The following is a 230,092-nucleotide window of genomic DNA, read 5'->3' on the forward strand; positions in this document are numbered from 1 at the left end:
CAACAGCAGCGCTACGCTGCGCACGGCATTGCCGTGTGTCGCTATGATCAATCGTCAGGATTCTTCAGAGTGGCGGATGTCTCCAATTGCCAGCCCCTAATCAGCCGGCCATCGGATTCCTGATGCCAATGGGCAAGAAGCTTTGGTCTCGCCAAGTTGCGAGCGCCCAATTTCAAGCCGGGAAACACCCCGGCGAATTGAATATCATCATGGGCGACCACCGGTGGCGCCCGACGTGTGTCGATGTTGAGATGAGCGGCCATGGCCACCTCCGTCTGTTCAAGCAGTTGCTCGAACCCGGGTGGCCTGGACGGACGGTGCTCAGCGTCGAAGTGCTGGCGCAGTTACGTCGGCAGAACCGACCCGAGCGATGATGCAACCCAGCGGAGCGTCGATAGCAGGTGACTGACGCCTACTATCTCCCTCCGAGGGGTCGTTGCTAGATCGCGGGTTCATATGATCCTCTGCTGTGCCAATCCGGATCCAATTCACGACGAACTGGACCACGACGCGAACAACCCTGCCGGTCTTCACTTCGCGCGACATTCATATATACTCTGGGGGGTATATTACAACTATACCCGGGTATAGCGGAGGGACGCGATGGCGCATGCGGTGGCTGAGAAGCAGAAGCTGCTGAATAGGGTCCGACGCCTTCGAGGTCAGGTCGATGCGATTGAACGGGCCCTCATCGCGGATGAGAGTTGCGGCGACGTGATGCGGATAGTCACGGCCACGCGCGGTGCGATCAACGGAATCATGGCCGAAGTCGTCAATGGGCACATTCAAGCGCATATGGTCGATGCGAACCGCACGCCCACAGAAGCTGAACGTAATGCCGCGCTCGAATTAGTCGACGTTTTGCACACCTACATCAAGTGAACTGCGATGGCTCCACAAAAAACACCAGTCAATCAGCCTGCCCACGTCGATCCTATAGATCACGAGGCAAACTTGACGCATCGATACCCGCTCGGCACCCGTTCAAGGGAACTACTGACGTTCATCGATGGGCTATGGCGCCTCGTTAGGTCTGGAACGCTTCCCTTGCTGATCGGCATCCTCACTATCGGCATCTTCATCATCGACACCATAACCCCTTACGAGATATCCGCTGCGACGTTTTATGTGATTGTCGTTCTATTGTCGGCTCGCTTCAGCCACACGCGGGGCATGGGCACGGTCTCTGGAATATGCATCGCGTTGACGATCGCGAGCTACATCCTGACGCCGAGTGGAAGCTTCGGAACCGGAGTCGTCAACACCTCGATCAGCCTGCTGGCGATCGCGGCAACGACCTATCTCGCTGTCAAGATGGAGACCGCTCGTGTGGCGGCCGAACAGGCGCAGACCCGCCTTGCGCACGTCGCTCGGATCACGACTCTCGGCGAGATCGCTGCCTCAATCGCCCATGAGGTCAATCAGCCGCTCGCCGCAATCGTGACCAACGCCAATGCATGTACACGCTGGATTCACGGAGATCCCGCGAACCTAGAAAAAGCCGCGTCTTCGATAGATAGCATCGTCAGCGACGCAAACCGAGCAAGTGAAATCATCAAGCGCGTCCAAGCGCTGTCTATGCGTGCAGAACCAAAGAGGTCCTGGATTGAGATCAACGTCGTAATCAGAGAGGTGCTGGGGCTTTTGCAAAGCCGTTTCCGAGAAAGCCGAGTTTCCGTTTATACGAACCTGTCGAGTGATCTGCCCATGATCTTCGGTGATCGTATTCAACTTCAACAGGTTGCACTCAACCTTCTCGTGAACGCGATAGATGCGATGGGTACGCTGCAGAGCAGTGTTCGTGAGATTCGAATAAACTCCGCTAAATCAAGCGCGTCCGGCGTGATGATCACGATAGAAGACACGGGAGGCGGTATCGATCCTGGCTTCGTAAGGCATCTTTTCGATGCCTTTCACTCCACCAAGAGCGATGGCATGGGAATTGGACTTTCAATATGCCGATCAATTATTGAATCTCACGGCGGTAATATTTGGGCTGAGCCGACCAATCCGCGCGGCGCTACCTTTTGTTTTACTCTGCCTGGCGACAGGGAGAAAATACTATGAGACAGTCGAAACAGCCCGTCGTTGTGGGCGGCACGGTAGCCGTCGTCGACGATGATCTTTCCGTGCGTGAAGCGCTCAGAAATCTCCTGAGTTCTGTCGGACTTGATATTCACACCTTTGCGTCTACGCACGAGTTTTTGGCGTGGTCGATTCCTGATACGCCGATTTGCTTGGTATTGGACGTTAGAATGCCGGGTCAGAACGGCTTGGATTTCCAACAAGAGCTTTTCAGAACGCGTGTGGAGATCCCGGTCGTGTTCATTACGGCGCACGGGGATATCCCGATGTCGGTCCGGGCTATGAAGTTTGGCGCGATCGAATTTCTGACCAAGCCGTTTAGGGACCAAGACCTACTTGATGCGATCTATCTCGGTCTCCAGACTTCGCAAATCCGACGAAACGAGAAGACAATGACAGCTGATCTTCGCGCGCGGTACGATTCGCTTTCTGTTCGCGAGCGCCAAGTTATGGACATGATACTTGATGGAAAACTCACAAAGCAAATTGCTGCGAAGTTTGCACTCAGCGAAATCACGGTGAAGGTGTGTCGGGCGCAGATCATGCGGAAGATGGAGGCGGCATCCTTGCTTGAACTCGGGCGGATGTCCGAGAGATTGGAAAGAATAAGGGATTGAGAGGCAGTCGATTATTGCTGACTTCAATGCGGCCTTGGAGAGCAGCTTGGGCTCACGCAGGAGCGTGCGCGATCTGACGAGCTATTCTGCCTCGCCATCAACGTCCTCAGAAATCTCCTGATGAAGCTTCGGGCCCTTCGCGAGACGGCGGCCGAGAGCTGTGACAAACTGATCATAGCGTTCGCCAGCTTTGGCGCGCGCGGCCTGCGCAGCAGGTTCTGGCAAACTCGGTGTGGTGGTCACCCAGAAGCGCACGAAGACTGCGAGCATCTCGACCGATATTCCGATATCGCGCTCCATCCGCGACATGCGTCGGTCGAGCTGGTCGAGGCGTTTCGTGATGACGGCCTCCTGGCGTTCGGCGGCATCGGGTGAGAGGAATGACTCGATCGCCGCCTCCGCGACCAACGATCGCGAATGGTCGCGGCGCGCGGCGTGATCTGCGAGCCGGTTCATGACAGAGGGGTCGAGATAGACGGAGAGGCGTTGCTTGCGGGGTGGTTTCGTCACGGGCGTCTCACAGCTCCATGCCGTCACCGGGGTCGAGCGAGACCTGGCGCGCGACGCCCTGCATGAGCCGGTTCATACGGCTGGTGCGCACGGCATCGTCGTCAGACTCGTCCCGATCGGTATCGATCTCGAACGGGTTGTCGATTGGCACTTTCTTCTCGACGGGGTTCACCCGATTGAGTTCCGGTTGCTGGCGGCGTTCCGACTCGGTTGGATCTTCATCGGCGGGCTGCGCTAGCAAGGTGGCCTCGGCAATCTGTGGTCGGGCTGGCAACTGGTGCGTGGTCCAATCGTCGGGCTGTCCTTGCTGCGACGTTGTGAGCGCGGGCGGCGGCAGCAGGCGTTCCTTGAACCGAGCATCCTCGTAATAGCGCGCCTTCTTCGCACGAATCGGCGGCGTGCCCGCCGCCATGACGATCTCGTCGGTGGGAGGGAGCTGCATGATTTCGCCAGGTGTGAGCAGTGGCCGAGCTGTTTCCGAGCGCGAAACCATCAGATGGCCAAGCCAGGGGGACAGCCGGTGGCCGGCATAGTTCTTCATGGCCTTCATCTCGGTGGCGGTGCCGAGGGCGTCCGAAACGCGCTTGGCGGTACGCTCGTCGTTGGTCGCGAAGCTGACGCGCACATGGCAATTGTCGAGGATCGAATTGTTCGCCCCGTAGGCCTTTTCGATCTGGTTTAGGGATTGCGCGATCAGGAAGCTCTTCAGACCGTAGCCGGCCATGAAGGCCAGTGCTGACTCAAAGAAGTCGAGCCTCCCCAGCGCCGGAAACTCGTCCAACATCAGCAGGAGACGATGGCGTTCGCCCTTTGCTTGCAGATCCTCGGTCAGGCGTCGGCCGATTTGATTGAGGATCAGTCGGATAAGCGGTTTGGTGCGGTTGATGTCGGATGGTGGCACGACGAGATAGAGTGTTGCCGGGTATTTTCCGCCCACGATATCGGAGATCCGCCAGTCACAGCGCCGCGTCACTTCGGCGACGACGGGATCGCGATAGAGTCCCAGGAACGACATGGCGGTAGAGAGCACGCCTGAGCGTTCGTTGTCGGATTTGTTGAGGAGCTCGCGTGCGGCGCTGGCGATCACGGGATGCGGTCCGGCGTCGCCGAGATGCGCCGTCTTCATCATCGCATCGAGGGTGGATTCAATTGGTCGCTTCGGATCAGAGAGGAACGCCGCGACGCCGGCCAGAGTCTTGTCCTTTTCCGCATAGAGGACGTGGAGGATCGCGCCGACTAGCAGCGCATGGCTCGTCTTTTCCCAATGGTTCCGCTTGTCCAACGACCCTTCTGGGTCGACCAGGATGTCGGCGATGTTCTGGACGTCGCGAACCTCCCATTCGCCGCGGCGCACCTCGAGCAGAGGATTGTAGGCAGCGGATTTTGTGTTGGTCGGGTCAAAGAGCAGCACGCGGCCGTGCCTGGCGCGGAAGCCGGCGGTGAGCTGCCAGTTCTCGCCCTTGATGTCGTGAACAATCGCCGAGCCCGGCCAGGTCAACAGCGAGGGCACAACGAGGCCAACACCCTTGCCGCTTCGGGTGGGCGCGAAGCACAGAACATGTTCAGGCCCATCATGGCGCAGATAAGCGTGCTCGTAGCGTCCCAGCACGACACCATCGGGACCGAGAAGGCCGGCCGTCTCCACCTCCTTCTTCTCGGCCCAACGCGCCGAGCCATAGGTCTCGACCTTCTTGGCCTCGCGTGCACGCCAGACCGACATGCCGATGGCGACGGCGATCGAGATGAAGCCACCGGACGCCGCGATGAAAGCGCCTTCGACGAAGATCGCGGGTGCGTAGGCGTCGAAGCCGTACCACCACCAGAAGAAGGAGGGTGGCAGATAGAAAGGAAAGCCGAACAGCGTGAACCACGGCGCGCCCAACTCCGGCTGGAACGCCAATCGCCAAGCCACCCATTCCGTTGCGCCCCAAGTGGTGGCGAGGACGATCAGGAAAACGGTGAGGATCTGGCCCCATAGGATCTTCGTGGCGGACATTGGAACGGTCCTTTCGGAGAGAGGTTAGAGGCCGAGCCCTCGTTTGCGGCCAAAGCTCCAGTCGATGCCGCCATCATCGCGGGCGACGCCGGAAACATGCTTGCCGAGGTGCTTTTCCAGAGAGGGTGACCAGGGCACGAGTTGGAAGCCGAGGCCGTCGTCCAGCATGGCAAAGCGGCCGGAGGCGAGTGCCAAACGCTGGCGGTAGGTGCCGGCAACATACTCGCCGCTTCCCGCGCGATTGAACGGCTGGCCTGTTTCGGCGGAGAGTTTTTCGCCGGCCGCTTCCAGCTCGCGACGGCGCAGCGTGTCGATCAGCCCGCGATTGAAGGTGACACGCTGGCCGTGTCGCTCGCCGAAGCCCTGTCCGACCAGATGATCCGCGCGTCGATCCAGCGCCTGCCGTACCTCGGCGCCGAAGCCGGCCTCGGACAGGGCGGCAGGTTCGCGCGCGATGTTCTGCCGATCGAGCCAAGTCGCGCCGGTTGCCGTGACCTGACGATCGATATCGAGATCGGAGCGGACGGCGATTGCGACCCGGCGCTGTCCCTGTGCATCATCGAACGCACGCAACTCGACGATCGAACCCGCCGCGCTGTCACCGGCGGCTTCGAGATCGGGCAGCTTGATGTGATGGGTGCGGCCGTCGACGCCGTCGACCACGGCGTAGGCGGAGCCCTTCAGCTCGTCATCAAGACCGCGATCGACCAATCGGCCGATCACGGGCGCATCGAGGCTTTCGGCCGCGAGCACATAGCCCGCCGAGCCGCGTTCGATGCCGCGATCCGTCAAAGCCCGGTGCATGCGTTTGATGATGTCGCCGCGCTCGCCGAGTTCACGCAGAGTCGCCTCGGCCTTCGTGTCGATCGCCCATTGACCGGGGCCGACCTGCTCGGCGAGGCCGAGTGTTTCCAGCTTGCGGAGCCGTCCGACCTTCAGCGCATGAAATTCGTCGAGCCGGACGTTCGGATCGATCGCCGTCTCGATGACGCCCGTGGCATGGCCATCGCGGATAAGCTGGCGGTCAAGCTGCGTGAAGCGCTCGGCATCGACCTGGCGTTTCAGGCTGCGCTGGATGTCGAGGTCGGTGCGCGGCCCTAATTCCTGCGTGATGAGGTCACGCGCGCGGTCGCGCATTCCTTCCTTGATGTAGTCGCGTGAGATGACGAGGTCCTGCCCGTCGTCACGGACCCCGCGCACGATCAGGTGGACATGGGGATGCTCGGTGTTCCAGTGGTCGACCGCCACCCAATCGAGGCGGGTGTCGAGATCCTTTTCCATCTGCGTGACGAGATCGCGGGTGAAGGACCGCAGGTCGGCCATGTCGGGCGCATCGTCGGGCGAGACGATGAACCGGAAATGGTGGCGGTCGTCCTGGCACCGTTCCGCAAAGGCCTTCGGATCGGCGTCGTCGCCCCCGGGACCGAAGAGATGGGCCTTCTCCCCATCGCGGGTCACGCCTTCGCGGCGCAGATAATTGAGGTGGGTCGCGAGCGGCGCCGAGCGCGATGTCTGGCGCACGACGCGCGCCTTGATGACAGCGCCGCGCGTTCGCGCGGTGAGCAGCCGGTTCGCCTGGATGCTCGCACGCTGGCCCCGCCCGAAGCGCGAGCGGTTGCCGGACACGATCCGGCCGGAGCGTGAGACGCCGGCCCCGGCCTTCTTCGCCGCGGCGAGAGCCTGCGCGATGAAGGGACGAGCCTGCTGCGCACGGGTCGAGCGGATGCGGCCCGGCCGGATGCGGAAATCACTGTCGCCGGTCATGGCTGATGCCTCGCACATCGCGCCAAGCACAGGAAATCGCAGGAAAATCGGCGTAGTCGTGAGGTGCGGGGAAATCCCGCACATCGCGAAATCGCCTCATAACCTATTGAAAAACCACAACCGACCCAAGCCGCACCTCGCGGCCTTTTATCCTGCCATCGTCCGGTCGTGTTGCCTGCCTCTACCCTCATCGCACACCATGACGCGCTTGAGCACGCTATCGTGCGATCAGGAACCGGGCTGCTCATGGCGCATTCCTTTGGCCCGAACGCGGGACAAACAGCCCGCCCGACTGCGGCTCGATGGCGGAAACATCGCGCACGGACGATGTCGTCATCGCGGCATCGGAAGCGCGCTCGGCCGGTACGGGAACGGGTATCGATATGCGCTCAGCTTGCGCGATGAACAGCGGCGCGCGTGTCCAGGCGAGTGCATCGGCCGCGGCGGCCACGATCGGCCAAGTCGCATCGCCGCTGGTCACCGACGGCGCGACGATGGCGACATAGGCGCGCGTTTCCGCGGGCAGCGCCCGGCCCTTCAGCGAGTCCTCGTAACGACCAGGACCGGCATTGTAGGCCGCGATCCAGCCGGGCGATCCGTAGCGATCGAACAGCTCGCGGATGTAGCCGGCGCCGGCGATGATGTTGTCATGCGGATCATAAGGATCAGCGCCGAGACGGTGGCGAAGGCGCAAGCCTGCCCAAGTGGGCGGCATGATCTGCATCAGGCCCATCGCGCCCTTCGGCGAAAGGGCGCGTGGATCGCCTGCACTTTCGGCACGCATCACCGCCCTGATCCATGCGATCGGAACGCCGAAGCGCCGCGAAGCCTCGGCGATATGATCGCCATAGGGATCGCGTGGCGACGGTCGATCGGCGCCCAAGTCCTGCGCCATCGTGATCGCCGGCATGATGCTCGCGAGGCTAAGGCCGGAAAGGAGGAGGAGAGCCATGCGCCGGGCAGCGCAGCGCGGCCCGGACGCAATCGAACGGCTCCTCGGTTGACGAGAGCCAAGCATCGCTCAGTCCTTCTCGCCGCGATCGCGCGGACGCGACCAATGCAGCGACCAGGCCGAGCCGCCATCGTCGTCGCGGAACATGTTGGCGCGGATCGGGTGCGGGAATGTCGGATCGTCGATCAGCAGCGCGACGTATTCGCCGGCCTTCTCTCCGGAGCGTTTCCATCCGGCGCCGATCTCCGCGCCCGGCTCATTGTTCATGCCGTCGAAGACATGCACGCGATACTGCGGTGCGTTCTCAACCTCGGTCGGTTCGGCTGCGATGATTATGACGTCCTGGTTCAAAACCAGCGTCGTCAGATGCCCGACGAAGCCGGTCTCGTCGCGCGTGAATTCGCCAATCTGGGGCATGTCAGTCTCCTTCGCGGTGGGGATTGGGACAGCCATCGGCGAGCACCGCTCCCGCCGAATGGGAAGGCGGTCAGCGTGTCGGCGCACGCCATTCGAAGCGGCCGGTGCCGTCTTCATCGGTCCACAGTGGGACGGCACGGCCGATGATCTGGTCGGTCGAGATCAGGCCGAAGTAGCGGCCGTCGAGGCTGTCGCGGACCTGCCAGTTCATGAGGAAGACTTCGCCAGTCTGGACCCGGCGGCAGCCTTGCCAGACGGGAAGATCGCGGCCTGCGCGATCGCGCTCCAGTGCCGCACCGACCTCCACACCATCGACGGTGATAGTGAGGTTCGAACGGCAAACGGTCTGCCCGGAGACGGCGAGGATGCGCTTCATCAGCGGCACGCCCTTGGGCAGGTAGCCGCGCTCGGCGAGGAATGTCGCGAGCGGCTCGGGCGCATCGACCGCAACGAGATCGGTAACGTCGAGCGGCCCGTCGAAGTCGATCGAATAGAACCCGATGGGCGCGCTCGCCGATGCGTTCCAGATCAGCTTGATGGGCATCGGCGTGAGGCCGGGATAGCCGACGCTGAGCGCGGCGAGCGTCGTCGCCAGGAGAAGTCCGGCGCGGCTCACGACTCGGCCTTTCGGCGCAGCAGGAATGCGCGATGATGGTCGAGCGTGTAGGTGCGCGGCTCGTGTCCAGCAGCGAGCCGGTTGTGGACGTGACGCCAATGATCGGGCGAAACCGCTTCGGGATCGATGCCGATGCGCTCGATGGCGTCGATCGCCTGCAGCACGCGCTCGACCCTGGGCCAGCTCTCGACCTTCAGCAGGATTTCGCCGCCAGGACGAACGAAAGGCAGCGTCTGGTACGTCTCGCCGCGCGCAACCGAGCGCACGACGTCGATGCGCGAGATGATCGTTCCGAAGTCATTCGAGGCCCAGCGCACGAAGGCGAAGACCGCGCCGGGGCGAAAAGACAGGACACGCCGACGGCGATCGAGAATCTGTTCGTGGGCGTGCGTGCCGAAGCGGATCCAGTTCTCGATCTTCTTCTCAACCCAGGTCAGTTCGACATGGGTGAGATTGTCTTGGTGGCGTGCGGTCGGCGTCGGGCCGCCGCGCGCGCGGGGGGCCGCGGCGCCGGTCATGAGGGGTCTCCTTCGATGTGTGGGAATTCGCGCGCGAGCATCTCGCGCAGCATGTCGGCAACGGTAACGCCGCGCCGGAAGGCAGCGATCTTGATCCGTCCACGTAAGGCGGGCGTGACGTCGATCGTCATGCGGGCGGTGAAGGCTTCATCGTCCGGCGCGCGCGGCGCGGTGGCATCTGCGGCCTTGATCCAGGCCTCTTGATTGGTCGGACGTGCCGCAAAGCCGCGCCGTTCGGATCGCTCGCTCATGGTGAGATCCTTTCGAGCTCGGTGACGAGCGCCGCGATCTCGCGCGCGGCGGGTCCGTCGTCGTCGATCTCGAAAGCGAGCCGGCCCGATTGCGCGGCGTCGGCGTAGATGACGCGCTGTCCGATCGCCGTGCGCAGCACTGGCGGATCGTGGTCGGCGAGCGTCTCGGCCGTCTCGCGGGCGATCACGGTGCGCGCGCCGCAGCGATTGAGGACGAAGCGAGCGCGAAGCTCCGGCCGATAGATGCGCGCCTCCGACAGGAGCGCCAGCATCTCGGCCGAGGCCCAACCATCGAGCGGCGACGGCTGCACGGGGATCAGCACGAGGTCGGCGGCGAGCAGCGCGGATCGCATCAGCCCGGCGACGCGCGGCGGCCCGTCGATCACCACATGATCGACATCGCGCGCCAGCTCGGGCGCCTCACGGTGGAGCGTGTCGCGCGCCAGGCCGACGACGCCGAACAGGCGCGGCGCGTGCTCGCGGGCGCGTTGCTGCGACCAGTCGAGCGCCGAACCCTGGGGGTCCGCATCGACGAGCGTGACCCGCTTTCCCCTACCGGCCCATTCGCCGGCTAGGTGCAGCGCCAGCGTCGTCTTGCCGACGCCGCCCTTCTGGTTGAGGAAGGCCACGATCATCGGCGGCCTCCCGGGCGTGGACCGAAGGGAAGCTGCGGAGGGCCGGAGGTCCCGTTTCTCGCCGCGCCAGCGTTGGTAAGAGCGGCGCTGCTGGTGCGCCGCTTGCCAGCGGCGCTTAGCGCGTTCGCGGCCTGCCGGACGAGGTTTTCCACCTCTCGCGCGCGCTCTTCAAAGTTAGATTCTCTGTTAGATTCTAAGTTAGCGAGGCGATTTTCGGTTCTGCTGTCGTGGGTTAGGCCGTGTTTCGGTTCCCGTTGGCACGAGGGGCCGGTTCCTGATGGCACGCGCTTTCGGGTTCCCGATGGCACGAAGCCTTTCACAGCTTTTCCACAGGGCGGCGTCCGCTCGAAAGCGAGCAACGTTCGGCCGCCGGCCTCGATCTCGAGGAACAGCGTGTAGCCGGGAAGCGGCTGGCGACGGATGATGTCGCGCAGCTCGAAGGCGAAGCGTTTGTACGGTGACAACGCGCCGGATTTCTGGTGGAGGTGGCGAAAGTCGAATCGCCAGCCATTGCGCTGGCGCCCGCCGTGCTTGCGCACCAGGCGATAGAGCCAGCGATCGAGCCCGCCTGTGAGATCGAAATAGGCCCGGTCGATCGTCAGCACGAGCGCATCGTCGAGAACGGCCTGATAAAACCAGTCCGGGACGATCATCTCGATCCCGTCCGGCTTGCCGTTGCGGTTGGTGCGCTCCTTCCACTCGTTGATCCACGAGAAGCGATGACGCCGGCCCTCGGCGGATTGGCGGATCGAGGTGCAGACCGTCGTGGATTGCAGACGATCGAGCGCGGCCTTCAAGCGCTGATAGTCGCGTAAGGACGTGCCGCGGCCGATGAATTTGAGAATTTCATAGGGCGTGGCGACCATCAGGCGCGACGTGCGCAGGCCGGCGTCACGCGCCTCGACGATCTGGCTCGCCGCCCAGATCAGGATGTCGGCGTCCCAAATGGTCGCCATGCCGTGATCGGGCACGGCCTCGACGCGGATCGACACATTGCCGGCGGCGAAGTCGATCGGCGCGACGCGGTGCGATTTGGAGAGGGAGAAAAACGGATAGGCCATGAGATCCTGTGCGTCTCGTGCTGCGAACTCGCCGGGGAGCGCACGGAACAGATCGAGCTGCCCGCGCTCCGAGAGGGACTGGTGTCGCGCCGCCATTCGGGAATCCGGGGGCGATCAGCGCGCGTATCGTCCGGCATGTGCCGGCGGCGCAGGCGTATGGCGCTTGGCCGGAAGCACGCTGCCGCGCGGATCGGAGGTGGAGGTGACGGCGCCGCGCTCGGCCCAGGCCTCAAGATCGTCGACCGCATAAACGACGCGACCGCCGAGCTTGCGATAGGCCGGACCCGTTCCGTAAGTCCGATGCTTTTCGAGGGTGCGGGCCGATAGGCTGAGGAATTCGGCGGCTTCCTTGGTGCGCAGGTAGCGCGGCGGGAGAACGGCGAGATCAGGTCGCATGGGAGGGCCTCCGTGGGTTCGTTGGGGCCGCCGGGAAGCGGCGGGTAACGAAGGCCACGTTGGCGAAGCAGGGCCGGCGAGATGCAGGGCGAATTCAGGGGGGCCTAAATTCGCCCACCAAGAGTCGGATGGAGATCGGCTAAAGTTGCCGCCGATGACGAAGCAACGTGCGATACCCACCCACCATCATCGCGCGGGCATCTCGAAGCAGGGCTTTGGTGGCGTGGCGGGCGGAAGATGCCTGCCAGTCGTCGCGACCGAGAGCGCCGATCCGAAATATGACCTGCGCAATTTCTTGCTGGGTCGCGCCCGCGCGATGACCGTCGAAGGCCTGCAGCATCCGGCACAGCCGAGCACGTTGCTGCCGTGTCAGTCGGGTGTCGGGCGGTATGGCGCGGCCATGGAGGGCGGAGAGCAAGCGGGCGACCGATTGGAGCCGGTCGAAGCCTTCCAGGCCGAGCGGGATGAAGGCGCCAAGAGATTTGGCGGGTCGTGTCTCGGACGGATGAACAAGCGCTACGCGCTGACCGTTTCCGAGATCGAGAACCAGATGGGTCTCGCTGCCGACATCGACGCTTACGGCGGCGTCGATCGTCGGTTGGGGATCAGCGCTTGCGGACGGAATATCCGGAGGTGGGCCAAGAACGATGGCGCTTGTGTCTTCCTGGGGAAGCCAGATCACCTGCGCTTCGGGAGGTGCCTGCATCGGGTCTACGGGGAAATCGCAACCCCCACCGCTGCCCGATCCCGTCGGTCAGCGTGCGCAGATCACTTTCGCTGTCGCCGAGCGCTTGAAAATCCCTGTCGTAGGTTTCGTTGCGGCGCAGCCATTCCCACGCGACGTCGGACGCGGTCATGTCGGCGACGTGCGCATAGCGTTCCGATGAACGCCAGCCGGAAGCATCTGGTGTCATCGCGATCCTCCCTAGTCTTTGAATTTGTGGGAGAGTCAGGATTCCCGGCTGGGTTGTTCAGTGGAAGTCAGAGGGCCGGCAAAGGGTGGTGCCGAAACGGCATCGCGGCGATCACTGTGCGGAGCGGACCAAGTCTCGATAGCCGTGCTCGGTCATCCACTGCGCGCGGGCGAGATGCGTGTCATGGACCTGGCGGCACCGCTGCGGCTCACGTGCCGTATCGAGGCCAAAGAGAATCTGGACGGCTTCGCGCCAATCAGCTCCGTCGCGCGAGGAATCGAGCAGGCGCAGATAGAGAACCATATGCTCGCGGTCATAGGCCGTGAGGGTCTGGCTGATCGGAGGCGCATCGAGAAACGGCGGCATCGCGGATTCCATCAGGCGACTATATTCGCGCGGAAAGCATTCGTTAACACTCGTGCCCGGCATTACTGTGACAACGTGCGATGGATGGTGTGCGCCACGCGATCACGGCGCTGCTAACGCCTCGTCGGCCGGTCGTCCCGCTCATGGAGCAGCAGCACTCCTTCGCCCTTGTCGGTGGAAAGCAGGACGATACCGGCTGTTTCAAGCGCCCTTCGCACCTGATCGCGCGTCGACTCGTACACCTCTAATCCACTTTCGGACTCAAGGCGCTTGAGCGCGGTTAGCGATGTCCGGGCCTTGTCAGCGAGCGTCTCCTGTGTCCACCCCAGCAACGCGCGTGCGGCCCGCGATTGTCGGGCGGTGATCATGCATGATCACCTCCCACCGACGGACACACGCTTGCCAGAACTACGACTATAATAGTCGTTCTTTGCGCCCATTGCGAGGGTAATCGGCGTCTCAGGGCTGGCGGTGCCCTCGCCGGGCGGCCGAAGTGATTCGCGCTAGCAGTGGAAAGGCCCCGGCCTGTTCGGCCGGGGCCTTGCTCGGGGCTCAGTCGCCGCGGCGGGTCGGGCGGGACCAGATCAGCGAGTGGGTGTCGCCGTCCTCGTCGTCGAAGAGGTTGGCGTAGATGGGGGCGTTGAAGCTCGGATCGTCGAGCTTGAGGCCCAGATAGTCGCGGCCCTCGTTGGAGCGCTTGGACCAGGCGGCGCCGATTTCCGCGCGGCCGACCAGAACCCGGTGGCTGGGGGCGTTCTCGCCGGTGGCGCGGGTGTCGGGGACGATGCGCACGCCCTTGGCTTGGACGCTGAGGGTTACGATTTCGCCGGTGAACTCGTTCGAGCCGGTCTTCTTGAAGGTGCCGATGGTCGCCATTGTAAGTCTCCGTTTCGTTTTCGGGACCGCTCCATTGCGGCCTCGATGGCGATCGACAGGCCGGAGGCGACCGACGCCGCATCGCTTGCGACCGGAGCAACGCGGAGGATGGCAGGAACGACTTTGTTGTTTCGCGAGGAATGACGGCCTTGGCCGGCAGGGGAAGAAAGTCGGGACGCGCCGTTGCGGCATAGGCGGTCGAGGCGCAGCCGTCCTTCGGTCAGATCAGGCCATTGGAGAGGCCGTTCGGAGCGGTCTGGAGACAATCAGGAACGGAAGATCATGGCGACCCGGTCGCAACCAGCAGACGGCGCAAGCTGAAGATCATCTGCGACCCGTCCTCCCCTTGTACAGGCGAGGGTCGAGCTTTCGTTTCGAAGTCGGCCAGTGGAGATGACGCCCTCGACTTCGTGTTGCACCGTTCCCGCGCACAGAGGCGCCGAGCAGAAATCCGGGCGCTGTTGAGGCGGCCGCACGATGGGCTTCAGTCAGGTTCCGGTGACGCGGCTCCCTCTCCAACTGCACAACGCTGAGGGCTGAAACCCCCGACTGGTCGTCCCGGCGACGGTTCCGTCGTGGTGTCAGGCTGGTGCAATGCCCTGGCTGGACGGGCCGGTGCTTGCCATCCCAGCGACGCGCGCGAACGCGGTGACGCCGACCGCGACCGCACCGATGACGGAGAACACGAGCTGCCAGGTCTCCGACGGCATGGTGTGTTTCACGATGCCATGCGTGGCGTGGAAGCCGGCGATCGCCGCGGGTGCGACAAATGCCAGCGCGATCAGCAGGCGTGCCCAGAGCGGGCGGACAATTCCAAGCAAGAGCTGCCCCACGCCCAACGTCAGGCCGGCGCCGAGCATGCCGATAAGGATGGCGCCGAGCCAGCCCGCGCCAGTGTCATAGGCCCAGGTGCCGGCGGTCACGCCCGCGAAGAATGGCAGTGCGAACACCGCGAGCGTGAACAGCAACCAGCACAAGATGCCGATGGCTGCGAAGGATAGGACAATGCCGAGGATAATCATGGTGGTGTCTCCGAAAGAGCAAATTCTGACGGTCGCGCCTTCCACCACCACCACGGCGCATTCGGGAGCATAGCAAAAGCTGTGCTCCGTCGGGAGCGGAAACCGCAGGGGTCTCCGCGTCGCCTGGAAGGGTGGCGCGCCGTCATGGCGCGAAGGGATCGACCTCGTGGACGATCTCCGAGACGTCGCCGTCGTATTCGTTTGCGGGTGTCACCGAGAGAGTGCCGTCGCCCGCGCGGAAGATGACGATGACGGCCATCAGCGTGGTGGCGAGGCTGAAGGCGAAGGCGTGTGCGTCGGGGAAGGACATCGATCCGGCTCCTGTTTCGAGCGGAGGACCATCCCCCCGCTGACAGGCGCCCGATGTGTTCGGCCGATGGCCGCAATCACCGCGCAGGCAACGCCGGCGCGGCGGCACGCTATGCGTAGTCCGACCCTTTACGGGTTGATGGCGTCAGGCCATCGGCTGGACCAAGGACCAGCGCCATTCAGCGGGGAGTGGTCTTCTCCGGGCTGGAAGCCGAGTCGATGTGGCCGTGACGTTGGTGAAGCCGTACTGTCTGCGCGAGCTGCCGTGCGACCTCACCTGCGTCATCCGCAAAGCCTGGTGGCCATTTCCTCGACGGCTCGCGCTGAAACCCGCCACGCTGAAAATGCGGATGGAGGTGGCTGATAATCCACTCGATGCGTGAAGGAGGCACCAAGCCGGCTTGAGCCGAATAATGGAGTGCCTTGGCGAGATCGTGCCCGATGTTCGCGCGGTTCCAAACATCATCGGTCGCGACGTTAAGCAGATAGGATTTGAGGAGGAGTTCGATGGCAATTGCAATCGCATGAAGGGCTTGATTGTCGAATCCTTGATCCGCCGCCCATTCGGCGGCTGCAGCCTTCACGGTGGCATTCTCCAGGAAAACCGCAGCGAGAACGGCGTCCGAACGTGCCGGTTTCGGGAGTGGCTTCAGTCGCTGCATTCGTTGCGTTATGCCATAGGCTTGGCCGTTTAGCAGGTGCCCGATGCGGCGGCGCTTACGCGCCGCCGAATTTCCACACCGGGATGCCGAGCTTCTTGGCTTTGTCGGCGAGGTTGTCATTGATGCCGGTGCCGGGGAAGTGCAGCACGCCCTTCGGCAGGATTTGCAGCATCTCGTCATTGCGTTTGAAGGGTGCTGCCCGGCCGTGCTTCGTCCAGTCGGGTGCAAAGCCGATCTGTGGGACATTGCGATTCCTGGCCCAGAGAGAAGCGATCTTCTCGGCACCCTTCGGCGACTTGCCGTGGATCAGCACCATGTCGGGGTGCTTCTCGTGAACCTGGTCGAGCTTGGCCCAGATGAGGTGATGGTTGTCGAAATCGAGCCCGCCGGTGACGGCGATCTTCGGTCCAGGCGGCAGGAGCACTTCCTGCTCGGCACGCTTCTTCGCCATGATGAAGTCGCGGCTGTCGATCATCGCCGAGGTGAGGTTGCGATGATTGACCTTCGATCCTGACCGCGGGAGCCAGGCTTTGCCGACCTGGCGTTCGTAGTGCTCGGCGGCCTGGTCGCGCATCAGTTCGAAGGCGGTCTGGCGTTCGACCTGTGTCTTGCCCTCGGCGATCAGGCGCTCGAGATCGACCGACTTCACCTCGCTGCCGTCCTGTTCGCGTTGGGAGCGCTTTTGGGCCTGCTCGTTGTCGTCGAGCTCGCGGTTGATCCGTTCGGCGGCGCGATGAAAGACGTTCACGGTCGACCAGAGGAGATCGTCGAGGTCGGGTTCGAGGCGCGTGTCCTCCAGGGTCACGATCAGGGCGTCGAAGATGTCGGCGACCGCGCCCGCGACCGCGTTGCCGTCCGGCAGAAGCCGCTGATCGGGTTCGTCGGCGAAAGGCCGGTAGCCGTGGAGCTGCAATTCGTTGAGGACGTGGTCAGTCGGTGAGGATTCGTGGTGCGGTTCGTAGTCGTCGAGATCGCGCATCGGATGCTCCGTCGGATGGACCGCGACCGTCGCGGCCTTCATGGCGACGAAGCACACCGGCGGGGCGGCCCTGCACCCGGAGCGCGAGCGAGGGCCGGAGCGTCAGCGGAGGATGGCGGAGGCCGGCTATTTTGTTTCGCGATGGAAAGCGGCCCCTTGGGGCCGCGCCGGAAAATAGTCGGCCGCAGCCATTGCCGGGCCGGCCTGCCTGTGGGCCGATCGCCCTCTCGAAGGCCGAGGCGCGGTCCTCTCCGATCCGCTGCGTCTGAGCGAGTACGGCGGCGGGGCCGCTGCCGCTTCCTTACCGGCTATGCCGCCAGCGCCATGAAGCGTGCGACGTCCTGCGGCCCGAGCTGTACCCGAGTCTGACTGCGCAATGTCGCGATGCCGAGGGTGCGGAGATCCTCGTTGAAGTCCCCGAGCTGTGGAGAGATCACGATCGCCTCGATCCCGGCCGCGTTCGCCCGTTCGATCAGGCTGTCACGCGCACCATCGCCTGCCGGATCGTCATCGCGCAGGATGTAGAGCCGCCGCAGCGTGTCCGGGAACAGGATGGCGGCGAGATGTGCCGCGGAGAGCGCCGCCACCATCGGCATGTTGGGCACGACCTGGCGGATTGAAAGGACCGTCTCGATGCCTTCGCCGGCTGCCATCACTTCGCCACCAGCGCCAAAGCGGACCGCGTTGCCGAGGAGATCGCCCATCGCCCGGCGCGGGGTTTCGAATGGCGCCTTGTCGTGGCGTCGTGAGTCGAGCCAGGTGCGATGCGCCCCGGTGATCATGCCGTCGAGGTCAGTGACAGCGGCGATCATGGCCGGCCAAGTCTCGGTCGGCGCATGCTCGTCCGGGCGATAATAGCAGTGCGGGTGGAAATACAGATTTCCGGCTCCACGGAGATCCGTAATGCCGCGTTGCCGGAGATACGCCGCGACGATTGTGCCCGCAATCGGCTGCGACATGCGGATGAGGCGCCGTGCGGCTTCGGGCGATCCATGTGGTGCGGGCGCCAGCGGCTGGAAGGCGGAGGGTTCCGGCGCTGGTGGTGGCATGCTGAGGAAGAGCCGAGCCTCGTCGGCGACATCCTTGAAGTCGATGAGGCCGCAGCTCTCGCGGATGACGTCGAGGAGGTCTCCATGCTCGCCGGTAGCGGCGTCAGTCCATTTCCCGGCGGGGCCTTTGGGCGAGTCCTTGAGCCGGACGTACATCGAGCGGCCCTTAGTGTTACGGGCGTCGCCCACCTGCCAGTAGTTGCCCTGACGGTGGCCATTGCTGAGATAATGGCGGCACACCGCCTCGGCCTGTCGGCCGAGACGTTGCGCGAGATCGGATGCGTCGAGACGGGCCATCACGCTGCCTCCCGCTCGCCGACGCGCTGGATCGGGTAGGTGCCGATCAGCTTGCCGATGATGGTCGCGCCGTCCGCGCCGACGGGCACGAAGAAGCGGAGCTTCCACGAGATGATCTCGCTGAAGAGGCCAAAGGCGCGCAGGCGCTCGCGCATCGCGTCGGTGAAGCCGGAGAGTTCGATGCGATCGGCGCCCATGACGCGCACGCGACGGAGTTGGAGGCCTTCGGCGAGATCGAGGATTGTCTTGCCCTCGATGAGCGCGGCATAGGCATGGTCGGCGGACAGGTTCGTCGTTCCGACTGTCGTGGCGTTGGCGACCCATGCGGGCGACACGCGGCGGCCGATGATCCGTTCCCCGTCATCGGTCTGGAGCCGATAGACACGGCTCGACTCGTTGGGCAGCCGCTTCCAGATCGGCAGCAGCAGGCCAGCGACGATGTGGATCGTGGAATCGGAATAGGCTGGCACCTCCGCGATCTCGGCGTTCCAGGCGGCGGTGAACTCGGCGCGACTGGCGGCGATCCAATGGCTTTCGTCCATCATGCGGATGGAGGCGTGATGCTGCTCCATCGGCCGGATCAGCCGCACGCGGCGTTCGATCTCCCCGTCGTCGAGCATCAGCGAAGGCGCTGGAAGCTGAACCGCGGCGCGGTGGGAGCGCTCGTTGACCAGCAACTTGGCGACCGGATCGTCGAGCCAAGCCATCGCCTCCTCGGCGGTCATCGGCCGGTTGCGCTCGCGCTGTTGGATGGTCAGCAGGCTGGTTTCCGCGCCGGTGCCGGGATGGGTGTAGATGGTCTGGCGATCGGTGACGACGAAGCTCTCCGCGCGCAGCGTCTCCAGTCCGATGTCGTAGATGCCGGCGGCGATCGCGCCCTCGACCTTGGCGGTCAGAAGCTGCTCGAAGGCGGCGAACAGGACGTCCTGCAGGTCGATGGTGAGCGCGAGCAGGCGGTTGAGAAAGGTTGTGATCGGCGGGAGCTCGTCCTTGATGCCGTTGTCGTCCATCAGCTTCAGGCCGGTCGTGTCCTCGAACCGCTGGAGCGAGCACCCTTCGATCTTGCCGCGGACGATCAGGATGTAGAGCTGGCGAAGCGCATCGCGCGCATAGTGGCTCTCCAGATTGTCCTCGGGTCGGAACAGGCCCTGGCCGCCGGTCTGGCGCTGTCCGCGCGTGATCGCGCCCAGCGTGTCGAGCCGGCGCGCGATGGTCGATAGGAAGCGCTTCTCCGCCTTCACATTGGTCGCGATCGGACGGAAGAGCGGCGGCTGCGCCTGGTTGGTGCGGTGGGTGCGGCCGAGGCCTTGGATCGCGGCGTCGGCTTTCCAGCCCGGCTCAAGCAGATAGTGGACGCGAAGCCGCGTGTTCCGTGCCGACAGCTCCGCATGGTAGCTGCGGCCCGTACCGCCGGCATCGCTGAACACGAGCACGCGCTTCATGTCGTCCATGAAGGCCTGGGTCTCGGCGAGATTGGCGGACGCCGCGCGGGTCTCGACCACAAGGCGCTGTCCCTTGCGCACGATACGACGCGAGCGGCCGGTGACTTCGGCCACCACGTCCGCGCCGAAATGCTGGACGATCTGGTCGAGCGCGCCCGGCACCGGCGGAAGGCTCGCGAGTTTCTCGATCAGCTCGGTGCGGCGGGCGACCGCCTCGCGGCTCTCGACCGGCTGGCCGTCGCGAAAGACCGGACGCGAGGACATATTGCCCTCGCCGTCGCTGAAGGGCTCGTAGAGCTGCACCGGGAAGGAATGGGCGAGATAATCGAGGACATATTCGCGGGGCGTGATGTCGACGCGAATGTCATTCCACTCCTCGGTCGGAACTTCGGCCAAGCGCCGTTCCATCAGCGCCTCGCCGGTCGAGACGATCTGGATGACCGCGGAATGCCCGGCCTCCAGGTCCGCCGCGATCGAGCGGATCAACGTCGGCGTCTTCATCGATGTTAGCAGATGACCGAAGAAACGCTGCTTGGCGCTTTCGAAGGCGGAGCGCGCGGCGGATTTGGCCTGGCGGTTCAACGTCCCGGTCGAGCCGGTGATGTTGGCCGCCTGCATGGCCGCATCGAGATGGTTGTGGATGATGGCGAAGGCGCCGGCATAAGCATCGTAGATGCGCCGCTGCTCGGCGGTCAGCTCGTGCTCGACCAGCTCATATTCGACGCCGTCGAACGACAGCGATCGGGCGGTGTAGAGGCCGAGCGCGCGAAGGTCGCGGGCAAGCACCTCCATCGCCGCGACGCCGCCGGCCTCGATCGCCTCGACAAACTCGGCGCGGGTCGAGAAGGGAAAATCGTCGCCACCCCACAGACCGAGGCGCTGCGCGTAGGCAAGGTTCTGGACCGTGGTGGCGCCGGTGGCGGAGACATAGACGACGCGGGCATTGGGCAAGGCGTGCTGCAGGCGAAGCCCCGCGCGCCCTTGCTGCGAGGGCGTGACATCGCCCCGTTCTCCCTTGCCGCCGCCAGCGTTCTGCATCGCGTGCGCCTCGTCGAAAATGATCACTCCGTCGAAATCGGAGCCCAACCATTCGACGATCTGCTTGACCCGCGAAACCTTCTCGCCGCGGTCGTCGGAACGCAGCGTGGCATAGGTTGTAAATAGGACGCCTTCCGGCAGAGCGATCGGCTTGCCCCGCGGGAAGCGCGAGAGCGGCGTGACCAGCAGGCGCTCCATGCCGAGTGCGGACCAGTCGCGCTGCGCATCCTCAATCAGCTTGTCGGATTTGGAGATCCAGACCGCCTTGCGCCGGCCCTGCATCCAGTTGTCGAGCACGATGCTGGCCGACTCGCGCCCCTTTCCGACGCCGGTGCCGTCGCCGATGAAGAAGCCGCGGCGGAAGCGGACGACGCCGTTTGCATCATCGGCGGCGGCCGCCACGACATCGAAAGTGTCGTCGATGGTCCAGGAACCTGCGAGAAAATCGGAATGGGCTTCGCCCGCGAAGATCAGGGTTTCGAGCTGGGAGTCTGAGAGCGAGTCCATGATGGTCGCTGGCAGCGTCGGCCGATAGCTCGGCTTGGGCGGGGCGACCGAGGCCATGGCGGCGGATTGCACGAGCTTGGTGGGATGGGCCTGAGAGCCGGGAATACGGATCGTCTGCAATCCGTATTGCTCGTAGATCGCGTCGCTGAGGCGGGCGCCCTCGGCCGGGGTCCAGTCGACGGTCTCATAGGCGAGCGGCACGCCCTCGGGATCGGCGAGGCCCACGCGGGTCGCCGATGTCGCCGCGGTGCGCGCGAGATAGCCGCGAACGGTGCGCGGCGTGGCGCCGGTCGGCATGACCTGAACAGCAGGCGCGACAGCCAGGCGCGGCGGCACATGCTCGGCGATCCACGTCATCAGCGTGGCGATGTCGGGAGCGGTGCCGGGGGACGCCGGAAATGCGGATGGCTCGTCGGCCGGGATCTTGTCGATCACGGTCAGCCGGGTTTCGACGGTCGTGCCGTGCTTGGCATAGACTGAGCCATGGACGGCGGCGGTGAACACGACGCGGCCCCTCTCCTGCAGGCGGACGAAGGCGTCGCGCCAGGCCGGTATGTCGGGGCCGAAATTCGCGCCGGTGATCGCGACCAGGCGCCCGCCATCGGCGAGCCGCGCGAGCGCGGATGCGAGATGGCGATAGGCTGCGTCGGCGACACGCCCCTCGACATTGGCGAGGACCGAGAATGGCGGGTTCATCACCACGATTGTTGGGACGGTCGCCGGGTCGAGATGATCGTCGATCTGGGCTGCGTCGAAGCGGGTCACGGGAATGGCCGGAAAGAGGGAGGAGATGAGTGCGGCCCGGGTTTCGGCGAGTTCGTTGAGGACAAGCGTGCCGCCGGCGATCTCGGCGAGGATGGCGAGCAGGCCGGTGCCGGCCGATGGTTCGAGCACGCGATCGGCGGGTGTGATGGCGGCCGCAGTGATCGCGGCCAGGCCGAGCGGGATCGGCGTCGAGAATTGCTGGAAGGCCTGCGCCTCCTCGGAGCGGCGCGTGTGGGTGGGCAGAAGTCCCGCGATCTTGCCGAACAGAGGAACCGCCGCAGCCGGAGACCCGGCTTTGCGCAAAAGCGCCTTTCCGTATTTGCGGAGCATGAGGACGGTTGCGGCTTCGCAGGCGTCATAGGCGTCCTTCCAGTCCCAGGCGCCGGCAGTATCGGACGCGCCGAAGGCGGTCTCCATGGCGGTGCGCAAGACCGCGGCGTCGATGCGCTCGCCGCGCTCGATGTGAGGAAGGAGGAGAAGTGCCGCGGCATGGATGGCGGCAGCGTCGGTCGGCTGATCGGCGGCGGTCGGCAGCGCCGCCGCAAGGGTGTGAGCATTCATGGGAGACGTCCTCGGGAGAGCGGAGCGGGAAAGCCCGCCGGCGCTCTCTCTCGGACCGGACGGGCTCAAACCCGTCCCGGCCTTCCTCTCGCTCTCAAGGGGCGCGGCCCGGCCGCGCCATCAAGCGACAGACAATGGTCTCGATGATGTCAGGCACCATCGCCGCCATCGATCACCTCGGCGAGCCAACCGTTGGTATAGATCCACGCCACAGTTTCGCCGGTCGCGAGATCGAGGACATGCGCGCCGCCACCGAAGCCATCGAGACGCGGCCGGGAGCAGGTGTTGGCGTACTGAAAGCCCCATCGGCCGGTGAGGTGGAATTCGGCGGCGCAGCGTATGACGAACTGGATCAGCCGTTCGGGATCGCCGGTGACATCGTCGCGCATCCAGAGTTTGGAGCCGCCATGCTCGGGCTGGATGGACAGGAGGAAGCCATCGGACGGCGGTTCCTCGGATGCTCCGTCCTCGGACAGTTGGTTGTAGAGATCGAGCGCGCGGGCTGCGGTCTCGGGCGTGCCGACATCGAGCAGGCATGAGAAATGGGTGAAATAGTCGGCCATGAGGCCACTCCCGGAGAGCAGGGAACGGGAGAGCCGGCAGGCGCTCTCTCCTCCATGTCCGGCTCGCCACGTCCGGGCCAAACTCTCCCTCTCGATCGGCGCGCATGAAAAAAGCCCGACGCCCCCGAAGGGACGCCGGGCTCGTCAAGTCAGATGAGGACCGCCGTCACTCCGCGGCGGCGAGGTGCCGTTCCTCCTCATCATCGGTGTTGGTCTCCTCGTCATCGCCGTCGAGGAAGTCCGGCAACGCCTCGTCGCCCTCGCCAGAGTCCGCCTCGGTGCTTTCGGCATCGGCGCCGGAATTGCGCAGCGGTTCGGGCAGCCAGCCCGTCTCGGCGAGGAGACGTTCGGCTTCGGTCGCCATGTCGCCCTTCTTCAGATGTGCGATGAGTTGGGCGGCGCGCTCGCCGGCGCCTTCACGCACCGCTTCGAGGATGCGGGGCTTGGTGACGCGGCCGAGATAGTTGGCGACGGTCGGCCGCCACCCGGCTTCGGCCATGTCGAGCCCGACCGCCAGCGACAGGCGATCGGCTTCGGCGATGCGCTGTTCGACACTATGCGCCGAGACACGGCCACCGTAGCGATCGGCCCGCTCATAAAGCGCATTGACGCCGAACGAAGCGCAATGGGCGAAGAGTTCGGCCTGTTCGGGGCCAGTCAGTGCGGCCAGCCCATCCCAGAGATCAGCGACTTTGGCCGGGAGCCGTTTGCGCCAGCTATCGTGCCGGGCCTCGATCGCCTTGGCATAGACGCTGTCACGAAGCCCTTCGGGCTGCGAATGGAAGGTCGTGCCCCGCACGCTGACCTCCATCGCGAAGCCGTACTGGCTGCCGCCGTAGAACACGTCCTGGCAGAACTTGTGCAGGACGGCGACGAAGGCGACCGAGGGATCGGTGGCGAGCTTGTCGCGGAGCGCGAGGGTGCGATCGGCGGTCAGCTCCGTGATCAGTCGATCGGGGAGCGGCTTGATCGTGTCGTCCTCGTCCTCCTCCTCGGGCTCGGCAGGTTTGCCGCAGATGGTGATGACCGCGCGCTGGACCGAAGGCGACGCCGGATAGTCAGCGTCATCGTCGCCGCCATCCTGCTCTTCACCCTCGCCATCGCCCGCCTGGTTGGCGATCTCGTCCTCGGGTCGGACATAGCCGCGGTCGATCGACAGCGTGCCGTCGGCGTCCAGGCTGACGAAGACCCCGGCGATCGCGATGTCGGCGGGTTCGTAGTGGACCGGCCGCTCGTCGAAGCTGGCGAGCGCGGTTTCGATTTCGCCAAGGCGCTGATCGATCTCGTCCGGCAACTCGTCGGCGTTCTCATATTCGGCCTCCAGCTTGGCGCACTCGGCGTTGAGCGCCTCGATGGTCGCCTGTTCGTCAGCCGTCAGGTCGAGCGGCGTGCCCACGATCTCGCGCAGGCCGTGGGTGGCGCCATAGGGGAAGCTCATCGCCACCTCGATCCATTTCCAGCCTTCGCCGGCGATCGCTTCGGCGGAGGCTTTCAGCTTGTCGGCGACCAGGCGATCGAGCAGCGCAGGATCCTGCAGCCAGCCGCCGTCGTCATCCTGGAAGAGATCGCGCAGCACGCAGCCGCCGTTGGTTTCATAGGCATCGATGCCGACGAATACGGCCCGCTTGTCGGATGCGCGGACGGCGGTCTCGGTCAGCATGCGCCGGATCTGGTAGGGTTCCCTCTGCCAGCTATTGCGAACCGACTCCCAGACCTGCTCCTGACGCGCATGATCGTTGGTGACGGTGAAGGCCATGAGCTGTTCGAGCGTGATGCCGTCCTCGGCATAGATATCGAGCAATGACGGCGAGACGGCCGCGAGGCGAAGCCGCTGCTTCACGACCTGGACGGACGCGAAGAATGCAGCCGCAATCGCCTCCTCGGTCATGCCCTTCTCGCGCATCGCCTGGAACGCGCGGAACTGGTCGAGAGGATGCAGCGGGGCGCGTTCGATATTCTCGGCCAGCGACACCTCGTCGACGAGGATGTCGGCATTGGCGTCCGACACCACGCACGGCACCTTGGAGGTCTTGGTGAGGCGCTTCTGCTTGACGAGGAGCTGCAGCGCGCGGAAGCGACGCCCGCCCGCCGGCACTTCGTACATGCCGGTTTCCTGGCCGTCGGCATCGAGCACCGGCCGGACGTGGAGGGACTGGATGAGACCGCGCCGGGTGATCGACTCGGCCAGCTCGTCGATCGAGACGCCAGCCTTGACGCGGCGGACGTTCGACTGGCTCAGCACCAGCTTGTTGAAGGGGATGTCCTGCGCCGACGACAGGGTGATCTTCTGAATGGCAGTTGCCATGAGACTTACTCCGCGACGGGCGCCGAAAGCCTCTCTCTCGACCCTAAACCCGTCACGAAGCGAAGCACCGCCCTCTCACTCTAGGAGGGCAGCGACACCATCAAACGCCATCGGTAAGGTCACTGCCAGAACCGGCGATGATCCCGCGCCAGTCCTTCGTATTCGCCCATGACGGCTTGATGCCGCCCTAGAAATTCGAGCGCGGTTCGATGCCGAGGAAGCGGATCATGTTGTCGGGCGCGACGAAGTTGACACCCGAACCCAAGCTGCGGTCGCCTGTTGCGACGAGGCGGCGGAAAATCGCTACCTTGTCAGGATGCATGGGGGCGCCGCCCCACACAGCGTCCTGTACATATCGCGCGATGAAACCGGCGAGGACGTCGGCGACCTGAATGCCGATAGAATCGTGCGATCGCTGGAATTGCAGGTCGGCCGCCTGCGAGAATTCGAAGTCGGCCGTCTGCAGGGGCAATTTCACGCCAAGCTGCGCCAGGTCCTCTGCGAGCTTCTTGTTGTGCAGAAGAATGTCTCCGAACTGCAATTGCTCGTCGTGGAACAGCGTCACGCCGGAAACCTGCTTTCGCGCGAAGCGATTGATCCGGGCGTAGATGTTGGTGAACGATGTCAGGTTCGGCAGAACCCAGAGCAGCTTCCCGGCGGGATTCTTGTCGGGAATCGGTAATGCCCGCTCGACGGCCTTGGCTTTCGGCAGCTTGCGGAAGTCCTTCAAGCTGTCGCGCGCAAAACGGATGATCCCCGCCGCCACGTCAGTAGGCGGAACTCCGCTTCCCTGCGCCCACCGAATTATTTGCTTGTAAAGTTCGCGTATTTCCGCGTGGTCTCTGCTTTGGCAACATGCGGCAAAGGCGTGAGCCAGCTCGGGAGGTGCATATAGCGCCATGTAGTTCGCCATAACGCCCTTCATCCAAAGGGCGCCAGGTTGAGTGTCGCATTCCCCCACATAGGGCACCACCATTCGCTCGATGATGTTCACGACAACGAAGAAGTGCTTGTCGACAAGCTCGATAAAGATTGGGGCGCGGCGCGTCTCAAGGAGGTCCAGAAGATCAAAGATGAAGCGCGGCTTGTCATAAGCCTGTTTTGATTTGAGCTCCGACGACTGGATGCGGTGCGCCTTTTTTAGTGCGCCCAATTTATCGGTGAAGTCCTGGTCGAGCGTGCAGCCGAATGCAGCCAAGGCGAACATGCGCTGTTCGACGAAGTAGGAGTCGATTTTGACCGTGCTCAGGTCGCCGGTATTGCCGCTTTCATCGATGTAATATTCCGCAGGCGCCTGCTCTAGCATTCTGTATCCAGTCGCTCGTTTGGCGATTGTGCTCCATGCCGCACCACTGAATAGGTGACCTGGATCTGGGCCACAAGACAGCCCGGAAACAGTATGGCTAGGGGACGCAAAGCCGGAGACACGGACAACCGCATCTCCGGCATTGCGGGGATCAGGCGGCGCGATCGAGCAGCTTCTTGGCCTTGCCTTCGAGCTCGAGCCGCGCGTCCTGGTGGGGCTTGTCGCGCGCGACGGCGGTGATGCCCTGGACGAAATCGAAGATGCTTTCCGGCGGGCGGCCTTCCTCGGCCAGCACCGCGTCGATGATTTTGCCCGTCTCGGCTTTCGAGAAGCCGCGGCGGCGCAGGAATTCGGTGCGCTCTTCGTCCTTGTGCGCGACGATGCGTTCGCGCGCCGCCTTGATGCCGGTGATGAACGGCTGCGGTGAGGAGTCCGCGAAGCTGAGCAAGGCCGGCGCCGCCTCATGGGCGAAGCGCGAAGCGGCGTATTTGGAATGGCGGATGGAGATCTCCTCGAAATCTTCGACGCCCCACAAATTGCGATTCTGGCACACGGCCCTGAGATAGAAGGACGCGATACCAAGGGTCTTGGCGCCCACTTCGCTGTTCCAGGCATAGAAGCCCCTGAAATAGAGATCGGGCGATCCATCCGCGAGCTTGCCGGCTTCGATCGGATTCAGATCGTCGACGAGGAAAAGGAAGACGTCGCGATCGGAAGCGTAGAGCGTCGTGGTGTCCTTGGTGATGTCGACGCGCGGATTATAGACGCCGGTCGACCAGTCGAGGACACCGGGCACTTTCCAACGGGTGTCGCCGGTGCCGTTGCCGGCGATGCGCTGCACGGCTTCGACCAGCTCGTGGTCGTAGATCCGGCCGTAGTCGGGGCCGGTCACGGCGCGCAGCTCGACGCGGCCGTCGTCGGTCTCGAGGGTCTTGATCTGCTCGGCGCGGTGGGCGGTCAGCCCATATTGCAGGTTGATGCCGGCGAGCGCGGCGGGGAGCTGCCGCAGATAGGCGGCCGGCGCGCCGACCTGGCTCGCGAGCTGACCGAAACTCCAGTGCGTCGGAGCGATGGGCTTGTCGGCGCCTGGTAGGATCAGGGCAAGCCGTTCGGGATCGGTGCGGCTGGCTTCGACATGGATAAGCGCGGATTCGACAACGCGCGTTCGGCTGCGCTCGGTGCGCTCGCGGACGGTCCGGCCGAGTTCGGCGAGCGAGAGATAGCGCTCGTCGTCGGGTCGCGAGAACCACTCCGAGGAAACCCGACCGATGCGCTCGCCGCGGTTGATGTCCACCTTCCAGCCGCCACTCACGTCGCGCCGGGCATCGAGAACCTGCATGTTCATGGGATCAAACTCCATGACGGGCGCCGGAAGACTCTCTCCCGACCCTCAACCCGTCACGGAAATCCGGTCCACACTCTCACTCTAATGAGGGCGTTGCGGGGTCTCCCCGCAGAAGGGGTCGGCCGAGACCCTGGGCTCGGCCGCAGGGGAAGGCTTTCCCCTCCAGGCCCCCTCTCAATCGCTGGCCCTTCCAGTCGGTTTGGGGGAGATTGAAAACTGTCAGAAAACCGCATATATTTCTGACAGGAGAAGTGCCGTGCAACGACTGACCGAACAGATTCTGGCGCACACCGAGGGCTTGCCCGAGGGCGCTCCGATCGCGGCGAAGAGCCTGCTCCATCTCGGCAATCGCGCCGCGGTGGATCAAGCCTTGTCGCGACTGGCTGAACGTGGCCGGCTGATGCGTGCCGGGCGCGGCGTCTATCTGCGCCCGGTTTCGAGTCGGTTCGGCGTCCGCGCGCCCTCCGTCGAGAAGGCCGTCGAAGCCCTCGCGCTCCAGCGCGGCGAAACCATCGTGTCGAACGGTGCCGCGGCCGCTAACGCGCTCGGCCTCACGACACAGGTGCCGGTCCGGTCGGTCTATCTGACATCGGGCCGTAGCCGGACGATGAATCTGGGCCAGCAGGTCGTCGAGCTGCGGCATGCGCCGCGCTGGCAGTTGGCGCTGGCCGATCGGCCCGCCGGACAGGCGGTGCGAGCGCTCGCCTGGCTGGGGCCGGAAAAGGCAGAAGCCGCCTTGATGACGTTGAAGCGCAAGTTGCCGTCTTCCACGTTCGGCGAACTCGTCGCGGTCGCGCCCCAGCTACCGAGCTGGCTCGCCAGGACGGTCGGCAAAGTTGCATACGGCCGAAGGAGCCATTCTCAGGTGGGCGGCCTACCTATTTAGATTGTCCGAAATTTGTATATTTATTTCGGACAATCCACTTGGTTCGCGTCCGAAAAAGGACTACAATTTTCGGACATGAACACCGACTCGCCCGCTCTGAAGAAAGCCATGCTCGAGCGCATCCGTGCGGATGCGCCACGCAAGGTCTGGACGCCCAGTGACTTCGTCGATCTCGCCTCGCGGGACGCGGTCGATAAGGCGTTGCAGCGGCTGACGAAGGTCGAAATCCTTAGGCGGATTGATCGTGGGCTCTACGATCAGCCTGGCTTCAACAAACTCACCCAGAAACCCAATCCGCCTGATCCGCGCTCAGTCATCGACGCCGTCGGGCGACGTGACCAAACCCGGATGCTTGTCGACGGCATGACCGCGGCGAACGATCTGGGCCTAACTGACGCCGTCCCCGCCAAAATCGTGGTGCACACCGACGCTCGGCGCCGCGCGATCAAGCTCGGCAACGTAACGATCACCTTCCGTCCAACCGCGGCCAGCAAGCTATTCTGGGCCGGACGACCAGCGATGCGCGTCGTCCAAGCGCTTCACTGGCTGCGCGATCTCCTGGTTCGTGAAGGAGAAAGTGATCAGGTTAGGCGCAAGCTCGCCAATCTTTTCGAAGATCCCACGGTGGGACCGCCCCTCAAAGCGGATCTCACTGCCGGTATGACAGCTCTTCCGACATGGATGTGGGTGTTTCTCAAGCCGCTCGTTGAAAGCGACGCCGGCGTTCGTCGTCGGCACGTCGATGATGATCGTGATGATGCTGATCATGATCGTCATCAACAAAGAACGGCGGACGATGCCGATGATCAGCGTCATGCTGCCGTCGCCCGGCCCAAGCGAAAGCCGCTCTCCCCGCAGAAGGCACAAACTGCCAAGCGCGGTGCAGCCCGGGCGGTGAAGACATGAATCCGGCTTTCGACGAGGTTCTCGCGGCCGGGTCGGACGCGATGTTGAGCGCCTTCGATACGACGGCGCTACGCCTCGGCACGGCGTCTCAGAATATCGAGAAGGACTTCTGGGTCTGCTGGACGCTGGATGCCTTGTTCAATGGCTTGAAAGAGGGCGGACCCCGCCTCCTCTTCAAAGGTGGAACCTCCCTGTCCAAAGGGTTTGGTTTGATCAATCGCTTCTCCGAAGACATTGATGTCACGGTGTTTCGGGACGACATCGGCGAGCCGGCGACCATCGAGGAGCTCGAAGCGCTGAGTAGCAAAAAGCGCCGGGCGCGCCTCGATGCGATCAAGGACGCCTGCCAAGCCTACATCAACGGCCCGCTGCGGGCTGAGTTGACGCAGATCCTGCAGGACCGGCTTCAGGCTGCCGGCCTCGATGCCGGCGCGGCCCGAGTGGAAGCCGATGACGCTGATCCCGACGGGCAGACGCTTCTGATCTGGTATCCCGCGGCGACGCCGCGATCGGATTATGTGCGGGCAGCGATCAAGATCGAGTCGGGCGCGAAATCCGCGCTCGATCCGAACAGCGAAGTGCCGATCAAACCCTATGTCGATGATGATCTGCCGGCGCTCGACCTGACCGTGCCGGCCGTCCGCACGGTCGATCCGGAACGTACCTTCTGGGACAAGGTTGTCATCCTCCATGGGCTGCGGCGCTGGTTCGACAAGCGCGGCGAGCTGCGCGGGGGCGGCCAACGCGTTTCCCGTCACTATTATGACCTGCACCAGCTCGCCGCGGCCCGCGTCGGCGCCGCCGCCATCGCTGATCCGGCGCTCGGTGCGGATTGCGTCGCGCACGCCCGGATGTTCTTCAATCGACCGGACTTCGATCTCGCGAGCGCTGCGCCTGGCTCGTTTGCACTCGCCCCGCATGACGCGATGATCGAGCAACTGCGCGTCGACTACAGGGCCATGCAGGGCATGATCTTTGGCGATCCACCGGATTTCGAGGCGGTGCTCGACAGCATCGGCTCGCTCGAGACGCGTCTCAACAAGAAGGGCGATACGGGAGGCGGGGCCGCGCGATGAACCAGTTGGAGGGAGCTTTCGACACCGGGCAAAAGGCAGACGCGCGTGGCGCGGGCGAAGCGATCGTAACCCCGCTGCGCAAACGCCGCCTCAGCGGCGAACTCTACGAGCGCGACCCGAAGATAGAAGCCCTCATCGCCGAATTGGCAGTCCTGCCGCGTGATGGCTTGATCGCCAGGGCGGAAATCACCAAGCGCTCGGACCCGGGCTACGTCCCGAGCGAATGTCTCGTTTACTTCATTCGCGCGAGCCGTCGCGACAACAACGAGGTGTGGTTCGAGCGCCTCTATCGGATCTTGACCGAACGGGTGCTGCGCAGTTTGCCCAGGGCGGAAAGCTCCGATGGAAAGACGGAATCGCTGACGCGCGGGGTCGTGCGCGACAAGGTGTTCGGCCGGTTCGTCGAGCTCTTTTCGGCGGACCGCGCCGCCTACGACGAAAAGGTCGACTACTTCGAGGTGCGCTTCGATGGCGCGCTAGCGAGCCTGCGGCGCGATGCGCAGGAAAAGGCCTGGCGCGACGAAAACCGTTCCCAGCCCCTCGAATATGACGAGGAGAGCGGAGAACTGTCACCGGAGGTCGAGGCGGCCGCAGGGACCCACGATCCCTTCGCCGTGTCGGATTTCGACGACCCGTCTTACCGGTCGCGCCTGGATGCAGCGATTGAAGCTCTACCGACAGAACAAAGCAGGATCATTCACATGTTGAGACAGGGCTTCCCCATCGACTCCAAGGAGCCGGACGTCATGACCATCGCCAAGGCTTTGGGCCGCTCCGAAAAGACCGTCCGAACCTACCGCGACAAGGCCTTCGCCGCCCTGCGAGCTGCCATGGCCGACGGAGACGAGCGGTGAGCCCCGGCGGCGGACGTCCATCCCGCGAGGCCGTGCTCGACGCGTTCGCGGTCGAGAGCGAGCCTGGCCGGTCGACCTTGGAACGCTATCTGCGGCTATACCCGGAATATGCCGGGGAGCTCATCGACCTCTCGCGCGAACTCAGCCGCGAGGCTTATGAAGATGCCGCACCCCTCTCTGCTACCGATCGGGCGCTGATCGACGCTGCCTGGTCGCAACACGCGAAGGTTATGCCGGCGGCAGCAGCCGACCCTTTCGCGGCGCTGACGGTCGATGACTGGCGCGCCGTCGCGCAGCGTCTGGACGTGCCCCGGCAGGTCGTGACCGCACTGCGCGAACGGCGGGTCTCTCTCGTCAGTATCCCGCGACGCTTCCTGGCGATATTGGCGGATGCGATGCGCAGCTCTGTCGCACAGTTGGAGTCGTCCTGGGGGCCAGCGCACCTGATTGTCGCGCGCAGCTATAAGGCCGACAGCAAACCGGTGGCCGGCGAGCAGGTCACCTTCGAGCAAGTGCTGATCGATGCCGGCGTCCCGGCCGAGAAGCGCGCCCGGCTGTTGGCGGAGGCGGACTGACATGGACAGTGTGGAGCTCGCCAGGCAAGTCGCCGCCGAGCTTCACGCTCGCCTCGTTGCATCCGGCGCCGATCCCTGGTCGCCCTATGACTTTGCTGTCGCCGAGGCCAAGCGGCGGGGGATTGATGTCGAACGGACTGCCGCCGGCGCAGCCGTCCTCAATGGCGGCCGCGCGACTTTCGTCGCCGCCGACGATCTGATTCTTCACGAGAATATGGGCTCTCCGTTCGAGCAAGCTTTCCTCGTGGCGCATGAGATCGGCCATGTCGAGCTGGGCGACGATCCTGGTGGCGAAGCGGCGCCGATGATTGATCCGGCACGCCCGGCCGAGCCCTCACCAGTCGGAATGGATCGGGTTGTCGATTATGGACGCCGGCAACGCCGCGAAGTCCAGATGGACCTGTTCGCGCGCGAACTGCTGCTTCCGCGCACCGTCGCGCGGGCGCTCCATGTCGACCAAGGGCTCGCCGCGTCCGCCATCGCCGCGAAGCTCGGCGCGCCGTTCGAGGTCGTCGCGCAGCAGTTGTTCGATGCTTTGCTGCTGCCGCCCGTGCCTCCCGCCGCGACTGCGGCGCATGTCGAACGGCCGCTCAATCCGCTGCAAGCGGCCGCTGCGGCGCATCGCGGCGAAGCCTATCTGCTTGAGGCGGGGCCTGGCACCGGCAAGACGCAGACGCTGATCGCGCGCGTCGAGGGCCTTCTAGGCGAGGGCGTCGATCCACGGCGCATACTGCTGTTGACCTTTTCGAACAAGGCAGCGGGCGAGATGGCCGAGCGGATCGCGCGCAAGCGGCCCGAGGCTGCGGCCGCGATGTGGATCGGCACGTTCCATGCCTTCGGCCTCGATATCATCCGTCGTTTCCATGCGGAGCTCGGCCTGCCGAAGGACCCGCGGATGATGGACCGGACCGAAGCGGTCGAACTCCTCGAGGGGGAGTTCCCGCGGCTTAGGCTCGCGTACTACCGCAATCTTTACGATCCGACCCAGATCATTGCCGACATGTTGGCCGCCGTATCGCGGGCGAAGGATGAGGTGGTCGACGCCGAAACCTACGCCGCGCTCGCCGACGCCATGCAGGCGAAAGCCCAGGACTCGGATGCGCGCGAGGCGGCGGAACGCGCCGGCGAGGTTGCCCGCGTCTACGCGGCCTACGAACAGCTCAAGCGCAACGCGCATTGCATCGACTTCGGCGATCTTGTCGCCTTGCCGGTGCAACTGCTCGAAAAGGAGGCGGCCATCTGCGCGGCGCTGCAGGCGCAATATGATCATGTCCTGGTGGATGAGTATCAGGACGTGAACCGCAGCAGCGTGCGGCTGCTGAGCGCACTGCGGCCCGACGGCCGCAATCTCTGGATGGTCGGCGACGCCAAGCAGTCGATCTACCGGTTTCGCGGTGCCTCATCCTTCAACATAACCCGGTTCGGCAAGGAGGACTTCGCCGGTGGCAATCGCGGTCGATTGAAGCGTAATTATCGTTCGGTGCCGGAGATTGTCGCCAGCTTCTCCAGTTTCGCGATCACGATGCGCGCCGGCGATGCGGATAGTGGCCTCGACGCGGACCGCGACGCCAATGGACATAGGCCCGAGTTGCGCACGGTCCAGCGCGCCGAGCAGCAGCAGGTCGCCCTGGCCGACGCTATCGAGGAGCTGCGGCGTGACGGCTACGCCTATCGTGACCAGGCGGTCCTGTGCACCGGCAACGAAAAGCTGTCGACGATCGGGCAGGACCTGGAACGGCTCGGCGTGCCGGTCCTCTTCCTGGGAAGTCTGTTCGAGCGGGGTGAGGTCAAGGATCTCCTGGCTCTCCTCTCGATCCTGGTCGATCGGCGCGCCATGGGCCTGGTGCGCATTGCCTGCTGGCGAGACTTCGCCACCTCCTTTGCCGATGTGGTCGCGGTCTTCGACCATCTGCGGGCGGCCGAGCACGCGCCGGCGGGCTGGCTGCGGCATGGCGAGGCGATCCCCGGTTTGAGCGACAGGGGGCGGCAGACCGTTGCCAAGCTCGCGACTGCGCTCGATGGTTTCGATCAGACGGCCTCGCCCTGGACCGTGCTCGCGACGCTGTTGCTCGATCGCACACGCATCGCCGCGCGCCTGGGCGCGTCGGAGGATCTCGCCGACCGCACACGGGGCATCGCGATCTGGCAATTCCTCAACTTTGTGCGGGTACAACCGGCCGGACGCGGGCTGCCCATCACGCGCCTGCTCGATCGTGTGCGCAGGCTCGTGCGGCTCGGCGACGACCGCGACCTGCGCCAATTGCCGGCGGCCGCCCAGCATCTCGACGCCGTGCGGCTGATGACCATCCATGGCGCCAAGGGCCTAGAGTTCGGTGGCGTCCATATTCCTGGGCTTAACAGCGACACGATCCCACGCACGCCGCCGGCGCCGCCCTGTCCGGCGCCCGACGGGATGATCGCGGGGGCGGAGGGCAGTGCGCTGGAGGCGTTCCGCGCAGGTCAGGCCGAGGAGCAGGAGTGCCTATTTTACGTGGCGCAGTCGCGCGCCCGCGATCGCCTGATCCTTTATGCGCCGACCGAGAAGAGTAACGGCCACAACCGACCGCTTTCGCCATTCCTCGACCGTCTCGGGGCGACCTTAACACGCCGTTCGCTCGTGCCGGCACGGCCGCTTCCCGTGGCCGCGGAAGCTCGGGATATCGATTTGGTGGTCGACGGACGGCTGCGGTTAGGCGCCCCGCAGATCGCTCTTTATGAATCCTGCCCGCGTCGCTTCTTCTACACGCATGTCCTGCAGGTCGGCGGCCGGCGAACCGCGACCGCCTTCATGCATCTGCATGAGGCGGTTCGCGTGGTGGTCGAGGCGGTGATCGCGTCGGATGGACCCGTGTCCGAGCAGGCGCTGCAAGATCGCATCGATGCGGCGCTCGCCGGCGAGGGGCTCGGCGAGCACGGCTATCGCGCGGAATTCCGCGATCTGGCGCTGGCAATGCTGCGCTTCTTCCTGGCGAACCGCGCCGAAGCAGTCCCCGAAGCGCCGGTCGCGCTCAGCCTCAGTTTCGGCGGCGAGGAGATCATCGTTCGGCCGGACGAGGTGCTGGTGCGGCCGGACGGCATCCGCGCCGTGCGCCGCATTCGCACGGGTCACATGCGGTCGGCCGAGGGCAAGGATGTCGGCGCGGCGGCGCTGATGCTGGCGGTCAGGCAGTCCTTTCCCGGCGCGGTCGCAGAGCTCGTCCATCTTTCCGACGGCGAGGCACATGCGCTTGCCTTGTCCGATCGGGAGCTGAAGGGGCGCAAGGACAAGCTCGCAAAGTTTCTCGGCGACATCCGCGCCGGACGGTTTCCGGCCGAGGTTTCGTCGCGCACCTGCCCGAACTGCCCGGCCTTCTTCATCTGCGGGCAGACCCCCGACGGCCCCTTGCAAAAAAAGTTCGTCTGACCTTACCGGTCGGCCTCCCTCGCTCCGATTGGACCCTTAGAGCCGCGGCGCTGCCTCGGCCGAACCTAAGGACCCAATCTTATGAACACCGAAGAACTTCTTGATTACGACGATCTCGGCAACGCCCTGCGCGAAGGCCGGGCGTTGCGTCCGGCGCGGGGGTATCGCTTTCTCCTCGCGCAGGGCGATCTCAACTTCCAGTCCCGTGTGGTGAGCGATCCCGTGCCGCTCGGCCGCCAGTTGCTGGAAGCCGCGGCACTCGACCCGCGGGACGGTTACAGCCTCATCGCGATCCTGCCCTCGGGCGATTTCGAGGATGTGAGGCTCAACGAGCCGTTCGACCTGCGTGAGCGCGGCGCCGAGCGGTTCATCGCCTTCCAGACCGACCGCGACTTCAAGCTGACCCTCAACGACCACGAGCTGCTCTGGGGCAAGCCGGTCATCAGCGGCACGGTGCTCTACGGCCTCGCCAAGCCCGGCGAGGGGGAGGCCGTCTTCCTCGAGGTTCCCGGCGGTGAAGATCGCCTGATCGAGCATGGCGAGCTGATCGATCTGGTCCAGCCCGGCATCGAGCGGTTCATCACCGCGCGGCTGACGTTCGAGATCATCGTCAATTCGCGGCCGCGCACGGTGAACGCCCGCACGGTGACGTTCGAACAGATCGTCCAGCTCGCCTTCCCGGGCCAGCACGAACCCAACGTCGTCTTCTCGATGACCTATCGGCACGCGGCGTCGACGCCGCCCGCCGGTGAGCTCGGGGTTGGCGGCTCCGTCGACGTCAAGAAGAAGGGCACGGTGTTCAATGTCACGCGCACTGTTCAGTCGTAATCCGGACCTCAAGCGGCTGCGGGACGAAGGCTACTTCGTCCAGCAGCAGGGCGGGTATCTCGTTATGCGCGAGGTGCCGTATGTCGATGCGCGCCGGGAGGTGCGCATCGGCACCCTCATCTCCAGCCTCACGCTGGCCGGAGATCAGACGCGCCCGCCCGACACCCATGTCATCCACTGGGACGGCGATTTCCCGTGCCACGCCGACGGCAGGCCCATCCAGGGCATCTCGCATGCGGCCGGCGCCTTCGATCTCGGCCACGGCCTGAAGGCGACGCACAGCTTCTCCAGCAAGCCAGACGGCGGCTACTCGGACTACCACCACAAGATGACGAGCTACGCGAATATCCTCGCGGGCCCGGCCGCAGTGCTGAAGTCCGGCGCGACGCCTCGCACCTTCCGCGAACCGGAAGAGGAGGAGGACAGCGTCTTCAACTATGTCGAGACCGCCTCCGACCGTGTCGGGATCGGCGTCCTGACCGAGCGACTCGTCAACGAGCGGGTCGCCATCATCGGCGTCGGGGGGACCGGCGGCTACATCCTGGATTTCGTCGCCAAGACGCCTGTCCGGGAAATCCGGCTGTTCGACAGCGACGAGTTCCTGACCCATAACGCGTTTCGCGCGCCGGGCGCTCCGAGCCTGGAGGAATTGCGGGAAGCGCCCAAGAAGGTCGAATACCTGAAGCGCATCTACAGCCGGATGCACCGGAACATCGTGGCGCACGATGTCGCGCTCGGCGTCGACAACATTCACCTTCTCGACGGCGTCACCTTCGCGTTCCTGTCCCTCGATGCGGGTGACGCTAAGCGGCTGATCGTAGAGAAGCTCGAGGCGATCGGCGCCGCGTTCGTCGATGTTGGCATGGGGCTCGAGCTCGACGAGGGGTCGCTGGGCGGCATCCTGCGCGTCACCGCCAGTACGCCGGAGAAGCGCGATCACGCGCGGCAGCGCATTTCCTTCGTCGGCGGCGGCGCCAAGGACATCTACGCCTCCAACATCCAGGTCGCGGATCTCAACGCCCTGAATGCTGTCCTCGCGGTCGTCAAGTGGAAGAAGATTCGCGGCTTCTACCGCGACCTCGAGCGCGAGCATCACTGCACCTACACCACCGACGGCAACATGCTGATCAACGGGGATCTCGCGTGATACGGCACAAGCGACTCGAACATCGTTTCGTCGAACACATCCCTGAGCGCCTTGAGGCAGGCATTCTCTATGTTTCGATGGAATATGCCACATCAGCCCACAGCTGCTGCTGCGGTTGCGGCGAGGAGGTCGTCGCCCCCTTCACGCCGACGGACTGGAAGATGACGTTCGATGGCGAGACCGTCTCCCTTCGGCCGTCGATCGGCAATTGGACGCTGAAATGCCGGTCACACTATGTGATCGACCGCAGCAAGGTGATCGAGGCCGGCCCCTGGAGTGACGAGCAGGTCGAAGCCGAGCGTCGTCGTGACCGCGCTGCCAAAGCGCGCTTCTACGGGCAGACGCCAGCGATCGAACTTGCCGTTCAGCCCGCTCCCGTCAAGGCGGCTCCCGGCTTCTGGCGCCGCGCCTGGCGTTGGCTATCTGGCAGATCGTGACGATAGGCCCGACGGCAGGTTGCCGTCGGGCTATCCCGCTTCGGAACGCAGCGCAGCCCTAAGAGACAAATCAAGAACATCTATCAGGAGCTTACACGGTCTTCGCCGAAATCCTTGTGCAAGGAATGACCGACACACCATATATTGATGTTAGGCATGGGGCGATCTCCTAGCACGTGCGCGTCTCCACTCATGGTGGTGGGGACGTGGGCGAGCTTCTTGCGACCTCCTCCGGTGCCTGGCGAGGACAGATAGGCATCGAGAAGGAGCGTGGAGAATGGATGCTACCGAATTCAAGCCCGGCGATCTTGTGCGGGTGAAGTCAGGCGGGCCGATCATGACGGTCGAGCAGGTCGGGAAGACGGCCATGCTGGAGGAGGATGCCGTCTGGTGTGTCTGGTTCGAGAAGGTGGGCAACAAGCAGGTCGCGCGGAAAGACACGTTCGCGCCGGTCGTGCTGGAGAAGGCTGAGAAGCCACGAGCCGCGTTCTCCGTCGGCGTCGTTCGGGCGTAGCGTGGTGCCTCATGCCGTTTCGCGGCCTGTTCATCGGCATCGACCGTTATAGCTCGACCGGCATTGATGAGCTGACCTGCGCGCGTCGCGACGCGACGGCGCTGGAGGCACTGTTCTTCGACACGCTGGGCGGCAGCACAGTCTTGCTGGCAGATGCGGAGGCCACGCGGCAGCGGATTGAGGACGCATTTGCCGACCTGGCCGGCTGCGGCCCCGAGGATACGGTGGTGATCGCGTTCTCCGGCCATGGGTCGGAGACACATGAGCTCGTCACCCACGACGCGAATCCAGATGATCTCGCCGGCTCCGCGATCCCGCTCGAGCTGTTGCAGGAATGGTTCTCGCGGATACCGGCAAAGCGCCTGATCCTGTTCCTCGACTGTTGTTTTTCCGGCGGCATTGGGGCGAAGGTTCTGCACGTCGATGCGAAGCCGCGCAGCCTTTTGTCCGCCGAAGCGCGCCTGGCTCAGCTTGGCGGCGCTGGTCGGATCATCTTCACCGCCTCCGCGGCGACCGAGCCCGCCTATGAGCACCGCCGGTTCGGGCACGGCTTTCTGACCCACTTTCTGCTTGAGGCGCTATGTGGCGCCGAGGAAGTCGTGAGCGGCGGCAAGCTCTCGCTCTACCGCCTCCTCGAGCATGTCACGAGCCGCGTCCGGGCGGCCGCGCTGCAGGGCGGCAAAGAGCAGAACCCGACCATGCGCGGGAGCATCGACGGCGATGTCGCGTGGCCCGTGTTCGTGCCGGGCGCTAAGTATCGGGCGGCCTTCCCGGCGCGTCTGCCTGCCAAGGTGACGTCCGATCTTGCCAGCCTCTCGTCGGCCGGTTTCCCCGACGCGCTTGTCACCGCCTGGGCTGGAGCGATCCCGTCCTTGAATGCGCTTCAGATCTCCGCCATCACCGACTTCGGCGTGCTGGACGGCGAGAACCTGGTGGTGTCGGCCCCGACATCCTCGGGCAAGACGATGGTGGGCGAGCTCGCGGCGCTCCGGAACGTGCTGGATCGCAAACGGGCTTTGTTTCTGCTGCCGCTTAAGGCCCTTGTGGCAGACAAGCGGCGGCACTTCGAGAGCGTCTATGGCGGTTTCGGGGTCCGCACGGTGGAAGCGACGGGCGAGACGGACGACATCGCGCCTCTGCTGCGGGGCCAATACGATGTCGGTCTCCTGACCTATGAGAAGTTCGCCGCGATCGCGCTGACATTCCCTCATGTGCTGGCGCAGGTCGGCGCGATCGTGATCGACGAAGCGCAGATGATCGCCGACCGTGGCCGCGGCGCGAATCTGGAGTTCATTTTGACGCTCATCCGGATGCGCCGGCGTGAGGGGATCGAGCCCCAACTGATCGCGCTTTCGGCTGTGATCGGGGACACGAACGGCCTTGAGCAATGGCTCGGCGCGCGGCTCTTGCGGCGCACGGAGCGGCCCGTTCCGCTTGAGGAGGGCTTGTTGCTCGGCACCGGGCATTTCCGCTTTCTTGACCCGGAGAATGGCAATGAGCAGGTTGAGGGGCCGCTCGTTCGGCGTCTTGTCGGCGGCAAAGGATCCAGCCAGGATTGGATCATCCCGCTGGTGCGCAAGCTTGTCGCCGAAGGCCAGCAGGTGATCGTGTTTCGCGAAACCAAGGGCGAAGCCCGCGGCTGCGCCAACTATCTCGCAGAGTCGCTCGGATTGCCTCCGGCTGCCGAGGCGCTGACGCAGATGCCCGGCGGCGATCCCTCGCAGGCCAGCGCCGACTTGCGGAGCGCGCTGGGGCGCGGCGTCGCTTTCCACAACTCGGATCTCGACCGCGAAGAGCGGCGCGTCATCGAGGAAGAATTTCGCCGTAGCGGCTCGGGCCTGCGCGTCATCGCAGCCACGACGACGCTGGCGATGGGCGTGAACACGCCCGCGTCATCGGTCATCATCGCCGGCTTGAATCATCCCGGCGACGAGCCCTATTCGGTAGCCGAATACAAGAACCTAGTCGGTCGCGCGGGAAGGCTTGGCTTCGCCGAGAAGGGAGCTTCGTATCTGCTGGCGCTCGATCCGCGCGCCGAGCATGATCTGTGGTCGCGATACGTGACCGCGGAGCCGGAAGACTTGGTGTCCCGCTTCCTCGACGGTACAACCGACCCACGCTCCCTGATTATCCGCGTCCTAGTCGCGGCACAACGAGCGGCCGGCGAAGGCGTGCCGAGCGAGGAGATTGTCGAATTTCTGGAATCGAGCTTCGGCGCGTTCCAAGCCCGGCGCGCCCATAGCGCGTGGCAGTGGAGCCGGCCGGATCTGCTTTCGGCCCTAGCGGATTTGGAACGCCACGGCCTGGTGCAGAAGAACGCTACAGGCGCGTATGAATTGACCAAGCTGGGCCGTCTCGCTGGCGAAAGCGCGGCAGAGGTCGGGTCCATCGTCGCGCTCGTAGATTGCCTCGGCTCGCTTCAGCCCCAAGAAATCAGCGATCCCGTCCTGATTGCCGCAGCTCAAACGACGGTCGAGGTCGATCAACTCCTTTTTCCGATCAACCGAAAAAGCACGCAGAAAGAGCCTCAGCTATGGCCCAACGAGCTGCAGAGGCAGAATGTGCCGTGGCACGTCCTGAACGCGCTTCAGCGCGGGACAACAGAAGATCATCAGGCGACCCTGCGTGCGAAGAAGGCGGTCGCTTGTCTTTTGTTCGTGTCCGGTCGTGCCATGAGCGAGATCGAGCGCGTGCTGACGCAGTTCGGTGGTGCGTTTGGCGGCGCCGCCGGCCCCATACGCGCGGTCGCAGCGCGGACTTGCGATCTGATGCCGGTCGCGGCTCGCGTCGCCGAGATCCTGCACCCCACGCTCGATCTCGGTGACCGTGTGAGACGTCTGGCGATCCGGTTGACATATGGCGTGCCCAGCGCCGCCGTCGACCTCGCCCAATTCGCTGGAGCCGATTTGCTGCGGGGCGACTATTGCCGCTTGGCCGCCGCGCAGCTCTGTGAGCCCGAACAGATCGACGCCGCAACTGATGACCAAATTCTGGCATGCGTGGACAAGGACAGGCGCAAGCTTGCACTTGTCCGCGATGCGGCGAAGCGCGTTGCCAAGCGTCGGGCCGAAGCGGTGGCGCCTTCCGCCCCGATCCTTGAAGTATATGTGCCCTAAATTGCGCGCAACGGGGGCGTGAGGCGATTGCGTCAGATGCCCCCTCTGCGAGACGTTCCTGCCTCAGAAAGTCTCCAATGCTGGCGGAGCCAATGCGGCAGCGGGCGATCAAGCGGTCGAACGAGACAACGCGCCGCTACGGCTGCGCTCGGTGTGCAGGAGTGTCAGGATGGTCTGCCGGTTCGGAGCAAATGACCTGGTCGCCGATGGCGCCAAACCGAAGATCGTCGATTTCTTCAAAAAGCTTTTTCGACTGCATCGTGGGCGGCGATGAATTGCTCGCCGACCAGTGGCTGATCGCAAGCCTCAAGCTGCCAAGCGACGCTCCTCGTCCTCGGCTTCGTTCCCCGGCTCTCCAACCGCTTTGGTCAGGAAGAGGTCAAGCGCAGCTCGACGAGAATCACGATCCAATGCGTAGGCCGTCTGTTTGAATTCGATCCCCTCGAGTAGCCCTTGGATGTAACCGGAGATCGTGTCGGCGGCCATGATGAGCGCAGTGTCGAGCGTGTGAATGTATTTGCTCGTCACCGAGCCCTTGGAGTGGCCGACGAGCGCCGCGATGGTCACCTCGGTGAAACCGAGATCGTTGGCGATGCTGGCAAAGCTGTGACGCAGGACATGCGGGGTGACGCCGGCGAGCGGACTGTCGCTGAAAATCTGTTCCCAATGGTTCGGGAAGCTGCCGAACGCATGGTCCTCGCCCTGACCTGGGAAGACATAGGTGCCCGCTGCGGTCTTGCGCCGTTCCTCCAGATACTCGACGACGGGCAATCCGATTGGACGAATGGACTCACCTTCCTTGCTGTCCACCAGGCGCATGCAGCTCGCGTCGGTGTCAGCTTCGATCCACATTAGCGAGATCATTTCCGAGCGGCGGCAGCCGGTGAGCGCGATCTGCCGGATGATGTCCACGGTCATGGCGTATTTTTCGTTCGCCGCGGCATCGCGAAGCATTTGCCCGAGGGTGCGATACTCCGCCTCGGTCAGCCTACGATTCCGAACATTGTCCTTGGGCTTCTTGATGCCGTGCGCCGGATTGACCTCTATAATCCCAGCATCGACAGCGTAGGTGAGGATTCCGCCCAATAGGCCGACGGTGCGCGTGGCGGTGCCCGCGCCACCACGAACAATGGCCTTTCCTCGCAGCTTTTTCGTCTTGACGGCGACGCGCGTCTTGCCGGCCATGATGTCCTTCAAGACCTTGTTGATGTCGGCCTTGGTGAGATCCTTGACCCGGCGCGCGCCGATCAGCGGGATGATGTGCCGCTCGATACGGCCAGTGTCGGTGACGATGGTGGTGGGCTTTTTCGGTCGCCCGCCCTTACCCAGAATGAGGCCCGCGTTCAGATCAGCGGTATAGAGGGCGCAAAGCTCCTTGACCGTGATGGCCTTGTGATCGAGCTGACGTTCTTCGGAAGGGTTGTCGCCGCGCGCGACGCGCCCGAGTTGGACCTTCGCTTCTTGCCGGGCTGTCTCCGGCGTCCACACGCCATGCAGGCCGATGGTGTAGCGTCGCGTGCGTCCAACAGCGCGATATTGGATGAGGTAGCTGCGCTTGCCGGAGGCGAACACGCGGAGGCCGAAACCGGGCAGTTCGTCGTCCCAGATAAAATAGTCCTTCTCGCGAACATCGGCAGCGTCCACGATCCGCTTGGTCAGCTTTGCCATGAGGTGTTCCCCTCGCTAGTGAGGGGCTGCTTCCGCGGAAGCACCACGGAAGCAACCGGATGGATATCGGAGCGAAATTCTGGATAGACAGTTCGGCGCGGAAATACGAATTGTCTAGTATCTTCAGTTACATATCGCATTGTAGCGTGCCCTGTCGTGCATTTAGGATAGGCAGGCTAAATTGCTCCGAAGGTCGCGCTGAAGTCTCTGCACGCCAACTCCGGCAATGCGCGCGGCGCCGTCGATATCGGCGTGCCCGTCGATCAGACGAAGAGCGACGATCGCCGAGAATGACCGCACGGGCTCGGGAGCGTCGGGCAGGATGACGTCATCATAGATGGCGCGCGGCAGAACGTTCACCATTACCGAGGGATCTGGCTTCTCACGCCGTTCCCGAGCCAGTTGCTCGCGAGAGAAGGCAACCCCAATACCCGGGCGGCCGAACCGGACAGGTGCTTCCAAGATGCGCTCGATGTTGAAGGCGCCCGGGTCCCTCGCATAATCGACCTCGATCCAGTCCGGCCGCCAATCTGGGCCGAGAAAAGAGCGCGCAAAGTCGACCATCGGGAAGATCTGATGATCGCTGTGGTGGATGTCGCCACGCAGGGTGCGAATGCGAGTAACCCTCCATATCAAATGCGCATTTTCATGCACCAGTTCGAAGCGAAACGTCGAGGCCGCATGCGCCTGGCTGGTGGAATTGGCTTGAGTGATCGCATCGTAAAGGCTTGGAGCCATGGAAGCGCGCACCGCCCAGGGGCCAAATCCCACGTATGACATGCGCTTGCCGATCTGGAGGCCGAGCGTGCGGTCGCCGAGCAGGGACCCGGCGCGCGAGAACAGGCCAATCAGCGCCCGCGCCGGAACCGGCATGCCACCAAGTTCCCGCACCGCCATGGGCAGGCCTTCGCTATCGAGGGCTTTCAGCAACGCACTCTCGCTGGCTCGCTCCTCGAGAAGCTGCGGTAGCGAGCCGAACCCGCTGGCACGAACGAGCGGGACCAATCCGGATTTCTTCATCGCAAGCACTCGCGTAGTTTCAACATGGAGCTTCGGCACGCCTTCCATCGGCGCGGACGGACTCCCCGGCCACGACAAGCCATTGGCGCCTCCAGCATAGCGGCTCGCCGGCCAGGGCATTTGGGCGCGCAAAGATGCCTGCTGCCCCTTGGGCGATATCGATCCATTGACGCAAAATGATAATGACGCCCGCCTCGTCTAACCTAACATCACATTAGGTCGGCGTAAGCGGGGCGTCCATGTGTCTGTGACAAAACCCGCCCCCCCCAACAGGTCATATGTGTATGAGAGTTGTTCATCTGCAATAGAAATGAAGAAAGTGGCAAATCAACCATAATAAAGCCGAAGGCGTGCCACGAAAGGTGACCCTATGACGCGAAAGGCTTTGCTCGTGAGCATCGTCATGTGTTCGGCTGCAGCTGTCAGCGGCGCCGCCATGGCGGATATGAGCGGGCTTCGGGCGCAAGCGAATGTGCCCTTCAAGGAGGGCCGCCCCACGGCTAGGACAGCCGCCGAGCTGAGGCAGGAGCTCGCCTTCCAGCAGGCCACCCAAGCCTATCTGTGGGCCATGCCGCTAATCAATACGCTCGGCATGAAATATGGCTCGGAGGCAACCTTCGGTGTCGGCTACAACGTGCTGCCGATCTGGAAGCAACGGCTCGACCCAAAGACCCTGGTCACCACGCCCAATTCCGACGTGCTCTATGCGATGAGCTATGTCGACATGGGCGAGACCGGTCCGATCGCGCTGGACGCCCCGTCCGACCTGCAGGGCATCCTCCTCGATTTCTGGCAGCGGCCGATTCCGGTCGACGGCGGAAAATATTTCGGCGACATCGGCTTGCCGGGACCCGACCAGGGCAAGGGCGGAAAGTTCCTCGTTTTGCCGCCGGACTATAAAGGCGAGGTGCCGGACGGCTACTATGTCTACCGCTCTGGAACGAAGAACATCTTCATCTTCCTGCGCGGCTTCTACGACGATCCGAACAACCTCACGCCGGCGGTGGAGCACCTCGAGAAGACCAAGATCTACCCGCTCAACCTGCCGGAGGCGGAGCGCAAGCCGATGACGTTCCCGGACGCCTCTGGCGTTCCGGTGAACATGCTGCCGCGCTCGAACTTTTCGGCCTTCGAGCAATTGAAGGGGCTGCTCGACCGAGAAGGCGCAGATCTCGCGAGCGCCGACGGGCTGGGCCTTCTCGCCAATATCGGTCTCGTCGCCGGCAAACCATTCAATCCCGGCAGCGAGACGCGGGCGATCCTCGAAGCCGCGGCCAGGACGGCGTACAAGATGAGCCGCGTAGTCGGGCTCAGCAATGGGGTCGACAACACTTCCTATCTGGTCTGGCCGGATCGCCAGTGGGTCAATCCCATCAATAATGCCGCCTATCCCGGCCCGGAAAAACCGCTCAGCCTCGACTTTCGCGACAAGGCGCATGGCTACACGGCGATCGCGCCGCGCGTCTGGTTCTTCACCGATTATTATTCGATCAGCCCGGGCATGGTCTCGCAGATTCCGGGCCGCGGCGCAGCCTATGAAATCGCCTTCAACGACGCCAAGGGCGCGCCGTTTTCCGGGGATAATTCCTACAAGCTGACATTGCCAGCGAACATACCAGCGAAGCTGTTCTGGTCCCTGACGCTGTACGACGCGGCCAATGCCTCCGGGCTGGCGACAAAGGCGCGCCGCTTCCCTTCCCTCGGCTCGCGGGACAAGCCGGTCCCCAATCCGGACGGCACGACGGACCTCTATGTTGGTCCCACTGCGCCGAAGGGCAAAGAGGCGAACTGGCTGCCGACCGCGCCGGGAAAAGGCTTCTTCGCCATTCTGAGGCTTTACGGCCCGGAAGAGCCCGCGATCAACTTCAGCTGGAAACCTGGCGACTTCGAGAGGCAATGACAGCGCCCGGATCAGGCGCTTCGACGGATGGAGCGCTGCGCATGTAAGCCCCGCCCCCTCCGAAGAATCAGACTGATTGGCGGTGACAAAATACCATGGACGACTCACCCCAAGGTCGCCGAATAGGCGCGTCACGCAAGAGGGCATCACAACAGTCAAGGGGTTCCCCGTTCCTTGCATCGGCAGGATGGGGGCTCAGCGCAGGCATCGGTTCGGGAGCGGCAAGTGTGCTGTCGCATCCGGCAGCAGCTCCGATGCGCTGAGGGATGGAGACAGACGTCATGTCAAGTGCGGGTACGGGGACGTTGGTGCATGCGGCGGTCGGTGTGGCTGTCATCGGCCTTGCGGCAGGCCTGGCCCATGCGGCGGACATGCCGATGCCTCCCATACCGGACCGGCCCTCCGAGCAGGCCTCGTCCGCCTCGGAGTGGAAGTACCAGGTGACGCTTTACGGCTGGGCGACATCTCTGACGGGTGATGTCGGCATCAGGAACCTGCCGACGACCTCCGTCGACGTGCCGTTCTCCGAGGTGCTGAAGCATCTCGACGGTGCGCTGATGGGATCCGTCTTTGCCGACAACGGCGAATGGCTTCTTCTTGCGGATGTCGTCTTCGCCAAGCTCTCGGCCTCCCGGCCGATCGGCGCCTTTGGAGGCGAGCTCGGCGCCGGCATCACCGAGCTCATCGCGATGGGCGCGGTGGGTTACATGCTGCCGACCGGCCGATCCGACATTGATTTCGCGATCACGGGCGGCCTCCGATATGCGAGCGTCAAGGGCTCCCTGTCCTGGAGCGGCCTCGGCCCGCTTCCGGACATTTCGGCCAGCGCGCGGCAATGGTGGCTCGATCCGACGCTAGGCTTCTTCGCTCATTGGGAGCTGAACGAGAAGTGGTTCGTCAACGCCATCGCCGATATCGGCGGATTCGGCGTCGGTTCGGATCTGTCCAGCACGGGGTATCTGGGCGTCGGCTACATGTGGACCAAGAGCTTCTCCACATCGCTCGGCTATCGCTACCTCTATGAAGATTATGAGGCGTCCGGGACGACGACCGGAAGCTTTCGTTACAATACAATCATGCATGGTCCGACTTTCGCCATGGCGTGGCGCTTTTGACCGGCGCACGACATGACTTTCGGCTCGGGCACCGACCCGGCCCAAGACACGCCTCGCGTATTCGACGCGACCACACGCGTTCATTGTCGCAGCGGGCGCAATTGGCAATTTCAACAAGATAGGTAACGAAGGAGCTCGAAATGAAGCGTCCCTGCCTCGTCATGGCCGTGCTGCTTGGATCGATCGGCTGCGCGTCAAGCCAGGAGGCCAGCAAAGCGACGATCGATGCCAACAAGGCCCTCCTCAACTATCTTCCCTTCACCGACCAGACCGACTTCCAGAACGCGACGCGGGGCCAGATCGCGACGCTGGAAGCCGAGTAGATCACCACGCCGGACGGCAGGGTGATCTACGACATGGCGCAGTTCGATTTCCTGAAGGGAGATGCGCCAAACACCGCCAATCCGAGCCTGTGGCGCCAGAGCAAGCTGAATGCGATCCATGGCCTGTTCGAGGTCGTCAAGGGGGGCATCTACCAGATCCGCGGCTTCGATCTGGCGGTCATGAGCTTCGTGCGCGGCGACAACGGATGGATCGTCATCGACCCGCTCACGGCCAACGAGACGGCCGCGGCCGGCTACAAGCTGCTGCGAGAGAAGGTCGAGAACCTGCCGATCACCGCGGTCATTTTCACCCACAGCCACGCCGATCATTTCGGCGGCGTGAAGGGCATCCTCACCACCGAGGAGGTCGCCGCGCGCAAGATTCCAGTCATCGCGCCGGAGGGGTTCTTCGATGAGGCGGTCAGCGAGAACCTGATTGCCGGCAACGCCATGAGCCGGCGCGCCAGCTACATGTATGGCAACCTGCTCAAGAAGGGGCCGACCGGGACGCTCGGCTCGGGGCTCGGCACCACGACGGCGGCGGGAACGCTGAGCATCGTGGAGCCCACCGTCACAGTCTCGGACACCCCGACCACGCTCAAGGTCGATGGCGTCGACATGGTCTTCCTGAACACGCCGGGCGCCGAGGCCCCGGCCGAGTTCATGTTCTACATCCCGAAGTTCAAGGCGATGATGCAGGCGGAAGAGATCAATCACACGATGCACAATCTCTATACGCTGCGCGGCGCGAAGGTGCGCAACGGCGACAAGTTCGCCAAGTACATCAACGATACCATCAACCGCTTCGGCGGCGAGGTCGAGGTTTCCTTCGGAAGCCACCATTGGCCGACCTGGGGCAATAGGGAGATCGTCGAATTCTGGAAGGGACAGCGGGACACCTACCGCTATCTCCATGACGAGACGCTGCGCCTCGCGAACAAGGGCGAGACCATGACCGAGATCGCCGAGGAGATGAAGCTGCCCGACAGCCTCGCCAAGAAGTTCGCCGATCGCGGCTACTACGGCTCGGTGAACCACAATGCAAAGGCTCAATACCAGCTCTATTTCGGGTGGTTCTCCGGCAATCCGTCCCAGCTTCATGAGCTTCCGCCCGCGGCAGAGGGTAAGAAGTTCGTCGAATATGCCGGCGGAGCGGATGCGGTGATCGCGAAGGCGAAGGTGGACTACGCCGCCGGCAACTATCGCTGGGTCGCGACTGCGCTGAACCACGTTGTCTTCGCCGATCCCAACAATATGGCGGCCCGAAAGCTGCTGGCCGACGCGCTCACGCAGATGGGTTATCAGGCCGAGAGCGGCCCCTGGCGCAACTTCTACCTGTCGGGCGCAAAGGAACTGCGCGAGGGTGTGGTGAAGGCCGCCGTGCCGGACACCGCTTCGCCCGACATGGTGCGCGCGCTGCCGCTCGGCATCTACCTCGACTATCTGGCCGTGCTGCTGAACCATCCGAAGGCGGCGCAGACCGAGATCGCCCTCAACTTCGTCATGCCCGATGTGCATCAAGAGTTCACGCTCTCGGTCACCAACGGCGTCATGAACTACACCCTCGGCCGTCAAAACAACCAGGCCGATGCCACGGTCACCATGAATCGCAGCCTTTTGGACGACATCAATCTCGGACAGACGAAGCTGAGCGATGCCATTCAGGAGGGCCACGTCAAGATTGACGGCAACCAGAACAAGGTTGTCGAATTTGTTGGCCTTCTCGATAAGTTCGACTTCTGGTTCAATATCGTGACGCCATAGTTGGTGGGGCGTTTGACTTCGAGTCTGAGTGCCGGCGGCTGAAGTCGGTGGTTGAACCACTAATGTCCATATGGTGGATAACCTCGGCGGTGTCCGGAGTCAGGGTGCATGGCACAGAATGGCGGTTGAGAGCTGAGGAGGGCTTGTGTCACGTCGGATTGGGGAATGAAGATGAGACAGAAGCCTTCCTCACAATTGAATGCCCACGGCGCGGCACATCGGCGGTGAAGTGGAGACCGCGTTCGCACGTTTCAAGGCATGGGCGCGGCGAGAACGGGGATCTTGTCCTCGGCATCTGTATGGCGCTCTCCATCGGCAATCTGAGAGCGACGCTCGCGGACTATGGGGTGCGGCACGAAGAAGTGCGGGTTCACAGCATCGATGGGCCCCGTTCTCGCCTGCTGGCGGACCTCGCTTCTGGAGTTATCGACGTGCTCCTCATGGCGGGAGGATATGCGACCAGGACCGATCGGTTTCTGCCACTCTGGAGCGAACGAGTGGTGGTCGCGCTTCCGAAGCGTCACCGTCTCACCTCACTGCCGATCAACCGCCTGGACAACGTCATAGAATGCCTGCTGCTGGGCCGCGGCGGACATATCGATCTTTGGGCACAGTCTAAAAAATCTGGACATATTGATTCGGTGGAGGAACGGGGCGGTGATTGATTTTTCTGACTTTCCGCTGTGGTTAGTGCTAGCGGCCAGCTTCGTTCTATTTGTTGCGACAATTGAATTTGGTCGTCATGTCGGTCAGCGATCCAGAGAGGCAGGGACCGAGCAGGTGTCCTCTTTGCAGGGCGCGGTACTGGGCCTTCTCGCGCTCATGATCGGGTTTACTTTCGCTATGTCGTTGTCACGGCATGAGGCCCGTCGAGAGTCCGTGCTGCGTGAGGCGAACGCCATCGGCGGGGCGGCAATGATCGCCCGCCTGCTGCCCCAGCCGCAGAACACCGAGGCGCTCAAGCTGCTTGATACCTATGTAAAGATCCGGCTCGATCTCAAGGCGGAGTCCATGACACCGGAATCGCTGCGCGAGGCGGTGGACCAATCCAACGCCACCCAGGAAAAGCTCTGGCAACTCGCTATGGCGCTGACTGGCACGGATAAAGGCATGGTGCCGACTGGTCTTTTCATCCAGTCATTAGGCGAGGTCTTTGGCGATCAGGCGAAGCGAGTGGCTGCGGTGCGCAGCCATGTACCGGATATCGTGCTGCTCGGGCTTTACGGTATCGCAGTCGTCGCCTTGGGCCTGCTCGGATACGAGAATGGCACGAAGCGGCGTCAGCCCCGCTTGCCACCCTATCTGGTGGGCGGGTTGATCGCCCTGGTGCTGTTGCTCATCCATGACCTCGACCGGCCAGGCAGCGGCTTTATCCGTGTCAGCCAGCTTCCCATGCAGGAAACGGCCGAGAGCCTTGCGGGCTATCTGAAATAGCAGCAGATCGCGTGGCACAATCTGCGCGAAATGATGGTGGAAGCGATCGCGAACGCCGTGAAAGTGGCGCTTGCCGAAATCGGCCTCTATCCAGCCGAAGCGGCGGAGAGGACGAAAGGACCTAGGTTAGGCCGAGCGTGTAGCGGACTCTCCGCCGAGGGGGCTCGAAGGGCCATTTCCGCAAGTCTTCCAGCAGGAGCTGGTAACGGAGCGCGCCCACCGCATCCGGCCTGCGCCTGCTCAAGCTGGGACGGCGTTATGATGCCTCGGATCCCGTTGGCCCTCAAACGAAATGGCGGCGGAGCCTCGCCCCACCGCCATCTCGATCGTCCGACCAGCCTTGTTGACCAGCGGGCCTCAATTGCCCGTCGGCAGTGGCAGGGAGAAGCCCTGGTCCTTCAGCGCGTTCTGCATGAACTTGAAGCGTTCATACTGGGAGAGCGTGATGGGGCCCGAATAAGCCTCGCTCTGCGGCTTGCGCGGCGGGTACTGCACATAAGTCTTCATGAGCTTGGTCACCGCCTCGTTGGCCGGCACCAACGCCCAAGTGCTCTCGGTGAAGGTCGTCATGAAGATGTCGTAGCGTTCCTGCGGGTCGGCCGGGAGGTCGAAGACCTGGGGCACGGTTGCCACATACTTCTCCGCCCCCTTCCAGCCCAGGTTGGTGTCCACCGCAAGACCGCCGGTGTGGGCGCCGTCGTCGCCGCGCAGGTTGAAGACATACTTGAAGTTGCCGACACGGGCGGCGCCGGGGGAGAGCTCGTTCTCCGTGAAGTAGAACCACTCCTTGCGCGGGTCCTCGCCCTTGCCGAGCCAGACCGGGGCCATGTCATAGCTGTCGAAGATGATGGGTTGTCCGTCGCGATCCTTCTCCGGCAGCTTCACGCCGGCAACGGAGGCGAAGGTCGCCATCAGGTCGAGCCCGCCCATGATGTCGTCGCTCTTGCTGGCTGCCTTGATCTTGCCCGGCCAGCGGGCCATGGACGGCACCAGATTGCCGCCCTCGCGCACCGTGCCCTTGGTGCCGCGGAACGGGGTGTAGCCGGCGTCGGGATAGACGTCCTGCCAGGCGCCGTTGTCCACCGTGTAGACCACCAGCGTGTTGTCGGCGAGGCCGAGCTGGTCGAGCTTCTTCAGCACGTTGCCGATGCGCGTGTCGAGCTCAACCACCGAGTCGGCATATTTCGACTTGGAGATGGACTTGCCGATGAAGTCGGGCGCCGGCAGGTTGGGCTGGTGGTTCTTCATGAAGTTGACGTTGATGAAGAATGGGGTGTTGGGCGCCTTCGCCGCGTCTTCCAGGAACTCCTCGGCGGCCTTCTCGACGTATGCGTCGAGGAAGGGAATGCCAACCACCCCCTTGTCGGGCGTGTCCACATATTCGCCGTTGACCTTGAAGTCCTCCTTCACCGGGCCGCCCGCATTGCCCGAGAGCGCCCCCTTGGTGCCCCTCTCGAACATGGCCCGCAGTTCGGGGCTCATGCCCGGGAACCACTTGGGGTCCCCATAGGTGTAAGCGTTCAGGTGGTAGAGGAACGCATACTTCATCACGTCATAGCCCTGGGCATTGGGTAACGCGTAGTCCGCCTCGCCGAGATGCCATTTTCCGGTGAAGTAGGTCTTGTAGCCCCCCTGCTTGAGCACCGAGGCCAGCGTCCACTCCGCCTTCGGCAGGCCGCCGCCCTGGCCCTGGAAGGCCACGGTGGTCATTCCGGACCGGTTGGGGATGCGCCCGGTCTGGATCGCGGCCCGGCCGGGCGTGCAGCTCGGCTGGCCATAGAAATTGGTGAACACCATGCCCTCGGTCGCCAGCTCATCCATGTTGGGCGTGGGCATGCCGCGGCGTGTGCCGCCGAGATAGGCGCCGAGATCGCCCCAGCCGGTGTCGTCGGAGACGATCAGCAGGATGTTGGGCTTCCTGGCCGGGGCGGGTGCCGTGTTCTGGGCGTGGGCCGCGCCGCCCCAACCCAGGAGGACCGCCGCGACTGCGGCGGTCAACGTCGTCGAGATTGCCGTTCTCATTGTCGTTTCCAGTGCAGTTGGACACCTAAGCTCTTGTGAGCGAATCACTTCGCCGGCGGAAAGACGGTCTTCCAGTCGGATTTCATGTCCACGACCGTCCAGCCCTGGCTCGCCACCGCATGGGCTGTTCGACCCACAGCGTGCCGTCATTGTCGAAAACGGCGATACACGCCTCCGCCTCCGGCCGCACAAAATCCTTGCCGGCCGGATCGGTCACGCGCTGGACGAAGCTTTGGATCGCCGTCTTCGCGGCGCCATCGTTCCAGGACGGGAGCGATTCCGCCAGAGCCGCTCCAGGTAATCACAGGAACAGAACCGCGATAACCAAGGCGCGCTCGGGCTGAATCATCCATGAATCGCCCGTCTTAAGCAGAAAAATTCTACTCTAAGCAAATTTCTTATACGAAACAATTCATGACAATGGCGGACAGACTTACTATGATATATTTTTCACGAAATAATTGGCGCTGTAACCAACCTTTCATCTACTTCTGACTTCAGGCTTCCGTGTACTGCCTGACCAAAGGGGCCTGTGGGTGCCCCTGATTTAAGCCAAATCACGTCGACGCTCTTTTCATTTTGCGTCACTCGGCGAGGTTTCGATGAGCGGTTCAGGTTCAACCGAACTTGTGCGCGCAAAGGGCTTCGGCACCCTGCCCGATCTGATTGAAGGACAGGCCGGCGAACGGATTCTTGCGGACATTTTCGCCGGGGAGCGGCTGCCGATGGCTTTGCGTGACGCGCCGCGAACGCCCATGCCGTTGCGCGCGATGATGGGCCTGCTCGCGCGGGGCGCGGCTGCTTTGGACCGCCGCACCTTCGGTCTCGATGCGGGAGAGGACATGAAGCAGACCGGGTGTTTCCGGGAGGTGGTAAGTCAGAGAACCGGCTGAGGCCGGTGTGAGGTGACTTCCGCCCCCCCCGACCACCATGCGGCTAGCCAGTTCGCCGGGAGAGCGCGAACAGGTGGCCGAAGCGCCGCAGAGGATGCTTGGCCGGCTGGGAAACGTACTGTGGGATCGGTTGACTTCTGGAGCGCTGGCGCGCAATTGATGGGTCACGTCGCGGACGCTGGGGCGGCCCGGTACCCAATGCCCAAAAAGCCTTGCAGGGTCTGGGCGACGGACTCCACCTCGACCCTACCCGTGTCAACCCGGCTTGCGGAGACTTCAAGAACGCGGGGGTGGTCGGTTGCCAGGCGAGACCGAGGAAGCGGGCGCGGGGAATCCTACGCTCGGCTGCCCTGCGATTTCCGCCCAAATGCTTCCATTGCGCTTCCAACCTCCTGCCGCGAGGGGAATGGAAGCAGAAAACGCCCGGAGGGCATTTTCTAATAACCTGATTTTCCTGAGAGAAACTGGAGCGGGCGAAGGGATTCGAACCCTCGACCCCAACCTTGGCAAGGTTGTGCTCTACCCCTGAGCTACACCCGCATCCATTTGCCGGCGCCACTGTGTGTCGCGGCAGGTGCGGTTCTATAGAAAATGCCGACGCCGAATGCAACACCCCTTCTCGTCCTTTGTGCACCGGCCTGTGGACGACCGCCTCTGGAAGGGGCGACGAAGCCTTGCAGGGGAAGGGTTTACGCGATCTCACTCGCGGTGGATGGGGTCAATCCATTTCACCTGCTCGGGCTTCTCCACCGCCTCGATGTCGAGATTCACCACCACTGGATCCTGGCCGGAGCGCACCAGCACGCATTCCAGCGTCTCGTCGGGGGAGGCGTTGATCTCCTGGTGGGGCACGTAGGGCGGCACGAAGATGAAGTCGCCGGGCCCGGCCTCGGCCACGTATTCCAGATGCTCGCCCCAGCGCATGCGCGCGCGGCCCCTCACCACGTAGATCACGCTCTCCAGGTCGCCGTGGTGGTGGGCGCCGGTCTTGGCGTCAGGATGGATGTGGACGGTACCGGCCCAGATCTTCTCGGCGCCGGCGCGCGCGGCGTTGATGGCGGTGGCGCGGTTCATGCCCGGCGTCTGGGCGGTGTTGGGATCGAGCTGGTCGCCGGGAACCACCTTCACCCCATGATCGCGCCAGTCCACCGGCGCAGAGCCATGCGGATGGCCATGGGAATGGTCGTGATCCTGCCCGTGGTCGTGATCGGCACCCATTTTCATCCTCCCCTGGCCGCCTCGGCCGTCTGCCGCTGGCCTCGCGGCGTAGGCGGCGCCCTTCGCGCATACCTTGCCGCGCCCATCGCCGAAGGCTAGAACGGCGCCAACTTTCCCGCATCCTTTTTCAGGAGACGGCCGCCCATGGCCCCCTATCAGTACGCCTATCACATGCATGGCATGACCAAGACCTATCCGGGCGGCAAGAAGGTGCTCGACAACGTGCACCTCTCCTTCTACCCGGACGCCAAGATCGGCGTGCTCGGCAACAACGGCGCGGGCAAGTCCACCCTGCTGCGCATCATGGCCGGCATCGACAAGGACTTCTCCGGCGAAGCCCGGCCCGCCGACGGCGTGCGCGTGGGCTACCTGCCGCAGGAGCCGCAGCTCGATCCCGCCAAGACCGTCCGGCAAAACGTTGAGGACGGGGTGGCCAAGCAGAAGGCCATCCTCGACCGCTACAACGAACTCGCCATGAATTATTCGGACGAGACCGCGGACGAGATGACCCGCCTGCAGGACGAGATCGAGGCCCAGGGCCTGTGGGATCTCGACAGCAAGGTGGAGCAGGCCATGAACGCGCTCGGCTGTCCGCCGGACGACTGGGAGGTAACCCGCCTCTCCGGCGGCGAGCGGCGCCGCGTGGCCCTGTGCCGCCTGCTGCTGGAGCAGCCCGAGCTGCTGCTGCTCGACGAACCCACCAACCACCTGGACGCCGAGACGGTGAACTGGCTGGAAGGCCATCTGCGCACCTATCCGGGCGCCATCCTCATCGTGACCCACGACCGCTACTTCCTCGATAACGTGACGGGCTGGATCCTCGAGCTCGATCGCGGCCGGGGCATCCCCTACGAGGGGAACTACTCCTCCTGGCTCGGCCAGAAGCAGAAGCGCCTGCAGCAGGAGGGCCGCGAGGACGAGGCCCGCCAGCGCGCCCTCGCCCGCGAGCAGGAGTGGATTGGCGCGAGCCCCAAGGCGCGCCAGGCCAAGAACAAGGCGCGCATCCAGCGCTACGAGGACCTGGTGCAGAAGGCCTCCGAGCGGCAGCCCTCGGCCACGCAGATCGTCATCCCCGTGGCCGAGCGCCTCGGACAGAACGTCATCGCCTTCGATCATCTCAGCAAGGCGTTCGGTGACAAGATGCTGATCGACGACCTCTCCTTCAAGCTGCCGCCCGGCGGCATCGTCGGCGTCATCGGGCCGAACGGCGCGGGCAAGACCACCCTGTTCCGCATGATCACGGGCCAGGAGAAGCCGGACGGCGGCACCATCTCCATCGGCGAGAGCGTGAAGCTCGGCTATGTGGACCAGAGCCGCGATGCGCTCGACGACAAGAAGACCGTGTGGGAGGAGATCTCCGACGGCAACGAGGTGATCTACGTCGGCAAGAAGGAAATCCCGTCGCGCGCCTATTGCGCCGCCTTCAACTTCAAGGGCGGTGACCAGCAGAAGAAGGTGGGCATGCTCTCCGGCGGCGAGCGCAACCGCGTGCACCTCGCCAAGGTGCTGCAGCGTGGCGGCAACGTGCTGCTCCTCGACGAGCCCACCAACGATCTCGACGTGGATACCCTGCGCGCGCTGGAAGAGGCTCTGGAGGATTATGCCGGTTGCGCCGTCATCATCTCCCATGACCGCTTCTTCCTGGACCGCATCGCCACCCACATGCTCGCCTTCGAGGGTGACAGCCACGTGGAATGGTTCGAAGGCAACTTCGCGGACTATGAGGAAGACAAGAAGCGCCGGCTGGGGACGGATTCGGTCATTCCGAAGCGGATCCAGTACAAGAAGTTTTCGCGGTGAAGGAAGGGGCGAAGCGCGGCTTTTACCCGCCGTGCTTTGCCCCTAGGCTTCCCGCATCTTGCAGACCGAAGCGCCCATCGCTTGAACTCTAATTCAGCTTCATTGCAGCCGGCTGGTATTGCGCGCCTGGCGGATCCAGGCAGACCCTGGCCTCGCGCCCGTACCCCCGTCCAGCCCCAGAGGCAAAGGTTGAGCGTCTGATACGGCACATCCTGTCTGTTCGCTTCCACCTTGATGCGCTTGCGCTTCAGCAACGGGATGGGCAGACCGGCCGGCCTTGTCGCTCCTTCTGAGAACCGACTCCACCCCTCCCACGGTGTCATGGCCGGGCTCTTCCCACGTCCGACGGGCGAAGAACCGACGAGCGCTTTACATAGGGTACCCCCCTATATTATAAGCAGCTTATGGCCCACACCATCAAGCACAAGACAAAGCTTCTCGCCCGTGTCCGCCGCATCAAGGGACAGGCCGAGGCCGTGGAGCGTGCGCTGGAGGCTGAGCTCGGCTGCACCGACGTGCTCATGCTGGTCGCCTCCATGCGAGGCGCCATCAACGGCCTGACGGCCGAGCTGATGGAAGATCATATCCGCCATCACGTCGTGAACCCGGATGCCGAGCCGGATCCCGAGCGCGCCAAGGGCGCCGCCGATCTGATCGAGGTCGTCCGGACCTACCTCAAGTAACCCCAGGTTCAAGATGACCCCGTTCACCGACCTTGTTCAGCAAGGGGCAGCGCACGCCTGGCTGTTCGTCCCCTCGGCCATCCTGCTCGGCGCCCTGCACGGGCTCGAGCCGGGCCATTCCAAGACGATGATGGCGGCCTTTGTCATCGCCATCCGGGGTACCGTCACCCAGGCGGTCCTGCTGGGCCTTGCCGCGACGGCCTCGCACACGGCGATCGTCTGGGCCATCGCCCTGGGGGGCCAGTATTTCGGCCAGCAGTGGGGCGGCGAGGCGAGCGAGCCCTATTTCCAGCTCGCGTCAGCCCTGGTGATCATCTCCATCGCTGCCTGGATGGCTTGGCGCACCTGGCGGGAGCAGGCCCGCGAGCACCATCATCATGACGACGAAACGCGCCTCGTCCCGACCGACAAAGGGACTATCGTGCTCGAGATCTTCGAGGATGGGGTGCCGCCGCGCTGGCGGATCTCTAGCCCGACCGGGAACACGCTTCCGGACGCCGAGCACCTCCGCGTGGAGACGCTGAGACCCGGCAACATCCGCCAGGCATTCTCTTTCGCGGACCGGGGTGGCTTCCTGGAAAGCCGGCAGGAGATCCCCGAACCGCACGCCTTCGTCGCGACGCTGCGGCTGAGCCGCGCCGATGGCGGGCAGGAGACGCACGACCTCACGTTCGAGGAGCATGATCACGCCCACATGAATCTGGGTGACGAGGACGACGCGCATGCGCGTGCCCACGCCGCCGATATCCGCAGGCGGTTTGTGGGCCGCCCCGTGACCACCTGGCAGATCATCGCGTTCGGGTTGACCGGAGGCCTGATCCCCTGCCCCGCAGCCATCACGGTCCTGCTCATCTGCATGCAGCTCAAGCAGCTGAGCCTCGGCTTCGTGCTCGTCCTGTGCTTCAGCATCGGCCTTGCCCTGACACTGGTGTCGGCCGGCGTTCTGGCGGCGCTCAGCGTCCGGCATGTCTCGCAGCGCTGGTCCGGCTTCAGCGCCTTCGCCCGGCGCGCGCCCTATGCCTCCGCTGCGCTGATCCTGATGGTGGGCCTCTATACCGGCTGGCTCGGCTGGCACGGCCTCGTGCGGGAGCAAGCCACGTCGGCAGCGATCAGCGCGTGGGGGCCGGGACCCCGGGCTTGATCGGGCCAACAGCGTTTCGCGAAGCCCGTGGCCTGGGATAAGAAAGGCGAGCCGTAGACGAGCAGCGGCGCCCCGGGAATGCCTCTCAGGAGTCCGTCACCCCGTGTCCCCCGAAGGCCATATCCTCATCGTCGATGATGATGCCGAGATCCGGCGCCTCGCCGGCAAGTTCCTGCGCGAGCACGGGCACAAGGTCACCGCGGCTCAGGATGCTCGCGAGATGCGAGAGGCGATGAGGGCGGGGCCGGTGGATCTCATCATTCTCGACATCATGCTGCCCGGTACAAGCGGGCTCGACCTGTGCCGGGATATCCGCCGAGCCTCGGACGTGCCCATCATCATGCTCACCGCGCGCGGCAGCGACGTGGACCGGATCGTCGGACTGGAGCTCGGGGCGGACGACTACCTGGCGAAGCCCTTCAATCCGCGCGAGCTGCTCGCCCGCATCCATGCGGTGCTCCGACGGACGCGGCCTTCCGACGGCACGGCTTCCGGCGGCTCGCGGCTCACCTTTGCCGGCTGGACGCTCGACACCCGCCGGCGGGAGCTCACCAATCCCACCGGGGCCGTGGTGGACCTGTCCACCGGCGAGTACGACATGCTCCTGACCTTCCTCGAACACCCCCAGCGTGTGCTGACGCGCGACCAGTTGATGGACGCTGCCAAGAACCGCACCGCCACGGGCTTCGACCGCGCTATCGACATCCAGATCAGCCGCCTGCGCAAGAAGCTCGAGTCCCACGGCGGACCGGAGATGGTGAAGACCGTGCGCGGCGCCGGCTACTTCTTCGTACCGGAGGTGGAGCGCTCATGATCCGTGCCCTGGACAGCCTCGCCGCGCGCACCGCCGTGGTCGCGGTGCTGGGCATTGTCGTCGTTCACATGCTGAGCCTGTGGACCTACGAGCATGCCATGGAGCGCGAGCGCCATGCGGCCCATGCCATCCGCCTCGCCGATCAGATCGTCGCGCTCTGCCGGTCGCTCGCGGCGGCACCGCCGGAAAGCCGCGAGGATGTGGCCCATGACCTGTCCGGCGGCGCCATCGACGCGCACTGGAGCCGGGAGGCCATGGCCGCACCCGGCCTCCATGCTGCGGAGGGATGGCAACGCCTCGCCGATGATGTACGCACCCTCGTGCCCGACCTGGGGCCGCAGGATGTCCAGGTGGGCGCGGGCACCGACCCGCACCTCAGCTTGGTCGCCGTGCGCCTTCCGGACGGCAGCTGGCTGAACGCGCGCCTGTTCTCCTCCGTCCCGCAGGCGGCGGGGACCCACGGATCGGTGCTGTCCACGACACTCATGGCGGCGGGCGTGTTGCTGCTGTCGCTCGCCATCGCCGCTTGGCTGACCGGGCCGCTCAGGGCCATGGCGCGGACCGTCAGGGCCCTGCCTCCGGCCGCGCCTCTCGTACGGCTTCCGGAGACCGGCCCCAAGGAGGTGCGGGAGCTGGCGCATGCCTTCAATGGCATGCAGGCCCGCATCGCGGAACTGGTGGAGCGACGCACCCAGGCCCTCGCCGCAGTCTCCCATGATCTGCGAACGCCCATGACGCGCCTGCGCTTCCGCATGGAGGACGTCGGCGACCCCGTCCTGCGCGAGGCCATGGCAGCTGATGTCGCGGAGATGGAGCAGATGGTGGATGCAACCCTCTCCTACCTGCGCGGCGAGGCCAGCGAGGAGCCTGTGCGCCCGCTCGACCTCGTGGCGCTGGTGGAGACGCTGGTGGACAATGCCCGCGACCGAGGTCTTTCGGCGGATCTCGCCGCGCCGCCGCGCCTGGTGGTGGCAGGCCGTCTCGTCAGCCTGAAGCGGATGGTGTCGAATCTCCTGGAGAATGCGCTTCTCTATGGTGGCGCCGCGCACGCCGTGCTCGTGGACGATGGTCCGGAGGCCATGCTGATTGTGAGGGATGAGGGACCCGGCATTCCGCAGGACCAACTTGCCGCCGTGCTTGAACCCTTCGTCCGGCTCGAATCCTCGCGCAGCCGCGCCACCGGTGGGGTCGGCCTCGGCCTCTCCATCGCCCGTGCGGTGGCGGAGGCCCACGGCGGCACGCTGGCCCTCGCCAATGGCGAAGGCGGAGGGCTTGTCGCCACGGTGCGCCTGCCCAAAGGCGCTCCTGAAACAAACTGATACAGAAGCGATACGCGGTGTGACGACCCGCGCGCTATCTGGCTCCCGTACCGGTTTTGTGAACGGACGGGTTGAATGATGGCGCGTCAATTCGTTTGGAGAGTGATCTTCGGGCTGTGCAGCCTCCTCGCCGGCCTGGTGCCGGTGGCGGGCGCGATGGCGCACGAAGGGCACGACCACGGCGCGCCTGCCACCCCACAGGCGACGACACTTGCCCCCCGCGCCGAGGCAGCCTCCGCCGATTTCGAACTCGTCGCCGTGCTGCGGGACGGCACGCTCGCCATCCACCTCGACCGCTTCGCCGACAACACCCCGGTGGAAGACGCAACCATCGAGCTGGACACGCCCGAAGGATCGCAGACGGCGAAGCCGACGCAGCCCGGCACGTATTCTGTGCCCGCCCCATTCGCTGCCCGGCCGGGCGCGCACGACCTCGCCTTTACCGTCACTGCAGGCGGCACGGCGGACGTGCTCGCCGCCACGCTCATTGCGCCTGAGGTCCCGGCGCCAGCCGAGCCCAGCGCCACCGCCCCGGCGGCGCTGGCGCTGCTCGGCGGGTCCCAGCTGGGCTTGCTTTCGGGCGTCATCATCGGATTTCTCGCCGCGATCCTCGTGATGTCGCTGCGGCGGCGAACGGCGGCGCTCGTTCTGGCCACCGGACTGGGCCTTGCCTCCGTCGCGTTTCCACCATCGGCGCAGGCGGCAGATGCGCCGAAGCCTTCAACCCGTGATGCCGCCCAGCGCCTGCCGGACGGCTCGGTGATCGTGCCGAAGCCGAGCCAGCGCATCCTCGGCGTGCGCACCATCGTCACCGCGTCCGGCAGCCATGCCCGCACCGTGGAACTACCTGGGCGCGTGGTGCCGGATGCCAATGCCAGCGGGCTCGTGCAGACGGCGGTGGGCGGGCGGCTGGCGCCGCCACAGGGCGGCTTCAAGCCGCTCGGCACGAAGGTCGCGGCCGGCGAGATCCTGGCTTTCGTACACCCGCCCATCGGCGCCTCGGACCTGAAGGACCTGGAACAGCAGGGCTACGAGCTCGACCAGCAGATCGCCATCGTGAAGCGGCGCTACGAGCGCCTGTCCGCCATTCAGAACGCCGTCACCCGTCGCGAGGTAGAGGAGACGGAGATCGAGCTGAAGGGCCTCCAGACCCGCCGCGCCACGCTGGAGCGGGTGCAGCGCGAGCCGGAGGCCCTGCGCGCGCCGGTCGCCGGCGTCATCGCCACCTCCGATGCGGTGGCCGGGCAGATGGCGGATCCGAACACGGTGGTGTTCCGCATCATCGCCCCCGACCGGCTGTGGGTGGAGGCGTTGGGTTTCTCGCCGGATGTCGGCCGGTCCGGCGCTTCCGGGCGGCTGTCCGATGGCCGCTCCGTCACGCTTGCTTTTCTGGGCGCGGGGATTTCCGACCGGAGCCAAGCCCTTCCGCTCCAGTTTTCCGTAACCGCGGGTGCCGAGCAGCTACGCCCCGGCCAGTTTCTCACGGTGCTCGCGGAGGCCGGCGCCCCGCGCGCGGGCATTGCCATCCCCCGCACGGCGGTAGTGCGCGGGGCGAACGGCCAGACCATCGTCTATGAACATGTCACCGCCGAGCGCTTCATGGCGCGCGAAGTGAAAACGGAGCCGCTCGATGCCGGCCGCGTGCTGGTGGTGGCCGGCTTGCCGCCCGGTCGCCGCGTGGTCACCGATGGCGCCGAGCTCATCGACCAGATCCGCTGAGGCTGGCCGATGTTCACCTTCCTCGTCACCCAGTCCCTGCGCAACCGCCTGCTGGTGCTGGCGCTCGCCCTCGTGCTGGTGCTCTACGGCGCCTACGCGGTCACCCGCCTGCCGGTGGACGTGCTGCCGGACCTCAACCGGCCCACAGTCACCATCATGACCGAGGCGGAGGGCCTCGCCCCTGCCGAGGTGGAGCAGCTCGTCACCTTCCCGCTGGAGACGGCGATGAACGGCCTGCCCGGCCTCATCCGCCTGCGCTCGGTGTCGGGCGTCGGCCTCTCCGTGGTCTACGTGGAGTTCGACTTCGGCACGGACATCTTCCGTGATCGCCAGCAGATCGCCGAGCGCCTCGCCCTCGTGCGGGACCGGCTGCCGGCGAACGTCTCCCCTCAGATGGGCCCCATCAGCTCCATCATGGGGCAGATCCTGATGTTCGGCGTGACGAGCGACACCGCCTCGCCCATGGCGGTGCGCGAGGTGGCGGACTTCGTCATCCGCCCCCGGCTGCTCGCCATCCCCGGCATCGCGCAGGTGATCCCCATGGGCGGGGAGGTGCGGCAGTTCCGCGTCTCCCCGGACCTTGCCGCCATGCGCGCCTACGGCACCACGCTCGACGCGCTGGAAAAGGCGCTCGCCCAGTTCGGCACCAATTCCGGTGGCGGCTTTACCGACCATGGCGGGCGCGAGTTCCTGATCCGCAACATCGGTCGCACCCTCAGCCTCGACGACCTGAAGGGGCTCGTGCTGCCTCGCCCCACCGGGGGCACCATCTTCCTGCACCAGATTGCTCAGGTGGACTACGCGGCCCGCCTGAAGCGGGGCGATGCGGGCTACATGGGTCGGCCCGCCGTGATCGTCTCGGTGGAGAAGCAGCCGGAGGTGGACACCCTCGCCCTCACCCGCGCGGTGGAAGAGGCGGTGGCAGACCTCAACCGCACGCTGCCCGACGGCATCCGCATCTCACCCCCGGTTTTCCGGCAGGCGGATTTCATCGCCGCCTCCATCGGCAACGTGGAGAAGGTGCTGATGGAAGCCATGGCGGTGGTGGCGGTGGTACTGTTCCTCTTCCTCCTGAACTGGCGCACCACCTTCATCTCGCTCACCGCCATCCCGGTGTCGATCCTCACCACGGCCATCGTGTTCCACGCCTTCGGCCTCTCCATCAACACCATGACTCTGGGCGGTCTCGCCATCGCCATCGGCGAGCTGGTGGACGACGCGGTGGTGGACGTGGAGAACATCTTCCGCCGCCTGCGCGAGAACGCAGCGGCCGCGGCGCCGAGGAGCGTGCTCGACGTGGTGGTGGCGGCGAGCCGGGAGGTGCGCTCCGGCATCGTCTACGCGACGCTCATCATCGTGCTGGTGTTCGTGCCTCTGTTCGCGCTGCCCGGCATCGAGGGGCGGCTGTTCGCGCCGCTAGGGCAGGCCTACATCGTCTCCATCCTCGCGAGCCTTGCCACCTCCATCACGCTCACGCCGGTGCTCGCCTTCTATTTGCTGCCGGCCCTCAGCCGCCATGCGGAGCGGGAAGGTGTGCTGGTGCGCATGCTGAAGGGCGGATACGCGGCGTTGCTCTCCACCGCCTTCCGCCACCAGCGCCTCGTGATGGCGGCGACCGCCTTGCTGTTCATCGCCGCGCTGGCCGCCGCCATAGGCCTGCCGCGCGCCTTCCTGCCGCCATTCAACGAAGGCTCGCTCACCATCTCCATGTCGTTCAAGCCGGGTCTCTCGCTCGCCGAGAGCCACCGCATGGGCCTTGTCGCCGAAAAGCTCATCCTGGAGGTGCCGGAGGTGAAGGCCGTGGGCCGCCGCACCGGCCGGGCCGAGCTCGACGAGCATGCCGAGGGCGTCCATGCTTCCGAGATCGAGGTGGATCTGAAGCCTTCCGTCCGCAGCCGGGCCGAGGTCACCGCCGACATCCGCGACCGCCTCTCGGTGCTGCCGGCCGCGTTCAATGTGGGCCAGCCCATTTCCCACCGGCTCGACCACATGCTCTCCGGCGTGCGCGCGGAGATCGCCCTCAAGCTGTTCGGTGACGACCTTGACACCCTGCGCGCCACGGCGGAAGACCTGCGGCAGCGTCTTGCCGGCATTCCGGGCCTTGCGGACCTTCAGGTGGAGCGGCAGGTGCGCGTGCCGGAGGTCACCGTGCGCGTGGACTATGGCCGCGCCTCCCTCTACGGCCTCCAGCCCGCGCAAGTGACGGACGCCTTGGAGCGGCTCTCCAACGGCCGCGTGGCCTCCCGCCTCGTGGACGGCACGCGGCGCTTCGATGTGGTCGTCCGCCTGCCCGATGCGACCCGCACAACTGAGGGCCTCTCCGGCCTTCTCATCGAGACGCCTTCGGGCTGGGTACCCCTGTCCGAGGTCGCAGAAGTGAAGGAGACGGACGGGCCGAACCAGATCCTGCGCGAGGGCGGGCGCCGGCGCATCGTCGTGCTGGCCAACACCTCCGGCGAACGCGACGTGGCAGCGGTGGTGGCCGACATGCGCCGGTTGATCGCGGCAACGGCTCTGCCCGTCGGTATCTCCGCGAGCCTCGAGGGCACCTTCACCGCGCAGGAGGACTCCATGCGCACCATCGGCGGCCTGTCCGCGGTGTCCCTGCTGCTCGTCTTCGCCCTCCTCTACAGCCGCTACCGCTCGGCCCTGTTCGCGCTCGTCATCATGGGCAGCGTGCCGCTGGCGCTCATCGGCGCGGCTGTGGCGCTGTGGCTGGCCGGGCAGCCCCTGTCGGTGGCGAGCATGATCGGCTTCGTCACGCTGACCGGCATCGCCGCGCGCAACGGCATCCTGAAGATCAGCCACATCATCAATCTCGCCATCGAGGAGGGCCTGGCGTTCGGCCCCGCCCTCGTGACGCGGGGCAGCCTCGAGCGGCTCACCCCGGTGCTCATGACGGCCACTTCGGCCGGTATCGCGCTCCTGCCGCTCATGAGCGGTGCGGAGGTGCCGGGCAAGGAGATCCTCCACCCGGTGGCCATCACCATCTTCGGCGGCCTCGTCAGCGCGACGCTGCTCGACGCCGTCCTCACCCCCGTCCTCGTTCTCCGCTACGGCCGCCGCCCCCTGGAGCGGCTGGTGGCTGCGGCACGGGAAGCGGACCCCACCCCGACCGCCGCCCGCGCGGACGCTTTCTGAATGGAGCATGCCATGATCCTGCGCCGCTTTGCGCCTGTCGTTTTCGCTCTCCCCCTTCTCGCGACGCCCCTGCTCGCGCACGAGCCCGGCACCGGCGCACACGGCGGGGTGAGGGTGGATGCCGGGCATTATCACGCAGAGCTGGCGGCCGACGGCACGCCCACCGTCTCCCTCTATCTCAGCGACGGCTCCGACAAGCCGGTTCCGGCTGACGGCTTCAAGGCCAACGCCATCCTGGTGGTGGACGGCAAGGCCCAGCGCTTCCCCCTTTCCCCTGCCGGCGGCAACCAGCTTTCCGGAACGGCCCCCGTGGCGATCCCCAAGGGGGTGAAGGGCGCCGTCCAGATCACGGCTCCTGACGGCTCCTCCGCCCAGGCCAAATACTGAAAACAGCTGATCTCCCGGCTCGCCCCGTCTGCCCGACGACGCGCCCAAGACGCTGACCAAGAGGCTGACCATGACCCGACCGATGCTCCTGTCCTCCCTCTCCCGCCGCACCTTCCTGGCGGGCGGTGCCGCCGCAGGCGCACTCGCCGTCTCCGGCGGGTGGAGCCGCGTCCTCGCCGCCCCGCTGCTCACCGTGGAAAGCGTCACCCTCGACGTGAACGGCAAGGCGGCGAAGGTCTTCGCCGTGAAAGGCCCCACCGGAGAAGGCATCTTCGCAAAGGAGGGGGATCGCCTGACTAGCGCGGTGCTCAACGCTTCGCAGGCTCCCGCGGTGATGCACTGGCACGGCCAGGTCTTCGCCCCGGCGGACCAGGACCGCGCCCGCCCCGATGGCGGCGAGCTCGCCCCCGGCGGCACCGACCGGGTGGACTTCCTGCTCACCCCGGGCACCCACTGGATGCATTCCCACACGCTCAACGAACAGCAGCTGCTCGCCGCCCCCCTCGTCACCCGCGAGGCCGATGCGGGCGATGCGCAGGACGTGGTGGTGATGCTGCACGACTTCTCCTTCCGCACTCCGGAGGAGATCCTCGCCGGCCTCGGCGGCGCGGGCGCTCAGGGGGGCCACGGCGCCCACGGCATGGGCCAGCAGATGCAGGGCACGACCGGCATGGCGATGTCCGGCATGGACCATTCCGGACACGGCATGACCGGCATGGGAGCGATGGGCGGCGGGATGTCCGGAGGCGGCATGTCTGGGACCGGGATGCCGGGGAACGGGATGAGCGGTGCCGGTCACGGTATGGATGGCGGCATGGGCGGCATGATGGCGCACGCCAACGACGTTGATTACGACGCCTTCCTCGCCAACCGCCGCACCCTCGCTGATCCGGAGGTGGTCCAGGTGGAGAAGGGCGGCCGTGTGCGGCTGCGGATCATCAACGGCGGCACCGCCACCGCCTTCTTCATCTCCGTGCCCGGCCTGAAGCCCCGCTGTATCGCCGTGGACGGCTCTCCGTGCGCCCCCATCGAGGCGGAGGCGTTCCCCATGGCCCAGGGTCAGCGGATCGACCTTCTCGTCGATATTCCGGCGAGCGGCGGCGCCTTCCCCGTGCTGGCGCAGGTGGAAGCCTCGCCGCGCCGCACCGGCCTCGTCCTGGCCACGGCCGGGGCTTCCGTCGCGCGCATTGCCGAGACCGCCGACCGGGCGCAGGGCCTTCTCGACCTCGCGTTCGAAGCGCGCCTGTCCGCCGGAAAGCCGCTCGCGGCGCGCAAGGCCGACAAGGCCTTCCCCATCATGCTCGGCGAGGAGGCGGGCTACCGCTGGACCATCAACGGCCGCACCTATGCAGAGGCCGCACCGTTCGTCGTCAGCCCCGGCGAGCGGGTTGAGATGACCTTCATGAACCCCACCACCATGAACCATCCCATGCATCTGCATGGCCACCATTTCCAGGTGGTGGGCATCGGCGGGCGGCGCTTCTCCGGAGCGGTGCGCGACACGGTGATGGTGCCGCCGCACATGCCGGTGACCATCGCCTTCGACGCCGGGCCGAAGGGAGAATGGTTCCTCCACTGCCACCACCTCTATCACATGGCCACCGGCATGATGGCGGTGGTGAAGGTGGCCTGAGCCGGCCAGCGGGAGGGCAAAAGCTGTCACGCCCCGCCGTGGAATGATGGGCAGCGGATGGGGGCCGCCTTCTGGGTCGCCCTCATTCCGGGTGTTCTCGCGCGGTTTTCGGTGTCGAGGACAGATCCGTCGGAGTTACCGGCACCAGCAGCCTCCACCGGTGCGCCTCCCGGATATCAGGCATCTCGGCCGTTCACCGTAGAGCGGCGTGGTCATTGGTATCGTCTTCCCCTCGCGCATTTCAGCGAAGCCTTCCTCACCCCGTAGGCCCGTGAAGAGGAACTGCAGCCTGAAGGGGCATGGTCGGATCAGTGCAGGCCTCTCGGCTCGGCCTTTGCGCGGGATCGGTCCCTTTTCGAGCGATCCGACGAACCAGCGCGGCTCGGAAGCGTGACTGAGGAAACAATTGACCCCGAAATGCGAAATGGCGTGGAAGACAGCTCATCCATCTGACTATCTCAGTCGTCGTCCCTGCCATCCCGCCCATGACGGATGCGCTCAAGGCTGGCCGGATCGTACTTGGCCTTCAGGCGCCCGCCCTGGGTGTTTGTGGCCAAGACCTTGTAGCAGCCATCATCGGAACGGATGGACAGAACGGTCCATCCTTCCGCCTCGAGCTTCTTCTGGAGCACTTCGCGGGGTTGCCAATCGGCGAGCGGCACATTGCAGTCGCTGTCGGCCGCCGCCGGCCCTGCGGCGATACAGGCGACGAGCAGGCAGCCTGCAAACCATGTCCTCTTCACCTTGCGCTCTCCTGCCGCACGCCGAGCGCTGAGATGAAGCATGCGGAGCTGACGCCCACCTGAACGCCGGGGCCAATTCTGCCGCCCCATGATCAACCGGCCACGTTAAGATGGCATGCCCCGCGCCGAGGTGACAGATGCGTGTCCTGCTGGTCGAAGACGATCCCATTCTGGGCATGGCGGTGCGTGATCAGCTGGTCGCGGACGGACATTCGGCCGATTGGGTGACGCGGCTCGACGAGGCTGTCGCCGCGCTCCATGCCGCCGTCTTCGAGCTTGTCCTGCTCGACCTCATGCTTCCGGACGGCCGTGGCTCCGACTTCCTGAAGCAGATGCGGGCCGCGGGGGACGTGACGCCCGTCATGGTGCTGACCGCGCGCGACCAGATCTCCGATCGCATCGCCGCCCTCGACGCCGGGGCCGACGACTATCTGGTGAAGCCGTTCGACCTGTTCGAGCTCAGCGCCCGCATCCGCGCCGTGGGCCGGCGCTACGCGGGCAATCCCAACCCGCTTGTCACCCTCGGCGACATCGAGGTGGACCTCGCCGCCCGCTCGGTGCGGCGGGCGGGGCGGCCGGTGGCGCTCACCGCCCGGGAATGGTCCCTGTTCGAGGCGTTCGTGCAGCGGCCGCACCAGCTCATGTCGAAGCCGCAGCTGGAGGAACGGCTCTACTCCTTCGATGCGGAGGTGGAGAGCAACACCATCGAGGTCTATATCGCGCGCCTGCGCAAGAAGCTTGGCGCCGACGTGATCGAGACGGTGCGCGGCATGGGCTATCGCCTCGGCACACCGGGGGCGGCGGCGTGAACCGCCCGCGCCAGTCCCACCGGTGGAGCCTGCGCCGACGCCTCGGGCTGTGGCTCGCGGCCTCGGTCGCAGCCCTGTGGCTCGCCGCCGCCACGATGGCGGGACTGGTGCTTCAGCACGAGGTCGACGAGGTGTTCGACAGCGCGCTGCAGGAGGTGGCGCAGCGGGTGCTGCCGCTCGCTTATTCCGAGCTGCTCTCCCGCGATGCTGGGGATGCTCCCCAGCATATGGCGCCCATAGGGCCGCATCGGGAATACATCTCCTATGTGGTGCGCGACGGCCAGGGGCGCGTGCTGCTCCAGTCCAGCGACGCGGAGCTGATGGCGATCCCGCCGGGCCTTGCCCCGGGCTTCCGCACCACCGATCGGCTGCGCACCTACACCGAAGCGGCGGTGCGCGGCACCATCGTGGTTACCACGGCGGAGGAGCTCGGCCACCGCGCCGCAGCAGTGCGGAGGGCGGTCGTTGCGTTGATCTGGCCCCTCGTCGCCCTGGTGCCCATCGCGCTCGCCGGCGTCTGGCTCTCGGTCCGGCTGTCGCTCAAGCCGGTGCTCGCGTTCCGCCAGGCCATCGCCGCACGCGGCCGCGGCAATCTCACCCCCGTTGAGGCCGATGGCCTGCCAGAGGAGATGGCGAGCGTCGCCGCCTCGGTCAACGCGCTGATGGAGCGCCTGCGCGGGGCGTTGGAGGCAGAGCGGGGCTTCACCGCCAACAGCGCCCACGAGCTCAGAACCCCCATCGCCGCCGCTCTGGCGCAGACCCAGCGCCTGCTGGCCGAGCTGCCCGAAGGCGCCACCCGCCAGCGGGCGCGGGACGTGGCCAGCGCGCTTCGGCGCCTGTCCCGCCTCTCCGAAAAGCTGCTGCAACTGGCGAAGGCCGAAGGTGGAGGTCTTCTGGCCGAGCATCCGGCGCCGCTCGGCCCGGTGCTGCGCCATGTGATCGCGGAGCTCGACCGCCAGACCGACCGGGGCGTCGACCTTGTGGTGGCGATCCCGCCGGACGACGGCCCGATGAGCGATCTCGACCCGGACGCCTTCGCCATCCTCGCCCGCAATCTCATCGAGAACGCCCTGAAGCACGGCGCAGCCGACACCCCCGTTCACGTCAGGCTGAGCGATAACGGCTTCGAGGTCTCCAATCTCGGCCCCGTTGTACCTGCCGACCGGCTGGCGGCGCTGCTGCGCCCGTTCGAGCGCGGACCAACCCAGGCGGAAGGCTCCGGCCTGGGCCTCGCCATCGCCGCCGCCGTGTGCCGTGGCGCCGGGCTGAGGCTCGATCTCGCCTCGCCGATTCCGGGGACGGCGGACGGCTTCCAGGTCACTGTGCGCTTTCCGGCCCCGATCCTGACGGGAAGCTGAACGCGATTTTGCTCCCGTTTCAGGTCGCCGTCAGGTACGCGCACGAAGGTGGACCCGGTCAACACCAGCCGGGAGGCATCCATGAAAACGCGTACCCTGATCGGGGCGGCTCTTCTCTTGTCCACCACGGGCATCGGCATCGCCTTGGCAGCGTCGGAACTCCATTCCCTCGATCTCTTCGGTGCCGAGCGGCACGAGCGGCGGGATGCGGCAGGACCGGCCAGCGGCGCGATGCACATTGCGGAATCAAAGTCCGAGCACAAACGCGATGGCGCGCGCGACCGCCGCCACCGCGAGGACGATGACGACGACGATGATGATGACGACGATGACGGCGCCCGCGGCGGCCGGAGCGCCACGCCCCAGGCCGGCCCCGCCGATCCCAACGCGCCGGTGCCGGACAACGGCCTCTTCAAGGGCAACGCCCGGCCCAAGGTCGAGGTGCAGTGAGCCCCTCCCCGTCTTTCCCGTCCAGGAGCCGACCGATGAAATTCACTCTCCCCGCCATGGCCGCCACCGCAGCACTGGTGGCCCCCACCCTCGCCGAAGCGGGACCCGTCACCTTCGAGACCACACTGAAGAATTACGGCGGCAATGGCGCCTATGTGGTGCTCTACGTCACCGACGCCGCCGGGGCATACAAGGGCACCTTGTGGATGGCTGGCGGCAAGGCGAAATACTACCGTCACCTTTCCGACTGGCACCGCGCCTCCGGCGGGCGGGCGACCGAGATCGACGGCATCACCGGCGCCAGCATCGGCTCCGGCAAGACGCTGAAGATCAGCCTCGACCTGGCCGACGCCATGATCGGCGCCGGCTACCAGGTGCATGTGGACACCGCCGTCGAGGACGGCCAGGACAACCCTTCAGAGGTCGTTGTGCCGCTCGATTCCGCCGCATCCGGCAAGCCGTTCGCCGGCAAGGGCTACGTCAAGTCCCTCACCGTCACCTTCTGACCGAAACGGATATCATCATGCTGCGCCGTCTTCACGGGCTGCCGGGCGTCGTGCTGGCGCTCGGCCTCACGGTGGCCGCCGTCACCGGCGCCGCGCTCTCGGTTCGGCCGGCGCTGGACCGCGCGGCGGCGCCCGCGGTGCCTGCGGACACCAGCGTCGCGGGCCTCGCGGCGCAGGTCGCCGCGCGCCACCCGGGCATCAGCACCATCCGCCAGCGGCCGGATGGCAGCATCGCGGTCGCCTTCGACGATGGCGGAGCACGCGGCGTGGAGCGGGTCGATCCGGCCACCGGCGCGGGGTTGGGGCCCTATCAGGTGTCCGAGACCACGCGCCTCATCACCAATCTGCACCGCTCATTCCTGGCCGGCGACGCGGGCCGGGCAGCGGCCGGGGTCGGCGCGCTGGTCATGCTGGTACTGAGCGTGTCCGGCATGGCACTGCTCGCCCGCCGGCTCGGTGGCGCGGGCGCGCTTCTGCGGCCCATCCGCGGCACGCCGGCCCAGCGCTGGCATGGCGAGCTGGGCCGGCTGGCGGTAGCCGGCCTCGTGCTTTCGTCGCTCACGGGCCTTTGGATGTCCGCCGGCACCTTCGGCCTCATCCCCGAGGCGCAGGGGATCGCGACCACCGTCTCAGCAAGCAGCGGCGCGCCGGCGCCAGTGGGCACGCTCGCCGCGCTGCGGTCCGCCCCGCTGGCGGACCTGCGTGAACTCAGCTTCCCCGATCCCTCGGACCCCACCGACATCTTCACCTTGCGCACCGCTGCAGGCGAGCTGCAGATCGACGCCACCACCGGCACGGCTCTGGCATTCACCCCGGCCACGACGCTGGAGCGGGTCAATGATGTCATCCGCACCCTTCACACCGGGCGCGGCGCCTGGCTGCTCGGCCTGCTGCTGGGCCTCGCCTCGGCCGCGGTGCCAGTGCTGGGGGCCACTGGCATCGTCATGTGGGCGCGCCGGCGAGCGGCCCGTCCGCGCATCGCGGCGAATGCGCCCGTGGGGAGCGCCGACACCGTGATCCTCGTGGGCAGCGAAGGCAATTCCACCTGGGGTTTCGCCGGCACCCTGCGTGCGGCGCTCACCGCTGCCGGGCACCGGGTGCACATCGCCGCCATGAACGAGGTGAGCACGGCGCATCTTGCTGCCGACCGGCTTGTGATCCTCACAGCCACCTATGGCGAGGGCGGTGCTCCGGCCTCGGCCAACAGCTTCCTGTCCCGGCTCGCGCGCCTGGACGGCCATCCATCAGTGGCGGTGCTGGGTTTCGGCGATCGCAACTTCCCGCACTTCTGCCGGTTCGCCCAGCAGGTCGCCGACGCGCTGGAGGCGAAAGGGTGCCCGCGCCTTTTACCCATGAAGCGGGTGGACCGGCGCTCGCCTCAGGAGTTTGCCCAATGGGGGCAAGACCTCGGTGCTGCGCTGGGGCACGACCTCAAGCTCTCCCACGTGGCCGAGCCGCCGAAGACCCTGCCGCTGGTGCTCGCCGGGCGTGAGCTTTATGGCGAGGCGGTGGGCACGCCGGTGGCGATCCTGCGTTTTCAGGCCCCGCTCGACCCGCGCACCGGCGCGCCCGGCCGCCTGCCGACCTTCGAGGCTGGCGATCTGGTGGGCATCGTGCCGCCGGGGGATACCATGCCGCGCTTCTATTCACTCGCCTCGTCCACCCGCGACGGGGTGCTGGAGATCTGCGTGCGGCGGCGCGAAGGCGGGCGATGCTCCACCTTCCTGCATGCCTTGGCCATTGGTGGCGGAATCAACGCCTTCATTCGCGAGAATCCGACGTTCCGCCCCGCAGCGGGGCGCGCGCCACTGATCCTCATCGGTGCCGGGGCCGGCATCGGCCCGCTTGCCGGCTTCGTGCGCGCCAATATGGCGGGACGGCCCATGCATCTTTACTGGGGCGGGCGCAGCGCCGCCTCCGATTTCCTCTATGAGCACGAGCTGGCCCAGCATCTGGCGGAACGGCGCCTGACCTCCCTCAAGACCGCCTTCTCGCGAGATGTCGAAGGGGGCGCCTATGTCCAGGACCGGATCGCCGCCGATGCGCCACGCCTGCGGGAGCTGGTGAGACAGGGCGCGCAGATCCTGGTGTGCGGTGGCCGCGACATGGCCGACGCCGTGACCCGTGCCTTCGAGCCGGTGGTGCGCCCGCTCGGCCTCGAGCTTTCCACCCTCAAATCGTGTGGACGCTATGTGGAAGATGTCTACTGAGGCGCTCCGTCGCCGCGCCCTGAGCGGCCCCGCCATGGGCTCGCGCTGGTCGGTCCTGTTCCACGCCGGCGGCGATGTGGACGAGACGGCGCTGACCAGCCGCCTCCAGAGCGCCGTCGACCGGGTGGAGCAGCAGATGTCCACTTGGCGGCCGGCGTCCGATCTCGAGCGGCTCAACGCCGCGCCGATCGGCCTCTGGGTGGAGATCCCCCACCAGCTTGCGCATGTCCTGGCCACCGCGCTGGAGATCGGCCGCCTGTCGCAGGGGGCGTTCGACATCGGCGTGGGCGATCTGGTCCGGGCCTGGGGCTTCGGCGGCGGTGCGCGCATGCCCGACAGCGGGTGCATCGCGATGCTCGCCGGCCGCCCCTCGTTCGAACCGCCGAAGACACTTCAGCTCGATCCAGCAGGCTGTCGCGCGCGCCGGCTGGCACCGCTTCGGCTCGACCTCTCCGGCATCGCCAAGGGTTTCGGCGTGGACGAGCTGGCGCGGGAGATGAGGGAGGCAGGCCTGTCCTCGTGGCTCGTGGGCATCGACGGCGAGATGCGAGCCGAAGGGACGAAGCCCGATGGCCGGCCCTGGACCGTCGCCCACGAAAAGCCCACCCAGGGGGAGCGGGAGATTCTCGGCGTGCTGGAGCTGTCCGGAGCCGCCGTCGCCACCTCAGGCAGCTATCGCCACCAGATCGAGGTGGCGGGGCGCAGGCTCTCGCACACCATGGATCCGCGACGCGGCGCGCCGCTGGAGAACGACCTTGCCTCCGTCACCGTGCTCACCGAGACCTGCATGGCTGCGGATGCCTGGGCCACGGCGCTGATGGTGCACGGGGCGAGCGAGGGCCCCGCGCTCGCTCGCCGCCTCGGCCTCGCGGCGCTGTTCGTGCGAACGGATGGGGAGGTAGTGGCGACGTGGCCATGAGTCATGACGGGCGACGCCAGCCGCGCAGTGGCGGCGGGGCGGGCCGGCATGGACATTCACGCTGCAAGGACGCCTGAAGCCAGAACTCCCCTACCGCTTGAGCGCGATCCGATCAGACGAAACCGGCGCGCGGCTTCATCTGGTCGGTCAATCGCCCTTCTGACGGGTTGAATAGGAGCAGGTCGGGTTCTCGGAGCGCCTGATGGCTCTCCTCACGGCTGGCGTTCGACCGACGCACTGCGCGAATGCAAGGTCGGCGCTCCATCGAGCTCGGGATCTGCAAGGGACTTGAACCGCCAGGCCGGATTCAGCCCGGCGGCATCGACCCTTCCCCGGAGCATGGAGAAAGCCCGCCCAGGCTAAAAGACCTGCAACAGGCGCACCGTGCCGCGGAAGGCCTCCGGAAAGCCTCCCGAGGCCGCGACATCGCGCTGGACCAGACCCAGCACCTGGAAGGTCGGCGTGATGAACTTGGACAACTCGAACCGCACTTGCGTGCGCTCGGTCGCGTTACCAGTGGGGACCCCGGCAAGATACTCGGTTCCGCCCCAGAATTGGGAATAGCCGGCGGCGGCGGACCAGGTGGGGGCGAAGGCATAGGAGAGCCAGGCCTGGAACTGGTAGGTGGGATCCTGCGACAGGGTCTGCGTGCCGCTTCCCGCCTTGGTGTTGTCGCCATACCAGATGACGTCCCCTGTGAGCTGCAGCGCAAACCCACCCGCAAGGCCCTGATACCAGCCGGCCTGAAGGTCGAGCTTCCAGCGGTTCTCCCCCAGGTTGAGAGCTTCCCCCGCGCTGTATTGGCCGAGCGGAATAAAAAGATAGGGCATGACGCCAATATAGGTCTGAGTGGCCTTGTTATTCACCACCCAGACCGTCGTCGCGAGGATGGGATCGCCGAGGCCGGCGGCAGCATCCAGCGAGGAGCCCGCGATCCGTCCGTTGTAGAGTGTCCCGGCCGGGATCAGAACCTGGGGCGCGACGGTGAAGCCTGCGATATCGAAATAATGCACATAGCGCAGGATATCGACGTAAGAATCGAGGCCAGTGCCGCTGGAGAAAGTCTGCCCCGACGTGCTGACATATTCGTCGCGCGTCGCATACTGGCTGTAGAAGACCAGAAGATTGGTTCCCGCGGGCGCAGGCAGGTAGTCGCCTGAATTCACATCGGCCGCCATGGCAGCGCTGATGGAGAACGACGCACAGAAGGCGGCAAGGACGGCGCTTTTGAACGAGCGGATCATGTTTCCTCCTGGATGGTTATTCATTTGACAGGGCAGCTCACGTCTCCGCCGCCGTCCGCGCCAACTGGCCGTTGGCAGGGCGCCACATCGTGCGCCGGACCGCGGATGGCCGCGGCCCGATCCATTAGGGGCAGCGCAGCCCTCAGCCCCTGAGCCGGGATAGTTGCTGGAGCACGGCTTCAGGTTCCGCGCCTTCCGGAATCTCCGTGAAGTAGAACTGACCGGGGCCGAGCTCAGCGAGGGGCGCGCCGCTCCACAGGTCCTGGCTCACGTCGAGGCCGAAGGCGAAATCCCCGCTCTCCGGCGGAGCCGCGCCAATGAGCGTGTCGAACTCCGCCACGGGGCGCGTCCCCTCGCCGCGCAGGGCCAGGCCCCAGCGGTAGTGCCGGGCGACGTTCACGAGTGGCCGACACGCCTCCAGGTCCCCGTCTTCGGCGGCCCGATCCTCCTCCAGGAGCAGCCCGCCGATGGGAAGGGCCGCGACAACCCGCATCAGGTCCGCCATGTACATGGCGGCACTTTCGACCGTATCGGTGTCGAGATCGACCTGCGCCCGCCCGGCCAGCGACAAGGCCTCGGCGAGCCAGCGACGCGGTGCGGGCATGGCCAGCACCAATGGCGTCTGCCCGCGCAGGCTCGCGGCCACCGCCTCCACGACCTCCGCCAGCAGCCGGCGGGGCCCCTCCTCCTCCAGCATGCGCTTGAGGGGAAAGGCGGGCCGGGACTTGGCTGCCAATTCCCCTTTCAAGGCGGGATGTCGCGCCACCCAGGAGCGGAAGAGATCGCCAACGTCCACCACGCCAACGTCCGGCCGCAGCAGGCCATGGGCCTGGGTGAAGAAGGAAAGGTAGCGCGGCGCGCTCTCCCACGGGTCGCCCGACGCCCCCAGAAGAAGGCGCCGGGCATAGCCCGACGACTTCAACCAGACCCTGAGGCCGGGCACCCCCGACGGCCGCGGCAGGTCGTCCACGAGGCGCGGGCTCATTGCTTCTCGCCCCCCATCGCCCCGAGGCTGGCAAGGCGCGCCTCCAGCTCGGCGATGCGCACGTCCTTGGGATGCGGCATGTAGTTGGGTCGCGGCACATCGGCGTCGCGGGTCTTGTCCGCGCCCCCCATGTAGAGGGTCGAGACATCATCGCCCCAGGCGCCGAAATACTGCAGGTGCGACGGGGGCGTGGGCTTGCTCCAAGTCTTCACGAACTCTGCATAGGGCGTGGAGCGGGCGATGCGGGCGCGGCGCTCGGCGGCACGGGCTTCCTCGGTCGCCTTCTCATCGATGGCGAGGGTCTCGGGATCGAACACGACCTTGTAGAGCCGCGCCGCGACGGGCGGAGAGATAAGGCCCTCCTCGATGTCTTTGATGACGCCGCTTGGATCGCGCTCGAGCAGATCACCGTAGCCTGCGCCCGCCCCTTGGGAAATCATGAACAGCTCGCCGCGCTTCGATATCTCGAAGCCCATGCCCATATGGTGGGTGGTGTACGAGGCGCCTTCAAAGGGCTGATCGTTCATGATCTCCTCGATGGAATGCTTGAACTTTTCAGGCGTATTGAGCAGCACGTCGTAAACATCCACCCCCTTCACCTTGGAAAGCGGGTAAGCCCCGCAGGCATAGCCGCCGAACAGGCCCTGGAGCGGCGGGATCTTCGCGCCCTGACAGACAGTCATGAAACCCCACTGCTCGCTGTCCTTGGTCGCCACCATCATGGTGTAACCTTGGCCACCGCGGTATTTTCCCGGAGCGATGGCATCCCGTGTCATCTTCTTGGAAACAAGCTGAAGAAACGGGACCTCTTCTTCATTGAGCTCCTGCTCGCCGATATCGGCCATTGTCGCGAAGATGGGAGCGAGCGCATGCTCGCCGTCCCGGTCGACCGTTGCACCCGCGCCCATGCCATTGAGATCGGCGCAGAGATTGCCCAGCGTCTCGCCGTGCTGAGAGACGCCGCCCCAGATGAAGGTGTTGATCATGTTGAAGGTCGGGGCATGGACCTTCGTGAACTTCTCCGGGCAGGAATAAAGGAACTTCGCCACCGCATGCTGCCCCGCCGTGAAGCCCGTGAAGATGGACATCAGGCTCTGGGAGTTGGGCGCGTCGTAAGAGCAGTTGACGATGGAATTCGGGTCGGTGATGACCTCGATGGGCGCGAACGCCGCCTGGCCACGCGGCAGGTCCGGCCAGACATAGCACAGGAACACCTGCGCCAGCATGCCTTTCAGGCCGGCGACGATGGTGTTGGTGGCGCGGTTGGTGAATTCCGGCGCAGACCCCCGGAAATCGAAGATTAGCCGGTCGCCGGTCTTGGTGAGCTTGCAGTTGATCTTCACCACGCAATTCTCGCGCAGTGTCGAGTCCTGGATAATATAGGTGCGCACCGTCATGTCCGGCCACTCGGAGATGCGACGCTTCACCTCGGCGCGCACGTTCTCCATAGTCAGCCGCAGGGTGGAGATAAGCGCTTCGGGCCCGTCGGCATTCAGCGTCTCCTCGATGCGCTGCTTGATGCGCAGGCAGGCGAAGAGCTTGACCTTCATGTCCTCATACTGAAGCTTCGGCTCGCGCACTGAATTCTGCAGGAAGGTGAGGATGTCCCGCTTGATCTGGTAATTCTCGACAACGCGGAAGGGCGACATCTTGAGGCCCTCGTCGGAGGGGCTCTCTGCCATGGAGGGCATGCCGCCCGGCTCGATGGCCCCGTTCTCTCCCTCGTGAACCGTGGAGGCGACCCAGCACACGAGCTTGCCCCTGTGGAAGATGGGCAGGATCATCGACTGGTCGGTGTTATGCACGTTCCCGTATCGCGAGTCGTTGTGAATGAAACCGTCACCCTCGCGGACCCCCACGGTCGGATCGTTGATCCAGTTCTTGATGATGAATTTGATGGGGTGGTGGACAAGGGCAGAAAAAATCAGCACGCCGCCGGCGGAAGCGATCGCGAGATCTCCCGAGGCTGAGTATACGCCGGTGATGACATCCCCCCACTTGGCACCGGGAGCGGCGCCCATCTGCTCGACCATTTCGTAGCCTTCGTCGCAACCGGCCTGAATACGGTCGCGGATCTTGGCGATGGTGTGGGCGTCAGAGGCCTTGGAGATGGCCACCTCCTCGTCCGCCGAGCGCGGCATGAGGTCGTGGTTCTGCATGATCTCGGGATCGGGCCCGAGAAACAGGGTCGTGTCGTTCAGGAACTTCTGGATGAGGGAGATTTCCTCGGCGCTAGGCAGCTTGCCCCGGCTGGTGTTGCTCATATCGTTCATGGGGTTTCCCTCCGAAATATGTATGTGATCACAGCATATTGGCGCCATGCGCGGAATGTTGGCGGGATCGCGGCCCGGCAGACTGGAGTCCCCCGTCATGCCGGGCGTGTATCGGCCGTCCACCCCGAGCCACGTGCGCTGCGCCGGCACGCCTGCTCCCGTTCGCCGGGCATGGCTGACCGGGACGCGCCGGTCGATGACGGACCGGAAGCCGCAGCTCGCGGCCTCCGGCGCCGTTCGCTCAGTGCGTGATGGCGGGTGCCTTGGCGCGCAGGAACCAGGAAGCGCCCTGCTTGGCCGCCACGAAGGTCCAGCCCGGGTTGACCAGGAAGGTGGTCACCTCCGAGGCGACGATGGCCGGCCCCTCGATCTGGACCCCGGGCTCGATGTCGGCGCGGCTCCACACCGGCGTCTCCAGCGGTCCGCTCTGGCCGACAAAATGGCACAGACGCGCGGATGCGGGCGGCGGCGGGGCCTTGCGTGCGCTGTCCGGAACCGGCTTGATGTCCTCGAACTGCACGGTTTCGAGGCGCACATAGGCTGCCACCCGGATGGTGTTGATGCGGATGCCCGCTTCCGGCGCCTGCGAGCCCTCGCCGAAGCGCTTGCCGTAATCGGCGGAGAATTGGGAGATGATGGCCAGCACATCCGCAGGGCCGTGCACCTCGTGCTTCTCGATCACCGCGGTGGTCTGGACCAGTTGGTTGCCATAGCGCATGTCCAGTTCGAGGCTGTGGAGAATATCTTCCATCGGCACGCCCTGGCGCACGAGGTCCTGCGTGCCCCTCTCTTTCAGTTCGGCGACGATGGCATTGAACCGGTCGTAGTCATCAAAGACAGCGCGTGTATTGGAATCATACAGCACCATGTAAAGCGACTGCTCGTGGATATGGAGCTGGTGCATGTTGCCCGCGCCCACTGCCGAGAACACGGAAGACAGTGGCGGCGCCAGAATGCGGTCGATGTTGAGGTTCTGAGCGATCCCGCAGCAGTGCAGAGGGCCGTTGCCACCATAAGCGAGCATGGTGAAGTCTTTGGGATCGTAGCCGCGGGCGCGCAGCTCGGTGAAGAGCCCGTTGGCCATGTTGTCGTCCACCTTCTCGCGGATGAGCAGCGCCGCCTCGATCACCGAGCAGTCGAGCTCGTCACACAGCGCATCCTCGATCGCAGCCTTCGCCCGCCGGGGATTGAGGGGAATGGAGCCCCCCGCATAATTGGCCGGGTCGAGATAGCCGAGCACGAGGTCGGCGTCGGTCACGGTCGGCCGCAGGCCGCCACGGTCGTAGCAGGCGGGTCCGGGGTCCGAGCCGGCGCTTTCGGGGCCGCACTTCACGGTCTTGTACATGCGATCGTAGGAGGCGATGGAGCCGCCGCCCGCACCGAGCGTCACCAGGTGCACCATGGGGACCGAGACCAGCCAGCGATCGATAACGGGATTGAAGTCATAATGCTTCACGCCGCCATCCACCACGATGCCGATGTCGTAGCTGGTGCCGCCCATGTCGGTCGCCACCACATTGCCGAGCCCCGTGAGCATGGCGAGATGCTCGGAGGCGCCAATGCCGGAAACGGGGCCGGAATGGATAGTCTGCAGCGCATCGGTGGAGTTGAGCTGCGCCATGCCGCCGGAATTGTGGATCACCAGCATGGGCTTCTCATAGCGGTGGGCGCGCAGGTTCTGCTCCAGCGCCGAGAGCGCGTGGTACATGGTGGAGTGCAGATAGCCGTCCACGATCGCGGAGGTCGCCCGAACATATTCTCCTTTGCGTCCAGCCACTTGATGGGAGAGGATAACCGGAATGGCACCGAGGAGATGCGAGGGGTATTCCTCCAGGATGATCTCTTCGATGCGCTGCTCGTGGGAAGGGTTGACCACCGCGTTCACCAGGGCAACCACGATGATCTGGGCGCCGCGATCCACCAGCTCGCGGATCTGGGCGCGCACATCCTCCTCGTCGAGGGGCATGACGAGCCGCCCCTGGAAATCGAGCCGCTCGCGCACGCCACGGATCATGTGCGCCTCCACCAGCGGATCCGGCCGCATGGCATTGGGCATGTCCTGCTGGCCGAGATTGTCCAGCCCTTCGCCATAGCCGCGGGCGCGGCTCAGGGGCACGGTGGCCTCATAGCCCGCCGTCACCAGCATGCCGATCTTGGGGCCCTTGTGCTCGATGAGGGCGTTGGTGCCGAGCGTGGTGGCGTAGCGCACGCTGTCCACCGCGCCGAGGATTTCTTCCAGCTGCAGGCCCAGCACCTTGCAGGCCTTGCCCAGGGCCTCATTGAAGCCCATGGCCAGATTGTGGTGGGTGGTGAGCGCCTTGGCCTCGATATACTGCCTGTCCCAGACCACGAAGCAGTCGGTGAAAGTGCCGCCGATGTCCACGGAAACGCGTTTCATGTCCCCTCCCTGAAGATACTTGTTGGCGCATGGCGCCTGTGTCGTTCGGCGCGTTCCGCGCAGGCCGCCTCTCCCCCGCTATGCCGGGGGAGAGGTCAAGAAGCGCGGACGGTGCGGGTCAGTGCCCATGTCCTTCGTCACGCACCACGGCGGGGCCGGCGTAGGGTGCCGCGGCCTCGCCGCGGGCGGCCCACTGGGCCTTCAGCGCATCAAGATCCACCTCCATATCGTGGAGGGGCGGATGGCCCGGCACGGCATATTCGGTCTCGACCTGCGTGCCGCAGTGGGGGCAGCAGTATTCGAGGATGCGTACCCACTCGGGATCCGGGCTGAAGGTGAAGCGATACTTCTCGGGATCGATAATCGGCGGATGAATCTCGCGCGGATCACGATTGTGGACGAGCAGGCCTTCCTTGTAATTGCCGCGTGCCGGCGCGATTTCATGATCGCACACGCGGCATTCCCACTTCTCCGTCTTAAGGTCGATGCGGAGATATTCGGTCATGGCTATTTTCATGGGTCTCAATCCTCGCGGGTCAGCAGGACGTCGCCTGCGTCGCTGATGGCGAACTGCCAGCCCTCGGGGACGCGGCAGGTGAAATAATCTTCTTCGAGGATGGCTGGTCCGGACGCGAAGTCGCCGTCCGAGAGGTCAGCGAGGCGATAGACAGGCACGTCGACGCGGCCGTGGCCACGAACCAGCACGTTGCGCCGGGAATGAGCGACAGCGGCGACCCGCGGGACGAAGCGCGCAGACTTCTCCGCGCCCTCACGCAGGCCCCTGACCGCCTTCAGCTCCACCTCGAGCGTCCGCGCGCCGGCGAAGGCGGGCGGCACCTGCGGCGCGTCGTCGAGAACGTGAACCTGCGTGCGCCCGTCTCCGAAGTCGGCGACAAGCTGCGCCTCGATGCTGTAGGTACCTTCGGCGCAGCCTTCCGCGAACATGTCGCGGGCCGCCTTCACCTTCAGCGCAGCGATGGTGTCGGCAAGCGCCGCAGGATCGGAGAGGGTCACGGCGTAGCGCTGGGAGATGTCGCAGGCACCGATGCCATACGCCGAGAACACCGCCGCCATCTGCGGGATCGCCACCCGGCGGATGCCCGCCTTGTCCGCGACGCCGCAAGCATTGAGCGGGCCGGCTCCGCCGAAGGCGAGCATCACCGTCTCGTCGGAGATCTTCGTGAAGCGGTGCAACTCCGCCGCGATCTTCTCCTCATAGGCGAATTCCATGCGCAGCAGCGCATCATCGAGGCTGAGCCCCAGCGGAGTGGCGACGCTGGCCCTGACCGCCGCCGCAGCGCGGTCCACGTCGAGCCCCATGCCGCCACCGAAATAGGAGGCGGGGTCGAGCAGGCCGATGAGCAAACTCGCGTCCGTGATGGTGGCCTCGCGCCCCCCGCGGCCGAAGCAGGCCGGCCCGGGGACTGCGCCGACGCTCTCCGGCCCGATGACAATGCGCCCATCCACCTCCTTGAAGATGGAGGAGCCGCCTGCGCCCGCGCTCAGAATCTCGCACAGCGGGAAGGAGACCGAGATGCCCTCCACATGACCGCGCCGCACCTCGGCGACCATTCCGTCGGTGTACTGGCCGATGTCCGTGGTGGTGCCGCCGACGTCGATCGAGACCGTGTCGGTGAAACCGTAGCGGCGAGAAAAGGATTTGACGCCTTCCATGCCGCCGCGAGGGCCAGACGAATAGGTCTTGATGGCGATGGTCTTGGCCACGCGGGAGGCGTCGCCGTCATTGCGGAAGATGAGAAGCGGATTTTTGGTGCGGTAGATCCGCAGGCGGTTCTCGGCGTTGTAGAGGAACGCCTCCATGGAGGGGTGGAGGAAGGAGTTGATGAGCGCGGTCCAGGTGCGCCGCTCGCCGTCAGTATCGGTGGTGAGGTCGGAGCCATAGAGGATCGGCACGGCGCCAAGCAGGTGGCGCGGATACTTGCGCAGGGCGATGAGGCGGAAATGGTTCTCCAGCTCTTGGAAATCGGCGCCGCCGAAGCTCACCACCAGACGGTTCGCGCCAGCGGCGGTCAGCGCGTTGATGGCCTTCACCGCCTCCACGTCGGCCGTCTCATTACGAATGGCAGCTGCATCGAGGAATGCAATCCGGTCGCCCACAAGCGCCTCGAAAACTTCGGGATCGTGAGCAGCCAAACGGCTGGGTAGATCGTGCGCCGCGGCATCGAGGATGAGGCCGAGCCGCGGGCCCTTGCGCTCGCAGATGGCATTGGTGCCTTGGGTGGTGGAATAACGGATGAGATCCACCTCCTCCAGCAGCCGCTTCACGTCCGGAGCGCCGTAGAGCACGCCGGAAGCCTTGGTCAAGCCCTCGAAAAAGCATTTGCTGAGATCATACGGTGTCGTAAGGACTTTTGTCTTCTGCACCGTGTCATCCGACAGAATACAGATGTCGGTCAACGTGCCGCCGTTGTCGATGTTGATCTGCAAGGCCATACGCTTTTTCTCCTCCCTCTTCCTTTCCGACTTCAGTCGCACCTGGCGACCTTCGCGGATGACTGCGCAGCGGGCTTTCCGCGCACGAATTTCGGCCCGGCCCGCGATGCCTTCCGACAAGACTGCAAGGGACGTGCCAAAGCTGGAGGGGGAGGATTCTTTCTATATTCCTTGATCTGGAACGTCGTCTCGACACCCGCATTAGAACTACGGACATCGGCGTGTCGTCTTTGCGAATACGTGTTTGAAAATCGGTCATTATTGTGCGACGCAATGTACGCGCGGGAGAACCGGCATCATCGGCACGCAGACAAAAAAACGCCGCCGATGGCAATCGGCGGCGTGGAGGAAGGCTTCGGAAGGATCTTTGAAAGCCGCTTTGCTAAGGCAATGGCCGTGCCACCCGCATCGGCGGTGCCGGCCACCTGCTATATCTGGAACTTGCGCACCCCTTCCACCACGCCTTCGAGGCCGAAGCGTCGGAGCTTCGCATAGACCGTGCTCTTGGCGATCCCGAGATCGCGGGCCACCGCGGTAACATTACCCCTGTGCGCCTGCATCGCTCGGAGGAGGGCAAGGCGCTCGGCGTTCTCCATGCCCGTGAGGCCGCGCATGGGCTCAGCGGCACCAGGCGGCGCAACAAGCGGGACGATGCCGCTGTCCGGCGCCGTCCAGATTTCGTCAGGGACGTCCGCCTCGCTCAGTTCCTCACCCTCGGCGACAAGGAGCATGCCCTCAATGACATTGCGCAGCTCCCGCACGTTTCCCGGCCAGGCGTAGGCCTGCAACACCTCGATTGCCCGCGGGGAGAGCCGGCGCGGCAACAGGCCCTGGCGCTTGGCGAGCTCCTGCACCAGATGCTCCGCCAGGTACGGAATATCCGCAGCGCGCTCCCGCAGAGCGGGGATAGCAATGCTGGTGACCGCGACGCGATAGAACAGATCCATGCGGAAGCGGCCCTCCTCCACCTCGCGCCGCAGATCACGGTTGGTGGCGGCCACAAGGCGGAAATTCACCTTGCGCGGCCGCGTTTCGCCGATGCGATAGACCTCGCCGGATTCCAGCACGCGCAGGAAATGCGGCTGCAAATCCTTGGGCATCTCGCCGATCTCGTCGAGGAAGAGCGTACCGCCATCGGCCGCCTCGATTTTACCAATCATGCCGCCGCGCCGGGCGCCGGTGAAGGCACCCTCCGCATAGCCGAACAGTTCGCTCGTCAACAGCTCACGAGAGAAGCCGCCGCAGTTGAGCGCCACGAATGCGCCGTCACGCCCGGCGCTGCCGGTGTGGAGGCATTGGGCGAAGACGTCCTTGCCCACGCCGGTTTCGCCAAGCAGCAGCACCGGTGCCCGGCTCTTCGCCAGCTGGCGGGCCCGGCCAATGGCATGCCGCAGGGAGGGGGCCTCACCGATGATCCGCGAAAAGGCGTCGTCGCCCCCCGCCGCTTTCGCGCCGGTGTCCGGGCCCAACGGCCTGGACGGCGCGGCACGGCGAGCCGGGAGGCGCAGGACGATGCCGAGCCGCTCGCCATCGGTGACAATGGGCTCCAGCCATTCACGCCGCATCCAGGGCGGCAGCCGGTCCGGAAGCTGGGCCTCCTTGCGCCAGTTCAGCCGGAGCCCCGAAAGGTCGGCACCCGACACATCGCCGCGCTCGCGCTGCAAGTCGATAAGCGCATCGGTTGCGGCGCCGTTGGCCTTCACCGCACGGCCGCGGCGATCGAACACGATCACGCCATCGGTGCTCGACCCCGAGAGGCGGTCCATGCAGTGGTCCAGAAGGCGCAGCCGGAAGTCCATCTCCTGCTGCGCGAGGCGGTTCTCGATGCGGTCCGCCGTCGCCACCACCAGGGCGAGGCTATGTCGGTTGAAGGTGTCGGAGAGTCCGGAGACGTCAACCGCACCGAGGATCGCACCATCGTAGGGGTCGCGGATCACGTTGGCCGAGCACGACCAGCGCTTGATCCCGGAGCAGAAATGTTCGGCCGAATGGATCTGGACCGGCTGGCCGATCTCGATGGCGGTGCCGATGGCGTTGGTACCGCACTCCATCTCGCTCCAGGTGGCGCCGGAGAGCAGGTGGATGTTCGCCGCCGCGTCGCGCAGTCGCGGATCACCCTCGAGATTGAGGATCACACCGGCGCCATCAGTGAGGACCATCACTGTACCGGTCTCGGCGAGAAGCTCACGGGCCGAGGCCATCACCGGCTGGCTTGCCTCCAGAAGCTCGCGGCAGTCATCCCGCAGGGAGTGCAACGAATCCTCGCGCATGGGCGGCGGCGCCTGCGCCCGCTGCGGGTCCACGCTGTGGCCGAGGCAACGGCGCCAGGAATCATCCACGAGCCGGCGCAGCGCGTCGGAGCCGAATTCACTGCCGCCGAGGAAACGCTCCCACGACGTCATGACCTTATCGTCATTCTCGGGCACCGAGAACTTCTGTCCGGGCCGTGCTGAAGGCATGTTCCTCCTCCCCCGGCTTGGGCCCGAAGGCCGGCCGGTGCGCCACCCCGGGGCAGATCTGTTGTCTGCGTCCTCATGGGCGGACTTCGATTTCCGTCTTGTGGCACCCGCGGCGCGCCCCCGCTCCGGCCTCCTTCGCGCGAAACGGCAACGGTCCTGCGCATGCAAGGCCAACGTGCCTGAAGTGTCACATTAGCATCGATCGTGCCACGCTGCACACCTCTCCAACGCTAGGACTTCCTGCGCCTTCGCCGCTTCGCGACGCAACGGCAGGCGTCGTGCACGGTTCGATTTCCGAACGCGCCACAGGCCGAAAATCGAACGCTCCAGACACCCGCGCGCCGCCACTCGAAGGCTTCCCCGCGCTGGCACGCCTGTTGCTGCTCGGATCGATGCCGCCTGGTCGCCCCCGGCGCAGGCACTTGCGAGACCGACCATGGCCGAACGCGCTCCCCTGGACCCGCGCATCCCAGTAACCGTCCTTACCGGCTTTCTCGGCGCCGGCAAGACGACGCTGCTCAACCGCCTCGCCGCCCATCCGGATATGGCCGGCACCGCGTTGCTGATCAACGAGTTCGGTGCTGTCGGCATCGACCAGCATCTGGTGCAGCGGGTCGGGGAGACCATGGTGCTGCTCGAATCCGGATGCGTGTGCTGCACTGTCCGCGGCGATCTCGTGGAGGCGCTCGAAGCGCTCCATGACAAGCTCGCTCGCCGCCAGATCCCGGAGGTCCACCGGGTAGTGATCGAGACCACCGGCCTCGCCGATCCGGTGCCGGTGGTCTGGACACTCATGGAGCAGCGCTTCGTTGCCGCCCGCTTCCGCTGCGATGGGGTGCTGACGCTGCTGGATACCCGCCTGGGCGCGGACCAACTGGACCGGCAGGAAGAGGCACGCCGCCAGGTGGCCATGGCCGACCGCATCCTCCTCACGAAAGCCGACCTTGCCGATCGCAGCGCCCGCGAGCGGATCGATACCCGGCTGGCAGCGCTCAATCCGTCCGCTCCGCGCCTTGCCGTCAGCCATGGCGAGATCGAGCCCGGCCGCATCCTTGGTGTCGGGCTGTATGCGCCGGGTAGCCGCCCCGCGGAGGTGGAGCGCTGGATGGCCGAGACCGAAGCTGCCACGCGCGAAGGGACCACCCCGCCGTCCCCCCATGGGGCAGGGCCGGCGGCTGAGAGCTTCACCTGCTTCTTTGACCGGCCGGTGCCATGGCGCGGCTTCGCCGTGGCGATGGGGGAGATCCTCAATGACTACGGGACGCGCCTGCTGCGGGTGAAGGGCTTGATGAACGTGGCCGGCCTCGGCGCGCCGGTGGTGGTGCAGTGCGTGGAGCACGTCGCCTACCCGCCGGTGCGCCTGCCGCGCTGGCCGGCCGATGGCAAGCGCTTCGACATGCGCGGGCGGCTCGTCTTCATCAGCCGCGATCTGCCAAGTGCTGCGATGGACGACATCCGCCGCCGGCTGGCGGACCTTCCCGACGACACCGCCGCCCTGCGCGCCGCCGCAACCGCGCCCCTGCTGCCGACGCGGTGCTGGCTCGGGATGCGCATGCCGACGCAGGGCCGCAGCACCTTCGAGACCGGCGGCTGGCATGTCCAGCCCCTCAAGCTGGGGGCACGACGGGACATGGCCGCGTCGGCGAAAGGAACGCATTCCCTTTCCTAGAGCCCCATTGCGCGCGGCGTGGTGGCCGCCGCGCGCGCCGGCATCATTTCACCGGCTCGAGAATGCTCACGTAGTTCGCCACGGCCGAGCCGCCCATGTTGAACACGCCGCCGAGGCCGGCGCCTACCACCTGCATGTCGCCGGCGGAGCCCGTAAGCTGCATGGCGGACAGGACGTGCATGGAGACGCCCGTGGCGCCGATGGGATGGCCCTTCGCCTTCAGGCCACCGGAGACGTTCACCGGAAGCCGGCCGCCCCGCGCCACCGTTCCATCCTCCAGCGCCCGGGCACCCTGCCCTTCCGGCGTCAGCCCCATGGCCTCGTAGGCCAGGAGCTCGGCGATGGTGAAGCAGTCGTGCACCTCGGCGAAGGAGAGGTCATCGACCCCGATGCCCGCCTCGGCGAAGGCCGCCTGGAAGGCACGGCGAGGCCCCTCAAATCGCACCGGCTCCCGCCGGGACAGGGGCAGCACGTCATTCACTTGCGCCCGCCCGCGGATCCGCACCGCCCGCTGCGCCTCGCCAAGGAGGTCGTCCGCGGCGAGCACGATGGCCGCCGCGCCATCCGAGACCAAAGAGCAGTCCGTCTTGCGCAGCGGCCCGGCAATAACGGGGTTCTTATCCGAGACGGTGTTGCAGAAATCGAAATCGAGCGCCTTGCGCATCTGGGCGAAGGGGTTGGCGACACCGTTGGCGTGGTTCTTCACCGCAATCTGCGCCAGCGTCCGAGAGTGGTCGCCATAACGCTCGAAATAGGCGCTGGCGATCTCGCCGAAGATGGACGGGAAAGTCTTGCCGCAACTCGCCTCCTCCTTGACGTAGGAGGCGGAGCCGAGGATGCGGGTCACCTCCTCGCCAGAGACCGCGGTCATCTTCTCGACCCCAACCACGAGGGCGAGCTGCGCGCGGCCGGACTGGATGGCGTCGCAGGCGGCGAAGATAGCGCCGGCGCCGGAGGCACAGGCATTCTCGACGCGCGTCGCCGGCTTCCAGCGCAGACCCGGCTCGCCGTTCATCGGCAAAGATGAACAGAAGATCTCCGGCACGAAGCCTCCGTTGAGGTTGCCCAGCCAGATCCCGTCCATCCGCTCGGCCGGAAAGCCGGAATGGGACAGCGCCTCATGACAGACCCCGGCGATGAGCGCTTCGATGTCCAGATGCGCCAGCCGGCCGAAGGGCGAATGGCCCCAGCCGACGATGGATACCCCGTTATTGCGTCTCATGATGCTCCTTGCCGATGGCGCGTGGTCGTTGCACCCGCCTTCCTGCAGAGGATGTGCCATCCCCTGGCACGCCGCGGAACCGCGCACGCGCTCCGGCCGAAATCGGTCGGGCGATCGAAATCCGGACGCCATGGTCGCGAATGCGGACGGCGGATCGGCCGACGCCCCGCCGGAATGGCGTGCAAATCCCTCAGCTGCGGTCATCGCCGGCGTGGCATCCGTCTTGCCGAGGGGGCTTCGCGAAAGCACGGCTGCCGTCCGGCATGCCGGGTTCTCAAGGACAATGAAAAGGGAGGTCTTTGATGAAGGGTCTAGTCTATCGCGGCCCCGGCCAGAAGGCGCTTGAGGAGATTCCGGATCCGCAGATCGAGCAGCCCACGGACGCGGTCGTAAAGATCCTGCGCACGACCATCTGCGGAAGCGACCTGCACATCCTGAAGGGCGACGTTCCGACGGTTAAGCCCGGCACAGTGCTCGGCCACGAGGGCGTCGGCGTGATCGAGGCCGTCGGCCCAGCGGTCTCCACCTTCAAGAAGGGCGACCATGTTCTCATCTCCTGCATCTCATCCTGCGGGCGATGCGATTACTGCAAGCGCGGCATGTATTCCCACTGCTCCGTCGCCGGCTGGATGCTCGGCCACACCATTCACGGGACGCAGGCCGAATATGTCCGCATCCCCTTCGCCGACACGTCCCTGCACCGCATCCCCGACGGCATGGACGAGGAAGCCCTCGTCATGCTCAGCGACATCCTGCCGACCGGCTTCGAGTGCGGCGTGCTGAACGGAAAGGTGCAGCCGGGCAGTTCGGTGGCCATCGTCGGGGCGGGGCCGGTGGGCCTTGCCGCGCTCCTCACCGCGCAATTCTATTCGCCGGCTGAGATCATCATGATCGACCTCGACGACAACCGGCTCGAGGTCGCCCGCACCTTCGGCGCGACGCAGACCGTCAACAGCGGCCGCGAGAACGCGGTGGAACGGGTGAAGGCCCTGACCGGGGGCATCGGCGTGGACACTGCCATCGAGGCGGTCGGCATCCCGGCCACCTTCGTGCTGTGCCAGGACATCGTGGCCCCCGGCGGCACGATCGCCAATGTGGGCGTCCATGGCGCGAAGGCGGACCTTCACCTGGAGCGCCTGTGGGCCCACAACATCACGCTCACCACACGCCTGGTGGACACGGTGACGACGCCCATGCTGCTGAAGACGGTGCAGGCCAAGAAGCTTGATCCGCGCAAGCTGATCACCCACCGCTTCGCGCTCGCCGACATTCTCGATGCCTACAAGACGTTCGAGGACGCAGCGCACACGAAAGCGCTGAAGGTCATCATCGGATAGCGCAAGGGCGACGGAGCATCGCGGGAGCCCCGGCCTTGGCCCGGGCTCCCGAAGACGATGCCGCCCAGGGGGCGACATCGACCAGGTTCATGTCGTTCTCCAACCGTGCGCGCCCGTCGCGTCGCAAGTCGGGCAACGCAGGACGAAAAGCGGCTTCGGAGCTCGCTGCCTGGAAAGTGCCGGTCGTCCCGACGTCCTCGCGCAGCTGACGATCTGGTTCCGGGATGGCAGACCCGATCGCGAGACGTCCGTGAACGCATTTCCGCGGCTCACCGGCGACCTGAACAAAGGTGCTCATGAGGCGGAGGCCGCGCGGGTGCGTCCGCCGCGCACATTTAATGATGGCACGAAGACGCCTCCGGCGCGACACCCACTGCGCCGCGCCGGCCACGCTCCGTCTGCCGCGCCGATCTCAGATGCCCAGATAGGCCTCGCGAATACGCGGATCGGCGATCAGTTCCCCGGCGCTGCCGCCCATGGTGACGCGGCCGGTCTCCATGACGTAGCCACGGTCTGCCACGGTGAGGGCGCCGAACGCGTTCTGCTCCACGAGGAGCACCGTAACCTCCAGCGCCTTCAGGCTTTTCACCACGTCGAAGATCTGCGCCACCAGGATGGGCGCGAGACCCATGGAGGGCTCGTCCAGCAGCAGGCAGGCGGGCCGGGCCATGAGGGCGCGGGCGATCGCCAGCATCTGCTGCTGCCCGCCTGAAAGGCCCCCGGCCAGCTGGTTCCGCTTCTCCTTCAGCACAGGGAACATGGCGAAGGCATCGGCCATGTCCCGTTCCACCCGGTCGTCGGAGAAGATGAAGGCGCCGAGGCGCAGGTTCTCCTCCACGCTGAGGTTCGTGAAAATCTGCCGCCCCTCCGGCGACTGGGAAAGCCCGCGCTGCACCCGCCGGTAGGCCGGCACGGCGGCGAGGGCCTCGCCGCGGAAAGTGATGGATCCGCCACTCACCGGCTGCACCCCGGAGAGGCAGCGGAGCAGTGTCGTCTTGCCGGCCCCGTTCGCCCCGACCACAGTGACGATCTCGCCCGAGCCGACGAACAGGTCCACGCCGTGCAGCACCTCGATGCGGCCGTAGCGCGATCGCAGGCCTTCAACCGTGAGCATCGGCATCCTCCTCGGCGTTGGTGCCGAGATAGGCCTCGATCACCTTGGGGTCGCGGCTGACGGTGGCGGGGTCGCCCTCGGCGATCTTCTCGCCATGGTCCAGCACCACGATCTGGTTGGACAGGCGCATGACCAGCTTCATGTCATGCTCCACCAGCAGGATGGCGACGCCGCCCTGCGCCACCTCGCAGATGAGGCGGTCGATCTCCTCCGTCTCCACCGCGTTGCAGCCCGCCGCCGGCTCGTCGAGCAGGAGCACGCGGGGGCGCGTCGCCAGCGCGCGGGCGATCTCCAGCCGCTTCAGCGCGCCATAGGAGAGTGCCCCTGCTTCACGCTCCGCGGCACGGGACAGGCCGACCCGATCGAGAAGCTCGCGCGCGCCCTCCGCCGATGCCCGCGAGCGGCGGCGCGAGCCGGGCAGGCCCAGCAGGTCCGATAGCACCGACCCGCGCTCGTGGAGGTGGAAGCCGACGATCACATTCTCGAGCACGCTCATCTGCTGGAATATCTGCAGGTTCTGGAACGTGCGCGAGAGCCCGCGCGTGGCCAGGAGATCCGGGCGCATGCCCGTCACCTCCTCGCCGTCCAGGGTCACCTGCCCTGCATTGGGCAGGTAGACCCCGGAGATCATGTTGAACAGAGTGGTCTTGCCGGCGCCGTTCGGCCCGATGACGGAGACGATCTCTCCCGCGTTCAGCGCGAAGGATACGTCATGCACCGCCTTCAGGCCGCCGAAGGAGATGCCGAGACCCCGGACTGCCAGCAGGCTCATTCCCCCCTCCCCCGCATGAGACGCTGCGCGCTCGGGAGGAGCCCGGCCGGCAGGAAGATCATCACCAGCATCATCACCAGACCGAGCACCACGTGCTCGTAGTCCTGGAGGACAGTCAGCACCTGCGGCAGCATGGTCAGCATCGCCGCGCCGAAGATCGCGCCGAGCACGGAGCCCGCCCCGCCCAGCACCGCCATGGTCACGAGCTCGATGGAGTGCATGTAGCCCGCCACGTCCGGCGTGATGAGACGGTTCTGCAGCACGAGCAGCGAACCCGACACCGAGGCATAGACCGCCGAGATGACAAAGGCGTTCAGCTTCGCCCGGGCCACGTCCACGCCCACGGTGCGCGCAGCCACCTCGGAGCCGTGGAGCGCGCGCAGCGCCCGCCCCGTGGGGCTGTCGTGCAGGTTCAGCGCCAGCCACGCGCCGACCAGCAGGAACAGGCCGGTGAAGCCGTACCAGAATTGCGGATTGGTCAGCTCGATGCCCATCGTGCCGAGCCAGGCGCGCACGCCGGGATCGGGCACCTTGATTCCGTCCGGACCACCGGTCAGCCAGCCCTCGTTGGCGAGCACCATCGCCACCAGCACGCCGAAGCCGAGGCTCGCCACAGCGAGGTAGTAGCCCTTCAGCCGCAGGATGGGCCGGCCCACCACCCATGCGGTGGCGCCCGACAGCACCGCCCCAAGGACCACGGCGAGGGCGGGAGGCACGCCGAAATGCACCGGCATGAGCGCGCAAGCATAGCCACCGATGCCCACGAAGCCCGCATGGCCGAGACTGATCTGCCCCGCATAGCCGGTGAGGACGACGATGCCCACCACGGCAAGGCCGTTCACGAACACCAGCGAGCCGACGCGGTAATAATAGTTGGAGGGAAAGAAGAATGGGCTGACGATCATGAGGACTGCCAGCACCAGCAGCGTGGATTGCTTTGCCGAAAGCCGCATGGTCAGACCCGCTCCGTCGGGTTGCTGCCGTAGAGCCCGCGCGGGAAGGCGAACAGCACGGCCAGGATGACGAAGAAGGCTACCGCGTCCTTGTAGTGGGAGCTCACGTAGCCGGCGGTGAGCGCCTCCATGAGGCCCAGCAGCAGGCCGCCGGCGAGCGCACCCTTGGGGTTCCCCATGCCGCCCAGCATGGCGGCGGCGAAGCCCTTCAGCGCCAGCGCGATACCAACCTCGAAACTGGTGGGGGTGATGGGGGTGATGAGCACCCCCGCCAGTGCTCCGATCCCGGCCGACAACGCGAAGGACAGGGTCATCACGAACTTGGTGTTGATGCCCACGAGCTGCGCCGCCAGCCGGTTGTTGGAGGTGGCGAGCACCGCGCGGCCGGTGAGCGTGCGGGTGAAGAACAGCCAGAGGGCCACGAAAATGGCCACCGCGCCCGCCACCACCCACAGACTCTGCGGCAGCACGGTGGCGCCGAACAGGTGCAGGGGCGTGTCACCGGAGAATGACGGGAGGCGGTGCACACCCTTTCCGAACACGATCTGTGCGGCGCCACGGATGAAGATGGACGCGCCGATCGTGATGATGATCAGCGACACCACCGGCGCGCCGCGCGCCGGCTCGATGGCCAGCTCGTTGAGCGCAACGCCGATGGCCGCCGTCACCACGATGGCGATGAGCGCGGCAAGCGGCAGCGGCAGCCCCGCCGCGACGCCGGCGACGGAGATCATGCCGCCGAGCATGACGAACTCGCCCTGGGCGAAGTTCACCACGTCGGAGGCGTTGTAGATAATGGCGAAGCCGAGGGCGACGAGCGCGTAGACCGCGCCCACCGTCACCCCGGATGCCAGGAACTGCAGCAGATCAGACATGGTTCGCTCGCTCCCCGCGGGCGGTTCAAGGCGGCGCACCCGCCAAAGGGCGCGGGCGAGGCCGTCTCACGCTGTGTGGAAGGGGTCCGCGCCTTGACCTGCGGACGCGACGCGTCCGCAGGTGGCCGGCTTGTCTTGGTGTCCGCCGTCGTGCCGAGCCCCGGTGAAGGAAGGCCGGCAGGCGACGGCGGAGGATGCGACGGCTCCGTGGAAGGCCCGACGCCCCGGGCTACTTCACAAGCTTCCAGCCGCCGTTGCTGATCTCAAGAACGCGGAAGGCGGACAGGTCGAGGCCGAGGTGGTCGGCCTTCGAGTAATTGTACGTGCCGGTGGTGCCCACGAGGCCGGTGGTGGCCTCGATGGAATCACGGATAGCCGCCGGCTTGGCGGAGGGGGCCCGCGCGATGGCCTCGGCGAGGATGCGCACGGCGTCGTGGGCATAGCCGCCGAAGGTGGAGACCGAAGCGCCGCCGGCCGCCTTCTCGAAGCTCGCCTTGTAGGCCAGCACCACGGGCTTCTGCGGATCCTTCGCGTCGAGCAGATCGCCCACCAGCAGCGCGGTGCCGGGCAGGCGCACGCCTTCGGCGTTCTTGGCGCCGGACAACTCGATGAAGGCGTTGGAGGCGACGCCGTGAGACTGATAGAGCGGCAAGGTGATGCCGAGTTGTGCGTAGTTGCGGGTGATGGTGGCCGGACCCTGGCCGAAGCCGGTGTTGAGAATGGCCTGGATCCCCGCTTTGTTGCGGATGTTGGTGAGCTGCGGGGTCATGTCCGCATCCTTCGGGCCGTAGGTCTCGTCGGCCACGATGTCGATGCCGGAGGACTTCGCCACCGCCAGGCACTGCGCGCGCATGGAAGCGCCGAAGCCGTCCGTGCCGGAGATGAGGCCCACCTTGGTCAGTCCCCGGCTCTTCATGTCCTCGAAGAGCTTCAGGCACGCCATGCGGTCGGTGTGCGGCGTCTTGAAGACGTAGGGCTTCACCGGATCGATGATCTCGATGGCCCCGGCGAGCGAGATGAAGGGCACCTTGCTGTCCTCGGCCACCGCGAGGATGGCCATCGAGGTGCCGGTCGTGGTGCCGCCGACCATGGCCACCACGCCATCGTCCTCCACCAGGCGGGTGGCGAAGGTCTTGGCCTTCGAGGGGTCTCCGCCGTCGTCATAGAGGACGAGCTTGGCCTTTTCGCCCTTGATGCCGCCCTTGGCGTTCAGCTCCTCCACCATCATGCGGATGGTCTTGGCCTCCGGATCGCCGAGCGAGGAGGCCGGGCCGGTCTCCGAGACAATGGCGCCGATCTTGATGTCGGCATTGGCGGCGGTGGCCATCACGGCCAACGCGAGCACGCCCGTCACAATCCTCTTCATGTGTCCTCCCCAGGCTTGATGGTGACGCTTCCGGGCCGCCAATCCGTACGGATCGCTGGAGAGCCTGCGGATGGAAAGCGAGGGGGCGTCACGCTTTCGATCTTTTATCGTTAGATCGTTCGGTCTTTTTAATTCAGATCAAATCGCATTTCCACCAGAATCTGCAGCGCCTGAACGCAACGTCACCTGAACGGAATCAGACGAATAGCCAAGCAGATACCGCCGGAATTCATGGATACGCTGCGGCCGCGGCAGACAGAAAATTGCAGGCGGACCCGGACACGCGGCGCTTGACACGCTCCAAAGAGGGCGGAATAATTAGATCGATCGTTCGATGAATTTTCCAAGAATCCAACGCAACCGCAGGGGTGGAACGCCATGCCGCACGCCGCCGTGTCTGAAGCCGCAGGGACCCACGACTACCGCGCGCTCATTGAGCCAGCGCGCATCAACAGCCGGCTCTACTACGATCCGGCCATCTTCCAGGAAGAGCTGGAGAAGATCTGGTACAAGACCTGGGTCTATGTGGGCCACACCAGCGAAATCCCCAACAAGAACGACTACGTCACCAAGTCGATCGGCCCCATGCCGGTGCTGATGGTGCGTGACAAGGACGGAGAGGTTCGCCTCCTCCTCAACAAGTGCCCCCATCGCGGCAACCAGCTCTGCGCCTACAAGAAAGGCAACCGCACGAGCTTCACCTGCCCGTACCACTCCTGGACCTTCTCCAACACCGGCGACCTCATGGGCTACGCCCTACCGGACGGCTACGAAGGCCAGAGCAAGGCCGGCCTCAACCTCGGCAAGGTGCCGCGCATCGCCATCTATCGCGGCTTCGTGTTCGGCTCCATGGCGGCGGACGGCATCTCCCTGGAGGAGCACCTCGGCGGCGCCAAGGCTGCCCTCGACCAGCTGCTCGACAACTCGCCCACCGGCGAGCTGGAGCTGACCGCGGGCTTCCTCCAGCACCGCACCAAGGCCAACTGGAAGTTCATGCTGGAGAACGAGACCGACGGCTACCACCCCGGCTTCGTCCACGGCTCCGTCTTCCAGGTGACCAGCTCGGGCATCGGCAGCCTCTACGGCTCGGACTCCACCGCGCTGACCCGCGACTACGGCAACGGCCACACCGAGTTCGACCTGCGCCCCGAATGGCGCAAGCACGACAAGCCGCTGCAGTGGTTCGGCACCACGCCCGAGCGCCTGCCCGAATACGTGAAGTCGATGAACGCGGCCTATGGCGAGGAGCGCGCCCGCCAGATCATGATCGACGGCTCGCCGCACGTCATGATCTTCCCGAACCTGTTCATCGCCGAGATCCAGATCTTCGTGCTGCAGCCGGTGGCGGTGGACGAGACCATCCAGCACGTCACCGCTGTGCAGTTCAAGGGCGCGCCCGACATCAACCGGCGCCTGCGCCAGCAGACCATGGGCTCGGTCGGCCCCGCCGGCCTGCTGCTCGCCGACGACACCGAGATGTACGAGCGCAACCATCGTGGCGCGCAGATCCTCGATCCGGAATGGCTGGTGCTCTCGCGCGGCCTGCACCGCGAGCGCCTGGACGACAACGGCTTCCGCATCGCCCATTCCACCGACGAGACGCCGCAGCGCGGCATCTGGCGCCACTACCTCAACCTGATGACCGAGGCCCGCTGATGACCGCCCTCGCCCAATCCTTCGCGGACGTGTCCGCTCCCGATCTCGCGGCCCTGGATCCGGCGGCGCTGCACCACCAGGTGGCGCAGTTCCTCTATCTGGAGGCCCGCCTTGCCGACACCCACGACTACGACGGGTGGGAAGCGCTGTGGACCGACGACGCCATCTACTGGGTCCCGGCCAACGGCGACGAAACCGACCCCGAGAAGGAGATGTCGGTTCTCTACGACAACCGCTCGCGCATCGGCGTGCGCATCCGCCAGCTCAAGACCGGGCGCCGCCACACCCAGACGCCGCGCTCGGAGCTGGCCCGCGTGATCTCCAACATCGAGATCACCGAGGTCCGCGGCAACGAGGTGGACGTGCGCGCCAACGTCCTCATCTACGAGGACAATCTGCGCGGCGACACCCTGTGGGCGGCGCGCAACACCTATCGCCTGCGCATGGTGGAGGGCGGCTTCCGGCTGGTGCGCAAGAAGATCGCGCTCGTGAACAACAACAAGCCCATCTACACCCTCTCCTTCCTGGTCTGAGGCCTCCCATGACACACAGCACTTCCGAGGCCTCTGCCCAGGCACCCGAGATCTGGATCGGCGAAGGGCCGGTCCTCCTCGACTATGCGGAGGGTGTCGCCACCCTCACACTCAACCGGCCGAACTCGGCCAACGGCATGAACATCGAGCTCATGCAGGCGCTCTACCGGGCGATCATGATGGTGCATCGCGCGCCCGACGTGCGCGTGGTGCACCTGCGCGGCGCCGGCGCCAATTTCTGCGCCGGCGGCGACGTGCGCGAGTTCGCCTCCAAGGGCGAGGCGCTGGGCGACTTCCTGCGTGAGGTGACGGCCTATCTCCAGGTCGCCATCGGTGCGCTCATCCGCCTGAAGGCCATCGTCGTCACCGAGGTCCACGGCTATGCCGCGGGCGGCGGCGGGCTCGGCCTCGTCTGCGCTTCCGACATCGTGATCGCAGGCGCGGGCGCGAGGTTCATGGCCGGCGCCACGCGCGTGGGCATGGCGCCGGACGCCGGCTCCTCGGTGATCCTGCCGCATCTCGTCGGCTTCCGCCGGGCGGCGGAGATCATGCTCTCCAACCGCATCGTGGACGCGACGGAGGCGCAGGCCATCGGCCTCATCACCAAATGCGTGCCAGATGACACGCTTCAGGCCGAGGCGAAGAAGGCCGCGCGCTTCTATGCTTCCGGCGCGCCACTGGCCCTCGCCGCCACCAAGCGCCTCCTGTGGAACGCGCTGGACGTGGAGCGGGCCCTGCCGGAGGAGGCGCGCACCGTCTCCGAACTGTCCTTCACCGCCGATTCCCGCGAGGGGCTCGCGGCGGTGATCGAGAAGCGCAAGCCCGCGTTCACGGGCCAATGAGCAGCGACCGGCCCGAGGGCGCGCGGCGCGCGCTCGTCACCGGAGGCGGCGCCGGCATCGGCGCCGCCATCGTCCGCCGTCTGCATGCGGACGGCCTTGCGGTGGTCTTCTGCGACCTCGACGCTGAGGCGGGAACGTCTTTGGCTGCCGAGACCTTCACCACCTTCGTGCACATGAACGGCACGGACGCCGCGGCCGCGGAAGCCCTGTTCGCCGCCCATGAGCCGTTCGACGTGCTGGTGAACAACATCGGCGCCGACCAGCACGCCTTCTTCACCGAGACCTCGGCGGAGGACTGGCGCTTCCTGATCTCCGTCAACCTGGAGACGGCCTTCCTGTTTACGCGCCTGGCGCTGCCGCCCATGCAGAGGGCGCGCTACGGACGGATCGTGAACGTCGCCTCCGAAGCGGGCCGACTGGGCTCGAAGGGCGGATCGGTCTATGCCGCCGCCAAGGCCGGCCTGATCGGCTTCACCCGTTCCATCGCCCGCGAGAACGCTCGCTACGGCATCACCGCGAACGCCGTGGCGCCGGGCCCCGTCCGCACCCCCATGGTGGAGCGGGCGGTGGCCGAGGTGGGCGAGAAGCTGATGGCCGACATGGCCAGCCTCACCCTGATGCGCCGTATCGGCGAGCCCGAAGAGGTGGCTGCCGCTGTGGCCTTCCTCGGCTCAGAAGGAGCCTCCTTCGTGACGGGGGAAGTCCTGGGCGTATCCGGCGGCATGGGCTGCGGCGCCTGACCAAGCCGCCACCGCCGCGAATTCAAAGAAACACCACTCATCCGCGGGAGCCCCGATGACCCGGATCGTCTTCATCATGCCCGACAGCCAGCGTATCGAGATCGACGCACAGGACGGGCTGAGCATCATGGAATGCGCCCGCCGCGCCAACGTGCCCGGCATCGTGGCCGAATGCGGCGGCGCCTGCTCGTGCGCCACCTGCCACGTCTACATCGATGCGCCGTGGTGCGGCGTCCTGGGTGAAGCCGCCGGCATGGAGCGCGACATGCTCGAGTTCGCCGACAGCGTGCGTGAGAATTCCCGCCTCTCCTGCCAGGTGAAAGTCACGCCGGACCTCGACGGCCTCACCGTCCACCTGCCCGAAGGCCAGGTCTGAAGGTCGTCCGAACACCTCGCCACGCAGCCCGTCCGGCCGCGCCCCGGCAGGCCGGGCCGGATGCGGACCGGGCTGCCGGGCACGGCGGCGCCCCGTGGCCGCAACAAGACACAGCTGGAGAGTGACATGCCGGGCCCGTTGCAGGGACTTCGTATCGTGGAGATGGTCGGCCTCGGGCCGGCCCCCTTCGCCGCCATGATGTTGGCGGACGCCGGCGCCGAGGTAATCCGCGTGCACCAGAAAGGTCAGCGGCCCGAAATCCCGCTCATGAACACCCGTTTCGACGTGTTGGCGCGCGGCCGCAGATCCATCGCCCTCGACCTGAAGGCTGAGGCCGACAGGGCGGTGATGCTGGACCTCGTCGCCCGTGCCGACGGCCTCATCGAGGGCTTCCGGCCGGGTGTGATGGAACGGCTGGGTCTCGGCCCGGACGTGTGCCTGTCGCACAATCCACGCCTCGCTTACGGCCGCATGACCGGCTGGGGCCAGGAAGGCCCGCTGTCCGACACCGCCGGGCACGACCTGAACTATCTCGGCGCCACCGGCGCTCTGGCCGCCATGGGGCCAGCCGACGCGCCCCCGCCGGTGCCGCTGAACCTGGTGGCCGATTTCGGTGGCGGCGGCATGTTGATGGCATTCGGCATGGTGGCCGCCATCCTCGGCGCCAAGGCCTCCGGCAGAGGCCAGGTGGTGGATGCGGCGATGACGGACGGGGCCTCGCTGCTATCGGCCATGTTCTGGGGTTTCCGCGCGGGCGGGCTGTGGGACGCAGCGCGTGAGGCAAACCTCTTGGACGGCGGCGCCTATTTCTACGCCACTTACGCCTGCGCGGACGGGAAGTTTCTCGCCGTGGCGCCGGTGGAGCGGAAGTTCCACCAAATCCTCATCGAGAAGCTGGGGCTGGAAGCCGCCGAATTCACCCATGTGAATGATCCCGCCGCCTGGGGCCGGCTGCGCAGCCGGCTCGCGGAGATCTTCCGCCAGCAGCCACGGGACCACTGGACGGCCCTGTTCGCCGGCACGGATGCCTGCGTCACCCCCATCCTCGATTGGGACGAGGCCGCCACCCACCCGCAAGCGCAGGCACGCACGGCCTTTGTGACGATGGACGGTGTACTTCAGCCCGCCCCCGCCCCGCGGTTTGTCGCCACCCCCTCCGTCGTCGCCCACGGCCCGGCGGCTCCCGGGGCGCACAGCCGCGAGATCCTCGCCGACTGGGGCCTCGACCCGCGTCGGCTCGACGAGCCGACCGCGGACAACGTCCACTGAGGGAGAAGGATGCCCGCCTTGTCGCAGGAGCGGGAAGACCGCGGCACCTGATGGCGCCGCGGACCTCATAACGCCCGGATGTAAGCGCCGATGCGCGCGAGGGAGGCCGTCGCCTCCGGCAGTTCCTCGAAGACCTGGAAGTGGTGGTACATGCCGGCAAACACCTCCACCTCCACCAGCCCGCCCTGCGCCGCCACGTGGCGTGCCAGCAGGTGGCTGTCATCCAGGGTGATGTCATGCCCACCCGCATGAACGAGGATTGCAGGCAGGCCGGACAGGTTGCCCAGCACCGGCGAAGCCGCGGGATCGGACGGCAGATTGTCCCGCCCCAGATAGGTGCGCGCCATGGCCCGCAATTGCCCGGGCGTTGAGAAAATGTCCTTGTCCGCCAACTCTGTGTAGCTTTTGCCCCCCATGGTCAGGTCGAGCCAGGGCGAGAGCAGCACCAGCGCCTTGGGCAGGGGCAAGCCGGCATCACGAACGCGCACGGCGGTGCCGAGCGCGAGGCCCCCGCCCGCGGAATCCCCCACGAGGGCGAGCGGCACCTCCCCCCCCGCCACCAGCGCCGCATAGGCCGCGAATGCATCGTCCGCCGCCGCCGGGAAACGGTGCTCCGGCGCAAGGCGGTAGTCGAAGCCCAGCACCCGCGCCCCGCTCGCCGCCGCGATCCGCGCCATGAGGCCGGCATGGGAGCGGATGGAACCGATCTGGAAGCCGCCGCCGTGGCAGTAGAGCAGTGTCCGGCCGGGCGTGGCACCCGGCGGGTCAAAGGCGCAGGCCGGCAGACCGGCAAGCTCCAGGGCCGTGCGCCGCACCTCGGGCGCGCCGGCACCGTCGCCGAGGAAGCGCTCGAAGCTCTCGCGGATCTCAGCGAGCGTCATGCCGCCCGCCCAGGCGGACGTCGCCGCAGTGATGCGCGCGCGCACCCGGGCCTGCGGATCAAGATCACTCACCACTGGATCATTCATGGAAATATCCGGCGCGGGGGGCGGGGACAAGAAAGCCCTCCCCGCCCCGCCGCATTGCAGGAAGTGGGCCTCAGTGCGCCGCTTCCGGCCGGTGCAGCACGCGCGTGGCCTTGGCCTCGTAGCGCGGCAGCGAGCCTTCCGGATGGCACTCGACGTTCACGTTGATGCCGAGGCGCGCCTTGATCTCGCGGCGCACGTCGCTGGCTGCCTCGTCACCGGGGCGCTGCTCGGCCATGACGCTCTCGACCGCCACGGTCATCTTGCCGATGGTGGTGGCCTCCTTGTCGACGTAGATCTGCCAGGCTTCCTTCGCGAGGCCGGGGATACCTGCGATGACGTCCTCGATCTGCGACGGGAAGACGATCACGCCCTTGAACTTGATCATGTCGTCGGTGCGGCCGATGATCCGGCCGATCTTGCGCATGCCGCGGCGGCCCGAGGGACAGTCGTAGGGGCGCGGGGAGAGCCGCACCAGGTCGCGGGTGCGCCAGCGCACCACCGGGGAGGCTTCCTTGCGGATCGTTGTGATGACGATCTCGCCCACCTCCCCATCCGACACCGGCTTCATGGTCTTGGGGTCGAGGATCTCGACGATGACGGTGTCCTCGTTGAGGAGCTGCAGCTCGTCGTCGGCGTGGGTGTAGGGGGTGGAAATCGCCAGGATGGGCCCACCCGCCTCCGTGGTACCGTAGATATTGTGGCTCATGAAGCCTTCGGGCATCTCGGCCTCGAGCTGGGCACGGAACTCCGCCGAGACCGACTGGCCGCCGAGGATGGCCACCTTCAGAGTCCATTCCGTGCGCGGGTCGATGCCCTGGTGCTTGGCCGCCTGAACCAGCGTCATCAGCCACAGGGGCGACATGGACGCCACGTCGTAGGCGTGGTCGCGCAGCCAGCGGGCGGCAAGCTCGCCACGGCCCGGGCCGATGGGGAAGTTGGTGCAACCCACCTCGGAGAAGCCAGCGTCCAGCGCCGGACCTCCGATCCACAGGCCATAGCCATAGCCCTGATAGGCCCGAAAGCCCGGCCGCACACCGGCGGCGGTCAGCAGGCGTGACATCTGGTAGGGCAGAAGCTGGCGCAGGTCGTTTTTCGTCATGCCGAACGTCACCGGCAGGCCGGTGGTGCCGGAGGTGGCGACGAAACGCTCCACCTGCTCCATGGGCACGGTCAGGAACGGGAAGGGATAGCGGTCGCGCAGCAGCGACTTGTCCATGAACGGCGCGCTCTCGAGGCCGCCCTCGGCGCCGAGGTCTTCCGGCGTCATCCCGGCCTCGGCGAAGTGCGCCTTCCAGGCCTCGCACCCGGCGAGACGGGCACCGAGCCGGGCGAGCCCGTCGCGTTGAATCTTTAGAATGCCGTCGCGGTCCAGCGACTCCACCTCAGGGTGCTGCATCTTCCTCCTCCCGAACTCCGACCGTTGCTTTCACGCGACTCTTCGGTCGCTGCGTCTCTCGGAATTAATAGACCGAACGGATGGTCTATGTAAACGGCCGTTTTTGATCTGCATCAAGAAGCCCGGGTCGTTGGCGCCCTGCCATGGGAATGGGCGCCCTCTCGAAAGGTGCTGAGGGACGTCCCGGACTTGGCAACCAGGGGCCATAGCGCCTATAGACCGAATGATCGGAAAACTCTTGCGGATATGGCGCCGTGGCGAGAACACGCTCAGCCGAATATGACAATATTCACGATACCATACTCGAGCGTGCAGCATCGGTCTTTGCGCGACGAGGCTATGCGGCGACATCCATCGGCGATATCGCCGAAGCCTGCGAATGTTCCAAGTCGCGCCTCTATCATTATTTCACGTCCAAGGAGGCGATCCTCTCCGACATGCTGATGTCGCATGTGGATTCGCTCCTCATGAAATGCCGGCAGACCCTCTACGGCTACCAGGACCCGGAGGAGCGCTTCCGCCAGCTCACCCGCCTGTTCCTCGACGTCTATTCGGTCTCCCGTGACCAGCATGTGGCGCTGCTGACCTGCGCCGAGTTCCTGGCGCCGGAGACCCACAAGGTGCTCGTGGCCAAGCAGCGCGAGCTCATCGCCTATGTGCGGGATATCCTGCTGCAGCTGCGGCCGGACCTGGCCAAGGATTCCATGATGGCCCACGTGGACACCATGCTGTTCTTCGGCATGATCAACTGGACCTATACATGGTACCACGCCGACGGCACCGTAACTCCCAGCGAGCTGGCGGACCGCACCGTGGACCTGTTCGTCAACGGCTATGCCCATGCGGGCCAGTCCCCGGCGCCGCCCGCCAGGGACTGAGCCCCCGCCGCACGCGGGGAGCTGGAGCCAGCCGGACGCCTGCTGCCTTCACGCCGCCGGACGACGCATCCGCGCGACCGGATCAAACCCCTCTTCCGACGCCTCGGCGAGGGAAATCGCCGTCCCGGCTTCCAGCAACTTCTTGGCCGCCATGTAGGTGCGTGCATCGTTGATGGCATCCACGGCGATCATGCGGCCGGCCCGGAAGTACCAAAGCGCCTGCCCGCGCTCCGACCGGCGATGCACCACCGCGTCGTAGCCGCGGTTCAGGCCCACGATCTGCAACTTCACGTCATACTGGTCCGACCAGAACCAAGGCACCGGCGCATAAGCGCGGGCGCGGCTGAGCATGTCGTCAGCAGCGCACTCAGCCTGGTCCACGGCGTTCTGCACGCTCTCCAGCCGGGTGGGAACGCCATCGAGCGGGAAAACGGCGCAGTCTCCCGCCGCCCAAATGTCCGGCGCGGAGGTGCGTCCGAACCCATCCACCACAACGCCGTTGTCGCAGGCAATACCCGCCGCGCGGGCCAGCTCGTCCCGCGGCAGCACTCCGATGCCGACGATGGCCACGTCCACCGGCAGGCTCTGCCCGTCATCCAGCTCCACCGCCGTGATGGCGTCGTTCTGCGTCACCACCCGGACCACGGAGCGCCCTTCCAGGATGCGCACACCATGGCCCTCGTGCAGATCCCGGATGATGGCGGAGGTCTGCGCGCACGCGACGCGTTCGAGGATGCGCGGGGCGCGCTCCACCACCACCACGGAGAGGCCGGCCGCCACCGCCACCGCGGCGGTCTCCAGCCCCACATAGCCGCCGCCCAGCACCAGCAGGCGCCGGCCGGGACGAATCTCGTCCTGCAAGCGGTCCGCATCGGCGAGGCCGCGCAACTCGTGGACCCCTTTCAGCCCGGCGAACTCGGCCGGCAGAGGCCTCGGCCGGGTGCCCGTGGCGAAGGCGAGCTTGCTCCAGGCCACGGTACGGCCGCCCACCACCAACGTGTGCGCAGCGGGATCGATGGCGGTGACAGGAGCGCTGGTGACCACCTCCACCCCGAGATCCGCCCAGAATTGCGTGGGACGCAGGTAAAGCCGATCAACCGTCCATTCTCTTTTAAGGTAAGCCTTGGAGAGCGGCGGCCGCTGGTAGGGCGGATGCGACTCATCGCCGAATATCGTCAACCGGCCTGAATATCCGCCATGACGAAGACGTATGGCGAGGGACGCCGCAGCCTGTCCGGCACCGACAATCACGATGTGCTCCTGGTCCATGCGTCCTCCCGCCAATATTAGTTGACCGATCGTTCTGACTATTATATTGCGGAATTGCAGGGTGCAATCGGGTTCTTTGGCAGCATCGCCCCGACGATGAAGCCCCCGACCGGAAGCGGCCGGCTCCCTGCAGACTCGCCATTCCGGCGCGCCGCCGCAATCAGATCAAATGGGTGAGGACACGACGGTGACGGGCATCACAGCGATCGGAATCCACCTGCCGCGGCTGCGCCTCGCCCGGGCGAGCATGGCCGCCGCCATGGACTGGCTCTCGCCCCGGTCCGATGTGCGCGGCGCGCGCACCCTCGCCTTCTGGGACGAGGATTCCATCACCATGAGCGTGGCCGCCGCCCGGGCCTGCCTCGCCCACTCGCCGGAAGCACGGGAGGCGATCCGCGGCCTCGTCGTCGCCACCACCACCCCGGTTTTCGCCGAGCCTCAGAATGCCAGCCTCGTCCATGCCGCGCTGCGCCTGCCAGCGCGGGCCCTGGCACAGGACACGTCCGGCACGCAACGTTGCGGCCTCATCGCGCTGCACGCGGCGCTGGAAGGCGCAGGCCCTGCTTTAGTCGTGGCCGCCGACAGCCCGGTGAGCCCCGCCGGCAGCCTCGCCGAAATGCGCTACGGCGACGGCGCCGCGGCGGTTCTGGTGGGCGGCGGACCGGAACTCCTTGCCTATCGCGGCGGTGCCAGCCTCACCGCCCCTTTCATCGAGCGCTATCGCTCCGCCGACCGCTCCCTCGCCACCGATTGGGAGGAGCGCTGGGTCCGCGAGGAGGGCTTTCTCGCCTTCGTGCCCCGCGCCATCGCCGATGCTCTCGCCGCGGCAGGGCTGGCGGCGGGCGACATCCACCATTTCGTGCTGCCCAGCGTCATTCCAGGCTGCGCCAAGGCGGTGGCGCAAGCCACCGGGCTCGGCCATGCCCGCCTCGCAACAAACCTCGATGCCGACTGCGGCGATACCGGCTCCGCCCACGCGCTGGTCATGCTCGCCCGCGCCATGCAGGACATGAAGCCCGGCGAGCGCGTGGTGGTGGCGCAATTCGGCCAGGGCGCCACCGCTCTGGTGCTGGAGGCCACCGACGCCCTCGCCGGTTTCGAGACGGGCGCATCTGCCTCCATCGCAGCCGGCATCATCGAGACCCACTACCTGAAGCTGCCCGTCTTCCGCGGGCTGCTGGCCTGGGAGCGCGGCCTGCGCGGGCGCCTGCCGGTGAACGAGGCGCTGACCACGGCCTACCGCAACTCCGAAGCGCTGCTGGGCTTCGTGGGCGGGCGCAGCCCGGAGACCGGGCACGTCCAGTTCCCCGCCTCGCGCCTCGCCGTGGCGGAGAAGGGTTTCCACGCCCAGCCGCAGGAGCCCTGGCCGCTGGCCGACCTCGGCGGCACGGTGGCCACCGCCACGGCGGACCGGCTCGCCTTCTCGCGCAGCCCGCCCAATTGCTACGGCCTCGTGGACATCCCCGGCGGCGCCCGCCTGATGATGGACTTCACCGACCCCGACGCGGCGCGCCTCGCACCCGGCGACGCGGTGCGTTTCGTCTTCCGCATCAAGGATATGGACGAGCGCACCGGCTACCGCCGCTATTTCTGGAAGGCGGTCGCGGCTTCCGCGCTGCCGGCCGCAGCCTGAGCGAAAGGCGACGCACGATGGCCAAGGGAATCAAGGACAAGGTCGCCATTCTCGCCATGGGCTGCTCGCGTTTCGGCGAGCGCTGGGACGTGGGCCAGGAAGAGTTGATGGCGGAGGCCTATCTGGAGGCGCTCGGCCACGCGGGCATCGCGCCCGACCAGATCGAGGCGGCGTGGTATTCCTCCCACTATGACGACATCGGCGCCGGCAAGGCCGGCACGCCCATGGCCCAGGCGCTGCGCCTGCCCGCCATCGGCGTGACCCGCGTGGAGAACTTCTGCGCCGGCGGCACCGAGGCATTCCGCGGTGCGGTCTATGCCGTGGCCTCCGGCGCGGTGGACATCGCGCTGGCAGTGGGCGTGGAGAAGCTGAAGGACACGGGCTTCGCCGGCCTGCCGCCGGCTTCGCGCGGCACGTTCGCCCCCATGTACCTGCCCACCCACACCAACCCCGGCAACTTCTCGCAGCTTGCCCGCGCCTATGGCGCACGCCACGGCGTCTCCTACGACGACCTGAAGCGCGCCATGGCGCACACCTCCATGAAAAGCCACGCCAATGCGGTGACGAACAAGAACGCCCACCTGCGCAAGGCCATCACCATCGAGCAGGCGGTCAACGCCCCCATGGTGGCGGATCCGCTGGGCCTGTTCGACTGCTGCCCCGTCTCCGACGGCGCCGCCTGTGCCATCGTCACCACGCCCGAGATCGCAAGGAGCCTCGGCAAGGCGCCAGTGCTGGTCAAGGCCATCCAGCTCGTCGCCTCCAACGGCTGGGAGGTGCAGCAGAGCGACTGGAACGGCGCTTATGTGCACACCGCCCGCATCGCCGCGCGGCGCGCCTATGCGGAGGCCGGTATCACCGATCCGCGCACTGCGCTGAGCTTTGCCGAGCTGCACGATTGCTTCTCCATCACCGAGCTGGTCACGCTGGAAGACATCGGCCTCGCCGACGAGGGCACCGCCTGGAAACGGATGCTGGATGGCGCCTTCGACGCCGATGGCGCCATGCCCTGCCAGGTGGATGGCGGCCTGAAGTGCTTCGGCCATCCGGTGGGCGCCTCGGGGCTGCGGATGCTCTACGAGTGCTGGCTCCAGCTCACCGGCCAGGCGGGCGAACGGCAGCTCGGCGCGCCCAGTCTCGCCCTCACCCACAATCTGGGCGGCGCGCCGGCCCAGAACGTGTGCTCCATCACCGTTATCGGCGCCGCCTGACCCGACCGTGGCGGCCCGCAAACTCCCCGGCGTCCGGCGCGAGCCGGCGGCGGGTTTTTTTTTGGCAGGGGCCTTCAGGCCCTCTGCCCGTCCTTGAAGCCACGGTGATGCGGACACAGGCAGGCCGGCACAAAAAGTGAGCCCGGGCTGGCGTTGCCGCCCGGCGTCGTGCGAAGGCTTGGGAAGAGACCATCGCTTCTGCAAAGCCTGTGGACACCGGTGCTTGCAGCCCGCGCCCGCATCTCCCACGGCACAGGGGACGAGGACCGGCCCGCCCTCCTGACCGCGCGGGGAGATGAGGCGCGGACCCCGCCGCCACCGGCCTCAGGCGCCATGAGGACCGGACGCTGAAGGCGGATGCCGCCGCTACGGTCCCGTCCGAAATCGTCTGCCGGGGTCGCCAGGCAGGTGCGGGCCGGCCCGGCTGGGGCCTTGGGCTCTGCTCCTCGCCAGGACGGCCCCTGCGGACCCGCAAACCCCTGGAACCACAGGCCGCGGCGGTGTGACCCGCGCCCATGAGACGCAGCCCGGCGTGCCTGTCCGGGGATGGGCGCGCACGTCGGGCTGCGGAGCCTTGCAGCGCGGGGATAAAAGGGGGATCCACAGTGCCATTCCCCGCGCCGCCGGATGCCCAGGGGAAGCGTCCATCCCCGGCCCCCGCGGCGGCCGGCCGCTTGATCCGGTCCGCGTGATCCGCCAATTTGCGCGCGACCGCGCTCGCACACAGGCCAAGCCGGTCAAGTCAACACATTATCGGAAAAGACCATGCGATCTGCCGCGCGTGCCTTCCTTCATGTTCCCGTCGTCGGGTGGTTCCTCAAGGACGCCATTTACGGACTCCCGGACGCGAAATATTACTTCATCGCGAACCTGATTTTCGCTTTCGCCTGCATGGTGTACCTGTTCGGCTACGCCTTCCTCATCCTCTATGCTCTGACTGCGACGTCGGTGGCGATGATTTCTCTCATCCTCCTCACCGCGTCGGACATGTTTTCAAAGAAGCGCGGCTAGGGCCGGATTCCCCGTTTGGAGGGAAGCAGATGCGGCTTCCCTCCAAACGGCTCGCGCTCCGGGACGTTGCTCCGGCGAGCCGAGCCGCTCCCGATGCTCACCTTCAATCCCCGTCTTGTCCCCGCCCGCCGCGCGGCCAACGAGCGGCGAGGGGTTTGACGCGTTCGGGTTGATGCGGGCGGCGCGAGCCCATCCGCCTGGCGTCAACTCCTTCTGATCATGGAGGATGAGTCCGGCGCGCTTCGCGAGGTTCGACAGGATCGGCACCTTCGCCTTCAGCCCGGTCGCGGCCCGCCTTCCTGCGGGAGCCGCCCGGCCGCCGCCGGATGCTCCGAACCTCGCCGCCAATCCCCGCTGAGGCGCCCGCCGTTCCCGGTCAGCCCTCGGCGAGGCCGGTGGCGAGGCCCGCGAGCCAGCCGCGCACGGCGGCTTCCGCCTTGCCGGTGAGGCCCTGGGCGAGGTCCGCCTCCAGGGCGCAGACCCGCGCCTTGGCGGCGGCGAGCGCGGTGCGGCCGGCGGACGTGAGCTCGATCTGCTGGATGCGCCCGTGCACCGCGTGGGGCCGCCGTTCCACCAGCCCGGCCTTGATCAGGTTGGCGACGATGACGCTCATGGTCTGCGGCGTCAGGAGGGCGAGCCGCGCCAGGTCCGCATTCGAGCCGCCGGAGTAGGCGTCCAGCATGGTGAGCACCGAGAATTGCGGCGGCGTCAAATCGAGGTCGGCCAGCGCCTGCTCCATGCGGATGCGACAGGCATGGGCCGCCTGGCGCAGCAAATAGCCCAGATGACCGCCTTCGCCCCGCTTGCCCTCCCCCGGCGCGGGAAGCCCCGCGGGTTTCTCAGCCTTGCCCATTATCAGAGCCCTGACAGAATATTCGTGCTCTGAGATTAGAGGGGCGCGCGGGGCGTGTCCAACCCGCCGCCGCGCGCCCCGCGTTCGACGATGCCATCCGCGCCGCTGCAGATGCCGCGACGGCGCGCGCCTGCTGTCCCCTCATGCAGCAGCTGCGCCCGCACCTGCCGGGCCGGAGGCGGTCAGGGACCGGCGGGCGCGCCAGACGGCACAGAGAGCTATCGCCTGCCCGTCCCGCTCCCGGCATGGGCATCGCCGCCTCGTCCGGCTCCGCGTCGAGGAAAACCTGACACGTGGCCAGCACCTTCGCGTGGGCGGCCTCGTCACCCACCAAGGCCGGCGCTGCGCCGGCCCCGGCGGGCGGGGGCATCTCCTCGCCACCGCCCGGGCGGACGGCTGGACCCGCTCCGGTTTCGTCCATCTGTCCAGCCGGGACGCCGCCCCCGGCGCCCGCGTTCTGGAGCGACAGCCGCAGCGCGGCCTTTCTGCCGGCTGTCCGAACGTCGCCAGCCCGCGTTCCCTTCCCGCGAACCGGGATCCGCTTCGCTCGAAGATGCTCCGGAAGCGCTCACTCCTCCAGGAAGGCGAAGCCCATGGTCCGGGCGTGATAGTGCAGCCCGCCATCCTGCACGATCAGGAACAAGGCGCGCTGCGACCCGGCATTGTGGTGGGAATGCGGGGCGCCGGGCGGCGTCACCAGCGTCGCCCATGGCGACCACGGGCAGCGCACGCCGTCCACCATGGAATGACAGTCCGCCCCCTGCACCACCAGCGTGATGGCCGCCGAATTGTGCCGGTGCGCCCGCTGGTTCTCGCCGCCCGGCAGGGTGTTGAGGGACAGGGTGAGGCTCGGCAGGATGTTGCGCGCCGCCGCCTGCGTCTCGGAGGAGAAGATGAGGGCGATGCCGGAGGTCTGCACGTTCTGCGCATGGTCGTAGATGATGTCGAGCTGCCGGGCGATCTCCGCCGCCGGATAATGCACCGGCGCCACCGGCCGGCGCGCCGCATCGGGCGGAAGGTCGCCGTTGAGGGCGAGCTGGGGCTCGTTGGTGACGACCCACAACACCACCTTCTCCCGCCCGGCGCGGATCTGCGCCGGGGCGCCCGGCAGGAGGAACACGTCGCCCGGCCCGAAGGCGATGCCCTCGGAAAGGCAGGCCACCTGCCCGGTTCCGCGGATCACGTACCAGATGGAGCCGGTGGCGCGGACATCCACCGTGAAGCTCGCCCCCGGCTCCACCACCGCATAGCGCGCCAGCATCAGCGGCGTGGTCGCGGGGAAGGCGCAGCCCATGGCCGCCGACTGGTCGCAGGGGATGAAGCCGCTGCCGGTGCCATCAGACAGGGCTCGCGCCGGCTCGTCCGTGAACAGGCCGCCCGGCACGGGCGGCAGCTTGATGTTGAAGGCGTTGCCGGAATTGAAGAAGCGCGCCCGGCGCGCGGCCATGCTGGCGGGCGCGGCGGGAAGCTGCGCCGGCAGGTCGGCCATGTCCGGCTTCTGGAGGGCGGCGGCGGTGCTCATGGGTCAAGGCTCCTCGGCGGAAACGAGCGCGCCCGCCACATCCGCCAGCACCTGGGTGCCGGCGGCGAGGTGAGCGGGCTCGGCATGTTCGTGCTCGGCGTGGGAGACGCCGTCGCGGCAGGGAATGAAGATCATGGCGCTGGGGCACACCTTGGCCAGATGGCGCGCATCGTGCCCGGCGGCGGAAAGGATGGGCATGGCCGGAATGGCGTGGCGCCCGGCGGCGGCGGCGATGCGCGCCATCAGGCCCGCATCGAAATCATTGGGCGGCGCATCCACCAGCCGCATGAGAGTGACCCTGCACGGCCCCGCCTCCGCCGCGCAGATGGCCTCGAAGCGCGCGCCCAGGTCGTCCAGGTCCGCGCCCTTCGGATGCCGCAAGTCCACGCGGAAGGTCACGCGCGCCGGCACCACCGAGGGGGCGTTCGGCTCCACGGTCAGGCGGCCGATGGTGAACATCACCGCCCCGTCGTGCCCGCCCACCTCGGGATAGAGGCGATGGGCCATGCGGGTGAAAGCGGCGAGCGCATCGCGCCGCTCCGCCATGGCCAGCGTGCCGGCATGGCCGGGCGCGCCCTCGATCACCACCTCCCAGGTCTTCTTGCCCTGGATGCCGGTGACGACGCCCACCACCTTGCCGGCCTGCTCCAGCACCGGCCCCTGCTCGATATGCAGCTCCAGATAAGCGGCGGCAGGAAAGCCCAGCGGCTTGCGCGGCAGCTCCGGAAAGGCGGCGTGGAGCGCATCGAGGGCGGCGCCGGCGCTCACGCCCTCCGCATCCCTCACGGCGCGGATCTCGTCGAGGGCGCGCACCCCGGCGAAGGCCTCCGAGCCCATCATGCCGGGGGCGAAGCGGGAGCCCTCCTCGTTCATCCAGGCGACCACGATGAGGTCGCGCCGGCGCGGAAGGCCCGCCTCCCGCAGGGCCACAGCCGCCTCGAAGGCGGCGATGACACCGGCGGCGCCGTCATACTTGCCGCCGGTGGGCTGGGTGTCGATATGGCTGCCGGCCAGCACTGGCGGCAGCGCGCGGTCCGCGCCCGGCAGGGTGAGGAAGAGGCTGCCGGCATCGTCGCAGGACGGCTCCAGCCCCTCCGCCTCGGCCCAGCCGAGAATGAGGCGCCAGGCGTCGATCTCGCCCGCCGTCAGCGCCTGCCGGTTCACGCCGCCCCGAGGCAGCGCGCCGATCTGCGCCAGCGCCATCAGGCGGCGCCACAGGCGGTCGGGATCGATGGTGGGCAACGCTGGGGTGGTCATTGGTTCCTCCACCGGAAGCCGGTGCCATCGCCGGGCTTGATCCGGCCTTCCCCGAGCACCGGCCGGGAGCCCTCCCCGGCGCCGCGGGCGGGCGGATCGGCGTCGATGCCCGGCACGCGGCCGGGCACGACGGCGGGAGACAGGAGCAGGCCGGTCGGGAACGGCCCCCGCGCGCCGTCCGCGCTCATCCCGCGCCTCACGAGGTGCGCATGATCTGGCCAGGGATGGCCCGCGGGTCGCGCGGCAGCCACTTGCCGGCCTCCACCTGGGCGATGAACTCGGCGAGCTGGGCGTTGAACAGCGCCGGCTCCTCCAGGTTCAGCGTGTGGCCCGCCTTGGGGAAGACGCTGAGGCCGCAGGCGGGAATGGTCTTCTTCAGGAAGATGCCGGGCTGGAGGCAGTGGTCGTCCTCGTCGCCCACCATCACCAGGGTGGGCACCGTCATGGCCTTCAGCTCCGCCTCCAGGTCCCAGAAGGAGGGCCGGCGCGCCTGCACGCCACGCATGGTGAGCGCGGCGCCGATGTCCGAATGGGTGGCGAGGCGGTCGGCGAACGCGCGCCAGCCGCGCGGGTCCTTGGTCTCGAACTGCACCCGGCTGGCGCCCAGCGCATAGATCTTGGAGAATTCCTTCGCGCCCAGCTTCTCGAAATTCTCCGCCACCGCGAGGGAGACGCCACGGAAATACGCCTCGTATTCCTTCTCGCAGCCGTAGCCGGCGCCGGCCACCGTGAGGGAGAGGGCCCGCCCGGGTGTCCTCAGGCCGAAATGCACCGTGCAGAAGCCGCCCATGGAGAGGCCCACCACGTGCGCCTTCTCGATGCCGAGGCCATCGAGCACCGCCACCGCGTCATCGGCCGCGATGGCCTGGGAATAGGCCTCCACGTCGGTGGGGATGTCGGAGGGCGCGTAGCCGCGCGCGGCATAGGTGATGCAGCGGTGCCGGCGCGCGAAATAGCTCATCTGCGGCTCCCAGCTCATGTGGTTGCCGCCGAATTCGTGGATGAAGAGGATGGGCGTGCCCTGCCCGGCCTCCTCCACGTGCAGGCGCACGCCGTCCTTGGCGGTGATGGTGTGGGTGGCGGTGAGATCGGCATGGGTCATGGCGGGTCCTCAGAACAGGGGCGGCACGTCGTTGAGGGTGCGGGCTTCGGCCACGAGCGACGGCAGGAGCTCCACGAAGCGGTCCGCCCACGCCTCCGGCACCGAGGTGGACACCTTGATGAAGCGGTCGCCGAAGCGGGCGGTGTGGTAGGTGCCCTGGCGGATCATCACATCCTTGCGGCGGGCGGCCTCCACCAGCGCCTCGGGGCGGATCCCGGCGGCCTGCGTCTCGATGACGAGGAAGTTGCCGTGGGACGGATAGACCGGTACGGCGAGCCCCTCGATGGCGAGCGCCGCGTCGCGGATCTTCGCCTTGTTGGCGCGGTCGATGCGGCGCACCGTCTCCATCCACTCGCTTTTCACCCTGAGCCCGGCCTGTGCCGCCCGCTGGGCGATGACGCTGGCGCCCAGCACGGACGTCGCCCGCGCGGCGCATTCGTCCAGCAATGCCGGCGCGGCGACCAGGGCACCGATGCGCAGGCCGGCGAGGCCGAGCCACTTGGAGAAGGAGAGCGAGACGATCGCCCCTTCCGGCGACGCATGGAGCGCGGGAGTGTGCCCGTCCGCGAAATCGCGATAGGTGCAGTCGTGCACCAGGATGGCGCCGCAGTCGCGGGCGATGGCGGCGAACGCCTCGATCTCCTCGCGGGTGTAGCGGATGCCCAGCGGATTGTTGGGGTCCACCAGGTAGATGATGGCGGTGCGCTCATCCACGTTGGCCTTCAGCGCCTCGGGGGTGAGGCGATAGTTCACCGCCGGGTCGTAGATGGGGATCTCGATCACCTGCGCGCCCATCTGGGTGGCGAACAGGCACGGCCACTTCCACGTGGGATCGGTGGTGACGAAGGTGGTGCCCGGCCGGCAGTAGGCGCGGCACACCATGGCGAGCGCATTCACCCCGCCCTCGGTGACGAGGGCCTCCGCTCCCGGCGTGCCGAGGTCCTCCACGATGCCCGCGCGCAGGGCCTCGAAGCCGAGCGGCGGCGCATAGGCATTGAACTCCTGCGCGCGGATGGAGGCGATCATGGCCTCCTCCACCGCCGGATGGGCAGCGATGTGGTTGGTGTTCTGCCCCATCCACATGAGGCGCGGGTTGGCGGAGAGCTCGTCGAAATAGCGGTTGCGCAGGCGGGCGGTGGACATGAAACGGTCCTTGGGCAGAGGGGCGGAGCGCTCGCCGCTCGGACGCGCGCTGAAGGCGATGCGGGTTCGGGAAGGCTCCCACGGCCACCGGCCCGGGCATCTCCCGGGTGGCCGCGGGGCGGGACGGCCGGGGCGGGACCCGGCCGCTGCCCTTTCGGATGCCTCAGATGACCGAGCCGCGGGCGGAGATGCCGCCGTCGATGGTCACGTTGGTGCCGGTGATGTAGCCGGCACGCGGCGAGGCGAGGAAGGCGACGAGGTCGGCCACTTCCTCCGCCGTGGCGGGCCGCTTGCCGGGATACTTGTCGAACAGCTCCTCCCAGCGCTCCTCGGCGCCGAGCATGTCGATGGCCTTGCGCTTCATGATCTTGAGCATGCGGTCGGTGGCGACGGGACCGGGATTGACGCCCACCACGCGCACCCCGTCGTTGAGGCTCGCGCCGCCCAGCGCCTTGGTGAAGCTCATGAGCGCGGCATTGCCGGTGGAGCCGGCGATGTAGCTGGCATCCCAGTTCTCGCCCGAGTTGCCGATGACGTTGATGATCACCCCGTCCTTATCGCGCATGCGGGCGTAATAGGCGCGCGACAGGGTGATGTAGCCGAACACCTTCAGGTCGAAGCCGCGGCGCCAGGCGGCGTCGTCCACCACGTCGAGGGAGCCGGCGGGAATGTCGCCGGCATTGTTCACCAGGATGTCCACCTCGCCCACGTCGGCGGCGAGCTTCTCCATGGCCTCGGTGGAGGAGAGGTCCACCGGGTAGATGTCCACCGTCACGTTGTGCTTCGCCTCGATCTCGGCCTTCGCGGCGGCGAGCGCCTCCCCGTTGCGGGCGGCGAGATGCAGATGGCACCCCTCGGCGGCGAGCACGAAGGCCGTGGCAAGGCCGATGCCCTTGGAGGCTCCGGTGATGAGGGCGCTTTTGTTGGTCAGGTCGAGATTCAAGTCTGCATCTCCGAGGGTCGATCGGGGTCGAACTGGATATACAAACTCATGCAATGTGCATACCAACCCGAACCTCTCCCTCAGCCATAGGCGGCGATGAAGTCCAGGAGATCGTCGCCCAGCAGGTTCACATGGTCCCGCATGGCACGCTGCGCCGCCTCGTCGTCATGGGCGCGGATGGCGGCGATGACGTCCCCATGCTCTTTCAAGGTCTTGGGAATCCGGCTCGGGCGATGGGTGACGCGGCGACGATAGGCTGCCACCTGATTGCGCAGCCGGCGGGTCTGGTCGGCCAGGAAGCCGTTGCAGGAGGCCTCATAGACCGCCTCGTGGAACTCCTGGTTCACATCGTAGAAGAGGTCGATGTCGGCGGTCTCGGCAACCTGCTCCAAACGCTTGTGAATCGCGTCCATGCGGGCGAGCTGCGCCGCCCCTGCGCGCCGCGCGGCTAGGCGTGCGCACAAGCCTTCCAGCTCCGCCATCACCTGGAACATCTCGATGAGCACCTGGGCGGAGATGGTGCGCACCACGGCCCCCTGCCGCCCGCGCAGCTCCACCAGATGGCTCGCCGCCAGCAACCGGAAGGCCTCGCGCACCGGCGTCCGGGAAACCCCGAACTGCTCGGCGATCTCCTGCTCGTCCAGCTTGCTGCCGGGCTCCAGGCGGCCGGACGAAATATCCGCCTCCAGCGTCTTGCGGATGCGGTCCGCGAGGGTCTCGCCCGGCGCCGTGGAGCGCCCGTTTTGATCAATCGGCAGGCAGCTGCTGCCTACTTGTGCACTATTGATCGCCATTTGCATTCCTAAAAACGGTTCTGAGTATACATAAAGAGAGCAACCTTGCGGCTGACGGTCCTCCGGAAACCACCGGCGCTCCGTCATCCTGCATGAAACAGGCTCGGCGACCCTCTCCGCAGGGCCCTTGCAAGAAGTGTGGCATGTCGATTGCTAGAACGGAAGGCATGTCCATCACGCTTTCGCATGCGCCAACGCGCCCTGATTATACAAAGAGGAAAGAGGCCGGCTTGCCCGCAGCACCATCAAGAGGCGGCACCGCCGCCCTCGCCCGCGACGAGGCCATGGCCGCCCCATCCTCCACCACCGCGCAGAACCTGCTGGAGATGCGCGGCCTCACCAAGACCTTCGGCGCCGTGCGCGCGCTGGATGGCTTCACCGCCACGGTGGAGAAGGGCGAGTTCGTCACCGTGGTCGGCCCGTCCGGCTGTGGCAAGAGCACCCTCTTCAACATCGTCGCGGGGCTCGAGGAGCCCGACGCCGGCGGCGCCATGCGCTTCGAGGGCAAGAGCGTGCATGCCGCCGAGCTGCTCGGCCGCGTCTCCTTCATGCCCCAGCGCGACCTGCTGCTGCCCTGGCGCACGGTGATCGACAACGCCATCCTCGCCATGGAGGTGGAGGGCACGCCGCGCAGGCAGGCCCGGGCGCTGGCGGAGAAGATGCTGCCCGAGTTCGGCCTCGCCGGCTTCGGCGCGCAGTATCCGCACCAGCTTTCCGGCGGCATGCGCCAGCGCGTGGCACTGATGCGCACCTTCCTGTTCAAGCGCGACCTGATGCTGCTCGACGAGCCGTTCGGCGCGCTCGACGCCCTCACCCGCACCATGATGCAGCGCTGGCTGCTGGACGTGTGGCAGCAGCACCAGCGCACCATCCTCTTCATCACCCACGATGTGGACGAGGCCCTGTTCCTTGGCGACCGGGTGCTGGTGATGAGCGCCCGCCCCGGCAAGGTGAAGCTGGAACAGAAAGTGGACCTGCCCCGCCCCCGCCCGGCGGAGCTGGTCATCTCCCCCGACTTCATCCGCCTGAAGCGCACCCTTCTGGAGGCCATCGAGGAAGAAGCCATGAAATCCTTCACCTCGGAGGGCAAGTGATGGGAGGGCAAGTGATGGGAAGGCAGATGATGGGAGGACAGACGATGAGCGCCGCCGCATTGTCCCAGAAGCCCGCCGCCATGGATGCCGCCGAATGGCAGGCGCGCGTCGAGCTCGCCGCCTGCTATCGCCTCGTGGCGAAGCTCGGCCTCGACGACCTCATCTACAACCACATCTCCCTGCGCGTTCCGGGCAGGGAGGGCGAGTTCCTGCTCAACCCCTACGGCCTGCTGTTCGAGGAGATCACCGCATCGAGCCTGGTGAAGATCGACACGCAGGGGCGGAAGCTGGAAGACACGCCTTATGAGGTGAACCTCGCGGCCTTCGTCATCCACGCCGCCGTCCACAAGACGGGCTCGGATGCCGCCTGCGTGCTCCACACCCATTCGGATGCGAGCGTCGCCGTCTCGGGGCAGGAGGACGGGCTGCTGCCGCTCAGCCAGTTCGCCATGCGCTTCTATCAAAGGCAGGCGTTCCACGATTACGAGGGCGTCGCCATCGACCTCGACGAGCAGGCCCGCCTCGTCGCCGACCTCGGCCCGCACAAGGTGATGCTGATGCGCAACCACGGCATCCTCACCGTGGGCCGCACGCCGGGCGAAGCCTTCATGCTGCTCTATTATTTCGAGCGCGCCGCGCGCATCCAGCTCGCCATGCAGGCAGCCTGCGCCGCCGGCGTGAAGCTGGTGCTGCCGCCCCACGAGGTGTGCGAGAAGGCCGCCCGCCAGTTCTGGGAGCTCAAGGGCGACATCCTCGTGCCCGGCGAGCGCGAATGGCCCGCCCTCATGCGGCAGCTCGACCGCCTCGACTCCTCCTACCGCACCTGATCGCCGCCAGCAGAAGCGGCCCGCCTTTCACCGGAGACCAGCCATGATTGCCCGCCGAACCCTCCTTTCGACGCTCGCGGCCGGCGCCGCGCTCATCGGTACAGCGCTCACCGCCCTGCCCGCCGCGGCGGCGGATCCCGTGCCGGCGACGCTGCGCCTCAAGTGGCTGCCGCAGGCCCAGTTCGCGGGCTTCTACGTGGCCGTGGCCAAGGGCTACTACAAGGCCGAGGGCATCGACCTCACCATCAATCCGGGCGGCCCGAACATCCTCGCCGAGAACCTGGTCGCCACCGGCGCCGACACGTTCGGCCTGTCGGGCGGCCTCGACAGCGTGTTCGCCGCCCGCGACAAGGGCCTGCCGGTGGTGTGCGTGGGCATCTCCCACCAGCTCACCCCCTTCGTGTTCGTGGTGCGGGCGGACGGACCCATCAAGTCCATCCAGGACTTCAAGGGCAAGAAGGTCACCACCTGGTTCACCGGCGCGAACCACGTGCTGAAGGCGATGCTGACCAAGCAGGGCCTCGACCCGGCGCTGGTGGACATCCAGCCCCAGCAGGTGAGCGTGACGCCCTTCGTGGACGGGCAGATCGATGTGATCACCGCCACCCGCTACAACGAGTTCTACACCATCAAGACCCGCATGGGCGACGAGAAGCTCCGCACCTTCGTGGCGGAGGATTCCGGCGTCACCTTCCCGCGTGACACGCTCATCGTCTCCGAGCAGACGGCGAAGGAGAAGCCGGAGCTGGTGAAGGGCTTCCTGCGCGCGTCCATCAAGGGCTGGCAGGACGCCTTCAAGGATCCCAAGGGCGCCGTCGACACCGTGATGAAGGTGGCCCCGACGCTGGATCGCGCCCACCAGGAATTCATGCTGGCCGAGGTGCAGAAGCTGATGACCGCCGGCAAGGTGAAGGAGGACGGCCTGTTCTGGATCGACATGGATGCCGTGAAGATCACCCAGCAGCTCTTCCTCGACGCCAAGGTCATCTCCAAGCCGGTGGACCTCGACGCCACCTTCAACCGCTCCTTCCTCGAAGCCATTCCGGTGGTGGACCGCCGCCCGTGAGCAGCGCCGCGCTCCAGCCCTCGGCCACGCGGCCGGGGGCACCCGCCCTGCTGAAGCCGCTGGCGCGCGCCGCCCGCAGCTTCGCCATCCTCCTCGCGGTGCTGGTGGCGGCCGAAGGCCTCATCGCGGCCTTCGGCGTGAAGCCCTGGTACGTGCCGCGGCCCAGCCTCGTCCTCAATGCCATCCTCGCCACGCCCCAGCCCTACATCCAGGGCTTCCTGCGCACCCTCACCGAGACGCTGATGGGCTTTGCCTCCGGCGCGGTGTTCGGCATCGCCATCGCCGTCGTCTTCTTCCGCGCGAAGGTGCTCAAGGAGCTGATCTTTCCGGTGTTCGTGGTGTCGCAGACCATCCCCGTCATCGCCTTCGGCGCGCTGGTGGTGCTGTGGTTCGGCAACACGCTCATCGCCAAGGCCGCCATCTCCTTCTACCTCACCTTCTTCCCGGTCACCGTGAACGCGCTGCTCGGCCTCGAGAGCGTGGACCCGCGGCAGGAGGCGCTCATGCGCTCCTTCGGCGCGAGCCGGTTCCAGCTCCTCACCCGCCTGCAGCTGCCGGCGGCCTTGCCGCAGATCTTCGTGGCGCTGCGCCTCGCCTCCGCCTTGTCGCTGGTGGGCGCCATCGTCGGCGAATGGTTCGGCGACACGGTGGGCCTCGGCGTGCTGCTGCTGCAGGGCATGTACAACGAGAACGTCATCGCCATCTGGGCCGCCATCGCCATGTGCGCCGTGCTCGGCACCGGCTTCTATGCGGTGGTCGCGGCCACCGAGCGCCTCTTCGTCTTCTGGGGGGCCGAGCAATGAGCACGCCTGCGACCTCGTCCCGCCTGCTGCCGTCGCGCGCGGCGCAGCGCGGCATCCTCGGCATGGTGCTGCTGGTGGCCCTGTGGGAAGGGGTGGCCCGTGGCTTCAACCTGCCCGCCTACACGCTGCCGTCGGTCTCCGCCATCCTCGGCGCGATCTGGGATCACCGGCAGGTGCTGTTCGCCGCCGGCGCATACACCTTCGCCGAGGCGATCATCGGCTACGCGCTGGGCGCGGCGATCGGCATCGCGCTGGCGGTGGTCATCACCCTCGTCCCCCTGACGCGCAGCGCCATCGTGCCGGTGGCCACCTCCATCAATTCTGTGCCGGTGGTGGCGTGGTCGCCGCTCATCCTGCTGTGGTTCGGCATCGGCATGCCGTCCAAGATCGTGATGGTGGCGCTGGCGGTGAGCTTCACCGTCTTCCTCTCGGCGCTGGCCGGCCTCGACCGGGTGGACCGGCGCTCGGTGGACCTCATGCGCTCCTTCGGCGCCGGGCGGCTCGCCATCCTGTTCCGCCTGAGGCTGCCCACCGCGCTGCCGCTGATCGCGGCGGGCCTGCGCGTCTCCACGGTGCGCGCCATCATCGTCGCCATCGTCACCGAGATGCTGGGCGCCTATGACGGCCTCGGCTGGGTGATCTACCAGGCGGTGCTGCAGGTGGACTTCGTGAAGGTGTGGTCCGCCATCTTCGTGGCCTCGGCCGCAAGCCTCCTCTTCTTCGGCCTGGTCGGCTTCGCCGAGCGGCGCCTGGTATTCTGGAAGTAGAGCCTCCCTCATGACCCGCAAGATGCATTTCGGCCTGTTCCTGCTCGGGACGGGAAGCCACATCGCCGGCTGGCGCGTGCCCGGCGCCATCGACACCTTCCAGGACATCGGCAAGGTCCGGGAGATCGCGGCCATCGCCGAGCGCGGGCTGTTCGACCTCATCTTCATGGGCGACAACCTGAACGCCGACCCCGCCGCCCACCCCTCCTACACGGCGCGGCTGGAGCCGCTGACGCTGCTCGCCGCCATCGCAGGGGCGACGACCCACATCGGCCTCGGCGGCACCGTCTCCACCACCTATTCCGATCCCTACACCGTGGCGCGCGCCTTCGCCTCCCTCGACCACATCTCCGGCGGGCGCGCCGTGTGGAACGCGGTCACGACCGCGGCGCCGGCCGCCGCCGCCAACTTCGGCACGCAGCATCCCGACCACGCCAGGCGTTACGAGATCGCCGGCGAGTTCCTCGACGTGGTGAAGGGCCTCTGGGACTGCTGGGCGGACGACGCCATCGTCGCGGACCGGGAGACCGGCCTCTACATCGAACCCGCCAAGGTGAGGCCCCTCGACCACGAGGGCGAGTTCTTCAAGGTGAAGGGCCCGCTCAACATCGGCCGCAGCCCCCAGGGCCATCCCATCATCTCCCAGGCGGGCGGCTCGGAACCGGGGCAAAGGCTCGCCGCGCGCACGGCGGACATCGTCTTCGCCGTGGTGCAGGACCTCGCCGAGGCGCAGGCCGGCTACAAGGCGCTGAAGGACCGCCTGCCCGCCCTCGGCCGCCGCCCGGAGGAGGTGTGCGTGCTGCCGGGCGTGATGCCCGTGGTCGGCCGCACGGCGAAGGAGGCGCGGGAGAAGCTCGCCGACCTCATGCGCTTCGTGGATGCGAAGAACGCCCTCGGCATGCTCTCCGAGCGCTTCGGCACCGACATGAGCGCCTACGACCTCGACGGCCCCATCCCCGACCTACCCGAGGCGGACACCTACAAGTCCTTCACCGGGGTGATGCTGGCCAAGGCGAAGCGCGAGGGCGGGACGCTCCGCGACGTCTACAACATGGTGGCCGCCGCCCGCGGCCACTGGGTGCTGGTGGGCGCGGCGGAGGAGGTGGCGGATACCCTCCAGCTCTGGTTCGAGAGCGGCGCGGCGGACGGCTTCAACGTGATGCCGCCCTATTTCCCCGGCGCCTTCGACGATTTCGTGGACCTCGTCATCCCCATCCTGCAGGAGCGCGGCCTGTTCCGCACCGCATACGAGGGCAGGACGGTGCGTGACCTGCTCGGCCTGAAGCGTCCCGCCAATTGATGCCATCGGCCCCGCGCCCCGACCGGGGCCGGCCGGGCTCGCTCACGCGCCGCGCGGCGCTCGACCAAGGGCCGGGGGAGGCAAGCGCACCGGCCCTTGGCATCAGTGGTCGTGGGGATCCTCGTCCGCGTGGGCGTGCTCGGGCAGCGTGAGACCGAACACCTTCACGAGGTCCGCCACCTGATCGGGCGAGAGATAGCGGGGATTGAGGCCGCGCAGCAGCAGATAGAGGCGGGCCGTCTCCTCCAGCTCCTCGGTGGCGAACACCGCGGCCTCCAGCGTGTCACTTGCCACCACCGGCCCGTGGTTGGCGAGCAGGACCGAGGAATAGCGCCCCGCAAGCCCGCGGATCGCATCGGCGACCGCCGGGTCGCCCGGCCGGAAATAGGGGAGCAGCGCCGTCTGCCCGCAGCGCATGAGGTAATAGGGCGTCATCGGCGGCAGGGCGGACCTGGGATCGATCTCCGGCAGCATGGTGAGCGCCACGGAATGCGTCGAATGCAGGTGGACGATGGCCCGTGCCCCGCCGCGCGTCTCGTAGAGGGCCGAATGGAGAGGGATTTCCTTGGTCGGCGGGTCACCGCTCAGAAGGTGGCCGCCCGCATCCAGCCGGGCGATGCGAGCGGGATCGAGGAAGCCGAGGGACGCGTTGGTGGGCGTCACCAGCCACCCGCCGTCGTCGAGGCGCACGCTGATGTTGCCGGAGGAGCCGGGGGTGAGGCCCCGCTCGAACAAGGACCGGCCGAAGCTGCTGATGCTTTCGCGTAGTTTTGCTTCCGACATGGCATTTCCCTTCGACACCTCGCCGTGCGGCACGTGCGTGGCCCGCATCCCCCGCGGGTCAGCCCCGCCGGCGAGGCCCCTTCGGCACGCCCCTGTGCGGCGACCAGGGCGCGTGCTCCTTCCTTAATTCGGGTCATGCCTAACGGAGCCGGACCAAATCCGCGAGGATTTGGTTGCATCGAAGCGCCCTCGATGTGGATTTGGCTCAAGCTCGCGACCATCGGGAGGGCCGCCGGGGCCGTGCCCCGCGCCCTTCCCGCGTCGCGCCCCGGTGCCCCAAAGGTCACGCGAACCAGGCCACGGCTCACGCCCCCGAGGTCGGCCGCCGGACGCGCCCGGGGCAAAGCTGACGACGGGGCCGCGGGGGGATGCGGCCCCGCTCCGGTTCGCCGGACGCAAATTCCTCGCCCCACCAGCCCGCCGAACGCCGAGGCCGCCCGGCCGCATCTTGGCTTGACTCATATTCAATAATATCCATAAATTTAGTTGATTTTTGATCTCCCATCTTCTGGAAGCCGTCATGCCAACCGTTTCGGTCCATCGAACGCTCCGCCATCCCATCCCCCCCTCCGAATCGCCCGGGGCAACGGGACCGCAGCTGCGGCGAGCGCCCACCGGCGCGCCCCTCAGGCGCGAGGGCGGGCGATGACCGATCAGCTCCTCGACACCGCCGACATCCACTCCGCCCCGCAGCAATTTGTGGCGAAAGACCGTCGCGCGCGGCCGGCGCTTTGGAGCACCGGCCTCCTCGCCGGCGCGCTCTGGCTCGCCGCCGGAGCCTATAGCGGCCTCGTGCCCGATGCGGACGAGGTGGCCTACACCCGCGAATTCGCCTATGGCGTCGCGGCGATCGGCGCGGTCCTGGTGCTGGCGAGCCTCGCCGGCCCCGTCTCCGGCCTGCAGCTGAAGGGGCTGCGCCACTGGGGGCCGTGGCTGCTCGTGCTGCCCCTCGGCCTTCTTGCCTGGGAAGCGGTCACCGCCAAGCTTGAACTGCTGCCGCGGCCTTTCTTCGTCGCGCCGCAGGCCATGCTGGAAGTCTACCTCGACGACTGGCCGAAACTCGGCCTCAGCACGGTGGCATCGCTGAAGCTGCTGGCCTGGGGCTATTTCATCGGGGCGGCCGTGGGCGTCACGCTGGGCGTCTCCATCGGCTGGTGGCGGATCGCCGGCTACTGGGCCCATCCGGTGCTGCGCTTCATCGGACCGCTGCCGGCGACCGCATGGCTCCCGGTCGCCTTCTTCCTGTTTCCCTCCTCGTGGAGCGCCAGCGTGTTCCTGCTCGCGCTGGCCACCGGCTTTCCGGTCACCATCCTCACCTGGTCCGGCATCGCCAGCGTCAACAAGGACTATTACGACATCGCCCGCACGCTGGGCGCCAGCCAGCGCTTCCTGGTGCTGAAGGTGGCCATTCCCGCCGCGCTGCCGCACGTCTTCGTCGGCCTGTTCATGGGCCTCGGCACCTCGTTCGCCGTGCTGGTGGTGGCGGAGATGCTCGGGGTGAAGGCCGGCCTCGGCTGGTACCTGCAATGGGCCCAGGGCTGGGCCGCCTACGCCAACATGTACGCCGCGCTGCTGGTGATGGCGCTCATGTGCTCCGGGCTGGTGACCCTGCTGTTCAGGCTGCGTGACCATATCCTGGCCTGGCAGAAGGAGCTGGTGCGGTGGTGAACGCTGTCCTTGCTCCCGCGCGCTCCGGCTCCACCAGCGACGGCATCCGCCTCGACGTGGACGACGTGAGCCACGCCTTCCAGCTGGAAGGCGCCCCGCTCCCCGTCCTGCACCAGGTGAGCTTCGCGGCGAAGCCCGGCGAGTTCGTCGCCCTGCTCGGGCCGTCGGGATGCGGCAAGTCCACCCTGCTGCGCCTCGTCGCCGGCCTGGACCATGCGAGCGAGGGACGCATCTCCGCCGATGGAGAAGCGATCCGCGATCCCGATCCCTCCCGCATCCTCGTGTTCCAGGATCCCACCCTCTATCCCTGGCGCACGGTGGAGGCGAACGTCTCCCTGGGCCTGGAGGCGCGGGGCCTCCTGAAGCAGCAGAGGCGCCGGGTCGGAGAAGCCCTGTCCCTGGTGGGCCTGTCGAGCTTCGCCAGCGCCTATCCCCGCCAGCTCTCCGGCGGCATGGCCCAGCGCGTGGCCCTCGCCCGCGCGCTGGTGAACGAGCCGCGCCTGCTGCTCCTCGACGAGCCGCTGGGAAAGCTCGACAGCCTCACCCGCATCACCATGCAGGCCGAGATCCTGAAGCTGTGGCAGGACGCGCGCTTCACCGCCCTTCTGGTCACCCATGACGTGGAGGAGGCGCTGTTCCTCGCCGAGCGGGTGATCGTGTTCTCGGACCGGCCGGCCAGCATCAAGGCCGACGTGACGGTGGACGTCCCCTATCCCCGGCACCGCGGGGATCCGCGCCTCGCGGAGCTGCGCCATCACCTGCTCGGCCTGCTCGGCCTCGACGCCACCTGGTGAAGCCCGCCGCCCTCTTTCGTCAGTCCCGTTTTCAGGAGCCCGTCATGACCACACCGTCCGGAAGTCCGGAGCATGAGAACCCGCAGGCCGAGAGCGCCGCGCGGCCGTCGAGCCGGCGCCAGCTGCTGCGCTATGGCCTCGCCGCCGGCGCCGCGTCCCTCATCGGCGGCGTCGGCGGCCGCGTGCTCGCCGCCAACCTGATGACCGCGCCGGGGCCGGCCGGCGCCGCCGTGGACGCACGCTTTCCGCTCTGCCTCACCGCCGCCGACGGGACCGCGCCCACCGGCCCGCTCCGGCCGCTGAAGCTCGCCTGGAACGCCAGCGCCATCTGCACCGCCGCCGCCCCGGTGGCCAAGGAGACCGGCATCTTCACGCGCCACGGCCTCGACGTGGACTTCGTCAACTTCGGCAGCTCCACCGAGCAACTGCTGGAGGCCATCGCCACCGGCAAGGCCGATGCCGGCATCGGCATGGCGCTGCGCTGGCTGAAGCCGCTGGAGCAGGGCTTCGACGTGCGGATCACCGCCGGCGTCCACGGCGGCTGCCTCCGGCTCCTGGGCGATGCCGGCGCCGGCGTCACCAAGGTCGCGGACCTCAAGGGCAAGACCATCGCGGTGTCCGACCAGGCCTCGCCTGGCAAGAACTTCTTCTCCATCTACCTCGCCGAGCACGGGGTCGACCCGTTCAAGGACGTGGAGTGGCGCCAGTATCCGCTGGAGGCCCTGCCGCTGGCCATCGACAAGGGCGAGGCGCAGGCGCTGGCCGACGCCGATCCGCGCACCTGGATCTGGATCAGGGAGTCCAAGGGCAAGCTGGTGGAGCTCGCCACCAACCTCTCGGAGAAATACGTGGACCGGGCGTGCTGCATCATCGGCATCCGCGGCAGCCTGATCCGCGATGAGAAGCCGGTGGCCACCGCCCTCACCCGCGCCATCCTGGAAGGCGCCCACAAGGTGGGGCAGGATCCCGAGCTCGCCGCCCGGACCTTCTCAGGCTACGGCGGCAAGGGTTCCATCGAGGACCTCGTGGCCATGCTCAACAGCCAGGACCACCACCACAGTCCCATCGGCGGGGATCTCAAGACGCAGATCGCGGCCTATGCCGAGGAGCTGAAGCTGGTGCAGGTGTTCAAGCCGAACACCAACACGCAGCGCTTCGCCGAGAAGGTCTATGCGGACGTGCTGACCGTTTGACGCCCTGCGTCTTCGAGGGGAACAGGGCCGGCGCGCCAGGCGCCCCGCCCCCTGTTCCCCGCCGCGGGCTCAGGCCGTGACATCGCCTCCCCCCGGGGACGCGGGGCGCGGCCTCACCGCCAACGCCGCCTGCGTGGCATGGACGCGGCGAAATGACCGCACAGGATCTGGCCCAGCGCGCCTTGCGCCCCGTGCGATGCCGAACAGGCCGCACGCGCGGTCGCGATCACCCAGCGGAAGACGGAAAACCCAAGCCCGATGGCTCGCGGGGCCGGCCACACCGCCCTTCATGCGGCGATTGGCGGCGCGGGGCATTTTCTGCGCTCGAAAACCAGGGGGATACGCGACGGCGCCCGGCGTGAGGCCGATCCGCCACCTCGCCCTCCGGGGTAGTCCGCTATTGATCGCGAAGCGCGCAGCCGGCACACTCCCCGGGCGCTTTGTCCTGATATCCGACGCCGCAGTTCCCGCCCCGCCGGCGCCAGCATCATCGTGTGCCGCATCACCCCGGTCGTGGCAACGTCGAACGTCATGGCGAGAAATGCCTGTTTTCCCATGCTCGGGGGAGCTTCATGAACAGGGTCGACGCGGCCATTCGGGAACAGCGGCCTGACAGCCTTCGCTCCTTCTGGACCCAGTCCCCCGAGACAATCTTCGCCCTTCTTCGTTGCGGGCTTGACGGATTGGCGACGGACGATGCCGCGCGCCGGCTCACCGAATACGGCCCCAACAGCGATGTCGACGCGAAGGCCGACAGCCTCCTCCGCGCCATCCTCCGCCGGCTGCTGGAGCCCCTGTCCCTGATCCTGCTCGCCGCCGGCATCGTCTCCATGGCGACCGGCGACGCCGTTGGCGGGTCGATCATCGTGGTGATCCTGGTGGTCTCCATCGGGCTCGACACGCTGCAGGAAGGACACGCCGCCAGGACAGCGGAAATCCTGCGGCGCTCGGTCGCGCTCAAGGCCGAGGTCAAGCGCGACGGCACCTTCCGGGAGATCGAGGTTGCCCACGTGGTGCCCGGCGACATCCTGCGGGTCAGGGCTGGCGACATCATCCCCGCCGACGCCCTGATCCTCGACAGCCGGGCCTTCACCGCCGGCGAAGCGGCCCTGACGGGAGAGCCCTATCCGGTGGAGAAGCGGCCCGGCCGGGTCGCAGGGGCGAGCGCGGGCGAGGCCTCCAATGCGCTGTTTCGCGGCGCCGTGGCCCAGACCGGGGAGGCGATCGCGCTCGCGGTCGGCACCGGGCGGAACACCGTGTTCGGTGCGGCCGCATCAGCTTTGGCGCAAACGCAGGTTCCCTCGCCGTTCGAGCGCGACCTGCATCAGTTCGGCCTCGTCATCGCCCGCCTGACGCTGGCCCTGGTGGTGCTGGTGCTCGCCACCCGGGTGGTGTTCGGACGCCCGGCGCTGGATTCGCTGATGTTCGCCGTGGCGCTGGCCGTGGGCCTCACGCCCGAGCTCCTGCCGATGATCACCACGGTCACGCTCGCCCGCGGCGCAATGCGGATGGCCGCCCGCAAGGTCATCGTCAAGCGCCTGGCCTCGATCCACGATCTCGGCGCCATGACGGTGCTCTGCACCGACAAGACCGGGACCCTGACCTCGGCCGAGATTTCGCTCGCCCGCAGCCTCGACGCTTCCGGCGCGGACGATCCACGCGCCGCCCGGCTCGGCGCCATCGCGGCCGACCTCGGCGGCGATCGCGGCGCGCTCGATGCGGCGCTGGTGGCCGGCTCTGCGGGCGCCGCGAAGGGCTGGACGCTGTGCGGCCGTCAGGCCTTCGATTTCTCGCGCCGGCTGGGATCGGTGCTGGCGACCGGCCCGGCTGGACCGCTGCTGATCGTCAAGGGCGCGCCGGAAGCGGTTCTGGCGCTCTGCACGTCGCAGCGGATCGGCGATGCCGCAACGCCCATGGACGAGGCGCAGCGCGCGCTGGCCCGCGACAGGATTCACGCCCTGGCCCTCGACGGGCTGCGGACCATCGCCATCGCCTCCCGCCCCTGGTCGGGCACGACCCACGAGGTAGAGGCCGCCGACGAGCGGGACCTCGTCCTGGAGGGGCTTTGCGCCTTCGCCGATCCGCCCAAGGCCACGGCGGCGGCGGCCATCGCCCGGCTCCACGCCGCCGGCGTGCGGCTGAAGATCCTGTCCGGCGATGATCCCGTCGTGGTCAGGCGCCTCGCCGGCCTCGTCGGGCTGAGGGCTGAAACGGTGTTGTCAGGCCCCGACGTCGCCGCCCTCAGCGACGATGCCCTGGCCGTGCAGGTGCAGGCGGTGGACGCCTACGGACGCCTCACGCCGGACCAGAAGTCCCGCATCGTCAAGGCATTGCAGGCCAAGGGCGCGGTGGTCGGCTTTCTCGGCGACGGTATCAATGACGCGCCGGCGCTGAAGGCAGGAGATATCGGCCTTTCGGTGGCGGGGGCGACCGGGGTCGCCCAGGCGGCCGCCGACATGATCCTGCTCGCCTCCGACCTCGAAGTGGTGGCTGACGGCGTGCAGGAGGGCCGGCGCACCTTCGTCAACATCCTCAAATATGTGCGCATGGGGGCGAGCTCGAACTTCGGCAACATGCTGTCCATGGCGGTGGCCTCGATCGCGCTGCCGTTTCTGCCCATGCTGCCGACGCAGATCCTGCTGAACAACCTGCTCTACGACCTGTCGGAAGTCGGCATCCCCCTGGACGATGTCCGGCCCGAGGCGACCCAGCGGCCACAGGTATGGGACATCCATGGCCTCATGCGGTTCGCCGGAGTGATGGGGCCGCTGTCCTCGCTGTTCGACTTCCTGACGTTCGGGGCGCTGCTGTTCCTGTTCCACGCCACGCCGGACGAGTTCCGGACCGCCTGGTTCCTGGAGTCCATGGCGACGCAGATCCTCGTCATCTTCATCATCCGCACCAACGGCCGGCCGTGGCAGGACCTGCCCGGCCCCGCCCTCGCGACCTCCTCGCTGGTGGCGCTCATGGTCGCGCTGGTGCTGCCCTTCACCCCCCTGGGCGGCCTGTTCGGCTTCGAGGCCCCGCCGCCCGCCATGCTCCTCGGCATCGCCGGCGTCGTCGTCACCTATCTCGTCTGCGCCGAGCTGCTGAAGCCCCTGGCCCTGCGCGGACGCCACCGCGCGCCACGCGGGCGCCGGAGAACGGGGTGGCGACCAGCGTCGCCAAGCCCTCGCCGGGATCTTCGCCCAGGCCCTCGCGGGTGAAGTCGTCCGCGGTGTTCCACGCCCGGCCGCGGCGGCCCTCGCTCAGGGCGTCGGACATGAAGTCGAGGCTTCGCCGCTGGCCCGTCCCCTGCGGCAGGGCCAGCGCACCGGCGCACGACGCGCCGCTCCTCACGATCGCGGCTGGGACCTTCCTTGGGTTGATCCTTACGCCCTCCGGCTTCGGCAGGATCGCCAGCCGCCGATAGCCGCGCGACACGGCCCCGGCCAACGGCCGGCCTCGAGGGCTTGGTCACGCACGCGGCGGGCGGCCGGACCGGTGCGCCCGCCGCGAACGCGATCATCGTCGCGGCGGGCGTCAACGTCAGCCCTGGCACGGGCGCGCCCCTCCCCGGACCGCGGGCCCTGCCGCGTCCTGCCTATGCGCCCGACAGCTCGTGGTTGAATATGAAGCCGTCAGGGATATTCGGCCCCCATAGATAAATCGCGTCTTCACCAGGGTAGTCGCCCGAGGCCCAATCGCAATCGGACGGAATATAGTCGATGTCCGATGAATACTCGGAATAGCTCCCCCAGGGGTCCTGGACATAATGGAAGTAATTCGAGCCCAGCACGTGCCGTCCCAGGCCCCAGCCTTTTTGGAACCCCCGCTCCGCCATGCGCATCGCCCCGGCGCCGATCTCGTTTATGGAGCCGACATCCCAGCTGCAGTGATGGAGCCCCGGCGCTGAAGACCGCGCGAAGGCGATCAGGTGATGGTCGGAGCCATGGATCCCGTGCATGAAGCACACGTCGTCGCCTGAACGGTCCGAGAGACGCAGCCCCAAGACACGGCTGTAAAACCCGATGGCCTTTGGCAGGTCGGCCGTGAAGACCAGGATATGCGCCAGCCGGCGGGGCTGCACCGGCACCGCCCGCGACCGTTGCGGAGCCGCAGCCACGCCGGCCGGGGCGCTGGGCATGCTGAAGGACATCTTTTCATTCGGCGAGGTCTTGTCCGCGACCTTCATCTCGATCAGCAGACCATTATGGTCGTAAAACCAGACGCCATCGGTATCGACGCCGGGCGGGGCATCCAGCAGCTGGATGCCCTCGGCCTCGACCCTGCGCTTCATCGGCTCGAAATCCTCCTCGAAGACGCCGAAGGACAGGGAGCCCAGCTTCTTGCGGCCCCCTTCACGAAGGCTTGCCCAGCGGTGCTCCGAACCGAAGGTGTAGAGGCCGAGCCCGCCGCCTTCCTCGCGCACATCCAGGCCGAAGGCCTTGTAGAAGCCTTCGGCCACCGTCAGGTCCGGCACAGCCAGGCGAAAGGAATCCATCGAATGGACTCCCAGCTCTCCGGGCCGCTTCACGATCCGCATGCCGCTTCTTATCGCAGTCATTCTTGTTTCCTCCCTCAAGGCAACGTCTTGATCCTCAGGCGACCAGGGCCTCCTTGCGTTCGTCGCTGTCGCGGATCGGGTTCGACAACACGCCGATCCCCTCGATTTCCACCTCGCAGACGTCGCCCGCCTTCATCCAGAGGGGCGGCTTGCGCGCGAGGCCGACGCCGGAGGGGGTTCCGGTGACGATCAGGTCGCCCGGCTTCAGGGTCAGGAAGGAGGAGAGCAAGGCGACGAGCTTCGCCACCGGGAACACCATGTCGGAGATGGAAGCTTCCTGGACCACCTGCCCGTTGAGGCGAGTTTGCAGCTTAAGCCCTTCGCAGCCCGCGGGCAGCTCGTCCGCGGTCACGAACCACGGCCCAAAGGCGCCGGTGTCGTCAAAATTCTTCCCAGGGGTCCATTGCGGCGCCTTGAACTGGAAATCGCGGATCGAGGCGTCGTTGAAGATGGAATAGCCGGCCACATGGTCCAGCGCCGTGGCTTCGCTCACATGGCGGCCGGTCTTGCCGATCACGGCGACCAGCTCGCCCTCATAGTCCAGCTGGTCGGACACGGCGGGGCGAAGGATCGGCGCCCCGTCGCCGATGAGGCTGGAGTTGAAGCGCGCGAAGATGGTCGGATAATCCGGCTGCTTGAAGCCGCTTTCGGCCGAATGATCGATATAGTTCAGCCCGATGCAGATGATCTTCTCGGGCGAGGAGAGCGGCGGGATCAACCTGACCTGACGCAGATCGACGACGGGAGCCGCAGCCAATGCCGCGGCGGCCTGCGACAGGGCGGCGTCCCCGGCCTCGATCAGCTGCTGCAGGGTGCCCGGATAGGACGCATCGGCCGTGGTCAACCCGTGCCAGTGGTCCCCCTTGGCGACGGCGATCCCGGTGTTCCCCCCCTGTTCGTACGAAGCGAAACGCATTGGATTCTCCTTTCGAGCTTCGATTCACGCTAGAGGCGCTGCATCTGGCGGTCAACAAATAATATATTATATTTAAGATAATGCTTTTAATGACCGATCGCCGCCGAAACCGTCGCTGCGGGCATTCCGATATATTATTCTCCGAAGAATCGACCGCCACGCGGATCGAGCAAAGGACCCGAGATGAAACACCCCGAAAGCGGCAGCCTGACCGCCGAAGCCCACAACCAGATCAGGGGAGAAATTCTTGCCTGCCGCTTTGCGCCGGGACAGAAACTGGTGATCGCGGACCTGTGCGAGACGTTCGGCTTCAGTCTTGGCGCGGTGCGCGAGGCCTTGGCGGCGCTGGCTTCTGAGGGATTGGTGGACACGCAGCCCCGCAAGGGCTTTCGCGTGGCGCCCATCACCGAAGCCGAACTGCAGGACATCACCAGGGTTCGCGTGCTGATCGAAAGCCTTTGCCTCGAAAGCGCCATCCGCAACGGGGACCTGAAATGGGAGGCGAACATCGTCTCCACCGAATTCGAGCTGTCGAAGCTCTCGCTGCTGGATCCGGAGGATCCGGAGCGGGCGAGCGAGGCGTGGGCGCAGACACACAGGCGCTTTCACGAGGCGCTGGTGGCGGCATGCGACAGCCCCTGGCTTCTGCGGCTGCGCGACATGCTGTACGTGCAGTCCGAGCGCTATCGCCGGTTCTCCGTTCCGCTTGACCGCACCAAGCGGGATCTTGTGACGGAGCACAAGGAGATCGCGGCGGCGACCATCGCCCGCGACACCTCGCGCGCCACGGCCGCGCTTCGCGAGCATCTGGAGCGCACCACCCGCATCCTGATCGAATCCGACGTGATCAAGGGTCATCACGGCGAAGATCCGGTCCGGCGCGCGCCGAGCGGATCTTCGCGATCCGCCGGCGCGGCCCCCTAGCCGCGCGGCGGAGGCTGTCTCGCCCCCGCCCGGCCGGGCGACGGGCATGCGCGCCCGTGCCCTTCAACGATCGGGCCCCCTCAAGGCGCCTTGAGCGGAAGCAGGAACTGGACCCAGAAGCGCTGGCCGTCAGGCCGGTTTTCGGTTGCGAACTCGCGCTGCCACTTGACGGCGATCGCACCGTTGGGGGTGCCGTAGGACAGCTGCGGCCCGATGGCGAAGCCCTGCTGGCGGAAGCCATCCTGATAGACGACGCCGTTCAGCTCGTCGTCGGAAAGCTGCTTGATGAGGTAGCCGCCGACACCGACGGCGAGCGCGGGGATGGTGTCGAAAGCGTGGTAGTTCACGCCCCAGTCGATGAAGAAGAGGGAGCCGGAGCGGTAGTTCGTCTGGCTGTTCTCGGTGTGGAACTCGAAGCCGATCGCCCCCGAAACCTCCAGCGTCTTGGTGGGCAGCCAGGTGAAGGCGGCGAGCGGGTTGATGGTGTAGAAATTGTTGGAGATGGCGCCACCGGTGGGCACGAACACGTCGACGCCGGCATAGCCGAAGAAGCTGTGGTCGGCATTCGACCAGCCGAGGTAAAGCGGCTGCAGCGTGATGTCGCCGATGCCGGCGTTGCTGGATGAGCCGAAGGCCGTGCCCACATCCGCATTCATCACGGGAATGACGACGGCCGATCCGAGCTGAAACGGCCCGAGATCGACATTCCAGCCGTGGAAGAAGCGGAAAGCGTTGACCACGACATCGGCCCCGAAGCCGGGCACGGAACTGTCGCCGGCGGCGTTTGAGAAGCTGTTGGCGGTGTAATAGACGGAATAGTTCTGCCACCAGGTCTCGCCGGGTCCCGGCATGGCGCCGGCCATGACGGTGTTGACGCCGATGGGATAGGCGATGGCGCCGTTTTCGGTTGCGGCCGACGGCAGCGTCGCGGCCAGCGTCGCGGCACACAGGCCCGCGACGGCAATCAGGTTCGAATTGGACATGTGCCCCTCGCGTTCAATTTGTTTTGGCTTGCGGGCATGCGGGCGAGCGCCGGGCGTCCGTCCGCCGCGCCTCGGTCACCCCTCGACGGGGGCGGGGGCCTGATCCGTGACGGCTGCGGCGCCGGCGCGGCGCGGTGCCGTCTCCTTGAGCGCCAGGCAGACAAGAAGCCCGGCCAGCATGGCGCCGATGGCGAGATGAACGATGTACTGGATGCCGAACTGGTGGGCGATGGTGCCGGCGATGATGGGAGCCAGGCCACCGCCGAAGATCTCGCCGGTTCCAACGACGACCCCCGAGGCCGTCGCCATCAGCGCCGCGGGCACCGCCTCCACGCTGAGCGGCCCGACGGTGAGGCAGATGAGGGCAAAGTTGAAGAAGCAGGTGCCGAACAGGAGCAGGAACAGCCAGGCCGGGTCGGCTCCGGCGGAGGCGAGCAGCATCAGGAAGCCGATGGCGCCAAGCACCGAGAGGATCATGACAGGCTTGCGCCCGAGATAGTCGGACAGCCACGGCATGAGGATGGTGCCGAGACTGGCACCGAACCCGATGCCCGACAGCACGAAGCCCATGCCCTTCACGTCGAGGTGCAGATAATCGGTGAGATAGTTGGGCATGAGGGCGCTGGTGACGATCAGGCACGTGAGCCAGCACAGCATGCCGATCATGTTGAGAGGGATGTTGCGATAGCGGAAGACGTCGGTCCAGCGATGCGCCGAGGCGTCATGAGTTGCGGTGTGGCGCGCGGCCTCGGCACGCGGCACCTCGCGAAGGACACGGTGGAGCAGGAACGCGACGATCAGGCCCGGCGCCGCCACCAGCAGGAAGATCCAGCGCCAGTCGACGACCTCCAGGAGCTGGGTGACAAGGATGGGGGCAAGCCCGAGCCCGAACAGCGGCATGGCAGTCTGCTGGATGCCGAGGTTGAGGCCATGGCGCGTGGGCTTCGAGGCCTCCAGCGTCGCGGTGATGCTGGCGGGGGTGTAGGCGCCTTCGGCAAATCCCATGATGGCGCGCACCAGGAGAAGCCCCCCGGCGCCGGTGGCAAGGCCGCTCGCGCCCGCCAGCAGGGAGAAGATGACGAGCGATCCGATCACCACCTTCCGTCGCCCGATGCGGTCGGCGAGGTTGCCCATGAGCAGGGCGGCGACACCCCAGGCGATGGCCAGGATGCCGGTGATGTTTCCGAGGTCCTGGTAGCTGAGGCTAAGCTCCCTCATCACCGTCGGGAACATCGGCATGATCATGAAGCGATCGATTCCGACGAGACCGAAACCGAGCGACAACAATATCACCGCCTTCCACTCGTAAGTCATGTCATTTCTGGATCTCACATTGTGATCCATGGCGTCCTCCCAGGTTACAATGTCTGCGGCGAGCGCTATTATTGTCTCGATGCTGCGCCGCATCTCGCAGGGCCGCGCCCATGCGCAACCGCAGCCCCCATGGCCTGGGGCCTGTGCCACGCTGTCTGGGTCAAGCCACCTTTCCGGTCAGGCGGAGAGCTTTTGAGCCTCCGGCAGGCCGACATCGAATGCCGCCGCCTGGCGGAGAAATTCCCCGAGCATCGCCTCGAGGCGGAGGGCATCCCCGGCGCCTCCGAAAATGTAGAAGTCCGGCCGGACCAGCATGGCGCGGATCCCCCGCGCATCCATGAAGCGGCTGAACTGGCCCTGGGTGTCGGCGATCTGTTCGTCACCGGCGGTGCGGCGGTCCACCACCGTCACGATGGTGATGCCGCACTTGGCGCACAGCTCGCGGACCCGGGTGGAAAGCTCGAATCCCGCCAGCGTCACCAGTGTGAACGTGCCAGCGGGCACGAACACGTCGTAATGGGCCGTCGTCCCGCGATAGCGCACCGTCCCGGCGCAGGAGAGCTGCCCCGCCGGCGCGAGCGCCGCGCCGGCACCATCCCGCTCCAGGAGGCCGTCGGTCAGGATGGGGAAGGGCGCGATCTGCGGAGCATTGCCGCTGAAGAACATGTCGTCGCGCCGTCGCGCGTCCTGCGGATCCGGCATGCAGATGATCGATCCCAGGAACATCGAGATCTTGATGACGTCCGTCACGTGCGGCGCGCGTTCGGGCGTATAGGTGTCGAGAAGGGCCGGGCTGGCGCTGCCCGACAGCACCCGATCAAGCTTCCAGGCCAGGTTCCAGACATCGCGCAAGCCGGCGCACATGCCCTGCCCCATGAAGGGCGGCATGACATGCGCGGCGTCGCCGGCGAGGAAGATGCGGCCGGCCTGGAACGTCTCGGCCACGAGGCTCCGGAATGTGTAGAGGGCATGGCGGATCAACTCGCCCTGGTCGGGCTTGATCCAGTCGCTCAGAAGCTCCCAGACCTTTTCCTCGCGGATCATCTCCTCGCGCGTTTCGTGGGGAAGACGCATGAACTCCCAGCGGCGCAGGAGCCGCCCGTCCGCCTGGGTGCCGCCCGGCACGATGGTCGTCGGGCGGAGCGGATTGGCATACTGGCCGCAGTCGGGGATGCCCAGGTCCCTGGCGGTGAGGCCATCGTTCAGCGCGAAGTCAATGACCAGCCAGTCCGCCTCGAAACCGAGGTCGACACGCCTGATCCCGAGGCTCTCGCGGACGAAGCTGTTCGCGCCGTCGATGCCGATCACGTACCGTGCCGTGTAATCACGCGTTGCGCCGGTCTGCGTATCCCGGATCGTCACGATGACATGGTCTTCCGCCTGACGGATGGCCACGGCGTCGGAATTGAGGTGCACAGCAATGTTGCGTTGCGCCTTCACGCGTTCATCGAGGGCGTGCTCAAAGCTCGGCTGGTGAATGAACGTAACTTCCGAGCCGCCCGAAATGGAGCCCGCGGCCCAGTCGATGGCCAGGAGTTCCTGCCATTCGGCGTTATACCAGCGATAGACTGGTGCATCACAGCAAACGCGACGCGCAATATCACCAAGACCTGCAGCGCACAGGACACGATAAAGCTCATGGTCGATGCAGACCGCCCGCGGCAGCGGATAGACTTCGCCAAAGCGCTCGAACACGCCGACGCTCCACCCCAGACGGCTGAGAAAAAGCGCCGAGGCCTTGCTGACCGGGCCATAGCCGATCTGGATCACATCGAAGTCGAACGGCGCTTCTGGCTGAGACACGGCGATCCTCCCACTCTTGCTGTTGCCACATCGATGCCACAGCCAGATAGATCGCGCAATAGATAATATATTATCTCATAAAATATGCATTTTAATGACCGAATTGCCGGCGAGACGGTGCCCGGACTCGCGACAATGCCATGTCCTCGAACTGGGCGTGTTTCGGCATGGCAGATGGGGGCCGGCGCATCTCCAGCGATCGAAGGTGATGCGAGGCGGCGCCAGCAGGCGGGCTTCCGGCACGTAGAGGTCGGGACCGTCCGTACATCTGCGGCTCGATCACCCTGCGCCAGTTACCTGACCCGCCATCTGCCGCCTGTCGTTGATGGCGCCGACCAGCATGGAACAGCCGCGCGCGTCGCTGCGCAGGATGAGCACCTGCCGTTCTGCGCGACAGGTCTGCCGAGTGCGGGCGAGGAAACCGATGCCGGCTTCCCGCTGCTGCGGATTAAGAGCAGCGGACGAAGCCAGCCGATGGCGAGGCGCCGGAACCGGTTGACCCAGGCGAAGGCCCGCTCCAAGACCAGCTGCGCCAGGCGTTCGATCCGGGGTCTTGATGGTGCCGTCCTCTCCCACGGCCGGCCGCTCGCCGACCGTGTCCTTCAGGAAATCCGCGCCGGAAAACGGGCCATGCCGACGAGACCACGCTGGCCACGTTCCGGCCGCCGCCCGTTTCCAGGTTATGACCTTCCAGGCCGGGCATCGGCAGCATCCTGTGATTTCCGATGTCTTGTTGCGAGTATTGAATCGCATTTTTGGGCTTTTCGTAATAATGGGGAAGCTCAATCGCCGCGCGGCTCCCGCCCCCGATCCCGTCGACCGGCGCGTGCGGCCAATCGCTCCCTGACCCGAAAGCAGCCGATACCATGAGCGATCGCGATCCCGTCATCTGCGAGCCCCTGCGCACCCCCGTCGGACGCTACGGCGGCATGTTCAGGGACGTGCCGGCCACCCGGCTCGCCCGTTGCGTCATCGAGGCGCTGATCGCCCGGACGGGGATCGATCCCGCACGGATCGACGATGTCCTGTTCGGCCAGTGCTATCCGAACGGCGAGGCTCCTGCCATCGGCCGCGTCGCTGCGCTCGACGCCGGGCTTCCCGTCACCGTGCCCGGACTGCAGCTGGACCGCCGGTGCGGCTCCGGCCTCCAGGCCGTGATCGACGCGGCCATGCGGGTGCAGACCGGCGCGTGCGATCTGGTCATCGCCGGTGGTGTCGAAAGCATGAGCCGGGCGGAATACTACTCCGAGGACATGCGCTGGGGCGCGCAGGGCCACCCCGCTGCGCTGCACGACCGGCTTGCCCGCGGACGCGTGACGGCGGGCGGTGAGCGCTACCCCGTGCCGGGCGGAATGCTCGAAACGGCGGAGAACCTCCGCCGCGCCTACCATATCGGCCGGGAGGAGCAGGACGAGCTGGCCATTCAGTCCCACCGCCGGGCGGTGGCGGCCATGGAGGACGGCCGCTTCGCCGAGGAAATCGTGCCGGTCACGGTGCCCGGGAGGGGTGGCAAGCCGTCCGTCGAGATCGGCCGCGACGAGCATCCCCGCGCCGACGCCACCCTCTCTTCCCTGGCCGCGCTGCGGCCCGTCATGGTGGCCCAGGACCCCGCCGCCACGGTCACCGCCGGTAACGCCAGCGGCCAGAACGACGGGGCCGCGGCATGCCTCGTCACCACCCGCGCCATGGCCGAGACGCTGGGCCTCAGGCCGCTGGCCCGTCTCGTGGGCTGGGCGGCGGCGGGCGTCGCGCCGAACGTGATGGGGATCGGCCCCGTGCCCGCCACGGAGCGGGTCCTGTCGCGCACCGGGCTGTCACTCGCCGACCTGGACCTGATCGAGCTCAACGAGGCATTCGCGGCGCAGGTGCTGGCCTGCACGCGCGAGTGGCGGTTCAGCCCGGCGGACTTCGAGCGGCTGAACGTGAATGGCTCGGGCATCTCCCTCGGCCATCCCGTCGGCGCCACCGGGGTGCGCATCCTCGCCACCCTCCTGCGCGAGATGGACCGCTGCCGCGTGCGATACGGGCTCGAGACCATGTGCATCGGCGGCGGACAGGGCCTTGCGGCGATCTTCGAGCGCGTCGAGTAGCCGCCCGCCGCCATCGCCGGGCCCCGCTCCGGCGGTGCTGCCCCGCTCGAACCGGAAGAGCCGTCTTCGGGTTTCCCCAAAGCGCGGAGCCTGGCCACCGGCGGGCGGAACGTCCGGAAGGAGTCCCGCCCGCCGGTGTGCGGTCAGCGCCGCCGCGGCTCCGCCGGGACGGTCACGGCTTCAGCGTTCTCGCCCAGGCGGCGATGGCCGCGACCACGGCTTCCGGCTGCTCGGGAATGAGCGCATGGCTGGCGTTGTCCACCGTCGCGATCGTCACCCGGTCGCCGAATTCCGCCTTGATGTCGTTGGCGGTCGAGCGCGGACGGAAGGGATCCTGCAGCGCCTGCAGGTCGAGCATCGGCGCCGTGCCGCCGGACCACCATTCGTTCTCCTTCGGCGCGGCGATGATGGGACGCTGGTAGGCCGCCATCTTCGGGTGCCAGCCCTGGAGCCAGACCGACGCATCGTTGCCCGGGGCGAAGAAGGCCACCTTCAGAGCCGCGATCCGCTGCGCGTCCGGCAGGGTGACGTTGCCGGCATCCCGCAGGGAGACCAGCAGCTCCTTCGGATAGTTCTTGGCCGCGGCCGCCACGATGACCACGCCGCGCACGAGGTCGGGATGATCCACCGCGGTCATCCGCGCCACCCAGTTGCCGAAGGCATGGCCGACCACGATGGCCCGCCCGTCGCGCGCGTTGCCGATGGCGAGCGCCACGTCGTTGGCGAGGTCGTGGAGGGTGATGCCCTCGGTGGGGCCGGCGCTGGCGCCCGCCCCGCGCGGCTGTGGTCGCAGCACGCGGAAGCCGGCCTTGGCGAGGCCCTCGGCAACCGCATCATAATCCTCGGAATCGCGTGCGGACGACGGCAGCAGGACCATCAGCGGGCCCTTGCCCTCGTCGATCACGTCCACGGCCACGTCGCCGCGCTGGACGGTGTAGCGCTGGCGGAGCTCCGCGGCCTCGGCCGCGCACGCCCACCCCGCGGCGAGCGCCATCGCCGCGACGAAAATCCTCATGCTTTCCTCCCATTGGCTTGTTGTTGGCCTTATCCCCGGCCCGGGTTCACCACGTCGCCGGCTCGAAGGCGTAGCCCTCGCCCTGGCGGCGGATGTAGCCGCAGTGGGGCGCGCCGAAATGCATGGGCATCACCAGCGTGCCGCGTTCGGCCTCCCGCGCCAGCAGCGCGGCGCGGGTGCGCCGGGCCACGTCCGGCAGCGCGCAATAGGTCGTGTTGAGGGTGGGATCGACGATCTGCGCCGGGCTGTGCATCACGTCGCCGCTGAACAGGCCCTCCTCGCCGCGCGAGCGGATGCGGTAGGTCTGGTGGCCGACGGAGTGCCCCGGCGCGGCCTCGATGGAGAGCACGTCGGCGATCTCGCCATGATCAGGAATGAAGTCGGCAAGGCCGGCCTCCACCACTGGACGCACGCTGTCCTCGAACGAGGCATCGATGATGGGATCGGCGGCCTTGGCGAGGGCCTCGATGTAATGGTCGTATTCGAGCCTCGGCAGCAGGTACCGGGCATTGGGGAAGGTGGGGGTCCACCGTCCGTCCGCGGACAGCACCGTGTTCCAGCCCACATGGTCGCTGTGCAGGTGGGTGTGGACCACGTGCGTCACCGTGTCGGGCGCGGCGCCGGCGGCCTCCAGCCACGGCAGCACGAGGCTGTTGAGCTGGTTCATGCGCGCCGCCGCACGCGGCTTGCGGTTGCCGACGCCGGTATCGATGACGATGACGTTGCCGCCGGCATGCACGATCCAGAGCTGGATGGTGACGATGAGCCGGTTCATGTGCGGCACGTAGTGATGCGGCGCGAGCCAATCCGCGTTGTCCGCGAGCAGGCTCGGTGCCATGTCCGGGAACAGGAAGGCCGGGTCATGGGTAGGGGCGGCGTATTCCAGAAGGCGGGTGACGCGGACTTCCCCCACCATGCGCGACTGAATCATGGAAACCTCGATCGTTCGGGGCGTGCGTGCGGACGGGTCGGGCGGACGGCTCAGGAATCGTCCACCACCGGATTGGCCTGCACCGAGGGCCGCTCCAGGAAGCCCGCGTGCCAGGCCGCCAGCGCCGGCCGGCCATTGCGCCACTCCAGGAAGGGAAAACGGAAGTCGAGATAGCCGAGCGCCGTGCCGATGGTGAGGTGTCCGATGTCGAACGGGCGGTCGGCGAGCAGCGTCACGTCGGCCTCCAGCCGGGCGAGCACCCGCTCCACCTTGCGAGCGTTGGCCGTGACGAGGTCGGCCGACTGCATGCCCTCGCCGCGCCAGCGCTCGATGAGCCACAGGAGGCCGAGGTCCATCAGGCCGTCGCCGAGCGCCTCGTTGCGCAGCGCGATGAGGCGCTCCGGCCAGACGGCGGGGAACAGGTGCGGCCCCGCGTGCAGGGTGTCGAGATATTCGCAGATCACATGGGAGTCATAGACCACGGTGCCGTCGTCGAGCACGAGCGTGGGCAGCTTGCTCAGCGGGTTGTCGTCCATGAGCTCCTCATGGGCCTTGAACGGCGAGGCCACCGTGCGCACGCAGGTGACCTGATCCTGAAGGCCCATCTCGTGGATGGCGATCATCGCCTTGCGCACGAACGGGGAACGGGGGGACCAGTGCATCTTCATGGGAGGAAGGGCTTTCGGTTGTCGGCGTCGCCTCACGCGGCGCGCCAGAACGCATCGAGTTCCCGCGCCACGATCGCGGGGGATTGATGGGCCATCACATGCCCGCTCGGCACCACCGCGAAGCGCGCATCGGGAATTGCGGCCGCGGCCGCGGCGATGAGCGCGGGCGGGCGCAGCGGGTCCTGCGCCCCGGCGAGCAGCAGCGAAGGACAGCGCACCGCGCCAAGCGCCGGCCGGGAGTCGAGCCCGGCCAGCATGCGATAGGTGGCCGCATAGCTCGACGGATCATTGCCGAGCCAGCGCGCACGATAGGCCGGGAAGCGGTCATCCTCACGCAGTGCCGCCGGATAGGTGAGATCAAGCTCGCCGTCGGCGATGGAATCCATGCCGCCGGCTTCCAGCGCATCCGCACGCGCATGCACCGCCGCCCGCCGCTCGGGCGCGATGCCGAGGGCCGGCCCCATGAGCGCGATCCGCCGCACCCGGCCGGGATGGCGCGCGGCGGCATGCAGCGCCACCGCGCCGCCCACCGCCATGCCGCACAAGTCCACCGGATCATCGATGGACAGGGCGTCGAGCAGCGCGACCAAGTCCGCCACCAGCACATCCATGGCGCCGGATCCGCGCAGCTTGGAGGCATGGCCGAACCCGCGCACGTCGTAGCGCAGCACCGTGCGCCCCTCCGCCACCAGGGGCAGGAGCGGTGCCCAGCTCTCCAGCGCTCCGCCCATCTCGTGGATCAGGACCAGCGGCAGCGGCCCGTCGCCCTCGCGAACGTAGCGCGTGCCGCCGCCGTTGACCTCGATCCAGTTCATTCCGCCGCCCTCGCCGCCGGCGCGCGACCCGGGAACGGCCGCCCGGCCCAGCCTTCGCTGAGCGGCGAGAGGAAATAGAAGGTGATCCTGCGCGAGGCGAAGCGCCAGCGGCCGTCCACGCGGCGCATCACGTCGTCATAGTGCCCGGCCGACACGAAGGAGACGCCATCGGTGACGGAGAGATATTCCATGGAGATGCGGCCGGTGGCCACGTCGCCATCGATTTCCACGGTGCCGTTGGTGCAGAAGTGCCAGAAATCCTCGGCGAGTTTCGGCACCCGCTCGCTGAAGAAAGCGCGCAGCGCGTCGTGGCCGCTCACCGCCTCCAGCCCCTCGAACACGCCATCGCCCGTGAAGAGCGCGACGAATTCGTCCCACCTGCGCTCGTCGAGCAGATGGCAGTAGTGGGCCCGGAGCTGCCCGATCTCCAGCTGGTCCTCGATGAGCTGAAGCCGTTGCTCGATGGTCTTCATGTGGTCCCTCCCCGGGGCTCGTTTGTCGTGGCTTCGGCTCAGAAGAGCGTCAGCAGCTTGGCGTGGTCGGCGAGATCCGCCGGCGTGCCCTCGTAGATCATCACCCCGGACTTCATGGCCACCACGCGGTCGGAGATGGCGAAAGCCTCGCCCACATTCTGCTCCACCAGCAGGATGGACATGCCGCGGCGCTGCTGGATGACGCGGATGGGCGCCAGCAGGTCCTGGAACAGCTTGGGCGCGAGGCCGATGGAGGGCTCGTCCAGCAGCAGGATGCCGGGGCGCGACAGCAGCGCCCGGCCGATGGATACCATCTGCTGCTGGCCGCCGGACAGCTGGCCGGCGCGCTTCAGCCAGAAATCCTTCAGCTTGGGCAGCAGCTCCAACACCTCGTCGATGCGGGCGCGGCCCTCGCCGGCGCCGAGGCTCGCGGACCACAGGGCCAGGGTGAATATCTCCTGCACCGTGAGCCCGGGAAACACGCCCCGGCCCTCGGGCACATAGGCCACGCCGTCGCGCGCCATGAGACTCGGATGTGGCTTCAGCGCGCGCCCGCGCAGCATCACCTCGCCGGTGTCCGCCGCGTGCAGTCCGAACAGGATCTTCAGCAGCGTGGACTTGCCCGCCCCATTGTGCCCGACGAGGCACAGCACCTCCCCGGCGGCAAGGTGGAGATCGACGCCGCTCAGCACCTCCCGTCCGGCGTAGGAGGCCCGCAGGCCACGCACGGCGATGGCGGGCGCGGGAACGGCGGAGGTGTCGGGAAGGACGGAGACGGCCATGTTCATTCCCTGCGCTCCCCGAAGTAGATGGCGATGAGCTTCGCATCGCCCAGGATCTCGTCCGGCGTGCCCTCCGCGAGCTTGCGGCCCTGGTCGAGGAAGGCGATGCGGTCGGCAAGCTCGGTGACGATGTCGAGGTTGTGCTCGATGAGGCAGACGGTGACGCCGGCCGCCGTGGCTTCCTTCACCAGCTTCACGAAGCGCGTGCGGGAGGCAGGGTCGAGCCCCGACGCCGGCTCGTCCAGCAGCCAGATCGGCGCGCCGGTGGCGATGATCCGGGCCATGGAGAGGAACTTCGTCTCCGCATAGGAGAGGTCGATGGCCCGCGTGCCGGCGAGCTCGGCGAGCCCGGTGGCGTCGAGCGCGCGTTCCACCTGGAGCCGCCGCGCCGCCGCGCCGGAGCTGCCGCCCGGCTGCCACAGCCAGGGGGTGGGCTCGATGGCGGAGAGCACGTTGTCGTAGACGCTCATGGAGCCGAACAGGCGCAGGTCCTGAAAGCTGCGGGCAATGCCCTTCAGCGCCACCCGGTGCGGCTTGAGGCCGAGGATGGAGGCGCCCTTCAGCTCCACCGCGCCGCGGTCGGGGGCGAGGTGGCCGGTGATGAGGTTGAACAGGGTGGTCTTGCCGGCGCCGTTGGGGCCGGCAAGGGCCGTGACGACGCCCTGGTGGAGCTCCAGCGTCACATCCTGGACCGCGGCATTGCCGCCGAAGCTGCGCGAAATCCCCCGGGCCGAGAGCAGGATGGGCGTGTTCATCGCACGCCCCGCGACAGGCCCACGAGCCCGCTCGGACGGAAGATCATGAGCAGCGTCATGAGGGCTCCATAGATGAACTGCTGCACGGTGCCGACCTCCGTGGAGGGGATGAAGGGCAGGAAGGACAGGGCTGCCGGAAAGCTCAACAGGGCGATGGCCCCGATGATCGGCCCGGTGAGGGTGCCGGCTCCGCCGATGATGACCATCGCCATCAGCACGACGGACTGCTCGAGGGTGAAGCTCTCCACGTTCACGAACGCCATGTGGAAGGCGAACAGCGCGCCGGCGATGCCGACGAAGAAGCAGCCGATGACCACAACCAGGGTCTTCAGGGCCCGCACGTCCTTGCCGAAGGCCTCGGCCGCGCTCTCGCTGTCCCGCAGCGCCATCAGGGAGCGGCCGAAGCTGCCGCGCATCAGCGTGCGCACCACCGCAAGCGTCACAGCGAGGCAGACCAGCGCCAAGACGAGGAAGGCATCGGGCGAGGCCACGTCGAAGCCCAGGATCCGCGCCGGCGGAATGCCGACGAGGCCGCCAACGCCGCCGGTCAGGCTGTGGGCCTCGGCGAAGATGGTGCTCGCCATCATCTGCAGCCCGAGCGAGGCGGCGACGAAATACTCGCCGCGCACCCGCAGCGCCGGCAGGGCGAGGCAGAGCGACAGCGCACCCGCCACCACCGCTGCGGCCAGCGCCGCCACCAGGAAGTCGGGGGTGGCGGTGAGCGCGACCTGCGCGGCCACATAGGCGCCGATGCCGAAGAACATGGCGTGGGCGATGGAAAAGATGCCGGCATAGCCGATCAGCAGGTTCAGGCTGGTGGCGGCAATGCCGAAGATGGCGATCAGCGTCGCCAGGCTGACGAGATAGGCGATCATCGCGCGCCCGCCCTCCCCATGAGCCCGTTGGGGCGGAACAGGATGAAGCCGAACAGCACGACAAAGCTGGCGGCCTGGCTCCATTGCGTGTCCACCACGCTCACGACCAGGTTCTCCACGAGGCCGAGGAACAGGCCCGCCAGCGCCGCGCCCCGGATGGAGCCAATGCCGCCGACCACGGTCGCCGCGAGGGACACCAGCATCACGTGGGCGCTGTCCGCCGGCTGGATTCCGGTGGTGACCGTGGTGAGGATGGCGCCCGGCACGGCGAGCGCGGAGCCGAGCGCGAAGGCGAGCGCGGAGAGGCGCCGCGCGGACAAACCATAGGCCCGCAGCAGCTCGGGATTTTCCGACAGCGCCCGCAGGCCGAGGCCGGCGTGCGTCCGCTCCAGGAACAGGCTGACTGCGGTGAACACCACGACCACCACCGCCAGCGCGACCCAGAACACCGGGGCGATGTAGAGGCCCGGCAGCACCTCTGCCGCCCGCGTCAGCGGCACCGAGATGGTGGCGAAGCCGCCGCCGAAGAAGAACTGGATGAGCGCCTGCATGGCGATGCCCGCGCCGAACGAGGCGACGAACACCGTGAAGAAGGAGCCTTCGTGCTTCTGTATCGGCCGGTAGACCATGGCCCCCATGAACAGGCCGAAGACGACCGCCGCCAGCAGCGAGACGAGGCTTGCCAGCGACCAGTGCAGCCCCAGCCGCACCGCCTCGAGAAAGGCGTAGCCGGCCAGGATGAAGGTGGCGCCGTGGGCCACGTGAAAGACGCGGGTGGCGCCGAAGATCAGCGCGAAGCCCGCGGCGGTCAGCGCGTAGAGCATTCCGGTCTGGATGCCCGCCACCGCCAGCTGGGTCAGGAGCATGGGTCAGCTCACCTTCTCGAACTTGCCGTTCTGCACGCGGTTGAGCTGGGTCGGCATGTCGATGGCGCCGCTCGCGGAGAAGCTCGCCTTGCCGCCGACCAGATTGAAGGTGCCGGTGGCGAGGCCCGCGCGCAGGGTATCGCCGTTCACGGGCTTGCCCTCCTTCTCCAACCCCTCGAGCAGCTGTGCGTAGAGCAGCACCGCGTTGTAGTAATTCTGCGCATAGGTGTTGGGGTTGCTCTTGTAGCGAGCACGCCAATCGTCCACGAAGCGGCGCGTGAGCGGGTCGCCCGCATCCCAGTCGGCCACCTGCGAGGTGAACAGCAGGCCCTCCGCTTCCGGCAGCGCCGCCACCGAGGGGGTGCCGCCCACCGAATAGGTCATCAGGGGCTGGGTGATGCCGTTGTCGCGCAATTGCTTGAAGATCTGGGTCTGCTGCGTGCCGTAGCTCGCCACATAGACGAGGTCCGGCTTGGTCTCGCGGATCTTGGCGATCATGGCGGAGAATTGCTGCGCGGAGGGGGCCGCGCTGAACTCGCCGACCAGCGAGGCCCCGATGGCGGGCAGGCCCTCCTGGAGGCCCTTGCGCAGGGCATTGCCGAGCGGATCGTCCAGATAGATCAGGGCCACCCGCTTGATCGCGTTGCGCTTCATCCAGTCGAACGCGGTCGGCAGCTCCTGGTTGGCGAGGGGAATGATGTTCCAGAAATAAGGGGAGAGGCCCGCGAGGTCGGGGCCGACGCCGCCGCCGTTCACCATCACCACTTTGGCGCGCGTGGCGATGGGCTCCGCCGCCTTGGCGACGCCGGTGAGGCCGACCAGCACGTAGGGCGCGCGGTCCACGTTGGCAAGCTTCGACATGCCCACCGCTCCGCCCTGCGGCGTGCTCTGGCTGTCCTGCGCCTTGAGCGCGATCGGCTTCCTGAGGCGCTTGTCGGCCGCCACGTGCTCCAACCCCAGCGCGGTCGCGGCGGTGTAGATCGAGCCGAGCTCCGACAGAAGGCCGGTCATCGGGAACAAGGTGCCAAGCACGTAGGGCTCGTCCTCGGCGCGCAGCGCCGTGGGCAATGCCGTGCTTGCCAGAATGCCGGCCAGCACGGAACGACGGTTGATCATCTTTACTTCCTCCCTGAGGGACGCTGTTGGTCGCGTTTCTTGGTTCAAACGAGAATGGGGGCTGCGGTCACCTTCTGGAGTTCCGCGGGGGTCAGTCCTTCCACGAGCTCCACCAGCCTAAGGCCCTGCGGCGTCACATCCAGCACCGCCAGGTTCGTATAGATGCGGGACACCACCCCCAGGGCGGTGAGCGGATAGGTGCAGCTTTCCACGAGGCGCGGCTCGCCGTCCCGGGTGGTGTGCTCCATCATCACCCAGACCCTGCGGGCGCCGAGCGCGAGATCCATGGCGCCGCCCACGGCCGGCGCGGCGTCGTTGCTGGAGGTGGCCCAGTTGGCGAGGTCGCCGTTTGCGGCCACCTGGAAGGCGCCGAGCACGCACAGGTCGAGATGCCGGCCGCGGATCATCGCGAAGCTGTCGGCCTGATGCAGCAGGGCGGCCCCCTTCAGGAGGGTCACGTGCTGCTTGCCGGCGTTGATGAGATAGGGGTCGATCATGCCCTCGGCGGGCGCCGGGCCGAAGCCGAGCAGGCCGTTCTCGGACTGGAAGATGACCTCCCGGTCTGCCGGCACGTGGTTGGCGACGAGGGTCGGGATGCCGATGCCGAGGTTGACATACCAGCCATCGGCGATGTCGGCCGCCGCGCGGCGCGCCATCTCCTCGCGCGAGCGGGGCTGGCAGGGGCGCGCGTCGACGCGCAGAGTGTCTTCACGCATGGGCGTCCTCCGCCGGATGATGCACGACGCGGTCCACATAGATGCCGGGCGTCACGATCACCTCGGGATCCAGCTCGCCCAGCGCCGCGGTGTGCTCGACTTGGGCAATGGTCAGCTCGGCGGCCGGCGCCATGACCGGATTGAAGTTCCGGCCCGAGCCCCGATAGGTGAGATTGCCCCAGCGGTCCGCCGCCCACGCCTGGATCAGCGCCACGTCGCCGTGCAGCGCGTGCTCCAGGACACAGTCGCGCGTGCCCATGCGGCGGGTCTCCTTGCCGTCCACCAGGCCCGTCCCCGCTCCGGTCGGGGTGAAGAAGGCGGGGATGCCGGCGCCGGCGGCCCGCAGCCGCTCCGCGAGCGTGCCCTGGGGAACCAGCTCCAGCTCCAGCCGGCCGGACTTGTACAGATCCTCGAAGATGACCGAGCCGGGAATGCGCGGATAGCTGCACACGAGCCGCCGCACTCGCCCGGCCGCCAGCAGCCGGGCGAGGCCCACCTGCCCGTAGCCGGCATTGTTGGCGACCACGGTGAGCGCCGACGCGCCCTGCGCGATGAGGCCCTCGATAAGAAGGTCCGGCTGCCCGACGGCGCCGAAGCCGCCCACCAGGATGGTCGCCCCGTCCTTGACCCCCGCCAGCGCTTCCGCGACCGAGGGAACGAATTTGTCGATCATGTCCTCCCACCCACCTTCGCCGGCGGCGGCATCGCTTCGGCGCCACCGAGACCGTTGTTTTGTCCGTCTACCGGACTTTTGTCCGAATAGTAGAGCGACATGGCGCGACCCTGTCAAGCCACCCCCATTGCTGCGCCGCATGATCGGCCAACCGACACGGGCGCCCCCACATCCCCGGGGCAGCACCCGCGGAGCCGCACTTGTCCGCGCATTGGACAAACGTCCGTATGCTGGTCTAGATTGAAGGGAATTCAGGACTGGGCACCTTGCCTGGGAACAGCGCGGCGCAAGGGCCGTCATGCAGCGGGCGGCACTTGCATCCAACGTGGGCCAGCTCGCGGATTTTGAAAAGAGCGATTCGTGATCAAGATTGTCTCGGAAGGCGACAAGCGTGGCCCGGAATTCGTCACCGCGCTGGAGCGCGGCCTGAACGTTCTCGCGGCCTTCGGGCGGGCGCCGCGCCGCATGACCCTCACGCAGGTGGCCGAGCTCACCGATCTCAGCCGCGGGACGGCACGCCGCTTCCTCCTGACGCTGCAGGCGCTCAACTACGTGGATAGCGATGGCAAGCTGTTCTGGCTGACACCGAAGGTGCTGCAGTTCTCGAATGCCTATTTGACCGCCTTCGGTGTGTCGGAGGCCGGACGCGGCGTCATCCGCCAGTTGACCGAACACATCGGCGAATCCTCGTCCATGGCGGTGCTGGACGGGCATGACGTGGTCTACGTCGCCCGGGTCGAGACCCGGCGCATCTTCTCCTCGGGCATCGAGGTCGGCTCCCGGCTCCCGGCGTTCTGCTCGTCCCTCGGCCGGGTGCTGCTCGCCGGCCTCGACGATGCGGAGCTGGACCGCTGGCTGGCGGAGGAGACCTTCGTCGCGCCATCCCCGCGGAGCATCACCGATCCCCAAAAGGTCCGCCAGAAGGTGCTGGAGGCCCGCCGGCTCCAGTACGCCATCATCGACGGGGAAATGGAGGTGGGCGTGCGCTCCATCGCCGTGCCCATCAATGATCGCGCCGGCCGGACCGTGGCGGCCCTGAACATCGGCACCACCGCGGCGCGCGTCTCCCTCGACCACATGCGCAAGGTCTTCCTCCCGGCCCTGCGGGAGGCCGCCCGCGAAGTGGAGCGGACCATGCGCGACTGGACGCAGCCCTAGCCGACCCTCACTGGTCCTTCCGCGAAGCCCCTTCCCGCCTTCTGTCTTGCCGCCGGAGATCCGTCACGGACCGATGCGCCGCGTCCTTGCGATCGCGGCAACGTCTCTTCACGAATGTCCGTAGATCGGACATTCGTCCATATACTGGACATATGCCGGCGGTTGATGCATCTTTCGCCGCGCTCGCCCCCTCTCGCGGGGCGGAGGCCACCCCCAGGCGCGCGCCGGAGGGCGCGCCCGTTCACCGGGACGCGCCGGCACCGGCCCATGATCTTCCGCGCCGACGCAGGATGAGGAGACGCAGCCATGAGACGCGCGGCCATCGTGAGCCCTGTGCGCACCCCTGTCGGCACTTTCGGCGGGAGCCTGAGGCCGGTGCCCGTGGAGCAGCTCGGCGCCTTGGTGGTTAAGGAGGTGCTTGCGCGCACGGGTGTTGACCCCGCGCTCGTCGAGGACGTGGTGTTCGCCCAGTCCTATGCCAGCAGCGAGACGCCCTGCGTTGGCCGCTGGGTTGCGCTCCAGGCGGGCCTGCCCATCGAGGTGCCGGGCATGCAGCTCGACCGGCGCTGCGGCGGGGGCCTCCAGGCCATCACGACAGCCGCCATGATGGTCCAGACCGGCGCCTGCGACGTGGTCCTCGCCGGCGGCGTCGAGAGCATGAGCAACATCGAGTTCTACACCACCGACATGCGCTGGGGCCGGCGGGCCGGCACCACCCGCCTCTACGACCGGCTGGACCGCGGGCGGGAGCGCTCCCAGCCCGTCGAGCGGTTCGGCATGATTTCCGGCATGATCGAGACCGCGGAGAATCTAGCGCGCGAGTTCAAGATCTCCCGCGAGGACGCCGATGCCTTCTCGGCTCGCAGCCACCAGCGCGCCGCGGCAGCATGGGCCGAAGGCCGGTTCGAGGCGGAGGTGGTGGCGGTCGAGGTGCCACAGCGCCACAAGGAAGCGCTGCGCGTCACCCGCGACGAAGGTATCCGCGCCGATGCAAGCCGGGAAAGCCTCGGCAAGCTGAAGCCCATCATGCCGGGCGGCACGGTGACCGCCGGCAATGCCAGCCAGCAGAACGATGCCGCCGCGGCGTGCCTCATCGTCGCCGAGGACAGGCTGGCCGCCCTCGGCCTCGAGCCGCTCGGGTTCCTGACCGGATGGGCCGTGGCGGGCTGCGATCCGGCCACCATGGGCTACGGCCCGGTGCCGGCCACGCGACGCGTGTTCGCCAAGACCGGGCTCTCGTTCGACGACATGGGGCTTGTCGAGGTGAACGAGGCGTTCGCCTGCCAGGTCCTCGCCGTGCTGAAGGGCTGGGGCTGGGACGATCAGGACCGGCTCAACGTCAACGGCTCGGGCATTTCCCTCGGCCACCCCATCGGCGCGACGGGCGTGCGCATCATGACCACGCTGCTTCACGAGATGAAGCGCCGGGGGGTGCGCTACGGCCTGGAGACCATGTGCATCGGCGGTGGACAGGGCGCGGCCGCCATCTTCGAGCGCGCGTGAGCGGCCGGCGACGCCCAGCCATGGCCCTCGAACTTGCGCCGGAGGCGCTCGACTTCTCCACCCTGCTGCGCCCCAGCGATCATATCGTCTGGGGCCAGGCTTCGGCCGAGCCGGCGACGCTCACCACGCGCCTCCTGAGCCAGAGTGCTGACATTCCCGGGCTCAGCGCCTTCATCGGCATGAGCTGGGGAACGCCCCTGGATGGGCCAGGGGCCATGCAATTCCAGTCTTATTGCGGCGCGGGGCACAATCGCGTGCTCGAGCGTCAGGGGGCGCTCGACATTCTGCCATGCCACTATTCCGAGCTGCCTCGGCTGCTCGCCCGGCAGGTAGACGTGCTGCTCCTCAATCTGGCCGACGACGGCCGCGGCCGCTTCAGCTTCGGTGCCGCCCTCGAATATCTGGCTCCGCTGGTGGACAGCGCGCGTCTCGTCATCGCCGAGGTCAGCGACCACACCCCGTGGACCCATGGCGAGCGCACCCTGTCGGCGCAGGATATCCACGTCATCGTGCGCACGTCCCGGCCGCCGGTCTCAGCTCCCCCCGCGCGTGCGGGCGCCGCGGAGCAGGCCATCGCCGCCCATGTCGCCGGCCTTGTCGAGGATGGCGCCACGCTGCAGGTGGGGATCGGCGGACTGCCGGAGGCGATCCTCGCCGCCCTGGTCGGCCACCGCGACCTCGGCCTTCACTCCGGCCTCGCGTCCGAGGGCGTCGCGCTGCTGGCCGAGGCCGGAGCCCTCACCAATGCGCGCAAGAGCGTTGATCCCGGCGTCGCAGTGGCCGGGCTGGTGGCCGGAGGTCCCCGACTGATGCGGTACGTGGATCGCAATCCACGCTTCGCCCTGCGCGCGACGGCCTACACCCACGCGCTCGACATTCTGAGCGCCCAGACGAAATTCACCGCCATCAACGCCGCGATCGAGGTGGATCTCTCCGGCCAAGTCAATGCCGAGGTGGCCGGCGGGCGCTATGTGGGCGCGGTGGGCGGCGCGGCCGATTTCCTGCGCGGCGCGCGCGCCTCCCACGGCGGCCTGCCCATCGTCGCGCTGCCGGCGACGGTGACCGGCCGCGAGGGCACCCGCAGCCGCATCGTCACCCGGCTGAACGGCCCGACGAGCACCGCGCGTGCCGACGCCGGCATCATCGTCACCGAACACGGTGTCGCCGACCTGCGTGGCCTCGGTCTTGCCGAACGGCGGCGCCGGATGCTCGACATTGCCGCCCCCGAATTCCGGCCCGCCCTGGAGGCGGGCGAGGAGCCACAGACACCGTGCGGCGGGTATCACGGGTAGAGGATCCTTCAGTGAGGAAGGGGTGCACAGGCCCCCTGCGCTTCGCGATCCCGCTCCACGGCATCCGCAATCCCGATGCCAGCCGCGGACTTCTGCCCCACGGCCCGCACATGGCCGAACAGACTGACCGTGAGTTTCCCCTCGGGTCTGCGCGCTTGCCGCTGGAGCTCACGCGTTTTCTTGACGCGAACCGGTACCCACTTCGCTCGAAAACGCTCTATGGGCGCCGGGCGCGGAAATAGTCGTAGAGCGTGTCGAACACCCCGGCGCCCTTGACGAGACGCCGGGCGTCATCCGGCTCGCTCATGGCGATGCCGGCGATGAGGCTTGAGATGCCGCCGGCCTCCTCGCGGCCGAACTTGCCGTCCTTGAGGTCGATGTCGTGGACGATCTCGCCCACGGCCTGCAGCGCGGGATCGGTGAGGCCGGCGCGGCCGAGCAGCACCTCGAAGCTGCAGCGGTCCCCCTCATGGGTGATCTCGCCCTCGAACATGTCGAAGCGCAGTTCGCCGGGCTTCGCCACATAGCCCTTGCCGGGAACGAAACGGATCTGGGCATCGGGGTCGATGAAGCGGCGGATCAGCCAGCCGCAGGCGATGCGGTCCACGTGCACGTCGCGCCGCGTCACCCAAACATGCCCCTTGAGCGCGGCGAGAGGATCGGAAACGGCTGACAGGGAGGCCGGCGGGGACGCCATGGGTGTGTCCTCTGCGGTTCGGGCCTCGAGCTCAGCGATGAGGCCCTCGGCCACGAGCCGCCCGGTGGCGCCGAAAAAATCGAGCGCGGCGATATCGGCCAGCCGCCGTCGCAGGCGGCCGGTCTGGGTGCGCGCCTCGGCCCGCTTCTCGGCGCCGGCATCCGCGTCGAGCGCGGCGGCGATGCCGCGTGCCTCCTCCGAGATCGCGGTGTAGTCCGTGTCCCGCGCCGCGTCGAACAGGGCCCTCACCTGGGCGTCAGTCAGGCCGTCCACGAGCCTAGCCTCGCACACCATCGCCTCGCCGCCCCCGGCCGCGATCTCCTTCACGAGCCACTGGAAATCCTCCTGTGTCTCGGCCGATGCCGGCAGGGCGTAGACGGAACTCTTCACCGCCACGGCGCCGATGCCCTGTAGCCGCCGCCAGATCTTCACGCGGAAATAGGCCGGCTTGGTCGGGAGCTGGTGGATCAGCAGCAGCCAAGGCTGCCCGGAAGTGACGTCATCATCGCTCATCAGAAATCCGTATCACGGATAAGTTGAAATGCAACACTTGTATCATAATTGATACAGGCATAGCGTCTCCTCGTGGCCGGTGGCGATCAGAACCCGCCGCCCAGGCACGGAGACGGCTCATGAAATGGATCACCCGCGCCCGGCCGGTCATCGACCGCATCGCCTGCCCCTGGCTCATCGCGCGCTTCATCGACGCGGCGCCGGAATTCCTGTTTGCGCCGCCTGAGGATGTGATCCGCAAGGCCGAGGAGACCGGCGCGACGCCGTTCGACGTGCCCGGCGTGGCCTTCGGCCATGCGGGGGACAAGTGCAGCTTCGACGCCTTCGTGGCGCACTACGGCCTTCAGAGCGATCCGGCCATCGTTGCCCTCGCCGACATCGTGCGCGGCGCCGACACCAGCCGGCCGGACCTCACGCCCCAGTCGGCGGGCCTCCTCGCCATCTCCAAGGGCCTGCGCGAGGTGACGCCGGACGACCACGACCTCCTGAAGCGCGGCTTCGTCATCTATGACGCGCTCTATGCCTGGGCCGGCGGAAAGAGCGCGACATATCCGGCGGCGGCCTGAGCAGGGAGCGACTTCAGTGTCCCAAGTCCTGAACGGGCCGGCGGCCGAGGGCCGCGGCCTCTTCTCCCCCGTCTCCTCGCTCTACGCGGCGCGGGCGCTCAGGGATTTCGGCGACGGCTTCGTCGCGGTGCTGCTGCCCGTCTATCTCTCGGCCCTCGGGCTCGGCGCATTCGAGATCGGCGTGGTGGCGACCACCGCGCTGTTCGGCTCGGCGCTGATGACGCTCGCCATCGGCGTCCTTGGCCATCGCATCGACCGGCGCACGCTGCTGATCGCCGCGTCGGGGCTCATGGTGGCGACCGGGCTCGCCTTCACCCAGTCGACGAGCTACGGGGCCGTGCTGCTGGTGGCCTTCTGCGGCACCATCAATCCGTCGTCTGGCTCCGTGAGCATCTTCGTCCCGATCGAGCATGCGACGCTGTCGCATCTCGTGACGGACAAGGCGCGAACCTCCGCCTTCGCCCGCTACAGCCTCGTGGGCGCGCTGGCTGCGGCCCTGGGCGCGCTCGCGGCAATGAGCCCTGAGCTGCTCGGCAACCTCGGCGTCTCGCGCCTCGGCGCGCTGGAAGCCATGTTCACGCTCTATGCGCTGCTAGGCCTTGCCGGCGGCCTCTTCTATGTGCGCATCCCGCGCGCGCCCGCCGCCGAAGACAAGCCTGCCACGGCCCTCGGTCCGTCGCGCGGCATCGTCTACCGGCTTGCGGCGCTGTTCTCCATCGATGCGTTTGCCGGCGGGCTCGCGGTGCAGTCGCTTCTTGCGCTCTGGCTGTTCACGCGCTTCGGCCTGTCGCTCGCCGAAGCGGGCACGTTCTTCTTCATCTCCGGCGTGCTGTCCGCTTTCTCCTTCCCGGTGGCGGCCTGGCTCGCACGGCGCATGGGCCTCGTGAACACCATGGTGTTCACGCACATCCCCTCGAGCCTCTGCCTGATCGGCGCGGCGGTGGTGCCGAGCCTCGAGGTGGCGCTCGGCCTGCTGCTGGTGCGCTCGGCCCTGTCGCAGATGGACGTGCCGACCCGCTCCTCCTACGTGATGGCGGTGGTGACGCCGCCCGAGCGCGCCGCGGCGGCGAGCATCACCTCGGTGCCGCGCAGCCTTGCCGCAGCCTTGAGCCCGGCGCTGGCCGGCGCCCTGTTCGCCGCCGGACATGAGGCGTGGCCGCTGATCCTCTGCGGCGCACTGAAGATCCTCTACGATTTCGCGCTGCTCTGGGCCTTCCGGCACATCAAGCCCCCCGAGGAGCGGTGACCACTTTCGACTGAACCTTCGGCGAGGGCTGCGCTCCACCCGCGGACGTCGGTGTTGGCCGCGTCCTTTTACCCATCGAATTTCGATATCGAAATTCGATATTGCCCAGGCTGGAGAAGTGGATGGAGCATCAGGCTTCCGTCTGGCCTCGTTCGTTTGCAGATCCTCCATCATGCCCCCATGCCGATCTGCTCGGGCTTGGGAGGCATAAAGCCGGCCGCCGACCCGCATACGCTGCTGTCAGCTGCTAGGTTCGGCCCCGGCGATCATCTCGTCACCACTGCGACGGCGGCGAGCGCGCTGGCTTCGCCGATGTCCGGGTCCATTCTCTGAGCTTCGCCGAGTGGGCGGAGGACGAGAGCTGCCCCATCGTGCGGGATGAGACAAATCCCGCCTGAAGAGCGCCCAGGCCTCGCGCGCCACGCCGAAGGGGCGCCTCAGAGCTGCCGGCCGCCGGCCGAGGCGATGACCAGCGCCGACGCCAGGAAAGCGAAGACCGCGCCGGCGATGAACGTGGCCTGGGCACCACCCGCGTCCCACAGCAGCCCGGCGGCAAGGCTCGCCGCCAGCGTCGCGAGGCCGGTGGCGAGGTTGAACAGGCCGAAGGCGGACCCGCGTAGCGCCGTGGGCGCGTGCTCGGCCACGAGCTTGGCCAGCAGCCCCTGGGTAAGCGCCATGTGGCCGCCCCACAGGGCGATGCCCAGGAAGGCGCCGGGCAGGCCCGGCACGAAGGCGAGGATGACATCGGCCGCGAGCAGCAGCGCGAGGCCGCCGAGCAGCAGCCGCTCCGGCGGCGCCTGGTCCGACCACGCGCCGGCGGGATAGGCCCCGAGCGAATAGACCACGTTCATGGCCACCAGCACGAGGGGCGCGAGAACCAGCGGCAGCCCCTCGTCGTGGGCCTTGAGGACGAGGAAGGCCTCGCTGAAGCGCGCAAGGGTGAAGACCACGCCGATGGCAACGACGCCCCAGAACGGACGGCCGAGATGCCTGAGATCCTTGAAGCGCACGGGCGGCGGGCGCCCCCCCTCCGCGACGCCGGCGGCCCTGTCCTCGACGCCCGCCACCACGCAGAGGACCGCGAGGATGCCGGGCACGAGGGCGATCCAGAACACCGTCCGCATGTCATCGGCGAACAGCGCCATGAACGCGATGGCGAGCAGCGGCCCGACGAAGGCGCCGACCGTGTCGAGGGCTTGGCGCAGGCCATAGGCGCGCCCCCGAATCTCGGCCGGCGTCACGTCGGCGACCAGCGCGTCGCGGGGCGCCCCCCGCATGCCCTTGCCGACGCGGTCGGCGAAGCGTGCGGCGAGCACCATCCCGGGCGCGCCCGCGAGGGCGAAGAACGGCTTGGAGGCGGCGCCGAGACCATATCCAAACAGGATCAATGGCTTACGACGTCCGAAGCGGTCCGACAGGTAGCCGGAGAAGACCTTCACCACCTGCGCGGTGGATTCCCCGATGCCCTCGATCAGACCCACCATGGCGACGCTCGCCCCGAGCGTGCCGGTGAGGAAGAGCGGCAGCAGCGCGTGGATCATCTCGGACGAGATGTCCATGAACATGCTGACGAGGCCGAGGGCCCAGACGGTGCGCGGGATGGCGGGCCGGTCCGCCAGCGCGCTGGCGTGGCGTCCCGGTCCCGACGCCTGCATCTCATTCATCGCGGCTTTCCTCCTGGCGTGCCCGGCTCGCGCCTCAGCTTCCGAGATACTTGATGAGCGCCGCGATGCCGAGCACGATCAACAGGAGGATCAGCAGGCCGAGGCCCCACATCCCCCACATGCCGGAGCCCATCATTCCGTCGAAATTCATCATGGTTCCCTCCCTGGAGCCGGATCCGTCTCAGCATGCCACGAATGAGGACGCGTCAGCTGAGCGGCGTGCGTCGCAGGCGCAGGGCATTGACGATGACGCTGACGGAGGACAGCGCCATGGCCGCAGCCGCGATGATGGGTGAGAGCAGGAGCCCGAGCCACGGGTAGAGCACGCCGGCGGCGATGGGCACGCCCGCCGCATTGTAGATGAAGGCGAAGAACAGGTTCTGGCGGATGTTGCTCATGGTGGCGTGGCTCAGCTGCCGGGCGCGGGCGATGCCCTGGAGATCGCCCTTGAGCAGGGTCACGCCGGCGCTCTCGATGGCGACGTCGGTGCCGGTTCCCATGGCGACGCCCACGTCAGCCGCGGCGAGGGCGGGTGCATCGTTCACGCCGTCGCCGGCCATGGCGACGATGCGGCCTTCCTGGCGCAGCCGTGTCACCACCTGCGCCTTGTTCTCCGGCAGCACCTCCGCTTTCACCTCGTCGATGCCGAGGCGCCGGGCCACCGCCTCGGCCGTCGTCCGGTTGTCGCCGGTGAGCATGACGACGCGCACGCCAGCGGCCCTGAGCGCCGCGAGGGCGGCCGGCGTCGTCGCCTTGACCGGGTCGGCGATGGCAATGAGGCCGCCGATGCGCCCATCGATAGCGACGAAGATCACGGTGGCGCCGTCGGCGCGCAACGCCTCGGCCTCGGCCGACAGGGGGGAGAGGTCCACGCCTTCCTCGCCCATGATGCGGTGGCTGCCGATGACGAGCTTCCGCCCGTCCACCGCCCCGGTCACGCCCTTGCCCACCGGGCTGTCGAAATCCTGAGCCTCGCCGAGCGGCACGCCCCTTTCCGCCGCCGCGGCGACGATGGCGGCAGCCAGCGGATGCTCGCTTGCGCGTTCCAAGGTCGCGGCGAGCCTGAGCAGCTCCGCCTCGTCGAGACCCGCCACCGCCTTGAGGGCGGTCACCTTCGGCTTGCCTTCGGTGAGGGTGCCGGTCTTGTCCACCACCAGCGTGTCCACCTTCTCGAACCGCTCCAGCGCCTCGGCATTCTTGATCAGCACGCCCATGGACGCCCCGCGGCCCACCCCCACCATGATGGACATGGGGGTGGCGAGCCCGAGCGCGCACGGGCAGGCGATGATGAGCACCGCCACCGCGGCGATCAGCCCGTGGGCGAAGCGCGGCTCTGGCCCGAAGATGCCCCACGCCGCGAAGGCGATGAGCGCGATGGCGATCACCACCGGCACGAACCAGCCGGACACCTCGTCGGCGAGGCGCTGGATGGGCGCGCGCGAGCGCTGCGCCTCCGCCACCATGTGGACGATCTGCGCCAGCATGGTGTTGCGCCCGACCTTGCCGGCCTGCATGACGAAGCCGCCGCTTTGGTTGAGCGTGCCGCCGATGACCTTCGCGCCCACCTCCTTGGTGACCGGCATGGATTCGCCGGTGATCATGGATTCGTCCACCGAGGAGCGGCCCTCGACCAGCTCGCCATCCACCGGGACCTTCTCGCCCGGCCGCACGCGCAGGCGGTCGCCCACCACGACCTCTTCCAGCGTCACATCCTCGTCGCTGCCGTCGTCGCGTACGCGCCGGGCGCTCTTGGGGGCGAGGTCGAGCAACGCGCGGATGGCGCCGCCGGTCTGCTCGCGAGCGCGCAATTCCAGCACCTGGCCGAGCAGCACCAGCACCGTGATGACGGCGGCCGCCTCGAAATAGATGGCCACCGATCCATCGGCCGCACGGAAGGTGGCAGGGAAGATCTGCGGCGCGGCGGTCGCAACAACGCTGTAGAGCCACGCGACGCCCGTGCCCATGGCGATCAGGGTGAACATGTTGAGATGCCGCGTGACCACCGACTGCCAAGCGCGCACGAAGAATGGCCAGCCGGCCCAGAGCACCACCGGCGTCGCCAACACGAGCTGGGTCCAGTTGGACGCTTGCGCGCCGAGCAGCATGTGCAGGTTGGTGAGGTGCCCACCCATCTCCAGCGCGAACACCGGCAGCGCCAGCGCAAGGCCGATCCAGAAGCGGCGCGTCATGTCCACGAGCTCGGCGCTCGGGCCGGCCTCCCCCGCCGCGACCTCAGGTTCCAGCGTCATGCCGCAGATGGGGCAGTTGCCCGGCCCCACCTGGCGGATCTGCGGGTGCATGGGGCAGGTGTAGATCACGCTTGTCGGCTGGCCCTTCGCTGCGGGCGGCGTCTCCGCCGCACCGGCGGCATAGGCAGAAGGGTTTGCGTCGAACTTGTCGTGGCATTTTGCCGAGCAGAAGAAGTAGCTCTTGCCCCGGTGCTCCGACCGGAAGCCGGCGGTGGCCGGGTTCACCACCATGCCGCAGACGGGATCCTTCACGGTGTCCGCTGGCGCGGTCCCGGTTCCTTCGGGCGGGTGAACCGCATCGTCCCGGTGATGGTGATGGCCGGCGGGCGCGTCGTGCTCAGTCATGAGGACCGTCTCCGGAACGGGGGGCTGTCGCGGATGAAATTCCGATACGGGGGAGGAAGGCGGGAACGCGGCTCGCGTAGTCATCCCGCAGGGACCCGAACTCGGCACGGGCGGCGGCGGCCTCCTGCCGCGCGAGCCGCGCATGGACCCAAACTAAAATGGGGAACATGGCGAGCGTGACCAATGTCGGCCACTGCAGCAGAAGGAAGGTCAGAGACCCCAGCGCATGAGCGCGATGCTCCGAAAGCAGCAGGAAGGCCGCCGCAAGAAGAAAGCCGACGGCAATGATGCCACCTCGCGAGCGCCAGCCCTCCCGGTGCTGGACTTGCGCGCCGGTGTCGTCATGCAAGGACATTCGGTCCTCCTCCACCTGATCGAGGCAGGTCGGCGGAGATTGCCGACCTGCCAGCGAGGCTCGACGCTCACATGGGGCCCATTCCACCCGGCATCATGAGCTGGTCCGCCGTGCGCTTCTGCGCTTCGTCGAACGACGCGTAGAGCGGCCCGAGCGCGGCCTTGAGGCGGCGCACCGCTTCGAGACGGGTGGCGAGCATGCGCTCATGGCCCTCAATCCGCTGAATGAGGGTCGGGGCGGCGGCGCCCTGCGCGGCCATCATCATCTCCTGCATGTCGCCCATCATGGCGCGGTTGGCCTTGAGCGCCTCCGTGAATGCGTTCCACAGGGGCTGCTGGGCATCGGTGATATTCAGCTCGGCCTTCAGGAAGGCGATACGTCCTGCGATGCGGCCGGGATCCATCATCTGGCCCATCCCCATGGCGCCGGCAGCGGCTCCGCCCATCATCCCCATGCCGGCCCCCGCGTTTCCGCCTCCCATCATGCCCATGCCGCCCTGCCCCATCATCCCCATCATGCCAGGCCCCATCATGCCTTGAGGACCACCGGGCATCGGCGCGGCCTGGGACGGTTGCGGCGCCGGCGCGGGCGCCTGGGACACGGTGGTTTGGGGCACGGCAGCCTGGGGCGCAGCAGGCTGGGCCTCCGGCGAATGGTGCGCGTCCTCGGCGAAGCCTGGCGTGGCGAGCAGCAGCGCGCTGGCGAGCATCAGATTGCGAAACGTCGTCATGGTCAGTTCCCTCCTGTCGCTGCGGCCCGGCGGATGCCGGCCGCCTGGAAATCCAAACCGCTCCGTGTGTCCTGCGGCCTCGTGTCCTCGCTCCTGTGCTGTGGTTCCGCACCGGCTGGGTGGGCACTTTCCGCGCCGCCGTAGAGGCTGTCGAAGGCCCGCTCCCACAGGGCGTCCCGCACGCGCCGTCCCTGCTCGATCACCTCGGCGACGCGCGAGACGACGCGCTCCTCCTCGACCTTGAAGGGATTGTCCGGAGCGGCCGGATGCCGGTCCCCGTCGATCTGCTCCGCGAGCCATCGGACACCGCGCATCCAGGGCATAAAGCCTTCCGACAACAGGTAGCGGCTGGTGCGCATGGGGTGCAGCGTCTCCAGCGTCGCCGCGGACCAGGGCGTCGTCAGCGCCCGCACCCAAGGGCTGACGAAGGCGCGGTAGAAGGCTTCGTTGCGCTCCGACAGGTCGCGCACCCGCTCGAAGGCAGGGTCCTGCCGGGCGAAGCGGATGTCCGACACCTCGCGCGCCTCGAAGCGGACCTGATAGCCGCCCTCACGGCAGTCAGGATCGCCCGAGGGATTGTCGATCTTCATCTCGTAGAGACCGGGCGGGAGCGTCTCGATCCGCGGCAGGCTCTCGAGGATGGCCCGATGCTCCAGCCGCGCGACCTTGGCGGAAACGAAGATGCCGAGGTGACCCACATGGCGGTTGACGAGATAGACGATGCGCTGGCCCGCCGCCTTCAGGTCGTCCGTATCCTTGTACACGACCGGTATCCAGCCGAGCGCCTGATGGGGCGGCGTGATGTTGTCGCCATAGGAGGCGAAGATCACGAGCGGATTGCGGATGCGCCTGAGATCCGCCTGGCACCCTTCGCAGATCTGGACGCGGCCCTGCTCCAGCCGGTTGCCGACGAAGAAATTCTCCACGATGGCGAGGATCTCTTCCCGGCTCAGGAAGTAATAGCCGCCCCACCAGCGCTCGAAGGCAAGGAACCGCTCCCGCTCCGTGTCCATGTGGGCATAGAGGTTCGCATACTTCTCCCACACGGCCTCGGGCTTCAGCCCCTCGAAGTTCTGCACCAGGAAGGCGCCGTCGAAGCGTCCGTCCCCGAGGTCGGCGAGAAGGTGTGTCAACCATGCCCCGCCCTCGAAGCCCGCCGCAATGCGCATGGGATTGATGCCGGTCTCGCCGGCCCAGTAGGACAGAGGGGTTCCGTTCAGCACGGTGGGTCCGGCCAGCCCCGCGCAGTCCGCGGCGAGCAGCGTCACCGCCCAGCCGGCCTGGCAGTTTCCATAAAGCACAGGCGCGGCGCCGGAATGTCGATGGGATACATCCTTTACGAACCGCCGCAGCGCATGGAGCACGTCGGCGAGCGTCTGCCCCGCGGCAGGCTCGGGATAGAAGGTGACGAAATAGACCGGGTGCCCCTGGTGCAGGGCGACGCCGATCTCGGAATCCTGCTTGAAGCCACCGATCCCAGGTCCATGACCCGCGCGCGGATCGAGGATCACCACGGGCGGCTTGGCCGCGTCCAGGCAATCTTCCAGGCACTCGTCCCCCGCGCGGGTCACGCGCAGGAGGGCATAGTTCGCCGGACGCTCGAACCGGCGGGCATCGAGGATGACTTCATAGTCGAAGTCGAGCAGAGCCGGCTTACCGGCACGCTCGTGCGCCAGCATGTTGTCGGCCCGCTGGCGCAGCGTGTCCCAGAACAGGATGGAGCGTTCCATAGCATCCCGCGCATAGGCGAGAAGCTCCCGGGGCAGCTGGGCCGGATCGACAATCAGTGTACGGTCCGCCCGTCGCCCAGCCGAGTTCGATCCCGGATCAGGACTGTCTGGAGGACCGGCACCGAAGGAAAATGATACCGCATCAGCCGCAAAAGGTCTGGATCCGTCCCGTTGTGTCATGGTGACGTGCTCGTTTCCGGTCAGCGCGAGGCTGACTTGAGATCCCGATGCGCCATGCGCGCGACTTGATGCGCGCGACTTGGCTGGTGCCGCGCGGCACCGCCAAGGCCGGCCCTTCCCACGGAGGGATGGCAGTCGGCGAGATCAGGCTTGGAAACGCGGGGGATCGAGGCCCGGGGCCACTGCCAGCCCGTCCCCGATCTGGTCGGCGAGGCTGAACCGGGGGCGGCTGAACGTCAGATGCTGACCTTCCAGCTCGACACCGTCCTCCACGAGCACATAGGTACTGCAGGACAGGCTGCAGCATTTCCCGTGCCCCGCGGCGTCGGACGGCGTGTCGGGATGATCTGCTTCATCCAAGGCGGACGCCGATGGACCATCGTTCAGGTGCGACGCCTGAGCAGCCTCATCGTGGTCATGGCACGGCATCGGCATTGCACTGGCCAAGGGCGCAAACAGCATCGCCACCGCCACCAGAATGGCCGGCAACACCCTTGCCCATGCCCCTGCCTGCCAGAGTCTGCTCATCTGCTCAGTCGCCGTTTCAGCGCACTATGGCCCAGATAGGCAAGGTATTGAAGCCGCGCCTTGAGCCCAATCAAACATCACACAATGGTGAGCGGATTCTGCGATCGGTGCCTCGACCATGTCGGTGCAAGTGCTGACGCTGCTGCAGTTCCATAGCTACTGCCTTGCGGAGGCCGTGGCGGCGGGAGCGCTGAACGGGGCACGCAGAACGTCGCGCGCATCATCGAGCAACTGAGTGGTGGACGGCAACACCCGCTCTGGACAATGACCTGGTCTGCAGCACTGATCGGTCTCGGCGTTATCCTACTTGCCAAGGGCTTTCCGCTCGTCGCCGACGGCGCCGGCGACGGTATCTTCTCCATCGCAAAGGGGACTCTGTCGCTCATTATTTTTGGGTGCAGCGCTGGCGGGCCGCCTCGCCCGTCCGGCGTTCCTCACTCAAGCCCTCGCCCCGCTCGGTGCCGCGTACCTCCTTTTCATGGGACGGGCTGCGGCTTGCTGAGCACGCTGGGGGCGCTTTGGCTGGAGGGCGGCCTGGCCTGTACGCTCGCCGTCTATAAGCTGCCGTTCATGCTTGGCCGGACCGCGGCGCAGTTTGCGTATCAGGCCGGCTCCAGCCTGATCGGCGCGGGCCTTGTCGGGCTAGTCGCAGGCGCTGCGGCCTTCGGCATTCTGGCGGTGCTATTCGACACGCTGCACCCGCCGATCCTGAGTCTCATCGTGGCGCGGGTCTTCGGCGCGCCTGCTGCCGTCGCCGGATAAGCGCTGGTCCACCGCGTCGCGAAGGAATCAGTGCCGTCCGAAATCTGGCGGCAAATCTTCTGCATCGCTGGTGGCGGCTTCGTCGGAGTCTCGGCGTTGCTGCGACTGGCAACTGCGCCGGCTAACTCCGTGTCAATTTTCTAAGCCTATCACGTTGCATGAGTTGGCCGAAGTGCGGTGAAAGCGGCCCCGGGACACGCTATTGCGTGTTCCCTGCAACGGTGTTTAACGTCCTCTTTTGCTTTTTGCAGGCCGGCGCTTCGCCGCTATTCTTTCGCGAGCTTCGTTGACCCGAAACTCCACGATCCTGTGGACCAGCGCAAATGGCACGGGCTCATCAATAGGAAGCTGAACAGAGCCCCCGGGCATTGCGGTATCCGGGCAGTTCCTCTTTAAACACTTCGATGCTGGATGGTGTCAGATAAAATCCGATGTGTTCTTCGTCTGCATGGTTGGCTGCGCTAGCTAGTCTCCGACCCTTGTTGACACTATAGCAAAGGGAATGCTTAAGCCGGTGGGAGCGAGCTCATCGTTCGCTCCAGCCAAAGGCGTTCAGCCCGCGAAGGGTCAAGCGCCAGAGCCTCAAGATAAGCGGTCCTGGCTTTTTCGGATTGTCCCGATCTTCGCAAAAGATCAGCCCGCACCGCATGATAGGGCAAGAAACCGGCCAGCGAAGGGTTCGACAATCGGTCAATTTCGTGGAGCGCCGCGTCGGGACCATCAATCTCGGCAACCGCGACAGCGCGGTTGAGGCGCACGACCACATCATCGCGGACGAGTAGCAATTGGTCATAGAGGGCCAGCACCTCGGCCCAAGGCGGCGACTCCTTCAAACTGTGCCGTTTGCTCCACGCCCGTTGCAATCGGGCCTGGATGACGCGTCCTTCGCCGCTGCTTTCATCGGCTTTGGCGAGGAACAGGTCGGCGTCAGCGATGAAATCGCGGCGCCATATTGCGGGATTCTGTTCCGATAAGGGGACCATGACGCCGTCCTTGTCGAGGCGCGCGGGTCTGCGCGCCTCGGCGTAGCGCACCAGAGCGGCCAGGGCATGAACCTCGGCGCTCTCCGGCATCAGTTCGGCAAGCAGACGGGTCAGACGAAGCACCTCCGCAGCGAAACCCGCATGCCGCCCCGTTGCTCCGCCGTCTTCGTGCGCCTTCGAATAGGCGATTTCGAGTGTGACCAGCACAGCCTCGAGCCGATCCGACCAATATTGCGGAGGTGGAAGCTCGAACGGCACACCAGCTTCCGTGATCTTATGCTTGGCGCGCACGAGACGCTGGGCCAGCGTCGTTTCCTGCACCAGAAATGCCCGCGCAATCTCCGAGACCGTAAGACCGCACACCAGCCGCAGGGTGAGCGCGGCGCGCGAATCCGGCGCCACGGCAGGATGGCAACAGATGAATATCAGGCGCAGCCTTTCGTCCGGCATGATCGAGGCGTCCTCGATCAGCAGATCTTCTGCATTGGGCCCGCCTGGCGGGGGCTCCGGCCTCAGGCGCTCGCGCGTGCGCTGGCGCCGCAGCGCATCGAGCGCAATCCGCTCGGCGGCGCGGTAGAGCCATGCGGCTGGGTCAGCCGGAACACCGCTTTGCGGCCAGGCGCCCATCGCACGCAGGCAGCTTTCCGAAAAGGCATCCTCCGCGAGCGAAAGATCACGGAACCGCACGGCAAGCGCGGCGACGATCCGCCCGCTCGCCGCCCGAAAGACACGGTCGAGGGCGAACCCGCTCACTCGCCCAGGAGCGGGCGAATTTCGATCCCGCCATCCTGGAGCACGGGGACTTTCTTGGCGATCTCGATCGCCTCGTCGAGATTGGCCGCCTCGATCAGATAAAATCCGCCCAATTGTTCCTTGGCCTCGGCGAAGGGGCCGTCATGTACGGTCTTCTTGCCGGCCTGTGTTCTGACCGTGGTCGCGGTTGACGTGCCCTTCAACCCTGATCCACCAAGCCGCTTGGAGCCAAGGTCCTTGGCAAAGGCGATGTGCTTGCCCACGACGTCCTGAATTTGCGGGCCAGCCTTGTCCGGACCATAGAAGGCTTCGTCTTCGTAGATGAAAAGCGCATATTTCATATCATGTTCCTCTATGTTCCGATCACGACGGCGCGCCCTGATCGGAACATAGACGCGCAGAACGGACGCGAATCGACAGGGATGAAAAAAATCTCAGAAGGCGGCCTGAACTGCGGAGGCAGGTGGGAAGTCACGGTGCCGCCGCCCTATTGATGTACCACTCCCGGCTGACACCGAACCGCCCGAGAGGCATTCCAAACGAAGAGAGTGACCATGGGCTATCTATGCAGGGATGGATGTGAGTGACAAGGCGACGGGGCAGACCCGAACGGCTTCGACCGGCCGACGCGGAGAGAAAGGGGCTTCAGGTCCGTAACCGAACCGCATGAGCGCGAGGCCTTCATCGGCTTCACTGACGTTCCCCATATCCTGCGCGGCGTGGTCGACGATTATCTCAAACGGAACGGAGTCCACATCGCGCCGACCATCGCATCGACAATTTCGCGATGGGCATCTCGCTGGTGGCCTCCACCCGGGGCGCGGCGTTGCTGCCGGTCTATGTCGAGCCGCTTCTGCCCTGGTCGGTGGTGAGCCGGCCCCTCAAGGACGAGCCGCCCACGATCGACATCGCCATCAGCTATCGGCCCGACAACCCTTCGCCCGTGCTGGAGGCGTTCCTCAGCCGCATCGATCAGCTCATCTCGGTGGGACCAGCGGGGAATCGGGGACGGGGTCGGGCGTAAATCCAGGTGCGGCCCGTCGGCTCCAGGTGACAACAGCCCACGCGTCACATCATCGAGCAGGGCAACCTCAGCACCATCTTAAGCGCGCCAGAAGTGAACATTGCGTCTCGGGCGGAGTGCGCACATCGCCCTATACACGGAGGATCTTCTCCATCGGCTTGCCTTTGGCGAGTTCATCGATGAGCTTGTCGAGGTAGCGGATTTCTCGCATGAGCGGGGCAGCGACATCCTCGACGCGAACGCCGCAGATCACACCCGTGATTTTGGTGCGCGCAGGATTCAGCTTCGGCGCCTGGGTGAGGAACGTCCGGAAATCCGTTCTGTTGTCAAGATGGAGATCAAGCTCCTGCTGGCTGAAGCCAGTCAGCCAGCGAATGATCTCGTCGACTTCGGCTTTGGAACGCCCTTTCCTTTCTGCCTTGGTAACGTAGTGGGGATAAACGCTCGAGAAGCTTGTTGTGTAGATGCGATGCTCGGACACCATGATGATCCGTCCGGTTCCGGTTACCCCCAATCTATAAGAGATAGTTCGACGATAAGCCGTCAATTTATTCGAGAAAGGTGCTTCACGCTAAATGAAGACATTGGGTCGGTGCCCGAAAGCAGACATTTCGCTTCGCGGCCCATGGACGCCTTGCCAGTTGGAGCGATGCGATCCGAGGAATCGACTCCAAGCCCACGCCCGGTTCCAGACAACTGCGGCCTGTTACCTCCTCGAGGTCCGCCCTCGCTTTAGGTTCAACCGAGCCGCACTCCCTGTCGGCATGCCGGAACCACTTCATCGCGCAGGGATGGGAGGAATGGGCACGCCGCCTTTGAAGCCTTGGATCGTCCATTCATAAGCGATGGTCCCCGTGCGGAAATTGCCGAGACGGGCGGACGCGAGGTCGAGAATGTCGACGATGATCGACTACCTCTCCCGCATGGACTTCGTCGTTCTCGAAGAGCTCGGCTAATCGTGGCCTGACGTGCTCTGGCGAATTCGCGCCGCCAAACCCTCCGATCCGCCAAAACCGTTTCAAAAACCGTTGCAGAAAATGGGTGCGACGCCATCGCCGGCCAGCGTTTCCAGCTCCCGAGGAGAATGGGGTCTCCCAGCGAAGGAGAATAGGTGGCGGAAATCACCCACCGCCCGCCCTCGCTTCGCCTGGGCCAATGCACAACGGCTCACGCCAGCAGGGCGAGGAGAGAAGGCGGCGCCCCCTCGAACGCGAAGGGATTGAGGAACTGCCGTCGCCACAACAGGTTTCTATCAATTTCGCTCAAATCCGCTTCCGCGCAGATCGCCGCCCATCCATCCCTGATCACGGTGATCTGGTGCTCCGCCAAAGCCATCGCGTCTTGGCGAGAGAGGAGGAACAACGGGGCTGCATCGAGGCATAGCACGATCCGGCTCCAGCGCTCATTGCCGGCGATCAGCATGGCCTGGGTCGCCTCGCCGCCCGCCCGGGCCTGCGGGCAGATGTCATAGGCCGGCGTAAGCGCCAAGCTCTGCCCATCCCAGAAGGCGGCGTGATTGCGGGCGTGATCGTCCGTGTTGCCGCAAAGTATATTGAAAAGCATGCGACTAAAGAGTTCCCTCAGCGTCTCCCTCGGCGCCATGAAGCGATGGCGGACAATCGTCGCGAGATCCTCGTAGCTCGCGTAGCGCGCCATCAGTTCGTCGAGCTCGAGCAAGGTCAGAGCCGAAACCATCGCGCGGCGCTGCCAGCCTGCCGTGGATTTCTCGCGGTCAAAGCGCTCGACCAGCAGGACATCCTTGCCAGCCGTGCGCTCCAGTGCCACGTGGGCGACCGTCATGCCGCTCTCGGCTGCCAGGCGCATCGCCACATACTCGGCCTTGACGACGCTGTAGAGGTCGCTTTGCGATGAGAATTTCGCGACATATTTGCGGTCACCCGACGTGAGCATCGCCTTCGGGCGCGCGCCGCCGATCGAGCTGCCGTGAAGAAGCGCCCGGTCGAGTTCGGGAGCGAGCGGGAGACCTTTTTCGATGCTGGCCGCGGCGTTCATCAGGTCGTCGAGGGAGACGGGCGTCGCGTCGCGGGCGACGTACTTGGCGGCTGATGTCTGAAAATCCAGTGCCCCGATCCGATCGGAGCCGGGCTCCAGGAGATAGGTGAGCTCGTCGAGCGAGGCGGCGTCGACATCACGCCCCTGCACACCGAGCTTCCGATTGAGGATCACGCGCCGACCCCACGCATCAGGCGCTGCATCACGGATGCAACTAGGCATGTGCAGTCCGTTGAGGAGGGGCAGCACGCCGGCGCGCAGCGGCAACTCGGGCTCATAGAGCGGAATGGCATTCTTCCGTGCCAGATAGCTGCGTCCGTAGTTGAACAGCAGCTGATTGCCGGTCGCGGCGAGCCGGCCGGCGACCACCGGCCCGGTCTCGCCCGGCAGCCAGACCCAGACGAATGCCTCGGTTGGCCCCGCGTCAGAAGTCATCCTTGGCCTCCAGCTTCGAGGCGCGCGCCGCCTTGGGCAGGAGCGTCAGCATCGCCGTGTTGGCGCCGATCGCGCTCGTGAGCGCCCCCTGGTCGGCATCGAAGAGCCGCACGCCCACCACGGCCGCGGCCTCGAAGACGGCGCCGATGGCGCAGCCGGGGTCGCCCTTCTCGATGCGCTGGACCAGACCGCGGGAGATGCCGGCGCGTTCGGCTAGTTCAGCGGCCGTGATCTTGCGTTCGATGCGGGCGCGGCGGATGAGCTGGCCCAGCAGCAGCACGGCGTCGTGGCTGTAGCGGGAATAGGGACGGCTTATCGGCTTGGCCATGGCAAACGACTCCATAACAGACCATGAAGCTATTTATTGATCTATTTATGATCCAAAATGGTCGTCGGCAAGAGAAGAATGCCGGTTTGGTCCATAAGTGATTCATTTAGATATTAACTGAGCCATTAATGGATCTTAATGCCTCGGCGTTAAAAATTGCAGGGAAGAGCGGGAGCCCCCCCCCAACCCTTCTTCGTTCTGCCACTGGAAATGCATTTCGAGCTGTCGGGGGCGAGCGTGGCCGGCCGAAGATGATCGTCAGCGACAATGGCGGCGAGTTCACCTCCAATGCCATTCTGGGCTGGGCCGACGCGGCTCGGGTCGAATGGCACTACATCGCCCCCGGCAAGCCCACGCAGAACGGCTTCATAAAAAGCTTCAACGGCCGCCTTTGGGACGAGCTGTTGAACGAGATGCTGTTCTCCGGCCTGTCCCAGGCCAGAGCGGCTCTCGCCCGGTGGCAGCGCAACTACAACACCGACCGGCCGCACTCGAAGCTCGGATGGCAGACACCAAACGCCTTCGCCTTAACGTTCCATCCGCAGCGGGATCAGATGCCCCACACCATCAACGGCTCGGCGTCTGCCCCAGCCACTCCGCACGCCCAAGAGGGCAAACCCAACCGCCAGAACGAACTCACAGCTGGATAGAAGTTGGGGGCAACGTCAGGGGCTTTGTCGGAGGCTCGCGGATAATACTCCATCGATTTGCACCGTGGCGGGCGTTCGTAGCGCAACGAGCTCTAAATTCATGGTCGATCGGAAAGCTCGCGCCAAAATCGAATGTTGGAGCCCCGCCGGAAAGTTGACGCTTGTGGGCTCAATGCCTCTTCCTTCAAGTGCCTGACATGCAAATTTCGGCGCACGGAGATCTGCACCCAACAACCTTTCCACGTTTTCAAGGGCCTCTGCAGTCGCTATGTTCTCGATGTCGGGGGCGTGGCGGATGGGATTATCGGCGATCGCAGGACGTTATATCGTCCTTCTAGTGACGAGCTTCGTAGCGACTGCCGCAATGGCGCAGGACGCCAAGCCTGATATCGCAGACATCCAGCGCGCCTTGGTCAAACATGGCTACAGTGTTGGATCGGTTGATGGCCTTTGGGGGCGCCGCTCCATCAACGCTCTCGCCGCCTTTCAAAAGGCGGAAGGATTGTCAGCGACTGGGGAGCTCGATCGCGCAACGATTTCTCGCCTGCTCCAGCCCCGACAAGCACGGCCGCCATTGAACCCGGATGCCGGCTCTGTCCCGGCACCAGGCAAGGGGAGTTCGCCGGTGCTCGAAAAACCGGCGTCCTTGCCTCCACCGAGGGCAGAAGCTGCGAAGCCAGTGGCCGGCGCCTCATCTGTGCCGCCGGCAAGGAGCGCACCGATTTCTTCCCCGCCTGCTCCGGCGACAGACCAATCCCGAAAGACTGCGCCGTCAAGCGGGCCTGGTTTCGGCTGGATTATCGGCATCGTGGCCAGCTTCGGGATCATAAGCCTGCTTGTGCGCCGCCGCGGGGACCCGACAAGAGCAGGAGGCAAGAATAGTAGTGGTGCCGGACAGCTTCGAATATCTCGCAATGATCATTCAGCATCGGCGCCCGCCACGTCGATGGCAAAAGCTGCGCCCGCGCTTTCCGACGCGCTCAAATCCAGCTTAGTTGTTCATAACGCGAGCGTTGGTCGAGCAATCGAAAATCGAAAGGCGCCAGTCCCTCCTTCCGAGGTCTCGCCTGAAAACGAAGAGGCACTACTACGCGTGGTGGAGGCACCCGCCGCAACAGCATTGGCGAATACACTAGCGGATGACCTGAAGGAGCGTTTGGCTGTTCACAACGCCCAAGTCGGGCGAGCCATCGGGGGGCAAATTTCATCGGACGGCTCTGTGCTATCGTCATTCGACAGGAATGTGGAGTTGACGGCGGGACTGAAAACAGCGACTGCCAACGCACCTCCCGCCCTGGGAGATGAGCTCAAGGCCAAACTGTCCGCGCCCAACGCCGAGGTCGGGCGAGCCATCGAGGGGCGAAATAGTGATCTAGCCTCTGCCCATCAGGCGCGCTCATCGTTCATGGAACGGCTTGTTGGGGGCGTCCGTCGCGATGAGCCTGCGCCAGCCGACGGGTGGACTCCGGCCGGCCAGACGGTCCGGATCAGCCCGCATGTTGTTGGCGGCGGCATGATCTATGTGGGCCGCCGCCTGCCGCAACAGGGCAGCGGCCACCAGCCAGAAAACTGCCTCATCAATCCGGATCTCGCGGTGGCGACACGCAGCGGAGATCCCCATGGCGTCACCATGGGCTACTGGCCCTCGTATTCCACAATTTCTGCCGAAGCCAGGAAGTCGTACCTCGAATGGCTGGCCGGCCCCCGGTCAGATCCCGGCACGTACATCGGTTATGTCTTTCTCTATTTTTACGGTCTTGAACGCCGTCTGATGCTTGAGAAGGGAGCACCCGATACAGAAGCCGTGGTGGCAGAAGTGCGGCGGCTTCTCAGTATTTATGGCTCGCATCATTCCTTCCGCCGCTATGCGCAGGAACTCCTCTCCACCCATGAGATGCGGCAGGCCCTGCCTCCTCAAACCGTCGTCCCGGACGCAGGCTTCGCGGGCTATGAGGTGCCCCTGCACATCAAGGCGGCGCTGGGCGCCCGTGTTCGAGACGGGCAAGAAATCGAACCCGATTTGCTGCTTGCTTATGTCATGTCCCATCCGGAGACCAGCGTCCGGACACCGGCCAAGCGAGCGATCGCCGAACTCCGGGAACTTTTCGCGGCCGCCGTCGCGCGCGCTCACCCCAAGGGCATTCGCGTGCCGATGGGGCGCGCCAAGATGCTGAAGGGCACGTATCGCGCCTGCAGCGGCACCTTCGAGGTGGATATTCAGCCCTACGGCGGGGATCTGCCCGACATCACCGGCCGAAGCCAGCCTCTCCAAACAGGCCGCGACATCTTCTATGCGTGCGTTGAGCAACTGGAAGCCTACAGCAGAGCTCTCGGCCGCCTTCCCGGCATGACGCCCAATCTTGCCGCCATCGCGCGTCTTCCCCCCGGCCATCGGCGGCGGCGGGTGGAGCAGATGGAGGGGCAGCCCCTGAGCCGGATCGGCGCCCTCGTCAGGGACGGCTCCCCAAGCGCAATTGAGCGGTTCATCGTGCTCACAGGGCTAGACGACGACCGTCCGTTCGGCCGCGCTAAACTCAAGGATCTGGCCGCCGTCCTGGCGGCCTTCGGCTACGGCACCACAGCGGATCCGGCATTCTCGATGCGTGCCACGCAGCTCGGAGAACCCATCGTCGTGTTTCCGCTCGCCGCCGAGGCCGAGGCTGCGCTTATCCCGAGCGCGGACTACCGCAGGGTGCAAGCGACAATCATGCTTGGCATGCTCATCGCGTCAGCCGATGGCATCTTCGATGAAGGCGAACGTCGGGGCCTTATCGCTCGCATCGAGGGCGCAACATTCCTGTCTGAAGACGAACGTCAGAGGCTGAAGGCAGAGCTGGTTGCCAATGAGCAGGCGCCGGGCCGGATGGCGGACTGGATGAAGCTCCTCAAGGATATGGAGGCTGCCGACGGCGCCTGGGTGGCGGACGTGCTTGTGGACGCCGCGGCGGCCGATGGGCGTATCGATCCCAAGGAAGTCGCCATGCTGGAGAAGCTGTTTCGCCGGCTGGGGCTCGATGAGGCCTCGCTCTACGCACGCCTGCATGGCGGTCTGGCGGGGCGGGGGCAGGGGCGAGACGATGACCTTGAACTCGTCGTTCCCCCGGGCATCCAACTGAACGGACCGGCCATTCCGCCTCCACCATCCGTTGAAACGCCGGACGAATCCCGCTCCCGGGTGGACCAGTCGCGGCTTGAAGCGATCCGCCGCGAGACCCGCTCGGCCGCAAGTGTGCTCGCGGATATCTTCGCCGAGGAAGAGGCTGTGGCCGAGCCCTCGCCGCCCGCCCCCGCTCCTGAAAACGACGCAGAAGCAATCTTCGAGGGGCTGGAGCGGCGATATGGCAGCCTGCTGACCGAACTCTCGGAGCACGAGGAGTGGACCGCGGCGGATTTCGAGCATTTGACGCGTGACGCCGGCCTAATGCCCGGTGCCGCGCGCCAGGCACTGAACGATTGGGCCCTTGATCGCTTCGACGAATTGCTGATCGAGGGCGAAGACCCCATCATCGTAAACCGATACCTGCTTCCCTTGCCCGGCGAAACGGCCCCGGCTTCGCCGTCCGCTGATCTACGAGCCCCCGCATGACGCCAAAGGGTCCGACCATCCGCCCCCGTGACCGAGACACCATCCTGACCGCTCTGCGCGCTGGCGTGGTGCCGCGTATCGGGCTCCATCACATTCAGGTCGGCCGCCAGCGGGAGATCGAGGCGATGCTCCGCGATGTGGACCGCATCGCCGACGGCGGCTCCAGCATCCGCTTCGTGATCGGCGCGTACGGCGCCGGCAAGACCTTCTTCCTGTTCTTGGTCCGGCAGATCGCGCTGCAGCGCAAGCTGGTGGTGTGCCAGGCCGATCTCTCCCCGGACCGGAGGATCCACGCCACCGCCGGGCAGGCGCGCACGCTCTACGCCGAGTTGGTCAAAAGCCTCGCGACGCGGGCCGTGCCGGATGGGGGCGCCCTGCGCAGCATCTTGGAGAGCTATATCCAGAAGGCCACGGAGCGGGCAAAGAGCCAAGGATGCGATATCGAGACGGCGATCAAGAACGGCCTCGGCGACGTGCGCGAAATGATGGGAGGCTATGACTTCGCCACCGTCGTGGCAGTCTATGCGCGGGGCTATGAGGAGGGGAACGGGACGCTGCAGGATGCGGCGCTGCGTTGGCTGCGGGGCGAATACAGCACCAAGACCGATGCACGGGTCGACCTTGGCGTCCGCACCATCATCGACGACGCCATGTTCTATGATGCGCTGCGGCTATTGGCGCGCTTCGTCCGGTTGGCCGGTTTCGGAGGCCTGCTGGTGTGTCTTGACGAACTGGTGAACCTCTACAAGCTCCAGCACGGCCAGGCCCGCAAGCAGAATTACGAACAGATCCTGCGCATCCTGAACGACGTGCTGCAGGGCACGACCGAGGGCCTTGGGTTCATCCTGGGCGGCACCCCCGAATTCCTGCTCGACACGCGGCGAGGGCTCTATTCCTACGAGGCGCTGCAGTCCCGCCTGGCCGAGAACAGTTTCGCGACCAATGGTTTGGCCGACTATACCGGTCCTGTCATCAACCTTCCCAATCTCACGCCTGAGGAGCTCTTCCACCTGCTCGAACGTCTTCGCGACGTCTTTGCCGCAGGCAAGGCCGAGGACTGGCTCGTTCCGGACGAGGCGCTGCACGCCTTCATGGATCATTGCGCGCGGCGCATCGGCGAGGCTTATTTCCGCACACCTCGCAATACGATCAAGGCTTTCGTCGATCTTCTCGCCATCATCCAGCAGAATCCGGGCGCCGACTGGCGCGAATTGCTCGGTGCGCTCGCCGTCGCGGAGGATCGGGGTGCCGGAGACGAACAGGATCTGATCGCACTTGACGAGGACCCGGACGACGAGCTTGCCACGATCCGCCTTTGATCAACTGGCCGAGCCGGTTCGCCGCTGGATCTGGCAGCAGAAATGGCCTTCGCTGCGCGACGTCCAGGAGAAGGCGATTCCGGCTGTTTTGGCCGGCGGAGATATCGTCATCTCCGCGCGGACAGCAGCCGGGAAGACGGAGGCGGCCTTTCTGCCTCTGCTGTCGCGCATCGCTTCGAACGGGCGCAGCGCGGACGGCTTCGCGGTCCTTTATGTCAGTCCTCTCAAAGCACTGATCAATGACCAGCATCGCCGGCTCGAAAGCCTGTGCGAAGCGTGCGACATCCTTCTGCACAAGTGGCATGGCGATGTGAGCGAAGACGCTAAGGCCCGCGCCCGCAAGCGGCCCTCCGGGCTGGTGCTGATCACACCCGAATCCCTCGAGGCGCTCCTCGTACGACGCGGACGGGAAGCACCGAGGCTGTTCAGCCGGCTCGATGCCTTTGTGATCGACGAGCTGCACGCCTTCATCGGCACCGAGCGGGGCATGCAGCTCCAGTCGATCCTCAATCGCATCGAGGTCGCCACGGGGCGAGAGCGGATCGACCGTATCGGCTTGTCTGCAACCCTGGGCGACATGCATCTGGCCGCCGAGGCTCTTCGGCCGGGAGCCGGGGGAAGCGTCTCCATCATCGAGGGCGTTGACGAAGGCAACGGGCTGAAACTGCAGATCCGCGGTTACGCGATAGAACGGCCAGCGTCGGCGGATGATGAAACGCAGGATGGTGGCGACGAACGCCGCGATCCGTTCGGGGCTTCCAGCGTGCCTGATCGGCTTGCGAGCGACCTTTTCCGTTTCCTGCGAGGCCGCAGCAACCTGCTGTTCGCCGGCTCGCGCGTGAATGTGGAGATCTACACCGACCGCCTGAGCGAAATGTGCCGGGCGAACAGCTTTCCAAATGAGTTCTTCGCCCACCACGGCAATCTCGCCAAAGCCATGCGCGAGGAGGTGGAGCACCGCCTACGGGATGATCCGAGGCCGACCACGGCAGTGGCGACGATGACGCTGGAGCTTGGCATCGACATCGGCGATGTCGAGACTGTTGCCCAGATCGGCCCCGGCTTTTCCGTGGCCTCGCTCCGTCAGCGGCTCGGGCGTTCCGGCCGCAGGCCCGGCAAGCCGGCCAAGTTGCGGATCTTCGTCCCCGAGCCGGTAGCTGGACCTGGGGATCACCCGGTTGACCGGCTGCATCTGGGACTTGTCCAGTCGATTGCGATGGTTGAATGCCTACTGGAGAACTGGTGCGAGCCGCCGGCGGACGCCGGACTGCATCTGTCGACCCTTATTCACCAGATACTGGCGGCGATCCTTCAAACTGGCGGGCTTAAGCCGGCCTCCGCGTGGCAGCTGCTGTGCGGCCGCGGGCCGTTCCGCAACGTGGACAAAGGTCTCTTTGCCGATCTCCTGCGTCGTATGGCCCACCCAGACGTCCGCCTCATCGAGCAGTCCCCCCAGGGGCTTTTGATGATCGGCGAAACCGGTGAGCAGATAGCCGAATCTCACGAATTATACGCCGTATTCATGACCGAGAAAGAATACCGCATCATCCACGAAGCACGCGTTTTGGGCACGTATCCGCTCAGCTCACCGGTAGCCCCCAACGAGACCCTCATTTTCGCCGGTCGCCGGTGGCGCATTCTTGATGTGGACGATCATGCACGGGTAATTGCCGTTCAGCCCACGCGTGCCGGGAAGCCTCCATACTTCGCCGGAGACGGCGGAGCGATCCACGACAAGATCGTAAGTAAGATGCAAGATATCCTCGCCGGAGGAAATGTCTTCACTTATCTTGACACCGAGGCGGTGGGCCTTCTTAACGCAGCCCGCTCTGCCTTCCGAGATCTGGGGCTTCACGAGAGAAGCGTTATTCCGCATGGGGAAGGCGTGCTCGTCTTTCCATGGGCGGGAACTAGGAAGCTGAGAACGCTTCTCGCCGCCCTATTGGCAAGTGAACTCAAGGGCTCTGCCGCATGGCATGTGATCGAAATTCAAGAAGTCGACCTGGAAGGCGTAGCGCATCACCTGAAGCGGATTGCCGATGCGCCACCGCCGGATGGAATAACGCTCGCGGCACGCCTAGCCCAGCCGCAACTGGCGAAGTTCGACCGTTTTCTGTCGCCCGAGCTCATGAACCTTGTGACCGCAAAGGAGCGGCTCGACATTCCGGAGCTTCCATCCGTGGCGAGCGCGACTCTGCGCAATTTATCAAGGGTGGTTTGAGGCTACGCCTGCGCCATACAACCGGACGCTGGGCAGACCCCCAATAGCGCACATCCATTCGCGTCGCCACGCCATCCGCCGGCGCAACAAGGCCGGCAACGCCCCGCCGCTCAGGCACGAGCCGAGCCCGTGCGGCCACCAGGTCCGCTCATTCGAGCTCATCGATTTCCCCTCGGTGCAGATTCTCGGTGATCGGCGGCAGCAGGACAGGGCGTGGTCCGGTCGGGCGTGGCCGGCGGCCCGTGGCGTCTGTCGTGCTATCCTCGCCAAACCTCCGCAGGCTCACCAGCCGAGCCAGCACTGTATCGTCGAAGGGATTGTCCGGAGCGGGAGCACGGCCATGCAGGTCCGCTACGATTTCACAGGACAGACCGCCATCGTCACCGGGGGCGCGCGGGGTATCGGCCGGGCGATCGCGGAAGGGGTTGTCGCGACAGGCGCTGATGTGTGGATCTGGGACATCGACCCGGTGGAGCTTCCCGGCACCCGCTCCGTCGCCGTGGACGTGACGCAGCGCGCGGACATCGCGCGCGCCCTCACGTGTCTCGACGGCGGGCGCATCGACATTTTGGTGAACGACGCCGGATATCTGGGTAGCTACCGCTCTTTTGAGGGGTTCGACCCAGCGGAGTGGCGACAGATCCTGGAGGTGAACCTCCTCGGCATGTTCGAGGTCACCCATCAGGTGCTGCCGCTGATGCGGCGCGCCCGTGCCGGACGGATTGTCAATATGGGTTCCCTCGCCGGCAAGGAAGGGTTGCCGAGCCTTGCTGCCTATTCCGCGGCGAGCGCGGGGATCATCGCCTTCACCAAGGCCCTCTCGCGCGAGATCAACGACACGGAGATCCGCGTCAACTGCGTCGCCCCGGGCCCCATCGACACGCGCATGATCCGCGATCTCGGCAACGAGACGGCAGATGCCATGATCGAGGCAAGCCCGCTCGGCCGCCTTGGCGACCCGAAAGAGGTGGCGGCCCTCGTAATGTGGCTCTGTTCGGATGCGAGTGCCTTCAACATGGGCGCAGTCTTCGATATGTCGGGTGGGCGCGCCCGATATTGATACGAGAAATTCCCGCCGCGGTGGCAGCCCGTGAGACTGCGAGGATTGGAGCCCGGGAAGGCGGGAAACGCCGCCAACGGCTGCAATTTGCGCCAAGAGCTGAAGTTCACTGCGGCCATCACGAATGGCCGGTTTGGGGGCCAAGCGGACTTTAGTGACTTCTACGAACAGGTCCGCTTGCCTTCGCCTAGGACGATGCGCGCTCCCGTTGCATCCTCGGGTCTTTGGCCGCTGCTAGGCCGCTTGGGCGACTGCCGCCAAGGCGGCATCCGCTTTGGCGGCATATCGCCAAAGTTCAGGGACCACCGTGCACAACTTCTGTAGGTAGTGGCGAAGACCCCCAGCGTCTCCCGCGCTCATCTCTTCCTGCGCGATTTCCACAAACCACTCGCCGACTGACTCGCACCACTCCGTCAATTGCGGATTCGCTGCCGAAGCGATCAACCCAACGCGCATAAGGTCGTCAACGTCATAATGCGTTCCGGAACGCCGCCGTAGAACGCGCGCTAGGATGCGAACGTCTTTTGCGAGCTCGGTCGCCCGAGTAACGGCGGCCACAGTCGCCAATCCGATCAAAACAGCAAAGGACTCGCTGGCCCCGCTACCCATGGCGACTTGGTGCCGCACTTTTTTTAGTGCCTCAGCCGCCAGCCGCGAATGTTCCTCGGTGATCCTGAAAACGAAGGCAGAGTTCACAAGTCCCGCCAATGACTGGGAGCTTAATATTGCGGCGTCCTCCTGGCCGCGCAGTTTGTCGACGAGCTCCGCCGGTAGGTCTAACATTGGGACTGTATTCCCTTCCAATGAACCGGGCAAAAAAGACTGCGGAAACGTCACTCGTGCTCGCAAACCTTCCGGGTCTGTTCCTTTTAGAAGCGTACGGAATTTCTCCGATCCCTCGTCGTCCTTCAAACGGTCTCCCGCGGCCACCATTCGAGAGATCGCCTCGTCCTTTAGTCGCTCCGGCGACATGAAGTCCGGAAGCCACCGAGGCTCGACGCGCAAATCGGCCAGACCTTGCATGAAGAAATCGCTGCCCCTTCCCATCGTCGCCCACTGTATGAACGATTCGGCCTGGACATGACTCAAGACGAGTTCGCGTTCGAACATCGCTGCTTGAGCTAGCGCCGCTAGTCGTCGCCAGTAGGGTGGTTCCTCGATCATCAGGCTACGTCGCGACAGTTCGCCATCAACCAACACAAATAAGCTGGCGCTCAGTGCGAACCGACTGTCAGTAGCGGCCAGATTCTCATCCCTCATCTCTTCGATCATTCGGATGAGGCTATCCTCTATCTCAGGATGCTTGGCGATCAGGCGTATGCCGATCTCGACGCCGGCAACCTGTGAGAACCTGTCTCCTCGATCTGCAAGCCAATCATAGGCGGCCACGAGGTCCGCGGTTGGCCGTTCGCTGACGTCGACCAACTCGGAAATTGTCGAGTGGCCCGCCGCAACAAGAAGCGCGAAAGCGAACCCAACTGCTGGCTCCCAGCGCAGCAACTCCTCAATGTGAGCCTTGCACGGTCCCGAAACAAACTTTGCTAGGTCAGAATGCCCGAGAGAAGGGCCGATTAAGCGTTGATAATACGCTCTGCTTTGCGGAACGACTGTTGGGATCGAGGATTTCCCGAGCTCCACCTCGGCCCTTATCTTTTCCCGGACGCGAATAGGACTCTGTTCCAGTTCTCCCATCAGCTGACTTACTTCCTCATCGGACAATGGGCTGTCTGTGATGCGCTGTCGCCATTCTGACGACGACACGTCGTGAATGAAGTCTCGCTCAGCGATGCGATCGAATTCCGCTAGCCGGTCCGATGCCTGCGGTGAGACCATCGTGAAGCCTGGCAGCTCACAGGGCTCTCCACCGACCCTGCAGGCGACAACAGTGCGGTCCCCATCAGCCTTCAAGGACAACTCGCATGATCGACCATCCTCGCTAGCTACCGTCTCAACTTGCGATCGGTCTGCATAGAGAGCGCGAAGGGCGTTGAAGAACGACGACCTTAGGAACGAAAGGCCGCCGACTCCGAAGGTCAGCTCTGCCTCAGCCGGGAGGTCGAACGCCTGCTTGAAGCCCGGCAAGTCGAGAATGTCGTCTCGGAGCGCTTTCGGAAAGTTGAAGAGCGCGGAGACGGCCTTGAGGCGTTTCCCATTGGTTGCGGTCACTCGTCGTCCTCGCAGTAGTCTAGGTCCGGGGGCTCCAAGTTTGCCATTGCTTCCACAGCGGAGCGAGCGATGCGCAGCACGCGTTCGTAGACCTTCGGCTCCCGATCCTTCAGCGGTTCGAGGACGACCTCCTCGAACCAGGCTTCGTAGCGTTCACGCATGCTCTTTTCCGCGCCAGGGAGTTGCGACACGAGAAGGACTTGCGCAGCGCGGCGCTCTTGCGCCTGTGGGCCGTCAGGCGGGGACCGGTGCGTCCAACCTCGCTGATCCAAGCATGGCAGCAGCCACTCCGAACGTGCTCTCGACACGTCGTCCGAAAGATCCGCTCGCCACTGCCTCCGAAGCACGCCAATAATCACCCGTAGATTCCCATCGATCCACTGCGACTCTTTCGGAAGTTGAAGCACGTCGATCATTCGGGCCTTCAGCTGTCCCTCCCTGATCGCTTTTAGTTCCGCCGTCTCCTTCAACACCCCATCCACGACTCTTGCGGCACTAATGGCTGCCTCGAGCTCCGTCGGCAGAATGGGCATGAGCAGAAAGCCGCCTCGGCGCAAGCGAGTCAGTATCTCGCCAAACGTCGCCTCCGAAATCGTCCCCTTTGCTCGCAGCGCTTCAAAAACATCCAGCGACGTCAATACAGGCCGTCTTCCTGCTGGCACTTCGATCGATCCATGCTGATTGAAGAACCGATCATCGATGACAAACGCGTCCGCGTCAGAGACTCCAAACAAACCCATTGTGGGTTGCTCGGTCGGCTCGCTTGTGTCGTTGTCGGCGACGTCGTTGGCATCAAGGCCAAACCGCACATGACCGGACCGCACGCCGTCGAGAACCGCCTCGCGAATATCCTCAATGATCTTGTCTAGGGCGGTGCTGTAGGCTCGCCGATCGAGCAGCGCGTCTATCAAAGAGACCTCTCTCTTCGAAATGAACGCCTTGAATCCCGCTGGCTTGAGCTTCGATAGCAGCCCCAAATGCCGGAGGTAGCTGACGGCGACGTCGTCGAGGTAAAGTTCGGCGCCTTGGGAGATCGACACAGCCTTATGAGGCCACTCACCCTCACGGACAGATAGATACTTGTTAGCGCGGGCCTCTTCGGCCTCGGTTAGGTGCCCCAAACGCTTCAGAGCCGCCACGACACTCGCGCAGGACACGACCAATGTCTCGTATCCGCTGATGTCGGACAATTCCTCCATCCAGCTTCCGGGCTTGTGAACTGGGAACGGCCTAACCACCAAAGTCTGCGACTGGGGGCCCGCGGCGGTCGCAGCAACAAGCATTGACGCAAGGTCCTCGCCGACTTCTATTTCGAGCTGCACGTTCGGTCGATCCGTGGGCTCAAAAGGCACTAGGCTCCCAGAGTCTATAAGTCGCCTAATCTCCTCAGCATCTTTGATCCGGCTAGGCTGATGAAAACGAGCCCCGCGCCTCTGCTCCAGCAACCACCCCATTGTGCGGTGCGACAGTCGTATGCTCTCAAAATGGGCAAAGACATTCGACAGTTGGCCGACCAACGCGAAACTGAGAACCGCCGATACGTCGAACGCCGCGCATTTCGCTGTCACCTGAACAAGCGGGCGGGTCCCACTATAGGCGAACACGACGCCACGCTTACGCGGATCGGCCTGATCCAGGTTGGCAAGCGCTGTTATAGTGAACATCTCGAGAGGAGAACGATTCATCAGAAACGCAACAGCGTACATTGGAAGGTCGCCCTTGAGAGCCTGAGCCCACGCATCGCTCTCGCGACGATCCCAATTAGGCGCCATGTCAACGATCTGACGAAAATCAAATCTCTGGACTGGACCGTCTTCGCCCGAATTTGCCTCGGCCGTGACAAACCACCCTTGGATCTCCTCGGTGTTTTCCCACCCAGCGGCAATGGCGGCCGAGTAGCAAGCGATGAGGATGCGGGCGTCGCCGTCGGCCTTGCGCGCCGCTTCGGTTATGAGGTCGCGATCACGAGCAGAATCAATGTGCTGAGCCAAGCTCCCCGCGCGAAGCAGCTCACTTGCCGACAACTCGTCTCGGCGTGCCCACTGCGTCTCCACAAAAACATTCAGAGCATTCCAGTCGCCCGACGCTATCGCGATGTTGCTTTCCAGCGTTCTTGCGCTCTCGGGGTCAGATTCCGCCCGGATCTCGCCAAGTAGTCGCTTCGCCGCAACAAGGTCTCCCAGTCGGTAGTGCGTCCACGCCTGAATGTGTTTGAACGGAGATTGAGCTGCTAGCATCGGATATCCCGACGCCACGTCGAGCACCTCGGAATATCTGCCGGACCGATAGAGCGCCTCCACGTAAACGAAGCCTTGCGATGGTGTTTCGGTCTGCTCGAAGAGCTCCTTTCCGTAGATGGCGAGCTTTGCCCAACTCTTGTGGCTCCTGAGTGTGTCGAAGAGCGTCAGCAGATCAGGAAAGCGGCGGTTTTGCAGATACAGTTTTTCGCTGCTCTCGACGGGATCGCTTCCGGCTTCCTCAGCGACGACGCGCTTCAAACTTTCAAGGGTTGCCGCAGGAACATCCTGCTTCTCGATCTCGGAGAGTACAGCTCTGGCGCGGTCCATCTGTCTAGACCTCGCAAGCACTTCAACTTCAATTGCCTGTATCCATGTTGGGTTGAAATAGTCGGTCAGCTGGTCGCGATACCTGTCGATGTAGACCGCAACCTCAGCCGCATCTGACTGCGATCTGGCCATCGCAAATCGCGCGACGGCCAGATCAGGTGATTTGCCTCCACTACGTGCGGCTTCACGCTCAAGCTCAAGCTCGACGGCATTCTTATCGAGCTTGACGCCAAAAATGAGCGCGATGGGCAAACGCCTAAGTCGATGCTCAGGGTCCGACATACTCGTTTCCAGAAGCCGACGAGCGGCCACATGGCTATCCGTGTCCCTAAGGGCAAGCCAAAGGGCGTAGTCTGCGCTCATGTTAGCTGCACGGACTTGTCCCAAACCCATCAATGCAGTTGCGGACCGATCGTAGAACGCTCGAGCCTTCTTCCGATGTTCGACAGCTTCCGGCGTCGCATTCAGTGGAAACTCATCTAGTCGAATCGGCAGGTGTTCGAGGACACCTGCGCGTAGTTCGGGATGGATCGCCGCTGCGAGATGACTGATCGCAGTGGAGTGGAGAAGCAAAGGCGTCGCTTCGAAGTCTGCCTCGGTCAAAGCTGCGACGTCAGTAAGCGCTTGCTCAATATCACCGGCCGCGATCCGTCGCTGGATGAGACCGAAACGACCGTCGCTATCTAGGTCGGCGACGGAAAGTCCAGCATCGTTAAGCCACTTCACCGCCTCCGCAGGCTCTTTCTTGTTGGCCGCGATGAGGAAGCAGGCCGTATTGGTTTGCGGCGTGCTGCTTCCAGCAAGCATCGCAAGTCCCGCAGCACTTCCGCTGCGAAACGCAGCGATGAACGCGCCAGCAATCACGTTCTCTTCGCCTGCGCCGATTGCCTGCGCTTCATCTAAACACTGCTCTGCTACGTTTAGATCGACAGCGGCCAAGACGCGCGCACACCACGCAAAGGCGATGCGCTTTGTAGTGGCCGAGGCAGAGTCCAGTTCCGCAGCATTCGCCAATTGCGCGGCAAGCCGCCGTGCTTCTCCCGGAGCGTCGTAGTCGGCGGCGAATCTAGATTTCCGCAGAATCGAGAGACGTCGTTCCAGCTCGGCCGTGACGACCGAATTCTCACGGGGCGGTCGCGCCAGTTGCCCCTGAATCGCAGCGAGGATCTCGATGCGTGACTCGTCGATCTGGGTCGCTAACCCATCTAAGCGCCGTTCAACAACTCCACCGACCTCGGCTATTTGGTCGGCGACCAATGTGTCCGCGTGCTTTCCCGACGACGGCTTTTGTAGGAAGGTCAGGAGGTTCTTGTAGACATCGGCTTCGCGATTTCGCGGGGCGACTATGCCGAAGTGGTCCGCCACGATTGGGATCACGCTTGTCGCGGGAGAAAGTCCCGGGTCTGCGCTATCGGCCTTAACTACGATGCCACCCAATCCGGGTATCCCGGCGAAGGAGACCCGCAGTGTTTCACGCATCACGATGACATCGATACCGTTTCTGTCGGTGAAGCTTCTGAACCACGTGTTCAGATCGCGGAGATGAGGATCATTTCGAGATAGGCCAGCGGTCGTGGCGCGAGGCCAGAGGAGCAATCCCAGACGGTTCACCAGTGACGCTTGATCCGACCCGCCGTGAGGCGTCCCGATGAATGCGATTTTGCGAACCCGCCGCACACAATGCGCGATTTCGGCGGAATGCGGAGCCTGAGTTTCGGCGAGGCGAAGAACAGACTCCACGACCAAGCCACCAAGACTGTGTACGACGAAGTAGACATCGCCAGCACGCAGGTCCGGTTCATTCACCAGCCGGGGCAGTATGCTCGCCGCGCGATCCGGGAGGGCAAGGGCAGCCCCTTTTTTCCACCACGTCGAAGTGGCCTCGTAGCCGAGGCTCCAGACGGCAAGATTGGGTATGTCCTGCTCCAGCCAGTCCGGCCAGAAATCCTTCGAACTTGAGCCTGACAACCACGTTCCATAGGAATCTCCATCGAGGCCGTGCACGAAGATCGCGTGCGCGCCTGGGCTCACAGGCATTGCCTTTGGACGTATTAAGTTGACCAGAATTCGCTCCCGAATAGAACGGCCGGATCTCCCGTGCGAATCGGGACGCCTCGTCGAGGTTACGCTGTAAACAAACGGCGAACAAACGCTATCGCGCCTTCGCTCAGCTCAATGAAATCGCTGCCGGCCACTTCCGCACAAGCAGTGGCTTTGCGAACGCAACGGCGCAGATCCGTGAGGCACTTCCCATTGGAGTCGACGTATTCTGCGATCAGTTCGTCAAAGTGTAACTCACGAAGGTGCGCCGCGGCGGCGCGGGCGTATTTGGAAGCCAACCGGCCATAAGTCTCCACACTCCGAATGGTCGGAAGATTGGCCATGGTCGTTCCCAGCGGGCAACGCTCTCGAGGACCGCTTTCGGCACCAAGCGGGCGTAGCTAAAAGGGCAGCCGAGGGGTAGATATGGGTCTTGGCCGTGTCAAAACGCTTGATCCATTGCGGTCTCGCGCCTGGCGTCCTGGAGAACGGCAGCGACGCCTGGCATTGACGGCTGCAACCGCTGAGGCGCTCCGAATCGCGAGGCCGGCGCGCGGAGCGGAACCATGCTGTGCCGTAAAGCCGATATGGACCATGGGAAGGCCGATCATGCGGCCCTGATGGCGGCGACCAGGGCTTGCGGGCCGAGGATGTTCATCACGCGGGTCAGATTGTAGGCGAGCACATGCAGCGCTATCTCGGCGGCGACGTTGGGCAGGCGCTTCATCAGGAAGTGCGTTGCGCCCATCCTCGCCTTGATCGTGCCGAAGGGATGCTCGACCGTCTCGCGCCGCACCCGCATCAGCCCGGGATCGGCGTCGAGCCGGTTCTAGACGTCCTCGATCAGATGCTAATGCTCCCAGCGCGTGATCCAGCGCTCCTTGGCTGTCGTGCATTGCGTCTTAATTGTGCAGGCGAGGCAGGTGGCCGTCGACCAATAGCGTCGCAAGTCCATGCCCTTTTCGACCGTGCTGAAGTGGTAGGTCAGAACAGCGCCGGCCGGGCAGCGGTACGCATCCTGGTGAGGGAGATAGACGAAGTCCTGCTTGCCGAAGCGGCTTGCCGCCTTCGCGCCCGATGTCTGCGGCTTGGGCAGCGTCACGGTGAGGCCGGCATCCACACAGTCCTTGATCTGCTCGCCGTCGAAGTAGCCGCGATCTGCGATGACATGGAGTTCATCGGCACCGAGCGTCTGCTGCGCCGCCCTCGCCATGGGCGCCAGTTGTGCGCGGTCGTTGCCGATGTTGGTGACCTCGTGCGTCACGATCAGATGATGCTCCGCTTCGACGACGACCTGCACGTTGTATCCCACGACGCCGGAGCCCCGACCGCTCGTCGCCATGGAGCGTGCGTCGGGATCGGTCAGAGAAACCTGCTGGTCGGATGATTGCCGCATCAAACCATCGAGCGCGTCGAGCGGGACCATCTCCTGCCTGAGCCGGCCGATCTTCTCCTTCAGGCGCGTCGTCTTGGTGGTGATGGCCTCGTTGGGGTCCTGCCGATCGGCGCTGTCGAGCTGATCGAGGTAGCGCGCGACGCTCTCGTCGATCTGCGCCAGGCGGCGGGCCATCTTGGCGTGGGTGAAGTTCCTGTCGCGATTGTTCACCGCCTTGAACTTGCTTCCGTCGACGACAACCGTATGGCTCGCGAGAAGCCCCATCCGTCGGCAGAGGGAAACGAAGCGGACGCAGACACGACGGATCGCCGAACCGTTTTTCCTGCGGAAGTCCGCGATCGTCTTGTGGTCGGGAACGAGCCGACCGAGCAGCCACATGAGCTCCACATTGCGGCCGGCCTCGCGCTCCAGTCGCCGGCTCGACTGCACTTGGTTGAGATCGCCATAGATGTAGAGCTTCAGCAGCACGGCGGGATGGTAGGCTGGACGACCTGTGCTTGCCGGCATCGCGCCGTTGAAGCCGAGACCTGGCAAATCCAGCGCATCGACGAAGGCTTCAATCACATGGACTGGGTTGTTCTCGTCTACCCAATCGTCGAGGGCTTCTGGCAGGAGGCAGAGCTGAGTTCGATCCGCGCCTTCCACGAAACGGCCCATCAGAACCCTCCCGTATCCATCCGGGAGAACTCTACCCGACTCGGCCGTTTTCACACAGCCAGGGTCAAGACCCGCCATCCGCGATAAGTGGCCCGCGGTGGATTGTTATAAAGAACCTCGGCGAGGGCTCGATCGAAACCATCAGATATCGCGCACCATCTTATGTGAGTGCGCAGGACCTGATAGCGACGGGCCTCAAAAATGGCCCGGCGTGATCGGAGAGCGAAGTGCATGTCACGGGGCCACCTTAGGAGGCGAGACCACGCCATGGTAGGCACAGGTTGCGCCTGCCGCGTCGTCCCCCGACGTACGGGAAGCGCATCGCGACGAATCGTGGGAAATGCGGCCCAATAGCAAACTTCAGCGAAAACCGTTTCAAAAAGCGGCTTTAGCTTCCAAACTGAAACGGTGAATTTTGGCTAAGTCATTGATTTGGGTGGCGCGCCGGGGAAGATTCGAACTCCCGACCCCCAGATTCGTAGTCTGGTGCTCTATCCAGCTGAGCTACCGGCGCCTGTTGCCCCTATCGGCCGAGACCGAAGCGGAAGGCGGGACCTTCCGGGGCGTCGCGGCTTGGAGCGCCGCGAGGACCCGTCAGCTACTCCCTTTCGGCGGGTAGCGCAAGGCCAATCGCGCAGAAGCCGACTTCTCCACCCGCCTGTGGAAAACACCTCCCCTACGCAACAGATGCACCATCTGCCCGTTCCGGCGGACGCCGGGACACCCTATCGGGGGAGGTAACCCCTTCACATGCCACCGGAAAAGGCGCCCTGGCCGCGCCAGGTGCCCGATCCGCCGATCCGATTGCGTCCATTGGGTCGAAGCCGGCTTCATGCGCGGATGCGCTCGCGATGATGATGCCGGTCACCCGGCTGGTCCGGGATCGTGATGCGAAAGGTAGTTCCCACTTGCGCATCCAGCAGACGAATCTCGCCTCCATGGGCCCGCACCAGCTCGCCGGCGATTGGCAGGCCGAGGCCCGTGCCTCCCCGCCGCGCCGACGAGACGAAGGCTTCGAACAGATGCTCCCGGCGCGCAGCAGGTATGCCGGGACCCGTATCGGAAATCTCGATCTCCACCGCCGCCGCCTTGCGGCGGGCACGGACACGGATCTGATCCCGCTCCGGATCGGCAGGAGCGCGAACCTCCAGCGCCTGCAAAGCGTTGCGCGCGATGTTCAAGACCACCCGGAACAGCTGGTCCGGGTCGGCATCGGCGACAAGCCCGCGCTCGACATCGGTGACCCAGGCGACCCCCGCGCCCGGCTGGAGGCCGAGCGTGTCGCGCACCTCGTCGAACAGATGGGCCAGCTCCACGTCCCGCCGCTCGGGCAACGGCTCCTTGGCGCGGCCATAGGACAGGGTCTGTTCGCAATAGGTGATCGCCCGGTCGAGCGCGGCCAGCAATTTCGGCGCGAAGCGCTGCACGGTGGGATCGGGCAGCGCGGCGAGACGATCGGAAATGAGCTGCGCTGAAGCCAGCAGGTTGCGCAGGTCGTGGTTGATCTTCGAGACGGCGAGACCCAGCGCGGCAAGGTGGCTCTTCTGGTGCAGCGTCTGGGAGAGCTCGCGCTGCATCTCCTCCAGCGCCTCCTCCGCGGTGCCGATCTCGTCGGACCGGCCCGAGGGCACGATGATGCGGGAGGCATCCTCCGGATTCTCGCGGAAGGCGGAAATCCGCTCTGTGAAGCGCCGCATGGGCCGGACGAACAGCCAGTTGAGGCTGACATAGACGAGGACGCCCGCCACCACCGCCACCACCAGCGACACCAGCAGCACCGTGGCGGCGAAGCGCAGCATGGCGGCGCGCAAAGGCGTCTCGCTGAGCACGATCTCGATGAAGTCCGCCCCGCTCGGCGGATCGCCCAGCACCCGAATGATGCGACCGTTGCGCGCCATCAGCGTGTCGAAGACGTCGCGCACGGCGCTCCACAGGGTGGTCTGGCGCATGTCCAGATGCACATCCGCCTCGGGCGGCATGTCGGAGGCTGCCAGCAGGCGCCGCGTGTCCTCGCGCTTCACCACGATCACCTTCGCCCCCACGCTCTCCAGCAACTGGCGGGTGAGGTCGGGCGATATGCCCTCCTGCGGCGCGGCGTCCAGCACGAGCGCGGCAGTGCGCGCGGCAGCCAGCCGGTCCGACAGCCAGGCGATGCGGTAATTGGCGATGGTGGGCACGAGTACGGCGATTTCCGCCGTCGCCACCACGGCGACCGTGAGGGCGAGCAGCTTCGCGGACAAGCCAAGGCTCCACCGGACGCCAGTCTTCCGCTCGGAAGGCGGCTCCGGCCCGGAGGCGGGCTTTTGGCTCGTCGGCTCGAACATGGCCCTGTTACGGGGGGAAAACCCGTCCCGGATCCCCGCGCCCAGCGCGCAACGGATCGAAATTAACAGATAGGCAACCATTGCCCCGTGGGCCAGAGCAACTTGAGATCGAGGTAAACAACGGCCACGTCACAACTTCCCCGAAGGAGCCGACGCTGGCCGGAGCCCGGAAGCCCTGATGCTATTCCTCTTCGCCGAATCGTCCGGCGACAAGGCTTGTCAGGGCATCGAGAACCGCGGCGGCCTCGGCCCCGAGGGCGGTGACGGTTACGCTCGTCCCCGGGCCGGCCGCCAGCATCATGAGGCCCATGATGGAATTGCCACCCACCGCCTCGCCGTTGCGGCAGACGGTGACACGGGCATCGAAGCGCTCCACGGTCTGCACGAACTTGGCGGAGGCGCGAGCGTGCAGGCCGCGCTTGTTCACGATCGGCAGCGCCCGCACGAGCGCTTCGGGCTCCACCTGCCGGCCGCAGGCAGCTGCCGTGTCCTCCGCCTCGCCGCAGGACACGGCATCGGGAAGGTCATTTCCCCGAAAGGACGCGGCTTGCGACATTGATGTACTTCCTACCGGCTTCCTGCGCGACATCCACCGCCTCCGCGAGGGGCAGCTCACCGCGCACTTTGGCAAGTTTGACGAGCATCGGCAGGTTCACACCCGCCACCACCTCGACATCCGGCGTGTTCATCACCGAAATGGCGAGGTTCGAGGGCGTTCCTCCAAACATGTCCGTGAGAATGACCACACCGTCACCGGAGCGGACCCGCTCGACGGCGTCGATAATATCGTGGCGCCGCCGCTCCATGTCGTCCTCTGGACCGATGGTGACGGCAGCGATCTGGGACTGCGGCCCCATAACGTGCTCCAGAGCGGAGCAGAACTCGTCTGCGAGGCGACCGTGTGTGACGAGGACGAGACCGATCATGCTCCCTCCGCCTTCACCCCCCGGATGAAGGCCTCCCGCGTTGCGGGACGACCATATTCAGAGCGGCTCAAAAATTACGCAAGGGGTGCAACGCACAAAAGCACATTTAGTTTTCGTAATCGCCACCCGCGAGGGTTGCGGCCAGCAACAGGCGGGCCTGTTCCGGTCCTTTCGCCGCAAGCCTTTGCAGCTCCACACCCTGGACCCGTGCACGACGCAATTCCGGCCGCGGCATCCGCTCCGCGTCATCTGCCGCAAGATCGATCAATAACCGCACTGCGACACGGGGCCGGCTGGCGAGGCGACGGATGCCGAGCCCGCGCGCTTCCACCAGCCCGGCGAGCAACGGCACCGGGCGGGCCACCAGCGTTCCGGCTTCCACCGCCAGCAGGACGCGGTCATCGGCGACCAGCTCGGCGGAGGGGAGAGCCCTCGGAGCGTCCAGGATGAGGCTGAGGGCCAGCCAGGACTTGCCGGCACCCGACGGTCCCCGGATCAGCACCCCCGTCTCGCCGATGGCGATGCAGCTCGCATGGATGGAGGGAATGTCGAGGGGCGGCGGCTCGGCCATGGTTCAGCCTGCCGGCAGGCGCACCACGAAGCGGGCGCCGGCGACACGCGGCGCCTCGCCCGCTAGCGGCTCCATGCGGTTCTCAGCCCAGATGCGGCCGCCGTGGGCGTCCACGATCTGCCTGGAGATGGACAGGCCGAGTCCCGAGTTCTGGCCGAACCCCTGGTGCGGGCGGTCGGTGTAGAAGCGCTCGAAGATGCGCGAGAGGGCATCCGGGCGGATGCCCGGCCCGTCGTCGTCTACCACGATCTCCGCCCCCTCCTTCACCCGCCGGCAGGTGACGCGCACGGCCCCACCCTGGGGCGAGAAGGAACGCGCGTTCGAGACCAGATTGTCCACCACCTGCCCCAGACGCGAGGAATGACCGGCGACCGTATAGTCGGCCGGTGCGCCGGGGGCGCGCTCGAAGGCAAGGGAGACGGTGACGCCATCGTCCTTGCGCACGTCCTGGGCGAGGCCGACCACCATTTCCAGCAGCTGCTTCAGGTCGACGCTGACCGCCTCCTGGCGCTGCAGCTCGGCATCGAGCCGGCTGGCATCCGAAATGTCGGAGATGAGGCGATCGAGGCGCTTCACGTCGTGCTGGATCACCTCCATCAGCCGGCCGCGGGAATTGTCGGTCTTGGCCAGCGGCAGCGTCTCCACGGCGCTGCGCAGGGAGGTGAGCGGGTTCTTCAATTCGTGCGCCACGTCCGCGGCGAAGCTCTCGATGGCCTCGATGCGGTTGTAGAGCGCGCTCGTCATGTCCCGCAGGGCGCCGGAGAGGTGGCCGATCTCGTCGGCGCGGGCGGTGAAGTCCGGAATCTCCACCCGGGTCTTGATGCGCCGGCGCACCCGCTCGGCCGCCGCCGCAAGCTTGCGCACGGGATCGGCGATGGTACCGGCGAGCAGCACGGACAGGAGCACCATCACGACCGCCGCCACCAGGAACACGCGGACGATGACGAAACGCTCCGCCTTCACCGCGGCGTCGATCTCGCCGCTCTGGGTGGACAGCAGCAGCACGCCCAGGATGGCCCGGAAACGCTGGATGGGAACGGCGACGGAGACCACCACCTGACCGCGGTCATCCACCCGCACCTCGCTCGCCTTGGTGCCCATGGAGGCGGAGGCGACCTCCGGATAATTCTTGCCGGCCTGCGGCCCCATTTCCTTGTAGAGGGGCAGGTCGCCCCGGCCGAACCACAGCTGCACCGCCCGCCACGCCCGCTCCAGCATGCCGGGCTTGGGCTCGTTAGGGGACGGCAGATCGTAGCGCAGGATCTCGCCGCGGGAATAGAGCGAGCGGGAGTCGAGCAGCAGCTGGCCGTCGCGGTCATAGATGCGGGCGCGGGTACGCGTCGGCCCCACGAGGCGCCGCAGCACCGGCGCCACCCGCTCGGGATTGATCGGAAACTCCAGCGGCGCGAAGCCGTCGTCGGCGGGGCCGTAGCTCTCGCCCGCCTGCAATTCCAGCAGCCGCTCGGGATCGAGGGTGATGGTATTGGTCTCCACCTGCGCCGAGGAGGCAATGGCGGCGGCGATGATCTCGCCCTGGACCAGAAGGCTCTGGATGCGCGCGTCGATGAGGCCGGAGCGGAATTCCGACAGATAGAGAATGCCGGAAACGAGGGCGCACAGGCCGGCAAGATTGAGCAGGACGATGCGGCGCGTGAGCGAGGAGAAGCTCTTGAACGCGACGAAGCGGCGCACACGGCGAAGCCAGCCCACGACACCGCCCCGCGGCTCGCGCACCTGGTCCACGCCTGCCTGTTCGATTTCCGCGGTCATGCCTTCAGGCCACCCCGCCCCGCGCCGGAGCGCGGCGAAGCGGCCGTCACTCCTTGAACCGGTAGCCGACGCCGTACAGGGTTTCGATCATCTCGAAGCTGTCGTCCACCGACTTGAACTTCTTGCGCAGGCGCTTGATGTGGCTGTCGATGGTGCGGTCGTCCACATAGACCTGGTCGTCATAGGCCGCATCCATCAGCGCGTTGCGGCTCTTCACCACCCCGGGGCGCTGGGCCAGCGCCTGCAGGATCAGGAACTCGGTGACGGTGAGAGTCACCGGCTCGCCCTTCCAGGTGCAGGTGTGGCGCTCCGGGTCCATGCGCAGGTTGCCGCGCTCCAGCACCTTGGCGCTGTCGGTCTCGCGCGGGGCAACGCCGTCCTTGGCGCCGGCCCGACGCAACACCGCTTTCACCCGCTCCACCAGGAGGCGCTGGGAGAACGGCTTCTTGATGAAGTCGTCCGCCCCCATCTTCAGGCCGAACAGCTCGTCGATCTCCTCGTCCTTCGACGTGAGGAAGATCACCGGCATGTCCGTCTTCTGGCGCAGGCGGCGCAGGAGCTCCATGCCGTCCATGCGGGGCATCTTGATGTCGAGGATGGCAAGGTCCGGCGGATTGGTCTTGAAGCCATCCAGCGCCGAGGCGCCGTCGGTGTAGGTGTCGATGCGATAGCCTTCCGCCTCCAGCGCGATGGAAACTGAAGTCAGGATGTTGCGGTCGTCGTCGACGAGGGCGATCGTGGGCATGACACCTCTTTATAGCCGGATGGACCGGCCGATTTTTCTGCGGCCTTCACCAATTGGTGAACCCGGTTCGCGTGGCCGAAATGTGACACACAAGTTGAGAGTGAGCCCAAAATAGCGGGATTCTCCCCCAACGCCAAACGTAAGGCCCGAAGCAACCGCCGGTGCCCGCGTGGCAACACACCCCCGCCCGCCCGCCAAACGCCGAGCCCGGCGGAAAATCGCAACGTGGTTAATGCTTTGTGAACACCGGCGCCCGTTGCCGCGCATCATGTCGCAGTGACGCCGCCGCCTGGCACCCCAAGCACTTTGCGTCCTCCATGATCCAGATACCTGGCCATGGTGCCCCCGCCGTAACGCGAGGTGCAGCTTGGGGCGCGCTGCGGCGAGGCCGATCCGGGGGAAAGAGGGCACTTCCCGGCACAATGGGCGGCTGCGCCGAGCGCCTCAGCCGGCCTTGTCGAGCGCCTCGGTTTCCGCCTGGAGGGCGGCGAGCAGGGTCATGAAGCGCTCGCCCTGCACCAGCACATGGGCCCTGAGCCGCTCGGCGGCGAGCGCGCCATCCCCCGTGAACAGCGCCTCGACGATGCCCTCGTGCTCGGCGAAGGAGGCCTCCATGCGCCGGGGCACCTTCAGCTGCAGGCGACGGTAGGGTTGAAGGGAGCGTTGCAGGCGCAGAGCCTCGCCGGTGAGCACCCGGTTGCCCGTGGCGGCATAGATAGCCGCGTGGAAGCGCGCGTTGGCGGGATAGTAGGTGGCCTCGTCCCCTGCGGCCACGGCAGCCCGGCAGGCCTCGTGCATCTCGCGGATGGCAGCGCGGTCGGAAACGCCCATGCGCAGGACGGCGAGGCGACCGCAGGCGGCCTCGATCTCCGCCATGAGCTCGAAGGATTCCAGCAGCTCGCGCGGACCGAGCAGCACCACGAAGGCCCCCCGGCGCGGGCGGATCTCCACCAGCCCGGACGCCGCGAGCTGGATCAGCGCCTCGCGGATGGGGGTGCGCGACACGCCAAAGCGTTCCGCAAGACCCACCTCGTCAAGCCGCTGGCCCGGCTTGAGCCGGCCGGAGACGATATCCTCCTCCAGGGCTTCCCTCAGCCTTGGAGTCTGCTCGCCGCGCATGCCCGTGCTCCCATGGCCAGGCAATGAAAAAACGCACACTTCATGCATGCAACATAATCTTGCATACATGATTATTGACATGAAATGCAATCTGCCTTTCATTCAATGCATGATCCTGCGCGCGCTCCTTCACCCTGATTGTTCCGCACCGGGCCGTCCGCGGCGGCAGGCGGCAGCGCGGATCAGCCGAAAGAGATGGGCAGGAGCAGCCTCTGCGGCCTTGCCATCGCCCGCTTCCCGCCGTCCCATAAGCGGAGTGGCAGCGTGCTCTGACACCAGCACGGGGGCGATGCGATGAGTTCCAACACCTCCTTCTTCGGCGACCTGCTCACCACCATCGCGGAGCGCGGGCGCGCCCTGCTCGACCGCAACGCCAGGGTCTCCGGCGCCACCAAGGCCGCCACCTTGGTGGAGCGGTGCGAGCAATTGCTCTCCGGCCGGGGCGAGGCCTCCGGGGTCGCCCTCGCCACCGAGGTCCTCGACCGCTACGCCCGCATGAAGACCGGCGAGCGCATCGCCTTCTTCGAGGCGCTCGCCGAGACCTTCGGTCCGGACCGCGCCCGGCTGGAGAAGGCCATCGAGAGCTACGGCCGCACCGGCTCCGATGCCGCGGCTGCGGAACTGCACCTCGCCAGCGAGCCGCGCCGGCAGGAATTGTTCCGCCGCTTCAACCTGGCCGCCGGCGCCACGCTGTCGCTGGTGCGCATGCGCGAGCACCTGATGGACGCCATGGTGCTGCGCCGCGACCTCGCCACAGTGGACCGGGACTTTGGCCACCTCTTCTCGTCCTGGTTCAACCGGGGGTTCCTCGTGCTGCGCCGCATTGACTGGTCGACGCCCGCCAACGTGCTGGAAAAGATCATCCGCTACGAGGCGGTGCACGCCATCCGCGACTGGAATGACCTTCGGGCCCGCGTCGACAGCCCCGACCGGCGTTGCTACGCCTTCTTCCATCCCGCTCTGGTGGACGAGCCGCTGATCTTCGTGGAAGTGGCGCTCACCAAGGACATTCCCGGTGCCATCGCGCCGGTGCTGGACCAGTCCCGCGAGATCCTGGAGCCGGAGAAGGCGACCACCGCGGTCTTCTACTCCATCTCCAACTGCCAGCGCGGCCTCGGTGGCGTCTCCTTCGGCAACTTCCTGATCAAGCAGGTGGTCGAGGAAATTTCCCGCGAGATTCCCTCGCTCACCACCTTCGTCACGCTCTCGCCGGTGCCAGGCTTCCGCGCGTGGCTGGAAGCGGAACGCAAGTCGGAGAACTCGGTCGCTCTCACCGGCGCCGACCGCGAGGCGCTCGCCGCCCTCGATACACCCGACTGGGCGCAGACGGCCGAGGCGCGCGAAACGCTGACCCCGGTGCTGAACGCGGTGGCGGCCTATTATTTCCTTGTCGCCCGCACCAACAAGGGCAAGCCGGTGGACCCGGTGGCCCGCTTCCATCTCGGCAACGGAGCGCGGCTGGAGCGTATCAACCCCTTGGGCGACCTCTCGCCCAAGGGGATCGCCCAGGCCGCCGGCCTGATGGTGAACTACCGTTATGTCCTCGCGGACATCGAGAAGAACCACGAAGCGTTCGCCGGCAAGGGCGAGGTCGTCACCAGCCCGGCGGTGAAGAAGCTCCTGAGGGCGGAGGCCTCCGGCCGCGCCCTCGTCCCCCTGCCCTGAGCGCCAGGGCTCCACCCCTTCCGGCGCCGGCGGCACCTGAGCCGGCACCGGCACGAGACGGACAACGCCCGCCGCCCGGAAGGGCGCCGGCACGAGAGACCATATGAGCGAGAACCACCTCTTCAGCGCCATCCGCGCGGCCATCCCCTCCCTGGACAAGCCCCTCGCCACGCTGGCCGACGGGCGGGTGGAGACCTACGGCGACGCGCTCGCCTTGTCCGCCCGCCTCGCCGGACTGCTGGTGGCGCGCGGCGTTAAGCCCGGGGACCGGGTCGCCGTGCAGGTGGAAAAATCCTGGCCGGCGCTGGCGCTCTATCTCGCCGCGGTGCGGGCGGGCGCGGTCTACCTGCCGCTCAACACCGCCTACACGCTGAACGAGGTGGAGTATTTCCTCACCGACGCCGAGCCCACCGTGTTCGTCTGCCGGCCGGAAATCGAAGCAGAGGCCCGCGCCCTTGCCACCCGCCTCGGCGTGCCGTGCGTGGAGACCCTGAGCACGGACGGCACCGGCTCGCTCACCGAGGCGGCCACCGCCTTCCCGACCACGTTCGCGGACGTGCCGCGGGGGCCGGAAGACCTCGGCGGCATCCTCTATACCTCCGGCACGACGGGCCGCGCCAAGGGGGCCATGCTGACCCACGCCAACCTGCTCTCCAACGCGCAGACCCTGAAGGACTACTGGCGCTTCACCGCCGACGACGTGCTGCTCCACGCGCTGCCCATCTTCCACACGCACGGGCTGTTCGTGGCGTCCAACATCATCCTACTCTCCGGCGCCTCCATGGTCTTCCGGTCGAAGTTCGACCCCAAGGAGGCCCTCCAGCTGATGAGCGAAGGCAAGGTCACGAGCCTCATGGGCGTGCCCACCTTCTACACGCGCCTGCTCGACCAGCCGGGCCTGACGCGGGAGGCGACGGCGAAGATGCGCCTGTTCGTCTCCGGCTCGGCTCCGCTCCTCGCCGAGACGCACCGCGCCTTCCGCGAGCGCACGGGGCACGCCATTCTCGAGCGTTACGGCATGACCGAGACCGGCATGAACACCTCCAACCCCTATGACGGCGAGCGCATCGCCGGCACGGTGGGCCTGCCCTTGCCGGGCATCAACGTGCGCGTCACCGATCCCGAGACCGGCGCGGCGCTCGCGGTGGGCGAGATCGGCATGATCGAGGTGAAGGGCCCGAACGTGTTCAAGGGCTACTGGCGCATGCCGGAGAAGACCGCCAGCGAGTTCCACGACGGCTTCTTCATCACGGGCGATCTCGGCAAGATCGACGAGACCGGCTACGTGCACATCGTCGGCCGCGGCAAGGACCTCGTCATCACCGGCGGCTTCAACGTCTACCCCAAGGAAGTGGAAGGCGAGATCGACGCCATCCCCGGCGTGGTCGAGAGCGCCGTCATCGGCGTGCCGCATCCTGATTTCGGCGAGGGCGTGACCGCCGTGGTGGTCCTGGAGAAGGGCGCCGCGCTTACCGAGGATGCCGTGCACAAGGCCCTGGAGAACCGGCTCGCCAAGTTCAAGCAGCCCAAGCGCGTCTTCTTCGTGAGTGAGTTGCCGCGCAACACCATGGGCAAGGTGCAGAAGAACGTGCTGCGCGACACCTACAAGGACATCTATCGCAACGTGGCCTGACGCCGACCAGCGCCGGACCCCGGATCAACCGGGGCCGGCACAAGTAAATGGGAACGAAACGCCAATCCAGGCCGCCCATGCGGCCCGAGGGAGGAACAGCATGTCCATTTTCGAACGCCCCGTCAGCCGGCGGCAAACGCTCCATGGCCTCATGGCCGGTGCCGTGGCGGCCCCGGCGCTGGTGCGCCTCACCGGCCCGGCCCAGGCAGCGACCACCCTCAAGATCTCCCACCAGTTCCCCTCCTCCAGCGGCGATGAAGGCGACTTCCGCGACCGGCTGGTGCGCCGCTTCGCGGAGGAGGTGACGAAGCGCTCCAACGGCGAGCTCGCGTTCGAGATCTATCCCGGCTCCTCGCTGATGAAGACGAACGCCCAGTTCTCGGCGCTTCGCAAGGGGGCGCTCGATCTCTCCCTCTATCCCATCTCCTACGCCGGCGGCGAGGCGCCGGAGTGCAACATCGGCCTCATGCCCGGGCTCGTCTCCTCCTACGACCAGGGCCTCGCCTGGCGCACGAAGCCGGTAGGCGAGGAATTCTCCGCCTATCTCGAAGGCAAGGGGGTGAAGATCCTCACCTGGGTCTGGCAGGCCGGCGGCGCTGCGAGCCGCGAGAAGCCGCTCATCGCTCCCGAGGATGCCAAGGGCATGAAAATCCGCGGCGGCTCCCGCGAGATGGACATGGTGCTGCAGGCCGCCGGTGCGGCGGTGCTGTCACTGCCGTCCAACGAACTCTATGTGGCGATGCAGACGGGCGCCTGCGACGCCGGCATCACCTCGTCCACCTCGCTCATTTCCTTCCGGCTGGAGGAGCTCTCCAGGCAGCTCACCACCGGTCGCGGCAAGTCCTACTGGTTCATGCTCGAGCCCTTGCTGATGTCGAAGGCGGTGTTCGACAAGCTGCCCAAGGCGCAACAGGACCTGCTGACCACCGTCGGCCTTGAGATGGAAGCCTTCGGCAAGGCCGGCGCCATGGCGGATGACGCCAAGGTCGCCGAGGTGTTCGCCAAGGCCGGCGCCAAGGTTCACGATCTCGACGAGGCGACCGTGGAGAAATGGCGGGCCATCGCCCGCGACACGGCATGGAAGGACTATGCGGCCAAGTCCGCATCCTGCGCCAAGCTCATCCAGCTGGCCCAGGAGGTGCCGGCATGAGCCACGGGCTCGACCTCGGCAGCCACGCGACAGGCACGCGGGCCGAACACGCCGGCCATCCGCTCCTGCGGGCGGCGGAGGCGACGCTGGATGTGCTGAACCGCATCATCCTCGTCCTCGCCTCCCTCGCCCTCGTGTCGGCCAGCCTCATCCTCTCCTACAGCGTGGTCATCCGCTTCTTCTTCCGCGCGCCCACCTATTGGCAGGACGAGGCGTCGGTGTTCCTGCTGGTGGGCGCAACCTTCATGACCGCCGCTTATGTGCAAAGCCGGCGCGGCCATGTGGCCATCGATGCCCTGGCCCACATGCTGTCGCCCGCTGCCAACCGCGTGCGCCAGCTGATCGTGGACGTGGCGAGCTGCGCCTTCTGCGCCTTCTTCACCTGGAAGTCCGTCACCCTCCTCCATGAAGCCTGGGTGGACGGGCAGGTGACCTCCTCCACATGGGGACCGCCGCTCTGGATCCCCTACGCCCTCATGAGCCTCGGCATGGGGCTGCTGTCGCTGCAGATCCTGGTGCAGGTGCTCGTCGCCCTCTCGGGAGGAAAGCGGTCATGAGCACCGTCGTCGTCGGCCTCCTCTATGGGGGTGCCACCCTCGGCACCATGTTCACGGGCATGCCCATCGCCTTCGCGCTGGGGGCGGTGGCGGTGGTGTTCATGATCGGCTTCATGCCCGCCGCCTCGCTCGATACGGTCACGCAGAACGTCTACGAGGAGATGGCCTCCATCACGCTGCTCTCCATCCCGCTGTTCATCCTGAAGGGCGCGGCCATCGGCAAGTCGCGGGCGGGGCAGGACCTCTATTCGGCGCTCCACGCCTGGATGCACAAGATCCCCGGCGGGCTGGGCATCGCCAACGTCTTCGCCTGCGCCCTGTTCGCGGCCATGGCCGGCTCCTCGCCCGCCACCTGCTCGGCCATCGGATCGGCCGGCATTCCCGAGATGCGCAAGCGCGGCTATTCCGGCGCCTTCGCCGCCGGCCTCATCGCCGCTGGCGGCACGCTTGGCATCCTCCTTCCCCCCTCCATCACCATGATCCTCTATGCGGTGGCCGCCGAGCAGTCCCTGGGGCGTCTGTTCCTCGCCGGCCTCGGGCCGGGCCTGCTGCTGGTCACCCTGTTCGCCGGCTATGCCATGGTGCGCTTCCGCCAGGAGTATGCCGCGGCGAAACGCGCCTATGCGCAGAACGGGCAGAACTCGCCGCTGCTCCACGAGGAGCGCCTCACCCTGCGCGACCGCTTCGCCGCTTTGCCCCGCGTGCTGCCCTTCGTGGTGTTGCTCACCGGCGTCATGGTGGCGCTCTACGGCGGCTACGCCACGCCCTCGGAGACCGCGGGTCTCGGCGGCGTGCTCGCCCTCGCCCTCGTCGCCCTCATCTACGGGGTGTGGACCCCGAAGGATCTCTCGCCCATCCTCTCGTCCACCCTTCGAGAATCCACCATGCTGATGCTGATCATCGGCATGTCGCTGCTGTATTCCTACGTCATGAGCTACCTGCACATCAGCCAGGCGGCGGCGCAGGCGATCGTGGCCATGCAGCTTTCCAAATGGCTGCTGCTCGCAACCATTCTCGCCCTGGTGGTGGTGCTGGGCTTCTTCCTGCCGCCGGTCTCCATCATCCTCATGACCGCGCCCATCATCCTGCCGCCGCTGCGCGCGGCGGGGTTCGACCTCATCTGGTTCGGCGTGGTGATGACCATCGTCATGGAGATGGGGCTGATCCACCCGCCGGTGGGGCTCAACATCTTCGTCATCAAGAACATCGCGCCCGACATCCCGCTGAAGGACGTCATCTGGGGCACGGTGCCGTTCGTGCTGCTGATGCTGTGCGCGGTGGTGCTGCTGTGCATCTTCCCGCAGATCGCCACCGGCTTCCCGGACATGGTGATGGGCAAGGGACGATAAGAAGGGACGAGAGGCTAGCGCGCGACGGGGACGACCGGCACCACGTCCACGCCCACGGACAGGAGGTGGTCGCCGGATGAGACGATCACCCCGTCCACCGGCGCGACATCCGCATAATCCCTGCCCACGGCGAGGATGATGTGGTCGTCGCAGGCGGGGATGGCGTTGGTGGGGTCGAGCCCGATCCATCCCGCCAGCGGCCCACACCAGACCTCCACCCAGGCGTGGGTGGCGTCCGCCCCCTCGAGGCGCGGCTGCCCCTCCGGCGGCACGGTGCGCAGATAGCCGGAGACGTAGCGCGCCGGCAGGCCGAGGCCGCGCAGGCCGGAAATCATCACCTGGGCGAAGTCCTGGCACACGCCCGCCTTGGCCACAAAGGCCTCGTGCGGAGAGGTGGTGACGATGGTCGCCCCCGGCTGGTAGGCGAACTCGTCCTTGATGCGGTGCATCAGCTCCAGCCCCGCCTCCAGCACAGGCCGATCGCCCCGGAAGCTGGTGCCGGCCCATTCGGTGATGTCCCCATCGAGCGGCACGGCGCGACTGGGGAACAGGCCATGCACCGCCGCCGCGGGGCCGAGGTCCTGCTCCTCCATGGCCAGCGCGCGAATCTCGTCGACGAACGGCGTGGCGGCCGGATCCGGCAATTGGGTCGAGGTCACCTCCACCCGGCTGCGGGTGGTGATCGCGAGATGGCCGTGCGGCTGGTCGATGGTCAGCCAGGTGAGGCCGTTGCCGAAGAAGTCCGTGCCGCGCTCCAGCTCCGCCGGCTCGGGATCGATGTCCAGCATGTGGGCGATCACGTGCTGGTGGCCCGCCCGGTCCACGGGGGTCATCCGCAGCACCTGCCGCACCACGCGCACGGGCACCTGGTAGCTGTAGGTGGTGGTCTGGCGGATGTCGTAGAGCATGGCGCGCGTTCGGGTTCCGGCTCGCAGGATCACATGGCGAAGGTCAGGGTCATCTCGGGGGAGTGGCCCTGCAGGAAATAATGGGAAGAGATCTCGTCGGAGAGCTGCATCAGCATCTTCTCCATGGCATCGAACCATTGGGGCTCGAAACTCTCGCTGGTGCTTGCGGCAAGCTCGGCCTCCATGCGCGCCACGAGGCGCTCCCACAGGGGCGGTGGGGCGTCCTGGTCCCGCCCCGGCATCACCTTGAGATGCCCGGCCATGCGGTGGATCTGGAACGCAATGGAGCGCGGGTTGTCCGGATCCAGCAGCACCAGGTCCAGCACCGGGCCGCGGGCCTCCATCATCACGTAGCGCGTGCGGTAGGTGATGAGGCTGTCGGCCACTTGCAGCAGGGCGTCGAGGGAGCCGAGCGGCGCGCCATGCTCGCCGAAGGTGCGGGCGAAGCGCAGCGTGCCGATGGCCCGCTCGATGCGGCGCCCCAGCTCCAGGAAGCGCCAGCCCGTGAGGCGGTTCATGTTCTCCGAGGCAAGGCCCGAGAAGGCGGCGATGATGCGCAGCGCCGCATCCGCCCGCTCCGCCGCATCCGCCTCCGAGGGGGCGGGGGGAACCGGCATGGCGACGCAGGTTTCAAGGTCCACCAAAGCACGCCAGGCGTCGGGCGAGAAACGGTCGCGGATGACCGAGGCGGCCGCGCGCGCCGCCTGCACCAGCTGCGGCAGCGCGCCGGGAACATCGCGCCGCGTCAGCACCGCCACGGCATAGCGGGCAGGCGTGGCGCGGGCGAGGTCACGGGGCATGGCGCCCCAGGCACCGAGCAGGCCGAGCAGGCGCGAGACGAGCGGGCTCGTCCCCGTGTCGCCGCTCTCGGCGAGGCGGCCCACCAGCACGCGGGACAGGCGCAGCGTCGCTTCCGCGCGCTCCACATAGCGGCCCAGCCAGAAGAGGTTGTCCGCGGCCCGGCTCGGCAGGGTGCCGGAAGAGCGGCGAACCTTCACATTCTCCGGGGTCGGCAGCAGCGTGGTGTCCGGCACCTCCGCATCCGCCAGCACCCAGACGTCCGCCGAGCGGTCGCCCTTCTGCATGGAGACGGCGCGGGCGTCGGGCGCGGAAGAAATGCGGCAGAAGCCACCCGGCATCACCTCCCACCCCTTCTCGGTGGCGGTGAGGAACACCCGCAGCATGAACGGGCGGGGAGTGAGCTTCTCGCCGGTCCAGACCGGCGTGGTAGAGAGGCGGGCGATGTCCTGCCCCACCACATCCGCGCCGCGGCGGGCGAGAAGGGTGGACAGGCGACGGCGGTTCGCGGACGACAGGTCCGCCCCCAGCACCGAGCCCCCGTCCGGCAGGCCCGGCAGGGCCCGGCCGAACGCCGAGGAAATGACGAGCTCGTCGAGATGCTCCATCACCTGCGCGCGCTCGGCGGGCTGGCCGCACCACCAGGTGGCCACGTGGGGCAGGGTGAGCGGCCGGCCGAACAGGCGCATGGCGATGCGCGGCAGGAAGGCGAGCAGGGCCGGGGCCTCCACGAGGCCGGCGCCGAGCGCATTGGCGAGCGAGACGCCGCCCATGCGCACCGCCTGCACCAGACCGGGCACGCCGAGGCGCGAGCCCGCGTTCAGCTCCAGGGGATCGGCGAAATCCGCGTCGAGGCGGCGCAGCAGGACGTCGATGCGCCGCAGGCCGGCCACCGTGCGCACGTGCAGCGTGTCGCCCCGCACGGTGAGGTCCTCGCCCTCGACCAGGAGAAGACCGAGATAACGGGCGAGCAGCGCGTGCTCGAAATAGGTCTCGTTGAGCGGGCCCGGCGTGAGCAGGCCGATGCGCCCCTCCCCCGTGCGGTCGAGCTTCATCAGCGTGGTGCGCAAGGCCTGGAAGAAGCTCGCGACCCGCTGCATGTGCAGGTTGCGTGACACGTCTGGCAGGGCGCGGGTGGAGGCGAGGCGGTTCTCCAGCGCATAGCCCGCGCCGGAGGGGGCCTGCGTGCGATCGTTGAGCACCCACCAGCGCCCGTCTGGGCCACGGCCCACGTCGGCCGCATAGACGCGCAGGAAGCGCCCGCCCTCGGGCCGGACGCCCACCAGCGGGCGCAGGAACTCCGGGCTGCCCGCCACCGCCGCCGCCGGCAGGTCGCCGTCGCGGACGAGGTGGCCGGGGCCGTAGAGGTCCTGGAGCGCTTCCTCCAGCAGCTCGGCGCGCTCGATCAGGCCGGCGGAGAGCACCTCCCAGTCGGCCTTCTCGATGAGCAGCGGCATGTGGCTGAGCGACCAGGGCCGCTCGCCGCCGCCGGTATCGTCATAGACGCGGTAGAAGACGCCGGAATCGCGCAGGTAGCGGTCGGCGGCAGAGAAGCGGCGACGCAGCTCCTCCGAGCCCAGTTCGGCGAGCGCGGCGAGGAAGGGCTGCCAGTGGCGGCGCGGCTGGCCGTCGCCGTCCATCATCTCGTCGCGGACGCCGGGCAGCGTGCGATATCCGCCGATGAGGCTCTCCGCCGCGGCCTTTTCGAACGCCTCGCTCCGCTGCTCCGCCCCTGACACGATCATCCCTTCCAAGCGCCCGGTCAGCCGGACGTCTCATTATGCCCCGCCCGGCCGCAGATGCATCCTTCTTTGGACGCGCGCCAGACAGGCCCCGGACGGTCCGGCGGACATGCCGCCGGACCCAAGTGGATCAAGGAGTTGTGGTTCAACGTGATGGCGACGGATGGGCTCCATCCGCCGCAGTCGAACCGCCAGGGATCACGCGCCGATGGGCCGGCGCAGGTCGAGGGTGGTCGGGAACTCGTCCGGCGCCGGCTCGGACACCACATGCACCACCCCCGGGGTGTGGCCGTGATCCTGGAAGCGGGCGAGGCGACGCGCCTCGGCTTCGTAGGAATTGACGGGGAAGGTGTCGTAGCTGCGCCCGCCCGGATGCGACACGTGGTAGACGCAGCCGCCCCGCGAGCGGTCGCTCCAGGTGTCGATCACATCGAAGGTGAGCGGCGAGTGCACCGGGATGGTCGGATGCAATCCCGACCAGGGCTGCCACGCCTTGTAGCGCACGCCGGCGACGAAGGTGCCGTTGCGACCCGTCGGAGCGACCGGCAGCTTGCGGCCGTTGCAGGTGACGATGTGGCGCGACGGGTTGAAGCCCTCCACCTTCACCTGGAGGCGCTCCACGGAGGAGTCCACATAGCGCGCCGTGCCGCCGGTGACGCCCTCCTCACCGAGCACGTGCCAGCATTCGAGCGCCTGGCGGATCTCCAGGTCCACGCCCGCCCTCTGCACCTTGCCGTAGGCCGGGAAGCGGAACTCGAACTGCGCCTTGAACCACTCGGGATCGAAGGCGTAGCCGGCGTCGGTCAGGTCATCGAGCACGTCGAGGAAGTCCTGCCACACATAATGCGGCAGCATGAAGCGGTCGTTGAGGATGGTGCCCCAGCGCGTGCAGTGTCCGTGGACGGGCTTGGTCCACAGGCGGGCGATGAGGGCGCGCAGCAGCAGTTGCTGGGCAAGGCTCATGCGCCAGTCCGGCGGCATCTCGAAGCAGCGGAACTCCACGAGGCCCAGCCGGCCGGTGGGACCGTCCGGCGAATAGAGCTTGTCGATGGAGATTTCCGTGCGGTGGGTGTTGCCGGTCACGTCCACCAGCAGGTTGCGCAGCAACCGGTCCACCAGCCACGGGGCGGGCGGCGCCTCGCCGGAACCCGGCAGCGGGAACTTGGCGAAGGCGATCTCCAGCTCGTAGAGGCTGTCGTGCCGCGCCTCGTCCACGCGCGGGTGCTGGGAGGTGGGGCCGATGAACAGGCCGGAGAAGAAATAGGACAGGGACGGATGCCGCTGCCAGTAGAGCAGCAGGCTCTTCAGGAGGTCCGGCCGGCGCAGGAACGGGCTGTCGGCCGGGATGCCGCCGCCCACCACCACATGGTTGCCGCCGCCGGTGCCGGTGTGGCGGCCATCCACCATGAACTTCTCCGTGCCGAGGCGGGCAAGCCGCGCCTCCTCATAGAGGATGCGGGTGATCTCCACGCAGCCCGCCCAGGTGTCGGACGGATGCACGTTCACCTCGATCACGCCCGGATCGGGCGCGATGCGGATGAGATTGAGGCGATAGTCGAACGGCGGCGGATAGCCTTCCAGGTGGAGCGGCGTGTTGAGCTCGATCGCCACCTGCTCGATGGCGGCGATGAGGTCGATATAGTCCTCCAGCACCTCCACAGGGGGCAGGAACACGCACAGGCGGCCGCCGCGCGGCTCAACGCAGAGCGCGGTGCGGGTGTCGGCGGTGAAGATCTGCGTGTCGTTCTTGGCGAGATACTGGCGCACCAGCTCCTGCGCGCGCGCGCCGGCGCCGTAGGCCTCGGTGCGCGGGGCGACGGAGTGGCGGGGCAATCCCGCGCCCACATCCGAGCCTGCGTGGACGCCCGGGGCGGACGCGTCACCGCCCTGCCCCGCCCGGTAGCGGGCGGCGACCTCTTCGGCATCGGGCAGCGGGCCGCGTGGCTCGAACGGGTCGGCCTCGACGATGTACGGGTAGCGCGTGGGCGCCAGATAGTGGAGGGATTCCAGCGGCAGGCGATAGCCCATGGGGCTCTCACCCGGGATGAGGAAGAGGAACTGGCGGCGGAAGGTCCATTCCTCCGAGCGCCAGGCCGGCCCTTGCGCGGTCCACACCCTGCGCAGCGGCAGCACCGAGCCGGTGGGCGTACCGAGGCCCTGGTTGAAGGTGCGCGCCATCATGCGCCGGGCCACCTCGTCCGCCATGCGCGGATCGCCGGGGGCGATGTTCTCGGGAAGGTTCTGCTCCTTCCACATGTAGTAGATGTTGTCCTCGAAGGCGGGCATCACGAAGCTGCTGCCCACCGCGAGCTTCTCGGCGACGGCCTTGCAGAATCGCTCGGCGTCCGCCGCGGTGACGCCATGGTCCGTCGCCTCGTCGGCGATCAGGTCCTCGCGCCGCCACAAGGGCTGGCCGTCCTTGCGCCAGAACAGGTCGAACGACCAGCGCGGCAGCGTCTCGCCCGGGTACCACTTGCCCTGGCCGTAGTGCAGCACGCCGTCGGTCTTGAAGCGGCGGCGCAGGCGGCGGATGAGGTCGTCCGCGCGCACGCGCTTCTGGCCGCCGAGGGCCTCCGTGTTCCATTCCGGAGACTGGTAGTCGTCAATGGAGACGAAGGTGGGCTCGCCGCCCATGGTCAGGCGCACGTCGCCGGCCTTGAGGTCCTCGTCCACCTTGTGGCCGATCTCCTCGAGGGCGGCCCAGGTCTCGTCGGAGAAGGGCAGCGTCACGCGCGGCGCCTCGGCCACGCGGGTGACGCTCATGTCGAAGCCGAATTCCGTCTCCGCCTTCTCGAAGAGATAGCCGGTGATGGGCGCCGCGGAACGGTAGTGCGGCGTCGCGGCCAGCGGGATGTGGCCCTCGCCGCACAGCAGGCCCGAGGTGGGGTCGAGGCCGATCCAGCCCGCGCCCGGCACGTAGACCTCGCACCAGGCGTGCAGGTCGGTGAAGTCCACGTCCGTGCCCGAGGGGCCGTCAAGCGCCGCCACGTCCGGCTTCAGCTGGATGAGATAGCCGGAGACGAAGCGGGCGGCGAGGCCAAGGTGGCGCAGCAGCTGCACCAGCAGCCAGCCGGTGTCCCGGCAGGAGCCGAGCTTCTTGGTGAGCGTCTCGTCGGGAGTCTGGACGCCCGGCTCCATGCGGATGACGTAGCCGATCTCCCCCTGCAGGCGCTGGTTGAGATACACGAGGAAATCGACGATCCGCAGCTTCTCGCGCGGGATCGAGGCGAGGTACTCGGCGAACAGGTCGCCCTCGTGCTCCAGCTCCAGATAGGGCGCCAGCTCCGCCTTCAGCTCGGGGGCATAGGTGAAGGGGAAGTTCTCGGCATACTCCTCGACGAAGAAGTCGAAGGGATTGATCACGTCGAGCTTGGCGAGGAGGTCGACCTCGACCTTGAACTCCTCCACCTTCTCCGGGAAGACGATGCGGGCGAGCCAGTTGCCGAACGGGTCCTGCTGCCAGTTGATGAAATGCTCGGCAGGCGAAATCTTGAGCGAATAAGCGGGGATCTCCGTCCGGCTGTGCGGCGCCGGGCGCAGGCGGATGGTCTGCGGCCCGAGCAGCACCGGGCGGCCGTAGGTGTAGCTCGTGACGTGATGCAGGCTCGCGAGGATCGACATTTAGGGCACCTGGTCCTGCGGGCAACGGCCCAAGGTTAAGGGGCGAATGGCTCGGCCAAGGTTAGACAACGCCCTTATGGGGCGGAAGCGCGACTTTGCGGCGACACTCGCCTCGATGTCAGGCAAGTGCCGCTGAAAGAGGCAGCGCGACAGCTCCGCCTTCAGGCAGATGCGGGGGCGGGGGGCACGCCATGGCCAGCGGAGGGCTCCTCCGGCTCGGGCGGCGCGCCGCCGGCCTTCTTCTTCTTCGCCTTCAGCTTCTCCTCGAAGCGTTGCAGGACCGTGTAGAAGGAGGGCACGAACAACACGGCGAGGCAGGTGGAGGCGAGCATGCCGGAGACCACGGCGATGCCGATGGACTTTCGGGAATTGGCGCCGGCGCCGGTGGCGAACACCAGCGGCAGCACGCCGAGGATGAACGCGAAGGAGGTCATCAGGATGGGGCGGAACCTCAGGCGCGAGGCCTCCACCGCCGCATCCATGATCTCCATGCCCTCCGCCCGTTTCTCGCGGGCGTATTCGACGATGAGGATGGCGTTCTTGGACGCGAGCGCGATCAGGAGCACCAGGCCGATCTGGGTGTAGAGATTGTTGGCGACCCCCAGCCCCAGAAGCGCGCTCACCGTGCCGAGCAGGGCCAGCGGCACCGCGAGGATGACCGACAGCGGCTGGATCCAGCTCTCATACTGGCCCGCCAGCACGAAGTAGACCAGCAGGATGGCGAGGCCGAACACATAGTAGATCTGATTGCCGACCGCCTTCTCCTGGTAGGACATGGCGGTCCATTCGAAGCCGGCGCCCGGCGGCAGGGTGGAGGCGGCGATCTGCTCCATCAGCGACAGCGCCTGCCCCGAGGAGAAGCCGGACGCGTTCGATCCCACGACGGAGGACGAGGGATAAAGATTGTAGAGCGAGATCAGCGGCGGGCCGAGCACGGTCCGCACGTCCACCAGCGTGCCGATGGGCACCATCTTCCCCTGGGGCGTGCGCACCTTGAGGTTCAAAAGGTCAGCCGGCGTCACGCGATAGCCCGCGTCGGCCTGCACATAGACCTGGAAGACGTTGCCGAACTTGTTGATCTGGTTGACGTAGGTGGAGCCGAGATAGGACGAGATGGTCTGGAACACCTGGCCGACCGTCACACCGAGCGTTTCCGCCTTCACCCGGTTGACCTCCAGCTCGATCTGCGGCGCCCCGGCGCGGAAGGAGGAGGAGATGTGGGCCAGGGCCGACTGCGCCCGCGCCTTGTCGACGATGGAGGTGGTGATCTGCTCCAGCAGGCGGTAGTCGAAATTGCCGTCGCGCAGCTGCGGCTGCATGGTGAAGCCGGCGGCGTTGCCGATACCCTGGATGGCCGGCGGCACGAGGATGAGAACCTCCGCCTCCTCCACGTCCGAGACCGCCTTGTTCAGGTTGTTGTAGAGCGAGAGCAGGTCCTGCCCCTGGGTGGCGTAGCGCTTGTCCCACGGGTCGAGGGTGATGTAGGTGACGCCCGCGTTCGCCAGCGTGGAGGAATTGTCCAGCACCGAGATGCCGGAGATGGCGAGCACGGTCTGCACGCCCGGCACCTTGCGGATGCGCTCGGAGACCTCCGCCATCACCCGCTTGGTGCGGTTGAGGTTCGAGGCGTCGGGCAGCTGCACGTGGGCGAGGAAGTAGCCCTGGTCCTCGATGGGCAGGAATGCCGTGGGAATGCGCGTGAGGCCATAGCCGGCCACGCTCATCAGCGCGATGGCGATGAGCACCATGAGCTTGGAGTGGTGCACCATCCGGCTGATGAGCCCGGCGTACCAGTGCTCCGCCCTGGCGTAGACGGCGTTGAAGCCGCGGTAGATGAAGTTGCGCTTCTCCGGCGGCACCGGCTTGCGCAGCCAGAGCGCGCACTGGGTCGGCTTCAGCGTCGCCGCATTGATGGCCGAGATGAAGGCCGTGGCGGCGATGACGAGCGCGAACTGCTTGAACATCTGCCCCGTCAGGCCGGGAATGAAGGAAGCGGGCAGGAACACCGACATCAGCACCAGGGTGATGCCGACCACCGGGCCGAACAGCTCGTCCATGGCTTTCTCGGCCGCAGGCTGGCCCTCCATCCCCTCCTCGATGTGCCGCGCCACGCCCTCCACGATCACGATGGCGTCGTCCACCACGATGCCGATGGCGAGGATGATGGCGAACAGGGTCGAGAGGTTGATGGTAAATCCCAGCGCGTCCATGGCCGCGAAGGCGCCGATGATGGTCACCGGCACCGTGGTCGCGGGCACCAGCGTCGCCCGCCAGTCCTGCAGGAAGAGCAGGATCACCACCAGCACGAGGATCGCCGCCTCGAACAGGGTCTTCCACACCTCGTTGATAGAGGCGGTCACGAACAGGGTCGTATCGAAGGGGATGTTGTAGTCGAGGCCTTCCGGGAAGCTCTTCTTCAGCTGCTCCATCTTCGCCGCCACGCGCTTCGCCACGTCGAGGGCGTTGGCGGAGGGCAGCTGGAAGATGCCGATGCCGGCCGCAGGCTTGTTGTCCTGCATGAAGTCCTTGGAGTAGCTCTGGGAGCCCAGCTCCACCCGGCCGATGTCGCGGATGCGGACGATGCGCCCGCCGTCCGAATTGTCGACCTTGACGATGATGTTCTCGTAATCCTTCACGTCGTCGAGGCGGCCGGCGACGTTCACCGTGTACTGGAACGAGGCGTTGGCCGGTGCCGGCGGCAGGCCGAGCTGGCCGGGGGTAACCACCTGGCTCTGCTTCTGGATGGCGTTGGAAACGTCCGTGGGCGTCAGGCCGAACGCCTGCATGCGGTCCGGATCCATCCACACGCGCATGGCATACGTGCCGGCGCCGAACACCGACACGTTGGCCACACCCTCCACCCGCTCCAGCTCGTTCTGGACGTTGATGATGCCGTAGTTGTTCAGGAACAGGCCGTCATAGCGCCCGTCCGGCGAGATCAGGGTCACGAACTCGAGGATCGAGGTGCCCTTCTGCAGGATGGTGACGCCCTGGGCCTGCACCGCCGAGGGCAACGAGGACAAGGCGATGTTCACGCGGTTCTGCACCAGCACCTGCGCCATGTTCGGATCGGTGCCGATGGCGAAGGTGACGATGAGCGTGTAGGTGCCGTCCGATGCCGACCAGGACTGCATGTAGAGCATGCCCTCGACACCGTTCACCTGCTGCTCGATGGGCAGGGCGACCGTATCGATGAGGGTCTTGGCGGAGGCCCCCGGATAGCTCGTGGAAACCGACACCGTCGGCGGCACGATGTTCGGATATTGCGAGACCGGCAGGCGGATCAGCGAGACAAGCCCGATCAGCACGAAAACCAGAGCGAGCACGTTGGAAAGGACCGGCCGCTCGATGAAAAAGCGCGAGATCATGGGCGCTGCCTGACGTTCGAGGGCGGGATCAGTTCTTCGGTGCCACGGACGGGGCCGCCTTCGACGGCGCATCTGCCGGCGCGACGCCGGCGGGCTTCGGCAGGGGCTTGTCCCCCTCGTCCAGCTTCGGCGGGGCGACGCCGACGATCTTGCCGTCCTCCACCTGCACCTTGGAGCCGGGCACGGCGCGCTGGATGCCGTTGATGATGACGCGGTCGGTCGGCTTCAGCCCGCTCTCGATGGCGCGCAGGCCGTTCGCCTGGAGCTGGCCGAGCGTCACCTGGGTCTGGGACACCACATTGTCCGCCCCCACCGTCAGCACATAGGTGCCGAGCTGGTTGGAGTTGATGGCGAAGTCCGGCACCAGGACCGTGTCCGCCGGCTTGCCCAGCGGCACGCGCACGCGGGCGAACAGGCCCGGAAGGAGCGCGAAGTCGTCGTTCTGGAAGATGCCGCGGACGGTAAGGGTGCCGAGGTTCGGGTCCACCTGCGGAGCGATATAGTCGATCTTGCCCCCGTGGGGATAACCGGTCTCGGTCTGCAGACCGATCTCGATCGGGATATCCGGCACGTCGCGGGTCAGCGAGGTGATCGAGCGGCCCTGCTTGGCGAGCGCCTCCTTGATGCGGAGCACCTCCTGCTCGGAGAGCGTGAACCACACCCAGATGGGATTGATCTGCACGATGGTGGCGAGCTTGGTCGGCCCAGAATAACCGACGAGGGCGCCCACATCCTGAAGGTGGGCGGTCACCGCCCCGTCGAAAGGAGCCGCGATCTGGGTGTAGCCCAGGTTGATCTGCGCGAGCTGCAGCGAGGCCTCGGCATTCGCCACCTCGGCCACCGCCGAATCACGCTTCGCGCGGGCCTGGTCCAGGGTGGCCTGGGAAGCGAAGTCCTGCTTGGCCAGCTGCGCCTGGCGGTTGTACTCGGCCTCGGCCTGCACCTGGGCGGCCTGGTTGGCCGCGAGTTGCGCCTTGGCCTGGTCCACCTGCGCCTTGTACTGGTCCTGCTCGATGACGAACAGCACCGAGCCCTTGCTGGCGAAGGCGCCATCCTTGTAGTTGATGTTGGTGAGGAAGCCCTGCACGCGGGCCTCCAGATCCACCGAGTTGATGGGGGCGGTGTTGCCCGTCAGCTCCAGGAAGCGCGTGATCGGCTGCTGGAGCACCGTCGCCGCGGTTACCGTCGGCGCCGGTGGGGGCACATAGGTGTTCTTCTCTTCACAGGCGACGAGAAGCAGAGACGCGCTGAGTACAATGCCGCCGCGGCTCAGCACGCCCGACACCCTGATACCCCCCGCCATGCCTTATCCCCCGATTTCGCAGTTGCGGCGGATACTAAGCACCGGTCAGAGACGTGTCCATGAAAGGAATTGGCGGCGCAAGGCTCAAAAGCGGTTTGTTGCGGCATCGGTGCAAGGCGGCAACGTTCCATGAGGAAAGGCGCGCGGCCCCTTCCCTGCGCATCCGGCTGGCGAAGGCCGCGGAGGCACCGCGGGCACCGGCCTGCGGCTCTTCCGCCCGTCATGCCGGAGCCGTCGCGCGATCAAGGGCGATCCGGCATTCCTCGCGGCGAATCCCCGGTCCGAAGGGATGCGGTCCCGGCGGGGAAGCGCGGGGTCGGCCATCGGCCCGGCCCACGACCCCTCGGCTGCGACCGGGCCGCCGTCGCGTGAGGCAGATTTGCAAGGAGGCCTCTCCATTGACGCCCCCTCGCATTGACATTGCGCCGCCCCGTTCATAAGTCTCCGCCTTGTATGCTGCCCGCCAAAGGGGTGCGGGACGGCGGCTGCGCGTATCGTCGCTGCGGCGCTCTTTCGCCCCTTCGGACTTGCTGACGCCCCATTGGGGGTGTGCAAAGGCGCATCGTTGACCGGAGGGTCCGGCGGCCCGTCTCCGCCCTCCTTGAGACCTGACGGATCGGAACAGAGACACAACCCATGTTTGGTGGACTTGCCCGCAAGCTCTTCGGCTCCGCGAACGATCGCCGGGTGAAGGGATACCGTCCCCGCGTTCAGGCCATCAATGCGCTGGAGCAGGAGCTGGAGGCGCTCACCGACGAGCAGCTCCGCGCCCGCACCGACGAGTTCCGCCGCCAGCTTGCCGAGGGCAAGACGCTGGACGATCTCCTCGTGCCCGCTTTCGCCACCGTGCGCGAGGGCGCCAAGCGCGCGCTTGGCATGCGCCATTTCGACGTGCAGCTCATCGGCGGCATGGTGCTGCACGACGCTTCCATCTCCGAGATGAAGACCGGCGAAGGCAAGACGCTGGTGGCCACCCTCCCCGTCTATCTCAACGCGCTCGCCGGCAAGGGCGTGCACGTGGTGACGGTGAACGACTACCTCGCCAAGCGCGATGCCGAATGGATGGGGCGGCTGTACCGCTTCCTCGGTCTGTCCACCGGCATCATCGTCCACGGCCTCGACGACGACGAGCGCCGCGCCGCCTACAACAGCGACGTCACCTACGCCACCAACAACGAGCTGGGCTTCGACTACCTGCGCGACAACATGAAGTACGAGCGCGGGCAGATGGTGCAGCGGCCGCACTTCTACGCCATCGTCGACGAGGTGGACTCGATCCTCATCGACGAAGCGCGCACGCCCCTCATCATCTCCGGCCCGCTCGACGACCGCTCGGACTTCTACAACACCATCGACACCTACATCCCGCGCCTCGCCAAGGAGGACTACGAGGTGGACGAGAAGCAGCGCACCGTCACCATGACGGAAGCGGGCATGGAGAAGATGGAGCAGATGCTGACCGCGGCGGGCCTGCTCAAGTCGGAGAGCCTCTACGACATCGAGAACGTCTCGGTGGTCCACCATGTGAACCAGGCGCTGCGCGCCCACACCCTCTTCCAGCGCGACAAGGACTATATCGTCCGCAACGACGAGGTGGTGATCATCGACGAGTTCACCGGCCGCATGATGCCGGGCCGCCGCTATTCGGAAGGCCTGCACCAGGCGCTGGAGGCCAAGGAGCACGTGCAGGTCCAGCCCGAGAACCAGACGCTGGCCTCCATCACCTTCCAGAACTATTTCCGCCTCTACGAGAAGCTCGCCGGCATGACCGGCACCGCCTCCACCGAGGCGGCGGAATTCTCCGACATCTACAAGCTCGAAGTGCTGGAGATCCCCACCAACCTGCCGATCTCGCGCATCGACGACGATGACGAGGTCTACCGTACCGCGGGCGAGAAATACGCGGCCATCATCGAGCTGATCCGGGATTGCGCCGGGCGGGGCCAGCCGATCCTGGTGGGCACCACCTCCATCGAGAAGTCGGAACTGCTCGCCGAACTGCTGAAGCAGGCCGGGTTCACGCAGAAGGATTTCTCGGATGCCACCGCCTTCTCCGGCCGTGAGCAGCTGGAGAAGGACCGCGCGGCCAAGACCTTCGCGGTCCTGAATGCCCGCTACCACGAGCAGGAGGCCTACATCGTCTCCCAGGCCGGCGTGCCGGGGGCGATCACCATCGCCACGAACATGGCCGGCCGCGGCACCGACATCAAGCTCGGCGGCTCGGCGGACATGCGCATCGAAGCCGAGCTGAAGGACCTTCCCGAAGGCGAGGAGCGCGCCGCCGCCGAGGCCGAGATCCGGGCCGAGGTGGAGGAACTGAAGCAGAAGGCGCTCAAGGCTGGCGGCCTCTACGTGCTCGGCACCGAGCGCCACGAGAGCCGGCGCATCGACAACCAGCTGCGTGGCCGGTCCGGCCGCCAGGGCGACCCCGGCCACTCCAAGTTCTTCCTTTCGCTGGAAGACGACCTGATGCGCATCTTCGGGTCGGATCGGCTCGACGGCATGCTGCAGCGCCTCGGCCTGAAGGAAGGCGAGGCCATCATCCACCCGTGGATCAACAAGGCGCTGGAGAAGGCGCAGCAGAAGGTCGAGGCGCGCAACTACGACATGCGCAAGAACGTTCTGAAGTATGACGACGTGCTCAACGACCAGCGCAAGGTGGTGTTCGAGCAGCGCGTCGAGCTGATGAACGACGAGGATGTGGCCGAGACCGTGGAGGACATGCGCCACGCCCTCATCACCGAGATGGTGGCCAAGCACATCCCCGAGAACGCCTATCCCGAGCAGTGGGACGTGGACGGGCTCGACGCGGCGCTGAAGGAGGTGCTCGCCCTCGACCTTCCGGTGAAGGACTGGGCCAAGGAGGAAGGCATCGCCGGCCCCGAGGTCACCGAGCGCATCATCCGCCGCGCCGATGAGATCATGGCCGCCAAGGCCGGCCAGTACGGACCAGACATCATGCGCTATGTGGAGAAGTCCATCCTTCTCCAGACCCTCGACCACCTGTGGCGCGAGCACATCGCCATGCTCGATCACCTGCGCCAGGTGGTGGGCCTGCGCGGCTACGCCCAGCGTGACCCGCTGAACGAGTACAAGTCCGAGGCCTTCAACCTCTTCTCCGCCATGCTGAACCGGCTGCGTGAGATCGTCACCGCCCAGCTCATTCGGGTTGAGATCGTGGCCCAGCCGCCGGCGCAGGAAGAGCTTCCGCCCATGGAGGCCCACCACACCGATCCCTTCACCGGCGAGGACGAGCTCTCCTTCGCCGGCGCGGCGGTGGGTACCCGGCCTCAGCCGCTGCTCACGGGCGACGTGGCGGTGGTGGAGCGTGATCCCAACGACCCCGAAACCTGGGGCAAGGTGGGCCGCAACGAGGTGTGCCCCTGCGGCTCCGGCAAGAAGTACAAACACTGCCACGGCCGCTTCGCCTGAGGCAGCCCCCGCACCGGCCTCGAGGCGAGGCCGGTGTCCACGCTCAGAACGCCAGGCGATGGGCCTGTCCAGGCCAAGGCACATGAGCGCCGATCGGGAGAACACGGGGGACAGCACCGACGTGTTCAGCGTCATGCACCGCTCCCCGAGCTTTTCCCGATCCGGAAACCCGCAGGACTGCCCGCCGTCCGCCCCGCCGCGAGCCCGGACAAAGGCGAGGTAGAGCACCGGCGGCGCCGCTTCCCGGAGCGCTCGCGCAGGCAGGGCCGCTGTGCCGCGACAGCAGCCAGACCACCACAAGGAACGGCGGCGACACCGTCTTAATCAGCAAATGGTCGGCCACCGCCCGCCATCCGGTGGGGCTTCACACCTGCCGCAGCAGGGCATGGATGATGCCCGTGAGCGCGATGGCGATCACCGCCGTCAGCCCGCCGGCCCTGTAATCGCCGCCGGAGGGTGAAGGGCCAGTGCCGCCACGGCCACGAACAGGTTTGGCGCGCACGGGGAAACAGCCGAAGAAACGCCGCAGCGCCGCTCTGATGAGGGCGGCCATCTGAGCCACCGTGTGCGTAGGGGGACGATCATCCTCGGGCTCGCCCCTGCCATCACGTGCGGGACGAAGCCGCGTCCCTGCAGGACGAAGTCGATCTCACTACACACCGGCGGGTCGCGATAGAGAGGAAGAAACGACACGGCTGCATGCAGGTGGCCCGCCTGAGCAGATCCGGCGCGCTCTTCAGCATGGCAAGCTCGCCACCCTGAAGGTCGCCTTCAAGACATCCGACTCCGCCGCTTCCGGCACATCGACGCGGGATCGGATCTCCACCGCGACACGGGCCGTCGTCCGTCCCCACTCCGAAAAGTCAGGAAAATGAGAGGGGACGCGGGGCTGTCTCCAGCCCACTCCTCATGCCCGGCATGGGGCAGACGTGGCGCGGTGCAGAACCACCGATGCCGCCAGCAGGGGCGAATAGGTTTCGAGGCTGCTCTACCCACCCTTGAGCCCGACCAGCGCCCCGGGGCTGCGGTTCGACGCCCACCACCTGGGCCGGACACCGGGAAAAAGCGCCTGCAGGGCTGATCGCCGTCGATGGGATGGCTCCCCGTCGACCACACGTCAGCCAAAGCGGCCTCACGACCGCGACGAGAACATCGGCCGGCTCAGCCGAGGCCCGCTAGGCCTCGCCGAGGACACGCCTTCCCCTCGTCACTGGGAATAGCCGGAGGCCGCCCCTCCCGACGACATGCTCGCGACGGTGGAGGGCTTCTGCGTCGAGGCGGACGGTTTCACCGGCGGCAGGGGGGCCGCGGAACCGCCGACCGATGCCGTCGCCGCGGGCACCGCAGCCGGGGCCACCGAGCCGGTGGTCACCGGCGCAGGCGTCGCATCGGAGGTGGCGCGCGCGGCGGCCGCCGCCAGCGAAGCATCCGTCACCTTTGGAGGATTCACATACTCCGGCAGGGTTCCGGGCGCCTCGGAGAAGGACATCTGGCCGCTCTCGCGCTCCTTCAGCTTGGCGAGAAACACCGGGTGCATGCCGCCGTCACTGCCGGTGCGCACGGGCACCACCGGCGAGGAGGGAGCGAGAGCCGCTACCTGGGCGTCGTCGGCGCGCTGCTTCTCGGCAACGGCGGCCGCGACCTGTGGCGCCACCTGGTAGGGCGGGCAGGACTGGTTGGCGTCGAAGGCGCGGCCGGGCACGGGCTCTGCGTCAAAGACGTAGGCGCGGCCGCACACGTTCACCTTGGGCTCCTGCTTCGTCACCTCGAAGTGGTCGTAGCCCTGCTTCAGGTTGCGCCAGAAGGCCATGTTGGGATTGTTGCGGTGCTTGGCGAGATTCTTCGGCGTCATGCGGAAGGGGTAGGCCTGCACCTGGAAGGAGCGCTGGCCACCCGCGAAGCTCTCGCGCGCCAGGGAGAAGATCTCGGAAATCTGCTCGTCCGTCATGGCGTAGCAGCCGGCCGAGGAGCAGTCGCCGTGCACCATGAGGAACTCGCCGGTCCGCCCATAGGCCTTGTCGAAGGCGTTCGGGAAGCCCAGGTTGAATGACAGGTAGTAATTGGAATTCGGGTTCATCTGCCCGGGGGTGATGGCATAGAAGCCTTCCGGGGCCTGCCGGTCGCCCATGCGCACCTTAGGGCCCAGCTCGCCCGACCAGCGGCAGATGGGGTAGGTCTTCAGAAGGGCGAAGGAGCCATCCGACGTCACCTTCCACACCTCGAGCTCGGCCTCTTCCTTGAAGATGCGCACGAGCATGGGGCTCGCGGGGGCCATGTCCTTCTGCGACAGCAGGGACACCATCTGCGGGGTGAGCGGCTTGTTGGCCTTGCGCGCCACCTCGGCGTCGGTGGCGTTGCAGGCGGCGAGGGCGAGCGCCGAGAAGGCGGCCAGAGCCGCCATGCGGGCGCGGGACGAGAATTTCGTCTGAAGACGGCTCAACGCACTACTCCCGGGTCCTACCGGCCACGAGGACCGACAAGCTTAGCCCCTCAGCCTTGATGAAGCGTCAATGGCGCTCCGCTGGCATGCCATGGAGAAAATAAGGCAAATGCGGCCAAGATGAGGTGCGCCGGCCCGGGATCCCCCATGGCCGGTGCACATGGTTAAAGTCCGCGGCCGATGGCGAGGAACTTGTCGCGGCGCGCCTTGCGCACGGCCGCGCCGTCGAGCCCGGAGAGAGACGACAGGGAATCGGCGATGGCCTCACCCGCCGCCGCGACGGCCGCCTCGGGATCGCGATGCGCGCCACCTGAAGGTTCCTTCACGATGGTGTCGATGATGCCGAACTTCAGGAGGTCCTGGGCGGTGATCTTCATGTTGGTGGCGGCGTCCTGCGCCTTCGCCGTGTCCCGCCACAGGATGGAGGCTGCGCCCTCCGGCGAGATGACGCTGTAGATGGCGTGCTCCATCATCAGCACCTTGTTGGCGGTGGCGATGGCGATGGCCCCGCCCGAGCCGCCCTCGCCGATCACCAGCGCCACGTTGGGAACGCTGAGTCCGAGGCAGGCATCGGTGGAGCGGGCGATGGCCTCGGCCTGCCCGCGCTCCTCCGCGCCGATGCCAGGATAGGCCCCTGCGGTGTCCACCAGCGAGATCACCGGCACGCCGAACCGGTCCGCCAGTTCCATGATGCGGGCAGCCTTGCGGTAGCCCTCGGGGCGGGCCATGCCGAAATTGTGCCGGATGCGGGTCTCCGTGGAAGACCCCTTCTCGTGCCCGAGCACGCACACGCTCTCGCCGCGGAAGCGGGCGAAGCCGCCGATGATGGCTTCGTCCTCGCCGTATTTGCGATCGCCGGCGAGCGGCGTGAAATCCTCGAACAGGGCCTTGGCGAAGTCGGCGAAGTGAGGCCGCTGCGGATGGCGCGCGACCAGGGTCTTCTGCCAGGGCGTGAGGTTGGCATAGAGGGCGACGAGAGCCTCGCGGGCCTTGGCCTCGAGCCGCTGCACCTCGTCGGTGATGGCAACGCCTTCGCCGGAGGAGGCGAGCGCCCGCAGCTCTTCCACCTTGGCCTCGAGTTCGGCGACCGGCTTCTCGAAGTCCAGATAGCTGCGCATGAGGTTCCGTATGGGTTGGAGGGGGTCGAATGCGGCGCCCCCCCGACGCGGCGCGAAGCTGCCTTCGCGGGGCCGCCAAGTCAAGTTCGACCGGTCAAAGTCGACCGGCGCAGCCCAAGCCTTCGCCAGCGTCCCCAAAAACGGAGCCGCCGCGGCTCACAGTCGCGCCGTCGCGCACACACACCCATTCAGCGGCGTTTTTACGGCGGTAGGCTCCGGGTTTCGCGCCATAGCGCCTCACCCCTTCCGCGGCAACATCTCCGCATCGCGCATGCAACCATCGGGCCACCTTGCGCGTTATATCTCAGGAAGACGGGATGCGCGGAGTACAGGAGGCGTACATGTCGGTTCACAAGCGTACTTTCCCCAAGAAGGGCGCCCCCAAGGCGTCCGGCCGCCCGACCCGGGTGGGGGCTCCGCGGCGGCCGGTTTCCGCGCCGGAGGTCAAGGGTGCAGGCAAGCCTGCGGCAATCGCGACTTATGATTTTCCCGCCGCCGGCCCCCACGCCCGCGCGGAGCTGATGGATCCGGAGCGGACGCCCGGCACGGGCGCCCTGCCCGATATCGCCCACCCGGGCGACGGCGACTCGACCGAGTGAGCGCCTGCGGTCCCGGTGTCGCGATGCGACGCCTTACGCCTTGTTCAGATGAGCCCCGGGGGGCTATTGCTGTCACCGCAACTCCCTGGGGACCTTTCCTGCGATGCGCGCGCTGCTCGACGTCATCCTTGTCGTTCTGCAACTTTACGTCTGGCTGCTGATTGCAGCGGCCGTCCTGTCATGGCTGGTCGCCTTCAATGTGGTGAACCCCCACAATTCCTTCGTGCGGAACGTGGGCGAGTTCCTCTACCGCATCACCGAGCCGGTGCTCGGCCCCATTCGCCGGGTGCTGCCGGACCTCGGCGGCATCGATCTCTCGCCCATGGTGGTCATCCTGCTCGTTTTCTTCCTGCAGCAAGTGATCCACTATTACATCTACCCTTACGTGTTCTGATCACGCCGGGAGCCGGCCCTTGTCGTTCCTGAAGCAGCTCGCCGACGGGGTGGAGGTGACCATCCGCGCCACCCCGCGCGGCGGGCGCGACGCGATTGACGGCGTCGCGAGCCTCTCGGACGGGCGGGACGTGCTGAAGGTGCGCGTGCGCGTGGCACCGGAGGACGGCGCGGCGACGGCGGCTGTCGGCCGTGTGCTGGCGGAAGCGGCCGGCGTCGCCCCCTCGCAGGTGAAGCTCGCCTCGGGGGCCACCGCGCGGGTGAAGACCTTTCGCATCGCGGGCGATGGAGCACGGCTCGCCGCCGCGCTCCGCACGAAGGCCGCCGCCGCCCGCTGATTTACCTCAGGCCTCCGCCACGAATTCCTCGCGCATGGGCGTGAACACGTCCACCAGCACCCCCGGCTCGATGCAGACCACCCCGTGGTGGACGCCGGACGGCACGTAGAAGCTGTCCCCGGCCGTGAGCCGGGCCGTCCTCCCGCCGATGGCGAGGTCGAACACCCCACTCTCCACGCTCGTCACCTGCACATGCGGATGGCCGTGGGGCTGGCCGCCGGGGCCCGCCTTCTTGAAAGTCACCCGCACCATCATGATCTCGTCGTTGAAGGTGAGGATCTGGCGGCTGACGATGTCGTCCACCTCCTCCATCGGCGTCGCCGCGGCGAAGGCGAAGACCTCCCCTTTCACGGTCATGGAACTCTCCTGATGCTGACGCGCCGGGGCGCGCTATCGCCACTGCCCTACCGAGCGAGCCAGCCGCCATCCACCGGCAGCACGATCCCGTGCACATAGTCCGCCGCGCGGGAAGAAAGAAACACGGCCGCCCCGCCGATATCCGAGGGATCGCCCCAGCGGCCTGCGGGAATCCGGCCCAGGATCGCGGTCGAGCGTTCCTCGTCCTGCCGCAGGGCCTCGGTGTTGTTGGTGACGAAATAACCGGGGGCGATGGCATTCACGTTGATGCCCCTGCCAGCCCATTCGCAGGCGAGCAGGCGCGTTAATCCAGCAAGGCCGCTCTTGCTCGCGGTGTAGGAAGGAATGCGGATGCCGCCCTGGAAGGACAGGAGCGAGGCGATGTTGATCACCTTGCCACCCCTGCCATCGGCGAGCATGTGCCGCGCCACCGCCTGGGTGAGGAAGAAGGTGGACTTGAGGTTGACGTTCATCACGTCGTCCCAATCCGCTTCGGTGAAATCGAGGGCATCCGCCCGGCGAATGATGCCGGCGTTGTTGACGAGCACGTCGATGCGCCCGCCGGCACCGGCCTCCGCAACGATCCGCTCGATGGGGTCCAGGGACGCGAGATCGGCGGAAACGGCGGAGAAGCGGCCGCCCACATCGGCCACGCGCTCTGCCGTCTCGTCCATGGCCGAGCGGCCGACGCCTACCACTGCCGCTCCCGCGCCGCCAAGCGCCACGGCAATGGCTTGACCGAGGCCTGTGTTGGCGCCCGTCACCACGGCCCGAAGGCCGGAAAGATCGAATGGGTTGGACATCGCACTCCTGCCCACAGTTCCTTTGACCTCAGGCCCCTTCGCCGGCCGATCAGGCCGGCGCGCGCCGTGCCGTCTACATGACGGCGCCAATCTGCCAGGGAACGAACTCGGCATCGCCGTAGCCGAACTCCTCGGACTTGGTGCGGGCGCCGGACGCCACTGCCAGCACTTTCTCGAAGATCTCCCGGCCCTTCGCCTCCAGCGGCACGCCATCGAGGATGTCCCCGCAATTGATGTCCATGTCCTCCTCCATCCGGCGATAGATGTCGGAGTTGGTGGCGAGCTTGATGGACGGCGCCGGCTTGCAGCCGAAGGCGGAGCCTCGGCCGGTGGTGAAGCAGATGAGGTTCGCCCCGCCCGCCACCTGCCCGGTGGCGGCGACCGGGTCGTAGCCGGGGGTATCCATGAAGACGAAGCCCGGGGTCGTCACCGGCTCGGCATATTCATAGACCGCCTTCAGGGTCGAGGCCCCGCCCTTGGCGGCGGCGCCCAACGACTTCTCAAGAATGGTGGTGAGCCCGCCCGCCTTGTTGCCCGGCGAGGGATTGTTGTTCATCTCCCCCGCGTTGCGGGCGGTGTAATCCTCCCACCACCTGATGCGGGAGACGAGCTTCTCGCCCACCTCGCGCGTGGCGGCGCGGCGGGTGAGCAGGTGCTCGGCGCCATAGATCTCCGGCGTCTCGGAGAGGATGGATGTTCCGCCCTGCGCCACCAGCAGATCGGAGGCGACGCCGAGGGCCGGGTTGGCGGTGAGGGCCGAATAGCCGTCGGAACCACCACACTGGAGCGCGAGGACGATCTCGGATGCGGGCCGCGCCTCGCGCCGGGCCGCGGCGGCCTTGGGCAGCATCTCCCGGATGGCGCCGAGGATATGCTCCACCGTGCGGCGCGTGCCGCCTTCGTCCTGGATGGTGAGGGAGCGGAAGCCATCGCTCTCCTCCACCCCGTAATCCTGCTTGAAGCGGGCGATCTGAAACATCTCGCAGCCCAGGCCTACCATCACCACCGCGGCGAAGTTGGGGTGGGTGGCGTAGCCCCAGAGGGTGCGCGAGAGCACATCGTAGCCCTCCCCCTTGGACGCCATCCCGCATCCCGTGCCGTGGATGATCGGCACGATGCCGTCGATGCCGGGATAATCCGCGAGCAGCCCGGTGCGCTCCACCGCCTGCGCCGCGAACCGCGCCACGGAGGCCGAGCAGTTCACGCTGGTGAGAATGCCGATGTAGTTGCGCGTGCCGGTGCGCCCGTTGGAGCGGCGATAGCCCTGAAAGGTGGCGCGCTCAGCGGCCGGCACCAGCGTATCGGCCCTGGCATCGACGCAAAAGGCATAGTCGCGGGCGAAATCGTGCATCACCACATTGTGGGTGTGGATGTGCGCGCCGGGCGCGATCTGCTCCGAGGCAAAGCCGATGATCTGCCCGAACTTCCGGACCGGCGCCCCCTCGGCGATGGGCACGAGGGCGAACTTGTGGCCGCGCGGAATGCGCTGAGCGGCGGTGACGCCGGCCACCGGAGCGCCCGCCCCCACGTCATCGAGGGCGACCGCCACATTGTCCTCGCCCGAAAGCCTGAGGACACGCGGCGCCGTGCCAAGCTTCGCCTGCATTCCAAATCCTCCCGCACGCGCTTCGCTTTTCACCCAGCGAAGTTTGACCCCTCTGATATGCTAGTATATTAGTTCAGAACGAGCCACAAGCTGGCCCCCTGCGGCCAAGGGAGGGACCAAAGCATGACGGGTCTCAGGCGCATTCCCGCAGGCCGCGAGACCGTCCGACGCGAGCCCCTCCGCGCGGTGCCGGCCTCGGCCCGCATCCACACCGCCCTGCGCGACGCGATCGTGGCCATGAGCCTCGCCCCGGGCAGCGCCCTTCAGGAAAAGCAGATCGCCCTCGCCTACGGGGTCAGCCGCACGCCGGTCCGCGAGGCGATCCTGAAGCTGGCCGACGAACGCCTGGTGGACGTGTTTCCCCAGCACGGCACCTTCGTCTCCCGCATCAGCGTGGAAGCCGTGCGCGACGCCATGGTGATCCGCAGCGCGCTGGAGCGCGCGGGCGTGCGCGCGGCAGCCGAGGCCGTCGCAGCAGCACCGGCGGCAGACCGGCCCGCCCTCATGGAGCCCATCCGGTCTGCGATCCGCCGCCAGCGGATCGCCCATGACTCGGCGGCCCTCGCCGATTTCCACGCCGCGGATGAGGACTTCCACCAGGCCATCGCCGAACTCGCCGGCCATCCCAACCTCTGGCGGGTGATCCGGCAGGAGAAGGCCCATGTGGACCGCTGCCGCCTCCTTGCTTTGCCCTCCCCGCATCGCCGGGCAGCGGCCATTGCCGAGCACACGACCGTGGCGGATGCCATCGCCTCCACGGATGCGGACAAGGCCGAAGCGGCCATGGCCGCCCATCTCGGCCGCCTCATCCCCAGCCTCGACGACCTCGCAGCCGCCCACCCCGGCTATTTCGCCGACTGGCCCGACCGCGCTCCGGCGCCCGCGGGATCAGGGGGTCTCACCGGCGCGGGCGGGCGATAAGCGCACCGCCCCTTGTCCGCCATCCTCCCCTCGGGCATCGTGCGCGCCTTCAGTCGCGGATTGTTCGAAGGCTCGTTCCATGTCGCCCTCCCCCCGCCCCATCAAGCCCGGCGACCACGTGTTCCTGGTGGATGGCTCGTCCTTCGTGTTCCGCGCCTATTTCCAGTCCATCAACCAGGACCGGAAGTACAATTTCCGCTCGGACCGGCTGCCCACGGGCGCCGTCCGGCTGTTCTGCACCAAGCTGTTCCAGTTCGTGCGTGACGGGGCCGTGGGCATCAAGCCGACCCATCTCGCCATCATCTTCGACAAGTCGGAGGATTCGTTCCGCAAGGAGCTGTACCCCGCCTACAAGGCCAACCGCTCCGACCCGCCGGACGAGCTGATTCCCCAATTCCCCCTCATGCGCGAGGCGGTGCGCGCCTTCGGGCTCATCCCGGTGGAGCAGGCCCGCTACGAGGCGGATGACCTCATCGCCACCTATGCCGACGAGGCGGTGAAGGCGGGGGCGGACGTGCTCATCGTCTCCGCCGACAAGGACCTGATGCAGCTCATCGGCCCCAAGGTGGCCATGTACGACCCCGCCTCGGGCGAGAGCGGCGGGCGCGGGGCGCGGCCGGAGCGACGCATCGGCCTTGGCGAGGTTGTGGAATATTTCGGCGTGCCGCCGGAAAAGGTCACCGACGTGCAGGCCCTGGCCGGCGATTCCACCGACAACGTGCCGGGCGTGCCGGGCATCGGCATCAAGACCGCCGCCCAGCTCATCTCGGAGTATGGCGACCTCGATACGCTGCTCGCCCGCGCCGGCGAGATCAAGCAGCCCAAGCGGCGGGAATCGCTCCTGAACAACGCCGAGGCCGCGCGCATCTCCAAGCAATTGGTGACGCTGGTCCGCGACGTGGCGGTGGAGGTGCCGCTCGACAACCTCGTGCTGGAGGCGCCCGACGCGAAGCAGCTCATCGCCTTCCTGAAGGCCATGGAGTTCACCACCATCACCCGTCGCGTGGCCGAGGCCTATGGGGTGGAGGCCGGCGAGGTGGAGCCGGACCCGAGGCTCGCCCCCAAGGGCGACCTCTTCTCCCCCGGCGGCGCGGAGGAGGCGGCGCCCGCCGAGGGGAAGGCGGCTGCGCCTGCCCCCCCCGAGGCCGAGGGCACGCTCACCCCCGCCGACCTCGCCCATGCCCGGGCGCAGCAGGCCCGCGCCACCCCGGTGGACCGCAAGGCCTACCGCACCATTCTCGACATCGCCGAGCTGAAGGCCTGGTGTGCGAAGGCCATGGATATTGGCGTCGTCGCCTTCGACACGGAGACCAATTCCCTCGACCCCATGCAGGCAGATCTCGTGGGCGTCTCGCTGGCGCTTTCGCCCAACGAGGCCTGCTACATCCCGCTCGCTCACCAGGGCGCGGGGGATGGCCTGTTCAGCGAGGGCCTGCTGCCCGGCCAGATCCCCCTTGCCGAGGCCATCGCCGCGCTCAAGCCGGTGCTGGAGGACAAGGGCGCCCTCAAGATCGGGCACAATGTGAAGTACGACCAGCTGGTGCTCGCCCGGCACGGCATAAAGGTCGCCCCCATCGACTGCACCATGTGCATGTCCTACGCGCTGGACGCCGGCCGCAACGGCCATGGCATGGACGAGCTGTCCGTCCTCCACCTCGGCCACCAGCCGATCGCCTATTCGGAAGTCACCGGCAAGGGCAAGGCGCAGGTCACCTTCGACAAGGTACCGCTGGAGCCGGCCACCGCCTATGCCGCCGAGGATGCGGACGTCACCTTGCGCCTGTGGCAGGTGCTGAAGCCGCGCCTTGCCGCGGAAGGCCGCACCACCGTCTACGAGACGCTGGAGCGGCCGCTTATCCCCGTGCTCGCCCGCATGGAAAGCCGGGGCATCTCCATCGACAAGGCCATGCTGGCGCGCCTGTCCTCCGAATTCGCCCAGGGCGCGGCGCGCATCGAGGACGAGATCGCGGAGCTCGCCGGCGAACGGCTGAACGTGGGCTCGCCGAAGCAGATGGGCGACATCCTGTTCGGCAAGATGGGCCTGCCCGGCGGCACCAAGACCGCCACCGGCATGTGGTCCACCAAGGCCACCGCGCTGGAGGAGCTGGCCGAGGCCGGGCACAAGCTGCCGCAGAAGATCCTGGACTGGCGCCAGCTCTCCAAGCTGCGCTCCACCTATACGGACGCGCTGCCCAATTTCGTGCACCCGCAGACGAAGCGCGTCCACACCTCCTATGCGCTGGCCGCCACCACCACTGGGCGGCTCTCCTCCTCCGACCCCAATTTGCAGAACATTCCCGTCCGCACCGAGGAAGGCCGCCGCATCCGCCGCGCCTTCGTGGCCGAGGAGGGCAACCTTCTCGTCTCGGCGGACTATTCGCAGATCGAATTGCGGTTGCTGGCCGAGATCGCCGAGATCCCCGCCCTGCGCAGCGCCTTCACCGAGGGGCTCGACATCCACGCCATGACGGCGTCCGAGATGTTCGGCGTGCCGGTCAAGGACATGCCGGCCGAGATCCGCCGGCGGGCCAAGGCCATCAACTTCGGCATCATCTACGGCATCTCCGCCTTCGGCCTCGCCAACCAGCTGGGCATTCCGCGCGAGGAGGCCGGGCAGTACATCAAGCGCTATTTCGAGCGTTTCCCCGGCATCCGCGACTATATGGAGGAAACCAAGGCCTTCTGTCGCGAGCACGGCTACGTGGAGACCCTGTTCGGCCGGCGCTGCCATTATCCCGACATCGCCGCGAAGAACCCCTCCATCCGCGCCTTCAACGAGCGCGCCGCCATCAACGCCCGCCTCCAGGGCACGGCGGCGGACATCATCCGCCGCGCCATGATCCGCATGGAGCCCGCGCTGGACGCGGCCGGGCTCAAGGCGCGCATGCTGCTGCAGGTGCACGACGAACTGGTGTTCGAGGTGCCGGAGGGCGAGGCGGACAAGACCATCCCGGTGGTACGCCACGCCATGGAGAGCGCCGCCGCCCCGGCGGTGCAGCTCGCGGTCCCGCTGAAGGTGGATGCCCGCGCGGCGAAGAATTGGGAAGAAGCGCACTGAGGCTCTCGCGTCGGCCGCCGTTGAAGATCCGGAAAGCCGTCCACAGGCACGGCCCCTCGGCCCGCGCCACCGCGGCTGGCACACAAGCCCGCAAAATTGCTAAAGACCGCCCATCCGAACGAAAGGACCATCCCATGAGCATCGAGAGGCTCGACAAGGGCCGCCGCATGAGCGAAGCCGTGATCCACGGCAACACCGTCTATCTCGCCGGCCAGGTGGCCGAGGGCCCGGACGTGGAAAGCCAGACCCGCGCGGTCCTCGCCTCCATCGACAGCCTCCTGGCCCGCGCCGGCACGGACAAGTCGCGCATCCTCACGGCCACCATCTGGCTGTCGGACATCGCCAATTTCGCCGGCATGAACAGCGTGTGGGACGCATGGGTGGACCAGGCGAACCCGCCCGCCCGCGCCACCAGCGAGGGCAAGCTGGCCGCGCCGCAGTTCCTGGTGGAGATCATCGTGGTGGCTGCCCGCGGCTGAGCGGCGCCATCCGGCACCCCCGTCCGGCGGCGACCGCCGGACGGCGCGGATGCGTTGATCCCCGGGCCGGCCCGCCTTACGTTGAAGGACGATCCCCGTCAGGAGCACCTTGTCCCATGGCCGCATCCGGCCCCGCCACCCATGGCCCCCGCGCGCCGCGCCAGACCGGCCATGCGCGCATGGAGCAGATCGCGCGGCTGCCCGTCTTCTTCGGGCTCGAGGGCCGGCGCGTGCTGGTGGCAGGCGGCGGCGAGGCGGCGGCCTGGAAAGCGGAGCTGCTTTCCGCCGCCGGCGCACGGGTGGAGGTGATCGCCGCCCATGTGTGCGAGGACCTCTGGCGCCTCGCCGGCGCGCC

The 230,092-nt window shown here is 66.5% G+C and carries 192 protein-coding genes, 2 tRNA genes and 5 pseudogenes (1 of these 199 running past the window's edge); 87 read left to right on the top strand and 112 right to left on the bottom strand.

The annotated features are described in order from the left end of the window. Positions 1–47 precede the first annotated feature (47 nt). Positions 48–263 carry a hypothetical protein gene (locus V5F59_RS18685; protein ID WP_006022594.1) on the bottom strand — a complete coding sequence of 72 codons (216 nt, stop codon included), beginning with the start codon at positions 261–263 and terminating at the stop codon, positions 48–50. Between the two features lie 340 nt (positions 264–603). Between V5F59_RS18685 and V5F59_RS18690 the strand changes: the two genes are divergently transcribed. The 3 genes from V5F59_RS18690 to V5F59_RS18700 all read left to right on the top strand — a co-directional run bounded on the left by V5F59_RS18690 (position 604) and on the right by V5F59_RS18700 (position 2,702). Then, positions 604–882: a metal/formaldehyde-sensitive transcriptional repressor gene (locus V5F59_RS18690; protein ID WP_006022595.1), complete on the top strand. Its 279-nt coding sequence runs from the start codon at positions 604–606 to the stop codon at positions 880–882. 165 nt (positions 883–1,047) lie between these two features. Continuing rightward, entirely contained in the window at positions 1,048–2,067 is a 1,020-nt protein-coding gene (locus V5F59_RS18695) for a sensor histidine kinase (protein WP_197057830.1), read from the top strand. After that, on the top strand, positions 2,064–2,702 hold the full coding sequence (locus V5F59_RS18700; protein WP_006022597.1) for a response regulator transcription factor: 639 nt from the start codon (positions 2,064–2,066) through the stop codon (positions 2,700–2,702). Before V5F59_RS18695 ends, V5F59_RS18700 begins: the two co-directional genes overlap by 4 nt. An 81-nt stretch (positions 2,703–2,783) precedes the next feature. Here the strand turns inward: V5F59_RS18700 and V5F59_RS18705 are convergent, their stop codons facing one another. From V5F59_RS18705 to V5F59_RS18830, 26 genes are all read right to left on the bottom strand, one after another. Next, positions 2,784–3,212 (bottom strand): hypothetical protein, encoded by a 429-nt coding sequence (locus V5F59_RS18705; RefSeq protein ID WP_006022598.1) that lies wholly within the window; start codon positions 3,210–3,212, stop codon positions 2,784–2,786. Between the two features lie 7 nt (positions 3,213–3,219). Next, complete coding sequence (locus V5F59_RS18710; protein ID WP_006022599.1) at positions 3,220–5,208, bottom strand: conjugal transfer protein TraG; 1,989 nt, start codon at positions 5,206–5,208, stop codon at positions 3,220–3,222. A gap of 24 nt (positions 5,209–5,232) precedes the next feature. Beyond that, entirely contained in the window at positions 5,233–6,972 is a 1,740-nt protein-coding gene (locus V5F59_RS18715) for a relaxase/mobilization nuclease domain-containing protein (protein WP_033965849.1), read from the bottom strand. Positions 6,973–7,216: 244 nt separating this feature from the next. After that, positions 7,217–7,990 (bottom strand): lytic transglycosylase domain-containing protein, encoded by a 774-nt coding sequence (locus V5F59_RS18720; RefSeq protein ID WP_006022601.1) that lies wholly within the window; start codon positions 7,988–7,990, stop codon positions 7,217–7,219. A gap of 3 nt (positions 7,991–7,993) precedes the next feature. Next, the gene (locus V5F59_RS18725) at positions 7,994–8,341 is read right to left on the bottom strand and encodes a DUF736 domain-containing protein (protein ID WP_006022602.1); all 348 of its coding nucleotides are present in this window, start codon (positions 8,339–8,341) and stop codon (positions 7,994–7,996) included. A 70-nt stretch (positions 8,342–8,411) separates the two neighbouring features. Continuing rightward, a complete protein-coding gene (locus V5F59_RS18730; protein WP_006022603.1) occupies positions 8,412–8,957 on the bottom strand; it encodes a S26 family signal peptidase in 546 nt (181 codons plus the stop codon). Beyond that, entirely contained in the window at positions 8,954–9,475 is a 522-nt protein-coding gene (locus V5F59_RS18735) for a DUF2840 domain-containing protein (RefSeq protein ID WP_006022604.1), read from the bottom strand. The genes V5F59_RS18730 and V5F59_RS18735 overlap by 4 nt, the downstream gene beginning before the upstream one ends. Further along, entirely contained in the window at positions 9,472–9,726 is a 255-nt protein-coding gene (locus V5F59_RS18740) for a hypothetical protein (protein ID WP_006022605.1), read from the bottom strand. The genes V5F59_RS18735 and V5F59_RS18740 overlap by 4 nt, the downstream gene beginning before the upstream one ends. After that, positions 9,723–10,361 (bottom strand): ParA family partition ATPase, encoded by a 639-nt coding sequence (parA, locus tag V5F59_RS18745; RefSeq protein ID WP_006022606.1) that lies wholly within the window; start codon positions 10,359–10,361, stop codon positions 9,723–9,725. Before parA ends, V5F59_RS18740 begins: the two co-directional genes overlap by 4 nt. Further along, the gene (locus V5F59_RS18750) at positions 10,358–11,518 is read right to left on the bottom strand and encodes a replication initiator protein A (protein WP_006022607.1); all 1,161 of its coding nucleotides are present in this window, start codon (positions 11,516–11,518) and stop codon (positions 10,358–10,360) included. The genes parA and V5F59_RS18750 overlap by 4 nt, the downstream gene beginning before the upstream one ends. Positions 11,519–11,536: 18 nt before the next feature. After that, entirely contained in the window at positions 11,537–11,818 is a 282-nt protein-coding gene (locus tag V5F59_RS18755) for a helix-turn-helix transcriptional regulator (protein ID WP_006022608.1), read from the bottom strand. A gap of 139 nt (positions 11,819–11,957) precedes the next feature. Continuing rightward, the gene (locus tag V5F59_RS18760; RefSeq protein WP_223806899.1) at positions 11,958–12,500 is read right to left on the bottom strand and encodes a DUF2285 domain-containing protein; all 543 of its coding nucleotides are present in this window, start codon (positions 12,498–12,500) and stop codon (positions 11,958–11,960) included. Beyond that, positions 12,424–12,732 (bottom strand): transcriptional regulator domain-containing protein, encoded by a 309-nt coding sequence (locus tag V5F59_RS18765; protein WP_006022609.1) that lies wholly within the window; start codon positions 12,730–12,732, stop codon positions 12,424–12,426. Before V5F59_RS18765 ends, V5F59_RS18760 begins: the two co-directional genes overlap by 77 nt. A gap of 111 nt (positions 12,733–12,843) precedes the next feature. Beyond that, positions 12,844–13,110, bottom strand: a complete 267-nt coding sequence (locus tag V5F59_RS18770) for a DNA -binding domain-containing protein (RefSeq protein ID WP_024343455.1) — start codon at positions 13,108–13,110, stop codon at positions 12,844–12,846. Between the two features lie 101 nt (positions 13,111–13,211). After that, positions 13,212–13,466: a helix-turn-helix domain-containing protein gene (locus V5F59_RS18775; protein ID WP_006022611.1), complete on the bottom strand. Its 255-nt coding sequence runs from the start codon at positions 13,464–13,466 to the stop codon at positions 13,212–13,214. A 184-nt stretch (positions 13,467–13,650) separates the two neighbouring features. After that, positions 13,651–13,974: a DUF736 domain-containing protein gene (locus tag V5F59_RS18780; RefSeq protein WP_006022612.1), complete on the bottom strand. Its 324-nt coding sequence runs from the start codon at positions 13,972–13,974 to the stop codon at positions 13,651–13,653. 581 nt (positions 13,975–14,555) lie between these two features. Next, positions 14,556–14,996 carry a hypothetical protein gene (locus V5F59_RS18785; RefSeq protein ID WP_006022613.1) on the bottom strand — a complete coding sequence of 147 codons (441 nt, stop codon included), beginning with the start codon at positions 14,994–14,996 and terminating at the stop codon, positions 14,556–14,558. A gap of 142 nt (positions 14,997–15,138) precedes the next feature. After that, positions 15,139–15,306 carry a hypothetical protein gene (locus tag V5F59_RS18790; protein WP_006022614.1) on the bottom strand — a complete coding sequence of 56 codons (168 nt, stop codon included), beginning with the start codon at positions 15,304–15,306 and terminating at the stop codon, positions 15,139–15,141. Between the two features lie 178 nt (positions 15,307–15,484). Then, entirely contained in the window at positions 15,485–15,889 is a 405-nt protein-coding gene (locus V5F59_RS18795; RefSeq protein WP_137903083.1) for a hypothetical protein, read from the bottom strand. Between the two features lie 133 nt (positions 15,890–16,022). Next, positions 16,023–16,946 (bottom strand): DUF2493 domain-containing protein, encoded by a 924-nt coding sequence (locus tag V5F59_RS18800; protein WP_006022616.1) that lies wholly within the window; start codon positions 16,944–16,946, stop codon positions 16,023–16,025. A gap of 308 nt (positions 16,947–17,254) precedes the next feature. Beyond that, positions 17,255–18,292, bottom strand: a complete 1,038-nt coding sequence (locus V5F59_RS18805) for a DUF7146 domain-containing protein (protein ID WP_006022617.1) — start codon at positions 18,290–18,292, stop codon at positions 17,255–17,257. Beyond that, positions 18,292–22,605 carry a strawberry notch family protein gene (locus V5F59_RS18810; RefSeq protein WP_006022618.1) on the bottom strand — a complete coding sequence of 1,438 codons (4,314 nt, stop codon included), beginning with the start codon at positions 22,603–22,605 and terminating at the stop codon, positions 18,292–18,294. The genes V5F59_RS18805 and V5F59_RS18810 overlap by 1 nt, the downstream gene beginning before the upstream one ends. Positions 22,606–22,754: 149 nt before the next feature. Next, entirely contained in the window at positions 22,755–23,168 is a 414-nt protein-coding gene (locus tag V5F59_RS18815) for a hypothetical protein (RefSeq protein WP_006022619.1), read from the bottom strand. A gap of 166 nt (positions 23,169–23,334) precedes the next feature. After that, on the bottom strand, positions 23,335–25,473 hold the full coding sequence (locus tag V5F59_RS18820; protein WP_006022620.1) for a ParB/RepB/Spo0J family partition protein: 2,139 nt from the start codon (positions 25,471–25,473) through the stop codon (positions 23,335–23,337). Between the two features lie 187 nt (positions 25,474–25,660). After that, entirely contained in the window at positions 25,661–26,779 is a 1,119-nt protein-coding gene (locus V5F59_RS18825; protein WP_006022621.1) for a DUF3800 domain-containing protein, read from the bottom strand. 151 nt (positions 26,780–26,930) lie between these two features. Further along, positions 26,931–28,124: a hypothetical protein gene (locus V5F59_RS18830; protein ID WP_024338475.1), complete on the bottom strand. Its 1,194-nt coding sequence runs from the start codon at positions 28,122–28,124 to the stop codon at positions 26,931–26,933. 256 nt (positions 28,125–28,380) lie between these two features. Between V5F59_RS18830 and V5F59_RS18835 the strand changes: the two genes are divergently transcribed. The 11 genes from V5F59_RS18835 (at position 28,381) to V5F59_RS18885 (ending at position 41,866) form a co-directional block, all read left to right on the top strand. Continuing rightward, complete coding sequence (locus tag V5F59_RS18835) at positions 28,381–29,010, top strand: DUF6088 family protein (RefSeq protein ID WP_006023614.1); 630 nt, start codon at positions 28,381–28,383, stop codon at positions 29,008–29,010. Between the two features lie 108 nt (positions 29,011–29,118). After that, positions 29,119–29,916 carry a DUF6088 family protein gene (locus tag V5F59_RS18840; protein ID WP_393976649.1) on the top strand — a complete coding sequence of 266 codons (798 nt, stop codon included), beginning with the start codon at positions 29,119–29,121 and terminating at the stop codon, positions 29,914–29,916. Beyond that, a complete protein-coding gene (locus V5F59_RS18845) occupies positions 29,913–30,992 on the top strand; it encodes a nucleotidyl transferase AbiEii/AbiGii toxin family protein (RefSeq protein WP_006023612.1) in 1,080 nt (359 codons plus the stop codon). The genes V5F59_RS18840 and V5F59_RS18845 overlap by 4 nt, the downstream gene beginning before the upstream one ends. After that, positions 30,989–31,846, top strand: a complete 858-nt coding sequence (locus V5F59_RS18850; RefSeq protein WP_006023611.1) for a response regulator transcription factor — start codon at positions 30,989–30,991, stop codon at positions 31,844–31,846. Before V5F59_RS18845 ends, V5F59_RS18850 begins: the two co-directional genes overlap by 4 nt. 32 nt (positions 31,847–31,878) lie before the next feature. Beyond that, positions 31,879–32,421, top strand: a complete 543-nt coding sequence (locus V5F59_RS18855; RefSeq protein ID WP_250173605.1) for a hypothetical protein — start codon at positions 31,879–31,881, stop codon at positions 32,419–32,421. Between the two features lies 1 nt (position 32,422). After that, a complete protein-coding gene (locus V5F59_RS18860; RefSeq protein WP_006023609.1) occupies positions 32,423–35,824 on the top strand; it encodes a UvrD-helicase domain-containing protein in 3,402 nt (1,133 codons plus the stop codon). A gap of 81 nt (positions 35,825–35,905) precedes the next feature. Continuing rightward, a complete protein-coding gene (locus V5F59_RS18865; protein WP_006023608.1) occupies positions 35,906–36,652 on the top strand; it encodes a multiubiquitin domain-containing protein in 747 nt (248 codons plus the stop codon). After that, a complete protein-coding gene (locus V5F59_RS18870) occupies positions 36,627–37,799 on the top strand; it encodes a ThiF family adenylyltransferase (RefSeq protein WP_006023607.1) in 1,173 nt (390 codons plus the stop codon). Before V5F59_RS18865 ends, V5F59_RS18870 begins: the two co-directional genes overlap by 26 nt. Continuing rightward, positions 37,796–38,236, top strand: coding sequence for a ubiquitination-like system serine protease family protein (locus V5F59_RS18875; protein WP_006023606.1), 441 nt, complete (start codon positions 37,796–37,798; stop codon positions 38,234–38,236). The genes V5F59_RS18870 and V5F59_RS18875 overlap by 4 nt, the downstream gene beginning before the upstream one ends. 277 nt (positions 38,237–38,513) lie before the next feature. After that, positions 38,514–38,750: a DUF2158 domain-containing protein gene (locus tag V5F59_RS18880; RefSeq protein ID WP_006023605.1), complete on the top strand. Its 237-nt coding sequence runs from the start codon at positions 38,514–38,516 to the stop codon at positions 38,748–38,750. 11 nt (positions 38,751–38,761) lie between these two features. Continuing rightward, positions 38,762–41,866: a DEAD/DEAH box helicase gene (locus tag V5F59_RS18885; protein WP_006023604.1), complete on the top strand. Its 3,105-nt coding sequence runs from the start codon at positions 38,762–38,764 to the stop codon at positions 41,864–41,866. 306 nt (positions 41,867–42,172) lie between these two features. On the opposite strand, the gene V5F59_RS18890 is transcribed toward V5F59_RS18885, so the two are convergent. Continuing rightward, positions 42,173–43,534, bottom strand: a complete 1,362-nt coding sequence (locus tag V5F59_RS18890; RefSeq protein WP_006023603.1) for a tyrosine-type recombinase/integrase — start codon at positions 43,532–43,534, stop codon at positions 42,173–42,175. 162 nt (positions 43,535–43,696) lie between these two features. Further along, positions 43,697–44,602 carry an AraC family transcriptional regulator ligand-binding domain-containing protein gene (locus tag V5F59_RS18895; protein ID WP_393976650.1) on the bottom strand — a complete coding sequence of 302 codons (906 nt, stop codon included), beginning with the start codon at positions 44,600–44,602 and terminating at the stop codon, positions 43,697–43,699. Positions 44,603–44,945: 343 nt separating this feature from the next. Here V5F59_RS18895 and V5F59_RS18900 point away from each other — a divergent pair, with 343 nt between their 5' ends. From V5F59_RS18900 to V5F59_RS18925, 6 genes are all read left to right on the top strand, one after another. After that, the gene (locus V5F59_RS18900) at positions 44,946–46,454 is read left to right on the top strand and encodes a DUF1254 domain-containing protein (RefSeq protein ID WP_393976651.1); all 1,509 of its coding nucleotides are present in this window, start codon (positions 44,946–44,948) and stop codon (positions 46,452–46,454) included. Positions 46,455–46,735: 281 nt separating this feature from the next. After that, entirely contained in the window at positions 46,736–47,569 is an 834-nt protein-coding gene (locus V5F59_RS18905) for a hypothetical protein (protein WP_393976652.1), read from the top strand. 140 nt (positions 47,570–47,709) lie between these two features. Beyond that, complete coding sequence (locus V5F59_RS18910; RefSeq protein ID WP_393976653.1) at positions 47,710–47,892, top strand: hypothetical protein; 183 nt, start codon at positions 47,710–47,712, stop codon at positions 47,890–47,892. 33 nt (positions 47,893–47,925) lie between these two features. Further along, positions 47,926–49,656 carry an alkyl sulfatase dimerization domain-containing protein gene (locus V5F59_RS18915; protein ID WP_509211112.1) on the top strand — a complete coding sequence of 577 codons (1,731 nt, stop codon included), beginning with the start codon at positions 47,926–47,928 and terminating at the stop codon, positions 49,654–49,656. A 299-nt stretch (positions 49,657–49,955) separates the two neighbouring features. Continuing rightward, entirely contained in the window at positions 49,956–50,321 is a 366-nt protein-coding gene (locus tag V5F59_RS18920) for a LysR substrate-binding domain-containing protein (RefSeq protein WP_509211113.1), read from the top strand. Continuing rightward, a complete protein-coding gene (locus V5F59_RS18925) occupies positions 50,314–51,090 on the top strand; it encodes a bestrophin-like domain (RefSeq protein WP_393976656.1) in 777 nt (258 codons plus the stop codon). Before V5F59_RS18920 ends, V5F59_RS18925 begins: the two co-directional genes overlap by 8 nt. A gap of 357 nt (positions 51,091–51,447) precedes the next feature. On the opposite strand, the gene V5F59_RS18930 is transcribed toward V5F59_RS18925, so the two are convergent. Together V5F59_RS18930 and V5F59_RS18935 are read right to left on the bottom strand one after the other, a co-directional pair. Beyond that, the gene (locus V5F59_RS18930) at positions 51,448–53,112 is read right to left on the bottom strand and encodes an arylsulfatase (RefSeq protein WP_393976657.1); all 1,665 of its coding nucleotides are present in this window, start codon (positions 53,110–53,112) and stop codon (positions 51,448–51,450) included. Positions 53,113–53,230: 118 nt separating this feature from the next. Next, positions 53,231–53,398, bottom strand: a pseudogene (locus V5F59_RS18935) (haloacid dehalogenase-like hydrolase); the annotation flags it as partial. Between the two features lie 316 nt (positions 53,399–53,714). Here V5F59_RS18935 and V5F59_RS18940 point away from each other — a divergent pair. Then, a complete protein-coding gene (locus V5F59_RS18940; protein WP_393976658.1) occupies positions 53,715–54,005 on the top strand; it encodes a hypothetical protein in 291 nt (96 codons plus the stop codon). A gap of 465 nt (positions 54,006–54,470) precedes the next feature. Here the strand turns inward: V5F59_RS18940 and V5F59_RS18945 are convergent. Further along, positions 54,471–54,545 (bottom strand) — tRNA-Gly (locus V5F59_RS18945). 159 nt (positions 54,546–54,704) lie between these two features. After that, positions 54,705–55,223, bottom strand: a complete 519-nt coding sequence (locus tag V5F59_RS18950) for a cupin domain-containing protein (RefSeq protein WP_393976659.1) — start codon at positions 55,221–55,223, stop codon at positions 54,705–54,707. 144 nt (positions 55,224–55,367) lie between these two features. On the opposite strand from V5F59_RS18950, the gene ettA reads away from it, so the two are divergent. From ettA to V5F59_RS18995, 9 genes are all read left to right on the top strand, one after another. Beyond that, positions 55,368–57,023, top strand: a complete 1,656-nt coding sequence (gene ettA / locus V5F59_RS18955; protein ID WP_393976660.1) for an energy-dependent translational throttle protein EttA — start codon at positions 55,368–55,370, stop codon at positions 57,021–57,023. A 404-nt stretch (positions 57,024–57,427) separates the two neighbouring features. Next, positions 57,428–57,706: a metal/formaldehyde-sensitive transcriptional repressor gene (locus V5F59_RS18960; protein ID WP_393976661.1), complete on the top strand. Its 279-nt coding sequence runs from the start codon at positions 57,428–57,430 to the stop codon at positions 57,704–57,706. Positions 57,707–57,719: 13 nt separating this feature from the next. Beyond that, entirely contained in the window at positions 57,720–58,847 is a 1,128-nt protein-coding gene (locus tag V5F59_RS18965; protein WP_393976662.1) for a nickel/cobalt efflux transporter, read from the top strand. 103 nt (positions 58,848–58,950) lie between these two features. Next, entirely contained in the window at positions 58,951–59,661 is a 711-nt protein-coding gene (locus tag V5F59_RS18970) for a response regulator (RefSeq protein WP_393976663.1), read from the top strand. Then, positions 59,658–60,980, top strand: a complete 1,323-nt coding sequence (locus V5F59_RS18975; RefSeq protein WP_393976664.1) for an ATP-binding protein — start codon at positions 59,658–59,660, stop codon at positions 60,978–60,980. Before V5F59_RS18970 ends, V5F59_RS18975 begins: the two co-directional genes overlap by 4 nt. A gap of 75 nt (positions 60,981–61,055) precedes the next feature. Beyond that, positions 61,056–62,699 (top strand): efflux RND transporter periplasmic adaptor subunit, encoded by a 1,644-nt coding sequence (locus V5F59_RS18980; RefSeq protein ID WP_393976665.1) that lies wholly within the window; start codon positions 61,056–61,058, stop codon positions 62,697–62,699. 9 nt (positions 62,700–62,708) lie between these two features. Continuing rightward, a complete protein-coding gene (locus V5F59_RS18985; protein ID WP_393976666.1) occupies positions 62,709–65,840 on the top strand; it encodes an efflux RND transporter permease subunit in 3,132 nt (1,043 codons plus the stop codon). A 12-nt stretch (positions 65,841–65,852) separates the two neighbouring features. Next, positions 65,853–66,227 (top strand): hypothetical protein, encoded by a 375-nt coding sequence (locus V5F59_RS18990; protein ID WP_509211114.1) that lies wholly within the window; start codon positions 65,853–65,855, stop codon positions 66,225–66,227. A gap of 70 nt (positions 66,228–66,297) precedes the next feature. Then, a complete protein-coding gene (locus V5F59_RS18995; protein WP_393976668.1) occupies positions 66,298–67,860 on the top strand; it encodes a multicopper oxidase family protein in 1,563 nt (520 codons plus the stop codon). A 458-nt stretch (positions 67,861–68,318) separates the two neighbouring features. Here the strand turns inward: V5F59_RS18995 and V5F59_RS19000 are convergent, their stop codons facing one another. Beyond that, positions 68,319–68,645: a PepSY domain-containing protein gene (locus V5F59_RS19000; RefSeq protein WP_393976669.1), complete on the bottom strand. Its 327-nt coding sequence runs from the start codon at positions 68,643–68,645 to the stop codon at positions 68,319–68,321. A gap of 95 nt (positions 68,646–68,740) precedes the next feature. On the opposite strand from V5F59_RS19000, the gene V5F59_RS19005 reads away from it, so the two are divergent. The 6 genes from V5F59_RS19005 (at position 68,741) to V5F59_RS19030 (ending at position 74,855) form a co-directional block, all read left to right on the top strand. Next, positions 68,741–69,412 (top strand): response regulator transcription factor, encoded by a 672-nt coding sequence (locus V5F59_RS19005; protein ID WP_393976670.1) that lies wholly within the window; start codon positions 68,741–68,743, stop codon positions 69,410–69,412. Next, positions 69,409–70,770, top strand: coding sequence for a sensor histidine kinase (locus V5F59_RS19010; RefSeq protein WP_393976671.1), 1,362 nt, complete (start codon positions 69,409–69,411; stop codon positions 70,768–70,770). The genes V5F59_RS19005 and V5F59_RS19010 overlap by 4 nt, the downstream gene beginning before the upstream one ends. Before the next feature lie 81 nt (positions 70,771–70,851). Continuing rightward, positions 70,852–71,220 carry a hypothetical protein gene (locus tag V5F59_RS19015; RefSeq protein WP_393976672.1) on the top strand — a complete coding sequence of 123 codons (369 nt, stop codon included), beginning with the start codon at positions 70,852–70,854 and terminating at the stop codon, positions 71,218–71,220. 35 nt (positions 71,221–71,255) lie between these two features. Further along, a complete protein-coding gene (locus V5F59_RS19020) occupies positions 71,256–71,726 on the top strand; it encodes a DUF2271 domain-containing protein (protein WP_393976673.1) in 471 nt (156 codons plus the stop codon). Between the two features lie 17 nt (positions 71,727–71,743). Then, positions 71,744–73,936: a PepSY domain-containing protein gene (locus V5F59_RS19025; RefSeq protein ID WP_393976674.1), complete on the top strand. Its 2,193-nt coding sequence runs from the start codon at positions 71,744–71,746 to the stop codon at positions 73,934–73,936. Then, positions 73,917–74,855 (top strand): FAD:protein FMN transferase, encoded by a 939-nt coding sequence (locus V5F59_RS19030; protein WP_393976675.1) that lies wholly within the window; start codon positions 73,917–73,919, stop codon positions 74,853–74,855. The genes V5F59_RS19025 and V5F59_RS19030 overlap by 20 nt, the downstream gene beginning before the upstream one ends. A gap of 359 nt (positions 74,856–75,214) precedes the next feature. Here V5F59_RS19030 and V5F59_RS19035 read toward each other — a convergent pair whose 3' ends face one another. The 7 genes from V5F59_RS19035 to V5F59_RS19065 form a co-directional block, all read right to left on the bottom strand. After that, on the bottom strand, positions 75,215–76,099 hold the full coding sequence (locus tag V5F59_RS19035) for a transporter (protein ID WP_393976676.1): 885 nt from the start codon (positions 76,097–76,099) through the stop codon (positions 75,215–75,217). Between the two features lie 142 nt (positions 76,100–76,241). Next, positions 76,242–77,084, bottom strand: a complete 843-nt coding sequence (locus V5F59_RS19040; protein ID WP_393976677.1) for a hypothetical protein — start codon at positions 77,082–77,084, stop codon at positions 76,242–76,244. Next, positions 77,081–79,357 carry a hydantoinase B/oxoprolinase family protein gene (locus tag V5F59_RS19045; RefSeq protein ID WP_393976678.1) on the bottom strand — a complete coding sequence of 759 codons (2,277 nt, stop codon included), beginning with the start codon at positions 79,355–79,357 and terminating at the stop codon, positions 77,081–77,083. The genes V5F59_RS19040 and V5F59_RS19045 overlap by 4 nt, the downstream gene beginning before the upstream one ends. A 241-nt stretch (positions 79,358–79,598) precedes the next feature. Then, entirely contained in the window at positions 79,599–81,755 is a 2,157-nt protein-coding gene (locus tag V5F59_RS19050) for a hydantoinase/oxoprolinase family protein (protein ID WP_393976679.1), read from the bottom strand. Between the two features lie 118 nt (positions 81,756–81,873). Then, positions 81,874–82,260, bottom strand: coding sequence for an acetone carboxylase subunit gamma (locus V5F59_RS19055; protein ID WP_393976680.1), 387 nt, complete (start codon positions 82,258–82,260; stop codon positions 81,874–81,876). 17 nt (positions 82,261–82,277) lie between these two features. After that, positions 82,278–84,209 (bottom strand): hydantoinase/oxoprolinase family protein, encoded by a 1,932-nt coding sequence (locus V5F59_RS19060; protein WP_393976681.1) that lies wholly within the window; start codon positions 84,207–84,209, stop codon positions 82,278–82,280. A 428-nt stretch (positions 84,210–84,637) separates the two neighbouring features. Further along, positions 84,638–86,635, bottom strand: a complete 1,998-nt coding sequence (locus tag V5F59_RS19065) for a sigma-54-dependent Fis family transcriptional regulator (protein WP_393976682.1) — start codon at positions 86,633–86,635, stop codon at positions 84,638–84,640. Between the two features lie 469 nt (positions 86,636–87,104). Between V5F59_RS19065 and V5F59_RS19070 the strand changes: the two genes are divergently transcribed. Beyond that, positions 87,105–88,337, top strand: a complete 1,233-nt coding sequence (locus tag V5F59_RS19070; RefSeq protein ID WP_393976683.1) for a CobW family GTP-binding protein — start codon at positions 87,105–87,107, stop codon at positions 88,335–88,337. 43 nt (positions 88,338–88,380) lie between these two features. On the opposite strand, the gene V5F59_RS19075 is transcribed toward V5F59_RS19070, so the two are convergent. Further along, positions 88,381–89,559, bottom strand: coding sequence for an acetyl-CoA acetyltransferase (locus tag V5F59_RS19075; protein WP_393976684.1), 1,179 nt, complete (start codon positions 89,557–89,559; stop codon positions 88,381–88,383). Between the two features lie 302 nt (positions 89,560–89,861). Between V5F59_RS19075 and V5F59_RS19080 the strand changes: the two genes are divergently transcribed. Next, the gene (locus V5F59_RS19080) at positions 89,862–90,896 is read left to right on the top strand and encodes a zinc-dependent alcohol dehydrogenase family protein (RefSeq protein ID WP_393976685.1); all 1,035 of its coding nucleotides are present in this window, start codon (positions 89,862–89,864) and stop codon (positions 90,894–90,896) included. 412 nt (positions 90,897–91,308) lie between these two features. Here V5F59_RS19080 and V5F59_RS19085 read toward each other — a convergent pair whose 3' ends face one another. The 5 genes from V5F59_RS19085 to V5F59_RS19105 all read right to left on the bottom strand — a co-directional run bounded on the left by V5F59_RS19085 (position 91,309) and on the right by V5F59_RS19105 (position 95,976). Beyond that, the gene (locus tag V5F59_RS19085) at positions 91,309–92,010 is read right to left on the bottom strand and encodes an ABC transporter ATP-binding protein (protein WP_393976686.1); all 702 of its coding nucleotides are present in this window, start codon (positions 92,008–92,010) and stop codon (positions 91,309–91,311) included. Next, a complete protein-coding gene (locus V5F59_RS19090; RefSeq protein ID WP_393976687.1) occupies positions 91,997–92,782 on the bottom strand; it encodes an ABC transporter ATP-binding protein in 786 nt (261 codons plus the stop codon). The genes V5F59_RS19085 and V5F59_RS19090 overlap by 14 nt, the downstream gene beginning before the upstream one ends. Beyond that, positions 92,779–93,735 carry a branched-chain amino acid ABC transporter permease gene (locus V5F59_RS19095; protein ID WP_393976688.1) on the bottom strand — a complete coding sequence of 319 codons (957 nt, stop codon included), beginning with the start codon at positions 93,733–93,735 and terminating at the stop codon, positions 92,779–92,781. Before V5F59_RS19095 ends, V5F59_RS19090 begins: the two co-directional genes overlap by 4 nt. A gap of 2 nt (positions 93,736–93,737) precedes the next feature. Beyond that, on the bottom strand, positions 93,738–94,610 hold the full coding sequence (locus V5F59_RS19100; protein WP_393976689.1) for a branched-chain amino acid ABC transporter permease: 873 nt from the start codon (positions 94,608–94,610) through the stop codon (positions 93,738–93,740). 229 nt (positions 94,611–94,839) lie between these two features. Beyond that, positions 94,840–95,976 carry an ABC transporter substrate-binding protein gene (locus V5F59_RS19105; protein ID WP_393976690.1) on the bottom strand — a complete coding sequence of 379 codons (1,137 nt, stop codon included), beginning with the start codon at positions 95,974–95,976 and terminating at the stop codon, positions 94,840–94,842. Between the two features lie 378 nt (positions 95,977–96,354). Between V5F59_RS19105 and V5F59_RS19110 the strand changes: the two genes are divergently transcribed. The 6 genes from V5F59_RS19110 (at position 96,355) to V5F59_RS19135 (ending at position 101,392) form a co-directional block, all read left to right on the top strand. Continuing rightward, the gene (locus V5F59_RS19110; RefSeq protein WP_393976691.1) at positions 96,355–97,632 is read left to right on the top strand and encodes an aromatic ring-hydroxylating oxygenase subunit alpha; all 1,278 of its coding nucleotides are present in this window, start codon (positions 96,355–96,357) and stop codon (positions 97,630–97,632) included. After that, the gene (locus V5F59_RS19115; protein WP_393976692.1) at positions 97,632–98,165 is read left to right on the top strand and encodes an aromatic-ring-hydroxylating dioxygenase subunit beta; all 534 of its coding nucleotides are present in this window, start codon (positions 97,632–97,634) and stop codon (positions 98,163–98,165) included. The genes V5F59_RS19110 and V5F59_RS19115 overlap by 1 nt, the downstream gene beginning before the upstream one ends. Before the next feature lie 8 nt (positions 98,166–98,173). Further along, positions 98,174–99,007, top strand: a complete 834-nt coding sequence (locus V5F59_RS19120; protein ID WP_393976693.1) for an enoyl-CoA hydratase/isomerase family protein — start codon at positions 98,174–98,176, stop codon at positions 99,005–99,007. Beyond that, positions 99,004–99,747: an SDR family NAD(P)-dependent oxidoreductase gene (locus tag V5F59_RS19125; RefSeq protein ID WP_393976694.1), complete on the top strand. Its 744-nt coding sequence runs from the start codon at positions 99,004–99,006 to the stop codon at positions 99,745–99,747. The genes V5F59_RS19120 and V5F59_RS19125 overlap by 4 nt, the downstream gene beginning before the upstream one ends. Positions 99,748–99,802: 55 nt before the next feature. Then, entirely contained in the window at positions 99,803–100,123 is a 321-nt protein-coding gene (locus tag V5F59_RS19130; protein ID WP_393976695.1) for a 2Fe-2S iron-sulfur cluster-binding protein, read from the top strand. A gap of 126 nt (positions 100,124–100,249) precedes the next feature. After that, a complete protein-coding gene (locus V5F59_RS19135) occupies positions 100,250–101,392 on the top strand; it encodes a CaiB/BaiF CoA transferase family protein (protein WP_393976696.1) in 1,143 nt (380 codons plus the stop codon). A gap of 65 nt (positions 101,393–101,457) precedes the next feature. Here V5F59_RS19135 and V5F59_RS19140 read toward each other — a convergent pair whose 3' ends face one another. Both V5F59_RS19140 and V5F59_RS19145 read right to left on the bottom strand, forming a co-directional pair. Then, the gene (locus V5F59_RS19140; protein ID WP_393976697.1) at positions 101,458–102,360 is read right to left on the bottom strand and encodes an alpha/beta hydrolase; all 903 of its coding nucleotides are present in this window, start codon (positions 102,358–102,360) and stop codon (positions 101,458–101,460) included. A 70-nt stretch (positions 102,361–102,430) separates the two neighbouring features. Continuing rightward, positions 102,431–103,756, bottom strand: coding sequence for a phenylacetate--CoA ligase family protein (locus V5F59_RS19145; RefSeq protein WP_393976698.1), 1,326 nt, complete (start codon positions 103,754–103,756; stop codon positions 102,431–102,433). Positions 103,757–104,010: 254 nt separating this feature from the next. On the opposite strand from V5F59_RS19145, the pseudogene V5F59_RS19150 reads away from it, so the two are divergent. Both V5F59_RS19150 and V5F59_RS19155 read left to right on the top strand, forming a co-directional pair. Next, positions 104,011–104,130, top strand: a pseudogene (locus V5F59_RS19150) (TetR family transcriptional regulator); the annotation flags it as partial. A gap of 63 nt (positions 104,131–104,193) precedes the next feature. Then, positions 104,194–104,634: a TetR-type transcription factor C-terminal domain-containing protein gene (locus V5F59_RS19155; RefSeq protein WP_393977076.1), complete on the top strand. Its 441-nt coding sequence runs from the start codon at positions 104,194–104,196 to the stop codon at positions 104,632–104,634. A 48-nt stretch (positions 104,635–104,682) separates the two neighbouring features. Here V5F59_RS19155 and V5F59_RS19160 read toward each other — a convergent pair whose 3' ends face one another. Continuing rightward, the gene (locus V5F59_RS19160) at positions 104,683–105,846 is read right to left on the bottom strand and encodes an NAD(P)/FAD-dependent oxidoreductase (protein ID WP_393977078.1); all 1,164 of its coding nucleotides are present in this window, start codon (positions 105,844–105,846) and stop codon (positions 104,683–104,685) included. 244 nt (positions 105,847–106,090) lie between these two features. Here V5F59_RS19160 and V5F59_RS19165 point away from each other — a divergent pair, with 244 nt between their 5' ends. The 3 genes from V5F59_RS19165 to V5F59_RS19175 all read left to right on the top strand — a co-directional run bounded on the left by V5F59_RS19165 (position 106,091) and on the right by V5F59_RS19175 (position 109,758). Next, entirely contained in the window at positions 106,091–107,536 is a 1,446-nt protein-coding gene (locus V5F59_RS19165) for a 3-oxoacyl-[acyl-carrier-protein] synthase III C-terminal domain-containing protein (protein WP_393976699.1), read from the top strand. Between the two features lie 17 nt (positions 107,537–107,553). Then, on the top strand, positions 107,554–108,747 hold the full coding sequence (locus V5F59_RS19170; RefSeq protein WP_393976700.1) for an acetyl-CoA acetyltransferase: 1,194 nt from the start codon (positions 107,554–107,556) through the stop codon (positions 108,745–108,747). Positions 108,748–109,512: 765 nt separating this feature from the next. Beyond that, positions 109,513–109,758 (top strand): hypothetical protein, encoded by a 246-nt coding sequence (locus V5F59_RS19175; protein ID WP_393976701.1) that lies wholly within the window; start codon positions 109,513–109,515, stop codon positions 109,756–109,758. A gap of 376 nt (positions 109,759–110,134) precedes the next feature. On the opposite strand, the gene V5F59_RS19180 is transcribed toward V5F59_RS19175, so the two are convergent. The 8 genes from V5F59_RS19180 to V5F59_RS19215 form a co-directional block, all read right to left on the bottom strand. Continuing rightward, positions 110,135–110,611 (bottom strand): MarR family winged helix-turn-helix transcriptional regulator, encoded by a 477-nt coding sequence (locus V5F59_RS19180; RefSeq protein ID WP_393976702.1) that lies wholly within the window; start codon positions 110,609–110,611, stop codon positions 110,135–110,137. Between the two features lie 568 nt (positions 110,612–111,179). Next, positions 111,180–112,133, bottom strand: coding sequence for a cupin domain-containing protein (locus V5F59_RS19185; RefSeq protein WP_393976703.1), 954 nt, complete (start codon positions 112,131–112,133; stop codon positions 111,180–111,182). 3 nt (positions 112,134–112,136) lie between these two features. Next, positions 112,137–113,390 carry a Zn-dependent hydrolase gene (locus tag V5F59_RS19190; protein WP_393976704.1) on the bottom strand — a complete coding sequence of 418 codons (1,254 nt, stop codon included), beginning with the start codon at positions 113,388–113,390 and terminating at the stop codon, positions 112,137–112,139. Beyond that, complete coding sequence (locus V5F59_RS19195; RefSeq protein ID WP_393976705.1) at positions 113,387–113,578, bottom strand: hypothetical protein; 192 nt, start codon at positions 113,576–113,578, stop codon at positions 113,387–113,389. Before V5F59_RS19195 ends, V5F59_RS19190 begins: the two co-directional genes overlap by 4 nt. 8 nt (positions 113,579–113,586) lie before the next feature. After that, positions 113,587–114,492: an alpha/beta fold hydrolase gene (locus V5F59_RS19200; protein ID WP_393976706.1), complete on the bottom strand. Its 906-nt coding sequence runs from the start codon at positions 114,490–114,492 to the stop codon at positions 113,587–113,589. Between the two features lie 9 nt (positions 114,493–114,501). Then, positions 114,502–115,635 (bottom strand): pyridoxal phosphate-dependent aminotransferase, encoded by a 1,134-nt coding sequence (locus tag V5F59_RS19205; RefSeq protein WP_393976707.1) that lies wholly within the window; start codon positions 115,633–115,635, stop codon positions 114,502–114,504. A gap of 163 nt (positions 115,636–115,798) precedes the next feature. Then, complete coding sequence (locus tag V5F59_RS19210) at positions 115,799–116,578, bottom strand: SDR family oxidoreductase (RefSeq protein WP_393976708.1); 780 nt, start codon at positions 116,576–116,578, stop codon at positions 115,799–115,801. 80 nt (positions 116,579–116,658) lie between these two features. Next, complete coding sequence (locus V5F59_RS19215; RefSeq protein WP_393976709.1) at positions 116,659–117,372, bottom strand: GntR family transcriptional regulator; 714 nt, start codon at positions 117,370–117,372, stop codon at positions 116,659–116,661. Between the two features lie 230 nt (positions 117,373–117,602). Between V5F59_RS19215 and V5F59_RS19220 the strand changes: the two genes are divergently transcribed. From V5F59_RS19220 to V5F59_RS19245, 6 genes are read left to right on the top strand one after another with little or no spacing between them, the layout of a single operon-like run. Then, positions 117,603–118,466, top strand: coding sequence for an ABC transporter ATP-binding protein (locus tag V5F59_RS19220; RefSeq protein ID WP_393976710.1), 864 nt, complete (start codon positions 117,603–117,605; stop codon positions 118,464–118,466). 44 nt (positions 118,467–118,510) lie between these two features. Continuing rightward, positions 118,511–119,293, top strand: a complete 783-nt coding sequence (locus V5F59_RS19225) for a class II aldolase/adducin family protein (protein ID WP_393976711.1) — start codon at positions 118,511–118,513, stop codon at positions 119,291–119,293. Positions 119,294–119,336: 43 nt separating this feature from the next. Next, positions 119,337–120,359 (top strand): ABC transporter substrate-binding protein, encoded by a 1,023-nt coding sequence (locus V5F59_RS19230; protein WP_393976712.1) that lies wholly within the window; start codon positions 119,337–119,339, stop codon positions 120,357–120,359. Then, positions 120,356–121,162, top strand: coding sequence for an ABC transporter permease (locus tag V5F59_RS19235; protein ID WP_393976713.1), 807 nt, complete (start codon positions 120,356–120,358; stop codon positions 121,160–121,162). Before V5F59_RS19230 ends, V5F59_RS19235 begins: the two co-directional genes overlap by 4 nt. Beyond that, positions 121,159–121,929 (top strand): ABC transporter permease, encoded by a 771-nt coding sequence (locus tag V5F59_RS19240; protein WP_393976714.1) that lies wholly within the window; start codon positions 121,159–121,161, stop codon positions 121,927–121,929. Before V5F59_RS19235 ends, V5F59_RS19240 begins: the two co-directional genes overlap by 4 nt. A 10-nt stretch (positions 121,930–121,939) precedes the next feature. After that, the gene (locus V5F59_RS19245) at positions 121,940–123,229 is read left to right on the top strand and encodes an LLM class flavin-dependent oxidoreductase (protein ID WP_393976715.1); all 1,290 of its coding nucleotides are present in this window, start codon (positions 121,940–121,942) and stop codon (positions 123,227–123,229) included. 102 nt (positions 123,230–123,331) lie between these two features. Here V5F59_RS19245 and otnC read toward each other — a convergent pair whose 3' ends face one another. Next, positions 123,332–124,012 carry a 3-oxo-tetronate 4-phosphate decarboxylase gene (gene otnC / locus V5F59_RS19250; RefSeq protein WP_393976716.1) on the bottom strand — a complete coding sequence of 227 codons (681 nt, stop codon included), beginning with the start codon at positions 124,010–124,012 and terminating at the stop codon, positions 123,332–123,334. Positions 124,013–124,657: 645 nt separating this feature from the next. Between otnC and V5F59_RS19255 the strand changes: the two genes are divergently transcribed. The 4 genes from V5F59_RS19255 to mgtA all read left to right on the top strand — a co-directional run bounded on the left by V5F59_RS19255 (position 124,658) and on the right by mgtA (position 130,873). Continuing rightward, positions 124,658–125,680, top strand: coding sequence for an ABC transporter permease (locus tag V5F59_RS19255; protein WP_393976717.1), 1,023 nt, complete (start codon positions 124,658–124,660; stop codon positions 125,678–125,680). After that, the gene (locus tag V5F59_RS19260; protein WP_393976718.1) at positions 125,674–126,474 is read left to right on the top strand and encodes an ABC transporter ATP-binding protein; all 801 of its coding nucleotides are present in this window, start codon (positions 125,674–125,676) and stop codon (positions 126,472–126,474) included. Before V5F59_RS19255 ends, V5F59_RS19260 begins: the two co-directional genes overlap by 7 nt. A gap of 44 nt (positions 126,475–126,518) precedes the next feature. Continuing rightward, on the top strand, positions 126,519–127,667 hold the full coding sequence (locus V5F59_RS19265; RefSeq protein ID WP_393976719.1) for an ABC transporter substrate-binding protein: 1,149 nt from the start codon (positions 126,519–126,521) through the stop codon (positions 127,665–127,667). A 572-nt stretch (positions 127,668–128,239) separates the two neighbouring features. Further along, complete coding sequence (mgtA, locus tag V5F59_RS19270; protein ID WP_393976720.1) at positions 128,240–130,873, top strand: magnesium-translocating P-type ATPase; 2,634 nt, start codon at positions 128,240–128,242, stop codon at positions 130,871–130,873. Between the two features lie 377 nt (positions 130,874–131,250). On the opposite strand, the gene V5F59_RS19275 is transcribed toward mgtA, so the two are convergent. After that, on the bottom strand, positions 131,251–132,192 hold the full coding sequence (locus V5F59_RS19275) for a VOC family protein (RefSeq protein ID WP_393976721.1): 942 nt from the start codon (positions 132,190–132,192) through the stop codon (positions 131,251–131,253). 55 nt (positions 132,193–132,247) lie between these two features. Next, positions 132,248–133,129 carry a fumarylacetoacetate hydrolase family protein gene (locus V5F59_RS19280; RefSeq protein WP_393976722.1) on the bottom strand — a complete coding sequence of 294 codons (882 nt, stop codon included), beginning with the start codon at positions 133,127–133,129 and terminating at the stop codon, positions 132,248–132,250. A 183-nt stretch (positions 133,130–133,312) separates the two neighbouring features. On the opposite strand from V5F59_RS19280, the gene V5F59_RS19285 reads away from it, so the two are divergent. Next, entirely contained in the window at positions 133,313–134,053 is a 741-nt protein-coding gene (locus V5F59_RS19285; protein WP_393976723.1) for a GntR family transcriptional regulator, read from the top strand. Positions 134,054–134,133: 80 nt separating this feature from the next. Here V5F59_RS19285 and V5F59_RS19290 read toward each other — a convergent pair whose 3' ends face one another. From V5F59_RS19290 to V5F59_RS19305, 4 genes are all read right to left on the bottom strand, one after another. Continuing rightward, positions 134,134–135,036 carry a SphA family protein gene (locus V5F59_RS19290; protein ID WP_393976724.1) on the bottom strand — a complete coding sequence of 301 codons (903 nt, stop codon included), beginning with the start codon at positions 135,034–135,036 and terminating at the stop codon, positions 134,134–134,136. 75 nt (positions 135,037–135,111) lie between these two features. Then, positions 135,112–136,350 carry an MFS transporter gene (locus V5F59_RS19295; protein WP_393976725.1) on the bottom strand — a complete coding sequence of 413 codons (1,239 nt, stop codon included), beginning with the start codon at positions 136,348–136,350 and terminating at the stop codon, positions 135,112–135,114. A gap of 177 nt (positions 136,351–136,527) precedes the next feature. Beyond that, a complete protein-coding gene (locus V5F59_RS19300; protein WP_393976726.1) occupies positions 136,528–138,153 on the bottom strand; it encodes a bifunctional 3-(3-hydroxy-phenyl)propionate/3-hydroxycinnamic acid hydroxylase in 1,626 nt (541 codons plus the stop codon). Between the two features lie 279 nt (positions 138,154–138,432). Then, a complete protein-coding gene (locus V5F59_RS19305; RefSeq protein WP_393976727.1) occupies positions 138,433–138,939 on the bottom strand; it encodes a hypothetical protein in 507 nt (168 codons plus the stop codon). 80 nt (positions 138,940–139,019) lie between these two features. Between V5F59_RS19305 and V5F59_RS19310 the strand changes: the two genes are divergently transcribed. Further along, entirely contained in the window at positions 139,020–140,243 is a 1,224-nt protein-coding gene (locus tag V5F59_RS19310; RefSeq protein ID WP_393976728.1) for an acetyl-CoA C-acetyltransferase, read from the top strand. A 172-nt stretch (positions 140,244–140,415) separates the two neighbouring features. Here the strand turns inward: V5F59_RS19310 and V5F59_RS19315 are convergent, their stop codons facing one another. Genes V5F59_RS19315 through V5F59_RS19370 form a run of 12 tightly spaced genes read right to left on the bottom strand, consistent with a single transcriptional unit; the run spans position 140,416 to position 149,928 of the window. Then, a complete protein-coding gene (locus V5F59_RS19315) occupies positions 140,416–141,258 on the bottom strand; it encodes an alpha/beta fold hydrolase (RefSeq protein WP_393976729.1) in 843 nt (280 codons plus the stop codon). A gap of 46 nt (positions 141,259–141,304) precedes the next feature. Then, positions 141,305–142,189 carry an MBL fold metallo-hydrolase gene (locus V5F59_RS19320; protein ID WP_393976730.1) on the bottom strand — a complete coding sequence of 295 codons (885 nt, stop codon included), beginning with the start codon at positions 142,187–142,189 and terminating at the stop codon, positions 141,305–141,307. Positions 142,190–142,239: 50 nt separating this feature from the next. After that, entirely contained in the window at positions 142,240–142,857 is a 618-nt protein-coding gene (locus tag V5F59_RS19325) for a glutathione S-transferase family protein (protein WP_393976731.1), read from the bottom strand. Positions 142,858–142,889: 32 nt separating this feature from the next. Beyond that, complete coding sequence (locus V5F59_RS19330) at positions 142,890–143,672, bottom strand: alpha/beta fold hydrolase (RefSeq protein ID WP_393976732.1); 783 nt, start codon at positions 143,670–143,672, stop codon at positions 142,890–142,892. Next, positions 143,669–144,145, bottom strand: a complete 477-nt coding sequence (locus tag V5F59_RS19335) for a nuclear transport factor 2 family protein (protein ID WP_393976733.1) — start codon at positions 144,143–144,145, stop codon at positions 143,669–143,671. Before V5F59_RS19335 ends, V5F59_RS19330 begins: the two co-directional genes overlap by 4 nt. A gap of 38 nt (positions 144,146–144,183) precedes the next feature. Continuing rightward, positions 144,184–144,933 (bottom strand): ABC transporter ATP-binding protein, encoded by a 750-nt coding sequence (locus tag V5F59_RS19340; RefSeq protein WP_245327462.1) that lies wholly within the window; start codon positions 144,931–144,933, stop codon positions 144,184–144,186. Then, complete coding sequence (locus V5F59_RS19345; RefSeq protein WP_393976734.1) at positions 144,930–145,682, bottom strand: ABC transporter ATP-binding protein; 753 nt, start codon at positions 145,680–145,682, stop codon at positions 144,930–144,932. The genes V5F59_RS19340 and V5F59_RS19345 overlap by 4 nt, the downstream gene beginning before the upstream one ends. Beyond that, a complete protein-coding gene (locus V5F59_RS19350) occupies positions 145,679–146,557 on the bottom strand; it encodes a branched-chain amino acid ABC transporter permease (protein WP_393976735.1) in 879 nt (292 codons plus the stop codon). The genes V5F59_RS19345 and V5F59_RS19350 overlap by 4 nt, the downstream gene beginning before the upstream one ends. Then, a complete protein-coding gene (locus V5F59_RS19355) occupies positions 146,554–147,423 on the bottom strand; it encodes a branched-chain amino acid ABC transporter permease (protein ID WP_393976736.1) in 870 nt (289 codons plus the stop codon). The genes V5F59_RS19350 and V5F59_RS19355 overlap by 4 nt, the downstream gene beginning before the upstream one ends. Before the next feature lie 3 nt (positions 147,424–147,426). Beyond that, complete coding sequence (locus V5F59_RS19360; protein WP_393976737.1) at positions 147,427–148,539, bottom strand: ABC transporter substrate-binding protein; 1,113 nt, start codon at positions 148,537–148,539, stop codon at positions 147,427–147,429. 44 nt (positions 148,540–148,583) lie between these two features. Next, positions 148,584–149,255 (bottom strand): 3-oxoacid CoA-transferase subunit B, encoded by a 672-nt coding sequence (locus V5F59_RS19365; protein ID WP_393976738.1) that lies wholly within the window; start codon positions 149,253–149,255, stop codon positions 148,584–148,586. Then, positions 149,248–149,928, bottom strand: a complete 681-nt coding sequence (locus V5F59_RS19370; RefSeq protein WP_393976739.1) for a 3-oxoacid CoA-transferase subunit A — start codon at positions 149,926–149,928, stop codon at positions 149,248–149,250. The genes V5F59_RS19365 and V5F59_RS19370 overlap by 8 nt, the downstream gene beginning before the upstream one ends. A gap of 360 nt (positions 149,929–150,288) precedes the next feature. On the opposite strand from V5F59_RS19370, the gene V5F59_RS19375 reads away from it, so the two are divergent. The 3 genes from V5F59_RS19375 (at position 150,289) to V5F59_RS19385 (ending at position 153,881) form a co-directional block, all read left to right on the top strand. Then, complete coding sequence (locus V5F59_RS19375; RefSeq protein ID WP_393976740.1) at positions 150,289–151,086, top strand: IclR family transcriptional regulator domain-containing protein; 798 nt, start codon at positions 150,289–150,291, stop codon at positions 151,084–151,086. Between the two features lie 306 nt (positions 151,087–151,392). After that, positions 151,393–152,589: an acetyl-CoA C-acetyltransferase gene (locus V5F59_RS19380; protein ID WP_393976741.1), complete on the top strand. Its 1,197-nt coding sequence runs from the start codon at positions 151,393–151,395 to the stop codon at positions 152,587–152,589. A 20-nt stretch (positions 152,590–152,609) separates the two neighbouring features. Next, complete coding sequence (locus V5F59_RS19385; RefSeq protein WP_393976742.1) at positions 152,610–153,881, top strand: acetyl-CoA hydrolase/transferase family protein; 1,272 nt, start codon at positions 152,610–152,612, stop codon at positions 153,879–153,881. A gap of 217 nt (positions 153,882–154,098) precedes the next feature. Here V5F59_RS19385 and V5F59_RS19390 read toward each other — a convergent pair whose 3' ends face one another. Continuing rightward, complete coding sequence (locus V5F59_RS19390; protein WP_393976743.1) at positions 154,099–155,091, bottom strand: chromate resistance protein ChrB domain-containing protein; 993 nt, start codon at positions 155,089–155,091, stop codon at positions 154,099–154,101. A 119-nt stretch (positions 155,092–155,210) separates the two neighbouring features. On the opposite strand from V5F59_RS19390, the gene V5F59_RS19395 reads away from it, so the two are divergent. Next, complete coding sequence (locus V5F59_RS19395; RefSeq protein ID WP_393976744.1) at positions 155,211–155,657, top strand: chromate resistance protein ChrB domain-containing protein; 447 nt, start codon at positions 155,211–155,213, stop codon at positions 155,655–155,657. 16 nt (positions 155,658–155,673) lie between these two features. Beyond that, the gene (locus V5F59_RS19400) at positions 155,674–156,903 is read left to right on the top strand and encodes an MFS transporter (RefSeq protein WP_393976745.1); all 1,230 of its coding nucleotides are present in this window, start codon (positions 155,674–155,676) and stop codon (positions 156,901–156,903) included. A gap of 437 nt (positions 156,904–157,340) precedes the next feature. Here the strand turns inward: V5F59_RS19400 and V5F59_RS19405 are convergent, their stop codons facing one another. The 6 genes from V5F59_RS19405 to V5F59_RS19430 all read right to left on the bottom strand — a co-directional run bounded on the left by V5F59_RS19405 (position 157,341) and on the right by V5F59_RS19430 (position 164,684). Next, a complete protein-coding gene (locus tag V5F59_RS19405) occupies positions 157,341–158,567 on the bottom strand; it encodes an MFS transporter (RefSeq protein WP_393976746.1) in 1,227 nt (408 codons plus the stop codon). Between the two features lie 206 nt (positions 158,568–158,773). Then, complete coding sequence (locus V5F59_RS19410; RefSeq protein ID WP_393976747.1) at positions 158,774–161,161, bottom strand: heavy metal translocating P-type ATPase; 2,388 nt, start codon at positions 161,159–161,161, stop codon at positions 158,774–158,776. After that, on the bottom strand, positions 161,154–161,516 hold the full coding sequence (locus V5F59_RS19415; protein ID WP_509211115.1) for a DUF2933 domain-containing protein: 363 nt from the start codon (positions 161,514–161,516) through the stop codon (positions 161,154–161,156). The genes V5F59_RS19410 and V5F59_RS19415 overlap by 8 nt, the downstream gene beginning before the upstream one ends. Positions 161,517–161,583: 67 nt before the next feature. Next, positions 161,584–162,246: a Spy/CpxP family protein refolding chaperone gene (locus tag V5F59_RS19420; RefSeq protein WP_393976749.1), complete on the bottom strand. Its 663-nt coding sequence runs from the start codon at positions 162,244–162,246 to the stop codon at positions 161,584–161,586. A 2-nt stretch (positions 162,247–162,248) separates the two neighbouring features. Further along, positions 162,249–163,976, bottom strand: coding sequence for a DUF3141 domain-containing protein (locus V5F59_RS19425; RefSeq protein WP_393976750.1), 1,728 nt, complete (start codon positions 163,974–163,976; stop codon positions 162,249–162,251). Between the two features lie 324 nt (positions 163,977–164,300). Next, on the bottom strand, positions 164,301–164,684 hold the full coding sequence (locus tag V5F59_RS19430; protein ID WP_393976751.1) for a hypothetical protein: 384 nt from the start codon (positions 164,682–164,684) through the stop codon (positions 164,301–164,303). Positions 164,685–165,179: 495 nt separating this feature from the next. On the opposite strand from V5F59_RS19430, the gene V5F59_RS19435 reads away from it, so the two are divergent. Beyond that, on the top strand, positions 165,180–165,446 hold the full coding sequence (locus V5F59_RS19435) for a hypothetical protein (RefSeq protein WP_445329484.1): 267 nt from the start codon (positions 165,180–165,182) through the stop codon (positions 165,444–165,446). Between the two features lie 506 nt (positions 165,447–165,952). Here the strand turns inward: V5F59_RS19435 and V5F59_RS19440 are convergent. Beyond that, the gene (locus V5F59_RS19440; protein WP_393976752.1) at positions 165,953–167,182 is read right to left on the bottom strand and encodes an RNA polymerase sigma factor; all 1,230 of its coding nucleotides are present in this window, start codon (positions 167,180–167,182) and stop codon (positions 165,953–165,955) included. Then, positions 167,179–167,523: a YciI family protein gene (locus V5F59_RS19445; protein ID WP_393976753.1), complete on the bottom strand. Its 345-nt coding sequence runs from the start codon at positions 167,521–167,523 to the stop codon at positions 167,179–167,181. Before V5F59_RS19445 ends, V5F59_RS19440 begins: the two co-directional genes overlap by 4 nt. Positions 167,524–167,954: 431 nt before the next feature. Between V5F59_RS19445 and V5F59_RS19450 the strand changes: the two genes are divergently transcribed. Then, entirely contained in the window at positions 167,955–168,206 is a 252-nt protein-coding gene (locus V5F59_RS19450; RefSeq protein WP_509211236.1) for a LysR substrate-binding domain-containing protein, read from the top strand. Between the two features lie 130 nt (positions 168,207–168,336). Here the strand turns inward: V5F59_RS19450 and V5F59_RS19455 are convergent, their stop codons facing one another. The 3 genes from V5F59_RS19455 to V5F59_RS19465 all read right to left on the bottom strand — a co-directional run bounded on the left by V5F59_RS19455 (position 168,337) and on the right by V5F59_RS19465 (position 170,982). Beyond that, positions 168,337–168,687, bottom strand: a complete 351-nt coding sequence (locus V5F59_RS19455) for a DUF2200 domain-containing protein (protein ID WP_393977080.1) — start codon at positions 168,685–168,687, stop codon at positions 168,337–168,339. 686 nt (positions 168,688–169,373) lie between these two features. After that, positions 169,374–170,654: a type II toxin-antitoxin system HipA family toxin gene (locus V5F59_RS19460; protein ID WP_393976755.1), complete on the bottom strand. Its 1,281-nt coding sequence runs from the start codon at positions 170,652–170,654 to the stop codon at positions 169,374–169,376. Then, positions 170,644–170,982: a helix-turn-helix transcriptional regulator gene (locus tag V5F59_RS19465; RefSeq protein ID WP_393976756.1), complete on the bottom strand. Its 339-nt coding sequence runs from the start codon at positions 170,980–170,982 to the stop codon at positions 170,644–170,646. Before V5F59_RS19465 ends, V5F59_RS19460 begins: the two co-directional genes overlap by 11 nt. A gap of 233 nt (positions 170,983–171,215) precedes the next feature. Here V5F59_RS19465 and V5F59_RS19470 point away from each other — a divergent pair. From V5F59_RS19470 to V5F59_RS19495, 6 genes and pseudogenes are all read left to right on the top strand, one after another. Then, positions 171,216–171,632 (top strand): annotated as a pseudogene (locus V5F59_RS19470) (integrase core domain-containing protein); the annotation flags it as partial. Positions 171,633–171,996: 364 nt separating this feature from the next. Next, positions 171,997–172,119 (top strand): annotated as a pseudogene (locus tag V5F59_RS19475) (peptidoglycan-binding domain-containing protein); the annotation flags it as partial. Between the two features lie 606 nt (positions 172,120–172,725). Then, on the top strand, positions 172,726–175,218 hold the full coding sequence (locus tag V5F59_RS19480; protein WP_393977082.1) for a TerB N-terminal domain-containing protein: 2,493 nt from the start codon (positions 172,726–172,728) through the stop codon (positions 175,216–175,218). Then, on the top strand, positions 175,215–176,537 hold the full coding sequence (locus V5F59_RS19485) for an ATP-binding protein (RefSeq protein WP_393976757.1): 1,323 nt from the start codon (positions 175,215–175,217) through the stop codon (positions 176,535–176,537). Before V5F59_RS19480 ends, V5F59_RS19485 begins: the two co-directional genes overlap by 4 nt. Further along, positions 176,518–178,758 (top strand): DEAD/DEAH box helicase, encoded by a 2,241-nt coding sequence (locus V5F59_RS19490; RefSeq protein WP_393976758.1) that lies wholly within the window; start codon positions 176,518–176,520, stop codon positions 178,756–178,758. Before V5F59_RS19485 ends, V5F59_RS19490 begins: the two co-directional genes overlap by 20 nt. 340 nt (positions 178,759–179,098) lie before the next feature. Then, positions 179,099–179,818: an SDR family NAD(P)-dependent oxidoreductase gene (locus tag V5F59_RS19495; RefSeq protein ID WP_393976759.1), complete on the top strand. Its 720-nt coding sequence runs from the start codon at positions 179,099–179,101 to the stop codon at positions 179,816–179,818. A gap of 234 nt (positions 179,819–180,052) precedes the next feature. Here the strand turns inward: V5F59_RS19495 and V5F59_RS19500 are convergent, their stop codons facing one another. The 12 genes and pseudogenes from V5F59_RS19500 to V5F59_RS19555 all read right to left on the bottom strand — a co-directional run bounded on the left by V5F59_RS19500 (position 180,053) and on the right by V5F59_RS19555 (position 196,099). Further along, positions 180,053–181,984, bottom strand: coding sequence for a hypothetical protein (locus V5F59_RS19500; protein ID WP_393976760.1), 1,932 nt, complete (start codon positions 181,982–181,984; stop codon positions 180,053–180,055). Next, entirely contained in the window at positions 181,981–186,555 is a 4,575-nt protein-coding gene (locus V5F59_RS19505) for an HTH domain-containing protein (protein ID WP_393976761.1), read from the bottom strand. Before V5F59_RS19505 ends, V5F59_RS19500 begins: the two co-directional genes overlap by 4 nt. Before the next feature lie 119 nt (positions 186,556–186,674). Continuing rightward, positions 186,675–186,935, bottom strand: coding sequence for a hypothetical protein (locus tag V5F59_RS19510; protein ID WP_393976762.1), 261 nt, complete (start codon positions 186,933–186,935; stop codon positions 186,675–186,677). Between the two features lie 263 nt (positions 186,936–187,198). Continuing rightward, a pseudogene (locus V5F59_RS19515) lies at positions 187,199–188,644 on the bottom strand (IS1182 family transposase). Between the two features lie 437 nt (positions 188,645–189,081). Then, positions 189,082–189,158, bottom strand: a tRNA-Arg gene (locus tag V5F59_RS19520). Positions 189,159–189,474: 316 nt separating this feature from the next. Further along, positions 189,475–191,049, bottom strand: coding sequence for an ATP-binding protein (locus V5F59_RS19525; protein WP_393976763.1), 1,575 nt, complete (start codon positions 191,047–191,049; stop codon positions 189,475–189,477). 100 nt (positions 191,050–191,149) lie between these two features. Beyond that, positions 191,150–191,524 carry an HPr family phosphocarrier protein gene (locus V5F59_RS19530; protein ID WP_393976764.1) on the bottom strand — a complete coding sequence of 125 codons (375 nt, stop codon included), beginning with the start codon at positions 191,522–191,524 and terminating at the stop codon, positions 191,150–191,152. Beyond that, positions 191,493–191,894, bottom strand: coding sequence for a PTS sugar transporter subunit IIA (locus tag V5F59_RS19535; RefSeq protein ID WP_393976765.1), 402 nt, complete (start codon positions 191,892–191,894; stop codon positions 191,493–191,495). Before V5F59_RS19535 ends, V5F59_RS19530 begins: the two co-directional genes overlap by 32 nt. A 106-nt stretch (positions 191,895–192,000) precedes the next feature. Further along, positions 192,001–192,465, bottom strand: a complete 465-nt coding sequence (locus tag V5F59_RS19540; protein ID WP_393976766.1) for an HPr kinase/phosphorylase — start codon at positions 192,463–192,465, stop codon at positions 192,001–192,003. Positions 192,466–192,468: 3 nt separating this feature from the next. Next, positions 192,469–194,235 (bottom strand): sensor histidine kinase, encoded by a 1,767-nt coding sequence (locus tag V5F59_RS19545; protein ID WP_393976767.1) that lies wholly within the window; start codon positions 194,233–194,235, stop codon positions 192,469–192,471. Between the two features lie 46 nt (positions 194,236–194,281). After that, complete coding sequence (locus V5F59_RS19550) at positions 194,282–194,980, bottom strand: response regulator transcription factor (RefSeq protein ID WP_282891484.1); 699 nt, start codon at positions 194,978–194,980, stop codon at positions 194,282–194,284. 444 nt (positions 194,981–195,424) lie between these two features. After that, positions 195,425–196,099: a GntR family transcriptional regulator gene (locus V5F59_RS19555; protein WP_393976768.1), complete on the bottom strand. Its 675-nt coding sequence runs from the start codon at positions 196,097–196,099 to the stop codon at positions 195,425–195,427. Positions 196,100–196,393: 294 nt separating this feature from the next. Here V5F59_RS19555 and V5F59_RS19560 point away from each other — a divergent pair, with 294 nt between their 5' ends. The 5 genes from V5F59_RS19560 to V5F59_RS19580 all read left to right on the top strand — a co-directional run bounded on the left by V5F59_RS19560 (position 196,394) and on the right by V5F59_RS19580 (position 202,453). Then, positions 196,394–197,764: a malonyl-CoA decarboxylase gene (locus V5F59_RS19560; RefSeq protein ID WP_393976770.1), complete on the top strand. Its 1,371-nt coding sequence runs from the start codon at positions 196,394–196,396 to the stop codon at positions 197,762–197,764. 103 nt (positions 197,765–197,867) lie between these two features. Beyond that, the gene (locus V5F59_RS19565; protein ID WP_393976772.1) at positions 197,868–199,397 is read left to right on the top strand and encodes a malonate--CoA ligase; all 1,530 of its coding nucleotides are present in this window, start codon (positions 197,868–197,870) and stop codon (positions 199,395–199,397) included. A 100-nt stretch (positions 199,398–199,497) separates the two neighbouring features. Further along, positions 199,498–200,547 (top strand): TRAP transporter substrate-binding protein DctP, encoded by a 1,050-nt coding sequence (gene dctP, locus V5F59_RS19570; protein ID WP_393976774.1) that lies wholly within the window; start codon positions 199,498–199,500, stop codon positions 200,545–200,547. Continuing rightward, complete coding sequence (locus V5F59_RS19575) at positions 200,544–201,104, top strand: TRAP transporter small permease (protein ID WP_393976776.1); 561 nt, start codon at positions 200,544–200,546, stop codon at positions 201,102–201,104. The genes dctP and V5F59_RS19575 overlap by 4 nt, the downstream gene beginning before the upstream one ends. Continuing rightward, positions 201,101–202,453 (top strand): TRAP transporter large permease, encoded by a 1,353-nt coding sequence (locus V5F59_RS19580; RefSeq protein ID WP_393976778.1) that lies wholly within the window; start codon positions 201,101–201,103, stop codon positions 202,451–202,453. The genes V5F59_RS19575 and V5F59_RS19580 overlap by 4 nt, the downstream gene beginning before the upstream one ends. A 14-nt stretch (positions 202,454–202,467) precedes the next feature. On the opposite strand, the gene V5F59_RS19585 is transcribed toward V5F59_RS19580, so the two are convergent. The 5 genes from V5F59_RS19585 to V5F59_RS19605 form a co-directional block, all read right to left on the bottom strand. Next, a complete protein-coding gene (locus tag V5F59_RS19585) occupies positions 202,468–203,361 on the bottom strand; it encodes a transglutaminase family protein (protein WP_393976780.1) in 894 nt (297 codons plus the stop codon). A 29-nt stretch (positions 203,362–203,390) separates the two neighbouring features. Continuing rightward, positions 203,391–205,904 carry a circularly permuted type 2 ATP-grasp protein gene (locus V5F59_RS19590; protein ID WP_393976782.1) on the bottom strand — a complete coding sequence of 838 codons (2,514 nt, stop codon included), beginning with the start codon at positions 205,902–205,904 and terminating at the stop codon, positions 203,391–203,393. 195 nt (positions 205,905–206,099) lie between these two features. Beyond that, on the bottom strand, positions 206,100–209,522 hold the full coding sequence (locus V5F59_RS19595) for a transglutaminase family protein (RefSeq protein ID WP_393976784.1): 3,423 nt from the start codon (positions 209,520–209,522) through the stop codon (positions 206,100–206,102). A 161-nt stretch (positions 209,523–209,683) separates the two neighbouring features. Further along, a complete protein-coding gene (locus tag V5F59_RS19600; protein WP_393976786.1) occupies positions 209,684–212,890 on the bottom strand; it encodes an efflux RND transporter permease subunit in 3,207 nt (1,068 codons plus the stop codon). A gap of 28 nt (positions 212,891–212,918) precedes the next feature. Further along, on the bottom strand, positions 212,919–214,193 hold the full coding sequence (locus V5F59_RS19605; protein WP_393976788.1) for an efflux RND transporter periplasmic adaptor subunit: 1,275 nt from the start codon (positions 214,191–214,193) through the stop codon (positions 212,919–212,921). 636 nt (positions 214,194–214,829) lie between these two features. Between V5F59_RS19605 and secA the strand changes: the two genes are divergently transcribed. Next, the gene (secA, locus tag V5F59_RS19610) at positions 214,830–217,625 is read left to right on the top strand and encodes a preprotein translocase subunit SecA (RefSeq protein ID WP_393976790.1); all 2,796 of its coding nucleotides are present in this window, start codon (positions 214,830–214,832) and stop codon (positions 217,623–217,625) included. A 364-nt stretch (positions 217,626–217,989) separates the two neighbouring features. Here secA and V5F59_RS19615 read toward each other — a convergent pair whose 3' ends face one another. From V5F59_RS19615 to V5F59_RS19625, 3 genes are all read right to left on the bottom strand, one after another. Continuing rightward, positions 217,990–218,178, bottom strand: coding sequence for a hypothetical protein (locus tag V5F59_RS19615; protein ID WP_393976792.1), 189 nt, complete (start codon positions 218,176–218,178; stop codon positions 217,990–217,992). Positions 218,179–218,832: 654 nt separating this feature from the next. After that, a complete protein-coding gene (locus tag V5F59_RS19620) occupies positions 218,833–220,065 on the bottom strand; it encodes a hypothetical protein (RefSeq protein WP_393976794.1) in 1,233 nt (410 codons plus the stop codon). A gap of 164 nt (positions 220,066–220,229) precedes the next feature. Then, positions 220,230–221,183 carry an acetyl-CoA carboxylase carboxyltransferase subunit alpha gene (locus V5F59_RS19625; protein ID WP_393976796.1) on the bottom strand — a complete coding sequence of 318 codons (954 nt, stop codon included), beginning with the start codon at positions 221,181–221,183 and terminating at the stop codon, positions 220,230–220,232. 341 nt (positions 221,184–221,524) lie between these two features. Here V5F59_RS19625 and V5F59_RS19630 point away from each other — a divergent pair, with 341 nt between their 5' ends. The 3 genes from V5F59_RS19630 to V5F59_RS19640 all read left to right on the top strand — a co-directional run bounded on the left by V5F59_RS19630 (position 221,525) and on the right by V5F59_RS19640 (position 222,513). Further along, positions 221,525–221,782 carry a hypothetical protein gene (locus tag V5F59_RS19630; protein WP_393976798.1) on the top strand — a complete coding sequence of 86 codons (258 nt, stop codon included), beginning with the start codon at positions 221,525–221,527 and terminating at the stop codon, positions 221,780–221,782. 103 nt (positions 221,783–221,885) lie between these two features. Next, on the top strand, positions 221,886–222,176 hold the full coding sequence (locus V5F59_RS19635) for a YggT family protein (protein ID WP_393976800.1): 291 nt from the start codon (positions 221,886–221,888) through the stop codon (positions 222,174–222,176). 19 nt (positions 222,177–222,195) lie between these two features. Next, positions 222,196–222,513, top strand: coding sequence for a DUF167 family protein (locus V5F59_RS19640; RefSeq protein WP_393976802.1), 318 nt, complete (start codon positions 222,196–222,198; stop codon positions 222,511–222,513). Between the two features lie 6 nt (positions 222,514–222,519). On the opposite strand, the gene V5F59_RS19645 is transcribed toward V5F59_RS19640, so the two are convergent. The 3 genes from V5F59_RS19645 to V5F59_RS19655 form a co-directional block, all read right to left on the bottom strand. Beyond that, a complete protein-coding gene (locus V5F59_RS19645) occupies positions 222,520–222,870 on the bottom strand; it encodes a cupin domain-containing protein (RefSeq protein ID WP_393976804.1) in 351 nt (116 codons plus the stop codon). Between the two features lie 47 nt (positions 222,871–222,917). Beyond that, positions 222,918–223,673 carry a 2-dehydro-3-deoxy-D-gluconate 5-dehydrogenase KduD gene (gene kduD, locus V5F59_RS19650; protein ID WP_393976806.1) on the bottom strand — a complete coding sequence of 252 codons (756 nt, stop codon included), beginning with the start codon at positions 223,671–223,673 and terminating at the stop codon, positions 222,918–222,920. A gap of 73 nt (positions 223,674–223,746) precedes the next feature. Further along, the gene (locus V5F59_RS19655) at positions 223,747–225,279 is read right to left on the bottom strand and encodes a D-arabinonate dehydratase (RefSeq protein ID WP_393976808.1); all 1,533 of its coding nucleotides are present in this window, start codon (positions 225,277–225,279) and stop codon (positions 223,747–223,749) included. 123 nt (positions 225,280–225,402) lie between these two features. Between V5F59_RS19655 and V5F59_RS19660 the strand changes: the two genes are divergently transcribed. From V5F59_RS19660 to cysG, 4 genes are all read left to right on the top strand, one after another. Continuing rightward, positions 225,403–226,200 carry a GntR family transcriptional regulator gene (locus tag V5F59_RS19660; protein WP_393976810.1) on the top strand — a complete coding sequence of 266 codons (798 nt, stop codon included), beginning with the start codon at positions 225,403–225,405 and terminating at the stop codon, positions 226,198–226,200. Positions 226,201–226,279: 79 nt separating this feature from the next. Further along, positions 226,280–229,258 carry a DNA polymerase I gene (gene polA, locus V5F59_RS19665; protein ID WP_393976812.1) on the top strand — a complete coding sequence of 993 codons (2,979 nt, stop codon included), beginning with the start codon at positions 226,280–226,282 and terminating at the stop codon, positions 229,256–229,258. Between the two features lie 134 nt (positions 229,259–229,392). Then, complete coding sequence (locus tag V5F59_RS19670) at positions 229,393–229,737, top strand: RidA family protein (protein ID WP_393976814.1); 345 nt, start codon at positions 229,393–229,395, stop codon at positions 229,735–229,737. 116 nt (positions 229,738–229,853) lie between these two features. Then, positions 229,854–230,092 carry the start of a siroheme synthase CysG gene (gene cysG, locus V5F59_RS19675; RefSeq protein ID WP_393976816.1) on the top strand. The gene runs 1,258 nt beyond the window's last position, so the window shows 239 of its 1,497 coding nt (coding positions 1–239); its start codon is at positions 229,854–229,856; its stop codon lies beyond the right edge, outside the window.

This window comes from Xanthobacter nonsaccharivorans, assembly GCF_043194755.2.
Taxonomy (GTDB): Bacteria; Pseudomonadota; Alphaproteobacteria; order Rhizobiales; family Xanthobacteraceae; genus Xanthobacter; species Xanthobacter autotrophicus_G.

What these genes read in the sequence shown, in the direction of transcription:
- V5F59_RS19590 (WP_393976782.1), bottom strand. Translation starts at nt 205,904, where the DNA reads ATGATCGTGTCAGGGGCGGAGCAGCGGAGCGAGGCGTTCGAAAAGGCC.
- V5F59_RS19460 (WP_393976755.1), bottom strand. Translation starts at nt 170,654, where the DNA reads ATGACTTCTGACGCGGGGCCAACCGAGGCATTCGTCTGGGTCTGGCTG.
- V5F59_RS19225 (WP_393976711.1), top strand. Translation starts at nt 118,511, where the DNA reads ATGAGCGCCGCCGCATTGTCCCAGAAGCCCGCCGCCATGGATGCCGCC.
- V5F59_RS18720 (WP_006022601.1), bottom strand. Translation starts at nt 7,990, where the DNA reads ATGCTTGGCTCTCGTCAACCGAGGAGCCGTTCGATTGCGTCCGGGCCG.
- V5F59_RS19125 (WP_393976694.1), top strand. Translation starts at nt 99,004, where the DNA reads ATGAGCAGCGACCGGCCCGAGGGCGCGCGGCGCGCGCTCGTCACCGGA.
- V5F59_RS19115 (WP_393976692.1), top strand. Translation starts at nt 97,632, where the DNA reads ATGACCGCCCTCGCCCAATCCTTCGCGGACGTGTCCGCTCCCGATCTC.
- V5F59_RS19060 (WP_393976681.1), bottom strand. Translation starts at nt 84,209, where the DNA reads ATGGCCTTGCAGATCAACATCGACAACGGCGGCACGTTGACCGACATC.
- V5F59_RS18890 (WP_006023603.1), bottom strand. Translation starts at nt 43,534, where the DNA reads ATGGCAAAGCTGACCAAGCGGATCGTGGACGCTGCCGATGTTCGCGAG.
- V5F59_RS18810 (WP_006022618.1), bottom strand. Translation starts at nt 22,605, where the DNA reads ATGAATGCTCACACCCTTGCGGCGGCGCTGCCGACCGCCGCCGATCAG.
- V5F59_RS19415 (WP_509211115.1), bottom strand. Translation starts at nt 161,516, where the DNA reads ATGTCCTTGCATGACGACACCGGCGCGCAAGTCCAGCACCGGGAGGGC.
- V5F59_RS19000 (WP_393976669.1), bottom strand. Translation starts at nt 68,645, where the DNA reads ATGCTTCATCTCAGCGCTCGGCGTGCGGCAGGAGAGCGCAAGGTGAAG.
- V5F59_RS19205 (WP_393976707.1), bottom strand. Translation starts at nt 115,635, where the DNA reads ATGTCCACCGCCCGCCTGCGCAACCGCTATTTCGACGAGCTCTCCGCC.
- V5F59_RS19405 (WP_393976746.1), bottom strand. Translation starts at nt 158,567, where the DNA reads ATGAATGAGATGCAGGCGTCGGGACCGGGACGCCACGCCAGCGCGCTG.
- V5F59_RS18805 (WP_006022617.1), bottom strand. Translation starts at nt 18,292, where the DNA reads ATGGCCCGTCTCGACGCATCCGATCTCGCGCAACGTCTCGGCCGACAG.
- V5F59_RS19295 (WP_393976725.1), bottom strand. Translation starts at nt 136,350, where the DNA reads ATGACTTACGAGTGGAAGGCGGTGATATTGTTGTCGCTCGGTTTCGGT.
- V5F59_RS18685 (WP_006022594.1), bottom strand. Translation starts at nt 263, where the DNA reads ATGGCCGCTCATCTCAACATCGACACACGTCGGGCGCCACCGGTGGTC.
- V5F59_RS19555 (WP_393976768.1), bottom strand. Translation starts at nt 196,099, where the DNA reads ATGCGCGGCGAGCAGACTCCAAGGCTGAGGGAAGCCCTGGAGGAGGAT.
- V5F59_RS19020 (WP_393976673.1), top strand. Translation starts at nt 71,256, where the DNA reads ATGAAATTCACTCTCCCCGCCATGGCCGCCACCGCAGCACTGGTGGCC.
- V5F59_RS19370 (WP_393976739.1), bottom strand. Translation starts at nt 149,928, where the DNA reads ATGATCGACAAATTCGTTCCCTCGGTCGCGGAAGCGCTGGCGGGGGTC.
- V5F59_RS18995 (WP_393976668.1), top strand. Translation starts at nt 66,298, where the DNA reads ATGACCCGACCGATGCTCCTGTCCTCCCTCTCCCGCCGCACCTTCCTG.
- V5F59_RS19585 (WP_393976780.1), bottom strand. Translation starts at nt 203,361, where the DNA reads ATGCTCTACGACATCCGCCAGACCACCACCTACAGCTACCAGGTGCCC.
- V5F59_RS19545 (WP_393976767.1), bottom strand. Translation starts at nt 194,235, where the DNA reads ATGACCGCGGAAATCGAACAGGCAGGCGTGGACCAGGTGCGCGAGCCG.
- V5F59_RS18950 (WP_393976659.1), bottom strand. Translation starts at nt 55,223, where the DNA reads ATGGGTGCCGATCACGACCACGGGCAGGATCACGACCATTCCCATGGC.
- polA (WP_393976812.1), top strand. Translation starts at nt 226,280, where the DNA reads ATGTCGCCCTCCCCCCGCCCCATCAAGCCCGGCGACCACGTGTTCCTG.
- V5F59_RS19430 (WP_393976751.1), bottom strand. Translation starts at nt 164,684, where the DNA reads ATGAGCAGACTCTGGCAGGCAGGGGCATGGGCAAGGGTGTTGCCGGCC.
- dctP (WP_393976774.1), top strand. Translation starts at nt 199,498, where the DNA reads ATGTCCATTTTCGAACGCCCCGTCAGCCGGCGGCAAACGCTCCATGGC.
- V5F59_RS19230 (WP_393976712.1), top strand. Translation starts at nt 119,337, where the DNA reads ATGATTGCCCGCCGAACCCTCCTTTCGACGCTCGCGGCCGGCGCCGCG.
- V5F59_RS19645 (WP_393976804.1), bottom strand. Translation starts at nt 222,870, where the DNA reads ATGACCGTGAAAGGGGAGGTCTTCGCCTTCGCCGCGGCGACGCCGATG.
- V5F59_RS19090 (WP_393976687.1), bottom strand. Translation starts at nt 92,782, where the DNA reads ATGAGCCTGCTGGCAGTCCGGGGTCTCGGCATCTCCTTCGGCGGCCTG.
- V5F59_RS18865 (WP_006023608.1), top strand. Translation starts at nt 35,906, where the DNA reads ATGAACACCGAAGAACTTCTTGATTACGACGATCTCGGCAACGCCCTG.
- V5F59_RS19635 (WP_393976800.1), top strand. Translation starts at nt 221,886, where the DNA reads ATGCGCGCGCTGCTCGACGTCATCCTTGTCGTTCTGCAACTTTACGTC.
- otnC (WP_393976716.1), bottom strand. Translation starts at nt 124,012, where the DNA reads ATGTCGGAAGCAAAACTACGCGAAAGCATCAGCAGCTTCGGCCGGTCC.
- V5F59_RS19100 (WP_393976689.1), bottom strand. Translation starts at nt 94,610, where the DNA reads ATGTCTGATCTGCTGCAGTTCCTGGCATCCGGGGTGACGGTGGGCGCG.
- V5F59_RS19425 (WP_393976750.1), bottom strand. Translation starts at nt 163,976, where the DNA reads ATGGAACGCTCCATCCTGTTCTGGGACACGCTGCGCCAGCGGGCCGAC.
- V5F59_RS19245 (WP_393976715.1), top strand. Translation starts at nt 121,940, where the DNA reads ATGACCCGCAAGATGCATTTCGGCCTGTTCCTGCTCGGGACGGGAAGC.
- V5F59_RS18790 (WP_006022614.1), bottom strand. Translation starts at nt 15,306, where the DNA reads ATGTCCTTCCCCGACGCACACGCCTTCGCCTTCAGCCTCGCCACCACG.
- V5F59_RS18815 (WP_006022619.1), bottom strand. Translation starts at nt 23,168, where the DNA reads ATGGCCGACTATTTCACCCATTTCTCATGCCTGCTCGATGTCGGCACG.
- secA (WP_393976790.1), top strand. Translation starts at nt 214,830, where the DNA reads ATGTTTGGTGGACTTGCCCGCAAGCTCTTCGGCTCCGCGAACGATCGC.
- V5F59_RS19155 (WP_393977076.1), top strand. Translation starts at nt 104,194, where the DNA reads ATGCTGATGTCGCATGTGGATTCGCTCCTCATGAAATGCCGGCAGACC.
- V5F59_RS19595 (WP_393976784.1), bottom strand. Translation starts at nt 209,522, where the DNA reads ATGTCGATCCTCGCGAGCCTGCATCACGTCACGAGCTACACCTACGGC.
- V5F59_RS19365 (WP_393976738.1), bottom strand. Translation starts at nt 149,255, where the DNA reads ATGCGTGAAGACACTCTGCGCGTCGACGCGCGCCCCTGCCAGCCCCGC.
- V5F59_RS19185 (WP_393976703.1), bottom strand. Translation starts at nt 112,133, where the DNA reads ATGAGCACCGCCGCCGCCCTCCAGAAGCCGGACATGGCCGACCTGCCG.
- V5F59_RS19055 (WP_393976680.1), bottom strand. Translation starts at nt 82,260, where the DNA reads ATGACCGAATATCTCCGCATCGACCTTAAGACGGAGAAGTGGGAATGC.
- V5F59_RS19315 (WP_393976729.1), bottom strand. Translation starts at nt 141,258, where the DNA reads ATGAGGATTTTCGTCGCGGCGATGGCGCTCGCCGCGGGGTGGGCGTGC.
- V5F59_RS19135 (WP_393976696.1), top strand. Translation starts at nt 100,250, where the DNA reads ATGCCGGGCCCGTTGCAGGGACTTCGTATCGTGGAGATGGTCGGCCTC.
- V5F59_RS18930 (WP_393976657.1), bottom strand. Translation starts at nt 53,112, where the DNA reads ATGAGAACGGCAATCTCGACGACGTTGACCGCCGCAGTCGCGGCGGTC.
- V5F59_RS18985 (WP_393976666.1), top strand. Translation starts at nt 62,709, where the DNA reads ATGTTCACCTTCCTCGTCACCCAGTCCCTGCGCAACCGCCTGCTGGTG.
- V5F59_RS19050 (WP_393976679.1), bottom strand. Translation starts at nt 81,755, where the DNA reads ATGAAACGCGTTTCCGTGGACATCGGCGGCACTTTCACCGACTGCTTC.
- V5F59_RS18920 (WP_509211113.1), top strand. Translation starts at nt 49,956, where the DNA reads ATGGCGCTCTCCATCGGCAATCTGAGAGCGACGCTCGCGGACTATGGG.
- V5F59_RS19350 (WP_393976735.1), bottom strand. Translation starts at nt 146,557, where the DNA reads ATGATCGCCTATCTCGTCAGCCTGGCGACGCTGATCGCCATCTTCGGC.
- V5F59_RS18775 (WP_006022611.1), bottom strand. Translation starts at nt 13,466, where the DNA reads ATGATCACCGCCCGACAATCGCGGGCCGCACGCGCGTTGCTGGGGTGG.
- V5F59_RS18830 (WP_024338475.1), bottom strand. Translation starts at nt 28,124, where the DNA reads ATGAACATGCAGGTTCTCGATGCCCGGCGCGACGTGAGTGGCGGCTGG.
- V5F59_RS19525 (WP_393976763.1), bottom strand. Translation starts at nt 191,049, where the DNA reads ATGGTTGCCTATCTGTTAATTTCGATCCGTTGCGCGCTGGGCGCGGGG.
- V5F59_RS19580 (WP_393976778.1), top strand. Translation starts at nt 201,101, where the DNA reads ATGAGCACCGTCGTCGTCGGCCTCCTCTATGGGGGTGCCACCCTCGGC.
- V5F59_RS19495 (WP_393976759.1), top strand. Translation starts at nt 179,099, where the DNA reads ATGCAGGTCCGCTACGATTTCACAGGACAGACCGCCATCGTCACCGGG.
- V5F59_RS19195 (WP_393976705.1), bottom strand. Translation starts at nt 113,578, where the DNA reads ATGAGCGCGGACGGCGCGCGGGGGCCGTTCCCGACCGGCCTGCTCCTG.
- V5F59_RS19615 (WP_393976792.1), bottom strand. Translation starts at nt 218,178, where the DNA reads ATGGCCGCCCTCATCAGAGCGGCGCTGCGGCGTTTCTTCGGCTGTTTC.
- V5F59_RS19105 (WP_393976690.1), bottom strand. Translation starts at nt 95,976, where the DNA reads ATGAAGAGGATTGTGACGGGCGTGCTCGCGTTGGCCGTGATGGCCACC.
- V5F59_RS19605 (WP_393976788.1), bottom strand. Translation starts at nt 214,193, where the DNA reads ATGGCGGGGGGTATCAGGGTGTCGGGCGTGCTGAGCCGCGGCGGCATT.
- V5F59_RS19030 (WP_393976675.1), top strand. Translation starts at nt 73,917, where the DNA reads ATGTGGAAGATGTCTACTGAGGCGCTCCGTCGCCGCGCCCTGAGCGGC.
- V5F59_RS19045 (WP_393976678.1), bottom strand. Translation starts at nt 79,357, where the DNA reads ATGAACGATATGAGCAACACCAGCCGGGGCAAGCTGCCTAGCGCCGAG.
- V5F59_RS18780 (WP_006022612.1), bottom strand. Translation starts at nt 13,974, where the DNA reads ATGGCGACCATCGGCACCTTCAAGAAGACCGGCTCGAACGAGTTCACC.
- V5F59_RS19280 (WP_393976722.1), bottom strand. Translation starts at nt 133,129, where the DNA reads ATGCGTTTCGCTTCGTACGAACAGGGGGGGAACACCGGGATCGCCGTC.
- V5F59_RS19535 (WP_393976765.1), bottom strand. Translation starts at nt 191,894, where the DNA reads ATGATCGGTCTCGTCCTCGTCACACACGGTCGCCTCGCAGACGAGTTC.
- kduD (WP_393976806.1), bottom strand. Translation starts at nt 223,673, where the DNA reads ATGTCCAACCCATTCGATCTTTCCGGCCTTCGGGCCGTGGTGACGGGC.
- V5F59_RS18785 (WP_006022613.1), bottom strand. Translation starts at nt 14,996, where the DNA reads ATGATTATCCTCGGCATTGTCCTATCCTTCGCAGCCATCGGCATCTTG.
- V5F59_RS19550 (WP_282891484.1), bottom strand. Translation starts at nt 194,980, where the DNA reads ATGCCCACGATCGCCCTCGTCGACGACGACCGCAACATCCTGACTTCA.
- V5F59_RS18690 (WP_006022595.1), top strand. Translation starts at nt 604, where the DNA reads ATGGCGCATGCGGTGGCTGAGAAGCAGAAGCTGCTGAATAGGGTCCGA.
- V5F59_RS18715 (WP_033965849.1), bottom strand. Translation starts at nt 6,972, where the DNA reads ATGACCGGCGACAGTGATTTCCGCATCCGGCCGGGCCGCATCCGCTCG.
- V5F59_RS18885 (WP_006023604.1), top strand. Translation starts at nt 38,762, where the DNA reads ATGCCGTTTCGCGGCCTGTTCATCGGCATCGACCGTTATAGCTCGACC.
- V5F59_RS19530 (WP_393976764.1), bottom strand. Translation starts at nt 191,524, where the DNA reads ATGTCGCAAGCCGCGTCCTTTCGGGGAAATGACCTTCCCGATGCCGTG.
- V5F59_RS18940 (WP_393976658.1), top strand. Translation starts at nt 53,715, where the DNA reads ATGAGCGGTTCAGGTTCAACCGAACTTGTGCGCGCAAAGGGCTTCGGC.
- V5F59_RS18725 (WP_006022602.1), bottom strand. Translation starts at nt 8,341, where the DNA reads ATGCCCCAGATTGGCGAATTCACGCGCGACGAGACCGGCTTCGTCGGG.
- V5F59_RS19145 (WP_393976698.1), bottom strand. Translation starts at nt 103,756, where the DNA reads ATGCAGCACCCTGAGGTGGAGTCGCTGGACCGCGACGGCATTCTAAAG.
- V5F59_RS18710 (WP_006022599.1), bottom strand. Translation starts at nt 5,208, where the DNA reads ATGTCCGCCACGAAGATCCTATGGGGCCAGATCCTCACCGTTTTCCTG.
- V5F59_RS19445 (WP_393976753.1), bottom strand. Translation starts at nt 167,523, where the DNA reads ATGAAATATGCGCTTTTCATCTACGAAGACGAAGCCTTCTATGGTCCG.
- V5F59_RS19600 (WP_393976786.1), bottom strand. Translation starts at nt 212,890, where the DNA reads ATGATCTCGCGCTTTTTCATCGAGCGGCCGGTCCTTTCCAACGTGCTC.
- V5F59_RS19190 (WP_393976704.1), bottom strand. Translation starts at nt 113,390, where the DNA reads ATGACCACCCCAGCGTTGCCCACCATCGATCCCGACCGCCTGTGGCGC.
- V5F59_RS19095 (WP_393976688.1), bottom strand. Translation starts at nt 93,735, where the DNA reads ATGCGGCTTTCGGCAAAGCAATCCACGCTGCTGGTGCTGGCAGTCCTC.
- V5F59_RS19290 (WP_393976724.1), bottom strand. Translation starts at nt 135,036, where the DNA reads ATGTCCAATTCGAACCTGATTGCCGTCGCGGGCCTGTGTGCCGCGACG.
- V5F59_RS19485 (WP_393976757.1), top strand. Translation starts at nt 175,215, where the DNA reads ATGACGCCAAAGGGTCCGACCATCCGCCCCCGTGACCGAGACACCATC.
- V5F59_RS19175 (WP_393976701.1), top strand. Translation starts at nt 109,513, where the DNA reads ATGCGATCTGCCGCGCGTGCCTTCCTTCATGTTCCCGTCGTCGGGTGG.
- V5F59_RS19265 (WP_393976719.1), top strand. Translation starts at nt 126,519, where the DNA reads ATGACCACACCGTCCGGAAGTCCGGAGCATGAGAACCCGCAGGCCGAG.
- V5F59_RS19215 (WP_393976709.1), bottom strand. Translation starts at nt 117,372, where the DNA reads ATGGCGATCAATAGTGCACAAGTAGGCAGCAGCTGCCTGCCGATTGAT.
- V5F59_RS19025 (WP_393976674.1), top strand. Translation starts at nt 71,744, where the DNA reads ATGCTGCGCCGTCTTCACGGGCTGCCGGGCGTCGTGCTGGCGCTCGGC.
- V5F59_RS19200 (WP_393976706.1), bottom strand. Translation starts at nt 114,492, where the DNA reads ATGACCCATGCCGATCTCACCGCCACCCACACCATCACCGCCAAGGAC.
- V5F59_RS19005 (WP_393976670.1), top strand. Translation starts at nt 68,741, where the DNA reads ATGCGTGTCCTGCTGGTCGAAGACGATCCCATTCTGGGCATGGCGGTG.
- V5F59_RS18870 (WP_006023607.1), top strand. Translation starts at nt 36,627, where the DNA reads ATGTCACGCGCACTGTTCAGTCGTAATCCGGACCTCAAGCGGCTGCGG.
- V5F59_RS18860 (WP_006023609.1), top strand. Translation starts at nt 32,423, where the DNA reads ATGGACAGTGTGGAGCTCGCCAGGCAAGTCGCCGCCGAGCTTCACGCT.
- V5F59_RS19035 (WP_393976676.1), bottom strand. Translation starts at nt 76,099, where the DNA reads ATGATCCGCTCGTTCAAAAGCGCCGTCCTTGCCGCCTTCTGTGCGTCG.
- V5F59_RS19140 (WP_393976697.1), bottom strand. Translation starts at nt 102,360, where the DNA reads ATGAATGATCCAGTGGTGAGTGATCTTGATCCGCAGGCCCGGGTGCGC.
- V5F59_RS19420 (WP_393976749.1), bottom strand. Translation starts at nt 162,246, where the DNA reads ATGACGACGTTTCGCAATCTGATGCTCGCCAGCGCGCTGCTGCTCGCC.
- V5F59_RS18740 (WP_006022605.1), bottom strand. Translation starts at nt 9,726, where the DNA reads ATGAGCGAGCGATCCGAACGGCGCGGCTTTGCGGCACGTCCGACCAAT.
- V5F59_RS19110 (WP_393976691.1), top strand. Translation starts at nt 96,355, where the DNA reads ATGCCGCACGCCGCCGTGTCTGAAGCCGCAGGGACCCACGACTACCGC.
- V5F59_RS19345 (WP_393976734.1), bottom strand. Translation starts at nt 145,682, where the DNA reads ATGAACACGCCCATCCTGCTCTCGGCCCGGGGGATTTCGCGCAGCTTC.
- V5F59_RS19070 (WP_393976683.1), top strand. Translation starts at nt 87,105, where the DNA reads ATGGCCGAACGCGCTCCCCTGGACCCGCGCATCCCAGTAACCGTCCTT.
- V5F59_RS19130 (WP_393976695.1), top strand. Translation starts at nt 99,803, where the DNA reads ATGACCCGGATCGTCTTCATCATGCCCGACAGCCAGCGTATCGAGATC.
- V5F59_RS18755 (WP_006022608.1), bottom strand. Translation starts at nt 11,818, where the DNA reads ATGCGACCTGATCTCGCCGTTCTCCCGCCGCGCTACCTGCGCACCAAG.
- V5F59_RS19465 (WP_393976756.1), bottom strand. Translation starts at nt 170,982, where the DNA reads ATGGCCAAGCCGATAAGCCGTCCCTATTCCCGCTACAGCCACGACGCC.
- V5F59_RS19335 (WP_393976733.1), bottom strand. Translation starts at nt 144,145, where the DNA reads ATGAAGACCATCGAGCAACGGCTTCAGCTCATCGAGGACCAGCTGGAG.
- mgtA (WP_393976720.1), top strand. Translation starts at nt 128,240, where the DNA reads ATGAACAGGGTCGACGCGGCCATTCGGGAACAGCGGCCTGACAGCCTT.
- V5F59_RS18975 (WP_393976664.1), top strand. Translation starts at nt 59,658, where the DNA reads ATGATCCGTGCCCTGGACAGCCTCGCCGCGCGCACCGCCGTGGTCGCG.
- V5F59_RS19630 (WP_393976798.1), top strand. Translation starts at nt 221,525, where the DNA reads ATGTCGGTTCACAAGCGTACTTTCCCCAAGAAGGGCGCCCCCAAGGCG.
- V5F59_RS19075 (WP_393976684.1), bottom strand. Translation starts at nt 89,559, where the DNA reads ATGAGACGCAATAACGGGGTATCCATCGTCGGCTGGGGCCATTCGCCC.
- V5F59_RS18905 (WP_393976652.1), top strand. Translation starts at nt 46,736, where the DNA reads ATGTCAAGTGCGGGTACGGGGACGTTGGTGCATGCGGCGGTCGGTGTG.
- ettA (WP_393976660.1), top strand. Translation starts at nt 55,368, where the DNA reads ATGGCCCCCTATCAGTACGCCTATCACATGCATGGCATGACCAAGACC.
- V5F59_RS19310 (WP_393976728.1), top strand. Translation starts at nt 139,020, where the DNA reads ATGAGCGATCGCGATCCCGTCATCTGCGAGCCCCTGCGCACCCCCGTC.
- V5F59_RS19360 (WP_393976737.1), bottom strand. Translation starts at nt 148,539, where the DNA reads ATGATCAACCGTCGTTCCGTGCTGGCCGGCATTCTGGCAAGCACGGCA.
- V5F59_RS19015 (WP_393976672.1), top strand. Translation starts at nt 70,852, where the DNA reads ATGAAAACGCGTACCCTGATCGGGGCGGCTCTTCTCTTGTCCACCACG.
- V5F59_RS19575 (WP_393976776.1), top strand. Translation starts at nt 200,544, where the DNA reads ATGAGCCACGGGCTCGACCTCGGCAGCCACGCGACAGGCACGCGGGCC.
- V5F59_RS18990 (WP_509211114.1), top strand. Translation starts at nt 65,853, where the DNA reads ATGATCCTGCGCCGCTTTGCGCCTGTCGTTTTCGCTCTCCCCCTTCTC.
- V5F59_RS19180 (WP_393976702.1), bottom strand. Translation starts at nt 110,611, where the DNA reads ATGGGCAAGGCTGAGAAACCCGCGGGGCTTCCCGCGCCGGGGGAGGGC.
- V5F59_RS19655 (WP_393976808.1), bottom strand. Translation starts at nt 225,279, where the DNA reads ATGCAGGCGAAGCTTGGCACGGCGCCGCGTGTCCTCAGGCTTTCGGGC.
- V5F59_RS19040 (WP_393976677.1), bottom strand. Translation starts at nt 77,084, where the DNA reads ATGAGCCCGCGCCTCGTGGACGACCTGCCGCGGCCGTCGGGGGTGCCC.
- V5F59_RS18770 (WP_024343455.1), bottom strand. Translation starts at nt 13,110, where the DNA reads ATGGAATCCGCGATGCCGCCGTTTCTCGATGCGCCTCCGATCAGCCAG.
- V5F59_RS18820 (WP_006022620.1), bottom strand. Translation starts at nt 25,473, where the DNA reads ATGGCAACTGCCATTCAGAAGATCACCCTGTCGTCGGCGCAGGACATC.
- V5F59_RS19330 (WP_393976732.1), bottom strand. Translation starts at nt 143,672, where the DNA reads ATGAACTGGATCGAGGTCAACGGCGGCGGCACGCGCTACGTTCGCGAG.
- V5F59_RS18700 (WP_006022597.1), top strand. Translation starts at nt 2,064, where the DNA reads ATGAGACAGTCGAAACAGCCCGTCGTTGTGGGCGGCACGGTAGCCGTC.
- V5F59_RS19380 (WP_393976741.1), top strand. Translation starts at nt 151,393, where the DNA reads ATGAGACGCGCGGCCATCGTGAGCCCTGTGCGCACCCCTGTCGGCACT.
- V5F59_RS18910 (WP_393976653.1), top strand. Translation starts at nt 47,710, where the DNA reads ATGAAGCGTCCCTGCCTCGTCATGGCCGTGCTGCTTGGATCGATCGGC.
- V5F59_RS19385 (WP_393976742.1), top strand. Translation starts at nt 152,610, where the DNA reads ATGGCCCTCGAACTTGCGCCGGAGGCGCTCGACTTCTCCACCCTGCTG.
- V5F59_RS19565 (WP_393976772.1), top strand. Translation starts at nt 197,868, where the DNA reads ATGAGCGAGAACCACCTCTTCAGCGCCATCCGCGCGGCCATCCCCTCC.
- V5F59_RS18825 (WP_006022621.1), bottom strand. Translation starts at nt 26,779, where the DNA reads ATGCTAGAGCAGGCGCCTGCGGAATATTACATCGATGAAAGCGGCAAT.
- V5F59_RS18895 (WP_393976650.1), bottom strand. Translation starts at nt 44,602, where the DNA reads ATGGAAGGCGTGCCGAAGCTCCATGTTGAAACTACGCGAGTGCTTGCG.
- V5F59_RS19560 (WP_393976770.1), top strand. Translation starts at nt 196,394, where the DNA reads ATGAGTTCCAACACCTCCTTCTTCGGCGACCTGCTCACCACCATCGCG.
- V5F59_RS19340 (WP_245327462.1), bottom strand. Translation starts at nt 144,933, where the DNA reads ATGAACATGGCCGTCTCCGTCCTTCCCGACACCTCCGCCGTTCCCGCG.
- parA (WP_006022606.1), bottom strand. Translation starts at nt 10,361, where the DNA reads ATGATCGTGGCCTTCCTCAACCAGAAGGGCGGCGTCGGCAAGACGACG.
- V5F59_RS19510 (WP_393976762.1), bottom strand. Translation starts at nt 186,935, where the DNA reads ATGGCCAATCTTCCGACCATTCGGAGTGTGGAGACTTATGGCCGGTTG.
- V5F59_RS19255 (WP_393976717.1), top strand. Translation starts at nt 124,658, where the DNA reads ATGACCGATCAGCTCCTCGACACCGCCGACATCCACTCCGCCCCGCAG.
- V5F59_RS19540 (WP_393976766.1), bottom strand. Translation starts at nt 192,465, where the DNA reads ATGGCCGAGCCGCCGCCCCTCGACATTCCCTCCATCCATGCGAGCTGC.
- V5F59_RS19325 (WP_393976731.1), bottom strand. Translation starts at nt 142,857, where the DNA reads ATGAAGATGCACTGGTCCCCCCGTTCCCCGTTCGTGCGCAAGGCGATG.
- V5F59_RS19625 (WP_393976796.1), bottom strand. Translation starts at nt 221,183, where the DNA reads ATGCGCAGCTATCTGGACTTCGAGAAGCCGGTCGCCGAACTCGAGGCC.
- V5F59_RS19240 (WP_393976714.1), top strand. Translation starts at nt 121,159, where the DNA reads ATGAGCACGCCTGCGACCTCGTCCCGCCTGCTGCCGTCGCGCGCGGCG.
- V5F59_RS18840 (WP_393976649.1), top strand. Translation starts at nt 29,119, where the DNA reads ATGCTCGAGCGCATCCGTGCGGATGCGCCACGCAAGGTCTGGACGCCC.
- V5F59_RS19080 (WP_393976685.1), top strand. Translation starts at nt 89,862, where the DNA reads ATGAAGGGTCTAGTCTATCGCGGCCCCGGCCAGAAGGCGCTTGAGGAG.
- V5F59_RS18980 (WP_393976665.1), top strand. Translation starts at nt 61,056, where the DNA reads ATGATGGCGCGTCAATTCGTTTGGAGAGTGATCTTCGGGCTGTGCAGC.
- V5F59_RS19395 (WP_393976744.1), top strand. Translation starts at nt 155,211, where the DNA reads ATGAAATGGATCACCCGCGCCCGGCCGGTCATCGACCGCATCGCCTGC.
- V5F59_RS18880 (WP_006023605.1), top strand. Translation starts at nt 38,514, where the DNA reads ATGGATGCTACCGAATTCAAGCCCGGCGATCTTGTGCGGGTGAAGTCA.
- V5F59_RS18800 (WP_006022616.1), bottom strand. Translation starts at nt 16,946, where the DNA reads ATGCGCGATCTCGACGACTACGAACCGCACCACGAATCCTCACCGACT.
- V5F59_RS19285 (WP_393976723.1), top strand. Translation starts at nt 133,313, where the DNA reads ATGAAACACCCCGAAAGCGGCAGCCTGACCGCCGAAGCCCACAACCAG.
- V5F59_RS18960 (WP_393976661.1), top strand. Translation starts at nt 57,428, where the DNA reads ATGGCCCACACCATCAAGCACAAGACAAAGCTTCTCGCCCGTGTCCGC.
- V5F59_RS19170 (WP_393976700.1), top strand. Translation starts at nt 107,554, where the DNA reads ATGGCCAAGGGAATCAAGGACAAGGTCGCCATTCTCGCCATGGGCTGC.
- V5F59_RS19390 (WP_393976743.1), bottom strand. Translation starts at nt 155,091, where the DNA reads ATGAGCGATGATGACGTCACTTCCGGGCAGCCTTGGCTGCTGCTGATC.
- V5F59_RS18850 (WP_006023611.1), top strand. Translation starts at nt 30,989, where the DNA reads ATGAACCAGTTGGAGGGAGCTTTCGACACCGGGCAAAAGGCAGACGCG.
- V5F59_RS18750 (WP_006022607.1), bottom strand. Translation starts at nt 11,518, where the DNA reads ATGGCGGCGCGACACCAGTCCCTCTCGGAGCGCGGGCAGCTCGATCTG.
- V5F59_RS18765 (WP_006022609.1), bottom strand. Translation starts at nt 12,732, where the DNA reads ATGACACCAGATGCTTCCGGCTGGCGTTCATCGGAACGCTATGCGCAC.
- V5F59_RS19660 (WP_393976810.1), top strand. Translation starts at nt 225,403, where the DNA reads ATGACGGGTCTCAGGCGCATTCCCGCAGGCCGCGAGACCGTCCGACGC.
- V5F59_RS19410 (WP_393976747.1), bottom strand. Translation starts at nt 161,161, where the DNA reads ATGACTGAGCACGACGCGCCCGCCGGCCATCACCATCACCGGGACGAT.
- V5F59_RS18735 (WP_006022604.1), bottom strand. Translation starts at nt 9,475, where the DNA reads ATGACCGGCGCCGCGGCCCCCCGCGCGCGCGGCGGCCCGACGCCGACC.
- V5F59_RS19085 (WP_393976686.1), bottom strand. Translation starts at nt 92,010, where the DNA reads ATGCTCACGGTTGAAGGCCTGCGATCGCGCTACGGCCGCATCGAGGTG.
- V5F59_RS19355 (WP_393976736.1), bottom strand. Translation starts at nt 147,423, where the DNA reads ATGCTCCTGACCCAGCTGGCGGTGGCGGGCATCCAGACCGGAATGCTC.
- V5F59_RS18915 (WP_509211112.1), top strand. Translation starts at nt 47,926, where the DNA reads ATGGCGCAGTTCGATTTCCTGAAGGGAGATGCGCCAAACACCGCCAAT.
- V5F59_RS19320 (WP_393976730.1), bottom strand. Translation starts at nt 142,189, where the DNA reads ATGATTCAGTCGCGCATGGTGGGGGAAGTCCGCGTCACCCGCCTTCTG.
- V5F59_RS19120 (WP_393976693.1), top strand. Translation starts at nt 98,174, where the DNA reads ATGACACACAGCACTTCCGAGGCCTCTGCCCAGGCACCCGAGATCTGG.
- V5F59_RS18965 (WP_393976662.1), top strand. Translation starts at nt 57,720, where the DNA reads ATGACCCCGTTCACCGACCTTGTTCAGCAAGGGGCAGCGCACGCCTGG.
- V5F59_RS18845 (WP_006023612.1), top strand. Translation starts at nt 29,913, where the DNA reads ATGAATCCGGCTTTCGACGAGGTTCTCGCGGCCGGGTCGGACGCGATG.
- V5F59_RS19275 (WP_393976721.1), bottom strand. Translation starts at nt 132,192, where the DNA reads ATGCGGATCGTGAAGCGGCCCGGAGAGCTGGGAGTCCATTCGATGGAT.
- V5F59_RS19670 (WP_393976814.1), top strand. Translation starts at nt 229,393, where the DNA reads ATGAGCATCGAGAGGCTCGACAAGGGCCGCCGCATGAGCGAAGCCGTG.